205 protein-coding genes, 3 tRNA genes and 1 pseudogene (1 of these 209 cut by a window edge) are annotated in these 230,686 nt (G+C 59.8%); 84 read left to right on the top strand and 125 right to left on the bottom strand.

The genetic code is table 11. The features are described from left to right. On the bottom strand, window positions 1-445 hold the beginning of the coding sequence (locus IEX57_RS01040; protein WP_188701424.1) for an ATP-binding protein. 470 nt of this gene lie to the left of the window's left edge; only the first 445 of its 915 coding nucleotides appear in the window; its start codon is at window positions 443-445; its stop codon lies off the left edge, out of view. Window positions 446-479: 34 nt separating this feature from the next. On the opposite strand from IEX57_RS01040, the gene IEX57_RS01035 reads away from it, so the two are divergent. From IEX57_RS01035 to IEX57_RS01025, 3 genes are all read left to right on the top strand, one after another. Continuing rightward, a complete protein-coding gene (locus IEX57_RS01035) occupies window positions 480-773 on the top strand; it encodes a hypothetical protein (RefSeq protein ID WP_188701422.1) in 294 nt (97 codons plus the stop codon). A 74-nt stretch (window positions 774-847) separates the two neighbouring features. Beyond that, a complete protein-coding gene (locus IEX57_RS01030) occupies window positions 848-1,669 on the top strand; it encodes a DeoR/GlpR family DNA-binding transcription regulator (RefSeq protein WP_188701420.1) in 822 nt (273 codons plus the stop codon). A 97-nt stretch (window positions 1,670-1,766) separates the two neighbouring features. Continuing rightward, on the top strand, window positions 1,767-2,945 hold the full coding sequence (locus IEX57_RS01025) for an MFS transporter (protein ID WP_188701417.1): 1,179 nt from the start codon (window positions 1,767-1,769) through the stop codon (window positions 2,943-2,945). A gap of 75 nt (window positions 2,946-3,020) precedes the next feature. Here the strand turns inward: IEX57_RS01025 and IEX57_RS01020 are convergent, their stop codons facing one another. The 8 genes from IEX57_RS01020 to IEX57_RS00985 all read right to left on the bottom strand — a co-directional run bounded on the left by IEX57_RS01020 (window position 3,021) and on the right by IEX57_RS00985 (window position 10,597). Beyond that, window positions 3,021-3,536 (bottom strand): cupin domain-containing protein, encoded by a 516-nt coding sequence (locus IEX57_RS01020; RefSeq protein ID WP_188701415.1) that lies wholly within the window; start codon window positions 3,534-3,536, stop codon window positions 3,021-3,023. 12 nt (window positions 3,537-3,548) lie between these two features. Then, window positions 3,549-3,878, bottom strand: coding sequence for a DHCW motif cupin fold protein (locus tag IEX57_RS01015; protein ID WP_188701413.1), 330 nt, complete (start codon window positions 3,876-3,878; stop codon window positions 3,549-3,551). Then, entirely contained in the window at window positions 3,869-4,399 is a 531-nt protein-coding gene (locus IEX57_RS01010) for a GNAT family N-acetyltransferase (RefSeq protein ID WP_229708564.1), read from the bottom strand. Before IEX57_RS01010 ends, IEX57_RS01015 begins: the two co-directional genes overlap by 10 nt. A gap of 174 nt (window positions 4,400-4,573) precedes the next feature. Beyond that, window positions 4,574-5,602 carry an ABC transporter permease gene (locus IEX57_RS01005; protein WP_188701411.1) on the bottom strand — a complete coding sequence of 343 codons (1,029 nt, stop codon included), beginning with the start codon at window positions 5,600-5,602 and terminating at the stop codon, window positions 4,574-4,576. Window positions 5,603-5,609: 7 nt separating this feature from the next. Beyond that, complete coding sequence (locus IEX57_RS01000) at window positions 5,610-6,578, bottom strand: ABC transporter permease (RefSeq protein WP_188701409.1); 969 nt, start codon at window positions 6,576-6,578, stop codon at window positions 5,610-5,612. Beyond that, window positions 6,575-8,125, bottom strand: coding sequence for a sugar ABC transporter ATP-binding protein (locus IEX57_RS00995; RefSeq protein WP_188701407.1), 1,551 nt, complete (start codon window positions 8,123-8,125; stop codon window positions 6,575-6,577). The genes IEX57_RS01000 and IEX57_RS00995 overlap by 4 nt, the downstream gene beginning before the upstream one ends. A gap of 317 nt (window positions 8,126-8,442) precedes the next feature. Then, window positions 8,443-9,420 (bottom strand): ABC transporter substrate-binding protein, encoded by a 978-nt coding sequence (locus IEX57_RS00990; protein ID WP_188701405.1) that lies wholly within the window; start codon window positions 9,418-9,420, stop codon window positions 8,443-8,445. 91 nt (window positions 9,421-9,511) lie between these two features. Beyond that, the gene (locus IEX57_RS00985; protein ID WP_229708561.1) at window positions 9,512-10,597 is read right to left on the bottom strand and encodes a LacI family DNA-binding transcriptional regulator; all 1,086 of its coding nucleotides are present in this window, start codon (window positions 10,595-10,597) and stop codon (window positions 9,512-9,514) included. Between the two features lie 210 nt (window positions 10,598-10,807). Between IEX57_RS00985 and IEX57_RS00980 the strand changes: the two genes are divergently transcribed. Further along, a complete protein-coding gene (locus IEX57_RS00980) occupies window positions 10,808-11,740 on the top strand; it encodes an aldose 1-epimerase (RefSeq protein WP_188701402.1) in 933 nt (310 codons plus the stop codon). 14 nt (window positions 11,741-11,754) lie between these two features. Here the strand turns inward: IEX57_RS00980 and IEX57_RS00975 are convergent, their stop codons facing one another. Then, the gene (locus IEX57_RS00975) at window positions 11,755-11,940 is read right to left on the bottom strand and encodes a hypothetical protein (protein WP_188701400.1); all 186 of its coding nucleotides are present in this window, start codon (window positions 11,938-11,940) and stop codon (window positions 11,755-11,757) included. Between the two features lie 142 nt (window positions 11,941-12,082). Between IEX57_RS00975 and IEX57_RS00970 the strand changes: the two genes are divergently transcribed. After that, window positions 12,083-12,538 (top strand): GNAT family N-acetyltransferase, encoded by a 456-nt coding sequence (locus tag IEX57_RS00970; RefSeq protein WP_188701398.1) that lies wholly within the window; start codon window positions 12,083-12,085, stop codon window positions 12,536-12,538. A 126-nt stretch (window positions 12,539-12,664) separates the two neighbouring features. Next, entirely contained in the window at window positions 12,665-13,042 is a 378-nt protein-coding gene (locus IEX57_RS00965) for a glyoxalase superfamily protein (RefSeq protein ID WP_188701396.1), read from the top strand. Between the two features lie 47 nt (window positions 13,043-13,089). Here IEX57_RS00965 and IEX57_RS00960 read toward each other — a convergent pair whose 3' ends face one another. After that, window positions 13,090-13,437: a hypothetical protein gene (locus IEX57_RS00960; RefSeq protein ID WP_188701394.1), complete on the bottom strand. Its 348-nt coding sequence runs from the start codon at window positions 13,435-13,437 to the stop codon at window positions 13,090-13,092. Window positions 13,438-13,610: 173 nt separating this feature from the next. On the opposite strand from IEX57_RS00960, the gene IEX57_RS00955 reads away from it, so the two are divergent. Both IEX57_RS00955 and IEX57_RS00950 read left to right on the top strand, forming a co-directional pair. Then, window positions 13,611-14,087, top strand: coding sequence for a hypothetical protein (locus tag IEX57_RS00955; RefSeq protein WP_188701392.1), 477 nt, complete (start codon window positions 13,611-13,613; stop codon window positions 14,085-14,087). Between the two features lie 60 nt (window positions 14,088-14,147). Further along, the gene (locus IEX57_RS00950; RefSeq protein ID WP_188701390.1) at window positions 14,148-14,564 is read left to right on the top strand and encodes a DUF4279 domain-containing protein; all 417 of its coding nucleotides are present in this window, start codon (window positions 14,148-14,150) and stop codon (window positions 14,562-14,564) included. A gap of 68 nt (window positions 14,565-14,632) precedes the next feature. On the opposite strand, the gene IEX57_RS00945 is transcribed toward IEX57_RS00950, so the two are convergent. The 6 genes from IEX57_RS00945 to IEX57_RS00920 all read right to left on the bottom strand — a co-directional run bounded on the left by IEX57_RS00945 (window position 14,633) and on the right by IEX57_RS00920 (window position 21,382). Continuing rightward, a complete protein-coding gene (locus tag IEX57_RS00945) occupies window positions 14,633-15,295 on the bottom strand; it encodes a hypothetical protein (RefSeq protein WP_188701388.1) in 663 nt (220 codons plus the stop codon). Between the two features lie 93 nt (window positions 15,296-15,388). Next, on the bottom strand, window positions 15,389-16,480 hold the full coding sequence (locus IEX57_RS00940) for an ABC transporter ATP-binding protein (RefSeq protein ID WP_188701386.1): 1,092 nt from the start codon (window positions 16,478-16,480) through the stop codon (window positions 15,389-15,391). Between the two features lie 5 nt (window positions 16,481-16,485). Next, window positions 16,486-17,808 (bottom strand): GH1 family beta-glucosidase, encoded by a 1,323-nt coding sequence (locus IEX57_RS00935; protein ID WP_188701384.1) that lies wholly within the window; start codon window positions 17,806-17,808, stop codon window positions 16,486-16,488. Between the two features lie 224 nt (window positions 17,809-18,032). Then, entirely contained in the window at window positions 18,033-18,872 is an 840-nt protein-coding gene (locus IEX57_RS00930) for a carbohydrate ABC transporter permease (protein WP_229708558.1), read from the bottom strand. 2 nt (window positions 18,873-18,874) lie between these two features. Continuing rightward, a complete protein-coding gene (locus IEX57_RS00925) occupies window positions 18,875-19,846 on the bottom strand; it encodes a carbohydrate ABC transporter permease (RefSeq protein WP_188701382.1) in 972 nt (323 codons plus the stop codon). 282 nt (window positions 19,847-20,128) lie between these two features. After that, window positions 20,129-21,382: an ABC transporter substrate-binding protein gene (locus IEX57_RS00920; protein WP_188701380.1), complete on the bottom strand. Its 1,254-nt coding sequence runs from the start codon at window positions 21,380-21,382 to the stop codon at window positions 20,129-20,131. Between the two features lie 370 nt (window positions 21,383-21,752). Here IEX57_RS00920 and IEX57_RS00915 point away from each other — a divergent pair, with 370 nt between their 5' ends. Then, window positions 21,753-22,772 carry a LacI family DNA-binding transcriptional regulator gene (locus IEX57_RS00915; RefSeq protein WP_188701379.1) on the top strand — a complete coding sequence of 340 codons (1,020 nt, stop codon included), beginning with the start codon at window positions 21,753-21,755 and terminating at the stop codon, window positions 22,770-22,772. Between the two features lie 180 nt (window positions 22,773-22,952). After that, window positions 22,953-23,180 carry a hypothetical protein gene (locus IEX57_RS00910; RefSeq protein ID WP_188701378.1) on the top strand — a complete coding sequence of 76 codons (228 nt, stop codon included), beginning with the start codon at window positions 22,953-22,955 and terminating at the stop codon, window positions 23,178-23,180. On the opposite strand, the gene IEX57_RS00905 is transcribed toward IEX57_RS00910, so the two are convergent. The 3 genes from IEX57_RS00905 to IEX57_RS00895 form a co-directional block, all read right to left on the bottom strand. After that, entirely contained in the window at window positions 23,160-23,732 is a 573-nt protein-coding gene (locus IEX57_RS00905; protein WP_188701377.1) for a carboxymuconolactone decarboxylase family protein, read from the bottom strand. The two genes, IEX57_RS00910 and IEX57_RS00905, sit on opposite strands and share 21 nt — an antisense overlap. Before the next feature lie 88 nt (window positions 23,733-23,820). Further along, entirely contained in the window at window positions 23,821-24,846 is a 1,026-nt protein-coding gene (locus IEX57_RS00900) for a hypothetical protein (protein WP_188701376.1), read from the bottom strand. A 104-nt stretch (window positions 24,847-24,950) separates the two neighbouring features. Next, on the bottom strand, window positions 24,951-25,658 hold the full coding sequence (locus IEX57_RS00895) for an alanyl-tRNA editing protein (RefSeq protein ID WP_188701375.1): 708 nt from the start codon (window positions 25,656-25,658) through the stop codon (window positions 24,951-24,953). Window positions 25,659-25,892: 234 nt separating this feature from the next. On the opposite strand from IEX57_RS00895, the gene glaH reads away from it, so the two are divergent. From glaH to IEX57_RS00880, 3 genes are read left to right on the top strand one after another with little or no spacing between them, the layout of a single operon-like run. Then, window positions 25,893-26,843: a glutarate dioxygenase GlaH gene (glaH, locus tag IEX57_RS00890; protein ID WP_188701374.1), complete on the top strand. Its 951-nt coding sequence runs from the start codon at window positions 25,893-25,895 to the stop codon at window positions 26,841-26,843. Next, window positions 26,840-28,039, top strand: coding sequence for an L-2-hydroxyglutarate dehydrogenase (gene lhgD / locus IEX57_RS00885; RefSeq protein ID WP_188701373.1), 1,200 nt, complete (start codon window positions 26,840-26,842; stop codon window positions 28,037-28,039). The genes glaH and lhgD overlap by 4 nt, the downstream gene beginning before the upstream one ends. Window positions 28,040-28,090: 51 nt before the next feature. Beyond that, the gene (locus IEX57_RS00880) at window positions 28,091-28,984 is read left to right on the top strand and encodes a LysR substrate-binding domain-containing protein (RefSeq protein ID WP_188701370.1); all 894 of its coding nucleotides are present in this window, start codon (window positions 28,091-28,093) and stop codon (window positions 28,982-28,984) included. A 72-nt stretch (window positions 28,985-29,056) separates the two neighbouring features. Here IEX57_RS00880 and torA read toward each other — a convergent pair whose 3' ends face one another. The 3 genes from torA to IEX57_RS00865 are packed head-to-tail and all read right to left on the bottom strand — an operon-like array spanning window position 29,057 to window position 33,763. Further along, window positions 29,057-31,525, bottom strand: coding sequence for a trimethylamine-N-oxide reductase TorA (torA, locus tag IEX57_RS00875; RefSeq protein WP_188701368.1), 2,469 nt, complete (start codon window positions 31,523-31,525; stop codon window positions 29,057-29,059). Continuing rightward, the gene (locus IEX57_RS00870) at window positions 31,515-32,165 is read right to left on the bottom strand and encodes a TorD/DmsD family molecular chaperone (RefSeq protein ID WP_188701366.1); all 651 of its coding nucleotides are present in this window, start codon (window positions 32,163-32,165) and stop codon (window positions 31,515-31,517) included. The genes torA and IEX57_RS00870 overlap by 11 nt, the downstream gene beginning before the upstream one ends. Next, window positions 32,162-33,763, bottom strand: a complete 1,602-nt coding sequence (locus IEX57_RS00865; protein WP_188701364.1) for a c-type cytochrome — start codon at window positions 33,761-33,763, stop codon at window positions 32,162-32,164. The genes IEX57_RS00870 and IEX57_RS00865 overlap by 4 nt, the downstream gene beginning before the upstream one ends. Before the next feature lie 365 nt (window positions 33,764-34,128). Between IEX57_RS00865 and IEX57_RS00860 the strand changes: the two genes are divergently transcribed. Both IEX57_RS00860 and IEX57_RS21065 read left to right on the top strand, forming a co-directional pair. After that, a complete protein-coding gene (locus IEX57_RS00860; RefSeq protein WP_188701362.1) occupies window positions 34,129-34,908 on the top strand; it encodes a DUF2092 domain-containing protein in 780 nt (259 codons plus the stop codon). Between the two features lie 14 nt (window positions 34,909-34,922). Continuing rightward, a complete protein-coding gene (locus IEX57_RS21065) occupies window positions 34,923-35,309 on the top strand; it encodes a hypothetical protein (protein ID WP_229708555.1) in 387 nt (128 codons plus the stop codon). 57 nt (window positions 35,310-35,366) lie between these two features. On the opposite strand, the gene IEX57_RS00850 is transcribed toward IEX57_RS21065, so the two are convergent. The 8 genes from IEX57_RS00850 to IEX57_RS00815 form a co-directional block, all read right to left on the bottom strand. Then, a complete protein-coding gene (locus IEX57_RS00850) occupies window positions 35,367-35,903 on the bottom strand; it encodes a hypothetical protein (RefSeq protein WP_188701360.1) in 537 nt (178 codons plus the stop codon). Between the two features lie 183 nt (window positions 35,904-36,086). Next, complete coding sequence (locus tag IEX57_RS00845; protein ID WP_188701358.1) at window positions 36,087-36,443, bottom strand: DUF1304 domain-containing protein; 357 nt, start codon at window positions 36,441-36,443, stop codon at window positions 36,087-36,089. A gap of 38 nt (window positions 36,444-36,481) precedes the next feature. Further along, window positions 36,482-37,636 (bottom strand): trans-sulfuration enzyme family protein, encoded by a 1,155-nt coding sequence (locus IEX57_RS00840; protein ID WP_188701356.1) that lies wholly within the window; start codon window positions 37,634-37,636, stop codon window positions 36,482-36,484. A 157-nt stretch (window positions 37,637-37,793) separates the two neighbouring features. Next, on the bottom strand, window positions 37,794-38,645 hold the full coding sequence (locus IEX57_RS00835; RefSeq protein ID WP_188701354.1) for a pyridoxal phosphatase: 852 nt from the start codon (window positions 38,643-38,645) through the stop codon (window positions 37,794-37,796). Further along, the gene (gene araC, locus IEX57_RS00830) at window positions 38,642-39,601 is read right to left on the bottom strand and encodes an arabinose operon transcriptional regulator AraC (RefSeq protein ID WP_188701352.1); all 960 of its coding nucleotides are present in this window, start codon (window positions 39,599-39,601) and stop codon (window positions 38,642-38,644) included. Before araC ends, IEX57_RS00835 begins: the two co-directional genes overlap by 4 nt. Window positions 39,602-40,051: 450 nt before the next feature. Then, the gene (gene araH / locus IEX57_RS00825) at window positions 40,052-41,056 is read right to left on the bottom strand and encodes an L-arabinose ABC transporter permease AraH (RefSeq protein WP_188701349.1); all 1,005 of its coding nucleotides are present in this window, start codon (window positions 41,054-41,056) and stop codon (window positions 40,052-40,054) included. A 46-nt stretch (window positions 41,057-41,102) separates the two neighbouring features. After that, window positions 41,103-42,629, bottom strand: coding sequence for an L-arabinose ABC transporter ATP-binding protein AraG (gene araG, locus IEX57_RS00820; protein ID WP_188701347.1), 1,527 nt, complete (start codon window positions 42,627-42,629; stop codon window positions 41,103-41,105). Between the two features lie 199 nt (window positions 42,630-42,828). Further along, a complete protein-coding gene (locus tag IEX57_RS00815) occupies window positions 42,829-43,806 on the bottom strand; it encodes an arabinose ABC transporter substrate-binding protein (protein WP_188701345.1) in 978 nt (325 codons plus the stop codon). Window positions 43,807-44,171: 365 nt separating this feature from the next. Here IEX57_RS00815 and IEX57_RS00810 point away from each other — a divergent pair, with 365 nt between their 5' ends. Genes IEX57_RS00810 through araA form a run of 3 tightly spaced genes read left to right on the top strand, consistent with a single transcriptional unit; the run spans window position 44,172 to window position 48,134 of the window. Then, entirely contained in the window at window positions 44,172-45,857 is a 1,686-nt protein-coding gene (locus IEX57_RS00810; protein WP_188701343.1) for a ribulokinase, read from the top strand. Window position 45,858: 1 nt separating this feature from the next. Then, window positions 45,859-46,596: an L-ribulose-5-phosphate 4-epimerase gene (locus tag IEX57_RS00805; RefSeq protein ID WP_308433848.1), complete on the top strand. Its 738-nt coding sequence runs from the start codon at window positions 45,859-45,861 to the stop codon at window positions 46,594-46,596. A gap of 32 nt (window positions 46,597-46,628) precedes the next feature. Continuing rightward, window positions 46,629-48,134: an L-arabinose isomerase gene (gene araA / locus IEX57_RS00800; RefSeq protein WP_188701341.1), complete on the top strand. Its 1,506-nt coding sequence runs from the start codon at window positions 46,629-46,631 to the stop codon at window positions 48,132-48,134. Between the two features lie 287 nt (window positions 48,135-48,421). On the opposite strand, the gene IEX57_RS00795 is transcribed toward araA, so the two are convergent. After that, on the bottom strand, window positions 48,422-48,919 hold the full coding sequence (locus IEX57_RS00795; RefSeq protein WP_229708553.1) for a hypothetical protein: 498 nt from the start codon (window positions 48,917-48,919) through the stop codon (window positions 48,422-48,424). After that, window positions 48,916-49,368, bottom strand: coding sequence for a hypothetical protein (locus tag IEX57_RS00790; RefSeq protein ID WP_188701338.1), 453 nt, complete (start codon window positions 49,366-49,368; stop codon window positions 48,916-48,918). Before IEX57_RS00790 ends, IEX57_RS00795 begins: the two co-directional genes overlap by 4 nt. A gap of 337 nt (window positions 49,369-49,705) precedes the next feature. On the opposite strand from IEX57_RS00790, the gene IEX57_RS00785 reads away from it, so the two are divergent. Next, a complete protein-coding gene (locus IEX57_RS00785; RefSeq protein WP_188701336.1) occupies window positions 49,706-50,146 on the top strand; it encodes a methylglyoxal synthase in 441 nt (146 codons plus the stop codon). 98 nt (window positions 50,147-50,244) lie between these two features. On the opposite strand, the gene IEX57_RS00780 is transcribed toward IEX57_RS00785, so the two are convergent. The 5 genes from IEX57_RS00780 to IEX57_RS00760 form a co-directional block, all read right to left on the bottom strand. Beyond that, window positions 50,245-51,366 carry an ABC transporter ATP-binding protein gene (locus IEX57_RS00780; RefSeq protein ID WP_188701334.1) on the bottom strand — a complete coding sequence of 374 codons (1,122 nt, stop codon included), beginning with the start codon at window positions 51,364-51,366 and terminating at the stop codon, window positions 50,245-50,247. 62 nt (window positions 51,367-51,428) lie between these two features. Continuing rightward, window positions 51,429-53,063, bottom strand: coding sequence for an alpha-glucosidase family protein (locus tag IEX57_RS00775; protein ID WP_188701332.1), 1,635 nt, complete (start codon window positions 53,061-53,063; stop codon window positions 51,429-51,431). Between the two features lie 324 nt (window positions 53,064-53,387). Beyond that, window positions 53,388-54,218, bottom strand: a complete 831-nt coding sequence (locus IEX57_RS00770; protein WP_188701330.1) for a carbohydrate ABC transporter permease — start codon at window positions 54,216-54,218, stop codon at window positions 53,388-53,390. Then, window positions 54,218-55,117, bottom strand: coding sequence for a carbohydrate ABC transporter permease (locus IEX57_RS00765; protein ID WP_188701328.1), 900 nt, complete (start codon window positions 55,115-55,117; stop codon window positions 54,218-54,220). The genes IEX57_RS00770 and IEX57_RS00765 overlap by 1 nt, the downstream gene beginning before the upstream one ends. A gap of 191 nt (window positions 55,118-55,308) precedes the next feature. Then, window positions 55,309-56,565, bottom strand: a complete 1,257-nt coding sequence (locus IEX57_RS00760; RefSeq protein ID WP_188701326.1) for an ABC transporter substrate-binding protein — start codon at window positions 56,563-56,565, stop codon at window positions 55,309-55,311. Window positions 56,566-57,589: 1,024 nt separating this feature from the next. Between IEX57_RS00760 and IEX57_RS21365 the strand changes: the two genes are divergently transcribed. The 4 genes from IEX57_RS21365 to IEX57_RS00740 all read left to right on the top strand — a co-directional run bounded on the left by IEX57_RS21365 (window position 57,590) and on the right by IEX57_RS00740 (window position 59,741). Then, complete coding sequence (locus IEX57_RS21365; RefSeq protein ID WP_188701325.1) at window positions 57,590-57,883, top strand: DUF3761 domain-containing protein; 294 nt, start codon at window positions 57,590-57,592, stop codon at window positions 57,881-57,883. After that, window positions 57,771-58,445 carry a hypothetical protein gene (locus IEX57_RS00750; protein ID WP_229708550.1) on the top strand — a complete coding sequence of 225 codons (675 nt, stop codon included), beginning with the start codon at window positions 57,771-57,773 and terminating at the stop codon, window positions 58,443-58,445. Before IEX57_RS21365 ends, IEX57_RS00750 begins: the two co-directional genes overlap by 113 nt. Beyond that, window positions 58,418-59,029: a biosynthetic peptidoglycan transglycosylase gene (locus IEX57_RS00745; RefSeq protein WP_188701323.1), complete on the top strand. Its 612-nt coding sequence runs from the start codon at window positions 58,418-58,420 to the stop codon at window positions 59,027-59,029. Before IEX57_RS00750 ends, IEX57_RS00745 begins: the two co-directional genes overlap by 28 nt. 286 nt (window positions 59,030-59,315) lie before the next feature. After that, a complete protein-coding gene (locus IEX57_RS00740; RefSeq protein ID WP_188701321.1) occupies window positions 59,316-59,741 on the top strand; it encodes a hypothetical protein in 426 nt (141 codons plus the stop codon). A 47-nt stretch (window positions 59,742-59,788) separates the two neighbouring features. On the opposite strand, the gene IEX57_RS00735 is transcribed toward IEX57_RS00740, so the two are convergent. The 3 genes from IEX57_RS00735 to IEX57_RS00725 all read right to left on the bottom strand — a co-directional run bounded on the left by IEX57_RS00735 (window position 59,789) and on the right by IEX57_RS00725 (window position 60,591). Beyond that, a complete protein-coding gene (locus IEX57_RS00735; RefSeq protein WP_229708548.1) occupies window positions 59,789-60,070 on the bottom strand; it encodes a hypothetical protein in 282 nt (93 codons plus the stop codon). Further along, the gene (locus tag IEX57_RS00730; protein ID WP_188701319.1) at window positions 60,039-60,257 is read right to left on the bottom strand and encodes a hypothetical protein; all 219 of its coding nucleotides are present in this window, start codon (window positions 60,255-60,257) and stop codon (window positions 60,039-60,041) included. The genes IEX57_RS00735 and IEX57_RS00730 overlap by 32 nt, the downstream gene beginning before the upstream one ends. Before the next feature lie 67 nt (window positions 60,258-60,324). Continuing rightward, complete coding sequence (locus IEX57_RS00725) at window positions 60,325-60,591, bottom strand: hypothetical protein (RefSeq protein WP_188701317.1); 267 nt, start codon at window positions 60,589-60,591, stop codon at window positions 60,325-60,327. Window positions 60,592-60,699: 108 nt separating this feature from the next. Between IEX57_RS00725 and IEX57_RS00720 the strand changes: the two genes are divergently transcribed. Next, window positions 60,700-61,263 carry a hypothetical protein gene (locus tag IEX57_RS00720; protein WP_188701315.1) on the top strand — a complete coding sequence of 188 codons (564 nt, stop codon included), beginning with the start codon at window positions 60,700-60,702 and terminating at the stop codon, window positions 61,261-61,263. Window positions 61,264-61,958: 695 nt separating this feature from the next. Here the strand turns inward: IEX57_RS00720 and IEX57_RS00715 are convergent. Both IEX57_RS00715 and IEX57_RS00710 read right to left on the bottom strand, forming a co-directional pair. After that, on the bottom strand, window positions 61,959-62,414 hold the full coding sequence (locus IEX57_RS00715) for a BON domain-containing protein (RefSeq protein ID WP_188701313.1): 456 nt from the start codon (window positions 62,412-62,414) through the stop codon (window positions 61,959-61,961). A gap of 153 nt (window positions 62,415-62,567) precedes the next feature. Further along, a complete protein-coding gene (locus IEX57_RS00710) occupies window positions 62,568-62,843 on the bottom strand; it encodes a BON domain-containing protein (RefSeq protein ID WP_188701311.1) in 276 nt (91 codons plus the stop codon). 128 nt (window positions 62,844-62,971) lie between these two features. Here IEX57_RS00710 and IEX57_RS00705 point away from each other — a divergent pair, with 128 nt between their 5' ends. After that, window positions 62,972-63,703, top strand: coding sequence for a trypsin-like peptidase domain-containing protein (locus IEX57_RS00705; RefSeq protein ID WP_188701309.1), 732 nt, complete (start codon window positions 62,972-62,974; stop codon window positions 63,701-63,703). Window positions 63,704-63,805: 102 nt separating this feature from the next. Here IEX57_RS00705 and IEX57_RS00700 read toward each other — a convergent pair whose 3' ends face one another. Next, window positions 63,806-64,639 carry a lysophospholipid acyltransferase family protein gene (locus tag IEX57_RS00700; RefSeq protein ID WP_188701307.1) on the bottom strand — a complete coding sequence of 278 codons (834 nt, stop codon included), beginning with the start codon at window positions 64,637-64,639 and terminating at the stop codon, window positions 63,806-63,808. 397 nt (window positions 64,640-65,036) lie between these two features. Here IEX57_RS00700 and IEX57_RS00695 point away from each other — a divergent pair, with 397 nt between their 5' ends. Continuing rightward, entirely contained in the window at window positions 65,037-65,786 is a 750-nt protein-coding gene (locus IEX57_RS00695; RefSeq protein WP_188701305.1) for an SDR family oxidoreductase, read from the top strand. Window positions 65,787-66,139: 353 nt separating this feature from the next. On the opposite strand, the gene IEX57_RS00690 is transcribed toward IEX57_RS00695, so the two are convergent. Next, window positions 66,140-66,661, bottom strand: a complete 522-nt coding sequence (locus IEX57_RS00690; protein ID WP_229708544.1) for a substrate-binding domain-containing protein — start codon at window positions 66,659-66,661, stop codon at window positions 66,140-66,142. 338 nt (window positions 66,662-66,999) lie between these two features. Between IEX57_RS00690 and IEX57_RS00685 the strand changes: the two genes are divergently transcribed. Beyond that, window positions 67,000-67,224, top strand: a complete 225-nt coding sequence (locus IEX57_RS00685) for a hypothetical protein (protein WP_188701303.1) — start codon at window positions 67,000-67,002, stop codon at window positions 67,222-67,224. A 1,038-nt stretch (window positions 67,225-68,262) separates the two neighbouring features. Here IEX57_RS00685 and IEX57_RS00680 read toward each other — a convergent pair. The 5 genes and pseudogenes from IEX57_RS00680 to IEX57_RS00660 form a co-directional block, all read right to left on the bottom strand. Next, window positions 68,263-68,925, bottom strand: coding sequence for a GGDEF domain-containing protein (locus IEX57_RS00680; RefSeq protein ID WP_188701301.1), 663 nt, complete (start codon window positions 68,923-68,925; stop codon window positions 68,263-68,265). A 712-nt stretch (window positions 68,926-69,637) separates the two neighbouring features. Further along, the gene (locus IEX57_RS00675; RefSeq protein ID WP_188701299.1) at window positions 69,638-70,372 is read right to left on the bottom strand and encodes a Crp/Fnr family transcriptional regulator; all 735 of its coding nucleotides are present in this window, start codon (window positions 70,370-70,372) and stop codon (window positions 69,638-69,640) included. A gap of 661 nt (window positions 70,373-71,033) precedes the next feature. After that, window positions 71,034-71,330 carry a hypothetical protein gene (locus IEX57_RS00670; RefSeq protein WP_188701297.1) on the bottom strand — a complete coding sequence of 99 codons (297 nt, stop codon included), beginning with the start codon at window positions 71,328-71,330 and terminating at the stop codon, window positions 71,034-71,036. Between the two features lie 180 nt (window positions 71,331-71,510). Then, a pseudogene (gene istA / locus IEX57_RS00665) lies at window positions 71,511-72,476 on the bottom strand (IS21 family transposase); the annotation flags it as partial. 761 nt (window positions 72,477-73,237) lie between these two features. Beyond that, window positions 73,238-74,620 (bottom strand): hypothetical protein, encoded by a 1,383-nt coding sequence (locus tag IEX57_RS00660; RefSeq protein ID WP_188701295.1) that lies wholly within the window; start codon window positions 74,618-74,620, stop codon window positions 73,238-73,240. Between the two features lie 1,187 nt (window positions 74,621-75,807). On the opposite strand from IEX57_RS00660, the gene pqqA reads away from it, so the two are divergent. From pqqA to pqqE, 5 genes are read left to right on the top strand one after another with little or no spacing between them, the layout of a single operon-like run. Beyond that, the gene (pqqA, locus tag IEX57_RS21360; protein WP_188703419.1) at window positions 75,808-75,888 is read left to right on the top strand and encodes a pyrroloquinoline quinone precursor peptide PqqA; all 81 of its coding nucleotides are present in this window, start codon (window positions 75,808-75,810) and stop codon (window positions 75,886-75,888) included. Between the two features lie 9 nt (window positions 75,889-75,897). Further along, window positions 75,898-76,827: a pyrroloquinoline quinone biosynthesis protein PqqB gene (pqqB, locus tag IEX57_RS00650; protein ID WP_188701293.1), complete on the top strand. Its 930-nt coding sequence runs from the start codon at window positions 75,898-75,900 to the stop codon at window positions 76,825-76,827. After that, window positions 76,820-77,578, top strand: coding sequence for a pyrroloquinoline-quinone synthase PqqC (gene pqqC, locus IEX57_RS00645; protein WP_229708542.1), 759 nt, complete (start codon window positions 76,820-76,822; stop codon window positions 77,576-77,578). Before pqqB ends, pqqC begins: the two co-directional genes overlap by 8 nt. Further along, complete coding sequence (gene pqqD / locus IEX57_RS00640; protein WP_188701291.1) at window positions 77,572-77,844, top strand: pyrroloquinoline quinone biosynthesis peptide chaperone PqqD; 273 nt, start codon at window positions 77,572-77,574, stop codon at window positions 77,842-77,844. Before pqqC ends, pqqD begins: the two co-directional genes overlap by 7 nt. Then, window positions 77,837-78,991: a pyrroloquinoline quinone biosynthesis protein PqqE gene (pqqE, locus tag IEX57_RS00635; protein ID WP_188701289.1), complete on the top strand. Its 1,155-nt coding sequence runs from the start codon at window positions 77,837-77,839 to the stop codon at window positions 78,989-78,991. The genes pqqD and pqqE overlap by 8 nt, the downstream gene beginning before the upstream one ends. 29 nt (window positions 78,992-79,020) lie before the next feature. Here the strand turns inward: pqqE and IEX57_RS00630 are convergent, their stop codons facing one another. The 5 genes from IEX57_RS00630 to IEX57_RS00610 all read right to left on the bottom strand — a co-directional run bounded on the left by IEX57_RS00630 (window position 79,021) and on the right by IEX57_RS00610 (window position 87,590). Further along, window positions 79,021-81,261, bottom strand: coding sequence for a TonB-dependent receptor (locus tag IEX57_RS00630; RefSeq protein ID WP_188701287.1), 2,241 nt, complete (start codon window positions 81,259-81,261; stop codon window positions 79,021-79,023). Window positions 81,262-81,476: 215 nt separating this feature from the next. Beyond that, window positions 81,477-82,289 (bottom strand): energy transducer TonB, encoded by an 813-nt coding sequence (locus IEX57_RS00625; protein WP_188701285.1) that lies wholly within the window; start codon window positions 82,287-82,289, stop codon window positions 81,477-81,479. 272 nt (window positions 82,290-82,561) lie between these two features. Next, window positions 82,562-85,102, bottom strand: a complete 2,541-nt coding sequence (locus IEX57_RS00620; RefSeq protein WP_229708539.1) for a pectate lyase-like domain-containing protein — start codon at window positions 85,100-85,102, stop codon at window positions 82,562-82,564. A gap of 1,020 nt (window positions 85,103-86,122) precedes the next feature. After that, entirely contained in the window at window positions 86,123-86,536 is a 414-nt protein-coding gene (locus IEX57_RS00615) for a MafI2 family immunity protein (RefSeq protein ID WP_188701283.1), read from the bottom strand. A 358-nt stretch (window positions 86,537-86,894) separates the two neighbouring features. Beyond that, entirely contained in the window at window positions 86,895-87,590 is a 696-nt protein-coding gene (locus tag IEX57_RS00610; protein ID WP_188701281.1) for a sigma-70 family RNA polymerase sigma factor, read from the bottom strand. A 153-nt stretch (window positions 87,591-87,743) separates the two neighbouring features. Here IEX57_RS00610 and clpP point away from each other — a divergent pair, with 153 nt between their 5' ends. Both clpP and IEX57_RS00600 read left to right on the top strand, forming a co-directional pair. Next, complete coding sequence (gene clpP / locus IEX57_RS00605) at window positions 87,744-88,367, top strand: ATP-dependent Clp endopeptidase proteolytic subunit ClpP (RefSeq protein ID WP_188701279.1); 624 nt, start codon at window positions 87,744-87,746, stop codon at window positions 88,365-88,367. A gap of 324 nt (window positions 88,368-88,691) precedes the next feature. Continuing rightward, window positions 88,692-90,668 carry an acyltransferase family protein gene (locus IEX57_RS00600; protein ID WP_188701277.1) on the top strand — a complete coding sequence of 659 codons (1,977 nt, stop codon included), beginning with the start codon at window positions 88,692-88,694 and terminating at the stop codon, window positions 90,666-90,668. 43 nt (window positions 90,669-90,711) lie between these two features. Here IEX57_RS00600 and IEX57_RS00595 read toward each other — a convergent pair whose 3' ends face one another. Further along, the gene (locus IEX57_RS00595) at window positions 90,712-92,595 is read right to left on the bottom strand and encodes a methyl-accepting chemotaxis protein (protein WP_188701274.1); all 1,884 of its coding nucleotides are present in this window, start codon (window positions 92,593-92,595) and stop codon (window positions 90,712-90,714) included. A gap of 425 nt (window positions 92,596-93,020) precedes the next feature. Between IEX57_RS00595 and IEX57_RS00590 the strand changes: the two genes are divergently transcribed. The 3 genes from IEX57_RS00590 to IEX57_RS00580 all read left to right on the top strand — a co-directional run bounded on the left by IEX57_RS00590 (window position 93,021) and on the right by IEX57_RS00580 (window position 95,106). Continuing rightward, a complete protein-coding gene (locus IEX57_RS00590) occupies window positions 93,021-93,443 on the top strand; it encodes a universal stress protein (RefSeq protein ID WP_188701272.1) in 423 nt (140 codons plus the stop codon). 12 nt (window positions 93,444-93,455) lie between these two features. Further along, window positions 93,456-93,881, top strand: coding sequence for a universal stress protein (locus IEX57_RS00585; protein ID WP_188701270.1), 426 nt, complete (start codon window positions 93,456-93,458; stop codon window positions 93,879-93,881). A gap of 199 nt (window positions 93,882-94,080) precedes the next feature. Then, on the top strand, window positions 94,081-95,106 hold the full coding sequence (locus tag IEX57_RS00580) for a patatin-like phospholipase family protein (RefSeq protein ID WP_188701268.1): 1,026 nt from the start codon (window positions 94,081-94,083) through the stop codon (window positions 95,104-95,106). 168 nt (window positions 95,107-95,274) lie between these two features. Here the strand turns inward: IEX57_RS00580 and katG are convergent, their stop codons facing one another. Further along, window positions 95,275-97,446: a catalase/peroxidase HPI gene (gene katG, locus IEX57_RS00575; RefSeq protein WP_188701266.1), complete on the bottom strand. Its 2,172-nt coding sequence runs from the start codon at window positions 97,444-97,446 to the stop codon at window positions 95,275-95,277. Window positions 97,447-97,819: 373 nt separating this feature from the next. Between katG and IEX57_RS00570 the strand changes: the two genes are divergently transcribed. After that, window positions 97,820-98,428, top strand: coding sequence for an alpha/beta fold hydrolase (locus IEX57_RS00570; protein WP_188701264.1), 609 nt, complete (start codon window positions 97,820-97,822; stop codon window positions 98,426-98,428). 13 nt (window positions 98,429-98,441) lie between these two features. Here the strand turns inward: IEX57_RS00570 and IEX57_RS00565 are convergent, their stop codons facing one another. Continuing rightward, on the bottom strand, window positions 98,442-100,979 hold the full coding sequence (locus IEX57_RS00565; RefSeq protein WP_188701262.1) for a bifunctional diguanylate cyclase/phosphodiesterase: 2,538 nt from the start codon (window positions 100,977-100,979) through the stop codon (window positions 98,442-98,444). Window positions 100,980-101,334: 355 nt separating this feature from the next. Here IEX57_RS00565 and IEX57_RS00560 point away from each other — a divergent pair, with 355 nt between their 5' ends. Then, window positions 101,335-101,526 (top strand): hypothetical protein, encoded by a 192-nt coding sequence (locus IEX57_RS00560; RefSeq protein WP_188701261.1) that lies wholly within the window; start codon window positions 101,335-101,337, stop codon window positions 101,524-101,526. A gap of 13 nt (window positions 101,527-101,539) precedes the next feature. On the opposite strand, the gene IEX57_RS00555 is transcribed toward IEX57_RS00560, so the two are convergent. Continuing rightward, window positions 101,540-102,406, bottom strand: a complete 867-nt coding sequence (locus tag IEX57_RS00555) for a helix-turn-helix domain-containing protein (RefSeq protein ID WP_188701260.1) — start codon at window positions 102,404-102,406, stop codon at window positions 101,540-101,542. A gap of 182 nt (window positions 102,407-102,588) precedes the next feature. On the opposite strand from IEX57_RS00555, the gene IEX57_RS00550 reads away from it, so the two are divergent. Both IEX57_RS00550 and IEX57_RS00545 read left to right on the top strand, forming a co-directional pair. Beyond that, window positions 102,589-103,482 (top strand): NmrA family NAD(P)-binding protein, encoded by an 894-nt coding sequence (locus IEX57_RS00550; protein ID WP_188701259.1) that lies wholly within the window; start codon window positions 102,589-102,591, stop codon window positions 103,480-103,482. Window positions 103,483-103,617: 135 nt separating this feature from the next. Continuing rightward, entirely contained in the window at window positions 103,618-105,114 is a 1,497-nt protein-coding gene (locus tag IEX57_RS00545) for a serine hydrolase domain-containing protein (RefSeq protein WP_188701258.1), read from the top strand. Between the two features lie 36 nt (window positions 105,115-105,150). On the opposite strand, the gene IEX57_RS00540 is transcribed toward IEX57_RS00545, so the two are convergent. Next, window positions 105,151-106,689, bottom strand: coding sequence for a hypothetical protein (locus IEX57_RS00540; protein WP_188701257.1), 1,539 nt, complete (start codon window positions 106,687-106,689; stop codon window positions 105,151-105,153). 217 nt (window positions 106,690-106,906) lie between these two features. Between IEX57_RS00540 and IEX57_RS00535 the strand changes: the two genes are divergently transcribed. From IEX57_RS00535 to IEX57_RS00525, 3 genes are all read left to right on the top strand, one after another. Beyond that, window positions 106,907-107,233, top strand: a complete 327-nt coding sequence (locus tag IEX57_RS00535) for a hypothetical protein (RefSeq protein ID WP_188701256.1) — start codon at window positions 106,907-106,909, stop codon at window positions 107,231-107,233. 106 nt (window positions 107,234-107,339) lie between these two features. Beyond that, entirely contained in the window at window positions 107,340-108,443 is a 1,104-nt protein-coding gene (locus tag IEX57_RS00530; RefSeq protein WP_188701255.1) for a linear amide C-N hydrolase, read from the top strand. A 92-nt stretch (window positions 108,444-108,535) separates the two neighbouring features. Continuing rightward, a complete protein-coding gene (locus IEX57_RS00525) occupies window positions 108,536-108,955 on the top strand; it encodes a VOC family protein (protein ID WP_188701253.1) in 420 nt (139 codons plus the stop codon). Between the two features lie 3 nt (window positions 108,956-108,958). Here the strand turns inward: IEX57_RS00525 and IEX57_RS00520 are convergent, their stop codons facing one another. After that, window positions 108,959-111,040: a putative bifunctional diguanylate cyclase/phosphodiesterase gene (locus IEX57_RS00520; RefSeq protein WP_188701250.1), complete on the bottom strand. Its 2,082-nt coding sequence runs from the start codon at window positions 111,038-111,040 to the stop codon at window positions 108,959-108,961. 267 nt (window positions 111,041-111,307) lie between these two features. Here IEX57_RS00520 and IEX57_RS00515 point away from each other — a divergent pair, with 267 nt between their 5' ends. From IEX57_RS00515 to IEX57_RS00505, 3 genes are all read left to right on the top strand, one after another. Continuing rightward, complete coding sequence (locus IEX57_RS00515; RefSeq protein WP_188701248.1) at window positions 111,308-111,736, top strand: YciI family protein; 429 nt, start codon at window positions 111,308-111,310, stop codon at window positions 111,734-111,736. Between the two features lie 60 nt (window positions 111,737-111,796). Next, the gene (locus IEX57_RS00510) at window positions 111,797-113,089 is read left to right on the top strand and encodes an RNA polymerase sigma factor (protein ID WP_188701246.1); all 1,293 of its coding nucleotides are present in this window, start codon (window positions 111,797-111,799) and stop codon (window positions 113,087-113,089) included. 214 nt (window positions 113,090-113,303) lie between these two features. Continuing rightward, window positions 113,304-114,920: a methyl-accepting chemotaxis protein gene (locus tag IEX57_RS00505; RefSeq protein WP_188701244.1), complete on the top strand. Its 1,617-nt coding sequence runs from the start codon at window positions 113,304-113,306 to the stop codon at window positions 114,918-114,920. A 30-nt stretch (window positions 114,921-114,950) separates the two neighbouring features. Here IEX57_RS00505 and IEX57_RS00500 read toward each other — a convergent pair whose 3' ends face one another. Beyond that, window positions 114,951-115,877 carry a DMT family transporter gene (locus IEX57_RS00500; RefSeq protein WP_188701242.1) on the bottom strand — a complete coding sequence of 309 codons (927 nt, stop codon included), beginning with the start codon at window positions 115,875-115,877 and terminating at the stop codon, window positions 114,951-114,953. Window positions 115,878-116,562: 685 nt separating this feature from the next. Between IEX57_RS00500 and IEX57_RS00495 the strand changes: the two genes are divergently transcribed. Both IEX57_RS00495 and IEX57_RS00490 read left to right on the top strand, forming a co-directional pair. Continuing rightward, entirely contained in the window at window positions 116,563-117,483 is a 921-nt protein-coding gene (locus IEX57_RS00495; protein WP_188701241.1) for a LysR family transcriptional regulator, read from the top strand. 283 nt (window positions 117,484-117,766) lie between these two features. Beyond that, window positions 117,767-118,378: a DUF4142 domain-containing protein gene (locus IEX57_RS00490; protein ID WP_188701239.1), complete on the top strand. Its 612-nt coding sequence runs from the start codon at window positions 117,767-117,769 to the stop codon at window positions 118,376-118,378. Window positions 118,379-118,423: 45 nt separating this feature from the next. Here IEX57_RS00490 and IEX57_RS00485 read toward each other — a convergent pair whose 3' ends face one another. Together IEX57_RS00485 and IEX57_RS00480 are read right to left on the bottom strand one after the other, a co-directional pair. After that, the gene (locus IEX57_RS00485) at window positions 118,424-118,726 is read right to left on the bottom strand and encodes a PilZ domain-containing protein (RefSeq protein ID WP_188701237.1); all 303 of its coding nucleotides are present in this window, start codon (window positions 118,724-118,726) and stop codon (window positions 118,424-118,426) included. A gap of 219 nt (window positions 118,727-118,945) precedes the next feature. Then, window positions 118,946-119,500 (bottom strand): DUF2199 domain-containing protein, encoded by a 555-nt coding sequence (locus IEX57_RS00480; RefSeq protein WP_188701235.1) that lies wholly within the window; start codon window positions 119,498-119,500, stop codon window positions 118,946-118,948. Between the two features lie 317 nt (window positions 119,501-119,817). Between IEX57_RS00480 and IEX57_RS00475 the strand changes: the two genes are divergently transcribed. Then, window positions 119,818-121,023 carry a S1 family peptidase gene (locus IEX57_RS00475; RefSeq protein WP_188701232.1) on the top strand — a complete coding sequence of 402 codons (1,206 nt, stop codon included), beginning with the start codon at window positions 119,818-119,820 and terminating at the stop codon, window positions 121,021-121,023. Then, window positions 121,008-121,979: an FHA domain-containing protein gene (locus tag IEX57_RS00470; RefSeq protein ID WP_188701230.1), complete on the top strand. Its 972-nt coding sequence runs from the start codon at window positions 121,008-121,010 to the stop codon at window positions 121,977-121,979. The genes IEX57_RS00475 and IEX57_RS00470 overlap by 16 nt, the downstream gene beginning before the upstream one ends. A gap of 37 nt (window positions 121,980-122,016) precedes the next feature. Here IEX57_RS00470 and IEX57_RS00465 read toward each other — a convergent pair whose 3' ends face one another. From IEX57_RS00465 to IEX57_RS00450, 4 genes are all read right to left on the bottom strand, one after another. Next, entirely contained in the window at window positions 122,017-123,504 is a 1,488-nt protein-coding gene (locus IEX57_RS00465) for a sensor domain-containing diguanylate cyclase (RefSeq protein WP_188701228.1), read from the bottom strand. Between the two features lie 77 nt (window positions 123,505-123,581). Beyond that, a complete protein-coding gene (locus IEX57_RS00460) occupies window positions 123,582-124,388 on the bottom strand; it encodes a substrate-binding periplasmic protein (RefSeq protein WP_188701225.1) in 807 nt (268 codons plus the stop codon). A gap of 182 nt (window positions 124,389-124,570) precedes the next feature. Continuing rightward, the gene (locus IEX57_RS00455; protein WP_229708537.1) at window positions 124,571-126,172 is read right to left on the bottom strand and encodes a carbohydrate-binding protein; all 1,602 of its coding nucleotides are present in this window, start codon (window positions 126,170-126,172) and stop codon (window positions 124,571-124,573) included. Between the two features lie 395 nt (window positions 126,173-126,567). Then, window positions 126,568-127,131 carry a TetR/AcrR family transcriptional regulator gene (locus IEX57_RS00450; RefSeq protein ID WP_188701222.1) on the bottom strand — a complete coding sequence of 188 codons (564 nt, stop codon included), beginning with the start codon at window positions 127,129-127,131 and terminating at the stop codon, window positions 126,568-126,570. Window positions 127,132-127,224: 93 nt separating this feature from the next. Here IEX57_RS00450 and IEX57_RS00445 point away from each other — a divergent pair, with 93 nt between their 5' ends. Next, window positions 127,225-127,692, top strand: a complete 468-nt coding sequence (locus IEX57_RS00445; protein ID WP_188701220.1) for a nuclear transport factor 2 family protein — start codon at window positions 127,225-127,227, stop codon at window positions 127,690-127,692. 685 nt (window positions 127,693-128,377) lie between these two features. On the opposite strand, the gene IEX57_RS00440 is transcribed toward IEX57_RS00445, so the two are convergent. Then, on the bottom strand, window positions 128,378-130,966 hold the full coding sequence (locus tag IEX57_RS00440) for an ATP-binding protein (RefSeq protein WP_188701218.1): 2,589 nt from the start codon (window positions 130,964-130,966) through the stop codon (window positions 128,378-128,380). An 8-nt stretch (window positions 130,967-130,974) separates the two neighbouring features. Next, the gene (locus tag IEX57_RS00435; RefSeq protein ID WP_188701216.1) at window positions 130,975-131,697 is read right to left on the bottom strand and encodes a response regulator; all 723 of its coding nucleotides are present in this window, start codon (window positions 131,695-131,697) and stop codon (window positions 130,975-130,977) included. Window positions 131,698-131,945: 248 nt separating this feature from the next. Between IEX57_RS00435 and IEX57_RS00430 the strand changes: the two genes are divergently transcribed. The 6 genes from IEX57_RS00430 (at window position 131,946) to IEX57_RS00405 (ending at window position 139,897) form a co-directional block, all read left to right on the top strand. Continuing rightward, the gene (locus IEX57_RS00430; protein WP_188701214.1) at window positions 131,946-132,626 is read left to right on the top strand and encodes a response regulator transcription factor; all 681 of its coding nucleotides are present in this window, start codon (window positions 131,946-131,948) and stop codon (window positions 132,624-132,626) included. Window positions 132,627-132,776: 150 nt separating this feature from the next. Continuing rightward, window positions 132,777-133,157: a response regulator gene (locus tag IEX57_RS00425; RefSeq protein ID WP_188701212.1), complete on the top strand. Its 381-nt coding sequence runs from the start codon at window positions 132,777-132,779 to the stop codon at window positions 133,155-133,157. A gap of 552 nt (window positions 133,158-133,709) precedes the next feature. Then, complete coding sequence (locus IEX57_RS00420) at window positions 133,710-137,216, top strand: response regulator (protein ID WP_229708527.1); 3,507 nt, start codon at window positions 133,710-133,712, stop codon at window positions 137,214-137,216. Beyond that, window positions 137,213-138,061, top strand: coding sequence for a CheR family methyltransferase (locus IEX57_RS00415; RefSeq protein WP_229708525.1), 849 nt, complete (start codon window positions 137,213-137,215; stop codon window positions 138,059-138,061). Before IEX57_RS00420 ends, IEX57_RS00415 begins: the two co-directional genes overlap by 4 nt. Further along, window positions 138,058-138,657 carry a chemotaxis protein CheB gene (locus IEX57_RS00410; protein WP_188701210.1) on the top strand — a complete coding sequence of 200 codons (600 nt, stop codon included), beginning with the start codon at window positions 138,058-138,060 and terminating at the stop codon, window positions 138,655-138,657. Before IEX57_RS00415 ends, IEX57_RS00410 begins: the two co-directional genes overlap by 4 nt. A gap of 4 nt (window positions 138,658-138,661) precedes the next feature. Further along, complete coding sequence (locus IEX57_RS00405) at window positions 138,662-139,897, top strand: hybrid sensor histidine kinase/response regulator (protein ID WP_188701207.1); 1,236 nt, start codon at window positions 138,662-138,664, stop codon at window positions 139,895-139,897. Here the strand turns inward: IEX57_RS00405 and IEX57_RS00400 are convergent. Together IEX57_RS00400 and IEX57_RS00395 are read right to left on the bottom strand one after the other, a co-directional pair. Next, window positions 139,863-140,549, bottom strand: a complete 687-nt coding sequence (locus IEX57_RS00400; protein WP_188701205.1) for a copper chaperone — start codon at window positions 140,547-140,549, stop codon at window positions 139,863-139,865. The two genes, IEX57_RS00405 and IEX57_RS00400, sit on opposite strands and share 35 nt — an antisense overlap. A gap of 1 nt (window position 140,550) precedes the next feature. Then, entirely contained in the window at window positions 140,551-142,008 is a 1,458-nt protein-coding gene (locus tag IEX57_RS00395) for a tyrosinase family protein (RefSeq protein ID WP_188701203.1), read from the bottom strand. 216 nt (window positions 142,009-142,224) lie between these two features. On the opposite strand from IEX57_RS00395, the gene IEX57_RS00390 reads away from it, so the two are divergent. Further along, window positions 142,225-142,494, top strand: a complete 270-nt coding sequence (locus IEX57_RS00390; RefSeq protein WP_188701201.1) for a hypothetical protein — start codon at window positions 142,225-142,227, stop codon at window positions 142,492-142,494. 55 nt (window positions 142,495-142,549) lie between these two features. On the opposite strand, the gene IEX57_RS00385 is transcribed toward IEX57_RS00390, so the two are convergent. The 4 genes from IEX57_RS00385 to IEX57_RS00370 form a co-directional block, all read right to left on the bottom strand. Then, on the bottom strand, window positions 142,550-144,325 hold the full coding sequence (locus IEX57_RS00385; RefSeq protein WP_188701199.1) for an ABC transporter ATP-binding protein: 1,776 nt from the start codon (window positions 144,323-144,325) through the stop codon (window positions 142,550-142,552). Then, complete coding sequence (locus tag IEX57_RS00380) at window positions 144,316-144,462, bottom strand: hypothetical protein (RefSeq protein ID WP_188701197.1); 147 nt, start codon at window positions 144,460-144,462, stop codon at window positions 144,316-144,318. The genes IEX57_RS00385 and IEX57_RS00380 overlap by 10 nt, the downstream gene beginning before the upstream one ends. Next, window positions 144,452-146,194, bottom strand: coding sequence for an ABC transporter ATP-binding protein (locus IEX57_RS00375; protein ID WP_188701194.1), 1,743 nt, complete (start codon window positions 146,192-146,194; stop codon window positions 144,452-144,454). Before IEX57_RS00375 ends, IEX57_RS00380 begins: the two co-directional genes overlap by 11 nt. 129 nt (window positions 146,195-146,323) lie before the next feature. Then, window positions 146,324-147,304, bottom strand: a complete 981-nt coding sequence (locus IEX57_RS00370) for a questin oxidase family protein (protein ID WP_188701192.1) — start codon at window positions 147,302-147,304, stop codon at window positions 146,324-146,326. Window positions 147,305-147,545: 241 nt separating this feature from the next. On the opposite strand from IEX57_RS00370, the gene IEX57_RS00365 reads away from it, so the two are divergent. Both IEX57_RS00365 and IEX57_RS00360 read left to right on the top strand, forming a co-directional pair. Further along, entirely contained in the window at window positions 147,546-149,558 is a 2,013-nt protein-coding gene (locus IEX57_RS00365) for a M13 family metallopeptidase (RefSeq protein WP_188701190.1), read from the top strand. A gap of 70 nt (window positions 149,559-149,628) precedes the next feature. Then, window positions 149,629-150,222, top strand: coding sequence for a GNAT family N-acetyltransferase (locus IEX57_RS00360; RefSeq protein WP_229708524.1), 594 nt, complete (start codon window positions 149,629-149,631; stop codon window positions 150,220-150,222). A gap of 13 nt (window positions 150,223-150,235) precedes the next feature. On the opposite strand, the gene IEX57_RS00355 is transcribed toward IEX57_RS00360, so the two are convergent. Then, entirely contained in the window at window positions 150,236-152,185 is a 1,950-nt protein-coding gene (locus IEX57_RS00355; RefSeq protein WP_188701188.1) for a UvrD-helicase domain-containing protein, read from the bottom strand. 231 nt (window positions 152,186-152,416) lie between these two features. Here IEX57_RS00355 and IEX57_RS00350 point away from each other — a divergent pair, with 231 nt between their 5' ends. Continuing rightward, window positions 152,417-152,881 (top strand): Lrp/AsnC family transcriptional regulator, encoded by a 465-nt coding sequence (locus tag IEX57_RS00350; RefSeq protein ID WP_188701186.1) that lies wholly within the window; start codon window positions 152,417-152,419, stop codon window positions 152,879-152,881. Here IEX57_RS00350 and IEX57_RS00345 read toward each other — a convergent pair. Continuing rightward, on the bottom strand, window positions 152,878-155,073 hold the full coding sequence (locus IEX57_RS00345; RefSeq protein ID WP_188701184.1) for a phospholipase C: 2,196 nt from the start codon (window positions 155,071-155,073) through the stop codon (window positions 152,878-152,880). The genes IEX57_RS00350 and IEX57_RS00345 overlap by 4 nt on opposite strands. A gap of 184 nt (window positions 155,074-155,257) precedes the next feature. On the opposite strand from IEX57_RS00345, the gene IEX57_RS00340 reads away from it, so the two are divergent. The 6 genes from IEX57_RS00340 (at window position 155,258) to IEX57_RS21275 (ending at window position 161,388) form a co-directional block, all read left to right on the top strand. Further along, window positions 155,258-156,043, top strand: coding sequence for a substrate-binding periplasmic protein (locus IEX57_RS00340; RefSeq protein WP_229708504.1), 786 nt, complete (start codon window positions 155,258-155,260; stop codon window positions 156,041-156,043). 609 nt (window positions 156,044-156,652) lie between these two features. Continuing rightward, a complete protein-coding gene (locus IEX57_RS00335) occupies window positions 156,653-158,116 on the top strand; it encodes a serine hydrolase domain-containing protein (RefSeq protein ID WP_188701182.1) in 1,464 nt (487 codons plus the stop codon). Between the two features lie 877 nt (window positions 158,117-158,993). Next, window positions 158,994-159,752: a COG4705 family protein gene (locus IEX57_RS00330; protein ID WP_188701179.1), complete on the top strand. Its 759-nt coding sequence runs from the start codon at window positions 158,994-158,996 to the stop codon at window positions 159,750-159,752. Window positions 159,753-159,821: 69 nt separating this feature from the next. Beyond that, complete coding sequence (locus IEX57_RS00325) at window positions 159,822-160,241, top strand: histidine kinase (protein WP_188701177.1); 420 nt, start codon at window positions 159,822-159,824, stop codon at window positions 160,239-160,241. Between the two features lie 358 nt (window positions 160,242-160,599). After that, window positions 160,600-161,220 carry a hypothetical protein gene (locus IEX57_RS00320; protein ID WP_188701175.1) on the top strand — a complete coding sequence of 207 codons (621 nt, stop codon included), beginning with the start codon at window positions 160,600-160,602 and terminating at the stop codon, window positions 161,218-161,220. A 39-nt stretch (window positions 161,221-161,259) separates the two neighbouring features. Continuing rightward, window positions 161,260-161,388, top strand: a complete 129-nt coding sequence (locus IEX57_RS21275) for a hypothetical protein (RefSeq protein ID WP_268238293.1) — start codon at window positions 161,260-161,262, stop codon at window positions 161,386-161,388. A gap of 48 nt (window positions 161,389-161,436) precedes the next feature. On the opposite strand, the gene IEX57_RS00315 is transcribed toward IEX57_RS21275, so the two are convergent. The 19 genes from IEX57_RS00315 to IEX57_RS00225 form a co-directional block, all read right to left on the bottom strand. Further along, entirely contained in the window at window positions 161,437-162,576 is a 1,140-nt protein-coding gene (locus IEX57_RS00315; RefSeq protein ID WP_188701173.1) for an ABC transporter ATP-binding protein, read from the bottom strand. Further along, window positions 162,576-163,235 (bottom strand): ABC transporter permease, encoded by a 660-nt coding sequence (locus tag IEX57_RS00310; protein ID WP_188701171.1) that lies wholly within the window; start codon window positions 163,233-163,235, stop codon window positions 162,576-162,578. The genes IEX57_RS00315 and IEX57_RS00310 overlap by 1 nt, the downstream gene beginning before the upstream one ends. Window positions 163,236-163,244: 9 nt before the next feature. Further along, window positions 163,245-164,168 carry a glycine betaine ABC transporter substrate-binding protein gene (locus IEX57_RS00305; RefSeq protein ID WP_188701169.1) on the bottom strand — a complete coding sequence of 308 codons (924 nt, stop codon included), beginning with the start codon at window positions 164,166-164,168 and terminating at the stop codon, window positions 163,245-163,247. 16 nt (window positions 164,169-164,184) lie between these two features. After that, on the bottom strand, window positions 164,185-164,901 hold the full coding sequence (locus tag IEX57_RS00300) for an ABC transporter permease (protein ID WP_188701168.1): 717 nt from the start codon (window positions 164,899-164,901) through the stop codon (window positions 164,185-164,187). A gap of 326 nt (window positions 164,902-165,227) precedes the next feature. Further along, window positions 165,228-166,094, bottom strand: a complete 867-nt coding sequence (locus IEX57_RS00295; protein WP_188701166.1) for an alpha/beta hydrolase — start codon at window positions 166,092-166,094, stop codon at window positions 165,228-165,230. Between the two features lies 1 nt (window position 166,095). After that, window positions 166,096-167,379 (bottom strand): MASE1 domain-containing protein, encoded by a 1,284-nt coding sequence (locus IEX57_RS00290; protein ID WP_188701164.1) that lies wholly within the window; start codon window positions 167,377-167,379, stop codon window positions 166,096-166,098. Between the two features lie 208 nt (window positions 167,380-167,587). Continuing rightward, window positions 167,588-167,839: a hypothetical protein gene (locus IEX57_RS00285; protein WP_188701162.1), complete on the bottom strand. Its 252-nt coding sequence runs from the start codon at window positions 167,837-167,839 to the stop codon at window positions 167,588-167,590. Window positions 167,840-167,844: 5 nt separating this feature from the next. Continuing rightward, window positions 167,845-168,252, bottom strand: a complete 408-nt coding sequence (locus IEX57_RS00280; protein ID WP_188701160.1) for an SRPBCC family protein — start codon at window positions 168,250-168,252, stop codon at window positions 167,845-167,847. 1,089 nt (window positions 168,253-169,341) lie between these two features. Then, the gene (gene astE / locus IEX57_RS00275) at window positions 169,342-170,319 is read right to left on the bottom strand and encodes a succinylglutamate desuccinylase (RefSeq protein ID WP_229708502.1); all 978 of its coding nucleotides are present in this window, start codon (window positions 170,317-170,319) and stop codon (window positions 169,342-169,344) included. Next, window positions 170,319-171,668: an N-succinylarginine dihydrolase gene (gene astB / locus IEX57_RS00270; protein ID WP_188701158.1), complete on the bottom strand. Its 1,350-nt coding sequence runs from the start codon at window positions 171,666-171,668 to the stop codon at window positions 170,319-170,321. Before astB ends, astE begins: the two co-directional genes overlap by 1 nt. An 88-nt stretch (window positions 171,669-171,756) precedes the next feature. Next, the gene (gene astD, locus IEX57_RS00265; RefSeq protein ID WP_188701156.1) at window positions 171,757-173,238 is read right to left on the bottom strand and encodes a succinylglutamate-semialdehyde dehydrogenase; all 1,482 of its coding nucleotides are present in this window, start codon (window positions 173,236-173,238) and stop codon (window positions 171,757-171,759) included. Window positions 173,239-173,240: 2 nt separating this feature from the next. Then, on the bottom strand, window positions 173,241-174,311 hold the full coding sequence (astA, locus tag IEX57_RS00260; RefSeq protein WP_229708499.1) for an arginine N-succinyltransferase: 1,071 nt from the start codon (window positions 174,309-174,311) through the stop codon (window positions 173,241-173,243). Beyond that, window positions 174,269-175,306 carry an arginine/ornithine succinyltransferase subunit alpha gene (gene aruF / locus IEX57_RS00255; protein WP_188701154.1) on the bottom strand — a complete coding sequence of 346 codons (1,038 nt, stop codon included), beginning with the start codon at window positions 175,304-175,306 and terminating at the stop codon, window positions 174,269-174,271. The genes astA and aruF overlap by 43 nt, the downstream gene beginning before the upstream one ends. Before the next feature lie 331 nt (window positions 175,307-175,637). After that, on the bottom strand, window positions 175,638-176,630 hold the full coding sequence (locus tag IEX57_RS00250) for a GlxA family transcriptional regulator (protein WP_188701151.1): 993 nt from the start codon (window positions 176,628-176,630) through the stop codon (window positions 175,638-175,640). A gap of 15 nt (window positions 176,631-176,645) precedes the next feature. Further along, window positions 176,646-177,413, bottom strand: coding sequence for an ABC transporter ATP-binding protein (locus IEX57_RS00245; protein ID WP_188701149.1), 768 nt, complete (start codon window positions 177,411-177,413; stop codon window positions 176,646-176,648). 77 nt (window positions 177,414-177,490) lie between these two features. Beyond that, entirely contained in the window at window positions 177,491-178,204 is a 714-nt protein-coding gene (locus IEX57_RS00240; RefSeq protein WP_188701142.1) for an ABC transporter permease, read from the bottom strand. Beyond that, window positions 178,201-178,887 (bottom strand): ABC transporter permease, encoded by a 687-nt coding sequence (locus IEX57_RS00235; RefSeq protein WP_188701140.1) that lies wholly within the window; start codon window positions 178,885-178,887, stop codon window positions 178,201-178,203. The genes IEX57_RS00240 and IEX57_RS00235 overlap by 4 nt, the downstream gene beginning before the upstream one ends. A gap of 75 nt (window positions 178,888-178,962) precedes the next feature. Further along, on the bottom strand, window positions 178,963-180,204 hold the full coding sequence (locus IEX57_RS00230; RefSeq protein WP_188701137.1) for an NAD(P)/FAD-dependent oxidoreductase: 1,242 nt from the start codon (window positions 180,202-180,204) through the stop codon (window positions 178,963-178,965). A 157-nt stretch (window positions 180,205-180,361) separates the two neighbouring features. Further along, window positions 180,362-181,138 carry an ABC transporter substrate-binding protein gene (locus tag IEX57_RS00225; RefSeq protein WP_188701135.1) on the bottom strand — a complete coding sequence of 259 codons (777 nt, stop codon included), beginning with the start codon at window positions 181,136-181,138 and terminating at the stop codon, window positions 180,362-180,364. 776 nt (window positions 181,139-181,914) lie between these two features. Here IEX57_RS00225 and IEX57_RS00220 point away from each other — a divergent pair. The 4 genes from IEX57_RS00220 (at window position 181,915) to IEX57_RS00205 (ending at window position 188,200) form a co-directional block, all read left to right on the top strand. Continuing rightward, window positions 181,915-183,075: a succinylglutamate desuccinylase/aspartoacylase family protein gene (locus IEX57_RS00220; RefSeq protein ID WP_188701134.1), complete on the top strand. Its 1,161-nt coding sequence runs from the start codon at window positions 181,915-181,917 to the stop codon at window positions 183,073-183,075. Between the two features lie 145 nt (window positions 183,076-183,220). Further along, entirely contained in the window at window positions 183,221-184,186 is a 966-nt protein-coding gene (locus tag IEX57_RS00215; RefSeq protein ID WP_188701133.1) for an ornithine cyclodeaminase family protein, read from the top strand. A gap of 75 nt (window positions 184,187-184,261) precedes the next feature. Next, on the top strand, window positions 184,262-184,903 hold the full coding sequence (locus tag IEX57_RS00210; protein ID WP_188701131.1) for a helix-turn-helix transcriptional regulator: 642 nt from the start codon (window positions 184,262-184,264) through the stop codon (window positions 184,901-184,903). Between the two features lie 249 nt (window positions 184,904-185,152). Next, entirely contained in the window at window positions 185,153-188,200 is a 3,048-nt protein-coding gene (locus IEX57_RS00205; protein ID WP_188701129.1) for an NAD-glutamate dehydrogenase domain-containing protein, read from the top strand. 64 nt (window positions 188,201-188,264) lie between these two features. Here IEX57_RS00205 and dgoD read toward each other — a convergent pair whose 3' ends face one another. From dgoD to IEX57_RS00160, 9 genes are all read right to left on the bottom strand, one after another. Further along, a complete protein-coding gene (gene dgoD, locus IEX57_RS00200; protein WP_188701128.1) occupies window positions 188,265-189,413 on the bottom strand; it encodes a galactonate dehydratase in 1,149 nt (382 codons plus the stop codon). Further along, window positions 189,410-190,027 carry a 2-dehydro-3-deoxy-6-phosphogalactonate aldolase gene (locus tag IEX57_RS00195; RefSeq protein WP_188701125.1) on the bottom strand — a complete coding sequence of 206 codons (618 nt, stop codon included), beginning with the start codon at window positions 190,025-190,027 and terminating at the stop codon, window positions 189,410-189,412. The genes dgoD and IEX57_RS00195 overlap by 4 nt, the downstream gene beginning before the upstream one ends. Window positions 190,028-190,133: 106 nt before the next feature. Next, complete coding sequence (locus IEX57_RS00190) at window positions 190,134-190,904, bottom strand: SDR family oxidoreductase (protein WP_188701123.1); 771 nt, start codon at window positions 190,902-190,904, stop codon at window positions 190,134-190,136. Between the two features lie 16 nt (window positions 190,905-190,920). Next, a complete protein-coding gene (locus IEX57_RS00185; protein ID WP_188701121.1) occupies window positions 190,921-191,811 on the bottom strand; it encodes an SMP-30/gluconolactonase/LRE family protein in 891 nt (296 codons plus the stop codon). Window positions 191,812-191,814: 3 nt separating this feature from the next. Then, on the bottom strand, window positions 191,815-192,582 hold the full coding sequence (locus IEX57_RS00180; protein ID WP_188701119.1) for an SDR family NAD(P)-dependent oxidoreductase: 768 nt from the start codon (window positions 192,580-192,582) through the stop codon (window positions 191,815-191,817). A 90-nt stretch (window positions 192,583-192,672) separates the two neighbouring features. Beyond that, the gene (gene araH / locus IEX57_RS00175) at window positions 192,673-193,698 is read right to left on the bottom strand and encodes an L-arabinose ABC transporter permease AraH (RefSeq protein WP_229708496.1); all 1,026 of its coding nucleotides are present in this window, start codon (window positions 193,696-193,698) and stop codon (window positions 192,673-192,675) included. Window positions 193,699-193,715: 17 nt separating this feature from the next. After that, window positions 193,716-195,233: an L-arabinose ABC transporter ATP-binding protein AraG gene (gene araG / locus IEX57_RS00170; RefSeq protein WP_229708493.1), complete on the bottom strand. Its 1,518-nt coding sequence runs from the start codon at window positions 195,231-195,233 to the stop codon at window positions 193,716-193,718. Window positions 195,234-195,528: 295 nt separating this feature from the next. Further along, on the bottom strand, window positions 195,529-196,521 hold the full coding sequence (locus tag IEX57_RS00165) for an arabinose ABC transporter substrate-binding protein (protein ID WP_188701115.1): 993 nt from the start codon (window positions 196,519-196,521) through the stop codon (window positions 195,529-195,531). A 250-nt stretch (window positions 196,522-196,771) separates the two neighbouring features. After that, window positions 196,772-197,770, bottom strand: coding sequence for a 2-dehydro-3-deoxygalactonokinase (locus IEX57_RS00160; protein ID WP_188701113.1), 999 nt, complete (start codon window positions 197,768-197,770; stop codon window positions 196,772-196,774). Window positions 197,771-197,877: 107 nt separating this feature from the next. On the opposite strand from IEX57_RS00160, the gene gcvA reads away from it, so the two are divergent. Continuing rightward, complete coding sequence (gcvA, locus tag IEX57_RS00155) at window positions 197,878-198,768, top strand: transcriptional regulator GcvA (RefSeq protein ID WP_188701111.1); 891 nt, start codon at window positions 197,878-197,880, stop codon at window positions 198,766-198,768. Between the two features lie 160 nt (window positions 198,769-198,928). Beyond that, on the top strand, window positions 198,929-199,150 hold the full coding sequence (locus IEX57_RS00150; RefSeq protein ID WP_188701110.1) for a hypothetical protein: 222 nt from the start codon (window positions 198,929-198,931) through the stop codon (window positions 199,148-199,150). Between the two features lie 119 nt (window positions 199,151-199,269). On the opposite strand, the gene IEX57_RS00145 is transcribed toward IEX57_RS00150, so the two are convergent. The 6 genes from IEX57_RS00145 to IEX57_RS00120 form a co-directional block, all read right to left on the bottom strand. Then, window positions 199,270-199,345: transfer RNA gene (locus IEX57_RS00145), tRNA-Glu, on the bottom strand. A gap of 33 nt (window positions 199,346-199,378) precedes the next feature. Then, a tRNA-Arg gene (locus IEX57_RS00140) sits at window positions 199,379-199,455 on the bottom strand. A 54-nt stretch (window positions 199,456-199,509) separates the two neighbouring features. After that, window positions 199,510-199,603, bottom strand: a tRNA-Ser gene (locus tag IEX57_RS00135). A gap of 146 nt (window positions 199,604-199,749) precedes the next feature. Further along, window positions 199,750-200,976 (bottom strand): aspartate kinase, encoded by a 1,227-nt coding sequence (locus tag IEX57_RS00130; protein WP_188701108.1) that lies wholly within the window; start codon window positions 200,974-200,976, stop codon window positions 199,750-199,752. Window positions 200,977-201,149: 173 nt separating this feature from the next. After that, on the bottom strand, window positions 201,150-202,220 hold the full coding sequence (gene alr / locus IEX57_RS00125; RefSeq protein WP_188701106.1) for an alanine racemase: 1,071 nt from the start codon (window positions 202,218-202,220) through the stop codon (window positions 201,150-201,152). Window positions 202,221-202,329: 109 nt separating this feature from the next. Then, window positions 202,330-202,977 (bottom strand): DedA family protein, encoded by a 648-nt coding sequence (locus tag IEX57_RS00120; protein ID WP_188701103.1) that lies wholly within the window; start codon window positions 202,975-202,977, stop codon window positions 202,330-202,332. Between the two features lie 408 nt (window positions 202,978-203,385). Between IEX57_RS00120 and lplT the strand changes: the two genes are divergently transcribed. The 6 genes from lplT to IEX57_RS00090 all read left to right on the top strand — a co-directional run bounded on the left by lplT (window position 203,386) and on the right by IEX57_RS00090 (window position 209,939). Next, window positions 203,386-204,678, top strand: a complete 1,293-nt coding sequence (lplT, locus tag IEX57_RS00115; RefSeq protein ID WP_188701101.1) for a lysophospholipid transporter LplT — start codon at window positions 203,386-203,388, stop codon at window positions 204,676-204,678. Window positions 204,679-204,780: 102 nt separating this feature from the next. Next, the gene (locus IEX57_RS00110) at window positions 204,781-205,425 is read left to right on the top strand and encodes a TetR/AcrR family transcriptional regulator (RefSeq protein WP_188701099.1); all 645 of its coding nucleotides are present in this window, start codon (window positions 204,781-204,783) and stop codon (window positions 205,423-205,425) included. Between the two features lie 2 nt (window positions 205,426-205,427). Beyond that, window positions 205,428-206,387 carry an HlyD family secretion protein gene (locus IEX57_RS00105; RefSeq protein ID WP_188701096.1) on the top strand — a complete coding sequence of 320 codons (960 nt, stop codon included), beginning with the start codon at window positions 205,428-205,430 and terminating at the stop codon, window positions 206,385-206,387. Next, window positions 206,380-207,345, top strand: a complete 966-nt coding sequence (locus IEX57_RS00100) for an ABC transporter ATP-binding protein (protein WP_188701094.1) — start codon at window positions 206,380-206,382, stop codon at window positions 207,343-207,345. Before IEX57_RS00105 ends, IEX57_RS00100 begins: the two co-directional genes overlap by 8 nt. Then, window positions 207,342-208,484 carry an ABC transporter permease gene (locus tag IEX57_RS00095; protein ID WP_188701092.1) on the top strand — a complete coding sequence of 381 codons (1,143 nt, stop codon included), beginning with the start codon at window positions 207,342-207,344 and terminating at the stop codon, window positions 208,482-208,484. Before IEX57_RS00100 ends, IEX57_RS00095 begins: the two co-directional genes overlap by 4 nt. A 3-nt stretch (window positions 208,485-208,487) precedes the next feature. After that, window positions 208,488-209,939 carry an efflux transporter outer membrane subunit gene (locus tag IEX57_RS00090; protein WP_188701090.1) on the top strand — a complete coding sequence of 484 codons (1,452 nt, stop codon included), beginning with the start codon at window positions 208,488-208,490 and terminating at the stop codon, window positions 209,937-209,939. Between the two features lie 12 nt (window positions 209,940-209,951). On the opposite strand, the gene IEX57_RS00085 is transcribed toward IEX57_RS00090, so the two are convergent. The 6 genes from IEX57_RS00085 to IEX57_RS00060 all read right to left on the bottom strand — a co-directional run bounded on the left by IEX57_RS00085 (window position 209,952) and on the right by IEX57_RS00060 (window position 215,631). Further along, a complete protein-coding gene (locus IEX57_RS00085; RefSeq protein WP_188701088.1) occupies window positions 209,952-211,703 on the bottom strand; it encodes a response regulator in 1,752 nt (583 codons plus the stop codon). 7 nt (window positions 211,704-211,710) lie between these two features. Further along, window positions 211,711-212,502, bottom strand: coding sequence for a flagellar motor protein MotD (motD, locus tag IEX57_RS00080; protein WP_188701086.1), 792 nt, complete (start codon window positions 212,500-212,502; stop codon window positions 211,711-211,713). 31 nt (window positions 212,503-212,533) lie between these two features. After that, on the bottom strand, window positions 212,534-213,475 hold the full coding sequence (locus tag IEX57_RS00075; protein ID WP_188701085.1) for a S49 family peptidase: 942 nt from the start codon (window positions 213,473-213,475) through the stop codon (window positions 212,534-212,536). A gap of 82 nt (window positions 213,476-213,557) precedes the next feature. Continuing rightward, the gene (locus tag IEX57_RS00070; protein ID WP_229708488.1) at window positions 213,558-213,956 is read right to left on the bottom strand and encodes a Rieske (2Fe-2S) protein; all 399 of its coding nucleotides are present in this window, start codon (window positions 213,954-213,956) and stop codon (window positions 213,558-213,560) included. Then, window positions 213,935-214,591, bottom strand: a complete 657-nt coding sequence (locus IEX57_RS00065) for an HAD-IA family hydrolase (protein ID WP_188701083.1) — start codon at window positions 214,589-214,591, stop codon at window positions 213,935-213,937. Before IEX57_RS00065 ends, IEX57_RS00070 begins: the two co-directional genes overlap by 22 nt. Before the next feature lie 44 nt (window positions 214,592-214,635). Continuing rightward, window positions 214,636-215,631 (bottom strand): RluA family pseudouridine synthase, encoded by a 996-nt coding sequence (locus tag IEX57_RS00060; RefSeq protein ID WP_188701081.1) that lies wholly within the window; start codon window positions 215,629-215,631, stop codon window positions 214,636-214,638. Window positions 215,632-216,323: 692 nt separating this feature from the next. On the opposite strand from IEX57_RS00060, the gene IEX57_RS00055 reads away from it, so the two are divergent. The 4 genes from IEX57_RS00055 (at window position 216,324) to IEX57_RS00040 (ending at window position 222,276) form a co-directional block, all read left to right on the top strand. Further along, a complete protein-coding gene (locus IEX57_RS00055; RefSeq protein WP_188701079.1) occupies window positions 216,324-219,464 on the top strand; it encodes an Rne/Rng family ribonuclease in 3,141 nt (1,046 codons plus the stop codon). 488 nt (window positions 219,465-219,952) lie between these two features. Further along, window positions 219,953-220,708, top strand: coding sequence for a basic amino acid ABC transporter substrate-binding protein (locus IEX57_RS00050; RefSeq protein ID WP_188701077.1), 756 nt, complete (start codon window positions 219,953-219,955; stop codon window positions 220,706-220,708). A 181-nt stretch (window positions 220,709-220,889) separates the two neighbouring features. Beyond that, entirely contained in the window at window positions 220,890-221,693 is an 804-nt protein-coding gene (locus IEX57_RS00045) for an amino acid ABC transporter permease (RefSeq protein ID WP_188701075.1), read from the top strand. 112 nt (window positions 221,694-221,805) lie between these two features. Then, entirely contained in the window at window positions 221,806-222,276 is a 471-nt protein-coding gene (locus IEX57_RS00040) for a hypothetical protein (protein ID WP_188701073.1), read from the top strand. Window positions 222,277-222,356: 80 nt separating this feature from the next. Here IEX57_RS00040 and mltG read toward each other — a convergent pair whose 3' ends face one another. The 7 genes from mltG to aroC all read right to left on the bottom strand — a co-directional run bounded on the left by mltG (window position 222,357) and on the right by aroC (window position 230,469). Then, window positions 222,357-223,433: an endolytic transglycosylase MltG gene (gene mltG / locus IEX57_RS00035; protein ID WP_188701071.1), complete on the bottom strand. Its 1,077-nt coding sequence runs from the start codon at window positions 223,431-223,433 to the stop codon at window positions 222,357-222,359. Further along, the gene (yoaA, locus tag IEX57_RS00030) at window positions 223,393-225,360 is read right to left on the bottom strand and encodes a DNA repair helicase YoaA (RefSeq protein WP_188701069.1); all 1,968 of its coding nucleotides are present in this window, start codon (window positions 225,358-225,360) and stop codon (window positions 223,393-223,395) included. Before yoaA ends, mltG begins: the two co-directional genes overlap by 41 nt. A gap of 289 nt (window positions 225,361-225,649) precedes the next feature. Then, window positions 225,650-226,408 carry an SDR family NAD(P)-dependent oxidoreductase gene (locus tag IEX57_RS00025; protein ID WP_188701067.1) on the bottom strand — a complete coding sequence of 253 codons (759 nt, stop codon included), beginning with the start codon at window positions 226,406-226,408 and terminating at the stop codon, window positions 225,650-225,652. 13 nt (window positions 226,409-226,421) lie between these two features. Beyond that, the gene (hpnE, locus tag IEX57_RS00020) at window positions 226,422-227,717 is read right to left on the bottom strand and encodes a hydroxysqualene dehydroxylase HpnE (protein ID WP_188701065.1); all 1,296 of its coding nucleotides are present in this window, start codon (window positions 227,715-227,717) and stop codon (window positions 226,422-226,424) included. 12 nt (window positions 227,718-227,729) lie between these two features. After that, window positions 227,730-228,566: a presqualene diphosphate synthase HpnD gene (gene hpnD / locus IEX57_RS00015; protein ID WP_188701063.1), complete on the bottom strand. Its 837-nt coding sequence runs from the start codon at window positions 228,564-228,566 to the stop codon at window positions 227,730-227,732. A gap of 98 nt (window positions 228,567-228,664) precedes the next feature. Further along, a complete protein-coding gene (locus tag IEX57_RS00010) occupies window positions 228,665-229,327 on the bottom strand; it encodes a DUF4136 domain-containing protein (protein WP_188701061.1) in 663 nt (220 codons plus the stop codon). Window positions 229,328-229,365: 38 nt separating this feature from the next. Further along, window positions 229,366-230,469 carry a chorismate synthase gene (gene aroC, locus IEX57_RS00005; protein WP_188701058.1) on the bottom strand — a complete coding sequence of 368 codons (1,104 nt, stop codon included), beginning with the start codon at window positions 230,467-230,469 and terminating at the stop codon, window positions 229,366-229,368. Window positions 230,470-230,686: the final 217 nt, after the last annotated feature.

Here is a 230,686-nt window from a genome sequence, read left to right as displayed (position 1 = left end):
TCAAGCCGCCCACATCAATGATCTGTATCGGCACGCTGTCAGCCGGGCGGGTATGGCCCAGCAGGCGATCCAGGTCTTGCAGCAGGCGCGACAGCCGCTGGACCTCCCCTGCCATGGCGTCCAGGGTCTGGGCGTCTGGCTGGCGCAAGCCGATCTGCATGGCCTCGATCTCCCCGGCCAGCACCGTCAACGGTGAGCGCAGTTCGTGGGCCAGATCGGCCAGCGGGCCAGCGTCTGCGGCCGGTGCCGCAAGCGGAACCAGGCTGGCGGTCTCTGCCCCGCGCTGGCGCCGTGCCTGGAAAAAACACATCGCCAGCACCAGTTCTGCCAGCACGACCAGTTCTACCACCAGACGCACGCCGTAGCGGTCGGCCTGCGCCCACAACACCAGCAATAACGCGGCATTGAATGTGCCAAGCGCGACCAGCGCAAACCTGCGCCCCAACCCTGATCTCAAGCCTGATCTGATTTGTGCATGCATGTTGTTTGAATTTTTGGCCAAGGACATGTGCGCGGGCGGCTGCCCGGGCGGGGCGCATTATGCAATGCGGGTGAAAGCTGACAATCGCGCAAATGTAGCGCTGATTGTCGGCAGCGCATTTGACACAAAGGGGTACAAATTTACCGCCACCGGGTTACAAAACACGGCCTTGCGTGTCAGTGCTGATGCTTTTTACATGTTTGCACATGTCATCTTTTCTTGCACCACTCCTGCAAAACAGGCAAAAACGGGCAAAAACGTCCGCACAATCTGCATGAAACAGGCAAAATAATTTGCACATTTATCCTTGTTGATGCACGATTAGTAAAACCAGATTGGCCTGGTAATCAAACAGGGAAGTGTGCCATGAGCGTGGATTTGCGCCGTGAACGTTTTAAGTCAGGCACCGCTTTGCCGGTAGACCGACACCAGATTATCCGTGAACGCTTACAGCGGGACGGCCGGGTTCTGGCCGCAGAACTGGCCACGGAATTTGCAGTTTCAGAAGATTCCATCCGCCGTGACCTGCGCGAAATGGCCGCCGCCGGCGAGTGTCAGCGCGTGTATGGCGGCGCCATTGCCATGTCGGCCACCGGCAAACCCATTGCCGAACGCAATACGGAAAACCTGGCCCGCAAGGAGCGGCTGGCCCGCAGCGCCGTGCGGCTGATCCAGGGCGGCCAGTTTGTGTTTCTGGATGCCGGCAGCACCAACCTGGCCATCGCCCGCCTGTTGCCTGAAGACATTGGCATAACCGTGGCCACCAACTCGCCCGCCATCGCGGCAGCACTGGTCGGGCGCGAAGACCTGCGCGTGATCATGATTGGCGGCACGCTTGATCACCAGACCGGGGGCACGCTGGGCGGCAGTGCCGTGCTGGAAGTACAGCAAATGCGGCCGGATTTGTGCTTTCTGGGGATCTGCGCCATCAGCGCCGAATCCGGCCTTGGGGGCGGGCATATGGAAGACGTCGCCTTCAAGCGCCAGCTGGTGGCCAGCAGCGGCGCCATTGTCGCCGTTGCCACCAACGAAAAGCTGGGCACCGGCGCGCCGTTTGGCATTGCGCCGTTGTCAGAGGTCACGCATCTGGTGATCGAACATGATGCCGACACGCAGATTCTGCATCGCCTGGCTGAAGCAGGAACAAGTTTGGCTGATGCAGGAATCAACGTGCTTCGCGCCGAATAAGAATATGTCAGATGCAAGCAATTTCATTGTTTTTACCAACAAAAGCGGCATTGAAGCCGCTTGAAACCGGGCCCGCACCCACCGCACTGGATATCGCATGAAACCGAAAGACACCGCCAGCGCTCTTGACTGGAAACCTTCCTGCACCGCCACGCGCTTGCTGTTTTTGCTGACGGGCATTGCCAACGCCACCTGGGCGGCCATGGTGCCGTTTGCCAAGTTGCGACTGAACCTGAACGACGCCGCCCTGGGTAGCGTCTTGCTGGCCCTGGGCTGTGGCGCCATGCTGGCCATGCCCGCCACCGGCTGGCTGATGAAACGCTACGGCAGCGGCAAGGTGCTGCTGGTCAGCGGCGCAGCCATGGTGGTCTCTGTGCCGCTGCTGGCCATTGCGCCAGACCCGTTCATGCTGGCGGCCGCCCTCTTTCTGTTTGGCGCGCTGCTGGGCATGGTCGACGTTGCCATGAACAACCAGGCCGTGTTTGTTGAACTGCAGGCTGGCAAGCCGCTGATGTCCTCGTTCCACGGCTTGTTCTCGCTGGGCGGTTTGCTGGGCGGCGTGGGGGTTGCGGCGCTGCTGAAGGTGGGCCTGTCGATGACGTGGATCGCCGTGCTGGTGGGCATTGCTTTTACCGTGGTCACCATCCAGCAATCGCGCCACTTTCTGCCGCACGCCCAGACCGAACCGGAACACGCAGAACAGCAGCGTTTCCGCATGCCGCACGGCATTATCTGGCTGTTGGGCATGCTGTGTTTCTTCGGCTTTCTGACTGAAGGCGCCATGCTGGACTGGGGCGCGGTGTTCCTGCGCTTTGAACGCGGCATGGACGAAGCCGGCGCCGGCCTGGGTTACGCCGCATTCTCTCTGGCCATGACCGGTGGCCGCCTGACCGGCGACTGGATCAACCATCATCTGGGCCCGCAGAAGATCGTATTTATCGGCGGCTTGCTGGCCGCCATGGGCCTGGGCGTGATCGTGCTGGCACCGTGGGTCTGGCTGAGTCTGTGCGGCTTTGTGCTGGTGGGCATGGGCGCATCGAACGTGGTCCCGGTGCTGTTCAGCGCCTCGGCGCGTATTCCTGGCGTACCGGCCAGCACCGCCATGCCGCTGGTGACCATGTGCGGTTATAGCGGCATCCTGGCCGGCCCGGCGGCGATTGGTTTCCTGTCCCGCGCCACCTCGCTGCCGATCGCTTTGGGTTGCACTGGTGTGTTGATGGCCGTGGTGGCGTTCAATGCATGGATTGTGAAGCCAACACCAGCGAAAGCGGCGTGATCGTGCATTGATCTACATAGATGTGACCAATCAAAAAGCGGACCGCTGGTCCGCTTTTTTCATGTTTTCTGCCAATCAAAATGGCCCGTTCGACTCACGCAGTTGATCCGGCAAACCATCGTGATCACCCTTGAGTTCAGTCGGCGCATCCGCCCAGTGCGCAGCGCCAATCTTTGCGTTGTGCGCCGGGTTCAGCGGGTAATGCACCTGGTTGTCGGGCCGCTTGTGCTCCCCCACCGTCAACAAACGCACAGGTGTTGCGCTGTTGTTGATGAACACATGCGTCATGCCTGTTCCCGGCTTGAAACCCACGCCATCTCCGGCTTGCAGCCGGTGCAACTCGCCATCAATCCAGACATCCGGCGTGCCTTCGATCACGTACACGAATTCTTCTTCGGTCTTCTCGGCATGCGGCCAACAGGTGCGCCGACCGGGTGGCAGCACCTCATGGTGAATCCCAATGCGTTCCAGCCCGAATACACGGCCAAAAGAAGACGACAGCGTAAAGATCTCCTGGCTATCCGGATACGACGCGCCCTCAGCGGGCTGCTGGATTTCCTGCCAGTGTTTGATGAAATCAGGTCGGGTCATGGTGTTCTGGCCTCAGTCCACAATAAACAGCTTCGCGCCCACATCCGTATATGAACGATGCGGTTCCGCGTTATCCGCTACCTGATAGCTCACACCGGGTTTGAGCGTAAACACGCGGCCATCGTCCAGTTCAGTGTGCAATTCGCCTTCCAGGCACAGCAGAATGTGGCCTTTGACGCACCAGTGATCAGCCAGGTAACCGGGCGTGTACTCGACCATGCGCACGCGGATATCGCCAAAGTGCTGCGTGCGCCAGAGGGCTTTGCCGCGCTCGCCGGCGTGTTCGGTGGGGGCGATGGCAGACCAGTCGGTGGTGCCAAAGGGGATGTTGTTCAGATGCATATGCCGTCCGCCGGGGTGTAAAGGAGCATGTCTTCGTCGATGGCCGCCAGCCGCACGTTGGCGGTGTGGCGCAGGCCCAGTTTTTCCAGCAAGCGCATGGAGGCCGGGTTGTCGTCCGAGGTGATGGCCACAATGCGCGGCAGGTGCAGCGTCTGGTAGCCGTAATCGAGCACCGCCAGCGAGGATTCCAGCGCGTAGCCTTGCGCCCAGTATTGCGGCATGAAGCCGTAGCCAATATCCACGTCGTCCAGCCCGTCGCGCTTGATCAGGCCGCACAGCCCCAGCGGCGCGCCATCTGTTTTGCGTTCGACCAGATATAAACCGTGACCACAACGCTGGTACATGGCAATCGGGCCGGTTTCGATGTAGTTGCGTGCATCTTCGACGCCTTTAAAGCCTTTATCGCCGATGTATTGCAACCAGGACGGATTGGTCAGCAGGTCAAAAATAAACGGCGCATCGGCCAGCGTGAGCCAGCGCAGGGTGAGCCGTTCGGTAGAAATCAGGGGAGTTGCAGACAAGATGGCCGGTTCCACATGGGGGACACGGTGATTCTAGCGTGTTCGCCGCGGCTATGAGATGCGTGTGCAAAACTTGCGCAGGGTGGCGCGGCCCCATCAAGCAACTGGCCTCGACGATGGCCAGCGCCCTTGCGGCGCGCTCATCCACCCTGCGTCTGGTGACTACAACTCTGACTACAACTCTTTTTCCTTGCGCGCCAGCCGCGCCTGCAGGATCACCACAATCAGCAAGAACACGCCGCGGATGACCGACTGCCAGTACGCCGACAGGCTGATCACGCCCTTGCCGTTTTCAAAGTTGAGGATGTTGAAAATCAGCCCCAGCAGCAGCACGCCAGACAGCGTGGCGCCGATGGAGCCCTCACCGCCGGTCAGCCGCGTGCCGCCCACCACCACAGCGGCGATGGCAAACAACTCCCAGCCGTTGCCTTCATTGGGCTGACCCGCGCCAAACTGCGAGGCCAGGATCACGCCTGCCACGCCCGCCAGTGCACCGCTCAGCACGTAGACAAAGAACTTGACGCGTTCGACCGGCAAGCCCATCAGGCGGGCAGCTTCTTCGTTGCCGCCAATGGCCAGCACGGTGCGGCCAAAGCCGCTAAAGTTCAGCGCAATCGACCCACCAATAAACGCCAGACCACCAATCCAGGCCGGAATGGGAAAGCCCAGAAAATCCCCCTGGCCAAAGTCGGTAAAGCCGCTATCCCAGGACACCGACACTGACTGGTTGCCGGCAAACAGCAGCGCCAGCCCGTGGGCAGCCAGGAAGGTGCACAGCGTGACAATGAACGGCAGGATTTTCAGACGGGTAATCGCCAGCCCGTTGACCAGGCCGATGACCAGCCCTGCCCCGACGCCACCGGCCAGACCCAGCCAGATGCCATGCGGGCTGAGCGTGGCAGAGATCACGCTGGCGAGCGCGGCCGTAGTGCCCACCGACAGGTCAATCCCGCCGGTCATGATCACAAACGCCATGCCCACGGCAATCAGCCCGAACATGGTGTTGTAACGCAGGAGCGTGAGCACGTTGTATGCGCCCAGGAAGTTGTCATAGCGGCAGGCGCCAAAGATCAACAACAGAATCAGTGCGACCAGCACGCCCTGGGTACGCAGAAAATGCAGCTTTTTGCGCTGCGCAGATTGCGGCGGGCCAGAGAGCGCGCCCAGCGCCTCACCGGCAGCCACTTGCAAGGATTTCGACATCACTTGGTTACTCCCGCTTTTGCAGGTAAACGGCGGCCAGGATGATGGCAGCCTTGACGACCAGTGCCGCGGCATCGGGCACTCCGTGAGCCAGCAAGGTGTAGCGCACCAGCTGGATGATCAGCGCCCCGATCAGCGTACCGGCAATGCGGGCGCGGCCACCGGTCAGCAGCGTGCCGCCAACCGCCACTGCGGCAATGGCATCCAGCTCGATCCCCATGCCGATCAGATTGGCATCGGCCGAGGAATTGATGGCAATCACCAGCAAGCCCGCCAGGCCAGACAACGCGCCACAGATGACATACACGGCCATCTTGACCCGGGCCACCGGCACACCTGCCAGGCGCGCGGCGCGCTCGTTCCCGCCCGTGGCCAGGATGTAACGGCCAAACAGCGTGGCGCGCATGACCCAGGCGGCAATCGCCACAATGATCAGCATGATGATCACCTGCGCCGGAATGCCCAGCACTTTGCCCAGCCCCAGCCAGTGAAAGGTGTCGTTGCTGAAGGTTTGCAGGTTGCCGTTGGTGAGCACCTGCGCAATGCCACGCCCGGCAATGAACAGGATCAGCGTGGCCACAATGGGCTGGATGCGAAACCGCGTGACCAGCGTGCCATTGAGCGCGCCGCCGGCCGACGCGGCCAGGATCGGCAACACAATGGCGCAGGCCATGCCCAGCACCGGCACGGCAAACAGCCCGCTGTGCGCACCAAAGATCAGCGGCGCCAGCGCGCCGGAGATCGCCATCAACGAGCCCACGGACAAATCAATGCCACCCGTGGCGATCACCATGGTCATACCCACCGCCACAATGACGATGGTTGATACCTGGGTGAGGTTGATGTTGAAGGTTTGCAGCGACAAAAAGTTCTGCGTGAAGGCCAGGTTGAACAACAACAGCAACACCAGCCCCAGCAAGGCGCCAGAGGGTATCAATCGACGGCTCTGGCCGAGCCGCAAGGCAAGCGCGGTCATGGTGTGCTCTCCGCTGCGGGGTTGTCTTTGGCGCTGGCATTGGCCATGGCCGCCATGATGTTGTCTTCATTGATCTGGCTGCCCGACAACTCGCGCACGGTGTAGCCATCCCGCAGCACCACCACGCGCTGGGCGTAGGCCGTCAGTTCTTCCAGTTCAGAGGCGATCATCAGCACGCCCAGGCCGTCATCAGCCAGCTCGCGGATCAAGGTCAGGATTTCGGCCTTGGCGCCAACGTCGATCCCGCGCGTGGGTTCATCCAGCATCAGGAAGTCGATCTTTGCGCACAGCCAGCGCGCCAGCAGCACCTTTTGCTGATTGCCGCCCGACAACTCGCGGATCTTCTGCTTGGGGCCGGCCGTCTTGATCTGCAGGCGCTCGATAAAGCGCTGCACAATGGCCTGCTGCTGTTTGCGGTCCACCACGCCCAGTTTCACGAGGCGCGGCAACAGCACCAGCGTCAGGTTCTCTTCCACCGACATATCGGGGATGATGCCTTCGATCTTGCGGTCTTCCGACAGATAGGCCACGCCGTGCGCAATGGCGTCCGCCGGTGATTGCCACGCCATTTTCTTGCCCTTGAGCAAGATGTCGCCGTGATCCACCCGGTCTGCGCCAAACAGGCAGCGCGCAAGTTCGGTACGGCCCGCCCCCAGCAAACCGGCCAGCCCGACGATCTCGCCCGGGTATACGGCCATGCTGGCGTCATTGACACGGACACCGCTTTTCAGCGACTTGATCTGTACCGTGGGCGTGCGGGTTTCATCCGGCTTGATGTCTTCAGAAGCCGCTTGTGCCACGGTACTGGCCAGTTCGCGGCCCAGCATGGTGGTCACCAGTTGCAGCTTGTCCATCTCGTCCATGGTTTTTTCAGCGACGGTCTGGCCGTCACGCATGACCGTGACGCGATCACACACGGCGTACAGTTCATCCAGCCGGTGACTGACAAAAATCACCGACACGCCATCGGCCTTGAGCTGGCGGATGACCCGGAACAGGGTTTCCACTTCCTGCTCATCAAGCGAGGACGTCGGCTCGTCCATGATGACCAGCTTTGCGTGCAGCGATACCGCCCGCGCAATGGCCACCATCTGTTGCGTGGCCGTGTTGCACTGGTTCAAAGGCAAACGCACATCGGCCACGATCCCCAGTTTATCCAGCAAGGCGGCGGCATCGGCATGAATGCGCGGCCAGTCGATCAAACCGAATTTGCGCGGCTCACGCCCCAGGAAAATGTTCTCTGCCACGCTTCTGAGCGGGATCAGGTTCAGTTCCTGGTAAATGGTGCTGATACCGCCCTTCTGCGCCTGCAGCGGCGTGGTGAAGTTCACGGGCTCGCCGGCAAACAGGATTTCACCCGCATCCCGCTTGTAGGCGCCCGTCAGAATCTTGATCAGGGTGGATTTGCCCGCGCCGTTCTGACCGATCAGCGCATGGACTTCACCCGGTGCAATGGACAGCCGTGCCTGCCTTAATGCAGGCACACCGGAAAACGCCTTGCTGATGTCGCGCATCTGCAGCAATGGCGCCGAGTTCGTCTGCGTCATGGTTTACTGAATCCTCCAGCCTTGCTGGCTGCATGCCGCCGTAACGGCGTGTCGATCCGGTGTAGCGCCAGACAGGGGCACTACACATGGCGTGCAGGTTGTGCTGTTGTTCTGATTGATTATGGTCCGGCAGGACTGCTTTGCTATCCGCTATGGATTTTTCGCTCAGCCGGCCAGCCATCAGGTAAAAAAATGGCCGGCAAGCCGGCCTGAGAGAGGAAGACAGAACCGGCCTGTGCCGTTACCCGACCCGACATCGGGCACGTGCCAGTCCGTCTTGCCGGGGCCGCAGCCCCGGCCGACCGATCAAAGGTGCCTTAGAACGCGTTGGCCAGATTTTCCTTGGCATTGCTCTTGTCAAAGAACATGTCGCTGACCTTCACCCAGGCCGGAATCTTCTTGCCGGCGGCGTACTCTTGCGCCGTCTTGCAAGAGATCGGGCCGAAGAACGGGCTCGATTGCACCGTGGCACCCAGCTTGCCATCAATAATGGCCTGCAGAGCGTCCTTGGTGCCGTCAATCGACACCACGATCACATCCTTGCCCGGCTTCTTGCCGGCGGCTTCCAGCGCGGCGATCGCGCCCATGGCCATTTCATCGTTGTGGGCGTACACGGCGGTCACATCCGGGTGCGCTTGCAGCAGCGATTCCATCACCTGACGGCCCTTGTCGCGGGCGAAGTCACCATCCTGGCTGGCAATGATCTGCATGCCAGGCTGCTTTTTGACGGTGTCGTCAAAACCCTTCTTGCGGTTGTTGGCCGGGGAAGAACCGGTGGTGCCTTCCAGTTCAATGATCTTGCCCTTGCCGCCGGTGGCCTTGATCAGCCATTCGGCTGCGCGGTGGCCTTGATCAACAAAGTCAGAACCAATGAAGGTGACATAGTCGCGGCCCGGCTTGGCAACGCTCTGGTCCAGATCGCGGTCAATGGCGATGACCGGAATACCGGCTTTCTTGGCGGCCATGACTGCCGGCACCAGCGGTTTTTCTTCACGCGGGGCCAGCACAATCAGGTCTACCTTTTGCGCAATCATGCTTTGCACGTCGGCGACCTGCTTGGAGGCAGAGCCGGCGGCGTCGGTATAAACCAGCGTCCAGCCACACTTGCCGGCAATGTCTTTCAGGCTTTGGGTTTCGGCGATACGCCAGGGATTGTTGCTTTCGGTTTGGGCAAAACCGACTTTGTAGCTGGATTTCTGGGGCAGCTTGGGCACACCGTCAGCCATGGCGCTGGCCGTAGCCAGGGCAAAACTGGCAACCAGAACGGCCAGACCAGCAGATCGTACTCGCATCATGAACCTCCTCGGGGAACGTCATTCGCAAAATGTACTTCTTGTTTTTGGACTACGAGGTGATTCTTGGTTCATTAATAATATTTGTCAAATATTATTGATCAGATTGCGAGCACACCACAGATTCCCGCACCACAAGCGGGCATTCCATCTTGATATGGCGCTTGCGCTGCGCCCCTTGCGTGGCCGCGTCTTCCGGCGATGCGGCCTCGGCAATCAGCGTATCCACGGCCCAGCGGCCCATTTCATAGTTGGGCAACAACACGGTGGTGAGCGGTGGATGGGTATGCCGGGCGATTTCCTGATCGTCATAACCCATGATCGCTACATCGTCTGGCGCCTTCAAACCCAGTTGTTTCAAGGCTTCCAGAGCACCCAGCGCCATCAGGTCGTTAGCGCAGAAAATGGCCGTGGGCGGGCGTGGCTCGGCCATCAAGGACAACGTTTGTTCAAAGCCGGTGCCACTCATCCAGTCGCCATCACGCACCAGGCGCGGATCAAACGGCAGATCGGCCGTGGCCAGCGCCTGCCGGTAACCCTTGAAACGGTCTTTGGCCGCATCCATCCACGGTTCGCCATTGATAAAGCCAATGCGCGTATGGCCGGCGTTGATCAGGTATTCCGTGGCGTTATGACCGCCGCCGACCTCGCCGGGCTCAACGTGGCTGAAGTTGCGTTCATCCGTGTAGCAATTGAGCAACACGGTCGGCACCCGCGCCAGCGCCTCGGGCACTTCGACCTTGCGGGTAAAGATGGTGGAGTACACCACGCCGACCAGCGTGGGGTTGGCCAGCAAGGCATTGATGGTGGCTTCTTCCACTTCCGGGTCACCGCGCGTGGCAAAGACCGACAGAACGCAATCGTGCTCCCACGCCGCATCACGCGCGCCATCCACACTGACCACCGGGTGCGGACTTGTTGAAATGGAATCAACGATATAGCCAATCATGTTGCGCCCGCGCTGGGGCGCTGCGGTGGTGCGATGCGTCAGGCGGTAACCCAGTTCAGACGCAATTTTCAGGACTTTGGCGCGGGTTTTTTCAGAGAGCTTGGCACTGCCGACATTGTTGTTGAGCACCAGCGACACCGTGGATTGCGACACCCCCGCCAGCTTGGCGATGTCGGTCATGGTCGGGCGCCGTTGCGGCAGTTTTTCTGTTTTTCGGGTTGGGCTGGCCATTGGGCAATCCTGGTATGAACCGGCATACATCAGCGCCGGCGCGCTGTTTTCTCACGCAATGATATGCGATTACCCCGGTTTTTTCCGCTCTATTGCTGATATGCGTACCACATACAACCAATATTATTAGTAATAATTTATAAAAACATTGATAGAATCTACATCAGGAACGCCCCGAAATGGCCCAAACATATCAAGTGGACTCTGCTCATGCCGCTGACAGCTTCATCCGACATCGCGACGATCGCCCCAGCCCTGATCCGGCTATCGTGCGCTGAACAAACATTGCTGCTTGCCCCGGCCGTGGGCGGCAGCATCTACCGTTATTTTTCGGTACGGCACGATGAGGAAATCCACTGGTTGCGGCCAGGCAAAGTGCAAAGTCTGGATGAAGCCAACCCTTTGCTGATGGGCAGTTTCCCGCTACTGCCGTTTTGCAACCGCATCCGTAACGGCCGGGCCCCGGCGGGCGAGCGGGCGCTGCACATGGCGGCCAATATGAGCGACTCGCCGCACACGCTGCATGGCCATGGCTGGCGCCTGCCGTGGCAGGTGGCGACCGTCGCCGTCGATGCCGCCACGCTGACGCTGGAATACCCGCGTGGCGACTGGCCATGGTCGTTTCACGCCAGCCAGCGGTTTGAACTGACCCGCCAGGGTCTGACCGTGCGCATGACGCTCACCAACACCGACACCTCTCCCATGCCGGCCGGGCTGGGGCATCACCCCTACTTTCTGCGCAGCGCCGATACCGTGGTGAAAACCGATGTGGAAGCCATGTGGGCGGCCGATGCCGAAATCATGCCGACGCAACTGGAACACCCCGCGCTGCTCGATGCGCTACGCCAGGGACAATTGATTGATCACGTGGTGCTGGATAACAACTTCACCGGCTGGAGCCGCAGCGCCAGCGTGACCTGGCCGCAGCAAGACGCGCGCCTGACGCTGCACGCAGATGCCCCGCTGGATTTCTTCGTGCTGTATGTGCCGCCAGGGCTGGATCACTTTTGCATGGAGCCAGTCAGCAATTGCACTGACTGGCTGAACCTGGCTGAGCAGCACCCCGGCAAGGTGGGTGGCACCTGGTTACAACCGGGCGAGACACTCTCGGTGCGCTTTGTGCTGGAACCGCACTGGCTGTAATGCGCCAGTATGACTCAGTGCTTTTCCGCTGCAGAACGGCGGCTTTTCCACTGGTAATAACGTTCCAGCAGCATGGTGACTACGCCGGCGACCAGCAACTCAGACACGCTGCCAAGATAGTGATCCTGGCTGGCCGGAGCCGGGCGTTTTTCAGGACGGGTTGCGGCAGTTTCTGGTTGTGCGCTTTGCAAGCGGGGCATTGATAGATCACCTTGGCCAGGTGGCGGACTTTCTTCCCGCCAGACATTTCATGGTAGCAGCCTGGCCAGAGGCCGCTACAGATACACGCGCCAGGCGTGGCGTAGCCGGTAGAATAACCGGATCGCCCCACCCGGCTACGCCATGATCTGGACCATCCGCCCCGCGACTCCCGCCGATACCGACACCCTGGCCTGGATTTACCTGCAAAGCCGGCAACAGCACTTTGTCTGGCAGAACCCCGCCGACTTCCAGCGAACGGACTTTGCCCAACATGCCGAGGGCGAACAGATCTGGCTGGCGCAGGATGATCAGGGCCGCATTGCCGGTTTTGTATCGATCTGGGCACCTACGCATTTCATTCACATGCTGTACGTGCGCTCAGATTTTCATGGTCAGGGCATCGGCTCGGCGCTGCTGGCCGCTTTGCCGGGTTGGACAGAACGCCCCTGGCAGCTCAAATGTCTGGTCCAGAACGGCCGCGTCCGGCGCTTTTATGCCACGCACGGTTTCGTGACCACCAGCCAGGGCCAGTCTGCCGACGGCGACTATGTGCTGATGACCCGGCCCACCTTCGCTGATGATGAACACCCGTTTTGAGACAGACATCGCTTCAACGCTATAATCAGCGCTGACCTGCGGACACCGCTCCGCTCACCAGCAAGCCCAACCGCTGGCCGGGCACCGCCCCGACTTGCCGGTTCTCTTGCCTGCCAGGAGCGTCCCATGACATCCGCTATCCCCCACCCCGTCCACTTCGGGCGTATCGCCCCTACCTTGCCTGTTGCCGATATGGATCGGGCCATCGCTTTCTATACCCAGGTTCTGGGGTTTACCAAGGCCTTTGAAAACGGCAATCCAGTGGGCTTTGTCATCCTGAAAAAAGACAACGCCGAGCTGCATCTGACCCTGGACAAACAGCACAAGGCAGTGCCACGCAATGTCGCGCATTTGCTGGTCCATGATGCCGCTGCGCTGTATCAACACCTGCAGCAGCACAACGTCCGTGTGATCAAGGCCCTGCGCGATGCCGACTTTGGCATGCGCTGCTTTGTGTTTGCCGATCCTGATGGAAACCGGATTGATGTGGGGGAGAACCGCTAAGCCAGGACGCAGCCGGATGTACAAATAGCCCGCCCGATCCCGCCGGGCTATTTGCGATCCGTCTCGTATTCGCGCGCGGCCCAGAGGCGGTCCAGTTCGGTTTCCAGCGCACGCTTGAGCGCCACCGCGCGGCGCAGCCCGTCCAGCGTTTGTTCGTCCAGATTCAGGCCAGACGTATTGAGCAGGTTCTCGGCCTCGGTGCCATGGCGTCGCAAGCCATCAAGCCGCAGACGGATACGGCTGATCGCGCGCTTTTTGAATTCCTCGTGGATTTCTTCATCCGGCAAGGTATCGATCAGCGCATCAAAGCTCAGGTGCATCAGCTCCATCTGCACCCGCAGTTTGTCGATCTGCCGTTGCAAGCGGTCTACTGCGCGGATTTCTGCGTCGTCCACTCTGGTTGGCCCCATTGTCGTGCGTAGTTTGATAATGGGTCACCGGCGCGCCAACACCAAGTGTTGTACGTGTATCTGCTGTCTATCCGGTGTGAAGCGGGTATGTTGTCAGACCGCTAAACTGGCACCGCAGCAACGCAAACAACCAGCTTGCTCTAGCCGGAAGAAAGAAAATGCCCGTCTTGTCACGCATATTGCCCCTGCTCTTTTGCGTAAGCGCCAACCTGCCCGCGATGGCGGGCAACTTACTTGTTTGTGGAGGCGCCAATGCAAAAATTGAATTTGAAAAAGGCGCATCGCCAGAGCAACGGGATCACCCAGTCATCGCTGTACTTAGCGTCGCAAAAGAAGGCAAATCTACAACCCTGCGCTATGACGGGAACATAGACTTCATTGGTGCCGAATGCCAGATCAGTACGGAGGGGCGACCATTGATCGTCTTCCAGGCCTATTGCAGTGGCTCAGGTTGTCACGACATGGATAACTTCGGCGTGATCGACCCGAAGGACTTGCGGGTTTTGCTCGTGCCAAACGACACCAACCGGGAAGCTGCGGCAAAAATCCTTGGTAAGCCTGCGAAGGAGATCAAGAACCCGCTAGCAATCGGGAATGCCTGCAGAAAGCTCTACCGAGGCTGGCCTTATTGTTAATGACAACTCCTTAGCACAATGCGGCCCAGCCATTGAACGCTAACTAGCGAAGAGAGCAACTTGCACGACTTTGAATTTGTAATTTCCCTTCGGTTTTTTGATTTCGAGCAGGCCCATGCTGAGCTTGCCTCGCATCTTGGCCTTCAACCCCAATATGTACACCGGAAGGGATTTCCGAGAGTGACGCCAAAAGGGCAACTGCTCCCCGGTATCTACGAACGTGCTTATAGCTGCTTTGACATTCCCCGCGCCGGGAACGAAGACCTGGCAGAAACCCTGGATCGAGTGCTGAACACGCTGATCCAGCATGAAGCACTTTTCACCCGGATTCGCGAACAAGGCGGTCGGACTGAATTTTTTATTGGCTGGTATTCAACCGGCAACACCGGCGAAATATTCTCCAGCGTACTCCTCACCAAATTAGCAAAGCTGCAGATTGATCTGGCACTGGATGTTTACGGGGAAACCCGAGAGTAAGCAGCCATGCCTCGTGATTTTGTGATTACACATTGCCGGTCTACTCACGCATGCCTAAGCGTTTTGGTTTACAGGAAATTCCCGCTACACGCCTTGAAGCTGCCATCACACAGCCGGCTGGCCTTGATGGCTTCCAGGTACTGGACGGTTTTCGGTTTGGGCAGGCGCATGGGTTTGTTGGCGCTGGCTTCAAACGCGCTGCCAGGCCGCCAGGAGTATTGCACTTTGTGCAAGAAATCCTTGCCTTCGATAAAGGCGACAAACTGGCCTTCGCCAAACGGTGCGGCGGGTTCGAGTTTGTCGCAAAAGCCGCCGCTGACGGCAAACAGCAAGCCATCAATCTGGTTCAGGCCGTGCGGCATTTCTTCGCGCTTGCCGCTGCAGCCGGCTTGTGTGGCGCTCATGAACTGGCTTAGCGCCACTTCAGAGATATGCACTTTTTTCTCGGTCATCTGCTTGAGTACGGTCGCAGAGGGGTACGGAAACCGCGCGATGGCCAGGTATTCGCCGCGCCAGTGGTTGATGTCCTCACCTTCCGGCAGGTATTCGGCCATGAAGCCGCCGGCGGGGTCGCCCTGCATCCAGGCCAGTTTCCAGCCTTTGGGGATCTGCGTGGTCACGCGCTCGCCAGTAACGGCAAAGGGCGCGCCGACGGTGGGCGCGACGGGGGCGGCAAAACCGGGGGCACTGCACAACAGGCTGGCCAGACAAGACAGGACAATACGGCGCATGAGGGTTCTTTCAGGTAAAGCGATCAGACGGCAATCATAAAAGAAAAGGCCCCGCATTTGCGGGGCCTTGCATGATACGAAACAGCACGTTGATCAGGCCAGTTCCAGTGCACGACCGCCGCGATCAAACAACAGCGCGCGACTGGCTTCAATGTGCAGGCCCACGGTGTCACCCACGCGCGGCACGTCCACATCACCCGGCAAGCGGATGGAGAACGGCTCGGCACAACCCGCCACGGCAGTGTGTACCAGTTGCGTATCGCCCAGGTTTTCCACCAGATCAACCCGCGCTTGCAGGCCATCACCGGCCGAGACCACGCGCACGTGTTCCGGACGGATACCCAGCGTGACTTCGCCCGGCATTTCTGCGGCAGCAGTGCGATCCAGCGTCAGACGCTGTTCGCTGCCCACCTTCAGCAGCAGGTTGCCCGCAACGCCGCCTGCCGTCTGGCAAGCCAGGAAGTTCATCTTGGGCGAACCCAGGAAGCCGGCCACAAAGGTGCTCTTGGGCTCTTTGTAGAGCTCGATCGGCGCGCCGACCTGTTCCAGCTTGCCCTGATTGAACACGGCAATGCGGTTGCCCAGCGTCATGGCTTCGACCTGATCGTGCGTCACGTACACCATGGTGGTGCCCAGTTCGCGGTGCAGACGGGCCAGTTCGATCCGCATCTGTACGCGCAGCGAGGCGTCCAGGTTAGACAGCGGTTCGTCGAACAAGAAGACCTTGGGCTGACGCACAATGGCGCGACCAATCGCCACGCGCTGACGCTGGCCACCGGACAGCGCGGCCGGCTTGCGGTTCAGCAGGTGCGTAATGTGCAGCACTTCTGCAGCCCGGCCCACGGCCTCTTTGATCCTGGCCTTGTCCATGCCGGAGAGCTTGAGCGCAAAGCCCATGTTCTCGCCCACCGTCATGTGCGGGTACAGGGCGTAGCTTTGGAACACCATGGCAATGCCGCGCTCGGACGGATGCAGATCGTTGGCGCGCTCGCCTTCAATGTACAAATCGCCATCGGTGATGTCTTCCAGACCGGCAATCATGCGCAAGAGCGTGGATTTGCCGCAGCCGGACGGACCGACGAACACGACAAACTCGCCCTTTTTGACTTCCAGATCCAGGCCATCGATCACCGGCGCGTTATCGCCGTAGGCCTTCTTGATGTTCTTCAGTGAAATGGCAGCCATGATGCTCAGCCTTTCTTCTGTTGGCTGATGAATTCACGGTACCAGTGTGCGCTGTCCTTGAGCGTGCGCTTCTGGGTCTGGTAATCCACATGCACGATGCCGAAACGCTTGGACAGGCCCGAATCCCATTCGAAGTTGTCCAGCAGGCTCCACTCAAAGTAGCCGCGGATGTCCACACCGGCGTCCATGGCGTCTTTCAGCGCGCCAAGGTGACGTTGCAGGAAGTCGATCCGTTGCGGGTCGTTGACCGCGCCGTCCTTGATCGTGTCCGGGTTGGCCATGCCGTTTTCGGTGATCAGGATCGGGGGCAGATCGGCGTATTCGCGCTTCAGGCGCAACAGCAGATCCGTCAGGCCCTTCGGATAGATTTCCCAGCCCATGTCGGTCCGGCCCAGTTCGCACGGTTCCGGAATCTTCGGGGTGTCGGTGGAGCACCAGGCGCGGAAGTAGTAGTTCACGCCCAGGAAGTCGATCTTCTGGCCGATGGTCTCAAAGTCACCTTCCTGCACCTTGGGTGCGGCATCGCCATACACTTCCAGCGCCAGCGGCGGGTAGTGGCCCTTGAAGATCGGGTCCATGAACCAGCCGGTGAAGTTTTCGTATTCCAGTTGGGCCTGGCGCTTGTCAGCGGCGCTGTCGGTGGCCGGATCAGCGTCAGACTGGTTCAGCACGATACCCAGTTGGGCCGGGATATTCAGTGCGCGCAGTGCCTTGATGGCTTCGCCGTGCGACAGCAGCAGGTGGTGCGAAACCTGGTTGGCCAGTGCGACATCCTTGAAGCCCGGCGCAAAGCGGCCCAGATGGTTACCCAGGTAGGCGGTGCACCACGGTTCGTTGTGGGTGGCAATGGAGGCGACGCGGTGACCGAAACGACGGCCGACTTCGGCAGCGTATTCGGCAAACAGTTTGACGGTTTCACGGTTGGCCCAGCCGCCGCGATCTTGCAGCGCTTGCGGCAGATCCCAGTGGTACAGGGTCACGTGCGGCTTGATGCCCTTGGCTTCCAGTTCGGTGATCAGGTTCTCGTAGAACTTGAAGCCGGCTTCATTCCACTCGCCAAAGCCTTTGGGCTGCACGCGCGGCCAGGCGATGGAGAAACGATAGGCATCAAGGCCCAGGCTGGCCATGATCGCCACGTCTTCCTTGTAGCGGTGGTAGTGATCACACACCACGGTGCCATCGCTGCCGTCACTGATCTTGCCCGGGGTAGCGCAGAAAGTGTCCCAGATGGACGGGCCGCGGCCGTCAACGTCGGTAGCGCCTTCAATCTGGAAAGAACTGGTGGCAGTGCCCCAGATAAAGTCGCGGGGGAAATTCAGGGTAGTCATGGCAACTCCGTATGGATTCAGGATTCAGGTCAGTCAAATCCGGTGCGCCTGCCAACGTCACCGTTCAAATCGGTCATGCATTCAATTCATTCGACCCATCAGACTGAAAACGTTTTCAAGGCAGTTTGTGAAAACACCCTCCCCGCCCGACCAATGGCCGGGTGGGATGTGAGCGGTGTTTTGAAAACGGAAAAGTCTGGTGGTTTTAAAACGTGTCTACTGGTTCAGCCCTTGACTGCGCCGGCGGTCAGGCCCGCGATCAGGCGGCGCGAGAACAAGGCAAACAGGATCAACAGCGGCAATACTGCAATGGCAGAACCGGCCATCACTGCGCCCCAGTCCGTGTTGGTCGGGCTTTGCATGGAGCGCAAGGCCACCGGCACGGTAAAGCTCTCGGGCGAGTGCATGATCACCAGCGGTTGCAAGAAGCTGTTCCAGCTGCTGATGAAGGTGATCAGACCCAATGTCCCCAGGGCCGGACCAATCAGCGGCAGCACCACGCTCCAGTAAATGCGGAACTCGCCACAGCCATCAATCCGCGCGGCTTCCATCAGCTCTTTCGGTACCGCCGAGCTGATGTACTGACGCATCAAAAAGATACCGAATGCCGCAGCCGCAGCCGGCAGGTACAGCGCACGGGGTTGATCCAGCCAGCCGATGAAGTTCATCAGCATGAAGGTCGGGATCAGGCCCAGGAACGGCGGCAGCAGCATGCTGCCCAGCACCACGGTAAAGAGAGCCTTCTTGAAGCGGAACTCGTACATGGCAAAGGCGTAACCGGCCATGGAACAAAAGAACAGCGCCAGTACGGTGGTCATCACGGCCACGTAAAAGCTCATGCCCAGGTTGTGCCAGTACGGGATCATGTCCGTCAGCGTGTGGATGTTCTTCAGCAGATTGCTGCCAAACCACATGGGCGGCGGAATCTGGTAAATGCGGTCACGCGGTTGCGTGGCCAGCACAAAGGTGAAGAAGAACGGTGCCAGCATCAGGACGGCACCCACCAGCACGATGCCCCAGGCGATCGGCCGCGCGTATGTCTTGCGGGTATTAACCATGGCCATGCTTATTCCTCCTTGCCGCCGGCAAGGGCGAACAGCTTGTGGTTACCGTACGAGAGCACGGCAATCACGATGAACATCACCCAGGAAATGGCACACGCCGTACCAAAGTCGCTGAAATAGAACGCGGTGCGATACATATACATGGCCGTGGTCATGCCGGCCTGGCCGATACCGCCGTTGTCACCCAGCAAAATGAACGGTTCTTCAAACAGTTGCAGGTTGTTGATCAGGGTCAGCGAGACGGCAAAGAACATCATCGGGCGGATCATGGGCAGCGTGATGTGCCAGAACTTGCGGAAGGTACCCGCGCCATCCAGCGTGGCCGCTTCGTACAGGTCTTCCGGAATGGTCTGCATGGCGGCCAGATACAACACGGTATTCCAGCCTACATAACGCCAGAACACGACAAAGCTCACGGTCGGTTTGACCAGCGAGGTGTCCAGCAACCAGTCAATCTTGTGATCCGGGAAGATGATCCCGATGCCAGGCAGGTTGTGCAGCGACATCAGGATTGCGTTGATGGCGCCAAAGTCTTTGGAAAACAAAGAACTGAAAATCAGTGCAATGGCAACGCTGGAGGTAATGAACGGCACAAAGTACGCACCCAGCACGGCATTGCGGCCACGGATGACGGTACTGAGAAATGCCGCAAACGGAATCGCCACAAGGTGTTGCGGCAAGCCCGAAGCAATCGCGATGTAGACCGTGTTCCCGAGGGATTTCCAGAACCAGGAATCGGTCAGCACAAACTTGTAATTATCGAAGTGAATCCACTTGATGGCACCAAAGCCGGCCGCCGGGTCCCACTGGGCAAAAGACAGTGTGGCGGAGAACAGCAGCGGGAAAATGCCAAAAACACAGAAGATGATCAGGAAGGGACTGATAAACAGATACGGGGCCCATTTCCAGGCCTGTATGCGCTTTTTGCGCGGCCGCGTCTGTACGCTCGCGGCGGGGGACAACACGGATTCCATCAAACTTGCTCCGGCGTTCCGGTAATAAACAGCCAAAGGAACGGAACTGCCCTTCGGCCCTGTACGGGCGGCCCTGTAAACAGGTTGCGGGACGCTTGCAATACACCCTGCCCTGCCCGCGCTTTGATGTTCCCCCGTGGTGGCAGCCGCAGGGTCGATCACATCACTGACAAAGCCACATCTGCATCACGTTCCCGCAACACCCAGGAAAATGCAAACCCGGTCAAACAGGCGGCAGGCCAGGTCTCCCTGCCCGCCGCCGTGTATTACTAGCTCAAACGCTTAGCGACGGGCGCGGCGTTCGATATCAGCCTGGGCATCAGCCAGCGCGGCCTTGATGTCCTTGTTCTGATGCACAACTTGATCGAGCTGGTCGTTGATGATGTCTTCAGCAACGCCGTCGTTCTTGTTGATAGGAATTTCCGGGATGTGCTTGGCAGCTTCACGCCACATTTCACGTGCCTTCTGGCCACCCAGGTACGGCAGCGGTTCGGACATGATCGGGTCGTCCTGAGCCGACTTCAGCGACGGGAATGCATCCATTTCCTTGAACGTGGCCAGTTGCTGTTCACGGTTCAGGGTCAGGAACTTCAGGAACTCATAAGCCTCAGCCTTGTGAGTGGACTTGGCCGGGATGGCGTAGAACGAACCGCCCCACGATGCATAAGCACCTTGCGGCAGGTTGGTAGCGCGCCACTTGCCGCCTTCATCCGGAGCCAGCCAGTGAGCCAGGTGGCCGTTCAGCCATGCGCCGATCGGCTGGGTAGCGATCTGGTCATGCTGGAAACCAGCAGCCCAGTCGTTGGTCCACTGCTTGATGTTGCCGGCGATGCCAGCGTCCTGGGCTTCTTTAGCCAGCTTGAAAGCGTTTTCGAAGCGTGGGTTGCCGGCCACGATGACCTTGCCGCTCTTGTCAAAGTAGATGCCTTCGCCGTTCTTCAGGTTGGAACGGATGTAGATATCCTTGATATCCACCGGGCTGGCCACGAGGTAAGCGCCAGTGGCAGCCTTGACCTTCTTGCCGGCAGCCAGGTAGCTTTCCCAGGACTTGTTCAGGTCGGCTTCAGTGACGCCAGCCTTGTCCATCAGGTCTTTGCGATAGAACATGGTACCAGGACCGATATCAACCGGGATGGCGTACTGGTCGCCATTCGGGCCCTTGGCTTGTGCCCAGGAGTAGCCGGTCACTTGATTCTGGTACTGGTTAACGTTGTACGGTGCCTTGGAGAGGTCTTCCAGGCCGCCGGAAGCGACGAAACGACCCACAAAGCCGATTTCCAGACCAATCAGGTCAGGCAGGCCAGTGCCGGATGCCAGTTGGGTGGTCACGGCGTTCACATGGTCAACGCGTTCGCGGCTGACCAGCTTGATTTCGACTTCCGGGTGAACCTTCTTGTACAGCGGGATTGCAACTTTGATGTCACGATCCAGATCCGGGAAGCTGGCAACGGTCAGGGTTACCGGCGTGGCGGACAGGGCCGGTACAGCGGCGGCCAGCAGAGCACCCATTACTGCGAGTCGTACTACTTTGTTCATCGCTCTCTCCAACGACTTGGGGGTTGTAGTAACATTGAAATCGATTTCGCGATTGCAGCATTTTCAAGCTTGTTTCGCTGATTTTTTTGAAATCGTTTTCAGTTTCAGGCATCCTTTTGGCCAGGGCAATAAGTGGTTCCATGTAGGTGCAACGTTTGCACTACAACGTGGCCCTGATGTGCCATGGTGAACTACAAATACCGCACCATAACGATAACAAGTCCGGCAAATTATTGATTTAGCTGGTTATAAAGCAGTAAACACAATCATTCAATGCGTTGATTGCAAAACCGTTAAACTGGATTGCAGCAGCCTGTTTGCGCACAGATATGGTGCAGCGCGGTGTAGTCAAACCAACAATAGAAGCAAAATGGAAGACCAATCTGCAAAAAAAGACAATGTAACGGTTCAGGATGTCGCTCGTGAGGCGGGGGTGTCTGCCAGTACGGTCTCGCGCTATCTGACAGGCGTGACCGGGGTATCAAAGATCAAGCAGGAGGCGATCTCCCGCGCAATTGATCTGTTGAATTTCACCCCCAACGTGCTGGCGCAGAGCCTGAAGACCGGCAGCACCAAAACCATCGGCATCATTACCCAGGATCTGGGCTCCCCTTTCTTTGGTGAAGAACTCAAAGGGGTGGAGCACGCCATTTCAGGCACGGGCTACGCGCTGCTGATCGTGAGCGGCCACTGGCAATCGCGTGAAGAAAAAGATCACGCCGAGTTGCTGATCGGCCGGCGGGTGGATGGCATCATCATCTTTACCGCCACCTCCAGCGACAAACAGATTCTGGCGTTATCCAGACAGATCCCGGTGGTGATTACCGGCCGCCGTCTGGACGCCCTGCCCCGCGCACTGGGCCTGGCGGTAGATAACGAAATGGCCGCATTTGAGGCCACCCAGTATCTGCTCAGCCAGGGCCATCGCCGGATCGCGCATATTTGCGGCCGGCTGGGCCAGCCTGATGCCGAAGAGCGGCTGCAAGGTTACAAACGCGCGCTTGAGGCCGCAGGCATTGCGGTAGACCAGCGCCTGATCGCCAGTGGCGACTTCACCGAAACCGGCGGCGTACTGGCGATCAACCAGTTGCTGGAATCACGCAGCCCGTTCACGGCCATCTTTGCCGCCAATGACCAAAGCGCACTGGGCGCGCGCCTGGGCTTGTACCGGCGCGGGATTCGCGTACCGGAAGAAATCTCGCTGATCGGTTTTGATGATCTGGCGGTATCCAATTACATGCTGCCGCCCTTGACGACGATCCGTCAGCCCACATTTGATCTGGGGCGCCTGGCCGGGCAAACGTTGCTGGGCATGCTGCAAGGCTCGACCACCCCCGTGGTGCAACCGCAGTTTGAACTGGTAAAGCGGGAGTCTGTGCGGCGCGTCTGATTGCGTGGCGCTTCAAGTCGTTACATCATGACAGCGGCCAGGGTCTTATGATCTGGTCGCTGTTTTTGTTTTGCCGCGCATGCTGGCGTCCTCGGGTAAGACAACCCCGGCCAGAGTAAAGACCGCAGCACCATCCAGTCTTCATCGATGCTTTTTTTGATTAACCGCAGGAACATGACCATGAAAACCAGAGGCAAAACCCTGGTGCCGCGCAATCCGTTTGCGCTGGCGGCCAGCCAACGACACGCCGGCGCGCATGACAAGCGCCACAAGGTGAAGCGGCGTGATGACAAGCAAGCGCTCAAGCGCGAGTTGTCGCAAATGAAGAAGGGAGGCAGTTTTGTGCCTCCCTTTCTTTTTGCGCTCAATCCACGTGTTGCGGCCGGTTCAGCGCGGCAAGGCCGGTAACGGCACCGGATTCACCGCCGGCGTATGCGCGGCGTTGAGCATCATCACCATGCCGGTGAAATAACCGATCAATCCCACCAGTTCCACCACACCTTGCTCTTGCCACTGCGCCAGCGCACGTTGCCAGGTGATATCACTCACGCCCTTGTTGCGCATCAGTTCCATGGTGAAATCAAACGCCAGCGCTTCATCTGCGGCCATTTGCTGCGGCCGGGTGCCCTGGGCCAGTTCATCCAGCGTGGCCTGGGCAACGCCCGCTTCCCGCGCCAGCGGGTAATGCACCGACCATTCAAACGGCTCGCTCCATTCACGCGCCACAATCGCCGTCACCCACTCGTTGATCCGCCGCGGCAAAATGCTGTCATAACGCAGGTATTCGCCCACGCGCTGGATCCGGTCCATCAATTCCGGGCTGCGCAACAAGGGCACAAACGGGCCTTTGACGCCTTTGCGCGGGCCATCAATCAGGGCCTGGGCCGCTTTGCGCTGCGCGGCGTCAAGTGCTTCAGGTGCCAGCGGCGGCAGGCGGTCGGGTCTGGCGGCTTCAGTCATGGTGGCTCTTGGGCGTGATCATCATCTCGCCACACTGGCACATCCGCCGCCCAGCGTAAATGCCAATGGTCTGCCGCCGTGCTGCGGTTCAATGCCGGGCCGGTGCCAGCGCCAGTATCTGATCGGGCTGCCAACCGCGTTTCACCGCAGCAGCAATCGCCATGGCAGCCACGTGGTTAAACGCGGGCATGCGGGTGATGGTACTGCCGGCACGGTCATACTCTGCGCGGTACACCCGGCCATCCGCGCCATAGCCGGTCAGTGACTCCCACCAGGCGTCTTCCGGGTGACTGGCATCGGCATCGAACACAAGGCGCGGACGCGTACCGTTCCAGCCAGAGACCTCCAGCAGATGGCCGCCTTGCAGGCCCAGCGTGTCGATGTCCGGCAATGTGCGTTCCTGCGGATCAGGCTGAAACAGGATCTGGTCTGCCCCATAGGTAAAGCGCTCGGTATAGATCATGGCGCCTGGCGGCATGCGCGCGCCGGAGCCCGCCACCAGCCGATCCAGCGCAAACCGCTCCAGCCCGCCCGCTTGCGCCACATAGCCTTGCAGCACCGTTGCCACCGGCATGCCAGAGACATCATGCGCCGCCAGTTGCACCCGAACGGGCTGGGTGGCAGCACCGGGGGTAAACACAAAGCCGTCTGGCAAAGTGGCGTGGTAGATCGCCTCTCCAAACAGGTTATTGCCCGCCCGGCCGAGCGCGGCATCATCCTGAACCACGGTCGTGCCATCGGCCGTGCGATACACCTGATGCAACGGCAAAGGTTCGGCCAGACCAACCACGGGCTCTTGCGTGCTGGTCAGCACCGGCCAGGCGTAGTCTTCCATGCGCAGGCCAGGTTGCATGCCTTGTTCAGGAATCACCACCCGCTTACGGGTGGGGTGCAAAAAGCCGTGAACCAGCACCACACTGCTGATCCGGCCTTGCGCATCGGTGCGCGCCAGAAAATGATAAAGGCCCGCATCCTGTTGCAGGGTGCGGGTTACATCCACTTTGACCGGCAGGGGCTGTGGGGAGGCGTTCAGGCCGGGCGAGCCGCAACTGGCAAAAATCAACCCCGCCAGGACGGCCAGCACCAGTGGCGGAGCAAGTTTTCTCGATAACATGGTTTTTCGAATTACAAAAACCGTATGTTATGAAGCGCCGATCCCGCAAAATATCAGACTGATCCTGGAAAACCGGGCGTGTGAAATATGCCAGGCAAATGCGATCAAGCCAGTGCGACCACCACGCGCTTGTTGCGCGCGCCCTTGCTTTCTATCTTCTTGACGATCACGGGGCCGATCTCTGCAGTGCGGGCCACATGCGTGCCGCCACAGGGTTGCAGATCAACACCGTCAATCTCGATCAGCCGGATTTCCGGCAAGTGCAGCGGCGGTGTCACGGACATGGTCTTGATCAGTTCCGGCTGCCGTTGCAGCGCCTCTCCGCTGGTCATCTGCACGCGTACGCTGCGGTCTTCGGCAATCAGCCGGTTCAGCGCTGCCTCAATCTGGTCTTTATCCAGTTCCATGCCTTCCGGCAGATCGAAATCCAGCCGGCCAGATTCTGCGGTGAGATTGCCGCCAGTGACGCCAGCCTTGATCACCACCGACAACAAATGCAGACAGGTATGCACGCGCATGTGGGCATGACGACGGGACCAGTCCAGCGCCAGCATCACCGGCGTGCCGACAGGCAGGCGCGGGGCATCGGTCGCCAGCACATGCAGGATGTCGCGGGTTTCCTTGTCGCGGCGGGTATCGGTAATCGCCAGTGGCGTGCCGTCTGCCAGGGTCAGCGTGCCGGTGTCGCCGGGCTGGCCCCCGCCAAGCGGATAAAACAGGGTTTCTTCCAGCACCAGCCCCTGCTCGTCGTGGCGCACTACCGTGGTACTCAGGGTTTGCTGATAGGGATCAAGATAGAAACGTTCTTGCATCACGCGCTCCGGTTTGAACAAGGGTAAAGGATGAGCTTAGTCGAGCGGTTCGGGGCGACGGCAGATACAGCGCCCGGCCAGGTTGATATGCACACCTGCCGCCCGGCTTGATCGCACTGGCCACGCTGCCATCACACAATTCAGTTTTACTGAATTAATCAGGGCCGCGCGCGGATTGTTCCACATCAAACCCGCGCCTAGACTCGGTTGCATTCCACAAGGAGTCTGCCTGCGATGAATGCGCCGCTGCCGTTTTCCGCTCGTCCCGTCCGTTACCTGACCGAAGCCGCCGGCTGGTGCGTCAAGCCCCATCCGCACCATGCGCGGTTGTACCACCTTGAGATCGAACCGGCCCTGCTGCAGCAGTTCATGGCGGCCACGACAGAGATTGATCCGCAACGGCTGGAATACGTGCCGTACATGCGGTTCATTCTGGCGCAAAAGCTGGATGAACTGCTGGGGCGCGCGTTTCGCACCCAGTTGCGCAACATCCTGCAGGATCGTGAGTCCGGTGGCTTTACCCTGGGCCTGTCCGGAACGACCACGCTGCCGGCCGAGTTCGTCAAGTTCGGCACCGCCATCGCTTACCTGTTGGGTGTGGCCAATTTTGACTCGATGTCGGGCACCTACTACGCGCGCTTTACCGTCAAGGATACCGACACCAGCGACTCTTACCTGCGCCAAGCCTACCGATTGTTCACGTTGCATACCGACGGGACGTTTGTGGACGAACCCACCGACTGGTTGCTGATGATGAAGTTTGCCGAACTCCACGCCCGCGGTGGCGAATCACGCATTCTGCATCTGGACGACTGGGAAGATCTGGGCACTTTCAGCACGCATGCATTTGCCAGCCACGCGTTTACCTACAAAGCGCCCTCCAGCAAGAACGTGGGGCAGACCATTCAGCGGCAGACGTTTTTCCAGCACAACAACCGCCCGTGCATTTGCTTCATCGACCAGTTTGTCTACCCGCAAACGGTCGCTGAGGCCCAATGGCTGCAAGCGTTGTCTGACTCGATGGAAGCCAGCGCCGGCACCGTGGCCCTGCCCTTGCCAGTGGGCGATCTGATCGTCCTGAATAATCTGTTCTGGCTGCACGGTCGCGCACCCTTCGAAAAAGACCCGGGGCTGCACCGCGAGTTGATGCGGATCAGGGGCGAGTTTGCGGAGGACGCCGCGTGAGCAGCACCGTTTTTGACTTTGTCATTGTGGGCGGCGGCATTGTCGGCTTGTCTTCTGCCGTCGCACTGCAGGCCCGTTTCCCCCAGGCCCGCATTGTTGTGCTGGAAAAAGAAAACGCCCTGGCACAACACCAGACCGGGCATAACAGCGGCGTGATCCATTCCGGCATCTATTACAAGCCGGGCAGCTTCAAGGCGCGTTTTGCCCGTGCCGGCAATCAATCGATGGTGGCGTTCTGCCGCGAGCATGAGATCGAGCATGAACTGTGCGGCAAGGTCATCGTCGCCACCCAGGAGAACCAGTTAGCGCAACTGGAAAAACTCTTCCAGCGCGGGCTGGATAACCAGCTGGAAGTCGAACGTATCGGCCCGGAGCGCTTGCAGGAGATCGAGCCGCATGTGCGCGGGTTGGGGGCAATCCGTGTGCCGTCTGCCGGCATCGTCAACTACCGCCAGGTCTGTCTGAAATATGCAGAACTGATCACGGCAGGCGGGGGCGAAATCCGGCTGGGCGCAGCCGTGCGCAAGGTGCGCGAGAAAGCCGATGAACTGGAAATCATCACCGCCAATGAGGAGGTGATCCGCGGCCGCTTTATGGTCAATTGCGCCGGTTTGCACAGTGACCGCGTGGCAAAGCTGGGCGGCGTGAATGCGGGCATGCAGATTGTGCCGTTTCGGGGCGAATACTTTGAGATCAAGCCTGAACGCCGCCATCTGGTCAAACATCTGATCTACCCGGTGCCCGATCCGGCCTTTCCGTTCCTGGGCGTGCACTACACCCGCATGATCGGCGGGCATGTGGAAGCCGGCCCCAATGCGGTACTGGCCTTTGCCCGCGAAGGTTATAACAAGACCGATTTCAGGCTGGGCGATCTGGCTGAAGTCATGACCTACCCCGGCTTCTGGAAATTGTCCGCCCGGTACTGGCGCGAAGGCGCCCAGGAAATGATCCGCTCCTGGAGCAAGGCCGCGTTTGTGCGCAGCCTGCAGCAACTGATCCCGGAAATCAGCGCAGATGACCTGGTGCCCGCCCCGGCCGGAATCCGCGCGCAAGGGCTCAAAGCCAACGGTGAACTGGTCGATGATTTCCAGATCGTACCCGGACACCGTAGTATCCACGTCTGCAACGCGCCTTCCCCTGCCGCCACGGCGTCGATCGAAATCGGCCGCTATGTGGCCGGATGCGTCCCGGCCTGACCCTGACGCAGGACCGGCGCGGCTGCATCAGCGCACGGCGGGAGACGTGGAGTGGAACTGAGACAACTGCGCTACTTTGTGGCGATTGCGGAACATCTGCATTTTGCACGGGCGGCCGAATCGCTTGATCTGGCGCCCTCTGCGCTGACCATGCAATTGCAGGCGCTGGAGCGCGAACTGGGCGTCAGGCTGGTGGCCCGCACCAAACGCTCGGTGGCGCTGACCAGCGCCGGGCAATCTTTCCTGGCCGAAGCGCGCAGCACATTACAGCAGGCGCACAGAACCGAAATGGTGGCACGGCAAGCCGGGCGCGGAGAAGTGGGCAGCCTGCAACTGGGCTACGTGATCTCTGCCGCGTGCGCGGGCGTCGTGCAGCAATTGCTGGGCGCCTATCGCCGCAAATACCCGGAAGTGCGCGTCAGCCTGCAGGAACTGGAAAGCCCGTTGCAGATCCAGTTGCTGGATCAAGGCCAGCTGGACGCCTGTATTGTCCGCACCGTCGCCGGCGCGCCAGAGGCGTTCGATCAATTGCCCCTGCAACAAGACCCCCTGCTGGTGGCGCTGCCGCACGGCCATCCCTTGCTGGCACAAGCTGCGGTACGGGCGGGCGAATTGATGAACGAGAGTTTTATCACGCCGCAATTCCAGCGTGATTTCGGTTTTACCCGGCACCTGCTGGCCATGGGTCAGGCCGCCGGCTTTACCCCGCACGTCGGCGTCCCCACCCGCGACTTCATGACCGCGCTGACCCTTGTCGCCAGCGGCTTCGGGGTGGCGATTGTGCCGGCCGCAATCAGCGTGCTGGCCATTCCCGGCGTGGCGTTCCGCCCTTTGCTCGATGTCACCGAGACATCCCCGCTGACCATGGTGTTCCGGCGCAATGAACGCTCGCCGCTGATCATCAACCTGCGCGAAGAAGCCAAAGCACTGGCCAGCGTGGGCTGAGACGGCCACAGCCACAAACAAAAAGCCCCGAACCGCCTGCGCTGTTCGGGGCTGGTCAAGCCAGGACCGTGGCTATGTGGCTGCGCCTTGCGGCGGCGTAAAGACACTCAGCGGCGGCAGTGCACCCTTGTATTTTTCTGCCTGCGCCATCCCCGTGTGCCCACAGTTGCCCTGCGCCAGTTTTGACGTGCCAATCCCTACAGTCAGATTGTTGACGTCACCATAACGACACAAGCTGCCCGGCTGGCGCGGGTCTGCGGGGTCATACCAGCCGCCTTCGCAAATACGGATCGCCCCTGGGCGGATATCGTCGGTCAGCCGCACACCCACCAGAATCTGCCCGCGATCATTGAACACCCGGATGACGTCGCCGTTTGAGATGCCGCGCGCCTGCGCATCTTGCGGGTTCATCAAGCACGGCTCGCGTTCCTGAATGGCGTAGTTCTTGCGTAGCACCGTGCCGCACAATTGGGAATGCAAACGGGCTCTGGGATGGCTGCTGACAATGTGCAGCGGATAGCGCCCCGCGCCACCCAACCGTTCCACCGGTTCCATCCAGGTCGGGTGCGGCGGGCAATCGTCATAGTGCATGCGCTCGATAGTGCTGGAGTAAATCTCGATCCGGCCAGAAGCGGTCCCCAGTGCATTAAGCAGCGGATCGTCGCGAAACGCCTTGTGCCGGATGTAGCCTTTGGCCTCCTCGCTGACCGGAAAGCCGAGCGGTTTGTGGCTGTTCCAGAACACATCAAATACCGGCATTTCCATGCGTTTGCCCCGCGCCTGTACCCGTGCCGCCTCGTAAAAAGAACGAATCCAGGCCATTTCATCCCGGCCTTCGGTAAACGCTTCACGCGTGCCCATGCGCTGGCAGATATCGGTAAAAATATCGTAGTCGTTGCGGGCTTCGAATACCGGATCGATGGCCTTGCGCATGGCCAGGATGTGGCTCATGGAATAATCGCCAATGCCCTCGATATCGTTGCGTTCAAAGGTACTGGTACACGGCAGGATGATGTCCGCATGGCGCGCAGTGGCGGTCCATTGCAACTCATGCACGATAAAGGTATCGAGCTTGCGCCATGCCTTGCGCATGCGGTTGCGATCCTGATGATGGGCAAATGGATTGCCCCCTACCCAGTACGCCAGCTTGATATCCGGCCAGGTTTCCCGCTTGCCGTTGAAATCGTAACTTCCGCCTGGATTTTCCAGCATCTCTACAATGCGCGAAACGGGAATGGACTCTGATCCGCCCGCATCCAGCCAGGCCGCCCCTGCTGGCGGTTTGGCGCCGGCGGTGATCCCCGGCAGCACCGGGCTGGTGGCTGTGGGGCTGCCGCCGTTGGCATAGTGATAGGTGAAACCATAACCCCCGCCTGGCGTGCCGATCTGCCCGAGCATGGCGGCCAGTGTGACCAGCATCCAGTGGGCCTGCTCGCCATGATGCTGACGCTGGATGGACCAGCCCGCAGCCAGCATGGTGCGATGGCCAGCAAAACGCCGCGCAAGATCCTGAATGGTTTGCGCCGGCAAACCGCAAATGCCGGATGCCCATTGGGCATCTTTGACCACGCCATCGTTCTTGCCCGTCAGATACGGCACAAAGCGGTCAAACCCGGTGCAGTAACGCGCCAGGAACGCCTTGTCGTGCAAATTCTCTGCATATAAGGTGTGGGCAATGCCCAGCATCAGCGCGACATCGGTCTGCGGGCGCGGTGCCAGCCACTCAGCCCCGAAGAACTGGCAGGTTTCGGTGCGTACCGGGTCAATGCAGATGACTTTGGTGCCTTTCTTCCTGAGCGACTCCATGGCCGGATACGCACCGTGATCTGGCACTTGCCAGCCAATCTGGTTGGTCACCACCGGGTCTGCCCCCCAGAACACCATCAGCTCCGTGTGTTCCACCACCACAGGCCAGGCTGTCGGCTGTTCATACACGTCGATCGAGCCCACGACATAAGGCAGGATGACCTGCGCCGCGCCGGTTGAATAATCACCGCTGCGGCTGACAAAGCCCCCGTTGGCCATCATGGCGCGCGCCAGCAGCGTCTGGCAGTTATGCAGCTTGCCAGGGCTTTTCCAGCCATAAGAACCAGCAAAAATGGCACGGGGACCGTGCTGGTCACGCACACGTTTGAGTTCTTGCGCAACAAGGTCCAGCGCTTTGTCCCAGCTGACACGGACAAAATCACCGGCGCCACGCCCGGCGGTATCGGCGCCCGGGCCGTGTTCCAGCCAGCTGCGTCGCACCATCGGGTAGCGGATACGTGTGGGGGAATAAACGACGTCCATCACCCCTGGCAGCTGGTGAGATGGATGTGGATCACCGGACCATGGTTCAAGCCCGACAACCCGGCCGTTTTTCACATTCGCATGAAAAGCGCCCCAGTGAGAGCCGGTCATGATTTTGCCGTCCGGTACGCCTGCCGCACGCGCCCCCGCACTCAGCAATCCTGCCCCCATAGAGCCCAGCGCCCCCATGGCCATTGCGCCCTTGATGAACTTGCGGCGTGACAGGTCTGCGTTTTCGGTTTCATTCGACATGGAAACTCCGTTCTTGGCGGGATAGAGGGACGGTGGGATGACTCAAGGCAAGGCCTGGTGTGGCTTGCAGCAGCGTGGCGACGGCACCGTAAAATCCGTGCGGGTCGTGCTGGCGACAGCAAGCGGCAAACGGCTCAAGCCATGTTTGCAACTGTTGTTGTACCTGGCCGGCGACAACCCTGTCCTGGCAACGTATCAACGCCGCCAGCAAGGCGAGTTCTACCGCCAGATGATCTGCCGGCTCATGACTGGCACCGGCAAGTTGCAGCCGTGCATGGGCAAGTAATTGCGCCATGTCTTGCGCGCTCTGGCCAAACAGCCGCCATGCGGGCATGTCAGTCGTATACGCCGCCTGATAAAGCCCGACTGCCGGCATGCCAGCTATGCCCTCGAACAAACGGGTGTAGGCCACAGACAGGTCCAGCGCGACGGTATGTGGCTCGCCCGCTTCAAGCGCCGCCCGGATATGCGCGCCGGCTTCTTGCTGGCCAAACTCAATGCCTATGGCCTCAAACAGGCGGATGGTCACCTCGCTACGCCAGAGCGCGACGCTATCTGCATCGGGCGGGCTCAGGAACACGCTGGCCACCCAGTCCAGCCAGTCGGCCCAGTCCGCGTCTATCACAGGTGCATCCATCATGGGTGAGCAGCCCCTGCGCCTACGTCTCTGGAGTGGTATTGCAGCCACGCCAGCAACAAGCGGTATTCGCTGTCATCCAGCGAGGTATAGCGTTTCATTGCGCCCAGCGTGCCAATCCACTGATTGGCCATGAAATCCTGACTGTGCGGCAAGGCATGGCAGGTTGCGCAAGAGCGGCGATAGGTTTCGTCACTGTGTTGCCAGAGCGGGTCAAGCCTCGTGGCAAGGCCATCTTGTTTGATCCAGACATTCAGGCTGCCTTGCTGCCAGTCCAGACCCGTGAGTTCATCCCGAACCGTTCCGGCAGACTGCACGCGGGCAATGGCTTCCGGAGACAACACGGCCTGTAAAATGCGCTGGCCCTTCATGGCGTGGAACGCGCTTTCGGCCCCGGCTTGCTGCCAGCCCTCTACCCGGACCTGAACCAGATCACCCTGGCGGGCCAGCACAGCGAGCCGCGTAGCACCCAGCAATTTGCCATCTTCCTTGCTCTGGGCAGGATCAAGCATGAAAGGCTGCGGCTTCACGACATAGAGCACGTCGCTCTTGGCCAGTTCTGCGGCGGGGGCCACCAGGGAGTCAAGGCGGCTGGCATTACTTGCTTGCTGCGTGTCAGGCAGCATGACTACCTCTTCTGTCCGGTTGGGTGGCGGCAGGCCGGCGTTGGGCGCGTCCACGGCATTGACCGTTTTGAGGTAGGTTGCCATCGCCAGGATGTCTTCATCCGGCAGGCGGGAGGTATTGGCGATGACTTCCTTCATGTCACCCCCAGCCTTGATACCAATCGGGTTCACGCCATGCTTCAGATACCGGGTGATATCGTTGACTGACCAGTAACCGATACCGGTTTCGTCCGGGCTGATATTGGGCACGTAACCCGTGCCTTCCGCGTTCGGGCCCCCGCCAAAACGCTGGCTGGCCGGCACAGCGCCCATCAGATTGCGCGGGGAGTGACATTCAGCGCAGTGCGCGGCGCCCTCAACCAGATAACGGCCACGCTGCCATACCGGGTCGCCACTAATCTTGCTGTTGTACCCGTCCAATGCCTGAACCGGTTTGCCATCCAGGAAGGCCAGCCGCCATAGCCCTACACCACGCCGGATGCTGAACGGAAATTTCAGTTCATGATCCGGCGCTTTACCGGCGACCGGTGGCAGCGATTTGATATACGCAAACAGGTCACGCAGATCATCTGCCGTCATGCGCTGGTAAGAGGTATAGGGAAACGCCGGGTAGGCATTGCCTTTGTCCGGCAAAACGCCCTCACGCATGGCAATGGTGAATTGCGCCAGTGTCCAGCTACCAATGCCGTCATTGGTGTCCGACGAAATATTGGGCATATGAAAGATGCCGAACGCGGTGTCCAGCGCGCGCCCACCACCCAGGCGGGTGTCGTCCGCGCTGCCGGGCGTGGCGTGACAGGTAGCACAGTCGCCCGCCAGGAACTGGTTGCGCCCGTTTTTCAGATCAGCCGTCAGTGAGCTGACCCCATCACGTTGAGCATGCGTGGCACGCCAGGCCGCAGGGGCGGTCAAGGCGAAAAACGCTGCACCACCCACTACAAACAGCACAGCAACAGACAGAAGAATTTTTTTCATAAGAGCCTTGGCCACGGCCCGGATTGCGCAGGCATGCGGGCGTCATTCAGCGGTTGCAATAGTTGACCGCAAGGACCTTACGAAAAGAGGGATTTTCAAGACTTGAGGGAGCGCAAAGCATGAAAGTGGGGCTGCCTTGCCGCAGAAAAGACAGGAAGGAGCTAAATCTCTCATTAATTCATAAGGTTAAGATGGACGAGCACGTCGCTAATGATCTGGCATATTGGCCGTGCTTGACTTGCATTAACCCCGCGCCTGAGGGTGCCAGGGTGCACCGTTACATGCTCGCGGCGAATCCTTGCGGCATTCCGTGATGGCTGACCTATGCTGTAACACCAGCCCCAACCCGGTCCGGAGTGAGCTTTATGTCCATTGCAACGCGTTCCTGCCGCACCCTGTTTATTGCTTTGACCAGTGCCGGCGCACTGGTGTCGGCCACGGCTTTTGCGGATGACGCATCCGCAGTCGATCCGCAAGCCATCAAGGCCTTGTCGGCCATGGGCGCAAAACTGCGCAGCCTGACCGACTTTACCGTGACCTCTGACAGCACCACCGATATGGTCAGCGACGATGGCCAGGCGGTGCAGTTTGCGCATCACACCGTGCTGAGCATCCGCCGGCCGGATCGCATGTATGCAAGCGTAAAAGGTGATGATGGCACCAAGTCCATGTATTTCGACGGCGCGCATTTCACGCTCTATGGCACCAAAAACAATTACTACGCGACGGTCCCCGCGCCTTCGACCCTGCGCGATCTGATCACCGACATTCACGACAAATACGGGCTGGAAGCGCCGCTGGTTGATCTGTTTGCCTGGGGCAACGATGACGAACGCGTCAAGGCACTGAGCAGCGCCCTGACCGTGGGCGATGAACGCCTGGGCGGCCAGATCTGCACGCATTACGCCTTGCGCCAGGAGGGTGTGGACTGGCAAATCTGGATTCGCAAATCAGCCGATCCGCTGCCTTGCAAGCTGATCGTGACGGACACCAGCAATGCGGCACGACCTCAACATGCCAGCGTGCTGACATGGCAACTCAAGCCGGTGTTCAAGCCAGGCTTGTTCCAGTTCAAGCCGCCCAAGGGTGCCAGACCCATTGTGTTCCAGACCAACGATGCTTCTGCGCCTGCCAGCGCCAATTGACCCGGAGAGCTGCCATGCGTTTGAACAGACCGTTTTGCCTTGCATTGCTGCTGGCCGCATTGACCCCGCTGACCGCGCAAGCCTGGGTGGCCGGGCGCACTGTCGTCGGCCCGAATGGAGGCGTAGCCCACACCACCGTGGCCGGGCGCCCCCTGCCACCGCCGCCGCCACCCGTGATCGCCCCTACCCCGTACTATCACCCGGTGGCCACCGCGGCAGTCGCCACCGCCGCAGTGGTCACGACCGCTGCCGTGGTTGGCAGCATTGTGCACTCCATCCCACCCAGTTGTTCTGCGGTGATGGTCAACGGCGTGACCTTCCAGCAATGCGGCAACACCTGGTATCAGCCGCAGTATTCGGGCACGACCGTGCAATACGTGGTGGTGAACCCGCCGCATTGATAAGGAATGGGAGTGGTGTTGGTGCCAGGCCTCTGCATGTGCCTGGCACCGGCCAGACTAACGGGTCGCGGTCTGTGGTGCAGAAGCGCTTTGCGGCGCAGAGGCGTCTTCTTCTGGCGGGAATTCCGAGGGCCGGAATTTGCGGGCGTTCTCGTAAATGGCATCCGCATGTTCAATCGCGCCCAATTGCCTGATTTTCCAGGTGGACCAGTCAATGCCAAAGCGCCAGAGTCCAAGATTATTGACGGTGCCCGCTTCAATCTTGAAATAGGGCTCGTCGCAGAATGGCGTGGTCGGGTTGGCCGATCCGATACTGAGGCTGTAAAAACAGTAAATGCCCGGCTTCATGTGGATGAAATAAGGCATCAGCGTTGAATTGTGCCGAAACGGGACCTTATAGGTTTCCTTCGTTTTCAGGTCCATCAACTGGAAGTCGGCATAACCGCTCCCGCCCACCACCGTGCCCTTGTTATCGACTTCCACCATACGTACCGCGATGATGGTTAGCGCGGTGTTTTCGTCATCCGCAGCGCGCACAGGTGCAACCTGCGTGGCCAGTACCGCGGCCAGCAAGCCCGACTTGAATAAACTCACTTTGAAATCCCTTGTTCTTGTCTGCAGCCAGCCACCGCAGGCCAATCATGTATGGGGTCTGGGGCCGGCGAGCACCGGCGCGCTGATTATGCCGTGCGCCAGGCAATGCCAGCGCACATGTGCATTTCTACAGAGCAGACCGCGTCACCCACGCAACAGAGAGGTGAGAACAACAGGGGTGAATCAGGCAGCCAGCACCGCCCCCAGCGCCAGCACGGCGGGCAGGGCCTGGACGTAGAGGATTTTCTTGCCGACCGTGATGGCGCCGTAAACGCCGGCCACGATCACACACAACAAGAAGAAGACTTTGACACCCAGGCCCGCCGCGCCCAGCGTCAGGCCCCAGATCAGGCCGGCCGCCAGAAAGCCGTTGTACAGGCCCTGATTGGCGGCGAGGACCTTGCTGGCCTCGGCAAACTCTGGCGTCAGGCGAAACACCTTGCGCCCGAGGGGTTTGGTCCAGAAGAACATTTCCAGCGCCAGAAAATACACGTGCAACAAGGCGACCAGCGCCACCAGCAAACTGGCAATCAGTGTCATGAACAATCCAGGTTCTTGTTTTAAGGTGCGGGGCGTGTTCAGCGGGTGCTGCCGTAACCCGCCAGCGAGGTTTCGATATCGGCGATCAAGTCGCTGACGGTTTCAATGCCGACCGACAAACGCACCAGGGTTTCCGTCACGCCCTGGCGTGCCCGCTCTTCCGGCGCCAGGTTGGCGTGGGTTTGCAGCGCAGGCACGGTGATCAGGCTTTCCACGCCGCCCAGGCTTTCGGCATAGGCAATCAGGCGGGTTTGTTCGATCAGCCGCGCCAGGGTGCCGACGCTGTCGACTTCGAACGAGACAATCGCCCCTGCCCCGCCGGCAAACTGTTTGAGCAACCGGTGACCGGCGTCATCCGGTAAGCCGGGGTAATACACCTTTTTGACAAAGCTCTGCTGGCCCAGCCATTGCGCCAGGGTTTCGGCGGTAGATTGCTGCTGATCCAGGCGCAAGGCCAGCGTTTTCAGGCCACGCAAGGTCAGCCACGCGTCCTGCGGGCCAAGCACGGCGCCCATGGCGTTTTGCAGATAGCCGATACGGCTGGCCAGGTCTGAATCGCGCACACCCAGAATGCCGGCGATGGTGTCGTTGTGGCCGGCCAGGTATTTGGAGGCGCTGTGAATGACCAGATCGGCCCCCAGTTCCAGCGGGCGCAGCCAGTACGGCGTGAGGAAGGTGTTATCCACCCACAATTGCACATTGCGGGCTTTGGCCAGCCGGGCCAGCGCCGGCAAGTCCGGCACTTCCTGCAACGGGTTGGACAGGCTTTCGACGATCAGCGCCTTGGTATGCGGGGTGATGGCATCGGCAAAGGCATCGACATGCGTGACCGGGACATAGCTGACGGTCAGCCCGAACCGCGCAAACACCTGATCCAGCAAGCGTTGGGTGCCGCCATAACAACCTTCTGCCACGACCAGATGATCGCCCTGGTCAAACAGGCTCAAGGCGGTGGTAATGGCTGCCAGGCCGCTGGCAAACGCAAACGAGGCCGCTGCACCATCCAGCCGCGCCATGGTGGTTTCCAGCGCGGCGCGGGTCGGGTTGCTGCTGCGGCTGTAGTCATAGCCGGTACTTTGACCGAGCGCCGGGTGGGCAAAGGTGGCGGTCTGGTAAATGGGCATGCTGATCGCCCCGGTGACGGGGTCGAGACTGGAGCCGGCCTGGGCCAGCAGCGTTCTGATATCGGGCATCTGGGCGTCCGCAAAGCGCGCGTAAGTAGCGCATCAGTGTATGACACGACGGGACCGGTGTGTCACCTGTCCGCTTTTCCAGGTGTGGCGGCAGCGCCCACCTGGCGCTACCCATTGTAGTCAGTCTTTGCTGACATGTTCGCCCACGCTGATACGGTCAGACCGGCACGCCTGGCAGAATGGTGTCTTCCAGGAAACGGGCGATGGTATCGGTATCGTGATCGCCAATCACCCGGGCGGCGCGGCTTTGCACTGCGGCCTCGGCATTGCCCATGGCCACGCCCAGCCCCACGCCTTGCAGCATCGAGATATCGTTGTGGTTATCGCCAAAAGCCACGGTGGCGCTGGCGGCGATGCCCTCGGCGGCCAGCCACTTTTGCAGCAGCGCGCCCTTGCTGTTGCCCGCGCTGGCGACATCTACACGGTTGGGGCCCGAGCGCTCGCACGCCAGACCCAGTTCACTTTTGACCCGGGTAATGAAGGCGTCGATGCGGCCATCCACCTGGCTGGATACCGCGTATTTCCAGATCAAGGGTTCGGCAGAGACCAGCGGCAGCAGATCAGGCACGTGGATCAACTCCGGCCTGACACTGGCCGGCAGCGCTGCGGCCCATTCCAGTAGATGCGCCAGATGCGGCTCCATGGCCTGATAGGCCTGGGCGCGCTGCAGATACAGCAGCGCGTGGACGTCATACTCACGCGTGAGCGCCAGCAAGCGCAGCGCTTCTTTTGCGGTCAGCGGGCGGGCAAAGTGCGCTTCATTCCGCGCAAAATCCCAGGCATAGGTGCCGTTGCAGGCCAGCAAGGGCGTGTCCAGACCCAGTTGCTGGTGATACGGTCTGGCCATGATGTGATGCCGGCCGGTGACCAGCACCACCGTCATCCCTGCCGCGCGCGCAGCGTTGATGGCGGCAATGGACGCCGGCCGGATCTGCAGATCACGCCCCAGCAAGGTGCCATCCAGATCAAACGCCAGCACCTGATACGCCGAACTGCTGGCTGCGCTCACAAGTAAAACTCCATGCCATTGTCGGGCACCTCGATATCCATATGCGGCCAGTCCATATTGGGCGTGCGGTATGGGTACAAGGGCTCGCCGCTGGTCTTGCGGAACTCGCTGGGGCTGACCCCCACGCGTTTGCGGAACACGCGCGAGAAATACAACTGGTCTTCGTAACCCACCGTGCCGGCAATGCGGGCAATGGGGGTACGCGTGCTGTGCAGCAGATGCTTGGCCAGGATGATGCGTTGATCCTCACGCCAGCGCAGGATGTTCACGCCCACCTGATCGCGGAACAGATGCGCCAGCCGCGAGGGCGACAAACACACATGGCGGGCGATTTCTTCCAGGCCGATTTCCTGGCCCAGATGGCGCGTAATGTATTGGCAGGCCTCCTGCACGCGGCTGTCCAGCGGCTTGGGCAGGTTTTCCGGCGAGATTTCATAGGCGCGGATCAACAGGCGTTCCAGCAGGTTGATCGCCAGTTCTTCACTGGTCACCCGGCCTTCACGGTGAGTGCGGTCAATTTGCTGGAACAATTCATCAAATTCAGTCACCAGGGTTTTGTCTGGCAGCGAGAGCTTGCCCACCTTGCGCGTCTGGTCTTGCCATTTCAGCCACGGCGCCCAGTAGGCGCGCGGGCGGAAGTAGATCCAGCGGTGATACCAGTTGGGGCTGGCCGGCGCGCGGCCGTAGTAATGCACCGTTTCTGGCGAGAACAGCAGCATGTCGCCCGGATTGACGTAGAACGCATCGTCCCCGTCAAACACCTTGCCTTGCCCTGCCACCGTCATGTTGATGATGTAACCCTGCATGCCGTTGGGACGGTCAATGATGAAGTCCAGCGGGCCATTTTCGATGATGGGCGTAATGCCGGCCACAAGGTACAGGTTGAACGAGTACCCGGGCATGAGGGGGTCAAGGCTCTGCTTGGTTGCAGGTGGATCAAGGTGTTGTGGTTGCATGAGGGCCTTCTTGGGGCGTGTTAGCGTCTACGGACGCAGCGCTCTTTATGCTCAAAATGAGCACGGCAGTACACTGGTTTGCCAGAATGTTGAGTTCTCGTTTTACCACTTCGTCATTCCCGCGAAGGCGGGAATCCAGTCGGCCGCCGAAGGTGGCCTTTGCTGGACGAAACCTGAAGACCTTGAACACCTGTTAGCGCCTGACGGCGCGATGTTTTACATACCGGGGTGCCCGGACCACGTCACTTTCTTTGCTTCGCCACCTCGGCGGCCCCAAAGAAAGTGACCAAAGAAAGGCGACCCCAGCCTGACGGCCCTCCGGGCTACCCTCAGTCGGTCGGGAGCCTGGGGTCTCCCGCCCTCCTTCGACGTTTGGCTTTAATTGGGAGGGAAAGTCAAAAACAGCAACACCCCCAACATCAACATCAACCACAGCGGTTCGCCTGGAGATCAAACGCGGCTGGCGCTCTTTTGTTTGTACCGGTCAAAAATCACGGCGGCCAGCAGAATCAGACCGCGTACCACGTACTGGGCAAACGGGGAGATATTCAGCAGGTTCATGGCGTTTTCCACCGTGCCCAGGATCAGCACGCCGGCGACGACGTAGCTGATCTTGCCCACGCCGCCCTTGAGCGAGACGCCGCCCAGTACGCAGGCGGAGATCACGGTCAGTTCAAGGCCCAGCGAGGTCATCGGCTGGCCGGAGGTCATGCGCGAGGCAAGCACCACGCCGGCGAAGGCGGAGATAACGCCAGACAGGGTGAAGATGGCGATCTTGTTGCGCACGACATTCACGCCGGCCAGGCGCGCGGCTTCTTCGTTGCCGCCAATGGCCAGGGTGTTGCGGCCAAACAGGGTGCGGCGCATGACAAAGCCGAAGACCAGGAAGCAGATGACGGTGATCCACACCGGGGCGGGCAGGCCAAACCAGTTGGTGTTGCCCAGCGCAAAGAAGCTTTCTTCCGACACGCCCACGGCCTTGCCGTCAGAAATGATATACGCCATGCCGCGGGCAATCTGCATGCTGGCCAAGGTGGTGATCAGGGCGTTGATGCCCAGCCAGGCAACAACCACGCCGTTGAGAAAACCGAACACCAGACCGGTGGCCACGCCGGCCAGTACGCCCATGGTCACGCTGTTGGTCATGTTGATGACGGTGGCGCAAGACACGCCGGCGCACGCCACGACGGACCCGACCGAGAGGTCAAAGTCGCCGGCAGCCAGGCAAAACAGCATGCCGCAGCCGACCATGCCGGCCAGCGATACCGCCAGGCCAAGGCCGCGCATGTTCTGGAACGACATGAAGTTGGGCACAAGGGCGCAACAGGCAATGAACAGCACCAGGAACACCAGCAACATGCCGTAGGTGTCCCACAGGCGCGCAAAGGCCGAGCGCCCGGGCGCCAGGGTGATTTCCGGCACGCCGACAGCCGGGTTGGCAGAAGCTTTGGACATTTCAACTTTCCTTCAATTGCAAAGTGACTGGAACAAACCGGCGCATTCAAGCCACTTCGACGGTCTGGGCCGGCTGGCGCAACATCGCCAGTGCCAGCGCTTTTTGTTCTGTGGCTTCATCGTGCGCAAGTTCGCCCACAATGCGGCCTTCACGCATGATGACCACGCGATCGGCCAGCCCAAGGGCTTCGGGCAGATCGCTGGAAGCAAACAGGATGGAAATCCCGTGCTCTGCCAGGTCATACATCACGCGGTAGATTTCATGCTTGGCGCCAACGTCGATGCCGCGCGTGGGTTCATCCAGCAACATGACTTTCATGTCTTCGGACAGCCAGCGACCGAGGATGGCTTTTTGCTGGTTGCCGCCAGACAGGTTCATGATCAGTTGCTGGTCAGACGGCGTGCGCACGTTCAGCTCCTTGACCATCTTCGCGCCGTTGGCGCGCTCCCAGCTTTCATCGATCAGGCACCCGCCCTTCACCGTGCGGCGGCGCGCGCTGATGTTGATGTTGTCGCGCACTGAATGCACCGGCACGATGCCCTCGGCCTTGCGGTCTTCCGGGCACAGCGTGATCCCGGCGGCAATGGCATCACCCGGGCGGCGGATGCGCAGCACCTGGCCATCAACACTGACCTGACCGGCAAACACCGGCGTGGCGCCAAAAATGGCTTTCATCAGTTCAGAACGGCCCGCGCCGACGAGGCCGAACAGCCCCACGATCTCTCCCCGGCGCACTTGCAGCGACGCCGGCTCACGCAGGCCGGGCGCCAGCAGGTCACGTACATCCAGCCGTACTTCGCCGTGTTCACGTGTGCGGTAATCGTAGATATCGCCCAGCTCGCGGCCGACCATGGCTTGCACCAACTGGTCATGCGTGACGGCGGACATATCGCTCCAGGTGTTCACGTAGCGACCGTCCTTGAACACGGTCACGGCGTCGCACATGCGGAAGATTTCTTCCATGCGATGCGAGACATACAAGATCACCCGGCCCTCGGCCTTCAGCTCGTTGATCACGCGGAACAGTTGTTCGATCTCGCGCGCAGAGAGCGAACTCGTCGGCTCGTCAAAGGCGATGATGCGGGCGTTGCGGGTCAGCGCCTTGGCGATTTCAACCATCTGCCACTGCGCAATCGACAAACGCCGCAGCGGGGTATCCGGGCTGATATCCATGCCCAGATACTTGAGTTTTTCCGCAGCCATGCGGTGCAACGCGGCGCGATCAACCACGCCAAAGCGATGCGGCAACTGGCCCAGATAAATGTTCTCTGCCACCGTCATGTCCGGTGCCAGATGCAATTCCTGATAAATAATGGCCACGCCGGCCTTGAGCGCGTCCTGGGCGTGGTTGAACGTCACCGGCGCACCGCCGATCTCGATCTGGCCACTGCTGGGCTGATACATGCCAGAGAGGATTTTCAGCAGGGTGGATTTGCCGGCGCCATTCTCGCCCATCAGAGCGTGCACCGAGCCCTCGCGGCAGCCAAAGGAGATGTCCTGCAGCGCTTTCACGCCCGGAAACACCTTGCCAATGCCCTTGAACGCCAGATACGGTTTTGCGGATTCAGTCATTGTGTGTGAGAAGTAAGGAGTGAGGAGCAAGGTGCTTTCACACCCCACCGCATCAATCTGCTTGATGCCTTGCCCCACTCAAATTCATCAATCCCGCCAGGTGAAACACCACTACGCGGGCCGGTAAGCGAAGGCAGGCACAAGGGGGCCGGTTTTACACCTCCCCCTCACGCCTCACACCTCACCGGGCCAACAGCCCTTACAGCCCCTTCTTCTTCAGCTCGTCCTTGTAGTTGTCGCGGGTAATCAGCACCACGTCGCTCACTTCGGTGAACTTGGGCGGTTGCTTACCGTTGGCAACCCACTCATGCAGCATCTTGATGGACTGATAGCCGTGAACGTCCGGGCTGGGCAGCAGCGAGCCATAGAAACCGGTGGCTTGTGCTTTGCCCAGTTCGTTCTTGGCATCGACACCGTTGATACCGATACCGATCACGTTCGGCGCCTTGAAGCCCTGGCCTTCGGTTGCGCGAATGCCACCCAGCACGGTGTTGTCGTTCATGCCGATCACCAGCCAGTTCTTCACATTCGGGTGTTGCACCAGCATGGAGTTGGCCGCATCCAGCGCACCCGGGATGTCGTTGGACTTGGTCGGCACGGTGTAGATCTGGCCAGCCGGGAAGCCGTCAGCCTTGAGCGCGCTCATCGAGCCATCAGTGCGGCGGCGGGCGGTATCGAGTTCGTTGGCGGTAATGGCCAGCACGCCGGTGTCCTTGGCGTTCCAGTTACGCTTTTTCATTTCCTTGTACAGCTCTTGACCCTGACGCTCGCCCACTTTGGAGGCCGCCATCATCAGCAGCGGTACATCGGTCATCGGCTGGCCCTTGGCGTTGACGAACTGATCGTCCACGGTCACCACTTTCAGGCCCAGCGCGTTGGCCTTGGCCATGATGGCCGGGCCCAGTTTCGGATCAGGTGTGCAGATCACAAAGCCCTTGGCGCCGCTGGCGGCCAGGGTATCAATGGCGTTCAGGGTTTTTTCGCCATCGGGTACTGCAATCTTGATCACTTCAAAGCCCATGTCCTTGCCGGCTTTCTCGGCAAATGCCCATTCGGTCTGGAACCAGGGCTCTTCCGGCTGCTTGACCAGATAACCCAGTTTTTCTGCGGCATATGCACTGCCCACTGCACCGAACATTACACAGCTCAAAGTGAGCAATTTGACCATTTTGTTCATATCTGACTCCGTTATATTTGCGTTTCGCTATAGGTCGTACCTGGAACAACGTACTTACAAATACCAGCCACTTAGCCGTGCGATGCAGCAAACACGCGGATACAGAGTCGCTTTTTTTGCTGCCGGCTGAAGTTGTGGCGATTATATGGCCGGCTTTTTCGTAGCGACTTACTCCAGATTACAATTTAGCGACTTAATCCATATGTTCGGCAAGAAAGTGCGGGTTTGTCCATGCCGGACTGAGTCGGATACCACACAAAGGTGATTTGTCCATATTCTTGACCAGCGCCTCCTTATAGACCTTGGCCGCAGCGCCCTATTCTTCGGGAAAACGTGAACAGCCACCCGAAAAGGCGCTTCTTTCCATGTCAGTAGATATATCCATAGGTCTGGACTTTGGCAGCGACTCTGTCCGCGCGCTGGCGGTCGATTGCCATAGCGGCGCAGAACTCGCGACCGCCGTTGCGTACTATCCGCGCTGGAGCAAAGGCGAATTCTGCGTGCCGACGGCCAACCAGTTTCGTCATCATCCGCTGGACTACATCGAGTCCATGCAGACTGCCGTACGCAATGTCGTGGCCCAGTTAAGCCCCGCGCAACGGGATGGCATCAAGGGCCTGGGTGTCGACACCACCGGCTCCACACCCGCGCCAGTCAACGCTTCTGGCGAAGTTCTGGCCTTGACGCCGGCCTTTGCCGACAACCCCAATGCCATGTTCGTGCTGTGGAAAGACCACACCGCCATTGCCGAGGCCGAAGCCATTACCCGCCAGGCCAGGGAAGGCGCGGCAGCCGGTTTGTACCCGGATTACACGCGCTACATTGGCGGCATTTATTCATCTGAATGGTTCTGGGCCAAGGCGCTGCATGTGTCGCGCGCTGATCCGGCGGTCGCCAAAGCGGCGACCAGCTGGGTAGAACTGGCCGACTGGGTGCCGGCCTTGTTGAGCGGCACCACCCGCGCCGATCAACTCAAGCGCGGCCGTTGCAGCGCCGGGCATAAATCGCTCTGGCATGAAAGCTGGGGCGGCGTGCCGGGCAAGGCGTTTCTGGGCCAGCTGGACCCGCTTTTGCTGGAAAACCTGGACCAGCCGCTGTTTACCGATACCTGGACCGCTGACATCCCGGTCGGCCGTATCACCCCGGAATGGGCCAGCAAGCTGGAGCTGCCGGAACACGTGATCATCTCTGGCGGCGCCTTTGACTGCCATATGGGCGCAGTGGGTGCCGGTGCGGGTGACAACACGCTGGTGAAGGTGATCGGCACCTCCACCTGTGACATCCTGATTGCCGACCCGGCCGACATTGGCGAACGCGCCGTCGCCGGCATTTGCGGCCAGGTAAATGGCAGCGTGGTGCCAGGCAAGATTGGTCTGGAAGCCGGCCAGTCTGCCTTTGGCGACATGTACGCCTGGCTGGCGAAGCTCTTGAGCTGGCCGCTGCAACACGCCGCAAAACAGCAGCCAGACCTCGCCCCTGCCCTGCAACAGGTGCAGGACAACCTGTTACCCGCGCTGACTGAAGCATTCGCCAGACAACCCGACATTGATCACCTGCCGCTGGTGCTGGACTGGCTCAATGGCCGCCGCACGCCCTTTGCCAATCAGCGGCTGAAAGGCGTGGTCGGCGGGCTGGATCTGGGATCGGATGCCCCGGCATTGTTTGGCGGTTTCATCGCCGCCACCGCCTGCGGCGCACGCGCCATCATGGAATGCTTTACCGGCCAGGACATTGCCGTGAACAGCGTACTGGCGCTGGGCGGCATCGCCCGCAAATCCCCCACCGTGATGCAGGTCTGTGCCGATGTGATGAACCGCCAGGTGGATGTGGTCGGCTCTGACCAATGTTGTGCTCTCGGCGCCGCCATCTTTGGTGCAGTGGCCGCCGGCGTGCATGCCGACGTTGCTACCGCTCAGCAACACATGGCCAGCAAGATCGAACGCAGCTATCAGCCAGACCCGGCTGCCGCCGCCAGATACGAAGCGTATTACCAGCGCTATCAGGCCTGGGCTGCTGCGACTGAACCGCTGTACGCCGCAGGGGAGCACTGAGATGCCGACCATCCTGCAACTGAAAGAAGAAGTGCTGGCCGCCAACCTGGAGCTGCCCAAACACGGTCTGGTGACCTTTACCTGGGGCAATGTCAGCGGCATTGATCGCGAACGCAACCTGGTCGCCATCAAACCCAGCGGGGTGAGCTACGAGCGCATGAAGGTCGAGGACATCGTGGTGCTTGATCTTGATGGCGAACGCATTGAAGGCACGCTGCGCCCGTCTTCTGACACGCCCACGCATCTGGCCCTGTACAAGCAATACGCGCAGATTGGCGGCATCGTGCACACGCACTCTACCCATGCCACGTCATGGGCGCAGGCCTGCCGCGATATCCCGGCGCTGGGCACCACGCATGCCGATTACTTCTATGGCGCCATTCCCTGCACCCGCGCCCTGAGCGCGGCAGAGATCGAAAGCGCGTACGAAGCCAACACCGGCAAGGTGATTATCGAAACGATCGGTGATGGTGACGTCATGGCCATCCCCGGGATTCTGGTCAGCGAACATGCCCCGTTCGCCTGGGGCAAAGACGCCGACAACGCCGTGCACAACGCGGTGGTGCTGGAAGAAGTGGCGCGTATGGCGCTCTTCACCGTGATGCTCAACGCCAGCCAGCACGCCATCCCCGATCACCTGCTGAACAAACACTACCTGCGCAAGCACGGCAGCAACGCGTATTACGGCCAGAGCACGCCGCCAGACGCCGCCCCTGCCAAGCCGCGCCGCGTGGCCTGAACAACCCACTCACTGAATACGAGAACGATCACATGGAATTCTTCAAAGAACTGGAAGTCTGGTTTGTCGTTGGCAGTCAGCATCTGTACGGCAAGAAAACCCTGGCGCAAGTGGCAGAAAACGCCGAGCGCATCGTCAAGGGCCTGAATGCAGAAGCCAACCTGCCGGTGAAGCTGGTCATCAAGGACACCGTGACTTCGCAAGAAGGCATCTTGCAACTGTGCCGTGATGCCAATTACGCCAAAAACTGTATTGGTCTGGTAACCTGGCTGCATACCTTCAGCCCGGCCAAGATGTGGATCAACGGTCTAGCCGTGCTGGAAAAACCGATGATGCAACTGCATACGCAGTTCAACTCGGTCGTGCCATGGAACAGCATGGACATGGACTTCATGAACCTGAACCAGACCGCACACGGCGGCCGCGAGTTCGGCTTTATTGGCGCGCGCATGCGCAAGCAGTACCACGTGGTGGTCGGCCACTGGCAAGACCCGGCTGTGGCCACGCAACTGGGCGACTGGATTCGCGTCGCCGCCGCCGTGCACGACAGCCGCAACCTGAAAGTGGCCCGCTTTGGCGACAACATGCGCGAAGTGGCCGTGACCGAAGGCGACAAAGTGGCCGCACAAATCCGCTTTGGCTACGCCGTGCATGCCTATGGCCTGGGCGACCTGGTCAAATCAGTCGAAGCCGTCACCCAGGAAGAACTGGATGCGCTGATCACCGAATACGAAGCCACCTACACACTGTCTGACGCCGTGAAAAACAGCGGCGACAAACGCAGCCATCTGATCGATGCCGCCCGCATTGAACTGGGTATCAAACACTTCCTGGACAAGGGTGGTTTCCACGCCTTTACCACGACATTTGAAAACCTCTACGGCCTGACGCAGTTGCCGGGTCTGGCGGTGCAACGCCTGATGCAACAGGGTTACGGCTTTGGCGCAGAAGGCGACTGGAAGACTTCCGCCCTGTTGCGCGCCATCAAGGTGATGAGCGCCGGCCAGCCTGGTGGCGCCTCTTTCATGGAGGACTACACCTATGACTTCACGCCGGGCAATGAGCTGGTGATCGGCGCGCACATGCTGGAAGTCTGTCCGTCCATTGCCAACGATGAAAAGCCGCTGCTGGATGTGCAGCCGCTGTCCATCGGCAAGAAGGCCGACCCCGCGCGCCTGGTGTTCAGCGCCCGTCCTGGCCCGGCTATCAACGTCACGCTGATCGACATGGGCAACCGCTTCCGCCTGATTGCCAATGATCTGGAAACCGTGGCCCAACCCAAGCCGCTGCCGGCCCTGCCCGTGGCCCGTGCGGTGTGGAAAGCCCTGCCCGATCTGCAAACCAGCGCCGCTGCCTGGATTTACGCCGGCGGCGCCCACCATGCCGTGTACACGCAAGGCGTCACGCAAGAACAGCTGCGTTTGTTTGCAGAAATGACCGGCATTGAGTACGTGCAGATTGGCAAGCACACCGAGATTGGTGCGTTCAAGAACGAACTGAACTGGAACGAGGTGTTCTTCAACTTCTGCAAACAGTAATTCGCGCGGGACAAAATCCGGCCGCCTGGGCGCGCCGGGTTTTGTCAGCCGTACCGTTCTTTGCAGTCATCGAGTTGTGGGACCGGCCCGCAGGTGCGTTGCCAGGCCGGTTCATGTTCTGCTGGGCAACGCGTCATTCGCATATCCTGGTCTGAAGGCAACGTATGCCTTCCAGTGGTCAGCTTCATGCTGTTTGCGGCAATCTCCTCTGCCGCACCGGCTGTGCCGCCTTGACGGTAATGGGGCTGACCACTGCTCCTTTCTTTTTTGCTGCGTACCGCCACGCCTTACTGCAAATTGCCCCAGCGGCCGACTGCCGGCTCCGCCAGCGCCCATTGCCACTGGTTCACGTTCGGGTTACGGCATGCCACGCCGTGATACCACACGGTTTGCGGGCCGGGCGGTGCATCGGTAAACAGAAAGGTCTTGCAGGTCACCAGGGCGCTTTCGGTCAGCGCCAGCACGCGCACCGCGCCTGCGCCGTTCTCGATCGGCAAAACGTGATCCACTTTCCAGTCCTGCGTCTGCCCGACCGTGCTTGCGCCCACGATCGCAGCAATCTGCGCTTGCTGGTCTTTGTGCAAGCGTTTCATGACGGTCCTGGAGGCTTCATCCACCCCCGCCTGCACGGCCAGACCAATCGCCACTCCCGCCGCCGGATTGGCCGTGACCGCGCTCATCGACAACGCCGCCGCCGCCCCCGACAACGAGCCCGCCATCTGGCAGCCCTGCAGCAACCCCGCCAGCACCAGCCCCGCGCCTTTCACGTACCAGCGCGCCGTCATTGCAGGCTGCCCCAGCGCCCGGTGGCCGGTTCTGCCGCCGCCCATTCCCAGCGCGGGCCGGCCTTGCAGATGGTCGAGACATAAAACGCCTCGGGCGAGGTCACGCCGGTGTCGTGTTCAATCACCGAGAACACGATTTCCTTGCAGTTGAGTTCACCACTACTGACGATGCGGCTGACCGTCACCCGCCCGTCTGCAGCGGGCTCCAGCGGCATGGACGGGTTCCATTTCCACGCCGCCACTTTCCCTGGCGCCAGCGGCCCGGCCACGGCGGCGATGTTCAGTTGCTGGTCTCTATGCAGTTCACGCTGTGAGTACTGCACCGCCTGACGCGCCCCGGCCACGGCCGCCAGGCCAATCCCGGTTGCCACCGTGGCATTGCTGGTCACCTTGGCCGCCACCGCCGCCCCCGCCACACCGGCACCGGCCACGGCGGTTTCTGAATACATGGAAGAAGAAAAAGAACTGCACGCCGTGAGCTGGCACAGCGCGACGCACGCCAGCAACGCACCTGACTGCCGGCGAGCGGTAAACCACGAACGACGAAACAAATGAGGTGCAAAAGCGGACACGGCGACGCCTCATAGGGCAAATCGCAAAGTATTGGTTTTTCCTGGGCGGCCTCCTATCAGACACGCCCCAAATCAAGGCTACTGGCGGTGTCATAAGCCTGCCTGGCCTGCGCCCTTGCGCAGCGGCGCTGCGCATGCCTGCTGGTTTTGACAGATGGCAAATGTTTGTGTGCACTGCAACATGAGGCGATATCACCGGACCAGGTACATCATCATGACCAGACTCCGCATTGCCCTGATTGCGCACGATTCCCGCAAGGACGCCATGGTGGATTGGGCTTTTTACAACCGCGAAACCCTGGCCGATTGCACCTTGTGGGCCACCTCCACCACCGGCACGCGCGTGCAAAAGCAAGTGGGCTTGTCGGTTAACATGCTGCGCTCCGGCCCCTTGGGCGGGGACGCACAAATCGGCGCCATGATTGCCACGAGTGAGCTGGACGTCGTGTTCTTTTTCTGGGACCAACTCACCCCGCAACCTCATGACGTGGATATCCGGACGCTGCTGCGGCTGGCGGTGTTGTATGACGTGCCGATTGCCTGTAATCGGCGTTCTGCAGATCTGTTGATCTCCTCGCCCCTGTTCAACAACCTCAACTACCACCATGGCCCGCGCAGCGGGCACGCTGAGGAAAGACCGGTTGGCAACGCCTGAGCGGTCTGTCCTCCCCAAAAAAAAACAGCACCGCCCGGGTGCTGTTCAATCACTGCAAGAGGAGACCGCCAACTACCTTTCCAGACCACGTAAACCCGTCAAGCCGTTGCTTCCTGCACTGCCGTGCGCTTGTGCGCGTCGCCCTTGGCATCGAACAGATGCATGGCATGCGCAGGCAAGGTAAAGGCAACGGTTTCGCCCAGCTTCACGTCCTCACGCGGGGTTTTGGCAATCAGCGGCGCGGGCGACAAAGAGGTTTGCAGGTGCAGATAGGTATGTTCGCCCAGCGGCTCCAGGTGCATGACCTTGCCGCTCAGATTACCGCTGCCAACCTGGATATGTTCCGGGCGGATGCCCAGCGTCACCGGTGCGCCTTCAGCCAGGCCCGCGCCTTCGATCGAGGCCGACAACTCGCCGCCGGCCACGGCGACTTCAACCGACGACAGATTGATTGCCCGCACCGTGCCATCAAAAAAGTTCATGGACGGCGAGCCGATAAACCCGGCGACAAAGCGGTTGGCCGGATGGTGGTATAGCTCCAGCGGATGGCCCACTTGCGCCACGCTGGGCAAGTCGTCCTGGCCGGACAACGGCCGCAGCAGCACGATCTTGTCGCCCAGCGTCATGGCTTCTACCTGATCGTGCGTGACATAAATCATGCTCACGTCCGGCAGGCTGTGATGCAGCTTGGCGATCTCGACGCGGGTTTTGACACGCAGCGCGGCATCCAGGTTAGACAGCGGCTCATCAAACAAAAACACTTTAGGTTTGCGCACAATGGCACGGCCAATGGCCACGCGCTGACGCTGACCGCCCGAGAGTTCCTTGGGTTTGCGCTTGAGCAGGTTGTTCAGGTTCAGCGCCTGCGCGGCGTTGGCAATGCGCTGTTCGATCTCGCCTGCGGGCAGGTTGAGATGGCGCAGGCCAAAGGCCATGTTCTCTTCCACCGTCATGTGCGGGTACAGCGCATAGCTCTGGAACACCATGGCGATATCGCGCTTGGCGGGCAGGACGTCGTTCACCCGCGCCTCGCCAATAAACAAGTCGCCGCCGCTGGGCGCTTCCAGCCCGGCAATGATGCGCAACAGCGTGGACTTGCCACAGCCGGACGGGCCGATGAACACGCAGAACTCACCGTGCTTGATGTCCAGATCGACATCGGCCAGCACGACGGTATCGCCAAACTTTTTTTGCAGACCCTTGAGCTGGATATGGCTCATATGCTCGTCTCCCCTGGTCAGGCGAAAGCAACCCTGCCCCCGCCAGCACCATGCTTTCTGGTTTAAACGCCGGTGACGCGGGCAAAGCACACTTGCAGCGGCGCCAGTTCAATGCGGCCGTTGCCCAGATGCCCGTTAAAGTCGTGCCCACCGATATCGTTGCCCTGCACGCCGGCAGGCAGTGTGTAAGTGGCGGGTTTGTCAGACAGGTTGAATGCGCACAGCGTGCTTTGGTCGCCGTGCTGCCGCACGAATGCCACCACCTGATCGTGGGCATCCAGCAATTTCAGGTTGCCAAACTGCAGGCCCGCCTGGGTTTTGCGCCAGGCAATAAAGCGGCGATAGTCGTTCATGACCGAGCCGACATCCGTCTCTTGATCAGCCACGGTCTTGTTGCCATGCGCCTCGCCCAGCGGCAGCCACGGCTTGCCGGTGGTAAAGCCCAGGTGCGCGCTGTGATCCCACGGCATGGGCGTGCGGCAGCCATCACGGCCTTTGAATTCCGGCCACATGGTGATGCCGTACGGGTCTTGCATCAGTTCAAACGGCACATCCACATCGGTCAGGCCCAGTTCTTCGCCTTCGTAGATACACACGGCGCCAGGCAGCGACATCAGGAACGCGCCCAGGATATTGGCGCGCTGGCGTTCATCGCCACCCAGAGCGGCCCAGCGGGTCACCAGACGCGGCACATCATGGTTGCCCAGCGACCAGCACACATAAGCATTGCCGGCATCGCGCAGGTATTCGGCCAGCACGCCATGCAGGTATTTCGGCTCGCACATTTCAGTCAGCAGCGCGAACACATAAGCCATGTGCAGGCGGTTGTTGCCTTCGGTGTATTGCGCCAGGGTCTGGTACTGGTGATCGTCACCGATCTCGCCAATGGTGGTGATGTCGTCGTATTTGTCGCACAGCGCACGCAGTTTTTGCAGGAACAACAGGTTCTCTGGCTGGGTTTTGTCATGCACGTGTTGCTGGCGGGTATACGGGTTCACCATCGGCGCGGTGTTGGAGATATTGCCGCGCGGCATGGGCGGGTTGTCGCGCAGTTGCTGGTCGTGCACGTAGAAGTTGACGGTATCCAGCCGGAAACCATCCACGCCGCGATCCAGCCAGAACTTGGCCACGTCCAGCAACGCATCCTGCACCGCCGGGGTGTGGAAGTTCAGATCCGGCTGGCTGGTCAGGAAGTTGTGCATGTAATACTGCTGGCGGCGGGTGTCCCACTGCCAGGCCGAGCCACCGAAAATGGACAACCAGTTGTTCGGCGGCGTGCCGTCTTCTTTGGACTCTGCCCACACGTACCAGTCTTTCTTTGCATTGTCGCGACTGCTGCGGCTTTCCTTGAACCAGGGGTGCTGGTCAGAGGTGTGGCTGAGCACCAGGTCAATCAGCACCTTCAGCCCCAGGCTATGCGCGCGGGCGACCAGTTTGTCGAAATCAGCCAGCGTGCCGAAGATAGGATCGACATCGCAGTAGTCCGACACGTCGTAACCGAAATCAAGCATGGGGCTGGTGAAAAACGGCGACAGCCATACCGCTTGCGCGCCCAGGCTGGCTATGTGATCCAGACGTTGGGTCACGCCCGGCAGATCGCCAATGCCATCGCCATTGCTGTCCTGGAAGCTGCGCGGGTAGACCTGGTAAATCACGGCGCCACGCCACCAGTTGGCGGGGGTTTGGGGTTGGGACATGGGTGGTTCTCCTGGTCGGTTGATGTTTGTTCAGTTGTTGCTTGCACGCAGCGGGTCAGGCCGCATGCCGGAATTTGTTGGGGGCGTACCGCTGACACACTGCACACCCCATCTTGCAAACCACTTCGTCATTCCGGCGCAGGCCGGAATCCAGCTGCAATATGGGTAAAAACCGCAAAGCAAGCGCCTTGGGCGCGGTGATCCAGAACTGGATTCCCGCCTGCGCGGGAATGACGAGTCAAAGAGGCGCGGGTGGTCGGGTACTGGGCAATCTGGCCCTGTCGGTGCGTTCATTCCACGCCCCTCACGCCGCCAGTCACACACCTACCCCTTCACCGCCCCCGCCGTCAGGCCGGACACAATGTGCCGCTGGAAAATCAGCACCAGCGCAATCAAGGGCACGGTCACGATCACCGAGGCTGCCATCAACAAGCCCCAAGGCAGTTCGAAACTGCTGCCGCCAGAGATCAGCGCAATGGCCACCGGCACCGTGCGTTCGTCGTTGGAAAGCGTGAAAGTAAGCGCGAACAGAAACTCGTTCCACGCGGCAATGAATGCCAGCAAACCGGTGGCGACCAGCGCCGGCCACAGCAGCGGCAAGAAGATGCGGAAGATCAGCGTGAAGATGCCCACGCCATCCATCACGGCGGCTTCTTCGATTTCCTTGGGCAGATCACGCATGAAGGTCACCAGCACCCACACGGTAAACGGCAGCGTGAAAATCAGGTCGGCCAGCATCAGCGCCCACAGGCTGTCGTACAGGCCCAGCGTACGGATCAGTTCAAACAGGCCAGAGAGCAGCGCCACCTGCGGGAACATGGATACCGCCAGGATGCACAGCATGAGCGTGCCACGACCGCGAAATGACACTCGGCCCAGCGCGTAGGCGGCCAGCATCGACAAGCCCAGCGAGAACGCCACCACGCCACCCGCCACAAAAATGGAGTTGGTCAGGTTGGCGCCGAACGATTGCTCTTTGAAGATGGCAATGTAATTGGCCAGCGACGGGTGCGCAGGCCACAGCGAGGTGGAAAACAGCGCGCTGCCGTTTTTCAGCGAAGAAATGATGGCGTAGTAAAACGGGAACAGCGCATAGATCAGCACGACAATCGACGCGGCGTAAAACCCGATCACGCCCCAGATATTCTTTTTCATCAGTTGGCCTCCATGCGGCTGCGGGTTCCGGCCATGTAAATCAGCGTGGAGATCGCAATGATCAGGAACAGCAAGGTGGCGGATGCAGAGCCGTACCCCACTTGCTGGAAGTCGATCAGTTGTTCACGCACGTACACCGACATGCTCTTGGTCACGTGGCTGTTGGAGGTCATGACGTAGATCAGATCGAACACACGCAGCGCGTCCAGCGTGCGGAAAATCATCGCCACCAGAATGCCGGGCATGATCAGCGGCAAGGTGATGTAGCGGAAAATGCGCCAGCGCGGTACGCCATCCATATGCGCGGCTTCGTAGCAGTCTTCCGGCACCAGCTGCAGCGCGGCCAGGATCAGCAAGGCCATGAACGGCGTGGTTTTCCAGACGTCGACCATGATGATGGTCGGGAACGAGAGATGCGGGTCTGCGGTAAACGCCAGCGGCGTCGAGATAATGTGCAGGTTCTGCAGCAAGGCGTTGATCACGCCAAACTGGTCGTTCAGCATCCACGACCACATCTTGGCCGACACCACAGTCGGGATCGCCCACGGCACCAGCACCGCGGCGCGCAACAGCGCCTGGATGCGGGACGGCGTGTTCAACAGCAACGCCACGCCCAGACCCAGCAGCGTTTCCAGAATGACGGAAATCACCGCAAAAATCAGCGTATTGGAAACGGAATGCCACCATTCGCCATCCCGCAATACACCGGCTTCGCCAATGTAATTGGTCAGGCCGACAAACTGGCTGTTGCCCATGTCAGACAACTGGGCGTTAGTCAGGCTGAACCAGATGGTGCGCAGCAAAGGCCAGCCGGCAATGGCAGCAAGTACGACCACCACGGGCAGCACCAGCCAGTACGCTTGCCGCCTGCGGGCGCGCGCGATCAGCGAGTCATCCATGTGACACCTGTGAGGAGTGAGGTGAGAGGAGTGAGGGGTAACGTCTGCATAACCAGCATGGCAGTGCTGTTTATGCAGATGTCAAAATCGTGGTGTGAAAAGCCAGACGTATGGCCAGTACGCGCGAAACATGCGCACTGGTTTTACACCTCACGCCTCACACCTCTCCCCTCACCGCACGCTGCGCGTGCTTACTTCCATGGACCCATGCGCTTGAGCGATGCATCCAGGCGGCCCAAGGCGTCCGTTGCCGTGGCGTTGCCGGACAACACGTCATGCGTGGCGTTCCAGAACTGGTTGCTGACCTGGTTGTACTTGGATGCCGTCACCGACGACGGGCGTGCCACGGCGCTGGTAAAGGTGGACAGCAAATCGCCCATGAACGGGTTGGCCTTGAGCACATCCGGGTCCTTGTACAGGGCCGGCATGGTCGGGTTGTAGGCACCGCTCACTGCGCGCATTTTCTGCACTTCGGCGCTGGTCAGGTAAACCGCCAGATCCACCGCCAGCTTGGCGTTTTTGGAGTACTTGGAAACCGCCAGTTGCCAGCCACCCAGTGCCGCAGCGTTGCGACCATTTGCACCGCCCTTGGGCAGCGCCATGATCCCGACTTTACCCTTGATCGGGCTTTCGTCTTTCTGCGCCAGCGCCCAGGCATACGGCCAGTTGCGCATGAACACCGCGTTGCCAGACTGGAACACGCCACGCGCTTCTTCTTCGCCATAATTCAGCACGGCCTTGGGCGAGATCGTCCCCACCCACTTGGCAGCGCCATCAATGGCCTTGATGGCTTGCGGATTGTTGATCGACACCTTGCCATTGGGCTCGACAATGCTGCCGGCGTTATAGCTGGCCAGCCATTCCACCGCATCGCAAGTCAGGCCTTCATAGGCGCGGCCTTGCCACACGTAACCCCACATCTTGTCGTTGCCGGCAGCGCGCTCACCGTCCTGGACTTTTTTGGCATCAGCAGCCATGTCATCCCAGGTGGTCGGCGGTTGCAGTTTGTACTTCTCCAGCAAATCCTTGCGGTAGTACAACAGGCCCGCATCGGTAAACCACGGCAGCGCCACCAGTTTGCCGCCCACCGTGTTGTTGGCGATCATGCTGGGGAAGTATTCTTTCTCCACGCCCTTGGTATACGGCTTCAGATCCACCAGATGGCTGGCCAGCAAACCGGGCCACACCACGTCGATCTGCAGCACGTCGATCTTGTCCGAACCGCTGCCCAGAATCTGTTGATACAGCGCCAGACGCTCGTTGGAGTCGTTCGGCGGTGTTACCACCTGAACCTCGTTACCCGTCTTCTTGGCCCACTCCGCCACAGACTGTTTGCACAGCTCCAGCTCACCACCGGTAGAACCACAAGCAATCCGCAACAACGCCGCATTCGCGCCCCCGGCGGCCAGCAGCGTGGCCACAGCGATCAGGCTCAGTTTGGTCTTCATGATGACTCCTCTCATCTGGTTTGGCTGTATATGTCTTTCTGGTTTAGCGCCACGCAGATCTTGCGCCAGCGCACTCAACGAACCGGGAGCCATTTGAGCGTGCGCGTGTTAACCGGAAATTTCGCGCCGGGCGGGGTTTGTTAACAATTGAAACATGGCGGGGGTGGCTGTGACACTTTCAATGAAACCGAAGCTTTGCCGAATGCCGGTTCCAGATCGGTCCCGGAACTGGTGCCAGGGTTGAGGTTCGGCCATCGATATGGAACGTTTTAAACTGCCTTTACGGGGCCATAAAAGCGGGTCTGCCAGTGATCACGAAGTAAACCAGACTGGTCAGCATCGTTGTCATCAAGCTTTATTCAAGTGGATGATTCATATAGAAAACATCTGCTTTTCCTACATCCAGACCAGTGCCATTCCTGGTGCCAGCAGCTAACAGGTTAGATTTTATATATAAGAAAGTCCGCCACTTAACTGCTGCGGCAATCACAACCTACTCTGGGTCGATCACCAACATGACCAACCAGCATTGTGACCACCTGACCTGACCGATCCGGCAGCAGCTAACAGGTTAGATTTTTATATATAGAAAAGGCCGGCACTTAGCTGCAGACCACACCCAGTGGCCCATGGCGACGATCCAGTTCCTGGTCGACGCCATCAAAAGCAACTCACCAGCGGCAAACAAGAGACCTGTTCCTTGGTCTTTATCCAGCCGATCCAGCGCAAAACTCATCACAAACAGCCATAAAAAATGCCCCAGTTTTGGTCTGGGGCATGTTCTCGGGCGGAATCCGTGTGTGGTCTGACGTCTACTAACAACTTTGCCAGTTTCGATGGGATGTTGGGGCAGAAATAATCGACCGAAGTTTGGCCAACTTGACGCATCACAAAAACTAAATGCCGTTGGCATGGAGAAAATTATTTCAAGTGTTGTAATCGTACCAATTTGGTGCAGATGCCGTTTATCCGGGATAGGTGGTCTGCTAGATTCGCGGAACCGCACATAAGAAGAGCCTGATAAATGAAACTCGCCATCCTTTGTTTGACACTTGCACTTGCGTTTCAGCCAGCGTTTGCAAAAAGTCCAAAACACACAAATGTTGCCTCGCAGGCTGCAACTGCCCCGTCAGATGATCTGATTGAACAGGGTTCATACGTCAACAAAGCTGGCAACACAGTACATAGTCCGGCACATACCAAAAGTGGCAAAGCGCCTGAAGGGGCTACTGCCAAATGTGGTGACGGTACATTCAGTTTCAGTCAAAGCCATAGAGGTACATGCAGCCATCATGGTGGTGTCGTTGCGTGGCTTTGATACGAAAACTCCCCATGAGAAAGAATTTTTATCAAAAATAAAGAGAAATGAAATGACTAACGAACTATTTTGGCTTAATTTTCTTTACAGTTTTCTGGCAACTATTGTGGGCGGTTCGTTTCTTACTGTCGCTTTGTTTCTTTTGAAGGAAAAAATTTTTCCTGTTCCGCAAATATCTGGTCGTTGGTATTTTGAGGCGCATACGGTCGAAACATCTTTTCATGCATATGAAGGTATGCGGCTTCATTATGTAGCCATTCTCTATTTGGCTGGAAATCGTATTGAAGGAACTATTGAGAAAATATATGAAAACTCATCAAATGGAAAAAGAGATTATGAAGAAAAGAACCGCACTCGAGGAGTGATCACTGGATTTATTCAAAAAAATTACTTTTCTAAAGATCGCGCTTTTCTTCATATTGTCGAGGACGGGCATGGCAGGGAATCAACACATTTCCATGATCTGGTCATTTCCAAAAAAGAAATGGCTGGTGCTTTTAGTTCTATGGTTGCCAAGCAAAATGGTGATGTTTCATGGTCACGAAAAGAATTAAAAAAATAGGTTTTTTTTCATACCCAATCACCTGCATTTCAATGGTGTTAGATGTTTTTTATCCAAAAAATATTGAATCCGATTTGCATAATTGCATAGCTCTGATAGGGACCTATGGTGAAATTATTCCTGACGCCTTTATTTGTGCTCTCATTGTTGCGGAAGATCACAGAAATGATATTCATCCCGGCATTGACTTTTTTGCGATAATTCGGGCTATCTGGGTGAAATTAAGAACTGGGGCCGTACACGGAGGAAGTACCATAGAACAGCAATTTGTTCGAGTGGCAACGAATCGATATGAAAGAACCTTATTCCGGAAACTGCGAGAGCAGGCTATAGCTTTGATATTGGTGCGTAGAGTGGAAAAAAGAAAAATTGCATCCGCGTACCTTTCAATTGCCTTTTATGGAACTAATTTCATTGGGATCGATGGTTTAAAGTCTTATTTTGGCGAAGACCTATCAAGAGTAACTGTAGAGCAAGCATTGAAATTTGTTTCTCAGTTAAAATATCCTCGTCCAGAAATTCCAGATTTATATTGGTTTTATAAATTGGAAAGAAGAATTAAAAAATTAAAAAATAGAAGCTAATTTTTTAGATTGATTTTTCATGTAAATATCAATCCTGATGTATGCAAAACTGGCAAAGTTGTTAGTAGACGTCAGACCACACACGGATTCCGCCCGAGAACATGCCCCAGACCAAAACTGGGGCATTTTTTATGGCTGTTTGTGATGAGTTTTGCGCTGGATCGGCTGGATAAAGACCAAGGAACAGGTCTCTTGTTTGCCGCTGGTGAGTTGCTTTTGATGGCGTCGACCAGGAACTGGATCGTCGCCATGGGCCACTGGGTGTGGTCTGCAGCTAGATACTGCGTTGAAAGCAACGACACTCAAAAAACTACTGATCGCTGCAAATATCTACAAAGATGGCCGATTTCTGAAAGATGCAGTAGTTACAACCAAGACTCTTCATGGGTTTACCAAAGAAATGACGAGTCTGTTGGTTGAATATACTCGCGTCTTCCCCAGGTCCTTGCGCGAAGATTATGTAAGAAAACCTGTTCTTCAATTGAATGTCATCTTGGGCATGATGGGGTTAAAAGTGAAGAAAGTTGGTCGCAGTCAATCCGATAATCAGTCTGAAATTTTTTACCGACTTGACATCCAGACCTTTGAAGGCCAGAAGAACTTGAGTCATGAGAGAAAGTACGGGATCCCTTTTGACAAAAAGGTGGCGCAGGCGGTAAACGAGGCTCATATGAAATACGGCGCTTACAGGGAAGATATTCTGATCGCTTGAGATTGCTCCTGGAGCATAAGAAAGAGGCCGAACGGCCTCTTTTTTTTTTATGCCTTCTTCTGCTTCGCAGCCTTGCGGCGACAGTTGTACCAGTAGGTCAGTGCCCCTTTCGGCGTCAGCCCTGCACCGGCCACAAATGCAGCAACCAGCACTTCCTTGGCTTCACCACCAATCTGCGAAAAGATTTCCCAGGCAGCATCGGCTTTGGTCTTGCCCTCTTTCATCAGCGCTTTGCCTGCATCAATGGCGCTAGCGATATGCGCCTGGGTCAAATCCACTGCAACTTCGCTGCCTTGTTCAGTGGACGGACGGGTTTTTGTTTTGCTCACAGTAGTTGCTCCAGAGTTTGCCGACGATGTCGTTTGCCACAGACAGCGGGATGGTCTCGAAACCGGGGATGTCTTCGAAGAAGAACAAGGCCTGGTTTGAAAAATCGAGGTATCCCAGTTCATAGCCTTGAATGGACGTGATGATGTCCAGCAACATGGCAATCTGTTCGAAAGTCAGGGTGTGCATGGTTGGTCCTGATTGAACACACAGACACCCTCCAGGCAAACCTCACTTCGGGCAACGGCATTTCAAATCAATATTCCGAAGCAAGCAGGATCGTGGTGTAACTGCGATCCCATTCCGTAATCACATAGACCTTTTCAGATCCGACTTTGTAAGCCGAAAGAATTCGTCCACCATCGCGGATTGCCTCCATATTCGACGCTTTATCCTCGTCACAGATCGTTCCAAAGTCGCCGGACAGATGACGGATCAGCAAATCAATCGGGAACATGTTTGAATTGGAAAATAACGCTAATGCATTTGGTGTCGCAAAGATTTTACCTGGCTGAAACAGCATTTACACAACGCCTTTCTGATTCGATAAATATTTCGAGTATCAGACGTACTTGATGGCACCAGCAACGTCACTTCTGGCTTCAACAAAAATAAAAACAAGGATATCCATATGAACGCAGTATTTTATAGTGCGATTTATACACATAACACCAATGGAAAATGCCAGAAATCTGGCATCGCATTCCACCTTAAATTCAAGGGCGGCGAAAAAACATTCATCGAAATATCGGAAGATTGCACTTATGGCCAACTGTGGTTGCAGAAGCTACTTTTCTTTGTAGAAACCATTGCGAATGGTCAGGATTATATTTTTTCGATCAAACATATCGGCGGGCAACCGCAAATCAAAAAAATGGCCGGGAAGATAGATCGAATTCTTGGTGTCGCAATCAGATTGAAAAAACCACTGACTCAGGAAGATGTGGCCAAGCTGGTACACAAGGATGGACGTTATACCAAGCGGCCCAACGACGAACTTTATACGAAAATAATTTTCATGTTATGGCAAATGTGCAGTGGCGATCATCGTACCTATTTTGAAACCCACCATATGCCCTGCAATCAGACCATGACACTCGTGAAGAAGCTGCATGATGAGATCAGCCCACAAAAGAAGCTCTTCAAGAAGAAGCCAAAGAAAGATGCGAAGGTCCAGCCGGAAGCCCCTCTTTAATATATTAATAAAATAATTTATATATAAAAGATTAAAGAGGGGGCCTTAAAAGGCCCTCTTTAATAGACTTCTTCGAAGTCAGAAAACCTAAAAACCCGCATTTTTACGTGATGGTATGACTGCCACGTTTAAGGGCACAGCCCCTCTTTAATAGCAGTCATACCATCGCGATTTTTATATATCTGCTTTTGCATTTGTCCCATTATGCTTTTCACATATATGTTTTGGGTTTCGTCACACCCATCTCTTTTTAACTTCCAGTTCTGACACAACACATCCCCGAAAAACAAACGAACGATTGCCTTTATCTATTTATGTCGATTGTCTGGCTGGCGGACATTCCAGTTATTCATCGCACGAAATCAGTCAGAAAATCGGCGATATTCTGGTCGAAGTAATGCTAACCAGCTAGGTTCGAATAAACTGGCTTACACCTGCCCCGAACACCCGACCAACAATAAGCCATGCTGATTTTCCACTGTCCCAAAGACGCGGATAAGGCATTGGGCATACCTCGTCAAAAGGAACACTCAAACATCGGTTCTTTGGTCGTTAGCCCGGCGGAACACCCTTGATAAACACAACGATCAATCAATGACGTCGATCATGAACGGTCGGACTAATGCCTGCATGGATGAATGGGCTGTCCGTCAGTCCAAGCACTGAAATGGCATCCTATTGGCCGGCACAACAACTCAGGCCCGAGGACTAAGTGTGAGCTGCACGCGAGGTTTGATGGTGAGCTCGTCCACAAGACCATCCACGCCCGCCATGTAACGGATCGCCGCTGTGATCCTGGCGTGTTGATAGTTCCAGTCCATTTGCCCATGCAGGGTAACCCATCCGCTTTCAACCTCAACCCGGACCTGCCCCGATGACAAGTTGGGCATTTGTTCCAGCAAATGGATAATGTTTTGGGTTATTTCGTCATCATTGCCACGATTGGCTTCTAGAAATTGTGACGGACTACCCCAGGAGGCCCGATGAACATGCGCGAGTGCGAGGGCTACACGTTCGCTCGCTGCTGATTTTTCGTGCTTCATGGCTGTAGGGCGTTCGGCGGAGTCGTTCTCAGCGTGCAGATAGCGGCTTGAGGTCGCCCATTTTCGGCGCGGGCGGGCTTTGGTTTGAAACTCAAAATCGGATTTCATGAGCGTCTTTCCAGTGGTGAGGGAAAGACCAATGTGCGCTTTATATCCAAGCTCATCTGTGCGGCAGCACACGGAGTGTGACAGGGCTCAAGGGCCAATTGTTTTGGCAAAGAAAGGGATTTGAGTGATGGCTTGACGGACGGGTTGCCTGCACTAACGGTAAATCACAGTCAGGTTATTGATCACCTGGCGTACACCAGGCGTTTGTAGCGCAATCAGCCCCGCCAGATTATGGTCAGCCCAACTCCCTACGGTGCCAGAGATGGTCACAACCCCTGTGTCTGCCAACACGTGGAATACAGCACATTTAAGACCGGTAAAGTGGCTTTGCGCTGCATTGGTTACATCCTGAGCGGTGAAGAGCGGGCCGATGAAGGCCGGTTTTTGAGGTAAATCGTCTGACCGTTGATTCATCACATCGATTCCCACGCTAAAACATCATAGGACCATGCGTTAGCTGTGCCATCTGTGCGCTAGCGTACGGAGTGCAGATCAAGTCGGCGATATCCTGCCGAATTCAAACAGACTGCCTTGTGCTTTGCTGAGATGTCTCTCCCATGACGGATTCTTTATTGCTTGCTGCGGCACGGCTGAACACCTTCCAACAACAACTGCTTCTGACCAATGCCAGTGGATTTTTCTTTGCGAGGGACGGGCATTTGTATCTGGTGACGAGTCGTCACGTCATGATTGATGAGAACAGCAACCATTTTCCCGACCGGATCGAAATCGAGCTACACATTGACCCGATTAACCTGACGCAATCCATGGGGTTTTCTATTCCGCTGTACCGCAATGGTGTAGCCGTCTGGCGTCAGGGGACGGATTCAGCGGGCGAAGTGGATGTCGCGGTGATTGAGCTGGAACAAGCCGCCCTGCCCGCTGGCATGGTTTACCGCGCTTTCACCCCGGATCATCTGTTTAACCAGCAGAACCAGATCACCTTGGGTAGTTCCGTACTGGTAGTGGGGTTTCCGCTAGGCGTCCACGATACCTTGCACCATATGCCGGTGGTACGGCACGCCATCGTTGCTTCTGGTTTCGGATTGCGCTTTCAAGGCAAAGGTTATTTTTTGACAGACGGCCGCACCCACCGTGGAACCAGTGGCGCGCCAGTCGTGCTGCATGTCATTCGCAATAATCTGCCCGATGATGATTTTCCCTGGTTGCTGCTCGGCGTGCATTCATCGCGCATTGACGTCGGTTCCCGCGATCTGGTTGAGGACGAACACCTGGGTCTCAATGCAACCTGGTATGCCGATATCCTGCTCACGCTAACCAATCCATAACAGTTTGCAGATGCCCATGATTCTGACGAATCACTCCCGCAGTTCTGGGCCAATACCTGGATCTACGTGCAAGCGGAACATCTGTGTACCCCCACCCGCAATTTACGCCCCACGTGGCCGTTTATAGCGGTTGTAGCCCCACAGATATTGGGTAGGTGCGCGGGCAATCAGTTGTTCGATCTGATTGTTAAGATGTGCTGCGGCGACCTGCCGGTCCGTGGACAGTGGCTCAGCCAGTACTTTCAGATGAATATGGTAAGCGCAAGATGCTCCCAAGCGTTCCGCAAACACCATCACGATGGGCGCACCGCTGATGGCCTGCAGACGCTGCACCAGGTTCATGGTGTACGCCGGTTTACCAAAAAAGGGCGCCCAATCACCTTCGCCGCCACCGGGGCACTGGTCAGGCAGAATGCCAATGGTTTCACCGCGCTTGAGCGCTTTGACCAACATGCGTACGCCACGCGGGGTCGCAGGGGCCATGGCCAGATTCGGGCGACTGCGCATGCGTTCTATCCAGTCGCGCAGCCAGGGCTGGTGCGGCGGTTTGAACAACACGGTAGAGGGCGAATATTGTGCAAACAACGGCCCCAGCAATTCGAACCCGCCCAGATGCGGTGACAACAGAATGAGGCCCTTTCCCTGAGCCAACAGCGCGTCAGTGGTTTCGTGGAAATTGGCTGGCGAAATATCCAGTCGTGACATCGGGTTTTCGCGCATCCAGAAATACGGCATTTCCAGCACCATACGCCCGGCTGCTCGGCTGGCCTCACGAAATTGGATCGAAGACGAATCCGGATAGGCTTGCAGATAATTTTGTTGCAACCGGGTGCCGTAGCGCCCCGGCAAACGAGCCACGCTAGAGCCCAGCAAAGCGCCAAGTGCTTGCGCCCAGGGCAGTGGGAGCAAGGAAAGCAGCCAGAAAATGGCGGTCATGGAATTCCCGGCTCGAAGAGGTTGAGCTGTAGTGTGTATCGGGAGGAAACAGGGAGAGGAACCCCGAGTTCAGCGGAGAGTTCATGTGCCACTTCAGGGCACCCGCGCCACTCTACCGGATAAGTCTCAAGGCGATAAGCGCAGCATTACGGCGCGGGTGTAATACAGACATGTATAGTGACCTTCCCTGCCCCCTAACGTGCAACGTTCCTCAATGGCGGATGTTTTGAAAGAGCGACGTTAAGCATCAGTACCGCTAGAATTCACAAAAAACCATCAGTGGTTGGCGGAACCAGGCAGTAGGTCGACTGGAGCAGGCAAGCAATCGCTTAACACGCTGATATTCCCGGACAGACCAACATAAACGGCAACTAGCACTCGCTGATCCAGAACGCAAATGATCAACAAGATTACATTGATTACCGGTGGTGACCGCGGCATTGGCCGTGCAACTGCACTACTCCTCGCCAGCAAAGGCCATAAAGTATGCGTCGGCTATCGCACGCGTGAAGACAGTGCGCAAGAGGTGGTCGAGAAAATCCACTTTGCCGGTGGTGAGGCGATTGCGGTGCAAGCGGATATCTCGCAGGAAGAACAAGTCGTCGCACTTTTTTCGCAAATTGATAAGGCATTTGGCCCTATCACCGGGCTGGTGAATAACGCGGGCATGCTGATGCAACAAGCTTCCATTGAGCAACTGAATGCAGGGCGGCTGGCAACGCTGTTTGCGACCAATGTGGGTGGTAGCTTCATATGCGCTCGCGAGGCGGTCAAGCGCATGGCGTGGCGGCATGGTGGCCAGGGAGGCGCCATTGTGAACGTCTCTTCGGCCGCCTCTCGCCTGGGGTCACCGCATGAATATGTCGACTACGCCGCGTCAAAAGGGGCGCTCGATACCATGACCATCGGCCTGTCTTTAGAAGTAGCCGGCCAGGGCATCCGGGTCAACGCAGTGAGGCCGGGCTTTATCTACACAGAAATGCATGCCGATGGTGGTGAAGCAGGCAGGGTCGACCGGATAAAAGACAGTTTGCCAATGAAACGTGGCGGACAGCCTGAAGAGGTGGCACAAGCCATTGCCTGGCTGTTATCTGACGAGGCTTCATACGTGACCGGGAGCTTCATTGATTTGGCCGGCGGCAAATAGCCGTAGCGGCAGACGCTTGGCGCAGTCAACGTGAGATGCTGCCACTTCGCACTGTAGGCACGTGCCACGTAATCGATTTCATCCCCCCGTTGTTTCTACCTTCCGGGTTGCCCTTCCCTCGGCTACTGAAGTCGAATAAGTCAAACGATTACCGGTGGTGTTGCGCAGGCATTGCTGGCACTAGCTACTGCGGCCATTGCCGGGTTGTTGGTACGCACACTCATTGGGCTGGCACGCGGAGAATTGCGCACGCTCAGCGCCTGATGAACACGGTGGAGACCAGCCCTGGGCATTCGTGCCCGGGGCTTTTTTACGTCTATGCAGCGCCCGCCGGCCCAAGCGCGGCGGTCCGCTCAGTCGGCCAGCCGGGCAATCACCAAATCCAGCAACGCCCTTAATCGCGCCAGGCGCCGCATGTCGCGGTGATAACCAATCCAGGTTTCCCGCACAGGCGGGTCTTCGCCCAGATCAATCCGCTGCAAACCGGCAATGGCATCACCCAGCGGTCTGGGCAGTACTGCCACGCCGGTTCCCTGCAGACACATCTTTGCCTGCACCGCACGGGCATTGCTGCGAAATACCACGCGCGCATGGGGCAGCATGCGTTGCAACCAGGCGACGTCGGGCATGCTGTTGAAGGCGGCATCCATGGTGATCAAACCTGCGCCTTCCCCATCGCCTGCCAACGGTAGCGGGTAATCCGCAGCCGTATACGCGCCATAGGGCATATGCAACAAGTTGCGCGAGACGATATCCGGTTCATCAAACGGCTTGATGCGGAACGCCAGATCGGCCTCCCGCCGGGACAGACTAAGCAGGTGCGAGTCGGTCAACAGCTCGATGGTGACGCGCGGGTACTGGATCGAATATTGCATCGAACACATCAGATCGAATTACATGCCGAGTCCGTGGGCAAACAAAAGGATATGGGTGACCAATGAGCGTGGTCGCAAACAGAAAAAGCACCTTCGGGTGCTCTTTTACTTTGGTACAGGTGATGAGGTGGGCCACAACCTCCAGAATGCCTGGGCCGGCATCTCCGGAACAAGGTGTCAATATCATCGGAATACACAGTACTTACCCTTCTTCTGACTTAATGACACCCTCAATCAGTTCTTTAGCCCATGTGAAAACAAATTTTTCCGGAAAGAAAAAAACCTGACCAGCCTGACTTGCGCCTATGATCAGCGATGCTCACACATGGACGACTAGATTGGCAGATGACATTGAAGTGAAAGAGTTTGATCACGCGGGGCACCATCTTCGAGTCACTGTCTGGAAATCCGGACATCTCTGGAAATGGTCCTATGTCATCGATGGATTGCACGAAGGTCAGATCACCAAACGCCCCTTCACCGAAAAAGGTGACTCCATGAGTGAAGGGATGTTTGTTGCCAAATACAGGGCTGGCAAAATGCCCCCTCTCGAAAAAAACTGATAGCCCCACCTTACCGTTTAGTCTGGTGCTCCACCGCATGACGCGGTTGACAAAATACATTTGCCAAAGGGCCGATATGTGCGTAGCATCTCGGTTGCTTTTGGCTGATCTATCAATTACTTAGATCACCCATTTCCCTGTAGCAGCCTCCTCAAGCTCTTGCCTCGTTAGTTGGTCTTTCATTCGTTTATTCAAACGAGAGTCCCTCCGTCATTGCCCGAAGCGCTGGATTTTGCTGATGCCACTTGATTTGTGGCCATGCCGTGTCTGCCTTGTGCTTTCGCTGCCACATGGAATATCAAGGCAACGGAACATCCTGGGCGCTTATAGTCCCGGTTGTTGCTTCAGTTCTCCTTGTGGTCAGTAAAGACCGCTTGCTCAGCTCCGAAACGGCCAGAACGCGCCTGCCTGAAAATGACAGCGATTCAGATACCGTTCATGCCCCGATATGCGCCATGACCTGGCAAGACAGGGGGTGCTGAGAGCCTCCTGGAAACATTTTGATCATTAATAAACTACAGCCGGGCGACTGCTTCGCTCAATCCATAAACGGCCAGACCGTCCACTTCGAAGTGATTCAAATCGACCGGATTGGTCCGAAATATCAGGTAACGTTCCGGTCTCCAGCTGGAGACTCCAGCGCCCTGTATTCAAGTCATGCGGTCATCACCTCCACGTTTCTGCATTAAACCGGGAGCCTGTTTCAATGAGCAGAAAAGGCGTTTGTTTCAGGGCTCTGATTCGCGGTCAGGAATCGAGCTGCACAAGATAGATCGCATCCCCTTTTCTTTTACGTGGACTCTCGATCACCTGTAACGAGTTCTTATGGCTACAAAGGGGACAAACGAAAAAGACCCCCTCGTCATCCATGTCCGGCGGGGCTTCATAGGGCGTGAGAACCGCTTGGCACTCTTTACAGGTCCACATGATCATTTCCTTGCCAGACTTGGAAATTTTCAACCAGGGCAGCCTCCTCATCTGGCATAAGCGTTTTGCTGCGTCCGCCCGGCGGCCCCTGGGTTCTCCCGAATCCCGGAACTACATCTCGATACTGGCATCCTGGTAGACCGCTCGCTTTGCGCGTTTTGCATGCTTGGCGCGGTACATGGCCTCGTCGGCTTTGCATATCAGGAGTTCAGGGGTGTCTCCATCTTCCGGGAAAATACTGCAACCGATGCTCGCCGTTGCAGCAACATTGTGACCATCAAGATCGTGTGAGCACGCCAGCACCTGGCTTAGTTTATTTTCCATCCGTGCCACGTTTTCAGATTTGATCTCGGATGCCACCACCACGAATTCGTCACCTCCGAGGCGGCACACGGTGTCCACTTCCCTCACGGTCTCCCGTAGGCGGGTAGCGATATGTTGCAGCAGCAAATCGCCAACCCCGTGCCCTAGTTGATCATTGATGATCTTGAAGCCATCGAGATCCAGGAAATAAACTGCAATATGACTCCTGTGCCTTTTCGCAATCGCTATATCCCGAGTCAGATGCTTCCATAACTGCACCCTGTTTGGCAGCCCGGTCAACGGATCTGTCTCCGACGCTTTGATGGCGGCAGCGAGAACAAGCTGTACCTCATCCGCATCACGTGCCGCCTTGCCTATTTGCGCTAACAGTCGTTGATTCTCTTGCAAGACACCGCGCACACTCGTCAAGTCATGCCAGGCTTGAGACTCATTAATCTCCACCTGAAGCATGTCCAGTGTTACCTCGGCCAATTCAATCTGATGTCTTAGCGCCCGGAGTCGTAACCTGGCCCTTCCTGTGTACGACAGGGATCTGTTCATAAGGCAAACCCTTTCAAAGTCCCGCGGATAACGCGTTTCCTACACTTCAAAACCTTGGCAGCAAGGAACTGGAGCCCCGCACGCACATCGGCACCGATTCGCATTTGTGCAAAGTCAAGTACTGAAGTTTAGTGGTGAGCTCGTCCAATCAAACCCGCCACATCAGGCATGTGGAGAAGTGACAAGAAACTCTCGCTCGCTGCTCGGGGCATTCCGCCATCCGCCCCTATTGAACCTGGCCGTCGTCGACATTGATCCAAATTCGCCGGGAGGTTGCACGCAGGATCTGCTTGAGGAGACAGATTATTTGCGCGAGCAATTAATCATCTTGCGCACGACTCGCTCCCCGAAACTGAGAAGAGCTAGCCCACGGGGTATCCTTCAGCCCAACCAGGGTAAGAGCCGGGCGCGATTTATCTGAAAGGGCTTGCCCTCTGGAAGCCTTTCCCTGATCGACCGGATCATTGTCCGCATCCTCATAACGGGCTGATCTCGCCCAATGTCGGCTTGAACGGACTTTGGTTTCAAACTCAAAATCGGATTCCATGATGGCCCTTCCATTTGGAAACGGAAGGTCCAATGTGTATACCCTGCCCGCACGTTGATCTGTGCGCTAGCGCACTTATAGAGCCCGTAAAGAGGAAGGGCCATCTCTTTGGGGGAGGAGTCGGTCATACTCTTTCTTGACTACGGCATAACACTCGCAGGTGCGGTGTTCAAGTCCAAGTCGATCCAGCACAGAAATATGACCACGTGCATAATGAATAAGGCCCGCTTCCTGCAGTTTAAGCGCGCTTTGGGTGACACCTTCACGCCGCACACCGAGCATGTTGGCAATCAGTTCTTGAGTCATGATCAGTTCGTTGCCTTGCAAGCGATCAAGGCTGAGCAACAACCAGCGACACAATTGTTGGTCCAGGGAGTGATGCCTGTTGCAAACAGCGGTTTGAGCCATTTGCGTGATCAACGCCTGGGTATACCGCAGCATGAGATGCAACACAGGGGCGTGACTGAATTCTTCTTTCATGACCCGCGCTTTCAACCTGTAGCCTCGGCCTGCGCTCTGCACCACCGCTCGGCTTGTAGTCGATTCTCCGCCCATGAACAAGGAAACGCCCACAAGACCTTCGTTTCCGACGATGGCAATTTCTGCCGACGCGCCGTTCTCGAGGACGTACAGGAGCGATACGATGGCTGTCGTTGGAAAATAAACATGACTCATCCTGGCACCAGACTCATAAAGAACCTGGCTTAACGACAAATCAATCAGCTCCAGATGCGGAATCCAGCGACGCAGAACTTCCGGGGGTAATGCTGCCAGCAAACGATTCTGTACAAGATCCAGCTCATCAGCCATACACTCACTCCCGGCAGGCCTTTACAAGGCTTATCACTACGACCTTTGCAGGTCATTTGTGGAGTGTACGCTTTGCTGGCTTCAGTCGTAGTGATCTGCCTGTTCAATGAGCACAAGGTCGCACAAGAAGTGATGAACCGGCGATTTATTCCGTAATTTGAAGTGTGCTACGTCTGCTTTTAACGGTATGTCACCATCAAATTGCCAATGAAATGATAGACATCGGGGATTTGTCAGGCGGCATGGCCTTCAAGATGATGTTCGGACCAGCCCTCGACCGTGCCAGAACGGGTAATAACCCATCTGCCTGCCAACAGATGCAGCGCCTCAAAAGCGAGAAACCCGGAAGGGATTTGCCCTGAGCCTGCCAAGCCGTTCTCGATCATAGCTGGCCCGAATTAGTGGGCCTGCTGCGGCGGAACATCTGATGTGTCTGTATGCATATCGCCAACTCCGGACAGGAAAGAACCAATATGCGCTGGCAGGTCCCAACTGATCTGTACGCTACCGCACAGAACTCCAGTTAACCAGGCAACACTGTCGTGGCCTGGTCCCAGAGTCATCGGCCAACCCACTTACTGCCACAGGATGTTCAGTGCTGGCATATAGCCACATCCCGCAAAAACCAGCCAGGGCACCGGTGCCGCCGTCCTTGCCCTTACTACATGTAGATAAACTGATGTTTTATTTCGATCTGCTTAAACCCGTCCCAGGTCAGATACTGGATATCGAACAGACCCATACGAAGTGCAATTGCTTCGATGGTATCCATTTCCGCTGTCTCGCCGATGGCGAAATCGGTAATGCGTCTCAGGGATATGTTTTCCGGGAATTCATTCTGAATTGCGGCTTGCAAAACAAACGAATCAACGTGAACTGCCGATAGATTCAGGTCGTAATCAAGATCAAACGACCTCAAGCCTCTCGAAGTACGATACTGGACTGAGAGGAATGCCATGATGGAGTCCGCCTGTTGGTGTGTCAGCGTCAGAACTCCAGGATTGAAGCGAGACAGACACCCTACAGTAGCCCTGACATACGTCAATAGATACCGTCCCATGACAGCCGGGCCTGAACGTACTCAGAAATGCCTGTTGCATGCTTATCGTTCGATCAAGTAAGCCGTCGCCAAGCCGACTACCCGCTTGGTATGTTCCACATAGCCATCGAAGGGCTGCCCGACCGGCATCAGGTGCGGGCGTTCCGAGGACCAGACCGCCCAGATCGTGGCCTCCCGCTCCGGATGGCGGATCTGCTGCCACAACCGCACACACTCGTCCGCCAGCCAGTCGTTGAGTGCCGCGAGGGAGCCGAAGGGCGGAACGGTCTGCCAGAGACGGTGGCGACTGTCCTGGACGTTCTTCTCGATCTGGCCCTTTTCCCAGCCGGAAGCCACGTTGCAGAACTCGGCGTCAAACAGGTAGTGGCTGACCATGGCACTAAACCGGATGTTGACCTCGCGTTCCTTGCCACGACCGACCCGATCCACGGCGGTCTTCATGTTGTCGTAGATGCCGCGGCGCGGGATGCCGCCCCAGGCCATGAAGGCATGGTAATGGGCATCGAACAGCATTTCGTGGGTCTGCAGCAGATAGGCCCGCAGGAAGAAGGCCCGGCTGTGGCTGAGCTTGAGATGGGCCACCTGCAGCTTCGTCCGTTCGCCGTTGATGACGGCCCAGTCCTCACTCCAGTCGAACTGGAATGCTTCGCCTTCGGCAAAGCGCAGCGGCACGAAGGTGCCCCGGCCAGTCGTTTTTGTCTGTTCGTATTGTTCCTGCCGCCATCGTCGGGCAAAGGCTGCAACCCGGTCGTAGGAACCGCTGAAACCCAGAGAAACGAGATCCGCGTGGATCTGCTTGAGGGTGCGTCGCTGTTTGCGCGGTCGTCGCGCTTCAACCCTGAGCCAGTCGGCCAGCCGTGTGGCATGGCCATCCAGCTTGCTGGGTGAATGGCGTTCCGGATAGACCGGAACGACGGCCTCCGAACGGATGTAGCGGCGAACCGTGTTTCGGGAAACACCCAGCCGCCTGGCGATCTCGCGCAGCGGTACATGGTCCCGAAAATGCCAACGTCTGATGATGCTCAACATAGCCACGTCGATCACTCCAGTACTCCCGCTCGTTACCTCGCGGGACAGTGTTCTACGTGGGTCAGTTTTCGGTGCAAATTACTGCATCAGGTGGGGCAGTTTTGGGTGCAAATCAACACGAAAGCGCCTTCAACGGCCCGGAACGATGAAATACATGCTGTACTTCTCGGCCGTCTGAACCAGCAGCTAACAGGTTAGATTTTTATATATAGAAATGACTGACACTTAGCTGCACTACGACCACTTGCCATAATGACCACCACCAGCACTGCCGGCGTCTCAGTCGCAGCTAACAGGTTAGGTTTTTATATATAGAAAAGACCGCCACTTAGCTGCACCGTCACCACCTGCTGAACCATTGCACCAGCATCCTGCATGTCGATTGATCCAGCCTTTCTGACCATCATGCTGCTGTCTTGATGACCATCTTGTCGTTCTGACCAGCACCACATGCCCTGTGCCGAGCAGCTAACGGGATAGGTTTTTATATATATAGAGAAGACCGTCACTTAGCTGCTTTGCCGTTCCTTTTCCGGCCTTCGGCTGGCAGCGAGTAAGTACTGTGAGAGTGGACGAATTAGGGAATCTAGATGAACTCGCAACGGGCTGGTGTGCCGACAGTACTCTACTTGGATCAGTTTTCGGTGCAAATTACTGCATCAGATGAGTCAGGATTCGGTGCAAATCAACAACCAGTACTTTGAAAGTAGGCAAGTGGCGCAATTTACCGGTAGGCCGCCATGTTGGCTTCGAAGGCTATTAATTATGCCTTCTGGTTATCGGCGAAATAGCGGGTGTGAGTGATTTTTCTCACGAAGTGAGCGCCGTTTGCCGGGCATAAAGAAAAAGCTTGCTATCGATATAACTAGAGCAAAAAAAGCCATGATGCAATCGAATATTGCATTTCCTCTGTTTTGAAATTCTCCGCTCTCTATATTTCGCCAAAGTAAAACGCAGACGGTTGCTATAGGAAAAATAAAAATAGATGCATGACTAAAGCATATTGATAAAAAATCATCATAAACACCAATCCATGGAAATTTGCAAGTCAGATCAATTCCGGTTTTTTTTCCTTCTATGAGATGCAAAAGTAAATATATTTGACACGCCACCAGCGCTGCCATACCCCATGAAGTGATGTCTGATTGCTGTAGTTCTATACCAAATATTTGTATTTTTTGATTGCCACTGCGCTCAAGGGAGTCTAGATAATTCTGGAACTCATGCAAACTAAGAGAGCGCAAGTCCTTGGAGTAATAGCTGAACTCACGGTAGTCTTGGTTTAATTCATTTTTTGAGATTGCTTGATTGTAATTTCCGATATGTAACATAAAGGGTATGTTTATTGAAACTCGGTGTGAAGTTGTGGATACGGTTTTTTCTATGCCAACGTCTGGAATTAAAAAAAATACAAGATTCCCGTTCATGATAATTTCACTTCTCTCGTCAGGGGATGGTATGCCCCCTTGAAAAGAAAAATAAGTGGATGTTCTGTACCAGCCGGGGTTGGCATAACCGTCAATTTTGGAGATGTAATCTCTTATCTCGCTTTGTTCGATCTCCTTTTTTTCTCCATCAATGTACACATTGACGCGATTTAATGAAAAATCAGAAATATAATATTTTTTAAATTTTTCAAGAGTTTCTATATTTTCCAAAAAACCGCCAACTGTTTCGTACGACTTCATAATGGAAGCTAGATTGGTTATCCCGTATTTAGAATCTTCGTTTTCTCTTTTAGGGTATAAATCGCTTGATGATGAAGCGTCAGGTAGATTGGCTCCTTCCCACATAATAAGAATACTTTGTTGTATTTCTGGAATTATTATTTTTTCTTCATTTATCAAGATGTAGAATTCGCCGTTTTTTCTTGTGAGAGATTTATCTATCGAAGTCTGGCTAAATATACCGCCTGAATTTAATATGGCTTTTTTTGTTTCTTCGATCGCTTTTGATAATGATTGGGATGGAGTGGCTAGTGCCGCAATCATGAGGGCGAAACTGGCAGCTACTAATGAAAAATGAACATTTCTCAAGTGCTCGATCAGATCTTTGGTTTGTTCGTTTCTTTTTGATTTTTTTCTCATTTTCCATTTATGAATGTCGATTAAATATGTCCTTCTTTCCGAGGTAGGGTTGGAACTTCTCTCTTTTTCCATGCTCGCCTCTCGGAATGAAAAAATGATCTCGATGATTTTTTCACCCGATTTTGGTATGAGTGTAGGCGATGGAAAATCGTGAACGAACAGATTTTAAAAAATGGGTTAGCGTTCTCAGCTTAGATTGCCCAATCTGGTATCGAGGGCTTTTTTTATTTTTTCGGATGGATGGTGGATTTTGCTAACTGACCACCATCGTTGTCATCCAGTGTTATGCAAGTGAATGTTTTTTATATGAAGCATTCACTTGAACATAGTCGGATGACTATACTGCCGATCGGTCTGGTTTACTGCGAGCTCACCAGCAGCCCCGCTTTAATGGTCCCGTAAAGGTGGCTAAAAACGTCCAATCTCACTGGACGCACCTTAACGCTGGCACAGTTTCGGCACAGTTCTGAAACCAGCGCTCGACAAAGCCTTGGTTTCATTGGAAGTACCACCACGAGCCCCGCCATGTTTCATTAGTGACGAAACGGCATGTGACCCATCGTCATTGAAGCAGGACCGTCAGATTGCTGAGCAATACACGATGTATTTCACCGTTCCACATGCCCCTGCCTGGCGAAAGCGCCTTCAACGGCCCGGAACGATGAAATACATGCTGTACTTCTCGGCCGTCTGAACCAGCAGCTAACAGGTTAGATTTTTATATATAGAAATGACTGACACTTAGCTGCACTACGACCACTTGCCATAATGACCACCACCAGCACTGCCGGCGTCTCAGTCGCAGCTAGCTGCCATTTCAGCAGGCTGAGAAGTACAGCATGTATTTCATCGTTCCGGGCCGTTGAAGGCGCTTTCGCCAGGCAGGGGCATGTGGAACGGTGAAATACATCGTGTATTGCTTAGCAATCTGACGATCCTGCTTCAATGGCGATGGGTCACACATCGATTCGTCACTAATGAAACATGGGCGGGGCTGGGGGTGACCGACCTCCTCCCAGTTTGATTAGCGCCGCGATTTAGTCTTTGCAGATCAGCCCGCCCCTCACCTGCCGCCTGGCGACACGTGGCAAATATTTCGATACCCCGCTGATTTTCGTAAGCTATAGTCAGTTTTAGCGACCACAGCCGGATCAATTGCGGCGTTCAAGTGCTCGTAGATAAAGCAAGTCACGCTGGATTTCCGATGGATTTTAATCAGGCGATGCCATCCGGTGTCGCCGTTACCTGGAGAAAGCATCATGCGCACCTGGATCAAGCCCCAAGTTGTTGAAGTCTGCCTCGGTTGTGAAATCAATTGCTATATGAGTGCTGAAAGCTGATCTGGCCGCATGTTGCGCGTCGTCGTGCTGGGTGCTGCGGCGGGCGGAGGCTTGCCGCAATGGAATTGTGCCTGTACGGCATGCAGGGCTGCCCGCAAGGCAGGCCAGGTTGTGCCGCAGACGCAATCTTCGATTGCCGTATCAGCCGATGGCGTGCGCTGGGTGGTGGTCAACGCCTCTCCTGACCTTCGCCAGCAGTTTCTTGCGACACCGGTCTTGCATCCGGCGGGCGGGCTGCGCGGCAGCCCGTTGCAGGCCGTGTTGCTGACGAATGCCGATGTCGACCACATTGCCGGCCTGTTGTCGCTGCGCGAGAACCACGCCTTCAACCTGTATGCGACCAACCGGGTTTTGCGCGTGCTGGATAACAACCCGGTGTTCAATGTCCTGAATCGTGACTACGTCAGGCGCCTTGCGTTCGATCTGGATCAGGTCCAGCCGGTGATGGATGCCGAGGGCGGCGATACGGGTGTTCGCGTCGAGCCTTTTGTCATTCCGGGCAAGATTGCGCTGTGGCTGGAAAACCCGGCAGCCGACCACTTTGGCAGCCAGCCGGAAGACACCATCGGCCTGGCGCTGGGTACGGCCGGGTCCCGGCAGCGGTTGTTCTATTTGCCGGGCTGCGCCGCGTTGCCCGATGCGCTCAAGGCGCGGCTGGCACCCGGGGACACGCTGCTGTTTGACGGTACGACGTTCACGGATGACGAAATGATCACCAGCGGGATGGGCCACAAAACGGCGTCGCGCATGGGCCATTTGCCCATGAGTGGCACGGGTGGCGCGGTGGCGTTGTGGGCCGGCGCCCCGCTCGGCCGCAAACTGTTTATTCACATCAACAATAGCAATCCGGTCTTGCTGCCCGAGAGCCCTGAGCGTGCGTTCGTCCATGCGGCGGGTTGGGGTATTGCGTACGACGGCATGGAGTTTTGCGTTGAGTAATCCACTTTTACTGACACAAGTGCTCTCGCCACAGGGGCTGGAGCAGGCGCTGCGCGAGATTGGCGAGGCGCGTTATCACAATCGGCACCCTTTCCATCACCTGCTGCACAGTGGCGCGCTGAATCTGGGGCAGGTTCAGGCCTGGGCGCTGAATCGCTACTGCTACCAGGCGGCCATTCCGCGCAAAGACGCCGCCCTGATCAGCCGCATCACAGACCGCAACCTGCGGCGCGAATGGGTCCACCGCATTCTTGATCATGATGGCCGCGATGGCGAGGAAGGCGGCATTGATCGCTGGCTGGTACTGACCGAGAGCCTGGGCCTGAAATCCGACTATGTCACTTCGCAACGTGGCGCACTGCCTGCGACCGTGTTCGCGGTGGAGGCCTATGTCGATTTCGTGGCCAGACATCCACCGGTGATTGCCGTGGCTTCTTGTCTGACCGAGTTGTTTGCGCCGGATATTCATCGGGAGCGCATTTCCGGCATGCTGGAGAACTACCCGTTCATCAATGAATCGGTGCTGGTTTATTTCCGGCGCCGCCTGGGCCAGGCACCGCGCGATGCCGAATTTGCGCTGGACTACGTCAAGCGCCACGCCCACACGCTGGCAGAACAGCAAGGCGTGCTGGATGCCCTTGTCTTCAAATGCAATGTGCTGTGGGCGCAGCTTGATGCGCTCTACGCGGCCTACGTGTCGCCCGGGATGATCCCACCCGGCGCTTTTGATCCCGGACAAGCGCCATGCTGACCCTAGAAAGCCGGGTACGGCTCGCCCCGGGCACCCGATTGCAGCAAGACACCGTGCGCCAGCGCTGGGTCTTGCAGGGGCCGGAACGCTTGCTGGTCCTGGATGAGATTGCGCAGCTGATTATCGAGCGGAGCGACAACCAGACCGTCGGCGCGTTGTGCGCGGCGCTGGCCAGCGAATTCGATGCGCCGCTGCAGACGATCCAGGCTGACGTGCTGTCGCTGTTGACCAGCATGAATGAGAAGGGATTCCTGCGTTATGAATGATCCTGCCATCGACCCGCCGCTGGCCATCTTGCTGGAGCTGACTCATCGCTGCCCGCTGCGCTGTGCGTATTGCTCCAACCCGCTGGCATTGACGCCCCGCTCACAAGAACTGTCGACGGCCGAGTGGTGCGCCGTGCTGGATCAGGCCGCGGATCTTGGCGTGCTGCAGATTCATTTCTCTGGCGGCGAACCCATGGCCCGGGAAGACCTGCCGGCGCTGGTATCGCACGCCAGCAGCGTCGGGCTGTACAGCAACCTGATTACCTCCGGCGTGTTACTGGACGATGCCAGACTGGGCGCGCTGGTCGACGCCGGCCTGAGCCATGTACAACTGAGTTTCCAGGGGCTGGATGACGTGGTTGCTGATGCGCTGTCCGGCTTCAAGGGCGGCGCGGCCAGAAAATGCGAGGCGCTGGCGCGGGTGCAAGCGGCCGGTCTGGCGCTGACGCTCAATTTTGTCGTGACCCGCCAGAACGCCGGGCAACTGGAGGCCATGTTGCAGTATGCCGAGGCGCAAGGCATTGCACGCGTCGAGGTTGCCAACACGCAATACTACGGCTGGGCGCTGCAAAATCGCGCTGCCCTGATGCCCACTGAGACGCAACTTGAGCAAATGGGCCATCTGGTCGACACCTGGCGTGAGCGTACCAAGGGCCGCATGGTCATCGACTATGTCATGCCCGACTACTATGGTCGCCGGCCGAAAGCCTGCATGGGCGGATGGGCCAGGCGCTTTCTCAATGTCATGCCGGACGGCACGATTGTGCCTTGCCACGCCGCGCAGACGCTCAAGCATCTTGAGTTTCCGCGTTTTCCTGCAAGCACGCTGGCGTCAGCCTGGTTCGAGTCCCCTGCTTTTTCTGCCTATCGCGGCACGGACTGGATGCCTGAACCCTGCCGAAGTTGCGAAGCGAAAGAACGTGACTGGGGCGGATGCCGCTGCCAGGCGCTGGCGCTGGCGGGCAACGCGGCCACGCTTGACCCGGTGTGCGAGTTCTCTCCGAAGCATCAAGAGATGGTCATGCTGGCCCGGCGCGAATCACAATCGGGCGAGGTAAAGCTGCAGTTGCGTCACCTTTCCTTTGCCAAAACCGCAAGCCCGGACGCGGATGCGGCATTGCTGCAGCAATCCGGCGGGCCCGGCTGACGGCCCGCCCTGCATATCATCCAGATCGATTACAGCGCAAAGTTATAGTTCATCCCCAGCCACACCCCGCGCGGCGCGCCAAAACCACGAAATTGCTCATTCACGGCATTGGCACCGTCAAAGCTGTTGCCAGGGCCGGTGAAGGCATTGGCGCCCAGCACCCCGAAATTGGCGTATTGCCGGTTGAACACGTTATCAACCAGCAGATAGATATCCAGCGCGCGCGTCGGGCGGTAGTGCATATCCAGGTTAAACACCGCGTAGCCTGGCACGGTGCCGTGAACGTCCTGGTTGTTTTCATCGCCACGCGCAAAGACATCGCTGCGGAAAATACCTGAAGCCGCTACTTCCCAATGCGTTGCAAAGTGATAGTCCGCGCCAAGCTTGAGCGTATGCCGCGGAATGCCCGGGATATGGTCGCCCGAGCTGACCTGAATGGCGCCGTTGGCATCGGCACTGGAGTTGCTCGGGCTGCTTTCGCTGAAGCTGCCAAGATACGTGGCGTCGATATAACTGTACGCCGCGTTGAAAGTGAACGGCCCCAGCGTGGTCGCACCGGCCAGTTCCAGACCTTGCCGCCGCGTCTTGCCAATGTTCTGGAAGAAGCCCGAGTTGATCGCCGTGCCGCCGCTGCTGACAAAGCCGATATCGTTATCCAGATCTGTGCGGTAAAGCGCGATGCTCCAGCTGGTATTGCTGCCATAGTCACCACGGGCGCCGGCCTCGTAGGTGTGCGACACAATCATTTTCAGGTCCGGGTCGGCCAGAAAATCATTGGGCAGCGAGCACGGCATATCCGGGTCTGCGCAGGCCAGTTCGATCGCCGTCGGCGCCCGCATGCCCTCGCTGTAGGTCGCGTACAGGGTGGATTTATCCGCCGGGGCGTAATTGATACCCACGGCCGGGTTGAACCGTGAATAGCTGTGACTGCCGTTCAGCAAGGGCTGGCTGCCGGATTGATCGGTAATTTCAATATCGGCGTAGTTGAAGCGGCCAGAGGCCGTCAGCGTCCAGCGCGGGGCAAAGTCGTACGAATCAGAAACAAACAGCCCTTCATAGCGATTGCGGGTCAGCGCATTGGTGACCTCTGAGTAGTCGTCAAGGGCGATCGTGCCGCGATCCGCAGTGAAGGTGGCATCTTGCGAGAACTGGGTAAAGGGCGCGCGCCCGATGTCTGCACTGCCCCCGACCACCAGTTGATTGGGCCGCCCGGCCAGGTGCCCTTTGGCCGAGAGCTGCAGCGCGGCGCCATAGCTTTCCTGGTCGATCTGCGACTGGGTGTTGTTGGCCGGAATGCTATTGGCCAGCCCGGTGTCCGGATCAATCTCGCCGAAATCGTTGTTGACGTTGCTGCTGACATTTTCGTTTTTGTACTTACGGTAATACATGTTGCCGGACAGCGTCAGCGTATCGTTGATGAACTGGCTGCCTTCCAGATTGAAGAAACTCAGCCGGTTGGTGTTGGTGTCTGGCCAGGTATAGGCCTGGTGGATATCGTTGCTGAACGAAAGCGGAATGGTTTGCGTGCCGCTGAGGGTGTTGTCGGCCAGGTTGGTGATCAGATGCAGCGACGTGGTTTCGCCGCTCCAGCCAAACTTGCCAAAAAACTGGCGCACCCGGCTGGCGTTGTGATCTGCCCAGCCATCCTCGTTAGAGGCATTGGCCGCCACGAAATAATCCAGCGTATCGTTGCTGCCCCCCAGTTGCAGCTGCACCGTTTTACGGCCGAACGAGCCGCCGGAGACATCAATCTGCCCGCCGGGGTTGTGCACGCCATCCTTGGTATTCACCACAAGCGCACCGCCCAGCGTGTTCAGCCCGAAAACCGGGTTAGAACCGGGCATGAGCTGGATACTGGCAATGGCGCCCGGGGGAATCAGATCCCAATTGACGATATCCCCGAACGGCTCGTTGATGCGGACGCCATCCATGAAGACCGACAGCCCTTGCGGGGTGCCCAGCACCGGCGAGGCCGTGAAGCCGCGGAAACTGATATCGGCCTGATACGGGTTGCCCTGCGCCTGGCTGATATTGACCCCGTTGGCGTTCTGCTCAAGAAAGTCAGCGATATTGGTCTGCCCTTCGCGGGCGACGTCATCACCAGAAAAAACCTGGACATTGGCCGGTATCTTGTCAGCTGGAACGCCGCTGCCGGGTAGTGGCGTCGTGCCAACCACCTGTACCGGTGCCAGCACCGGCGTGGTATCGGTCACCGCATCAGCGGCCAGAGCCAGTGGGGAAATGCCCATTGCCACAAAGGCAAGCGACATGAAATAGACAGTCTGTTCAAGCGGGAAAGCAGAGTGCTGGTTGGGCACGGTGAAAACCCTATGCAATGGTGGACTGGTGGGTTGGCTACGGCGCCCTCACGCCGCGGGTTATGGATTAGGTGTAGCAGCCGGCGCGGCCATGAGCACAGAAAATTTGCAGCCACCCGCGCGCCATGATGGCCAGGAAAAAGGCAAACCAGGTTGGGGCTGCCAGCTTACTGGCCCAGTTTGAAGTCGATCGGCACGCTGACCCAGCTATCAATGGCGGTATTGCCGCGCTTTGCCGGTACAAACGCCCATTCCTGCACCGCGCGACGGGCCGCGTCGTCCAGTAGTTTGTGGCCGCAGGATTGCTGCAACTCAACTTGATCCGCCCGCCCGCTCGCCAGGACATGCACTTTAAGCAGCACGCGCCCCACCCAACCGCGCGCCTGCGCGAAATCCGGATAAACCGGCGGCGGATTGTGCAGATACCCCGCGTCCGCACGCGCTTCGCTGACTGGTTCATCCGCTGCCACTGGCGGCGCCGGTGCGGATACCGCAACGGCGGGTTCGGGCGCGGCGACCGGCTGGGGTACGGATACGGCCGGCGCCGCTGCGGGGCTTGCCACCGGCTGCGGCTGCGCCGCCTGGCTATGCGGGGTTGGCAAATGCGGGTTGGGCGAGATCCTGGGCGCCCTGGCCGGTACGGGGATCGCTGCGGCTGCCGTTGGCTCGGCTTGCTGGTGTTGCGGTGGCTGCGCAGATGGCGCTGGCGTCGGCCGGGTGGGCGGTTGCAGCGGTGGCAGGATAATCTGCAGCGTGAACGGTTCGGCCAGGATTGGGACCTCGTGGTGGCTCAGCGCTGGCCCCAGTACCGTAAAAGCCAGGCCATGGATCAGCCCGGATGCCAGCAGTGCAAGCAGCAGGCCGCGCACATGCGCCGGGGAGTCCGGCAGATTGCGGGCCCCCCTCGCAGCCAGCGCGACGGCGCCAGCGGCCTGCGGCACAGGCCAGTGCTGCGGTTCAGGGTCTGCCCTGCTCTGCATGTTTGTTATCTCCCAGGCCAAACCTTGTTGTGTCGGGGATCGCGTCAGTTTGTCTTGCTGCAACCAGGCCACGATGCAAATCCGGCTGTCACGTGCCGGATTCCGGCCCTCAGCAAGAGACGTGTAATGAAGTATAGAGCGTCCTGCGCACGCCTCTGGCCAGGCGGCTGCGCAAAACAAAACCCCGCACCTTGCGATGCGGGGTTTCTCATCAGCCTGCGGCCGACATGGTTGTGGGCCGGGGGAAGCCCCCGGTTTCACCCAGTGCCGGATCAGGGATAGTTCTGCACGTTCTGCGGTTGGGTCGACGTGCCCTGCGCGGTAGAACCTACGTTGTTGACCACGTGCGTGATGGTGCCCACGCCGCCCAGCGATACGGTGAACACATCATGCAGCGATACACCGGACACATTGGGCACTTCAAAACTGTGGTTTTCATTCACCGCAGGGTTCACGTTGAAGTAGCAGTAGCTGCCCAGACCGTAGCCCGTATGGGATGTCACATTGCTGGCCACGTAATAGGCCGGGTAGCCATTATTGGTCGATGTGCTCATCCATGAGGCCTGGTCAGGTACGTCGTACGGCAGTTCGTTCTGGAAGAAGATCGTCTCGCCGCCCTGGCCGTTCCACACCACGTTGTACTTCTGGTAGTGCTCAACAAACAAGCCGGTCGCCAGCACGTTATTGCCGTTCACAATCACGCCCGTGTCGGCCGTGTTCACCGTCCACCCGGTGGGCGATACGCCATGGTCGGCGCGCCATGCCCAGATGTGATCGATGATCACGTTGTTGCTGTTCACCGTCAGGCTATTGGTGGCCTTGCCTGCCACAGCGCCACCGATACGGAAGTACACGTCCTGGATCGAGGTCGGATCAGAAGCATGCGATGCCGATGAACCAGCCGCACCCACGGTCAGCAACGATGCGCTGTTCACCGTGCCGGCATCAAACAGCAGGCCGGCAATGCGCACGCCGTTGACGTCATCCACCTGCATGGCGTTCACGCCGTTGTTGGGCACCAGCGTGGGGAAGCCAATACCCAGCACCACGGTGTCAGCCCGGGTGATATGGATCGGCGCCGACAACTGATACGTACCTGGCGTAAAGAACAGGTTCAGACCCTGGGCCAGCGCCGCGTTGATGGTGGCCGCGGTGTCTGTCGGCATCGCTACATAGAACTGGCTCATCGGAATGGCTGTGCCCGCCGTGGAACCGCTCACCCAGCTTGCGCCCGATGCATTGGTACGCAAGGACGGCACGAACACCAGGTACTTGCCCGAGGACGAATCGAAATACAGATAAGGCTTGTCGCGGGAGACCGGCGTGGTAGCCAGCGTGGTGTACGGATTGGCAGAGCCATACACCGCCGGGAACGACTGGGCCGGTGCGCCTGCTACGCCAGAGAACACCATGTTCCACACGCCGTTTTGCCAACCACCGATATTGCTGTCACGGGTGTACCACTGCTGTTGCGAACCCGAGGTGATCTGGCCATCAACCTTGCTGTCGGCAATATAGCCACCGCTGGCATAGCCCTGGCCATCACCCTGGTTGGAAGGCCCGAGCGTGAGGTTACCCACGATGTGGATACGACGCATCGGCGCCGCTTGCGAAACCGCCCAGCGATCGGTACCGCCATCCGGCACGATCGCCATGTTTTCTGCCGAGCGCCAGAAGTTCTGCGTGGCATTGGACGTATCGCCGTAGTTCCAGCCGCTATCGACATTCACATTGCCGGTCAGCGTCACATCGTCCGGATGCTGGCCCAAGCCCATGACCGACATGTAAAAACCCAGGTTGGCGTAAACGCCGCTATACGTGCCCGGCTTGAACAGGAAGGCATAACGTTGCGAGCCAAACTGCGCATTGGGGTTGTTCACTTGCGGGCTGAAGGCATTGTTCAGCGCAGTCTGGATCGTGCCGATAGGCGTGCTGGTGTCAAAAATCTGCACATTGGGGCCGAAGTTCGGCGTGTCAGACGTCGGTGACGGTGCCGGCGTGGGTGTCGGGGCCGGGGTTGGCGCAGGTGTCGGCGTGGGCGCCGGAGTAGGCGCCGGAGTAGGCGCTGGCGTCGGTGCCGGTGTGGGGGCCGGCGTCGGTGTTGGCGTCGCGCCAGAGCCGGTATAGGTGAACGTCTGCTGCGGGGTATCCGCGGCGGAGCCATCGGCCTGGCCGATGGTGAACGAATACACGATCGTGGCATTCGCCGGCACGCCGGTGATCTGGTACGTGTTGTTGGTGCCGCTATTGGTCATGCGCACATTAAGCTGACCACCGCCATTGACCGTGTAATGGATATCCGCCCAGGTCCCGCCATTGGCATAAAACGCGACCACACCGCCGCTCAACTGCGTTGCACCATAGCTTGCGGACGGTGTCGGCGCAGGCGTTGGGGCCGGTGTCGGGGCTGGCGTGGGCGCAGGCGTCGGCGCGGGTGTGGGGGCCGGTGTCGGCGCAGGCGTCGGCGTCGGAGTAGCGGCCGCGCCGGTATAGGTAAAGCTGGACGTTGCCGTATCCGTGGCAGACCCATCGCTGGCGCCAATCGTGAACGAATACGTCACCACCGCGCCATTGGGAATCCCGGTCACGGTGTAGGTGTTGTTGGTGCCGCTATTGGTCATGCGCACATTCAACTGGCCACCACCGGCAACGGTGTAGTGGATATCCACCCAGGCCGCGCCGTTCACATAGAACTGCACCTGGCCGCCGGCAAGCTGTGTGTAGCCCGTGGTCGCCGCCGCATGCGCTGCGGGAGAAATCGCCACCAGACCCACAGTCACCAACGGCGCCGGAATGGCCGTGATGGTTGCCATTGCCAATGCCAGCAAGCGCTGCCGGCCGGTTAAATACTGGTTGTTGCCATGCATTTTTATTGTCTCTCCAGTTCAGGTCGTACTTCCATGAAATCGTGTTCATGGTTGTTTGAACCGGAAACTGACACAAGTAAATGCATTACCCTACGGCAAGCGTTCGCCAGCACACAAATTGACTGACAATGCGGAATACAGCCGTAACTGGTTAAACTTAACTACACGTGTACAGCCGACGAACGTTCAATTTCAGTGCATCAATGGCGGCGATATGCACCACGCTGGAAAAATAAAAATACAACCAGGATTCAACATGTTAGGCGTTGTTTTTTCGTTGCACCGCAGCAGGCCGGTTTGAGGAACCCAGGTTTGAAATCGCTTTCATGGCTGTAGTACCAAGTGAGACACAAACATAGGGCAGGCGCGGCTTGAGAGGTCTTGATTGCGGGAATGGCGGAGGTCTGCGGGGCTCGGGCGGGATAGTTGTAAGCAATAGGTATGGTCGACAGGTTTCGTGTTCGACCGGATCACCGAAGGACAAGTCGTCAATGACTGACCATCATCGACGACGCGACGCGGGCATCCATTGCCATCGTCACTGAGAGCGCCATCGCGGGCGAGCCACTCAGCCGGAATGTGGACTGGCTGCGCAAAACATGAGGGCTGACCCAATGATCCGGAATGACAATGGCAAGGAATTCTGCGGTCGGGCCATACCGACCCGAGCTCATCAGCGTGGTGTGCAGCAATGCCAGATATAACCCGGCAAACCGAACCAGAATGCCTTTATCAAATCACTTCATGGGCGATACCGAGAAGAATGATTGGATGAACGAGGTTGCCCTGTACTCGCACCGATTGAAACATGGCAACCGAAATACAACGAGGAAAGACCCAAGACGTAGCTGGCTGGCCTGACGCCGTCCGCATGCCAGGCAACTGGCAACAAACCCGGTTCAATTAACCCCGGACTCCAAGGCTGTGTGCTACTGAAACCGGGGGGCATCGCCGGCTGCAAATTATTTACTCTTTTCTCAGATAAACCAATAAATCGTCGCCAATTTCCATTACTTCTGGAAAATCCACTCTTTGCACCAACGTATCAACATGAAAGCTTTCATCAAAATCAGCGATCACTTCTGTTTCCACGATCGAAGCATTTTCTCTACTATCATCGTCAATCACTCCATGAAAGTAGAAACCCAATCTGATTTTTCCGACTTCAATATGACCTGTTATAGCCCTTATATTTGGTGTGATGTTGCCAAGTAAAGCTCGCTGTAGCGACAATCTCAAACACCGACTCATTTCCAATGATTCCATAGGCACCTGACTTTTCAAGGTTTTGTCGGGACGATATGCGTGGCCCGTGCACAGGTGCACAATGTCCAGCAGGCCATGACAGGTTAACACCCCGCTAAATACCAGCAAAATCAAGGTTGGTAGTCTTCAAACTCCCAGAAGAAATACCTTGATAGAACCAGCGCTGTTTCCTCCCGCGTCATTAAAAATTGATGCGCCTCAATACGACATATCAATAAATACGATAGCCACTCCTAGGAGTGGTGCCAGGGCGTGACGATGGTGATAAGCAAGCCACCCCACGGTGAGAAGACTCGCAAGCAAGCTCTTGCTTACCCGGCGCGCTTACACTGGTAGCTAGTAGCAAAGACATGAAAAAGCCACCGCCTGGGCGGTGGCTTTTTCATTGCACATCATTTAACCCACGGCCAATGACACCGACCGCGCGGCTTCTTGCGCAAAGGCCTGCGCTGTTGCAAAACCACGCCCTGCCCTACGCGGCCATCAGCACGCCATAGCCACCATCGTTGGCACAGGCCCGCATCCCAGGCTGAGGTTGCGTCCCGGCATGCAAGGCGACTGGTTCGCCCAGCAAGGTGAGTAGCGCCGGCACGTCCAGGCTGGTCAGCGCGCGCTGAAAGCGCTGGATGTGTTCTGCGCCTGGTTGCTCATGGGCAGGTAGCGCGGTGTCGTTATCTGCCTGCCGCAAACGGCGGCGGGCGCGCGCCAGGTGCTGGCGGGTGTTCACGGGTTTGGTCCCCAGCACTTGGGCGATGTCAGCGTGTTCACACTCGAAGACTTCATGCAGCACCAGCGTCAGTCGTTCTGCCGGGGTCAGCCGGGCCAGCAAATGCGCCAGCGCCTCGCCCAGTTCGGCACGGCGCAGCAGGTCATGTTCTGGCGCCGCGACCGATGCCGCCGGTGTCAGATCCAGCGCGGCGTGCGCGGCCAGGGTGTCGCGCGTGCGCTTGCGCAGGCGGTCTATGGACTGGTGCCGGACCACGGTGGTGAGCCAGGCCACCGGCGTATTGAGCGCAGCCCGTTCGGCGTTTTGCCAGCGCAGAAAACAGTCTTGCACGATCTCTTCGGCTTCGGCCTCGCTGCCCACAACGCGTCGGCTGATGGCAATCAGGCGCGGGCGCAGGCGCTCAAAGAGGGCGCCATCGGTATCGGTAATCTGCTGCGGCATGGCTTTCTCCACGGGTAGAGGGGTTGTCACATGACGTCTGCCAGCGTACGGACGTGACAGCGCCGGTTTATTTTTTTTGTACGGTCACGCGGCCTCCGGTTCCGGGCGTCAAGCGGGCGGGAGATCTTCCCGGCAGCCTACACAAGGACCATCATGGCTTCTTATTTTCCCCGCGGACTAGGCCTTGTGCCCACCGTCATTGAACAAACCGGCGGCGGTGAACGCGCCTACGACATTTTCTCCCGCTTGCTAAAAGAGCGGGTCATTTTCCTGGTAGGTGAAGTCACCGAGCAATCGGCCAATCTGGTTGTCGCGCAGCTACTGTTTCTGGAATCAGAAAACCCCGACAAGGACATTTCACTGTATATCAATTCGCCGGGCGGTTCGGTGTATGCGGGCATGGCCGTGTACGACACCATGCAGTTCATCAAGCCCGACGTGTCCACGTTGTGTACCGGCATGGCGGCCAGTATGGGTTCGTTCTTGCTGGCCGCAGGGGCGATCGGCAAGCGCTACGCCTTGCCCAATGCCCGGCTGATGCTGCATCAGCCCTCTGGCGGCGCCCAGGGCGTGGCGGCCGATATTGAAATCCAGGCGCGTGAAGTGCTGTATTTGCGTCATCGGCTTAACAGTATTTATGCCGAGCGCACCGGGCGCACGGTTGAACAGATCGAGAAAGACCTGGACCGCGACCATTACATGTCTGCCGCAGAAGGCGCGCAATACGGCCTGATTGATCATGTGCTGGTCGCGCGCGAGGCGCATTACGGCCGGTAACCAGGGATGCAGCCCGCCACGCCGGGCGGGCTGCCTCTACCTGGAAACGCGCAGCGATGGGTCAAACCCTGCTTTGGGTGTGAACCCACATTTTCCGGCCAGCAAACGGTATGGCAAAAGCCAGAAAATTTTCCAATACTGCACAGGATGTGCGGTTGCAGCATGACTTGTATGGTCAGCCCCAAGGTGCCCACCGGGCACCTTGATGGAGTGCGGCCACCAACCAGCGCAATCCGTCATTGAATTTGTTTTCCGGCGGGCTTCTGGCGCCGGCAACAATCGTGTTGATTACCTTGAACAGGCATTCCACCGGAGCATTTCAACATGAAATACAGGCGGGATATAGATGGACTGAGAGCACTTGCCGTCGTTCCCGTCATTTTTTTCCATGCGGGCTTTCAGTTTTTCAATGGCGGGTTTATAGGCGTAGATATCTTTTTTGTCATCAGCGGCTACCTGATTACCAGCATCATTATTGCTGAACTGGATACCGGAAGTTTTTCCATTATCAAATTTTACGAGCGCCGGGCCAGACGTATTCTACCGGCCTTGTTCCTGGTGCTTCTTACGTGTTTTCCATTTGCGTGGCTATGGTTACTGCCATCAGACATGAACCGGTTTTCCCAAAGCCTGATTGCGGTATGCACTTTCTCATCCAACTTCTTTTTTGCATTCAAGGGCGGATATTTTGACCCGTCTGCAGAATTGAACCCGCTGCTTCATACCTGGAGTCTGGCGGTGGAAGAACAGTTTTATGTTTTCTTTCCCGTTTTGTTGCTGCTTATGTGGCGCTTCGGGAAACGTACCGTGCTGATTTTTCTCGGTTTCATCTTTCTGGCAAGCCTGACGCTGGCAGAGGTTTATTATCCAAGAAATCCGATAGCGACCTTCTATCTGCTACCTGGGCGCAGCTGGGAGTTAATGATCGGCTCATTTACCGCCTTTTATCTGGCTCGCGCCAGGGCAAGTGATTCTGCAACCCGGCTGCATCACATGGCCAGCCTCCTCGGGTTACTGCTCATTTTGTTTGCCGTGTTCTTTTACAATGCCAGCATCCCGTTTCCCAGTTTGTATACCCTTGTGCCAACGGTTGGAGCGGCGCTGATTATCTTGTTCTCAAGGCCGGAAACGCTGGTCGGCCGCCTTCTGGGAAGCCCGGTAATGGTCGGCATCGGGCTGATCAGTTATAGCGCTTATCTCTGGCATCAGCCCTTGTTTGCCTTTACCCGTATCATTTTCCTGGATCGCCCCAGTACGGCACTGATGCTGATCCTCACCCTGGTTTCTTTCATGCTGGCTTACCTTGCATGGAAATTTGTAGAGACGCCGTTCAGAAACCGCCAGAAATTCGAGCGCAAGACTATTTTTATCAATAGTGCAGCCTTCAGTTTGATTGTCGTTGTACTGGGGGTTTCCGGCATCACCAGCAATGGCTTTGAAAATCGCCTGCCGTACAACAGCAGGGATCTGGTTGTATTCGGGAAAACAGTCAAATTTGCTGCCATTCATAGCACGGACAAAAGCTGCCAGAATCTATTGGGCTTGTCTGAAATACCCGAAGAAGTCTGTGTTACCAATTCACAGCATCCAAAAATTCTTTTTGCCGGTGACAGCCATGCCATGGCACTTTATTCATCCATATACGGAAAAGAATTTAATCTTGATTCGTTATTGATATCCGGATATTCCTGTCCACTTTACCCTAACCTGAGCTATATTCCAGCTTTTAAAAACTCTTATGGCAACACGTGCCCGGCCATTGCCAATGAAGTGATCAAGGCGGCAAAACAGTTTGATTCAATCAAGGAGATCATCCTTGTCAATTACCGGCCGGATACCCCGGACTCACGCTATGCTTACTATCAGGATGGAAAAGGAATTTCTGAACAGAAAGCCTTTGAAATCGGCAATGATTACATGATCGACCGCCTGCTTGAAACAGGAAAGAAAGTCGTCTATTTCATTGATGTTCCGCACTTGAAGAATGACCCCAGGCTGTGCCTTCAAAAACTGCCGTTTTCTTTCCGGCCCGCTACTGATCCTGGATATCCCAGAGCGTGCTCAATCAGCAAAGAAGAAAACGACGAAGCACGGAAAACCTATCTGGCCGAAGTCTCTGCCATCAAGAAAAATCATCCGCAAATCCTGATATTTGATCCCGCATCTTTCTTTTGCAAAGAACGTGATTGCAATTTCAAAGATGGCGACAGATCACTATATAACGACACGCATCACGTCAGTGTGCTTGGATCGATCGGTATTCTCGATACCATGAAGTCCGATGCATTGATTGGTCTTTAACCAGCGATCGGGGCACAGCCCGGCGGGCTGTGCCCCGCCCCGTTCAGATCCGGAACTTGCTGAACAACTGCCGCAGGAAAGTTGCCAGCTCGTTCAGGTGCCGCACGCTGTCTGTCGCGCGCTGCAAAGAGGCATCGGTTTGCTGCATGCGGGCGGTGATGTCTTCCGCGCTTTGCGCCATGGCCGTGGTGGCCTGTTGCTGCTCTTTGGTAGACAGCGCAATCTCGCCCATCTTGCGCATGACGCCATCCATGTTTTCGCGGATGGTGCCGATGTTGCTGGAGGCCTCTTCCGACAGCGTCACCCCACGCTGCACCACATTGTGCGTGCGTTGCATGCTGCCAACGGCGGCGTCGGTTTCGGCGCGGATGGCGTCGATCATGCCAGTGATTTCCAGCGTGGCCGATCCGGTACGTTCAGCCAGTTTGCGCACTTCGTCGGCCACCACGGCAAAGCCGCGCCCTTGCTCGCCGGCGCGGGCGGCTTCAATGGCCGCGTTCAGCGCCAGCAGGTTGGTCTGGTCGGCAATTTCCTTGATCACCTGGATGATGCTGCTGATTTCCTGCGAGCGCCGGCTCAGGGTGTCAAGAAGGTTGGCCAGCGATTCGACTTCCTGCGACGATCTGCCCACTTCGTGCGCAACTTGCTGCACGGTGGCGGCAGAATCGCCCGACAGTTTGCCGGTGCTCTTGACCAGTTCGTCGGCGTCGGTGGCGTTGTCGGCAATATGAGAAATGCTGACGGTGATTTCTTCAATGGTTGCTGCGTTGGTCGCCGCCAGGTCTGACAGGCGCTGCGAGTCGTTGGCCAGGTCACGCAAGACGCTGTTGATGCCTTCCACCCCGGTGGTCAGGCTGTCGCTTTGTTTCTGGATATCGCTGAACATGGCGCGCAACTGCTCGGTAAAGCGGTTGAAGGCCTCTGCCGTCTGGGCAATTTCGTCGTTGCCGGTGATGTCGATCTTGCGCGTCAAATCGCCACCACCCTGGGCGATTTCCTGCATGGCCGCGCGCACGCGGATCAGGCCCGACAACATATTGCCGATCAGCAAGCTGGCCAGCGGCACCACCACCACCAGCACCAACACCAGCGCACCAATGCACAGGCCCAGCATCTGGTTCAGTGGCGCCAGCGCGGCCGATTTGTCGATCACCAGCGCCAGGTACAGATCAGATTGCTCAATCGGCTCCAGGAAAAAGAATTTCTCCTGCCCGCCGATATTGGCCTCGTGCAGTTGCCCGTCGGCAATCGTGCCCAGCTGATCGCCGGGCAGGTCTTTAGAGACATCAGACACCGATTTGAGCACCAGTGAGGCATCGCTGTGCGCTAGCACCTTGCCGTCTTTGCCCACCAGAAACGCGTAGCCGTCGCCGGTCAGCTTGATGTTGAGCACGTCCTTGACGAGGGCCGAGAGGTACACGTCGCCCGCCACCACGCCTTTGAGTTGCTTGTCCGCACCTTTGACCGGTGCGGCAAAAGAAAGGGTCAGTTGTTTGGTCGAGGCATCAATATAGGGCGCGGTGAGAATCAGCTTGTCGTCGCTGACCGCCTGCTTGTACCAGGGGCGGCTGGTGGGGTCGTAGCCGGCCGGTAAATCCAGGTTATGGCCCTGGATCATCTGTTTGCTGGTGGTGCCAAAATAGACTGAATCAAATGTGGAACTCTTTTCAGCCTGCGTCAGAATTGGCGTGGCGTCCGTGGTGGCGGCGCCGATCATCTCGCCCACGCCACCAATGACCCGGCGCTTGTCGGCAATCCAGTTGCGCAGCACCACGTTATAGCCAACGGCGACACCCCGGATTTCGTTGTTCAGGCCGGCCAGAATTTCCGTGCGCATCTTGTAATACGCCGCGCCAGCCAGTAACGAGGTGATCACTACGGTCAGGATCACCATGAAAACAATCAGTCTTGAACGCAAAGAACGCATACCGATACCCCCTCTCCTTCAAACCTTGTTTGTGTATTGCCTGTTTGAATTGAGCTATATGAAGAACGCGTTTGCTGCCTGGTAAATGCCGGCCCTCTCTGACAGTTTATTGCCTGTTTTGCATAGTGCCTGAACACGGGTTTGATTTGCGCCTGACAGGCGTCGAACGGTATGCGCCCGTGCAAACCTGTTGCACCCGCGTCAGCGCCAGAGCGGCAGCACGCTGGCACACTCCGTCCGGCCTCCCATTTTGAATTAATTCAGACAAATACTATTTACATTCAAAAAGATAGTCTTGGGTGCTACCGTGTAGCCATCGGCTATCGCACGCCCCGGATCAATGTCCTGACACGCTTTTCACACTGCTGACCCACTTCGCTCCGCGGCCTGCCGTAGTCCTCCTTTTCTGTATCACGGAGGTACTTATGACTACCCTGTTGATCCCCGTCGACGGCTCGCCGCATTCCTTGCGGGCGATCGAACGCGCGCTGGCCTTCAAGCAACAAGACCAATGGACCGATCTGGTCATCCTGAGCGTGGCCCCGCTCTTGCTGGGCCGCACACGTGGCTTCTTTACCACCGCGCAACTTAACCTCTTGTACGAGCGGCAAACCCAGGAAATGCAGCGTGAAGCCAAGGCCATGCTGGACAAAGCCGGCCAGCCCTTTAACGCCATGGTCGTGCCGGGCAATACGGTCGACACCATCCTGAACGTGGCCGCTGATGTTGGCGCGGCGCAAATCTATATGGGCACGCGGGGGCATGGCGCGGCGGCATCGCTGTTGCTGGGTTCTGTCGCCAACCGCGTGGCGTCGCTCTCAGACGTGCCGGTCACGCTCGTCAACTAAGCGGAGGTGAATATGTCGACAATTCTTGTACCCGTTGATGGCTCCGCCGCAGCCATGCATGCAGTCGAATTTGCGGCAAAACTGGCGCAGAACGACCCATCGCTGAAACTGCATTTGCTCAATGTGCAATCACCCAATCTGTATGGATCGCTGATTGAAGGCATTGGCAGCACAGTACCGTTGCACCAGATTCTGCGTGAACAAGGCGAAACCGTGCTGGAGCCTTATGTCAAAGCGCTGGAAGGCCGCACTATTGCATTTGATGCCCAGGTTAAAAACGGCCGCCCTGCCGAAGTGATATGCAATTACGCCCGCGATCACAATTCATTGCGAATCGTAATGGGTACTGGCGGCACGGCGACCAGCAATTATCTGTTTGGTTCTGTGGCATATGCCGTTGTTGCTGCATCCCCTGCCCCGGTCACGTTGATTCGTTAAACCTGACTGACTTGTGGCCGGCCGCCCAGGCCGGCCATTGTACTTTTCTGTAACCCGCAGCCAGATTCAGCAATTCAAACGCATTCTGGCCTGAACCTGTCTTTTTCATGCGGTAGCCTCGTACCGCATGCCAGCCGTGCCTTGAGCTTGCCGGTCTGTTATGCCAGAATTTGTGCAGTGCAGCAAAAGCGAGGCGAACATGTTCGGGCGCAGTCATGGCAAGCCGTTGTTGAATCTGGCCCTGCAAGGTGGCGGTGCCCACGGTGCGTTCACCTGGGGTGTGCTGGATGCCTTGCTGGAAGCGGGTATTTACCGCTTTGAGGGCATCAGCGGCACCAGCGCCGGGGCGATGAATGCGGTGGCCGTGGCGCATGGTTTGTGTCTGGGCGGGCCGGATGAAGCGCGGGCGACGCTGGCGGCGTTCTGGGGCCGGGTGGCCGATACCCTGCCGCGCGAAATGACCCAGCCCATGGGCACGGATGTGCAAGCGCCGCCGGGCTTGCAGATGGTGTTTCATCTGACACGCTGGTTTTCTCCCTATCAGCTCAACCCGCTTGATTACAACCCGCTGCGCAAGATCATTGAGTCTTTGTTCGACTTCGATCGCATCCGCCGTGCGGCGCCGGTCAAACTGTTTGTGGCCGCGACCAATGCCAACACCGGGCATCTGAAGCTGTTCCAGAACGAAGAATTATCGGCCGATGCGCTATTGGCGTCGGCCTGTCTGCCGTCCATGCAGCAAGCGGTCAAAATTGGCGGCGAAGCGTATTGGGACGGTGGCTACGCGGCCAATCCGGCCGTGTTTCCCTTGTTCAAGTTTTGCCAAAGTGACGACATCTTGCTGGTGCTGCTCTCGCCCATGATCCATGGCGAAACCCCGCGCACGGCCAGTGAAATCCAGCGCCGCGCCATGCTGCTGGGTTTTAACAGCGCGTTTTTGCGGGAAATGCGTCTGTTTGCGCTGTTGCAGGATATGGCCGATGACGCCGGGTTGATTCACGGCCAGCTGGAGCGACAGTTACGCGCCATGCGTTTTCACGCAATCCAGGCAGACCCGTCGCTGGCGGAGCTGGATCACTCCAGCCAGGCGACGACGCACGGCCCGTTTCTGACCTGGCTGCGTGATGAAGGCCGCGCTGCGGCATTGCGCTGGCTGCAATTGCACGGGCAGCAGGTGGGCCGGCACGCGACGCTGGATCTCAAGCCGCTCTTTCTCAGAAACTGAACCGTGCGGCGCGTTGTGCGCGGCAGACGCTGCGTGTGCGGCCACGCCTCAAGCAAGCGCACACCAAGGCGCTCTTCCAGCAAGTGGTGGTGACTGTGTGAAGCGCCGTAAAACAAAACGGCCGGTGCAGGACCGGCCGTTTTGATTCACTGCGTGATGCTGGTTTGCTTACTTGAGCTTGAGGTCAAAGCGATCCAGGTTCATCACCTTGTCCCAGGCTTTGACAAAGTCGGTGACGAACTTCTGGCCGCCATCAGCGCTGCCGTAGACTTCGGCCAGGGCCCGCAGTTGCGAGTTGGAACCAAAGACCAGATCGGCGCGCGTGCCGGTCCATTTGACCTCGCCCGTGGTGCGGTCGGTGCCTTCGTACACGGTTTTGGCCTCGGATGTGGCTTTCCAGGCGGTTCCCATATCCAGCAGGTTGACGAAGAAGTCGTTGGTCAGCGCGCCTGGGCGGCTGGTGAATACGCCGTGCCGGGTGTTGCCTACATTGGTTTCCAGCACCCGCAGGCCGCCCACCAGCACGGTCAGTTCCGGTGCGCTCAGCGTCAACAGGCGGGCCTTGTCGATCAGCAAGGTTTCTGCCGGCATCTTGAACTCGCCACTGAGGTAGTTGCGGAAACCATCCGCCACCGGTTCCATGACGGCAAACGACGCCACGTCGGTCTGCGCCTGGCTGGCATCGGTCCGGCCGGGGGTAAACGGCACGGTGACCGGGTGACCACCCTTTTTGGCCGCCTCTTCAACGCCTGCGCCACCCGCCAGCACAATCAGATCAGCCAGCGAAACCTGCTTGCCACCCTTGTTGAAATCGGCCTGAATGCCTTCGAGCGTGCTCAGCACTTTGGCCAGTTGCTCTGGCTGGTTTACCACCCAGTCTTTCTGCGGCGCGAGGCGGATACGTGCGCCGTTGGCGCCACCGCGCTTGTCGGTGCCGCGGAAACTGGAGGCCGCCGCCCAGGCGGTCGAGACCAGTTGCGACACCGTCAAGCCAGAGGCCAGCACTTTGGCCTTGAGCGCGGCGACGTCGTTGCTGTCGATCAGCGGGTGAGTTGCGGCCGGCACCGGGTCTTGCCAGATCAGTTCTTCCCTGGGTACTTCCGGGCCCAGGTAACGGGCACGCGGGCCCATATCGCGGTGGGTCAGCTTGAACCAGGCGCGGGCAAAGGCATCGGCAAACTGATCCGGGTTTTCGTAGAAACGGCGGGCGATTTTCTCGTAGGCCGGGTCAAAGCGCAGCGCCAGATCGGTGGTCAGCATGGACGGTGCGCGACGCTTGTGCGGGTCGTGCGGATCAGGAATGGAATTGGCCCCCGCCCCGCCCTTCGGTTGCCATTGATGCGCACCGGCCGGGCTCTTGGTCAGTTCCCACTCGTAGCCGAACAGGTTCCAGAAAAAGTTGCTGCTCCATTTGGTCGGCGTGCTGGTCCAGATCACTTCCAGACCGCTGGTAATGGCGTCGCCACCCACGCCGGTGCCATACGTGCTGCTCCAGCCCAGGCCCTGTTCGGCCAGGTCAGCGCCTTCCGGCTCAACCCCGACATGGGAGGCCGGGCCGGCGCCGTGCGTTTTGCCAAAGGTGTGGCCGCCCGCGATCAGCGCGACAGTTTCTTCGTCATCCATGGCCATGCGGGCAAAGGTTTCGCGGATATCGCGCGCGGCGGCAAGCGGGTCCGGATTGCCGTTCGGGCCTTCCGGGTTCACGTAGATGAGGCCCATCTGCACGGCGCCCAGCGGGTTTTCCAGATCACGTTCGCCGCTATAGCGTTTGTCATCCAGCCAGACTTTCTCGCTGCCCCAGTAAATGTCTTCGTCCGGTTCCCATACATCTTCACGGCCGCCGCCAAAACCAAAGGTCTTGAAGCCCATGGTTTCCAGCGCCACGTTGCCGGTGAGGATGATCAGATCGGCCCAGGAAATCTTGTTGCCGTATTTTTGCTTGACCGGCCAGATCAGGCGGCGGGCCTTGTCCAGGCTGACGTTATCGGGCCAGCTGTTGAGCGGCGCAAAACGTTGCTGGCCAGAACCACCACCACCGCGGCCATCGCTCACGCGATAGGTGCCCGCGCTGTGCCAGGCCATGCGGATAAACAGCGGCCCGTAATGACCCCAGTCGGCCGGCCACCACGCTTGCGATCTGGTCATCACTTCAGCCAGATCACGCTTGACCGCGGCCAGATCAAGGCTGTTGAAGGCTTCGGCGTAGTTGAAATCCGCGCCCAGCGGATCGGACACCGGCGAGTGCTGGTGCAGCAGATTCACGTTCAGCTGATTGGGCCACCAGTCACGGTTGGACGTACCAGCGCTGTGGTTAAAAGGGCATTTCGATTCAGTCGACATCTGTTTTCACCTCAATCGTTTTGGCTTCAAGCACCCGGCCCGCGGTGGGTTACCGGAGATGGCTACACCAGACTAGGTTTTCTTAAGTGGAGATGGAAATAGATTAATTTGATTGTCAGAAAATAAAAAAACTAACGGCCCCGGCAACGGCCAGCGTCACCCGGTGTTTTTGGCAATCAAATCAAGCATTAGCAGAACAGCCCCCGTGGCGGGACCATCTGTTTCAGTGTCCCGGAAGGCCAGCAGCGATGCGCCACCCTTTTGATCTATAGCAGACTAATCTGAGTGGTACCCCCGACCTGGCGTGGTGCAGCGCGGCCTCATCGGCGGGTGTTATGCTCAATGCGTCCGTTCATCGCCCATACATACATTCATGCCCGATAAAATCCTGTTTCTGCCTGGCGCCTCTGGCAATACCCGCTTCTGGCAGCCGGTCATGCAGCACCTGCAGCACCCGGCGCGGCAAGTGCATCTGGGCTGGCCCGGTTTTGGTGATTCGCCCGCGCGCGCCGATGTGAACGGGTTTGATGATCTGGTGCGCATGGTCAGCGCAGAACTGGATGGCCCGACGGCGCTGGTGGCGCAGTCCATGGGTGGCGTGGTGGCGGTGCTGGCCGCATTGCAAAACCCGGGCCGCGTGACGCATCTGGTCCTGGCGGCGACCTCGGGCGGGGTGGATATGGCCAGGCTGGGCGCGACCGACTGGCGTGAGGCGTTCGCGCGCAATAATCCGCAACTGCCGGGCTGGTTTGGCAGCTGGCAGCAAGACCTGAGCGCCGCGCTGCGCACGCTGGATATCCCCACGCTCTTACTGTGGGGCGATGCGGATCCGATCAGCCCGGTGGCAGTGGGCGAGTATTTGCAGCGCTTGTTACCGCAGGCAACGCGCCACGTCTTTGCGGGCGGGGATCACGGTTTTGCCGAGGTCATGGGGGCACAGATTGCGCCGCTCATAGACCGCCATCTGGCGCCGGGCCGCTGAGGCAGTCTGGCCGTTACAGCGTGCGCCAGTTCAACTCGTTCAGTGGCACCGGCCGGCCAAACCAGTAGCCCTGGGCGTGGCTGCAGCCCATCTCCCGCAGGCGGAGGGCCTGGTCTTCGGTTTCAACGCCTTCGGCCACTGCGGTCACGCCAAAACCGCGCGCCATATGCAAGATGGCCGCCACCACTGCGGTGTCTTGTGATGACACGCAGATGGTATCGACAAAACTCTTGTCAATCTTCAGGCAATCAAACGGCAAGGTGCCCAGGTAAGAGAGCGACGAATACCCCGTGCCGAAGTCGTCAATCGCGATCTTCACGCCCAGACTGCGGATCTCCCGCAGCCGCTCTACCGTGTGCCCGCCGCGCTCGATCAGCACGGATTCGGTCAGTTCCAGCGTCAGGTAGTGCGGCGGCAAGCCGCTTTCCTGCAAGGCCTGGCGCAAGGTATGGATAAAGTCGGACTGGATCAGTTGCCGTGCCGAGACATTCACATGCAGTTCAAAATGCGGCGGCAGCCGGTCAATCAGGGCGGCAATATCCCGCGTGGCGGTGCGCAACACCCAGTCGCCCAGCGCCAGGATCAGGTCAGAGTTTTCCGCAATCGGAATAAACATGGCCGGCGGCACCAGCCCGCGCGTCGGGCTTTGCCAGCGCACCAGCGCTTCTACCCCGCTGATCTGGCCATCAGTCATGGCAATCACCGGCTGGTAATGCACCAGGAACTGGTCGTGATCCAGCGCCTGCCGCAAATCACTGGTCAGGCGGGAGAGGTCCCGCAGGCGTTCGAGCATATCCGGCTCGAACACCACAGAGGACATCCGCGCGCGGCGTTTGGCTTCGCCCATGGCCACGCTGGCGTTGCGCAGCCACTCTGGCAGGACATCAGAAGACAACATGCCTTCGACCACGCCGACCGAGGCGCTGACCATGATTTCGTCATCGCCCGACACAAAGGGCGAGGCAAACAGCGCCAGCACCTGCGCCCCGGTTTCGTCTGCCGCTTGCGTCGGGTCGACGCAGATCACGGCGAACTCGTCGCCGCCGATCCGCGCCAGCAAGGCCAGACACGGCAAATGGTTGCGCAGGCGTTCGGCCACCGCCTGCAGCAAGCGGCTGCTGGTGTCGTAGCCCAGGTTATCGTTGATGGTGCGAAAACCATCCAGCCCGATCAGGCACAAGATGGCCGGGCGTTGTTCCGGCCAGTTCACTTCTTCCAGCAAGCCCTGGCGGGTCAGCAACTGGGTCAGGCCATCCAGCCGCAACTGGTCGCGCATGGTATTGAAGGCCAGATCAACCTGGCGGGCCATGGTGTTGAAGGCTTTGACCAGCGTGGCGGTTTCGCGGATCGGGCTGCGCGTGTTGATCTTGGTCAGCCAGTCCCCTTGCGCCAGCCGGTTGGCCGCCTGGGCGGTGCGATGAATGGGGCGCGTGACCCAGCCGATCACCCACAGACAGAGCAACAGGCCGGTAATGGCCAGCGCCGCCAGCAACAGGGCTGCCCGGTGCGTGCTGGCGCGGATATCGCCCACCAGATCAGAATCGGGCACTAGCGTGACAATGCGCCAGTGCAGGCCGCGTTTGTCAAAAAACGGTGTGACGCGGCCGCTGTAGGCTCTGCCGTCCACGGTGTCATGAAAACTGACCGACTGATCCTGCGGCGTTTTCGAAACCCACGCCGCCGCAGCGCGCAGCACCGGGTCTTCGCTTTGCGCCAGGCTCAGCCGCTCGCCCCGGGCAATGCCGGCATGGCCATCAGACAACACCGGGCTGTTGCCGGAGTGCGCAATCAGCACGCCCTGCCCGTCGGTAATGGCCACAGAGCCGGAACCGCGCAAGGTTTCGTCACGCAAAAAGCGGTTCAGGTCGCTCAGTTTGACATCGGCATCGACCACGCCCAGCAGCTGGCCGTTCTCCCGCACGGGCGAGGCGGCGCTGATGGTGACTTCTGCGTATTCATCGTAATTGGCGTAGATATCAGACCAGCCCGCCTGGCCGGTTCTGGCAAATGGCGCGTACCAGGGGCGGGTGCGCGGGTCGTAACCGGCAAAGCTGGCTGCAGCCGCGCCCGGCGCGTTCTCTTTGTAGATGACCAGCTTGCCCTGGGTAGAGCCATCCAGCAGCATCAGGTTGTAGTGGTTGTCTTTGCGGCGCACGCCGGCAAACTCGCCCTGGGCGCTGCCAAAAGACATGACGCTGATCTGGGGCTGGTCCTGATAAAGGTCGTGAAACGTGCCGACAATATGCCGGTACACCGGCTCCATATTGCCCGGCGTAGCCAGCCGGTAACGCACAATGGCGTCGCCCAGCGCCTGTTGCGCGGCAAACGGGACTTCCAGGAAATTGGCGAGCCGGTTGTTGGTGGTCACCGTCAGCGCGTCCAGCAGGCGAATGCTGGTGGTGTCGATCAGGCGGGTTGAATTGTCATGCTGTGTGACCTCCTGGAAACCCACAGAGGCAATCAGGATCAACGCAACCGGCAGGGCAATAGCAGCCCGCAGTGGAATCGAAAAGCGGCCTGGCTTGGTGCCAGATCGATCAGGTTGGCGCATAGCCGCTACCGGACTCCGGAGTTGACGAGTGTTTTGGTCTCATCATTGAGCATTTCATTACGCTTAGCCAGCACAGTTGCAGAATGTTGCATGTAAACAGCATGAGACAGGGCAGCCGCGAAATCACCGGAATTCATCAGTCAGAAATGCCCGGTGAGCAAAGCACCGGGCGGGGCGATGATACCCGGCTGGCATAGCGCTGGACAACTTGTCCGGCCTGCACTGAGGCCACCGCGCGACGCCAAACTGTCATCTTTCCCTGCGCTGCACGGCTTTTCCTGCGCGCCGCGGCCGCCCCTTGCGGGCAGGATGATCCGCCAGCACGCCCTTTTTTCTGGCTGATCACAGGACACCCATGCCCGCCTGCCCGATGCTGTTGCCCTCATTGCCGGGGTGCGCCGCTCGCACGCCCGCGCCCGCCCCGCTGCCCCGTTCCGGCTGCGTTCTGAAGACCCTGACCGGTGTGTGTCGGCTGATGGGCGCGACAGAGCTGGCGGCGATCCTGGAGGCGCTGCCGGCCAGCAATGAAGACTTTGGCTTGTTCTGAGGCGGGACCGGGTTTAATCGCGTGTGCGCAACAGATCACGCGGAGAGACGCCCAGCAGACGGTTCATCCAGTGGGCCATGTGGCTTTGGTGGGCAAAGCCGGCATCCAGCGCAATCTGGCTGGCCGGCAAGGCGCTGTGCAACAACAGATCACGGGCGCGCTCAACCCGCCTTTGCACGATATAACGGTGCACCGGCTGGCCCAGCGTGGTTTTGAACAGCACCTTGAAATGCGGCACGCTCAGATCAACCAGCGCGGCCAGTTCTGCCAGCGTCAGGCGCTCGGCCAGATGGCTTTCGATGTAATCCACCACGCGCGCCGCCGTGCGCGGCGTCAAGGCGTAGCGCCGCTGCTGCAATGAGGGAACATCCCCCAGCAAGCGCACCACCATGGCCGCACACAGGCTCTCGGCAAACAAGGGGTCGGATGCCTCGCTGGCTTGCAGTTCTGCCTGCAGCGCCCAGGCCAGATGCTGCAGGCGCGCATCACGCAATTGCAGTTGCGCCCGCAGCGGCGGTGCGGCGTGGCACGTCAGTTGCTCGCTGGTGGCGCGCACAAACTCGTCGCTCATCCACACCCGCAAGATGGTGCAATCGCCATCATCGGTCCAGACCCCATCAACCCCGGCCGGGATGACATCTGCATCGCCATGCGCCTGGATGCGGGCATGCCGGCGACCATCGCACACACAATTGGCGCGGACCGGTGCGCCGACGTGGATACCCACCCGGTGCTGCGCCGTGCCGGCAATACGATGCGTGCCCTGCCCGATGCCCACCAGCGCCGCGCCAAAACCCTGCCAGCCCAGTCCCTCGCTGCTTTGCAGGGGAACAGCGGTACCAGCGGCAACAGCAAACGGCGGCGTAACAACGGTATTCATGACGTGTCCTGTTCAGACTGCATAAATCGATGGCGTGCGGCCAGTGTACCTGGCGCGGGGCACGGGCCGGCGCAGCAGCGCGAAACAATCATCCTCTTCTGCGCCGCGTAATCCAGACCCGCGCATCAGTTGGCCGCCCGCGCCTTAGGATGTGCCCATCCCCCACCGCCAGGAGAGACCTCATGTTTGTCATTTTTGGTGCCACCGGCAAGGTCGGCCAGACCACTGCCCGCACGCTGCGCCAGGCCGGTTTGCCGGTGCGCGCTGTTGTGCGTGATCCGGCGCAGGCGGCCGGCCTGAAACAACTGGGTTGCGAGCTGATCCAGGCGGACCTGCTCGACAGCGCCGCCGTCGCCACGGCCATCAAAGGCGCTTATGCCGTGCAGATGCTCTGCCCCATGGTGCCCAACCATGATCCACAAGCCACCAGTACCATGCGCCGCATGATCGCCACCGCTGCCACGGCACTGGCTGAACACCCACCCGCACTCGTACTCGGGCTTTCTGACTATGGCGCAGAACTGGATCAGGGCACCGGCATCACGCTGTTGTTTCATGAACTGGAGCAAGCCCTCAAACCGGTGCAGAGCCGGCTGATCCTGCTGCGTTCGGCCGAGCACCTGCAGAACTGGTCGCGCATGTTGCCGGTGGCGCTGGGAACAGGCGTGTTGCCAAGTTTGCATTCACCGGTAGACCGCCCTTTTCCGACGGTCTCGGCGCATGACGTGGGTCTGGCTGCAGCCAGCCTGTTGCAGCAGGATCGCTCCGGCCACGCAACGCGCATCATCAGCATGGAGGGCCCGCAGCGGGTCAGCGTGCAGGATGTGGCAGACACGCTGGCCGACCTGCTGGGCAAACCGGTCAAGCCCTGGGCCATGCCGCGTGAGGAATGGGCGGCACGCCTGAGCGGGATTGGCTACAGCGCCGATAACGCCCAATTGCTGATTGATCTGTACGACACCCATAACGCCGGCGGCATTGAGGCCGAGGCCGGCAGTGAGCGCCTGTATGGCGAAAGCCCGTTGCGCACCGTGCTGGCCGGGCTGCTGGCGCAGGCGAGCACACCGGCCCGGTAAGACACACTTATTTGCATACAAGCATCATCAAACCAAAGACAGCTTGTCGACAGATACGTAGCTGGATAGAGTTTCCTCCCGCCCGCAGCCACGATGCTGCGGGTGGTACACAACAAAAAATACAGAGGAAACGACATGAAACGAAACCCCTGGCCGGCCCGCCTGGCGCTGCTGGCTTGCCTGCTGGCCAGCCCTGGCCATGCGGCACCGCTGCCCACCGCCACGCCTGAATCGCAAGGGCTGGATTCCGGCAAGCTCATCAAGATGCTGGACTACCTGCAGACCACCGGCTTTAACACCGACAGCGTCGTTCTGGCCCGTCATGGCAAGGTGGTGCTGGAAGCCTACGCCGCGCCCTATCACGCCGGCATACCGCATCAGATCAACTCGGCCACCAAAAGCGTGATCGCAACCCTGGCCGGCATGGCCATTGCCGATGGCAAATTGAGTCTGGATGACACCATCGCCAAGGTGCTGCCTGAATACGCCGGCCTGCCCACGGCGCAGAACGTGACACTGCGCCGGTTATTGCAGATGGATTCCGGCGTGAACTGGAACGAGTGGCCCGGCGGCAGCGATCCGGGTGTGATGATGCAAAGCCCGGAGCCCGTGAAAACCTTCCTGCAGCATGCGGTTAACCCGGAAGAAATCGGCCGCTTTAACTACAACAGCGGTGGCTCGCACCTGATCGGCATCATGGTGGCCCGCGCCGAAGGCAAGCCGCTGGCACAATTTGCCCAGGAACGGCTGTTCACCCCGCTGGGTTTTGGCCAGTTTGCCTGGCAACGCGATCTGAACGGCGCCCCATGGGGCGGCCGCGGTTTGTATCTGCAGCCGCAAGACCTGCTGCGTCTGGGCGAGTTGTACCGCCAGCAGGGGCAATGGCAAGGTCAGCAATTACTGCCGGCCAGCTGGGTGGATTACGTCACCAGCCCGCTCTTGCCTATCTACCCGGATACCCCCAGAGACCAGTATTACGGCGCGCAATGGTGGGTGAAGCAAGACCGCTCTTCTTATATGGCGGCGGGCTGGGGCGGGCAACATGTGATCGTGTTTCCGAAGGACGACATCACGCTGGCGCTGACGTCGCGCCGCAATGACTGGAGCGGCAACCAGAGTATCCAACTGGACGCCAACGCCCTGCTGACGTATTTCCTGCGTACCGACAAAGCCGTGTTGCCGGATAACCCTGCCGCCAGCCAGGCATTGCAGCAACGCATTTTGCAGATGGCAGACAATCCGGCCGGCCAGGTGACGCATTCCCCGCTGGAACAGAAAATTTCCGGCAAGGCCATTGAGGTCAACAATCCACGTTCCGATGCAGACCAATGGCGGCTGGAATTCACAGGTGATGAGGTGCGGGTGAGTTACAGCCCGCGTGCGTTCAACCGGCCGACCGTGCATTACACCGTCGGGCTGGATGGCGCCTGGCGCACCATTGGCCAGGGCGCCAATGACACAGCGCCCACTGCGGCCCGGGCCACCTGGCAAGATCCGCAGACGTTTGTGCTGACCATCACGCCGCTGGCCGAGTTTTATATCCAGACTTTTGTCATGAAATTCAGCGGCAAGCACGTCAAGATCAGCCAGCCAGGCTGGGAAGGCGATACTGACGCCACCCTGCGCGACTGAACCGGGCCGGCCTGATCAGCTACACGTCGTGGCCGGTCAGGCCGCGTCGGCGTCACTCAGCACTGACGTCAGCAGCACCAGGTTATGCACCTTGCGCAGATTGGGGTCGGTATCGCCCAGATGCTTGTTCTGGTCTGGCGTGCCATCCAGCGGGCTCTGGTTCAGCAGGTTGAGCAAATCAAGCACGCGCGATTGATGCGTTGGCACGGTCTGGTCTTTGGTGATCTGGTTCTTCTCTACCTTGATTTCATGCAGATTCTGATTGGCCGACTGGTTCAGCGTGGCGCTGGTCAGCTGGCCGTCTTGCATGGCGACATCGGCGCGGCTTTGCGCACTGTCGTTGATGACGTCGTAGTAGTAATTCTGGGAGTCCGGGTCTGTCGTCAGGCGTAGCTCCTGGCCTGGCTTGAGCGGGCGGTGAAAAGCCGCGACCAGCGTCATTTTCTGCGTCTGGGTAATGCTGTGATCGTCCGCCGTCTTGCCTTTGAAGACGGTGCTTTGCGAGACATTCCACTCAAACTTGTCCACCTCGCCCGGCCGCAGCGGATTGGGGTGGGTCGGCGTATCGGTAATCGAGCCCGTGTAATCGGCCAGGCCAGTCAGCATGGCGTGTTCACGATCATTCAGTGGCAGGTTCAGCCCGGCCGTATCCAGCGCGCTGGCCTTGCTGTTGAAGGTGGTGAAGGCGTCCTTGAACAGGCTGACGAGGGTGGCATTGCCCTGGCCGCGTTTGGCGGCGGCATCCAGTTGCGCCATCAGGTTGGCCACCGCCGCGGCCCGTTGCCCGGCGGTGCCCTGCAAGGCCGGGTTGCCCGCGTTGACGCTTAACTGCATCTTGCCCTGCGTCATGCTCACATTAACCGAACTGACTTGTTTATCCAGATGCACGCTGGCACTGGTCGGCACCACCGATTGATTGTTCAGGCTGGCATCCAGATCAACCGAACTGAGCTGCCGCGTATCAAACCCGGCCAGCCCCGCCAGATCAAGTCTGGGCGGTTCCTGGGTCAGGCCGTCGATCGCGCTCTGGAAACTGTCTGCCAGGCCGGCGATGGCACCGCGTTCTTCGTCGGTCAGGCTGGCATCGCTGTGGACCTTGATATCCATGCCACTGGTCATGCTGGTGATACTCAGCGTCACCAGCGTGCCGCTACGCGTCTTGATGCGCAAAGACACATCGCCATGCAGGCTGGCGGTCAGGCTGGGCGAGCCGCCGGTACGTTGCACGCTCTGGCTGTAGTTGCCATTGCCGCTGCTGAATTTCTCCAGCAGCGCGGCGCCCAGCCCGCTGAAGCGGGCGCTGAGGGTGTTGGCCTGGAACTGCTTGCCCATCATCACCGACACCGGGTCTTGCACCGTGCTGCGCCATTGCAGCTGCGCCGTATCGGCCAGCAACCCCTGGGCGGAATACACCCGCGCGCTGGTCTCGCTCTGGCTATTGGCCGCGCCCAGATTCACCACAACGGAAGGCGCTGATGACGGGGTCTGCGCCGCCTGCCCGTCAGTGCGCACCGTGCTGGCCAGCGCGGTCTGGTCGGGCAAAAGACTGACGGAAACAGGCGCGATGACGGTCATGAGCAAGGTCCGGAAAACACAATGGGCGGGCAATCAGACAGGACAGATACAGAGAGATACATACGGCATACATGCTATCGGCAAGCCATGGTTTTTCTTGATCAGGCCGCGCCTCAACGCCCCGGCGAACCAATACCCGCCCTGGGAAAAGGGTTGAATAATCAGCAATTTGCACCGTAACATGGCACCTCTGCCGTTTATCTTGCCTTGCTGCTTCATGTCTCATCTGGTCGATTACATCAACGCCATGCACGGCGCCCGCGCCACCGCAAAGATCGTGCACACCGAAACCACGATGGAAAGCTGGCTGGATGACGGCTATGAAGTCACCCGCCAGGACATCACCTGCACTTTTGATAACGGCGTGGTCATCCGCCGCCAGCTGGAACAAGACCAGTTCCCCACTGATCTGGCCTGCGCCGAATGCTGGATCAGCTACGAAGTGCTGCAACAACCCGCCAGCCAGAGCGCCGTGACGCCGGCCCGCATCAGCTTTGATAACGCCTGCCGCGAGCAATTCTGGCGGCGCTATTTCAGCGCCTGAACGCCCCGCCGCAGCCAGTCCCTGATCCGGCAAGGGCCGCAGCCTTGGTCTAAGCTCAGAAACGGCGCCACCCGCGCCGTCCTGCCTGATGCCCCCTGGAGACCCCATGCGCCTGCCCGCCCCTACCCCCCTTTTGCGCCGCGTTCTGAGTGTTGTGTGCGCCACCCTGCTGGCCTTGCCGGTCGGTACGGTCGATGCCTGCACCCGCGTGCTGTATGTTGGCGCAGATCATCAGGTCATCACTGGCCGCAATATGGACTGGTCAGAAGACATGCGCTCCAACGTCTGGGTGTTTCCGGCCGGCATGCAGCGCGACGGCCGCGCCGGCCCGCGCACGCCCCGCTGGACCTCAAAATACGGCAGCGTGATTGTCTCGGGCTATGAGATTGGCAGTGTCGATGGCATGAACGAGCGCGGGCTCGTGGCCAACGCGCTCTATCTGGCGGAAACCGATTACGGCAAGCCGGACCCGGCGCGCGTACCGATGTCGATCAGCCTGTGGGCGCAATACGCGCTGGATAACTTCGCCACCGTCAATGAAGCCGTGGCCGTGCTGGAAAAAGAACCGTTCCAGATCATCGCCCCGCCCTTGCCCAACGGCAAACCGCTGACCATCCACCTTTCGCTGTCTGACGCGGATGGCGACTCGGCCATTCTGGAATACCTGGACGGCAAGCTGGTCATCCACCACGGCAAGCCGTACACGATCATGACCAACTCGCCCATTTACAGCGAACAACTGGCGCTGGATACCTATTGGCGCGGCGTGGGCGGGCTGACGTTCCTGCCTGGCACCAACCGCGCGGCAGACCGCTTTGTGCGCGCCTCTTTCTTGCTGGACGCCATCCCCAGGCAGATCGACCCCAATTACATTGTGGGCGTGCCGCAGCAGTCCTACGCCTATCAGGCCGTGGCCAGCGTGATGAGCGTAATGCGTTCGGTCAGCGTGCCGCTGGGTATCTCTACCCCGGATCAGCCCAATTTGTCGTCCACCATCTGGCGCACCGTGGCCGACCAGAAAAACCGCGTGTACTACTTTGATTCGGCCACGCGCCCGGACACCTTCTGGGTGGACATGCACAAGCTGGACCTCAAGCCCGGCGCGCCGGTACGCAAGCTCATCATCGACGCCGGCCAGGTGTTCTCGGGCGAGACCTCCAGCCAGTTTGTGACGGTGAAACCATTTGAATTCATGCCGGCCAGGGTCTGACCGGCCGGCAGGGTTTGCCCTTGTTGCCGTCCTGCGCATGGCCGGCCCTGGCCTGCGCTAAGCTGGGCTGATCTTTTACCGTGGGTGATCCCGTGCGTTCCAGACTCAACCTGATCTTGCTTGGCGTAGCCAACGTCGCGCACGCCGTGGCGTTTTACGAGGCCCTGGGCTGGCGGCTGGCCGCGACCAGTCATGCAGGCTTTGCCAAGTTTGATCTGGGCGGTGTGGTGCTGGGTTTGCTGCCGCGTGAACAGATGGCACAAGACGCGGGCAGCCCGGACGCCGCCGGGTACGGCTTTGGCGGGATGGCGCTGGCCTATGTGGCACGGCACCCGGATGAAGTTGCCGACACGCTGGCAGCAGCGCAGGCGGCTGGCGGCGTGTTGGTCAAACCGGCCACCCGCAACGCCTGGGGCATTGCCGGGTATTTCAAAGACCCGGACGGCCATTTGTTTGAAGTGGTATATGAAGACGGCTGGGTGTTCGACCCGCAGGACAATCTGGTGGTGTAACGCTCAGGCGGCTTGTTGCAGATACGCCGTCGCCTCGGCCACCGGCATGGGGCGGGCAAACAGGTAACCCTGGAAGAAATCGCAATCGCGCGCCAGCAATGCATCGCGCTGCGGCGCGGTTTCCACGCCCTCGGCCACCACTTGCAGGCCCAGCATGTGGGCCAGTGCGATCACGCCGGCACACAGATCGGCATCGGCAGCGTCCTGATCAATATTCTGGATAAAACTGCGATCCAGCTTGAGCGCCGACACCGGCAGCCGTTTCAGATACGCCATGGATGAATAACCCGTGCCGAAGTCATCAATCGACAAGCTCACGCCCAGCGCACGCAAGGCTTGCAGATTGGCGATGGCTTGCTCGGGGTCGGACATCATCATCGACTCGGTGATTTCCAGTTCAAGCTGATCCGGGCCGATGCCGTAACGGCGCATCTGTTCAGCCACGCGCGCGGCAAGGCCGGCGTCGTTCAACTGCACAACAGACAGATTCACCGCCAGCTTCATGCCGGTCAGCCCGGCGCCATGCCAGGTCTGCAACTGGCGGCAGGCGGTGGCGATAACCCAGTCGCCAATCTGCACGATCAGTTCCAGTTGCTCCGCCAGCGGGATAAACAACACCGGCGGGACCATTTCCTGCCCGCCGCGATGCCAGCGCAACAAGGCTTCTGCCCCCGCCACCTTGCCGCTGCGCGCGTCGATCTTGGGCTGGTAGTACAACTCGAACTCTTGCTTGTCTTGCGCCGCCCGCAGATCACGTTCCAGCGACAAGCGCGCGGCCACTGCGGCGCCCAGTTCGGCAGAGTAAAACCGGAAGCGGCCGCGCCCTTTTTCCTTGGCGTCAAACATGGCGGCTTCAGCGCGGGCCACCAGTTGGTCGGCGCTCAAAGCATCGGCCGGATACACGCTGATGCCCATGCCCGCCGTCAGTTGAAACAACTGCGGCCCCAGCCGCACCGGTTGCTCCAGCAAATGCTGCACTTGCATGGCAATGCGGCGCAGGCCTTCGCTATCGCTAAACCCGGTCACCGCCAGGGCAAATTCATTGCCGGCCAGCCTGGCGGTGGGGCCAGGCAACCAGGAACAGTCGTCAATGCGGGCGGCAACTTCTTTAAGCACCTCATCGCCCGCGGCATGACCGACGCTGTTATTCAGATATTTGAACTGGTCCAGATCAAACAGCAGCACGGCCAGCGGCTGGTGCGGCATGGCCTCGATCCGGCTGGCCAGCAAGCGCTCGAACTGCGCACGGTTGGGCAGTCCGGTGAGCGTGTCGGTGGTGCGGTGTTGCTCCATGCCGCGCTTGAGTTGCAGCAGTTCGGTAATGTCGGAAGAAAACCCGATCAGCGCGGGTGGTTGGCCCGGCAATTTGAGCGGCATTTTCACCGACCAGAAATGCCGCGCGGCACCTTCGGTATCGACAATGATTTCTTCGGCCGAGGCGCGCTCGCCACTGTGCAGCACGGCCTGATCCATACCGGCCAGGCGGGTGGCTTCGTCGGTCGGCAGCAATTCCAGGTCGGTATGGCCGATCACGTCATCAGGCCCGCGCCCGTACAGCGTCAACACCTTGGCATTGGCGTAGAGATAACGGCCGGCGTGGTCTTTCAGATAGATATAAGCATCCACATTGGAGAGCACGGCGTTGAGCATCTCGCTGTGGTCAATGTCGTCCTGGGTTTGCCGCTGGCGGTGCGTGATGTCGGTGGCAATGCCGCACATGCCGGTCACACTGCCGGCCGCGTCACAGATCGGCACCTTGACCACCCAGAACACGCGCGGGGTGTCTTCGCCCACCAGGTAGACTTCTTCGCGTTCGTGGATTTCCTCAGCCTGCTTCAGCACGCGGGCGTCGTTCAGCGTCTGGTTCGGGCTGCGTTGCAGATCAAAAAAACAGGTGTCGTCACGGCCCAGCAAGTCTGCCAGCGGACGGCGGAACAGCGTGCACACTGCCTGGTTGGCAAACAGGTACTGCCCCTGCAGGTTCTTGATGAAAAAATACGCCCCGACCCCGTCGAACAAGGTGCGCAGTTCCATGTTTTCAAGTTGCAGCAAGGAGCCGGACGTGGCGAGGGACGGCGTGGACATCGGTAGACTCGATCTGGTGCAGACATGGGCTTGTAACCGTTATAACCTGGCATTGGCAAGCAGGCGCGGCGGCACTGGGCAAATGCGCGACAGCAGTCAGCAGCGCGGCGCAAGATGGGCTAACCTGCCCGTTCAGAGGGCCGTTCATGCCCATGCAGACTTTTTTTGATGTTCGTGTCGATTTTGCCAGGGCTGGTTCGTCGTACTGGTAGATGCCCGCGTTTGGGTCTTGTTGCGGCGTCCCAACCTCAATCAAGGAGTTACATCATGCGTTTCATGGTCATTGTCAGATCTACCAAAGAGTCCGAAGCAGGCGTGCCGCCGGATGAAGCCACCCTCACCGCCATGGGCAAATACAACGAGGAACTGGTCAAGGCCGGTGTGATGCTGGCCGGCGAAGGCTTGCAACCCAGTGCCAAAGGCGCGCGCGTGCGTTTTTCCGGCAAGGATCGCACCGTGATTGACGGCCCGTTTGCCGAAACCAAAGAACTGATCGCCGGCTTCTGGATCATGCAGACCAAATCGCTGGAAGAATGTATTGAATGGGTCAAGCGCTCGCCCAACCCGTTCCACACCGAAAGCGATATCGAAATCCGCCAGATTTTTGAAGCCGAAGACTTTGGCGATGAATTCACCCCCGAAGCACGTGAATCTGAAGCGCGCCTGCGTGAGCAACTGGCCAACCAGGGCCACTAAGCGCCCCCGGCAGATGGCCTGCGAACGCGGGCCATCTGCCCTGATCACGGAAAACCCGCTGTGAGCCAGCTTGCCACCCACAAGGCCATTGAAGCGGTCTGGTATATTGAATCTGCCCGCATTATCGGCGCGCTGACCCGCATGCTGCGCGATGTCGGTCTGGCCGAAGAACTGGCGCAAGACGCACTGGTCAGCGCGCTGGAAACCTGGCCGCAAACCGGCGTGCCCGACAACCCCGCGGCCTGGTTGATGACTGCGGCCAGACACCGGGCGCTTGATCGCCTGCGTCATCACAAACTGCAACTGGCCCGGCATGAAGCGTTTGGCCGGGACCGCCAGATTGAACAGGAACTGGCCGGGATCGACCCGCTGGCCGCGCTGGATGACCCGGTCGGCGACGACGTCTTGCGTCTGTTGTTCATTGCCTGTCACCCGGTACTGCCGCCCGAAGGCCGCGTGGCGCTGACGCTGCGGCTGCTGGGTGGTTTATCCACCGATGAAATCGCCCGCGCCTTTCTGGTGCCAGAGCCCACCATTGCCCAGCGCATTGTGCGCGCCAAACGCACCTTGTCTGCCGCGCAAGTGCCGTTTGAAGTACCGCAAAAACAAGACTTGCCCGAGCGCCTGGGCTCTGTGCTGGCGGTGATCTACCTGATCTTCAACGAAGGCTACGCCGCCACCGCTGGCGATGACTGGATGCGCCCCGCGCTGTGTGATGAAGCCTTGCGCCTGGGCCGGATTCTGGCGGCGCTGGCGGGGGATGAATCGGAGGTACACGGCCTCGTGGCGCTGATGGAAATCCAGGCCTCACGCGCGCGGGCCCGCACCGATGCCCACGGCCGGCCCGTGTTGCTGCTGGAACAAAACCGGGCGCGCTGGGATCACCTGTTGATCCAGCGCGGGCTGGCCGCCCTTGAGCGCGCCCGCGCGCTGGGTGGCCTGCTCGGCCCCTACGCCTTGCAAGCCGGTATTGCCGCCTGCCACGCCCGCGCCTGCACTGCCGAGGCCACTGACTGGCAAGAGATTTGCGCCCTGTACGACGCCCTGGCCCAGGTGTCACCCTCGCCCGTGGTGGAACTGAACCGTGCCGTCGCGGTATGCATGGCGTTCGGGCCCGAGGCCGGCCTTGCCGCTGTCGACGCCCTGCTGAACGAACCCGCCCTGCGCCAGTACCACCTCTTGCCCGCGGTGCGTGCCGACTTTCTGTTCCGGCTAGGGCGTTTTGAAGAGGCCGGCGCGGCATTTGAACGCGCCGCCGCCATGACCCGCAACCTGCCCGAACGCACCTTGCTGCTGGCCCGCGCCCAGAGCTGCCAAAGCCAATTGTTGTCGAAACCTGACACCATTGGCTAAAACGGGCAAGCCGCATTATTACCTTCTATTCCTTTGCCAGACTCGATTTGGAGCGTTTTTCAATCCCCCTGATTACGGTTATATTGCAACTCACTTGCTTAAGCACGGAGCAAGACATCACCGCGAATTATGCTAAAAGTGCTACAAAGCAGCAGTTGGCACCGCGTCATCAGAACTGCGGGCCAGCCAGACAAGCCAAACAGGGGATTTTGAAATGACTTTGAAGAAGAAGGCCTGGGGCCTGACTGTCGTCGTACTGGTGTTTTTGCTGGGTATGGCGTTGGTCAGCCTGTATGTACTGCGCAATGCCAGTGACCAGGATAATCGCTCCCGCATCAACCAGCTCGTAAAAACAACCTACAACACCATCGTGCAGCTGGAAAACGCCAGCGCCAGCGGCAAAATGAGCGAGGCTGATGCCAAAGCACTGGCCGCCCACATTCTGAGCGAAAACAAGTACCACAAGAGCGAATACGTTTACGTCACGGATGACAAACTGGTGTTCGTGGCCACACCGCTGGACCCGCAACTGGTCGGCACCAGCTTTAACGACTTCAAGGATTCCAAAGGCGGCAGTGTCGGCGCCATTGCAGCTGCCGCGCTGGAGAAGTCTGGCGGCGCACTGACCGAATACTGGTGGGACAGCAAGCGCGACGGCAAAGTAGTTGATCTCTTGTCCGTCGCAGTGCGCACGCCCAAATGGGGCTGGGTTGTCGGTAGCGGTATCAGCTTTGCCGAAACCAATGCGCGTTTCTGGGATAACGCACAGTGGCAGGTGATCACTTGCCTGATCCTCGCAACCATCATCGGCGCCATCCTGATCATTGCCGTACGCGGCCTGACCGGCACGCTGGGCGGCGAGCCTGATGAAGTGGTGAAACTGGTGTCCCGCGTCGCCGCCGGTGATCTGACCAGCAACCAGCGCATCAACGCGCCCTCCCGCAGCATCCTGGGTGAAGTCGAGCGCATGCGCCAGTCGCTGAGCAGCGTGATGTCCGGCATCCAGACCGATGCCCGGCAGCTGGAACACCACGCCTCGTCCATTGCCGGCGCCAGCCGCGAGATCTCCATTGCAGCCGGCCGCCAGACTGATTCGACCTCATCCATGGCCGCGGCGATGGAAGAGCTGACCGTCAGCATCAACCATATTTCTGATAACACCGGCGACGCGGAACAGACCTCGCGCATGGCAACAGAACTGGCCGCCGAGGGCGTAACGCAGGTGAACGAGGCCTCCAGCGCCATGGGCAATATCGCCGCCAGCGTGTCGCGCGCGTCGGGTCAGATCCGCAATCTGGATGCCAAATCCCGCGAGATTTCCAGTATTGCCGCCGTGATCAAGGAAATTGCCGGCCAGACCAATTTGCTGGCCCTCAACGCCGCCATCGAAGCCGCCCGCGCCGGCGAACAAGGCCGTGGCTTTGCGGTGGTGGCCGACGAGGTACGCAAACTGGCCGAACGCACCAGCAGCGCCACGGTGGATATCGAAAAAATGCTGGCCGATGTACAGACCGAGACCGACTCGGTCGTGGCCGTCATGGATGAAGCCTTGCCGCAGGTTGAGCATGGCGTGCAAGTGGCGCATCACGTGGCAGAATCGCTCGGCCGCATTCACGGCGGCGCCGAAGCCACGCTGGGCCGCCTGAACGAAATGGCCAGCGCCACCCGTGAACAAAGCGAAGCCAGCAACAGCATCGCCGGCCGCGTGGAAGACATCAGCCGCATGGTGGAAGAAACCACCGCCTCAATCCACCGCGCGACCGACACCGCCGGCGAGATCGAAAACGTCGCAGCCCGCCTGAACCAGATGGTGGGCAAGTTCCGCCTGTAACCAGGCCGGATCAGGCATCACAAGGGCATGTCACGATGTGGCATGCCCTTTGTTTTGCAACCGCGGCAACTTGACCAGCCCCAGGCCCAGCACCACGCCCGCAAACGCAATCAAGCCGCCAACCGCATGCCAGACATGCAGTTGTTCACCCAGCAGCAAAAACGCCAGCAGTGCCACCAGCAGTGGCAGCAAGTTCAGAAACAGCGACGTCCGCGCCACGCCCAGCGCCCGTATCCCCTGCATCCAGCAAAACGGCGCCCCCAAAGAAGCCGCCGTGCCGGCGTACAGCACCAGCGGCGCATTGCCTGTCGAGAGCGGCGTCATCGGCCCCGCCAGCCAGAACGGCAACACCAGCAAGGCCCCGATCGCCGCCTGGACATAAAGCTGCGTCCAGGTCGGCAGATCCATCGCCCAGCGTTTGTACAGAATGCCGTAGATCACGTTGGAGCTGACCGCGACCAGCATCCACACATCCCCCACCCCGAACTGCCCCTGCGCAAGCTGCGCCGGATGCCCGTGCGTGACCAGCACCAGCACCCCGCCAAACGACACCAGCGCCCCTGCCAGCCGGTACAACGGCAACCCTTCATGCGCCAGCAACCCCGCCAGTACCGCCGACAACAGCGGCGCCAGCATCAGCATCACACTCATGTTCACCGCAGATGTGTGATGCGCCGCCACATAAGCCAGCCCCTGATACAAGGCCATTCCCAGACCACCCAGCACCGCCAGCTGCGGCAAATGCCGCAAGATCAGCGCCCGGCGCGCCAGTACCGTTCGCAGCACAAACGGCGTCATCACCAGCACCGCCAGAAACCAGCGGTAAAACGTGATGGACGCCGGATCAATCTGCGTCGCCGCCGCCTTGCTGACAATGGTATTGCCCGACCAGATCAACACCGCGCCCAACGGGGCGAAACGGGCAAGCCGGTGAACGGGCGTGGAGGAGCTGGACATGGGCGCATCGCCTTGATTAATGGGTGGATGCATTGATTGTGGTTGCCGCGCATGAATGCAAAAACTGCAATATGATTAATTGATACATGCATGACATGCACTGGTTTAGATGCGTGGCGGGCTTCAGGGTAGTGCTTTGGCGGCAGGCCTCTGGATGGTTCAGGCCACGCTTTAGCGCCTGCGGCGCAGGTGTTTACCACTGGATTCCCGCCTTCGCGGGAATGACGAAGTGGTAGAGCGGGGAATTCTGTTCTTGCATACAGATGGTTCGCGGGATCGCCGTAGCTCTTGCCGTTGCTCTTGCCGTAGCTCTTGCCGTAGCTCTTGCCGTAGCTCTTGCCGTAGCTCTTGCTGTAGCTCTTGCCGTAGCTCTTGCTGTTGTCGTTGATTTCCGGTGTTGCCGTTGCCGTTGCTTTTGACTTACCTCCCCCTTGACTGCGCTGAGCATCGCAGCGGGGCCCGGGGTTTCGGCGCAAGGGTGTTTGAGCCCAAAGGGCGAGTTCCCTGGAGCCAGCCGGGCCACGCGAGAAGCGCAAGGAACCCGAAGGGCGCAGTCGCAGGGGTCGCCTTTCTTTTGGTTACTTTTCTTTGGCGAAGCAAAGAAAAGTAACGTGCTCCGGCCACCGCCGGTATCAAAACACCGCGCCGCAGGCGCTGACCAAGCTAACCAAGGTTAAAGCCCCCCATGCCCCGCCTCGACCTCAACACCCTCATCGACCTCGACGCCCTGCTCACCGAAGGCAGCGTCGCCGGCGCGGCCCGCCGCCTGAACATCAGCGCGCCGGCCATGAGCCGCCGCCTCGCCCATTTGCGCCACACTCTGGGCGACCCGCTCTTTGTACTGGCCGGCCGCAAACTGGTGCCGACCGAACGGGCGCTGGCCCTGCAAGAGCGCGTGCGTGCCGCAGTCGAAGACGTGCGGGGTTTGCTGGTGCCGCAAACGCTGGATCTGGCCAGCATCAAGGCCACGCTGGTGCTGCGCGCCAATGACGGCTTTACCGGCGTCTGGGGGATTCGCCTGGCAGAGCGGCTGATGGCCGAGGCGCCGGGCGTGCGGGTGCGCTTCATGCCGCGGGCCGAGAAAAATATCGAGTTTCTGCGCAATGGCTCTGCCGATCTGGAACTGGGCGTGCTGGATATCGACGCGCCGGAAATCCACAGCCGGCCGTTGTTTGATACGCGCTTTGTCGGCGTGGTGCGCCAGGGGCACCCGCTAGCCTTGCAACCGGGGCCGGTCAGCGTGGCGGACTTTATCCGCTGGCCACATATTGGCGCGTCCCGGCGCGGTCTGGCCTGCGGCCCGGTGGATGACGCACTGGCCGCAGTCGGTGCAGAGCGGCAGATGGCAGCGATTGCGCCCGGGTTCCAGTCCGCCCTGACCATGGCGTGCGCGTCCGACTTTATCGCCACGGTGCCGGAGGTCTTTGCCCGCTGGACTGCGCCGACGCTGCCGCTGGCCGTGTTTGCGCTGCCGGTCGCCACGCCGGTGGTACATGTGACCATGGCCTGGCACCCGCGCCGGCATGCCGACCCCTTGCACCGCTGGTTGCGTGATCACGTGCTGGCACTGTCACAGACGCTCACCGATCCGTCTTACGCGGCGTAGGATGCGCGCCGATAGCATGCACTTGTCATTGGGGCGACCATGAAGTCGTGCTGATCAACGTGTACACCGTTTTGCGATGGCGGTGAGACCCCATGACGTTGCGATGCGCCTTTCAAGGGGGCCCCGTGGTCCCCGCTTTTTAGCCCGCGCCCGCCTTTGCCAGCAAACACCGACACCCGTTACAGCATCTCTACCCGCCGCAGTACACGCTGGTCCGACAGGCACGCGGCCGGTGCGGGTTCAAGCTGGTTGCATGCCATCCTGGTCAGACAAGGAGCACCTCATGCATCGAATTCTTCCCCCTACCCTGGCGGCTTTGCTGGGTTTGTCTTCTGTTCAGCTTTATGCGGTCAATGACGCGGCCTCCCGCGGCGGTATTGTCGAGCGCGAGGCCTCGACCGCCGCCAGCGCGCGCCTGGCGCCCGATGACATTGCGTTTATCGACAAAGTGGGCGCGGCCGGCACCGCCGAAATTGCCACCAGCAAGCTGGCGCTCAAACAAGGCAAAGGCAAGGATGTCCAGGAGTTTGCCGGTCACATGATTGAAGACCACCAGAAACTGGCCGATAAACTGACCCTGCTGGCGCGCGGCAAGAAACACGCCGTGCCCGCGCAAACCCCGGCCGATCTGCAATCGACCATGACGCGATTGTCTGGCCTGAAGGGCGATGCCTTTGATGCGGCGTATATCCAGTTTCAGGTGAGCGCGCACCAGGACGCGGTGCATTTGTTCGAGAAAGAAGCCGAGTCCGGCAATGATCTGGACGTGCGCCAGTTTGCCGCGCAAACGCTGCCGCTGCTGCAGGAACACCTGCACGCCATCCAGCAGATTTCCGCGCACCAGCTACGCTCTGTCAAACCGCTGCCGCATGACACCAAACCCCCGGCAGGTTGAGCGGCCGGCTGATCTGGCCGGCTGATCGCCGCGCCGGACAGCGGCTTATTGCAGGACTTCCACAATCTCCAGCCCCAGTTCATACAGCTTGCCCCGTTCCAGTTCATGGCAACGGCGCACGCGCACGGTGGCGGCAAACGGCTTGCGGTTGCCGCCCACGGCAGGCGGCATCATGAGGACGTCAAACACCTCTTCCAGCCGCGGCACGTAGCTGGTGCGCACGGTCATGCCGCCCACGCTCAGGTCAGTGCATATGCCGTACTGGGACGGCGCAGCATCACGAAAGCGCAGTTTGATTTCACAGTTGACTGGAACACGCCGTGCGCTGCGTTTTTCCTGGTTCCCCATCTCCAGCTATTCCTTGCCTGGCGGTTGCAGTGTTGTAGTTATCGAACCCGGACCTGTGCCGGATTGAGCAACATGCTGCCATGACAAGAGAACCCCGTGGGAACGGGATGACTTCCGGTGCGTGCCGGCTCACAAAAAAACCGGGCCGGAGATCTCCGGCCCTGGCTGTGGTGGTCAGCCAGTAGCTTGCGACTGGCTGACCGGCATCCTGCGTGCCAATCAGGCCGCGCCGGGCTGGTCAACCAGGCCCGTGCCATGAACCAGATGCTCGGAAAGCGTACGCAGCTTGAGCACGCTGAAGCCACCGTACTGGTCCTGCAGCGCCGGGTGCGCAATTTGCTGCGGATTGCGCTGGAAAAACACCAGCGGACGCATGCCGTTGCCGCGCGGGTGGAACTCGACCGCCATATTGAGGGTATCCGGGTACCCCGGGAGCTGGTTGGCCAGCCAGCCCACGGTCTTTTGCGCCGGGGCAGTGCCGCGCAAGAAGTCCTGATACGCCTTGAAGGTGGCTTCATCAATGGCCACCCAGACATACCAGCTGTACATCAGGGACGGATCATCATGCACCGGCATTTCCAGCACGGCGTGCACAAAGTAGTCCGTCTGCTGCGCATGCCGGATGGTACAGAAATCAGTATCAAGGGTGGCGATCGATTGCTGTTGTTCGTCGCTCAGATTGAAGTAGTGGTAGGGCACTTCAAAGGCGCAACCGGTGTCGCAGACGTGGTTTTGTCCGCAGCGGGTGCAGGTAAAGGAGTAGCGGGTATGCATGGCTCAACTCATGATCAGGTGCGGCAAGTCCGTCACTCTAGCCGCAGCGCTGGCGGAGCGTCCACTGCCGCTGACCTGCCCGCAACAGGCCGCGCCATGGCTGTATGCGGGACGACGCTCCATCGTCAGCATGCGTTGTGGTTTGGTGACAAATCCTGAAAGACTGATCGCGCAACCTGGGGGCCGCAGGTAAGATGAGGCTTAAAACATACACCTTCCTCCTTCACGGTCTGCGCACCCACTTGAACGCCCTCCTCGCCCTTTTTGCCAGTTGTCTTTTGCTGTGTGGCCTGTCAGCCCATGCTGCAGAAACTTCGTTGGCAGACACCCCCCAGGTTTTTCGCCAGTACAAGGATGCGGTGGTGCAAGTCCGCATCATGGACAAGCGCAGCAACAATCGCACCGCGCTGGGGACTGGTTTTGCCGTGGATGATGCCGGCCACGTGATTTCCAACTTCCACGTCATTTCTGAAGTCGTCTGGCACCCGGAATCCTTCCGCGCCGAGGCCGTGCGGGCCAACGGCAGCGTGGTGCCGCTGGCGGTCTCCGGTTTTGACGTGGTGCATGACCTGTCGCTGCTGAAGCTGGCAACGCCGCTGGGAACACACCTGACGCTGGATGCCGGTCCGCTGGATAAAGGCACGACGCTGTATTCGTTCGGGATTCCGCTGGATCTGGATTTCACCATTGTGCGCGGCCTGTACAACGGCCTCTTGCCCAAAAGCCTGCGTGAGCAAATCCACTTCACCGGCGCCATCAACCCGGGCATGAGTGGCGGCCCGGCCATGACCGAAACCGGCCGGGTGATCGGCATCAATGTCGCCACCTCCGGCAACGACGTGGGCTTTCTGGTGCCCGCCCGCTACGCCGTGGCGCTGCTGCAGCAGCAAGCCCGCGCGCCCATCAACAATGCCGCGCAGATGCTCAAACTGATGGACACCCAGTTGCTGGCAGAACAAAACGCGCTGGCCACCCGCCTGCTGGCCGCGCCGTTGACCACTGACACACTGGACCGCTACCGCACGCCGCGTGACTGGTCGGATTTCTTTCGCTGCTGGAGCAACGAAGAACACGGCGAGGAAAAACGCTACACCGCGCTGACCATGGTCTGCGGCTCGCAAAGCAATATTTTCCTGACCGAAGATTATGAAACCGGCACGGTGCACTACAGCCGCAGCTATGTGCAAGGCAAGGGCCTGAGCGATCTGCAGTTTGCGCATCTGTATGGCTCGCAACTGGGCATCGGCCCGCGCGTGCCGGACGCCACGCGTGAAGACGTGGGCAACTTTGCCTGCAGTACCTCGTTTGTACGCCAGCCCGACGGTCTGCCGCTCAAGCATGTGTTCTGCCTGCGCGCGCACCGCAAATTGCCGGGCCTGTTTGATGCGGTGATCATGAGCGCCACGCTGGATCAAACCCAGAGCGGGCTGATCAACCGGCTGGTGCTGGGTGGCGTCAGTTACGACAACGCGGTGCGTCTGGGCCGCAAATTCCTGGGAGCGGTGACATGGTCGAACCGCTGATCCTGGAAATCCTGGACCGTCACGGCCGCGTGGCGCAGCGCCAGAAATTCATGTGCTTCCCGGTCCACGTGGGGCGTGATTACAGCAATGATCTGATCGTGGATGACGAGGCCGTATCCGCGCGCCACCTCAGCATTGAACCGGGCCCGGAAGGCGGCTGGGTGGTGGAAGACCTGGCCAGCGAGAACGGCAGCTACGCCAGCAACCGTGACCGCATCAGCCTCAAGCGGATCAACATCGATGAGCGCATCCGCATTGGCCGCACGCAATTGCAGTTCCGCAGCCCGCAATCGGCCATCGCCCCGACCGTGCTGCAAGGCGGTTTGCTGTGGCGGGTGTCCCAGTTGCTGGGCAATGTGTGGATCATGCTGCTGTTGCTGGCGCTTAACGTTGGCCTGCTGACCTGGAGCAGCAACACGCACGTGTTCACGCAGATCAAGCCTTCTGATACCGCCGTCACGGCCGGCACCCTGTTGCTGGGCACCTTGTTGTGGGCCAGCATCTGGGCCTTGCTGGCGCGGTTGTTGAATCATCGGGCGGTGCTGTTTGAATATATTTCGCTGGGGTCCATCCTGGCGCTGGCCAGCCTCTTGTTGCAGGCTTTTGAAACCCGGCTGGGATATCTGGCGCATGACAGCGCACCGGCGCTGATTACCTCCAGCATCGTCTGGCTGGTAGTCATGGCCGTCATGGCGTATCTGCACCTGAAACTGGCGACGGCGCTGTCGCGGCGCAAGCTGTACATCCTGATAGGCACCGGTCTGGTGGTAATGTGCGGCTTCCTGCTGTTATCAAGCTACCGCGACGAGCACACCTTCAGCCGCGACCTGCCCTTTAACAATGATCTGCAACTGTTGCCCCTGAGCGTCCTGAAATTGCAGCCGGCCGGGCGCTTCTTTGATGATCTGTCTGACGTGCGCGACAGCGCGCTGCAAAAAACCAAAGACCCGGATTAACCGGGCCCTGGGGTGATGCTGGCGGCGCAAGCGCGGTTTAGTCCGGCTTGCGCCCCAGCCGGCGTTCTGCCGAAGGCGTGCTGGCGTAAAACGCGCGCTTTTCTTCGTACATCAGCAAGTCTGCGTGCTGCACCGTGGCCTCCAGCCGCTCGCCCCGGTGGCAGGTGGCCATGCCCATGGAAAAACTCAGCGCCGCACCGGGGTAGAACTGGTTGTTCAACTCGATCAGGTGATGCACGCTATCGATCACCGCCTGGCCGCCACGCTCGTCCGTGCCCGGCAGCAAGATGGCAAATTCGTCACCGCCAATACGGGCGGCATAAAGCGGCGCCTCAATGGCTTTGGCAAAGACCTCGCCGGCCCGACGCAGCAGCGTATCGCCCGCCGCATGGCCCAGTTGATCGTTCACGCCTTTCAGGCCGTTCAGGTCAGCAATGATCACCGTCACCGGGAATGGCCCTTTGCGTTCCAGCCGGTTCAGTTCATCCACATAGAAAGAACGGTTGCGCAGCTTGGTCAGCACATCATGCTTGCCAAGGAACTCCAGATACGCCTCGGCCTTCTTGCGGGCGGTGATATCGGTCAGCGCCACCAGCACCATATCCCAGCGTGCCTCGTGGCCGGTCAGCACCGCAAACTGCAGGTGTACGTTGACCTCGTTGCCTTCCAGCGAATAATTGAGCACTTCGCGCTGCTGGAAAAGTTTGTTGTCCCACAGATCAATCAGCTGCTCGCGAAAATGCGGGCGCATGTCATCACGGAACACATCACGCAGCCGGCTCAGCAGCGTCTTTTTGTCAGGCGCGGCAAACAATTGCAGCGTGTGCTGGTTGACGTCGATCACCTGGATTTCTTCCATGCAGCGCTCGACGAACTCGGGATGCACATCGGTAAACACGCGCAGATCGCGGATGCCCTGTGCGCGTACGTCATCCAGCAAGGCCTTGACCGCGCTGAAGTCTTCCACCCACAGCGATACCGGCGAGTGCTCAAACAAGCCGCGCGCATATTGCGCCGAGAGCGCTGCCCGATGCCGTGCGCGTTCCAGTTCGGTGATGTCTTCCACCGCCACCAGCACGCGATCCCATTTTTCTTCATGCCCGGGCAACACCGTGCCGCGCAGCAAGACGTCCAGCCGGCGCCCGGTCAGCGTGTAATTGACGGTCTGGCTGAGAAACTGCGTCTCGCCGGACCACAACTGCACCAGTTCTTCCTGGTGTTCCTTGAACATGTCATCGCGGAACACCCGATCCAGCCCGCCCACCAGATGCTGCAGGCTGTCTGCCTCAAACAGCGTCAGGGTCTTCTGGTTGACCTTGACCACCTTGATGCATTCAGAGCACTGCGCCACCCGCGCCGGGTCTTCATTGAACCAGGCGCGGATGTCGGTCACACCCTGCGCGCGCCAGGTATCAAACAAAACGCGCATGGCACTGTAGTCCTCCACCCAGAGCGAAACCGGCGCCAGATCAAACATCCAGGCGTCGTCGGTATTGGCGGGTGCAGCGGGGGGCAGCTGGGACATGGCACACCTGTTGTTTTATGTTGCCGTCATTCTAATGCGCTTGTCGGCGCGCGTCGCCATCTGATCGGGTATCTGCCTTACTGCGTGCGCGCGGATTTGCTCTGCAAGGCGGCCGTGGCGGCATGGCTGTTGAGCATGGTGGTGACGTACTGGTTGATCAGCATGTCCCAGGTTTTGTCGGTATGCAATTGCGCCAGGCCTTTGTTGAAGTTGGCGATCAGGCTGGCAGAACCGGGCTGTTTGCGCGGGGCAATGAAATACAGCGCGCGGACATCCAGCGGTTGCGCAGAGGCCGCCAGTTTCGGGTAACCCGACGGCAACTTGCGCATGACCAGATCGCCCAGCAGGCTGTTGGTGACAAAAAAGTCCGCGCGGCCCAGCGCCACCATGCTGGCGCAGGCGCTCATGTCGGCCGGGGTTTCTACATGCGGCGTGCCGTTGCCCATCAGTTTGTAAATGGAAGGCAGCGCCACAAAGCCGGCGGGCAGGCACAACACCTTGTTCTTGAGTACGCCCGGCTTGAGCGTGATCTCCTGGCCATCGGCCCGGCCGTACAGATAGGTGGTCATCTGCACAACGGCATCAGAATACAGATACTGCGCAGCGCGCTCTGGCGTCTGCACATAAGGAAACGTCGCGGCGTAGCGGCCATCGAGCGTGTCTTTGTAACCGCGCGCCCACGGCAGCCAGTCGATGGTGGAGGTATACCCGACCACAGAGAGGCTGCGCTGGACAATTGCGGTAAACAGGCCGCCTTCAGGCAGGCCGCTGTCGGTATAGGGCAGATAACCGTTGCCGGTGACCAGTTTGAGCGGCTCCGCCGCTGGTAGCCACGCGCAACTCAAGGCAAGGATGGCAGCAAGGCCGTAACAGGTAATACGCAAGGCAGGCCCTCCACAGTGCGGCAATCTTGTCCGGGCAGACAGATGATTGCTTCTTCAAGTATGTGTAGAGCATACCGGCCCCCGGTGCTGCCTGCGCAGTAACCGACACGCCGGGCAAAAAAAATCCGGCGGAGTACCCGCCGGATTTTGCACTGGCCCTCAGGCCCTGGATCACAGAGGCCTTATTGACCCAGATCGCTGATAAAGCGGTTGGTGAACGACAGATTGCTCTGACCGTTGGTGCCGGCAATGTCGCGATCAAACGACCAGTAATGCACGCCGGCCAGACCGTTGGCCTTCACAAAGCTGGACATCACATCGGCATCAGACAACGTGAAGGTCTCGCCAGCGGTGTCGTTGGCGGCAATCATCGGGGTCAGTTCGATCTGGTTGTACGGCAGCTTGTAATAGCCGTGCAGGTCCATGGCGGCCTGGATGGCCGACTGGCCCATCTGGCACTGGCTACCGCTGACCACGCACACCGCGCTGGAGGCCGGGTTGCCGTAGTCCATCACCATCAGGTTGACGGTGTAGTTGGTCAGACCGGCAGACTGGATGGCGCTCATCACCTGCTTGCCGGTGTCACCCAGCGGGTTGGGCGAGCTGGCGCCCATATCCACAGCAACGGCAGAGCCAGACTGGCTGGTGGCCAGCGTAGCAATGGTGAAGCTGAAGCGCATGGCCGGCCAGGTCTTCTGCGCCACCTTCACGCGGGCGACAAGGTCATTGATCTGGGCCTGGCTCTGGCCTGCTTCAATGTCAAAGTCCACGCCGATCATGTTGGCGGAGTAGTAGTTGTTCACGAACTTGGTAAAGCCGGCATCCGTCGCGCAAGAGAAGATGCCTGCGGCGCCACCGGTCGACACCACGTACTTCTTGCCGGCGTTCACGAACATCGGCACGTTGGTGGCGGCAAAGGTGGACGGCGTCATACCGGCCAGGTTTTCACCCACCGGCGAGGGCGAGGTAGAACCGCATTCGCCCGTGACAAATGCCCAGGTCAGCGCAGACAGGTTCGACGGCATGGCGGCAGTGACGTCGACCACGGTACCGGCGGCATTGCGGCTTTGCATGCCGTCCGTGTTCCAGTTGGTGTTGACGGTGACGTCCTTGTACGGGCTGTCGATGAAGGTCGGGGCCGAACCGCTCGGGGTCGGTGCTGGCGTCGGTGTCGGCGTCGGTGTCGGCGTCGGCGTTGGTGTCGGTGTCGGTGTCGGCGTCGGCGTTGGTGTCGGTGTCGGGGTAGCGCCACCGGTGCAGCTGCCGGTTGCGGTCCACGGCTGGCCAGAACCCGTAGCGCCACTGTTGGTGGCCGGGTTCGCACCTTGCGTCCACCAGTTGGCCTTGTAGTTCACGCCGTTGTAGCTGACCACGGCACCACCGTTGTAGGCCGTGCTGGCGTTCCAGGCCGCAGCACAGCTACCCGACGGCGTCGGGGCCGGTGTCGGAACCGGTGTAGGCGCAGGCGTCGGCGCCGGGGTCGGAGCCGGCGTAGGCGCAGGCGTCGGAGCGGGTGTCGGTGCTGGCGTAGGCGTCGGCGTGGCAGAACCACCGGTATCCGCACCCAGATCTTTCCACAGGCTCGGCGTGGCCGCCGGGTTCCAGTTGGCGCCAACATAATCAGTCTGGGTCACCAGCGCCTGATAATCGTGGCCGTTGTAATAAACAATGGTGCCAGCGCTGTAGGTGCCGCCGTCTTGCCATGTCGGATAAGCAGCGAATGCAAAGCTTGCCGTCAATGCGGCAGGCAGGGCGGCCAGGGCCACCCGCGTAATGCGTTTCATGTGTATCTCCATCCCGGGTTGTGAAAAACAATGCGGGTGCTGTGTGCACCTCTGTGTGGTTTGTCCGGCTCGTGCCGGTACGCGCCCATGGGTAGACCCCGCCCTGGCCGGTACATTGGCCAGGGTGGCGACATTTACAGCCATATGCAGCCTGGCGTCAATGTCATGTTCTACATGTGTTTTTCAGGGGAAAGAGACCACCGCAGCGGGCCGGCGCCCGCCCGGCAAAGACCAGTCAGGCCGCCGGCCCGCCACAGGCAAGGATCACACCGGCGTCCGCGTTGCAGCCATCCGGCCAGCCTCAACCGCAGGCGATAGAACCACTGCCGCGGTTGACGCCACATGTCCCTTACGAGCGGTGGCGTTTTAACGCGCCAGCCGTGACATTGCGCGCATCAGGCCGGCAACACCGCCAGCAGCAAGGTCAGCGCATCCAGCGCCGCCTGCGGCGAGCCATCCGTCTGCGCCCGCACCATGGCGCCATCCACCGCCACCGCCGCCGCCAGCGCAACGCGCTCACGCCCCGACGACGCCGGCAGCAAGGTCGCAATAGCCGCCGTCATGTCAGCCTTGTGCGCACGCGCAATCTGCGCCGCATCAGCAAAACCGCCGCCCTGCTCTGCCACCGCATTGATAAACGCACAGCCCCGGTATTGATCGCTGCCAAACCACTCCGCCAGCACCGGCACCAGCACCGCCAGCCCGCTGCCGCCATGCCGCTGCAGCGCGGCGGTAAACCAGTTCATCCAGCGTTCATGCCGGTCTTGCAAAAACGCACGGATCAACTCGTTTTTGCCGGGGTAATGCCGGTAAAACGTCACCTTGGTCACGCCGGCCTCGGCAATGACGCGGTCAATCCCCGTGGCGCGGATGCCATCGCGGTAAAAGAGATCATGCGCCACGCGCAAAATGCGCTCACGCGCAGGCAGGGTGGCCGGGTCAATGGTTTCGGTTTTCATGACGTCATTGTAGACAAGTCTGTCTACATCTTCTAGAGTGACAGCGCCAAGTAGACAGATCTGTCTACACCCTCATAACCACCGGAGCCCATCATGCAACCCCGCCCGCCACTACCGCCCTTCACACTGGACAGCGCCATCGCCAAGGTCCGCGCCGCCGAAGACGCCTGGAACACCCGCGACCCCGCCCGCGTGGTGCTGGCGTACAGCGAAGACACCCAATGGCGCAACCGCGCCGAATTCGTCCACGGCCGCGCCCAGGCGCAAGCCTTTCTGGAACGCAAATGGCAGCGCGAACTCGACTACCGCCTGATCAAGGAAATCTGGGCCCACACCGACAACCGCATCGCGGTGCGGTTTGCCTATGAATGGCACGACGACGCCGGGCAATGGTTTCGCAGCTATGGCAACGAGAACTGGGAATTCAACGAATACGGCTTGATGACACGACGGCACGCCAGCATTAACGACGCGCCCATCAAGGAAACCGACCGCAAATTCTTCTGGCCCCTGGGCCGGCGGCCGGACGAACATGCCGGATTGTCGGAATTCGGGTTTTAAATGGATTGCCGACCGTGGCCACCTGCGACGGCCCTGCTGGATTTCGGCTCAAGGCCGGAATGACGAAGCTTTGGGATGCGGGCCGAATTGGCGGTGGTAGTGGCCGTTGATTTCCGGGGTCGGGTCGGTTTTGGGGTCGGTTTTGGGGTTGTTATTGCTTTGGGGGTTGTTATTGCTTTGGGGGTTGCTGTTGCCTTTGACTTGCCCCCCCTTGACTGCGCCGAGCATCGCAGCGAAGTCCGGGGTTTCGGCGCAAGGGTGTTTGAGGGCAAAGCCCGAGTTCCCTGGAGCCAGCCGGACTTCGCGAGAAGCACAGGGAACCCGAAGGGCGCAGTCGCAGGGGTCGCCTTTCTTTTGGTTACTTTTCTTTGGCGAAGCAAAGAAAAGTAACGTGCTCCGGCCACCGCCGGTATCAAAACCACCGCGCCGTCAGGCGCTAACAAACCAACAAACAAACAAACCAACCAGGCACTTCAAAATTCCCAACCAGCCACAGCGAACTCCCGCCCCACCACCACCAATGAAACAGTTGCAATGATAGATTTCATCCCCCCGTAACAATCCCCCCCTATAGTGCGCACCTGAATATCTTCTCAGGTACTCATCTCTCCAGTCTGGAAGTCCATAGTTCAAGCCCTGCACGCGTTGCGGGGCTTTTTTTTTGCGGATTGCACGGCAAAAGAGATCAGGCCAGCAAGGCCGCCAGATCAGCCCGTACAAAGGGCTTGGCCAGGAAAGTCTGGCCCTCGCGCCAGGCCGGATGCGCGCGGTGGGTTTCCAGCGGCAGGCCGGACATCAGTACCACGCGCGTCTGCGGCCAGCGGCGGGCAATGGCGGCCGCCAGCGTGATGCCGTTGCCACCGTTCCCCAAAGAGATATCCGACAACACCAGCTCCACCGGCTCGTTGCGTGACAGCCAGTCCTGCGCTTCCTGCGCGCCAGATACACCCACCGCATCCGCGCCCAGCGTGCGCAGCATGGCCAGCGCGGTGTCTTTCACGGCGGGGTCGTCTTCCACCACCAGCACCCGGCCGCTGGCCTGGCTGCTCAGCATGGGCCGGCCATGCTCGTGGGTCTGGGCGTCCTGGGCGCTGGATGGCAGCCATAAAGAAACGGTGGTCCCCTGCCCCAGCGAACTCTGGATCTGCACATCACCGCCGCTTTGCCGCACAAAGCCATACACACTCGACAGCCCCAGCCCGCTGCCCTCGCCCAGCGGGCGCGTGGTGAAGAAGGGTTCCATGACCTTGTCCACCAGTTCCGGCGGAATACCGGTGCCGGTATCAATCACGGAAATCATCACGGCTTCTTTCAGCGCAGGCAGGCGTTCGGGGTTGGTGCGGGTTTCCACCGCCAGCGTCAGCGTGCCGCCGCCGGGCATGGCGGCAGCACTGTTCAGCGCCAGGTTCAGGATGGCGTTTTCCAGTTGCCCCCGGTCCACACTCACACTGGGCTTGCTGGTCACGGGTTTGATGACCACTTCAATATCGGTGCCCACCGCGTATTCGATCAGGTCCAGCATCTCGGCCAGCATGTCGTCTACTTGCACCACTTCGGCCTGCAAAGGCTGGCGTCGGGCAAACGACAGCAACCGCCGCGTCAGTTGCGAGGCGCGCTCGGCAGAGCGCCGTGCCAGTTCGGCCATGCCCAGCGCTTCAGGTTGCTTTTGCAGTTTGTCTTCCAGCATTTCCAGGTTGCCCAGAATGGCCACCAGGAAGTTGTTGAAGTCATGCGCGACACCACCGGTCAACTGGCCGAGCACTTCCATTTTCTGGGCCTGGCGCAGATCAGCTTCGACCGCCCGCCGGGCCGTCAGATCACGGCACACCGCCACCCAGCCGCCGCCGGGCATGCCCTGACAGTGAAATTCCAGAATGCGCTGGTCCACAAAATGCAGTTCGGCCGCAGCGGCAATCCGCGTTTGCCGGTCGGTGGTCCGGGTGGCGGTGCGGCGCGACACTGCCCGCCAGCGCGCCTGCACCGGCAAGGCCTTGCGCAGTTCCAGCAGCGTCATGCCGATATGCAAACGCTGATCGGGCATGCCCAGCGCGGCCTGGAACATGGGGTTCCAGCCCACCAGCCGGCCTTCGCCATCGTGCACCGATACGCCGTCGTTCATCGATCGGAACACCGTTTCCAGCAGCCGTTGCTGGCTATCCAGGCCTTCGGTCAGCTTTTGTTTTTCCAGCATGTTGGCGCGGAACACCTCAAACGCGCGCGCCAGTTCGCCCACTTCATCCTTGCGGTCAATCGAGGGGATACGTTGTTCGGTATGGCCCGACGCCAGGCGCGCCAGCACGCGGGTCATGCGCTGCAGTTTGCGCAAGACACGGTCCACATAGGTCACGCCCAGAATGGCCAGCACCACGCCAACGGCCGCCAGCAGCCACAAGCCGGACTCGCTGGAAGCCACCACGCGGCGCACGCCTTCGTGCCGGCGTTCGGCCACCTGGCGCAGTTCTTCCACATACCTGGCCGAGCGCTCGTCCAGCTGGTCCGCGTGCGAGCGGATCAGCTGCACCAGATAGGTCATGCGCTGTTCGCTGGTCAAAAACTCATTGCGCAGACTGAAGGCGTTATCCGGCCCTTCGCCAATCTTGTGCAGCAGCGCGGCCAGTTCCGGCTCGCGCTGGTCTTCGCCCAAGGCGCGCACCCGCATCCACAGCGCTTCACTGTCACTTTCGGCCACACCCAGGGTGGTGAAATCCGTCGCCTGGAAGGCCGACATGGTGACCACCCACAGATTCAGCAGGGTGGGCGCATTGCGGGCGACTTCGTGACGGCGGCGCAGAATCTCGTTGCCGGCGTTGTCGGCGTCGCGCCGTTCTTCGTTCAGGCGCCGTTGCAACAGCCGGTGCATGCCCGATTGCACCATCAGCCGCGTCAGATCGCGGTCGATCCCGTCCAGTTCGGCATTGGCGGCCAACTGGTCGGCCGTGCGCTCGGGCAGATCCATGCTCAGCACACGGATATCACGCAGCAGGTTGTGCAGTACCTCGGTATCACTGCGCAACAGATCGGGCGAGTCTGTGCCCGCCATGCCCGGCGCAATGGCCGCCACCTGGGCGACTTTTTCAGAGAGCTTGAGCACGCGGGCGATTTCCGGCACCACGTTGGCTTCGTATTCATCCAGCGCGCGCTGGTTGGCGCGCATGCCCATGACACCGACCAGCGCAACCGACATCGTGACCAGAAACAGCAGCAAAAAGGCCACGATCAGCCGGGTGCGGATGCTGGGCATGCGGTCAGGCAAACGCGAACGCAAAGCGCGCATGGGGCCCTCTACAAGCGGGTAACCGGAGTGGCGAACATATACCCTTCGCCGCGCTCGGTCCGGATATACGCGGGCAGGCGCGGGTTGGGCTCGATCTTGCGTCTGAGGCGCAGAATCAGTACGTCGATCGTGCGGTCATACACGTCAATCTCGATGCCGCGGGTGTGCTCCAGCAACTGATCGCGTGACCAGATGCGGCTGGGCTGCTGCACCATGGCCGCCAGAATGGCGAACTCGCCCCGCGTGAGTGAGCACGGCTCGCAGCCATTGCGGGCCAGCACGCGTTTGCCCATATCCAGCACCCAGTCGCCAAAACCATAGCGCACGCCGGCATCTGCACTGGCGCGCGGTTGCGACAACTCGGTGCTGCGGCGCAGGTGCGCTCGCACGCGGGCCAGCAGTTCGCGCCCGGAAAACGGTTTGTTGATGAAATCATCGACCGCCAGTTCCAGCCCCAATACGCGATCCGTCTCGTCGCCCTGCCCGCTGATCATGATGATGGGCACATTGGACTTTTGCCGCAGCTCACGCGCGACGGTCATGCCGTCTTCACCCTTGAGCTTCAGGTCAAGAATGACCAGCGAATACGGTTGCGTGGCCAGGTGCTGGAACAAACCGCTGCTCTGGCCGAATGCGCAGACGGTAAAGCCGGCGTCTTCAAGCAGCGTTTTCAACCACTGTCGTACCTCTGCATCGTCATCCAGAATCAGGATGCAATGTCTGTTATCCATAGTTGACTCTCCACCGGGCAGCGCTTCTGTTGACGCCATGGCCGGGTCTGACTGTGTGTCATCCACTGTGCGGTGATGCTGCCTATGCATGACAGCGGCGTCAACTCAGGCAATGGCCTACCGGCGCGCACGCCAAAAACCGGCAACCCGGATCAACATAAAAGTGCAGGTCTGGCGGCACAACGCGCTACACTGCGTGTCGATAACAGCAGCCGGATTTCGAGCTGCCCCGTACCCCGTGGACCCACATGCGCATACTGCTGGTTGAAGACGATGTCCTGCTGGGCGATGGCGTAGCCGCCGGGCTGCGCGACGCCGGCTTTACCGTAGACTGGATTACCGATGGCGAAGAAGCGCTGACCGCGCTGACCACGGTGCCGTATGAGGTCGTCGTGCTTGACCTTGGCCTGCCCCGCCGCGACGGTATCAGCGTGTTGCGCACCTTGCGCGCACAACGCCGCGACATGCCGGTGCTGATCCTGACCGCGCGTGACCAGGTGAACGAGCGCGTTACCGGGCTGGAAAACGGCGCAGATGATTACGTCGTCAAACCCGTCGCCCTTGCCGAGTTGATCGCCCGCGTGCGCGCCCTGCTGCGCCGCGCCCATGGCCGCGCCCAACCGCTGATCGAAGCCGGCAACCTCACCATCGACCCCGCCGCGCGTGCCGTCACGCTGGAAGGCCGGCTGATCACCCTCTCCCCGCGCGAATATCTGTTGCTGGTAGATCTGGTCGAACACCGCGGCATTGCCCGCACCCGTACCCAGCTGGAAGACAGCCTGTACGGTTTTGGCGAAGAAGTCGGCAGCAACGCCGTGGAAGTACACGTGCACCACCTGCGCAAGAAACTGGGCGAAACCCTGATCCGCACCGTGCGCGGTGTCGGTTATCTGTTCGTGCCCGACGCGGGCAACCCGCTGACCCGCTGAACGGCCGCACGTCGCAGCAACATGCTGCGTCGCGGTCTGTCCCACACCGATATCAGCAAGCGCCTACAGCGCATGACTCACACCCGCCTGCACTATGGCAAGGCCGGTTATCCGCCATTTTTTCAAGTTGCCGCAACTTGCGAGACCCTGATGAATGCAGATCGACTTTCGATCCTCTACGTAGAAGACAACGAGATGCTCCGCGCGACCATCGTGGAATATCTGGTAGAGGAACTGAGCCTGCCGGTGACCCCGGTAGCCAGCGCGGAAGCCGCCCTGGCCGCCCTGGCGCAGGCACACTACGACGTACTACTGACCGACGTCAGCCTGCCCGGCCGCTCCGGCATCGAACTCGGCCGCGACGCCCTGGCCCGCTACCCGGACATCCACCTGATCATCTCCACCGGGCATGACGTATCTGGCTTCGTACAAAACATGCCCAACACCCAATGCCTGCCCAAACCGTTTGACCTGGACCACATCGACGCCGTACTTGCCAGCGTGCGGCAATCCATTGCCGAACGGGCCTGACCGGATACCTGCAAGCGCTCACCTCGGGATTGCTGTTGGGGTTGCAGTTGCAGTTGCAGTTGATTTTCGGGGTTGCGGTTGCCTTTGACGTTGGGCCCCTTTGACTGCGTCGAGCATCGCAGCAAGGCGCGGGGTTTCGGCGGAGGGGTGTCTGAGCGAAGCGAGTTCCCGTAGCCAGCCGCGCCTTGCGAGAAGCACAGGGAACTCGCGCAGCGAGCGCCGTCGCCGGGGTCGCCTTTCTTTGGTTACTTTCTTTGGCGAAGCAAAGAAAGTAACGTGCTCCGGCCACCGCCGGTATCAAAACACCGCGCCGTCAGGCGCTAACACCAGTTAAGCCATTAAAGGCTGCAGCACGTGGATTGTCGCTACCGCCCCAAATCCCTCCAAATCCCCCCCCAACCGTGCCTCCAAAGAAAAACCACCGCTGAACTATCCTGTGTGTAGGCGTTACGCCTACATCCTTACACGCCCTCTCGTGACATCATCGCGCCTGACCCACATTGCGCGGCAAATCTGCCCGCGTTTTTCAACCGGCCCGGTAACACAACAACAATGAATGCCATGACCGATCTGTCGATTCCTGAAAAAACGTTCCGCCGGATTCTGGCGCGCAATGTCCTGGCGCCGCTCATTGTCGCGGCGGTCACCTCGGCCATCTATATCGGCCTTGTCCTGTATCTGCAAAGCGTCAGCCGCTGGGTTGATCATGCCGACCTGGTCATCAGCAAAACCACCACCGCCAGCAAGTTGCTGATTGATGGCGAAACCGGCTTGCGCGGTTATGTGCTGACCGGCAAAGCCAGTTTTCTGGAACCGTATACCAACTCCAGCGAGCAATTTCTGGATATCCTGCACGAGGCCAAAGCGCTCACCACCGACAACGCCAACCAGCAAGCCTTCTTCACCCGCGCCGAAGAGCGCTACAAACTGTGGCGCAGCTATGCCGAGCGCGTGATCAAGGCCCGTCAGGAAAACCAGCAAAGCGCCACGGATTACATCACCTCTGAAGCCGGCAAGGCGCAGATGGATCAGTTGCGCGGCTTTTTCAGCCAGATCATCCAGACTGAAGAAGCCCTGCGGGCGCAGCGCAATGTTGATGTTGAAAACACCGTCACCTGGCTATTGGGGCTGACCATCGGGATCGGGCTGTTGTCTGGTGTCATTCTGGTGCTCAGTGGCCGGCGCCAGTTGCGGCAATTGTCTGATGTCTATGGCGAAACCCTGGAGCAGCAGCGCGAGCACACCTTGCATCTGGAACGGCAAAGCTGGCTGCGCAAGGGCCAGACCGAGCTGGCTACGGTCATGCTGGGCGAGCAGGCCATCACCACGCTGGCCGCCAATATGCTGGACTTCATGGTGCGTTTTCTGGGTGCATCGGTGGGTGCGGTATATATCAGTACCGATCGCCAGCATTTCACCCGCGTCAGCCAGTACGCGCTGGAAGCAGGCACGCTGGAAAGCCAGCGCGAGTTTGAACTGCGTGAAGGGGTTGCCGGCCAGGCCGCTGCGGAAAACCGCATCATGCTGCTCAGCGATATTCCGGATGACTATCTGCGCATTTCCTCTGCCTTGGGCGCCAGCAAGCCACGCGCCGTGCTGGTGGTGCCGGCACGCGGCGATCGCTTTGTGAACCTGGTGATGGAACTGTCATTCAGCAACGCCATGCCAGACCTGGCCGAAGAGTTCGTCAACCTGGTCGCCCACAGCATGGGCACCGCCATTGATAGCGCGCAATACCGCGAGCAGTTGCAAGGCATGTTGAGCGAAACCCAGCAGCTCAATGAAGAACTGCAAGCGCAACAAGAAGAACTGAAGGTCGCCAACGAAGAACTGGAAGAACAGTCACGTTCCTTGCGGGAATCCCAGGCGCGGCTGGAAAGCCAGCAGGTCGAACTGGAACAGAACAACGATCAACTGGAACAGCAGACGCAAACCCTGCAAACCCAGCGCGATGAACTGGATGTGCGCAACGAGGCCCTGCGCATGGTCCATGTGCAGCTGGAAGAACGGGCCGATGAACTGCTGCGCGCCAGCCGCTACAAGAGCGAGTTCCTGGCCAATATGTCGCATGAATTGCGCACGCCACTGAACAGCGCGCTGATTTTGTCCAAGCTGCTGGCCGACAACCCGGCCGGCAATCTGACGGAAGAACAGGTCAAGTTTGCCAGCTCTATTTATTCATCCGGCAATGATCTGCTCACGCTGATCAACGACATTCTGGATTTGTCCAAGGTCGAAGCCGGCAAGCTGGATATCTGGCCCGAGGATGTCTCTACCGCCCGCCTGCTGGAAGGGCTGGAGAGCATGTTCAAGCCGCTGGCGCAAAGCAAGGGCGTGGAGCTTGAAGTGGTGGCGCGGGCCAACCTGCCGCGCACCATTGTTTCTGATCTGGCCCGTTTGCAGCAGATTTTGAAGAACTTGCTCTCCAATGCCATCAAGTTCACCGAAAAAGGCAGCGTCCACATTGTGGCCGGCCTGCATGCGCCCGGTCAGGTGGCGTTTGCGGTCTCCGATACCGGCATCGGCATTGCCGAAGACGAACTGGAAGCGGTTTTCGGCGCCTTCCACCAGGCCGATGGCGCCACCAACCGCAAGTTTGGCGGCACCGGTCTGGGGCTGACCATTTCACGTGATCTGGCGACCCTGCTGGGCGGCAGCATCACCGTGCAAAGCACCCCGGGCACCGGCAGCACCTTTACCTTGATTGTGCCGCTCACCCTGCCGCTGCCGGCAGAGGCTGATGATGCACACGTCGCCCCGGCGCCCCGCCACGCGGCACCGGCGGCTGTATCGGCCCCCATCACCCCGCCCGCGCCGGACGACGCCCGCCCGGCCACGGTCGTGGCGGATGACCGCGACACCTTGCGCCCGGATGCGCGCAAAGTGCTGATCATTGAAGACGACGCCACCTTTGCCCGCATTCTGTACACGCTGGGCAAAGAACTGGGCTTTGATTGCCTGCTGGCCGATACCGCGCAAAAAGGCTTTGATCTGGCGCTGAACTACATGCCCGACGCGGTCATGCTGGATATGAAACTGCCTGATCAATCGGGCATGACCGTGCTGGAGCGGCTCAAGGAAGAACCGCGCACCCGGCATATTCCGGTGCACGTGATCTCCGGTATCGACAGCAGCCACGCTGCGCTGCAGGCCGGGGCGATCGGTTATGCGCTCAAGCCGACGGATCGCGAAGCATTGCGCCGCGTGTTCGGGCGGATTGAAGCCAAGCTCGCGCAGGCCATCAAGCACGTGCTGGTGGTGGAAGACGACCCGCTGCAGCGCGAAAGCATGATGAAGCTGATTGCCGATGAAGACGTGAAAATCACGGCAGTGGCGCTGGCTGAAGACGCGCTGGAGCATCTGAAAAAGACCGACTTTGATTGCATGGTGGTTGATCTCACCTTGCCGGACATGGCCGGTTATGAACTGTTGAAGCGCATGGCCAGCGATACCTCTTACGCGTTCCCGCCGGTGATTGTGTATACCGGCCGCGTCTTGAGCCGTGAAGAAGAAGCTGAACTGCGCCGCTATTCGCACTCCATCATCATCAAGGGCGCCCGCTCGCCAGAGCGGCTGCTTGATGAAGTGACACTGTTCCTGCACCGCGTAGAAACCACGCTGGCCCCGGAACGCCAGCAAATGCTCAAGGTGGCGCGCAGCCGCGAGAAAGCCTTTGAAGGACGCAAGATCATGGTGGTGGATGACGACGTGCGCAACATCTTCGCCCTGACCAGCGCGCTGGAGCCCAAGGGCGCGCAGATCATCATTGGCCGTAACGGGCGCGATGCGCTGGAAAAACTGGATACCGATCCGGAAATCGATCTGGTGCTGATGGATATCATGATGCCGGAAATGGATGGCTACACCGCCATGCGCCAGATCCGCGCTGACGAACGCTTTGCGCGTCTGCCCATCATTGCCGTCACCGCCAACGCCATGCGTGATGACCAGGAAAAGTGCCTGGCTGCCGGCGCCAACGATTATCTGGCTAAACCCATAGACCTGGACAAGCTGCTGTCGCTGATCCGGGTCTGGATGCCCAAACTGAGCCGCCTGTGACCGGCACCCCTGGCATGAACGACATGTACGCTGCCGCCGATTTCGATATCGAGTTGCGCTTGCTGATTGAGGCCATCTACCTCAAGTACAGCTACGATTTTCGCAACTACTCGCCCGCTTCCATGAAGCGGCGGGTGGCGCACGCGCTGCAGCAATTTGATTGCGAGACCGTCAGCCAGTTGCAGCACCGGGTGATCCACGATGCCGACTGTTTCCCCGCGCTGCTGCAATACCTCACCATCCCGGTGAGCGAGATGTTCCGCGATCCGGGTTATTTCAAGGCGCTGCGCGAACAGGTGCTGCCCATCCTGCACACCTACCCCACAATCAAGGTATGGATTGCCGGCTGCAGCACGGGTGAAGAAGTCTATTCCATGGCCATCATGCTCAAGGAAGAAGGCCTGCTGGAACGCGCCATCATTTACGCCACGGATATCAACCCGCACAGCCTGCAAAAGGCCGAAGCCGGGATCTACCCGATGGAAAGCATGGGCCTGTTTGAACGCAATTACGCGCTGGCAGGCGGCACGCGCGCCTTGTCGGACTATTGCACCTCGGCCTATGGCTCGGTGCTGTTCGACAAACAATTGCGGCGCAATGTCACCTTTGCCGATCACAGCCTGGCCACCGACAGCGTGTTTTCCGAAGTGCAACTGATCTCTTGCCGCAATGTGCTGATCTATTTCAACAAGGCGCTGCAGAACCGCGCGTTCGGCTTGTTTCACCAGTCGCTGGTGCATCGCGGCTTTCTGGGTCTGGGTTCAAAGGAAACAGTCCAGTTCTCTGATTTCGCCAGCCAGTTTGAAGCCTTTGCCAAAGTCGAGCGCGTGTTCCGGAAAACATGACCATGCACCTGCAACCGCGAGATACCCGTCATTTGCCGCAGACTGTCCTCATGGGCGGCTCGGCCGGCAGCGTGGAGGCGCTGGGGCTGATTCTGCCCAGCCTGCCCGCCAGCTTTGCTGCCGCCGTGGTCATCGTTGTGCACCTGCCGGCCAGCAGCCCCAGCCTGCTGGTCGACATTTTCGCGCCGCGCATGGCCTTGCCGGTGACCGAAGTCCATGACAAGGTGCAACTGAGCGCCGGTCATGTTTACTTCGCACCACCCGATTATCATGTGCTGGTTGAACCGGAAGGTGAACTGACCCTGAACGACGATCCGCCCGTCCATTTTTGCCGCCCTGCCATCGACCTGCTGTTTGAGTCCGGTGCTGATGCGCTGGGCAAAAAAGCAGTGGGCGTACTGCTGACCGGCGCCAATCACGATGGCGCCGCCGGCATGGCCGCGCTGGCTGCGGCCGGTGCCGTCACCATTGTGCAAGACCCGGCTGACGCCCAGGTGCCGTTGATGCCCTCCTGCGCGCTGAAGGCAACCCCGGTGGACCACATTTTGCCCGCCAGGGAAATCGGCCCGGCCCTGGCCGCCCTTGTTCATGGATAAAGCGATGCAGACAGCCAAGGCCAAAATTCTGGTGGTGGACGATCTGGCGGAGAACCTGCTCGCGCTGGAAGCCCTGATCCGCAGCGACATGCTGGAAATCCACACCGCGCAATCGGGCTTGCAGGCGCTGGAGCTGATCTTGCTGCACGACTTCGCGCTGGCGCTGATTGACGTGCAAATGCCCGGCATGAACGGGTTTGAACTGGCCGAATACATGCGTGGGACGGAAAAATCCAAGCATGTGCCGATCGTGTTTGTGACTGCCGGCAACAAGGAACACTTTGTCTTCAAAGGCTACGAGAGCGGTGCGGTGGATTTCCTGCACAAACCGCTCGATGCCCACGCCGTGCGCAGCAAGATCAATATTTTTGTCGAACTGCACCAGCAGCGCCTTGCCCTGCGCTGCCAGTTGCAAGCGCTGGAAAACAGCCGTGCGGCCCAGGAAAAACTGCTGCTGGAACTGCAAAAAACCCAGGGCGAACTGCAGCAGGCGGTACGCGTGCGCGATGACTTCATGGCCATTGCCTCGCACGAACTGAAAACCCCGCTGGCGACACTGAAACTGCAAAACCAGTTGCGCCAGCGCCATCTGGACCGCGACAACCAGGACGCCTTTGCGCCCGACAAACTGCGCAAGATGATCGAGACCGATTCGCGCCTGGTCGAGACCGTGATCCGGCTGATTGACGACATGCTGGATGTCTCGCGCATTCGCGTGGGCAAGCTGACCTACGCCACCACCCACTTTGATCTGTCTGAACTCACGCATGAGATCGTCGAGCGTTTTGCCGAGCAGCTGACGCTGTCGAACCATAGTTATACGGTCAACATCACGGATGGCATTACCGGCCTGTGGGATCGCTACCGGCTGGATCAGGTGATTTCCAACCTCATCACCAACGCCATCCGTTATGGCAATGGCAAGCCGGTGGAGATCTCGCTGACGCGCCAGGATGACCGGGTGAGCTTGTCGGTGCGCGATCAAGGCGTGGGCATTGCGCCGCAGGACAAGGCGCGCATCTTTCAGGTGTTCGAGCGCGCCTCGGCCACCAGTGAATCAGGCGGCCTGGGCCTGGGCCTGTTTATCGTGGCGCAGATTGTAGAGGCCCATAACGGGCGCATTCGCCTTGATAGCGCATCGGGCGAGGGTTCGACGTTCACGATCGAACTGCCCATCGATGAAGGCGTTGCCGGCGCCAACCCGGTTACACCAGCGCAGCCAGGCCCAGCAACACGGTAACCAGCGCGGCGCGACGGCCGGCAAAGCGCGGCCAGCCCAGTTCTGCCGCGATCAGCCCGCTGGCCGCCAGCATCAGCCACAACGCCGGCGGCGCCACAGCCAGCGCCAGCATCAGCGGGCCGCAACTGATCAGGCAATCAACGCCTTGCTGCGCGCCATAGCGAATGCAATCGGCATCGGCCCGCCAGCCGGACAAGGCCAGCGGTTGCGTGCGATGGCAGCGTGCGAGCGAGCGCTGGCGCAGCGGTACGGCATGCCAGAGTGCTGCCAGCACAAACAGACCCATCACCACCGCTGGCGGCGCTTCAACCCTGGCCGGCAACAACCACAACGGCCACCCGGCCAGCAGCCAGAGCGCCAGCCAGCCCATGACAAACAGCGCCATGGCACGCAAGCGCCGCGCGTGCAGACTGCGAAAGGCAACGTGGCGCAACGGCATCAGCCACCGTGGTGCCATCATCGCCAGCAGCATCAGCACACCACCGGCCAGGGTTGGCGTGGCGCGGGTGTTGATCACGCCGCTGGCCGTACATAAAGCCAGCGCCGGCATAGCACCACCGGCCCCGGCCAGCAGCACCGACCACGCCGCAGCGCACACGGCCAGCGCCAGCCACTCCGGGTGCCAGGCCAGCCATTGCCGCAGCGCAGCCAACTCAGTCCCCGTAATACAGACTGATGCGCCCGACCTGCAGATCCGGCGCTTGCTGCCCTGCCCGCAACGGGGCAAAGGTCACGCTTAGTTGATGCGGGTCCCAGGCGTTGGCGGCCTTGAGATGGTCAACCACTTGCGTCACATCCAGCACATAGGTCAGCCCGCTACCCTGATGCAGCAGATCGCTACCGGACGCCGCCTGCACCCCGAACATGGGCAACGTGCCGGCAAAGCGCGGGTCTGACTGCGCCGGTGGCGTCGCCGCATCACCCGCATTCAGAAACACCCCGTAGCCGCCTGGCCGCCCACTGCCGGTGATGTTTTCCAGGTTGAGATACACCCGCGTCGGGGCGGAGGTCAGCGCCGCGCCACGCACACCGCTGGCGCCCGGATGCAAGGGCACCTGCGCGGTCGATGGCGCATTGCTGAGCGCATGGGCCGCCGAGGTGCCACCCGCCAGTTCTGCCGGCTGCTGCACCACCGCGCCCATCGGGCCGCCCACGGCGGCATGCACGTTCACTGGCGCCCCCGTGGCAAACGGGTCTGATGTGTCTTCATACTGGTACCCCAAAAGCGCGTTGGTGGTATCGAGCACCTGGCTGGGCACCCAGGTCTGCATCTGGCCGCTGGCGTCGTGAAACTGGAATCGGGCATTGCTGGCCGACTGCCACGCCGCATCGGTCGGGTTGCGGTGCGATGACTGCCGGTTGAGCCACACCTGCCACAGGCGATCAATATTGGCGTGATGCAGCCAGAAGATCGGGTCCAGCGCGGCGGTCTCGAACGCACTCATCAAACCGCTGTCGCCGCCCACCGCCACATGCACATCGCCATGCGGGGTTTTCTCCAGCCCGCCGGTGGGGCCATTGCCGTGGTTAAAGCCGGTTCTGGGGCCGCCAAACCCCGGGTGACCGCCATCGGCAATCCCGGTGTAAAGCGCATCGCGCAGGCAACCCAGATCGACTTCGGCCGGCGTCATGCCGATATCGCCGTTGTCATTGGGCGCACGGGCGCTGATATTGAGCGGATTCGGGCTGCCATCGGGCAAGGTGGGCAGGACAAACGCCGCCGGCAGCCGCCTGGCATTGGGGTTGCTGCTGTCGCTGTAATTCCAGTACGGCAGCGACCACCCCGCCGGGCCGCCCAGTTTGACCACCGTGGCGGCGACGATGGACTCAAAACAGATCAGGTACACGCGATGCCAGGGCAAAAAGAACCAGGACGAATGCTGGCACTGGCTCCAGAACGTGCGCTGATCGGCCGCCGCGGGCAGCGTATCGCTGTCACTGGCAAACGGGTCTTGCTCGCGCTGATAACCGTGAATGGCGGCCTGATAACGCCAACTGGCCGGATCATTGATGGGCCGTTTTTGCATCTCGGCCATGGCTTTGGCGTACCACAGCAAGGTGGCATCCCACTGGGCTAACTTGCTGACATCCTGACGAATACGTGTAGCCATGCTGGCGCCTCCAGAGGTTCTCCCCTATCAAGCCCGCCCCCGTGGCCACGCTATCCCGGTGGTCCTGCATGGGTTCTGGCTCAGCCCTGTCACCCTGTCAACCCGACATGCCATGTGACTGGACAAAGGGCAGCCTTGTGCCAGATTGAGAGTTGAACCTCATCTTTCCCCTTGCCGGCGGCCCTGCCGGTGCCTGTTTTTCCTCAGGAGTCTGCCATGAGCCTCACCCCCCTCTCCCCGCCCATTGAAACCGGCGAAACTGGCGGTTTGCATACGCATCTGGATAACCTGGAAAGCGCGCTGGATTACGCCCTGGCCAAAAAAGAAAGCCCCAGAACGCCCAACAAGGAAACCTGGCAGGTGACGTTTGATGCGGTCTCACGGGCGGTAGACAGCAAAGACGCCGGAGACATCGCCGCGGCCCAGGCCCAGTTGACCAAAGCCATCGGCGAAACCCTGCGGGCCAGCGGCAAGCTGCCGTACTGAGACGCCACGCAAAAAAAAACGGAGCCCACGGCTCCGTTTTTTCTATAGAAACAAATTAATCCTGCAATTGCTGCAGCAAATACAAACGCTGATAGATGCCGTGGCTGATGGCCATCAGTTCATCATGCGTCCCGGCCTCGGCAATGTGCCCGTGATTGAGCACAATGATGCGGTCGGCATCGCGGATCGTTGATAACCGGTGGGCGATGGAGATCATCGTCACCTTGCCATGCAGTGCTTCCAGCGCGCGCTGCACCAGTTGCTCGGTTTCGCTGTCGATGTGTGACGTGGCTTCATCCAGCAACAAGATGCGCGGCTTGCCGGCCAGCGCGCGGGCGATGGCGATCAGTTGCTTCTGCCCGCTGGACAACCGCGTGCCGCTCTCGCCCATATCGGTGTCGTAACCGTTTTCCAGCGACAGGATCAACTCGTGCACGCCAGCGGCCCTGGCCGCTTCTTCGATCTGCGCTTGCGACAACCCACGGCTCATGTCGATGTTTTCCCGCGCGCTGGCGGCCAGCAAGAACGGGTCTTGCGGCACCAGGCCCACACCGGCATGGAAAGCATCGTCACCAATCTGCGTCAGCGGCACGCCATCAATATCGATCTCGCCCGATTGCGGGGTGTAAAAGCGCAGCAGCAGTGACAACAAGGTGGATTTGCCGCTGCCGGTGTGCCCGACAATGCCGTAAAAGCTGCCGGCCGGGATATCCAGATTGAGGTCGTGCAGGATCACCTGATCCGGGTTGTAGCCAAAGCGCAGATTGGCAAAGCGCACCGCGCCGCGGGTCACGGTTGCGTCGCCCTCTGCCGCTGCGGTTTGCGATTCTTTGAGCAGCGTATTGACGCGCGCTGCCGCCACCACCGCTTGCTGCAACTGGCTGAACTGCAGGGTGATCTGGATCAGCGGGTCTACCACGCGGGCGATATAGCTCACGAAGGCGTACAGCACGCCGATCTCCAGCGCGCTGAACTGGCGCTGCCCAAACGAATAGATCACCACCACCAGGATCAGCGCGTTGAGCATATCCAGCGCCGGCCGCAGCAGCCAGGCGTTGGCAGAGAGTTCACTCAGCCGCGCCTTGTAGTGAGACTGATTGGTGCGGGAGAACTTGTCCGCAAAGCGGCCTGCCGCATTGGAAGCCTGCAGCACGCTCATGCCGGCAATGGACTCGGCCACCTGGGCGTTGATCTCGCTGCGCAGTTCGCGCGCCAGCGCCACCGACGGCGCACTCCAGCGCTGATACCACCAGACAATCACCACCACCGCCGGAAACAGCGTCAGCACGATCAGCATCAGCCGCCAGTCCAGCAAGGTCATGGCCAGCATGGCGCCCGTTACCACAATGCAGCTGTCGAGCATGACAAACAGCACTTGGACATACAGCGCTTTGACCGACTCGGTGTCGTTGGTGACACGGCTGACCAGTTGCCCGGTAATGGCTTTGTCAAAGAACGCCATCGGCAGGCGGATGACGTGGCTGTACACCTGCTCCCGCAGGCGCTGAACCGAACGCATGGCCACGCCCGCCAGACGCGTCAGTTGCAGATAACGCAAGATGCCGGCGCTGTAACCGGCCAGGAGGCCACCGATCAGCAGCGCGGCAATTTCCGGGATCACCAGATTGCGGGGCAGCAGGTATTTGTCGATAAACAGCTTGGACATGAACGGGCCCAGCGCTTCAAGCAGTGCGGCGCAGACCAGCCAGAAAGTGCCCCACAACAAATGGCGGTTTTCTGGCGCTGCGGCGCTGCGCAGCAAGGCAATCGCATCGCGGCGTTCGCTTTTCAGGCTTTGCACCCGAGTCGCTTCTTGTTGATTCAAATCCATGAAAGAACCTGTTCCAGATCTTCGCGAGCAACGCTCAGCGGGGCAAAACGCAGCGCAGGCGCCGCACTTTGCCGCAGGTAAATAAAGATGCCGGCAGCGCGGCCCGGCCAGCGGGCCGACGGGCGCTCAAAGCTCATCAAGGCTGGCCTCCAGCTGCTGGTAGCGCCACTGGCTGGCATACCAGGCATCAGCGTCGACCAGATCCTGATGCGTGCCCGATTCCGTGATCCGGCCATGGCGCAAGACAGCAATGTGGTCGGCATCGGCCACGGCAGAAAGGCGGTGGCTGACGATGATCACCGTGCGACCGCGCCGCGCTTCTTGCAGGTGCGACAAAATCTGCGCTTCGGTTTGCGTATCAACCGCAGAGAGCGCGTCATCCAGCAGCAGCAAAGGCGCATCGGCCAGCAAGGCACGGGCGATGGCGACACGCTGGCGTTGTCCGCCAGACAGCGAAACGCCCTTCTCACCGACCGGCGTGTCATAGCCTTGCGGCAAGCGCAGGATGTCCTGATGCACCGCCGCCAGCGTGGCGACCCGCTCGATTTCTGCGCGCGTCGCGTCCGGTTTCACCAGCGCAATGTTGTCCGCCACCGAGGCCGAGAACAGGAACGGCTCTTGCGGCACCCAGCTGATGGCATTGCGCAGCGTGTCGAGTTTGTACTCGGCTACAGACACGCCATCCCAGCGGATATCGCCCAGTTGCAGCGGATATTGCCGCAGCAACAGCCGCAACAGCGTGGATTTGCCCGAACCCGTCGGCCCGACCAGCCCCAGCGTCTTACCCGCTTCCAGTGTCAGATTCACCCCGGAGATCGCCGCCGTGCCTTGTTCCGGATAATTGAAACTGAGGTTGCTGAACACCAGCGCGCCCGGTTGCAGCGCGCCTTGCACGCCGTCATCCGGCACACTGGGCGGGGTTTCCAGGATCGGCCCCAGCCGGCCCCAGGCGGCTTTGCCGCGCTCCAGCAAGGACAACACCCAGCCCGCAGCAAACATCGGCCAGATCAGTTGACCCAGGTACATGGAGAAACTCGTCAGCGCGCCAATGGTCAGCTCGCCCTGCCACACCAGATAACCCCCGACCGCCAGCACGGTCACGGCAGAGGTGCTCAGCGTCAGGCCGACAGCGGGCTCGAACGCGGCTTCCCAGCGCTGGGCAGTCAGACTGCTGGCGGCGGCATCACCCGCCAGGCGCGACAACTCCTTGCTGTTGCGCGCCTGCAGGCCCAGCGCACGCATGGTGCGCACGCCGGTCAGCGTCTCTTGCACGTGATCGTTCAGTTTGCTGAAGCGGCCCAGCGAGTCATGCCAGGCGTGGTGGATGTGGTCAGAAATCCGCCAGAACGCCAGCGCCATCAGCGGGAACGGCAGCAAGGCCACCAGCGCCAGCCGCCAGTCGATGCCGACGGTCATCATGGCGACCACCAGAATCAGGGTCATCGAGCCATCAAAGCCGGCCAGCATGGCTTCGCCGGCGGCCATTTCAATGGCGTCGATATCATTGGTGGCGCGCGCCATCAGATCGCCCGTGCGCTGGCCGTGGTAGAACCCTGGCCCTTGCGTGGCAAGCTTCTCATACAGGCGCGTGCGCAGGCTCACGCCCAGGCGGTAAGCGGCGGCGAACAACTGCAGCCGCCAGCCCACGCGCAGGAAGTAAATGGCCACGCCCATGGCCAGCACAATGGCCAGTTGTTCAAGCAGCGCGACGCCACCCAGCCGGTGCGCGACCAGTTCATCAATAATGTGCCCTACCCGGCGCGGAATCAGCACCGACAGCAACGCCACGGCAAACAGCATGACCGCAGAGAAAAAATAAGGACGCCAGTGCTGCCGGATAAAGCCGGCCAGCAAGCGGTAAAGACTCATGGGTAAACCTTTTGCGATTCTTTTTGCAAAGACGCACCACCGCGCCATGTGCCATGGCGAGGTCTGTGGGTGCGTCAGCGATCAATACTTGTTTTGCGGGTTGTGGTAGTTGAGCGGCCGGCGCCGCCGCTAACGTTGTGCGATCCGCCGGGCCGCCAGCACATGCGCGCCTTCGCCGTACGCCGCGTATTCCTCATGGCAGGCGTCGATCAGCTTGATCACGTGCTCATCTGCGGCCGCAATCCCCGCCGCAATAAGCGGCGCCCAGTCTGGCTGCGCCGGCACGGTCACATGCGGGGCCGGCCCTGCAATGCCACTGGCAATCACCCCCGCCGCGTACGCCTGCCAGTACCAGCGCACGGCGGTGTCCATGTCGTCGATCCAGCGCGCCAGACCGCGCAAGGCATGCGCGCTGGTCACAAGGTGCAACACCGTGAAGTCACCCGTCACCACGTAGCATTCTGCCGCGTAGACCGCCAGTTTTTGCAGGGTATCGGGCTGAACGTCCAGCCAGCCGACAACCTCGGCAAACGCGGGCAATTGCACGGCACTGCGCATTCTGGCCGAGATCATGAATGCCGCCGGATCAATGGCAAACGCAGGCGTAAACAGGCGGGTCACCAGGGTGAGCGGATCAGCGCTTTGCGGTGCCGGCATGGGCACCGGCCAGTCTGCCAGTTTGCGTGCGCTACAGGCCCAGTAGGCCAGACCACAGGCGATCTCATCCAGGTTGCCGCTGGCCAGCGCGTATTGCGCCCGGATCACGCCATGAAACGCCGCCCCGCCAATGCCGGGCAAGAGATCATGGATATGCCGGCGCACCACCGCATCGACGCCCTCTGCTGCCAGTTGCGCCGCAAAGTAGTCCCGGTAGGCCGCGTAATACGCCAACTGGCCCAGTTCGCGCTGCCAGAACGCGGGATCAATCACGCCGGGCGAGGCCGCCACGGGCGAAAGCTGCTTGATGTACTCGTTGAAGTACGCTTCAAGGCGGGTGTCATCCGCCCCCAGACGCGCCAGTGCAATCAAAGCCATGGGCAAATGATTAGCCAGACCGGCCCCGAAGTTCGGCGCGTATTGCGCAGACCGGGTCAGTAACTGATTCAGCATGCCGGTTCTCCTTGTGGGTAGTCTGGGTGGCTGGGCGTTCAGGGGTGAGGTGCGATGATAGCGGAATGCCGTGCGCAATGATGCAGGCGCCATGCGAATTGTTGCGTCGGAAACGAGAACCAGTTGGATTTTGACAAGTCTTGTATTCACCAGGCCCCATTGTTGGAAAACCGCAGTCTGGTGATAATGCCCAGGCCGCCCACAACGCGGACCAGAAAAACAATCCCGATCAAGGACCCCGATGAAGCACTTCAAACTCGCAGCGCTGACCGGCGCGTTGTTGTTAAGCCTGCATGCCCATGCAGCGCCCGTCTCCGGCATTGACCTCAAGAATTTCGACAAGAACGTACGCGTGCAGGATGACATTTATCTGCACACCAACGGCACGTGGATCAAGAACACGCCGATTCCGGACGACAAGCCGTACTGGGGCGCATTCTATGAACTGCGCGAAACCTCGCTGGAACGCTCGCGCAAGATTCTGGAAGCCGCCGCCGCCAACAAGTCCGCCACGGGCGATGAACGCAAGATCGGGGACTTTTACACCAGTTACATGGACGAAGCGACGATCGAAAAGCGCGGCACCGCACCGGTAAAACAGTTGCTGGCCCGTATTGACCAGATCAATACCCCCGCTGATATCGCGCGCTATATGGGCGAAGTCCAGCCCAACCCGGGCCCGCAGCCCATGAATATTTCGGTCGAGATCAACCCGAAAGACTCCACCCGCTATTTCCCTGGCGCCGGCCAGGGCGGTCTGGGTCTGCCTGATCGCGATTACTACCTGATCGACGACGCCCGCTTTGTGGCTGCGCGTGCCGCCTATCAAACCTATCTGACCCGTTTGTTTACGCTGATTGGCGAGAAAGACGCAGAAAACCAGGCCAAGGCCGTGATCACGCTGGAGACTGCGCTGGCCAAAGCACAGTGGAGCAAGGTGGACAACCGCGATCCGGTCAAGACCTACAACAAGCTCACCGTGGCCCAGTTGCAAAAACTGTCGCCGGGGTTTGACTGGACCGTGTTCCTGGATGCCGCAGGCTATGGCAAGGTGCCCGAAGTCGATCTGGCCCAGCCCTCTTTTGCCACTGAGCTTGGCAAGCTGGTGCAAAACCAGCCCGTGGCCACGTGGCGCGCATACTTCAAGGCGCATCAGCTTGATGCCGTGGCGCGCATTTTGCCCAAGGATTTCTCTGACGCCAGCTTCCAGTTCCACAGCGTAGCGCTGTCTGGTACCCCCAAAGAGCCGCCGCGCTGGCAGCGTGCAGTGACTGCAGCCGACTGGGCCCTGGGCGAAGCGGTAGGCAAGGAATACGTCGCGCAGTACTTCCCGCCAGAGTACAAGACCCGCATGCAAGTGCTGGTCGGCAACCTGATGAAGGCGTACGACCAGAGCATCGGCCAGTTGACGTGGATGACGCCGGAAACCAAAAAAGCCGCGCAATACAAACTGGCGCATTACGCGCTCAAGATCGGTTATCCGGACAAATGGCGTGATTACACCGCGCTGGAGATCAAGCCCGATGACCTCTTTGGCAACTACCAGCGCGCCGCGCAGTTTGAGTACCACCGTGAACTGGCCCGCCTGAATGATCCGGTCGATCGCACCGAATGGGGCATGACACCGCAGACCGTGAACGCCTACTACAACCCGGCGCAGAACGAGATCGTGTTCCCGGCCGCCATCTTGCAGCCGCCGTTTTTCAACATGGCCGCCGATGATGCCGCCAACTACGGTGCCATCGGTGCCGTGATCGGCCACGAAATCAGCCATGGTTTTGATGACCAGGGCAGCCATTTTGACGCCGTGGGCAACCTGAACGAGTGGTGGACACCGGAAGATCGCAAGCGCTTTACTGCGCTGACCGACAAGCTGGTGGCGCAGTATGACGCCTACGAACCGCTGCCTGGCCAGCATGTGAACGGCAAGCTCACCCTGGGCGAGAACATTGCGGATAACTCCGGCCTGCAGATTGCCTACAAGGCGTACCACCTGGCGCTGGGCGACAAACCGGCCCCGGTGATTGACGGCCTGACCGGCGACCAGCGCTTTTTCCTGGCGTTTGCCCAGGTCTGGCGCAGCAAGATGCGTGAAGCGTTCCAGTTGCAATTGCTGAAGTCTGATCCGCACTCGCCGGGTAACTTCCGCGCGATCGGGGCGACGGAAAACAACGATGCCTTCTTCAGCGCGTTTGACGTCAAACCTGGCGACAAGATGTACAAGGCGCCGGAACAGCGCATTCACATCTGGTAAGCGCCATCACCTCCGTTTGACCAGAACAAAAACCGGCGCAAGCCGGTTTTTGTTTCTGCAGCACCTATAAATGAATCACGCCCGCACAATGCCCGCCCCCTGCATGAGCCCGATCCAGATCACCACTCCCCGCCTGTTGCTGCATATCCCGCCCGCTCAAGATGCGCACCTGCTGGCCGCGTTTGATGACACCAATCGCCGCCACCTGGCCCCTTGGGAGCCAGTGCGGGAGCTGGCTTGGTACGCGCCGGAAAGTTATGAAAAGCGCCAGCAGCAGGCGCTGGACCATTTCAGTGCCGGCACCGCGCTGCATCTGGTGTTGCACGACAAGGCTTCCGGCCAGATGGTGGGCAAATGCAGTTACACCAACATCGTGCGCGGGCCGTTTCTGGCCTGCAATCTGGGGTATAGCCTGGGCGCCGCCTGGCAAGGCCAGGGCTTGATGCTGGAAGCGCTCAAGGCCACCAACAACTACGTGTTCAACGAACTGGGATTGCACCGCATCATGGCGGCGTACATGCCGCTCAATGAACGCAGCGGGCGTCTGCTCAAGCGCCTTGGTTTTGAGCGTGAAGGCCTGGCGCGCAGTTATCTGTGCATTGCCGGGCAATGGGAAGATCACGTGCTGACTTCACTGATCAACCCGGCAACACCGCGGAGTTGAGGCCGGTGCCGGCTCAGGCGCCGAAGATGCCGTGGACTTCCTGGGCCAGCGCGTCGCCCTCGTCCGTGGTTTCCAGCATGATGCCCTCGCGGGCGCGGGTCACCGCCACGTAGAGTTCACGCCAGCCGGCGGCAGAAGGCTGCAGCAAATGCCGGCGCCAGCCGGATGGCCCGATCGGCAACAGCACGCGCGCGTATTCATGCCCTTTGGCGTGCAATACCGAGGTCAGCGACAAGCCGCCGGCATTGGTCCGCTGCCGCACAAAGCGTTCAACCGCTTCATCCCAGCGTTGGATTTGCGTGGCCGGGGCGATATCTGCGCTGAAACGGCGCGCCAGTTCATCCAGCAACAAGCCCGATTGCCGTCCCGCTGCCGGGTGTTGCGCCCGCTGGTGCAAGAAGGCGTGCAGTTGCAAATGCTGCACGGCCAGCGCCAGCCAATCCGGCCAGGCGGCGGCACGGGTCAGGATGGGGGGTAAAAATTCGGCCAGTTTGTCCAGCACCAGGCCAAAGGTAAACGGATCGGCATTCAGCAAACGCTGGCCGTCCATGCGCCGCGCGCCGTCCAGCCCCAGCTCTGCCCGCAGATCACTGCGCGATTCTTTATCCAGCCCCAGCGCGGGCACGTTCATCAGCACATCCACCGCGTAAATGCTGTTGACGTGAAAGGGTGCGTCGGCGGCAAACCGGCGGCAGTACAACAACGCCAGCGCCCGCACCACGCGGAACTCGTAACCCTGGAAAAAAGGCCGCACGCGTTCGACCAGCCGATACGGCACGCCGGCATCAAACAACCGCAGTTGCAACATCATGCAATCAGCCTGGGTCGGCAAGATGGCGCAGTGATCGGCCAGCGCCACCCCTTGCTGCGCGCTTTGCGCCAGCCATGCCACCAGATCAGGCACGGCCAGCAACTTGCCCGATTGCGCGCGCGGCCCGGTAATGCGCGCCGCGCCCGGTTGCAGCCGCTGCACGATGCGGTCGGCCATTTGCGCAATGCGGTGGCCGTAACGCCAGGAACGCGGCAAGGCCAGCGTGGTGACGCCAGCCAGTTTCGCGGCGCTATCAAAAGCGGAAAACGGCTGCAAACCGCGCCAGGCAAACAAGTCTTGATGGCGGTCGCCAATCAGCACCAGGCGACACCCGGCTTTGATCAGCACATTCAGAAGTTCAAAATGCAGCGCCTTGGTGTCGTGAAATTCATCCACCATGATCACGCTGATGCGGTTGGCCCAGACATAACGCACCAGCGCGCGCGGATCACCGGCCAGGTCGTACGCCGCGCCTTCCACGCCGACCAGATGACGGCTTTCCCGGCGCAAACGCTCAAAGCGGCTGAACAGGTGATAGAACCAGGGTGGCAGATCAAGACTGGCCAGGAATTCGGTGCGCTCGGCTTCCTGGTATTCTTCCAGGCCGTCTTCCTCGGCATACATGCGCGGGTCGCGAAAGACGTTGGCAATGCGCGCGTTGCCAATCAGTTCCAGCAATTCGATCAAATCTGATTCACGATCCGGGATATCGCCTTCCCAGGTGTCGTTCAGTTCTGCAACCAGCTCTGCCAGCAGTTGCAGCAACTGGTCGCTTTCATTGATGGCGTTCTGGCGGATTTCTTCCCGCGTGAAAAAACCATCGCCCGAGTAATTGCGCCCTTCCACTGCCCCGCACAGTACTTCAAATGCCAGGCCATCAAACGTCAGCACGCTTTTGGGCGGCAGGTTGCGGCCCGTCTGCGCCAGATGCACATCGGCAAAGCGCTGGCGGCCGGCGTTGGAAAACGTCAGCGCCAGCACGCCTTTGCCCTCGGCCACCACTTGTTCACGCGCGGCCACCAGCGTGGTGGTCTTGCCCGTGCCGGCGCCGGCTTCAACCAGTACATGCTGCTGATAATCTGCGCGGGCCAGATCGGTGACGGTGGCCATGATCTGTTGCTGGGCATCGGAAAGCCGGAGGGAATCGCTCATTTCTTTATTAAAACCGGGGTGACTGGCGGGGTACACGGTACCTGAAAACCGGCGGGGTGTCTCAGATCAGGCCGCCCGCCAGCCAGTTGGCCGGCTTTGCGCCCCCGGCTGACCTCCAGTCAGCCCCTGTGCCCTGCCTGCCCGGCAAAGCGGCCCATCCAGTCATATGCTGAGTGTCCATCGTGGTCCGGGAAGGGCACGCCCGCGGCCCGCATCGTCAGGGAACAAGATATGGATACGCTGGATCAATATGACCGCCACATTCTTGCGTTGATACAGCAAGACGGCCGCATTCCGCTGGCCAGGCTAGCCGAGCGCATCGGCCTGAGCGAGACGCCGTGTGTGCGGCGGCTCAAGCGGCTGGAGCATGATGGCTATATCAGCAGCTATCACGCGGTGTTATCCCGCAAGGCGCTGGCGCTGGGTGTGCTGGCGTTTGCGCTGGTGCATTTTGGCGAACATGACCGCACTTTGTATGATCGGTTCGAACACGAAATCCAGGGGCTGGAGCGCATTGTGGCGTGTCATAGCGTGGCCGGCAGCGCCGATTACCTGCTGCAGATTGTCGCCAAAGACATGGATGACTATGGCCATTTCGTGCACGACGTGTTGCGCGTGCTGCCGGGCGTGGCCGCGGTCGACTCGATGCTGGCCATGGGTGAAGTCAAACCCTTTGGCGGGTTGCCGTTGCTTTAGCCCGCTTTGGGCGGTTTGCGCCCTTTGGCTGCCGGTGCCCGGCCTGGCGTCGTGGCGCCCTTTTGCGCCAGCCACTGATCCACCTGGGCCACGCGTTGCTCCACCGTCAACGCCGGCTCAGCGACAGCGCCCGGGGCGGCCGCGCCCAGCAAGCCATGGGTGACTGGCCGCAAGATCATTTCTGCGGTTTTCAGCATGGATTCACGCGCGTCATCCCACACGGTCGGCGCTGGCGCGGGGATTTTGGCCGGCGTCAGCAGCAGTTTGTCCGTGCGCGCTTGCGGTAGCGACATCAGCCCGGCGAAATTGCCGCAAACCTTGTTGTCCGCCACCGCCGGATTCATGCGGTTGCCCAGCAGCGGCAAATTCCACTTGCGGCAGGCGTAGCGCAAGATGCTGGTGTGGTCGTACACCGTATGATCCACGCCCGGCGGCACCCAGGGCGAGACCAGCACCGCCGGCACCCGCACCCCCAACCGGGTGAAGTCAAACGGCGGCGAGGTCGACAGCGCGGTATCCGGCCCCACGGTGGCGGGCGGCACCACATGATCATAAAAGCCGCCGTGTTCATCCCAGGTAATGATCAGCAGCGTGCTGCTCCACAGTTCGTCGTTGTTGCGGATGGCGTTGTAGACAGCGGCAATCAGTTGCTCGCCCTGTTGCACGCCGGCCGACGGATGCTGGTCGTTTTCCGTGCCATTGCCGTTATCAAAATAACGCGGCTCGATAAACGCATAGGCCGGAAAATCTGCCGCCTTGCCGGCGCAAGCTGCGGTGAAATCCGCCATGGTGCCGTAGGCTTGTTGCCAGTCGCGCGCGCGCACTTTGCCCAGCAGCGCCGTTTGCGGAAAACCATCGTGATAGATCTTCCAGCTAATGGGCGGTTGCGCGTCAGACAGACGATCGTACAGGGTGTCCTGATTGTAGTTTTTCAACAGTGACGGCCAGGTCAGCGGCGAGCTCAGACTGGGCATCAGCAACTCGCCCAGACAGGTGCCCGAATGCACGAAAAACCGGTTGGGCCAGGTGGGCCCGGGCAAGGATGAAAACCAGCGGTCGCACACCATGAAATGCTGCGCCAGCGTGTGCAGCACCGGCAATTCGCCCGCCTTGAAGTAGCTCATGACTTGCTGCAGATGGGTATCCAGTTCGTCCGGTGGCAGCGCCTTGCCCGGCCCGGCGCGGTAGTTATCGACAAAATGCCCCATCTGGTCGCTGATCTGCTGCTGTACATCGACAAACTCGTGGGCGGGCACAAACTTGCCATCGGTGCCGACCGTATCGCTGGCATTGTTCAGCTGCGTATAGACCTTGCCCGAGACACTGTCGGTATTGCGGCCCGGGCTGGCTGGCGCAACGCCGTCCAGCCCCGGAATCAGCTTGCCCAGATCGCCCAGCATGTGGTCAAACGAGCGGTTTTCCATCATCAGCACCACCACGTGCTCAATGGGATCTGGCGTGGTGCTGGCCGGCGCGGCCATGGCGCCGCGTTGCGCCACCCGGCCAAAGCCATGCTTGCGTTTGACTGCCAGGCGTCTGGCGGCGGTCTGGTTATTGGCAAAGAAGGTATCCGGCGCGTTCAGGCCCGGATCAAAAAACCCGATATACCCACCCGGCGTGACCCCGAAAGACGCCAGCGGCGCACTGCAAAAACTGGTGCGTGCGGATGGATCGCTGTTGGCAAAATAGGCCGGCAAGACAAAATCGGACACCGTGACACCGTCCAGCACGTAAGTGACGGTCTGCACCGCGTCGCACATCTCAAAGTAGTGGTAGACAACGCTTTGCGGATTGGCCGGATGCGGCCCCTGCACCAGCAGATTGCATTGCGGGTCGGCAATCAGTTCCAGCGCCTCGTGCGAGAGCGTGGTGGTCCACTCGTCCCCCAGTTCACGACATAAATCCAGAAACACATAGCCAAACGGGACACCCGTGGCACTGTGATCGTGATAACCCAGAAAACCGCCACCCCGCGCCGAATCAAGCACGTATAAAATGGCGTCCCCGCGCAGTTGGGCCAAAGCGCGCGCATCACGTCCGTCCAGCCCGCTGGCATCCAGCCGCAAACGCCCGCCAAAGGCCCAGAATGGCTCGAAGTCTTCTGCAATTTGCCGGTTGATCGCCCGGATCGCCCGCTGTATGTCGCGATCGGACAGGGTTTTTGAACCATTGACCACCGAAATCTGGAACATGCTGCTCTCCTGCCACCTGCTTGACCGTTTTGTTGTTCCGGGCCGGGTCCGGCTAATGCATGGTGGTGTAGCACATGCCAGGGCAATGACAACTTGCGTCGGGCAAATGGCAAACGCGCCGGTGCCGATGCGCGCAGCCGTTTCTATACTCGGAACTGTCAAACACCTGGTGCGAAGCGCAACTTTGAACCGACGCACGCCTTTACGCGGGCTGGCTTGCCTGGCCTTTGCCCTGTTCAGCCTGGGCGCCAGTACCGCGGCCGCTTGCAGCATGCCCTTTACCATGGCGCTGGAAACCTGGCCGCCCTATATGTATGCCGATGCCGGCGGCAAGCCCGCCGGGCTGGATATCGAACTGGCCCAGGCCATTTTTCGTGAAGCGCGCTGCACGCTGATCATTACCGATGAAGTGCCACGCAAGCGCCGCCAGAAAATGTATGAAGACGGCACGCTGAACCTGTTGCTGGCTGCCTCTGATACACCAGAGCGCGAAAAAACCAGCTATTTCACCCTGCCATATCGCCGTGAAGTGGCCGCGCTGATGGCGCTGACGCCCAAGGCAGCGCAATACGCCAGCGTGCGTTCCTTTGCCGATTTGCGCGCGCGCAAGATCCTGCTGGTCAGCCCCAACAGCGGCTGGTACGGCCCGGATTACGCAACGAACCTGCCCGCCATGCAGGCGGCGTCATCGGTCGTGTTTTTTGAGGATTTCCAGCAAGGTATCCGCATGATCAAGGCCCAGCACGGTGACGTGATTCTGGGCGACCTTGTGGCCCTGACCTGGGAAGCACGCAAACAGAATATCCCTGTCGCGCCATTGCCCATGCCGGTGTTTTCTGATGACGTGCATATGATGCTTAGCCGCAGATCAGCCATACCGGCCGATGTAGAAGCCTTGAATGCCGCCATTAACCGGCTGGAAAAAAACGGCACCCTGGCGCAAATCAGGGCGCGCTATGGATTGCATTAAGGATGCGGTTTTTTAATTCTGTTTCCGTTAAATGATGGATTGATTCATTTGATTCATTTAAATCATTTGAATCACTTCAATCCATTCATTTCAATACAGATTTTCTGCCGCCAGCCCTGGCGCAGCCCATCCTGACAAAGCCACACACGCGTTATGCGGTGTGGCTTTTTTGTGGCCAGCCGCTGGCGCGCTGACCGCCTGTCTGCCCATGGCCAGCGCGCCCCGGTTGATGACGCTTGGCACGGTGAGCGCCTTTACGTTCGTCATTGATACAGTTGACAGTAGACGAAAGCATTTTCTACAACGCAGATTGTTCGCCAGTTGTCATGGCACCGCGCAGAAGTCAGATCAGCCCTACAAACTGCGCACCGAGCACCCGGCCAAATACCTTACAACGCGTCATGTCAGACCGATGATCCAGCCTGCCTGGGTTTCGCCGGCCTTTGCCTGAAAACATGAAATGCAAAAACAAAGCCAATACCGACATATGCATTGAATTGTTTTGTCAGACGCACCGCGTTTTGTCATTCCACTGTTATTTCCGGCTTGATACGCGCCCGTATCACGGGCACTGGTTTGCATCAGGAATATGAATTCACGAGGTTAACAATGAATACATTGCGCCAATACACGGGGGTTCTCGGCGCCGGCTTGCTGCTGGCGACCAGCGCACTGGCGGCCGACGTCACTTCGGCCCAGGTGGCCAGCACGCCACTCCCCAATCCGCAGGACATGTTCTCCTGGACCACGCAGCAAAAAGTGGTTGGTTTCAGTCACAGCGCCCAGTTGTTCAGTACCGAAACCATGCAGCGCGGCTACTGGATATCACCGCTGTGGCCAGCCCGTCCGGACCAGCTCTGGCGCGCCAGCCAGGTGCGCTATCAGTACGGCAGCAACGCCAACGGCACGCCACATACCGGCAACACCGTGGACGACTATATGAAGCACAGCAAAGCCACCGCGCTGCTGGTGCTCAAGGACGGCAATATTGCGCTGGAACGCTACGCCATGGGCATTACGCCGTGGACATTGTGGGACAGCAAATCGGCCGCCAAATCCATCACCTCTACCCTGCTGGGCATGGCGATCAAAGACGGGTATATCTCCAGTCTGGATGACCCGATCGACATGTACGTGACCGAACTGCACGGCACCGCCTACCAGGGCGTACCGCTGCGCGCCATGCTGCATATGGCCTCTGGCGTGGCCTGGAACGAGAACTACCTGGACCCGGCGTCGGATATCTCGGCCTTGCTCAAGTGCGTGAACAACTCCGGCAGCAACACCCCGCCTTGCGCAATCAACCTGCTGGCCACCCGCCCGCACGCCATCGACCCCGCTACTGGCGTCAATGCCGTGCCCGGCGCCGTATTCAACTACAGCACCGGCGAAGCATTCCTGACGGGTCTGGCCATTCAGCGCGCCACCCGCCTCAGCCTGGCCCAGTACATGCAGCGCAAGCTGTGGCAACCCCTGGGCATGGAAGCCAACGGCAACTGGTGGACCTGGAATGGCGTCTCGTTCGGGGCTGGCGGCTTTAACGCCACCCTGCATGACTACGGCCGCTGGGGCGTTTACGTGATGAACAACGGCCGCCTGCCCGATGGCACCCGCACCCTGCCAGAACACTGGATGCGTGACGCCACCACCTGGACCATGGCCTCTGCCCTGCCGTACTACGCCGACAACGGCCAGTATGGCTACTACTGGTGGTTCGCCCCCGCTTATGACGACAACCAGGTCGGCGCCACCAATTTCGCCAGCCCCATCTACGCCAATATCGGCGCCCCTTTGCAAAACACCGACAACCCCGCTGGTGCAGTCCCCGTGCAAGCACGCGGGCCGGTGCAAGGGCAACCGGGCTCAGTCAGCGACTGGACCTTTGAAGCCCAAGGCGCCTTCGGCCAACTGATTGCCATCAATCAGCGCGAGCACCTGGTGGTGGTGCAATGGTCAGTCTGGGACAAACCCAGCCCCACCTGCTGCGACCCCACCAACCCGGAAAACAGCGCGGATGACCCCTACAACGAACAGGGCACGTTCCTGAATGCCATGCTGACCGCGTTGCATTGAAGTTTGGCGTAGTGGTTCTTTTCCAGAAGGCCGCCGGCGGCGGCCGACTGGATTCCTGCCTGCGCAGGAATGACGAACCGGTGGGGCGAAGTTTCGTTCTTGCAGACGGATGAATTGAGGGGTGCTGTTGCCGTTGCTGTTGCTGTTGCCGTTGCCGTTGCCGTTGCCGTTGCCGTTGCCGTTGCCGTTGCCGTTGCCGTTGCCGTTGCCGTTGCCGTTGCCGTTGCCGTTGCCGTTGCCGTTGCCGTTGCCGTTGCCGTTGCCGTTGATTTTCGGGGTCGCCGTTGCCTTTGACGTACCTCCCCTTGACTGCGCCGAGCATCGCAGCAAGGCGCGGGGTTTCGGCGGAGGGGTGTCTGAGCGAAGCGAGTTCCCGCAGCCAGCCGCGCCTTGCGAGAAGCACAGGGAACTCGCGAAGCGAGCGCAGTCGCAGGGGTCGCCTTTCTTTTGGGTACTTTTCTTTGGCGAAGCAAAGAAAAGTAACGTGCTCCGGCCACCGCCGGTATCAAAACACCCGCGCCGCCAGGCGCTAACACACACACCGCTATGGTGGATTGTCGCCAAGCTCCGAATCCACCCTACCGCCTGACTCTGGCCACAACAGCGAGCCACCCAGGCTCCTGACTGAATTCCGGTCTTCGCCGGAATGACGATGCAGTGGCGAAGCGAACAATACATCCTTGCCATGACTGCAGCTGGATTCCGGCCTCCGCCGGAATGACGAAGTAGTAACAACGCAAGCCGCCCTCCCTTCCCAACGCCCCCTTGCCAACACCCCAGCCACACCCCCCCCGCCCAAAATCCCCCCACCTATGGCTAGCCTAAGTCCCCTCCCCCAAATTACACACATCCATCCCGCGCAATCTGAAGGCCCCCCATGCAAGCCACCTCCCACTGGACCAACAAAGTCCCCGCCGTCACCTTCGCCTTCTGGCTGATCAAGATCCTCTCCACCACCGTCGGTGAAACCGGCGCGGATTTTCTGGCGGTCAATGCCGGTTTCGGCACCTTGATCACCGACTGCACCATGGCCCTGCTGCTGGCCGGCGCGCTGGGTCTGCAACTGAATGCGCACCGCCATATTCCGTGGATGTACTGGCTCACGGTGGTGCTGGTCAGCATCGTCGGCACGCAAATTACTGACCTACTGACCGACGGCCTTGGCGTCAGTCTGTATCTGAGCACGGCGGTCTTTGCCGTGTTGCTGGGGCTGATCTTTGCCTTGTGGTTCCGCAAGGAGCGCACGCTGTCCATCAAGGACATCACCAGCCTGCCGCGTGAACTCTTTTACTGGGCGGCCATCCTGTGCACCTTCGCCCTGGGCACGGCCGCCGGCGATCTGGCCACAGAGGCACTGGGGCTGGGGTTCCAGTGGGGCGTGTTTGTCTTTGGCGTGCTGATCATCCTGACCACCGTGGCCTGGCAACTGGGCGCCAACGCCACGCTGGCGTTCTGGGTGGCGTACATCCTTACCCGGCCATTGGGTGCATCGCTGGGCGATCTGTTATCGCAATCCACCACTTACGGCGGCCTGGGTTTTGGCGCCAAAGGCACCAGCGCGCTGTTTTTGCTGGTGATCGTCGCCCTGGTTGCCCTGGCGCAGCGCCAGGCCATGCGTGCCGATCCCGCGCACTGATCGCGCACTGATCGGCATTTGCCGCTGTTTGTCCTGTTTCAACCCGCACACACTGACAAGGAGTATTTCATGACGACCCATTCCAGAGCCCGGCCGGGCACCCGCTGGCTGGCGGCTTCTGCGTTTGCCCTTACTGCCCTGGGTTTCACCTTGCCGATGGCCTCGCCATTCGTTGCGATTGCCCAGGCGGCAGCGCCGTCAAAGCTGGGTGATCTCTCCGCATTCCGCAATATTGCGGCAGACGTTCAGACCCTGGTGAACAAAGGGGACCTGGCGGGCGGCAAGACGCGGATCAAAGACCTTGAAGTGAGCTGGGATGAAGCCGAAGCCGGCCTGAAGCCGCGCGATGCTGCCACCTGGCATGTGGTTGATAAAGCCATTGATCGCGCCCTTGCCGCACTGCGCGCCGATAAACCCGATGCCGCCAACTGCAAACAGGCCCTGGCCGATTTGCTCAAAACCATGGATCAGGCCAGCGGCAAGGTCTGACGCCGCCAAACACGCCGCCAGGCCAAAAAAAACCGGTCGTTGCCAAGGCAAGGACCGGTTTTTTTTTGCCCGCGCCCGGGCTGATCCGGCGCTGCCGCATGTGCTCAGACGCTTGAAAGTACTTTGCTGACAATGTGGCGCGACGCAAAAACCGGTGGGGATGCCGGGTATGCAAAAGTCATTGCGAAAGTGTTGATTATTTGTGTCGGCAAGCAACAAACAACGCGGGCAAAACTTGCCGGACATCAATAAAACCGCGTAACTGCTCACCAAAAAACTGTTGAATAAGGAACTTATTTGATGAAAGCAAGTGAATCAAAATCTGGCTTCAAGATTACTAAACAACAGGGAAGACCAGATGAAACGCCTTGCGCTGACTGCTGTACTTTGCGGCATCACCGTCACCTCCGCCTATGCTGATCTGCTGCAATACGATGATCTGAACGGCCTGCGTTCCAGCCGCGCCGAAGACCAGCTGGAAGACGCCGGCTTTCGCCAGACCGATTCGTCCATCCAGAACGGCAACTGGTACAAGACTTACCGCCATCGCCACCCCACTGCAGAGGTCGTGCTGACTGAACGCTGGGGCAAGGTCACGGCGGTTGACGCCAAAGATTCAACGCACCAGGACCCGAAAGATGAGCATTCGGAACACTGGGCGCGTGACCGCAACCGCAATATCGCCATTGGCGCAGCTGCAGTGGCCGCATTGGGTGTGGGCCTGTATGCCATGAATCACAAAAGCCAGAGCGCCAACCAGGATAGCGGCCATGACGCACGGGTGGATGTATCTACCCTGAACGGCGCGCGCGGGGCGGGTGGCGAGCAGTTTCTGACCAACAACGGGTTCAGCAATACCCGCCACGACGGCCTGACCAACTGGTGGTACAACCAGACGTCTGGCCAGTGCGTGCAGGTGCAGACCTGGAACGGGCGTTATACCTCGGTGCAGGAAGTCGATGCAGCTCACTGTAAATGAGCGCGCACCTGACCCGGAGCGTGGCGGGCGCGGCCTGACATGCGTGCCGCCGCCCTCTTCATTGCGCTGATTGGCGCCATCCTCAGCCTGCCGCTATTGCCGTTCCTGCTGCCCATCGGGCTGGCTTGCCTTGCCCGCTGGTGCTGGCGGCACTGGCGGCGGCGTTGACTTCAACCTGTGGTACTTGCCCGCCTTGTGCGGGCTTTTTTCCGGCGCTCAAGCCACCAGCGCGCTACGGTGGGTGCGGCCGGAATTGAGATAACTGGCGATGTAATCCTGCGAGACCTCGCCGCTGTAACGGCCATGGGTGTCGATCACCGGCATCCAGGTCAGGTTGTGCTCGTACAGTTTTGACAGCACCACGCGCAGGTTTTCGCCCTCGTCCGAAGTGACGCTGATTGGTTGCAGCTTGTCGGCACACACGCCTGCCGCACCACGCACGTCCTTGCGGCGCACGTAGCCCAGCGGTTTGCCGGTGTCGTCCACCACGGTGAGATGGCGCAAGTCGGCATCGTCCATCACGCTAAAGGCGTTGGTCAGGCTGGTATCGAGCGTGGCGGTGAGGGTTTCTTGCATGTCGGCCACTTCGCCGGCCTGGACCAGCAACAAGCGCTTGAGCGTGCGGTCGTGCCCCAGGAAAGAGGCCACAAAGTCATCGGCTGGTTGCGCCAGCAAGGCATCGGCGGTGTCCACTTGCACCAGCCGGCCCTGGCGGAACACGGCAATGCGGTCGCCCAGTTTGATGGCCTCATCAATGTCGTGGCTGACCAGCATCACCGTTTTGCCCAGTTGCCGCTGCATCTGCAAAAACTCGTTCTGGATCTGCTCACGGTTGATCGGGTCGACCGCGCCAAACGGTTCATCCATCAGCAACACCGGGGCGTCTGCCGCCAGCGCACGGATCACGCCGATACGCTGCTGCTGGCCACCGGACATTTCACGCGGATAGCGCGAGAGGAAGCGGTCCGGGTCCAGCGCCACCATGCCCATCAGTTCCCGGGCGCGTTCGCGGCATTTCTTTTTGTCCCAGCCCAGCATGCGCGGCACGACCATGATGTTGTCTTCAATAGTCATGTTGGGGAACAGACCAATCTGCTGGATCACGTAGCCAATGTTCCGACGCAGCGTCACGGTGTCGATACCGGCGGTGTCTTCGCGATTGATCAGCACCTGGCCGGAGGACGGATCGATCAGCCGGTTGATCATTTTCATGGTGGTGGTCTTGCCACAGCCGGACGGCCCCAGCAGCACGCAGATTTCGCCCTCGGCCACCGTGAGGTTGACGTTATCCACCGCCTTGAACGGCTGGCCGTTTTTCTGGGTAAAGGTCTTGCACAGGTTTTTGAGTTCGATCATCAGCGGATTCCTTTCGGGGTTAACACACGCTGCAGTCGCAGCAGCACCTGGTCCATGACCACGGCCAGGACGCTTACGATGACGGCGCCGGCAATCAGCTTGCGGATATCGCTCTGGCTGATGCCGTGCAAAATCAGGGTACCCAGGCCACCGGCGCCGACAATGGCGGCAATCGCCATCACGCCGATATTGAGCACCACGGCGGTACGGATACCGCCAAACACCAGCGGCACCGCCAGCGGCAGTTCCACCCATTTCAGGCGCTGCCAGAACGTCAGGCCAATGCCGCGGCCGGCTTCACGCACGCCGGCATCAAGCTGGGTCAGCGCGGTGTGCGTGTTGCGCACAATGGGCAGCAACGAGTACAAAAATGCGGCGGTAACGGCCGGCACCGCGCCAATCCCCTGCCCGATCATGGAAAACAGCGGGATCATCAAACCAAACAGCGCAATGGCGGGGATGGTCAGCACAATGGTGGTCAGGCTCAATACCGGCGCGGCCAGCCATTTGAAGCGCACGATCACGATGCCCAGCGGCACGCCCAGCACCACCGCCAGCGCCACGGCAATGCCCACCAGCTGCATATGCTGCAGCGTCAGGCCCAGAATGAACGGCAGGTTGTGGATCACAAACAGGAAGGTGTCATTGATGGTATCCATGCGCCCTCCTTAATTGATGAGTTTGTGCGCGCGCAGGAAATCTGCGGCGACGTCGTCAACGTTGCGGTGGTCGATATCCACCTGGGCGTTGAGCGTGGCAATGGTGTCGTTATCCAGCAGGGCGCTCAGTGCGTTCATGTCATCGGCCAGGCCCGGGTTCTGGTCCAGCACTTCCTGGCGGATCACCGGCGTGGCGGCGTAGCTGGGGAAGTAATGCATGTCGTCTTCCAGCACCAGAAGATCAAACCCCTTCACGCGGCCATCGGTGGTGTACACAAGGCCGGCCTGCACAAAACCGTCGCGGATGGCGTTGTACACCAGGCCCGGGTCCATCTGGCGGATTTGCGGGCGGGCGAGTTCCAGCTTGTACATGGCCTGCATCGGCTTGAGGCCATCGGGTCGGCCGGCAAATTCCATATCAAACCCCAGTTGCCAGGGCTGCGCCCTGGGGTCCGCGGCCACGCGGTTCATGGCCGCCACCAGGTCAGACACGGTCTTGATGCCTTGTGCCTCGGCCACGCTGCGCTTCATGGCCAGCGCGTAAGTGTTGTTCAGCGGCGCGGGCTTGAGCCAGACCAGGCCCTTTTTGGCATCAATATCCTTGACGGTCTGGTAGGCCTCTTCATCGCTCATGCGCTGGTCGATGTGGTTGTAGATGATCAGCGCGGTGCCGGTGTAATCCCAGACCATATCCAGCTGATTGTTCTCCAGTGCATTGCGCTGGATGATGGTGGCCAGATCGGTAGTCTGGTTCACCGTATAACCCTTGGCCGTGAGGTACTGCGCGGTCAGTGCCGCCAGCACGTGCTGTTCGGTAAAGTTCTTGCTGCCCAGGTTGATGGTGCCGCCCGCCAGCGCGGGCATGGCGCAAGCCAGCAGCACAATACCCAGGGTGCGGCGGCAAAACGCCGCCAGTGAGGCCAGTGCCTTCATGTGGTTCTCCTTGGGATCAGGCCACGCCGCGCGGGGTGACCAGTTTGCCAACGCCGGCGACCGTCAGATCAAGCAGCAGCGCAATCAGCGCCGTGGCTGCCGCCCCCAGCAACAAGGCCGTGTGGTTATTCAGGTAAATGCCCGGAAAGATCAGCTCGCCATAGCTGCTGGCGCCAATCAGGAACGCCAGCGGTGCCGTGCCGACGTTGATCGCCAGGGCAATGCGCACGCCCGACAGCATGACCGGCAGCGCATTGGGGATTTCCACCCGCCACAGCCGCTGGCGCGGCGTCATGCCCAGCGCGTTGGCGGCTTCCAGCAATGCCGGTTGCAGGCCAGCCAGGCCCGCGTAGGTGTTGCGCACAATGGGCAGCAACGACGCCAGAAACAGCGCGACAATGGCCGGTTTATCGCCAATGCCGACCACCACCATGGCCAGTGCCAGTACCGCCAAAGGCGGCAGCGTGTTGCCGATGTTGAACAACTGCATGCCGGTTTCGGCCCAGCGCCGGGCAAACGGGCGGCTTAGCAAAATGCCGCTGGGCACACCCACAATCAGCGCCAGCGCCATCGACACGCCCACCAGATAAAGGTGGCGGTGACCAAGGTAAATGAGGTCCTCGCGGTACTGCGCCAGTTGATCCGGGCCCACTGCCCAGACCAGCGCAACCGCGACAGCGGCTACGGCGGCAAAGCCCAGCGCCATGCGCTTGAACCACGCGCTTTTCTGCATCTGCGTCTCCTTTGCGAAAAACGGGGCAAAAGCGTCTCCCCGCGATGCGCTTGATCGATCGCGACAACTTGCAAGCTGTCTTTTTCTGGCACCCGGAAATCCATCTTTTCCGGGCATGGAACGCGCGCTACTGCGCGCTTTGGGTGCGGCCGGTTCAGTGCGGCCGCAGGGGCTTGCGGTTAAGCCCCGTCTTGAAAAGGGACTTGTTTATAACATCCGGTTACGCGCAGATGCAAACCATGACATTCACATTAGCGTGTCGGATTCCGCCTATGCTTTAGGCATACCGGGCGCTGTGGCGCGGTTCGCAAGCCACGTGTAAAAATTCACAGCAGCGCATTTTGCGCCAATCCGGCGTTGGCCCGGCGCAAGCGTTCCTGCACCCGCTGGCTGGTTTTACGCTCACGCACCTTGACCACGGCGGTGTCCAGTTGCAGGTGGCGCAACACCTCAATCGCCACCTGATCACGATCGTTATCCACGCAGATCATGTGATAGCTGTTTTGCAGGATCACCACGCGCGTGCGGTCATGGCCAATGCGTTCAGCCAGGAAGTACGCCGAGCGCGGGCTGGTCAGTTCATCCTCGTCAGCGTGCACGATCAATGTCGGGCACTGGATGCGATCCAGATCCCGCTGCACCACCGCGCGCAGGCGATCCACCTGTTCAATGCACGACAGCGGCACCCACGGATAATGAAAATTGTCGCCGCGCGCGAACCTGGCCTTGACCATGGCGCGCACCAGATCACTTTTGATGCCGTAGGGTTCTTCTTCTGCCACGCGCATGCGCCGCGCCAGGCCCGGCAACCGGTACACCAGATGCCGCACTGCGCGATACCACGGCGTGGACCAGCCATCCAGAAACACCGGCGGCGCCAGCGCAATCAGCCGGCCTTTGGCGTGGCGCATGCGCTTGGCCAGTTCCACGGCAATCAAAGACCCCAGACACATGCCCATGATGTGCAGCACGTCGTACTGCGGGGCGATCTCAAGATACTGTTTTTCCACGGCTTCCAGCCAGTCTTCCATCATCACGCCGATCAGGTCTTGCGGCTGGCCGCCGTGCCCTGGCAACGTGATGCAATGCGTCTCTACCCCTGCTTTTTGCAGCGTCTTGTGCAAGGAACCAAGGTCATATTGCGTGCCACCCAGACCGTGAACCAGCAACACGCCAATGCGTTGTGCGGCCATGTCAGTACACCCCCTGGTTGGCGGTGGCTGCCAGGCGCAACAAGCCGCTGACGCGGTACACGCTGTCGTCAAAATCAATGACTGGCGCGCCGGTGTCTTCCAGCGTCACCCAGGAACCGTCACCCGCCTTGAAGCGGAAAGTCTGGGTAAACGCCGAAATGCCCCCGGCCTGGCGCAAGGCTGCGTAATCGGTGACGCGGTGACGGTCTTGCGGGTGGATGCGGGCAAAGAAGTCATCCAGATGCGGCAGTTGCGCGGCAGACAAGCCCATCAAGGCCGGCATGGGCCCGGCCCATACAATCACGCCGGTGGCCGGATCGACCTCGTACATCAGTTGCTGGGTGCCCAGCAGCATGCCGTCGGCCCGCACTTTCCAGGCCAGTGCGTCGGCCAGGGCAGCCTCCCGCGCGGCGTTGATGACGGACATCAACAACCCCAGCAAGGCGGCAATGCCCAGATACATTTGTACTTCCAGCAGCGGATCGCCCAGCACGTGGCCGGCGTGGGCAAACGGGCCATCGCCCTGTCCGGTGTTGAAACAGGCAATGGCAGACAGCGCCAGCAAGGCCGTGGTCATGCCGCGCTGTTGCCAGGACAGCGCCACCAGCACCAGAAACACCAGCGGCAGATAAGAAAGCTCAAACGTGCCCGCGCCCAACAGCGCCTGCATGGTGTCGCTGTCAAACGCCAGCACCGCGCTGATGACCAGCAAGACAAACCATGCCAGCCCCGCCAGGCTTTGCCCGCGCACGCTGGCACGGCGCAAACCGTGATCGGCCCAGGCCAGCACCAGCGGCGCGCCCACCAGCGCGCCCACGGCAGTCGATACCGACAGCACATCCACCCCTGCCGACACCGGGCCATAACCCAGCGCGCGGATGCCCTCTGCGCCAGCCAGCGCGCCCAGCACGCTGCCCGCCAGCACCAGCACCACAAACCAGCACAACGCCGCCGGTTCAGTCAGCGCGGTGCGGCCTGGATTGCGCCAGCGCCAGACTGCGGCGATCCCGACCATGGTGATCAGGTTGAACAGCACGTACAGCGCGGACACGGCGACGGGCCGGTCGATAAACAAGCCTCCGCCGAAATGCAGCCAGCCTGCCAGCACACAAAACGCCAGCCACTGCCGCCGCGGCGCCAGCATGAGCGTACCCAGCAAGATGCCGCCGGCTGGCCAGATCAGGGTGGAATGGGTAACAGGATCACGCGCGCCAAAGCTCAGCAGCATCAGCGCGCCAAAAGCCAGGGCAAACAGCCAGGCTCTGGAAAGAGACGGAAAAGACATGACGGCACCTGCGTATCGAAGCGTGGATCGACGCCAGCAAAGCTGACGACTGACCCGACACCTGCGACGCAAAGTGCCTGTCAGCGGGGCCGATTATGCAAAGTGCATGGGGACCAACTGAACGTGCGGAAGTTTAATTTGGCATGGCCGAGAACCGCTTAAGGGACTGGCCTGAAAGGAGAAAATACGCAAACTGCAGTACAGGGACTTACGCTTTGAACCAGATCCATACCGCCAGAATGGCCGGGATACCGAACACCACCAGCAACATGGGGAGCTCTTCCAGCACCGGATACCCGGCGCGATTCACGCCGAACCACATATTGATCAGCGCCGCCACCAGCCAGACGCCAATGAACACCTGGCACACCAGCGGCACCGTGCCGCCCAGCCAGTGCCCGACCAGCAACGCCAGCCCCAGCAGCACAAGGCCAGCGGCGATCACCAGCGCCGTATGCATGCCACTCAGCCCCGCTCTGCCAGCGCCTTGAGCGCCGCCAGCACGTCGGCAAAATCGCCCGTCACCATCGGCCCGAACTCATCGGCCTGCGGCCCGCTGATGGTGGTGCTGTAGGTAATGCGGGTGAGCGTGTCAGACAGCGGCGTGATGCGGTGATCGACAACGACGGTGGTGCCATCAATGACCGTTTCATCGGTAAACCCGGACAGCGCCGTGACCTGCGTCAGCGTGCTGACAAAGCCATCCTGGCCGGGCGGTTGCATGGCAAACGTCGTCCCCGCTGCAAACGGGCCGTGGATTTCGATGTAATCAATCCCCGCGTTCCAGTTTTTCCAGCCGGGGACGTCGGCAAACAGTTGCCAGATGCGGGCCGGGGTGGCGGTGGTGGTGATGGATTCTTCGTGGGACCACATGGGGGGTGACCTTTTGCTTGAGTACCGGGTCATCATAGGTGGTCGCGGGGGAGGATGGGTCGGAAAACCTTTAACCACTGTTAGCGCCTGACGGCGCGGGTGTTTTGATACCGGCGGTGGCCGGAGCACGTTACTTTCTTTGCTTCGCCAAAGAAAGTAACCAAAGAAAGGCGACCCCAGCCCGGCGGCCCTCCGGGCTTCCCTCAGTCGGTCGGGAGCCTAAGGTCTCCCTCCACTCCTTCGGCGCTTGGCTTTAATGGGGGGAGAAAGTCAAAGGCAACTGCAACTGCAAAATCCAAAACAACGACAACGACAACGACAACGACGAAATCTACGCAGCGTGCATCCCACCAACTCGTCATTCCCGCGGAGGCGGGAATCCAGCACGAGGCCGGCACGGTCCCTTCGCGGGCGAGGATGTAAGCGCCAACCCGTAGGGTGGATTCGGAGCAGAGCGACAATCCACCGTCGCCAAGGCCACCTGCGGTGGCCGTTCTGGATTCCGGCCAAGGGGGCCGCCGAGGTCCGGAATGATGAAGTGATGGGGCACGCTAATCATTGCTGCGGGCCGTGGCGTAGGGTGGCTTCGCGAAGCAATCCACCGTTGCGTTGGTGGATTGTCGCTTCGCTCCGAATCCACCCTACAAAACCTGTATCCAGATAACCTGGCTTTGGTTGCCGTTGCCGTTGCCGTTGCCGTTGCCGTTGATTTTCGGGGTTGCCGTTGCTTTTGACTTGCGCTCCCCTTGACTGCGCCGAGCATCGCAGCAAGGCGCGGGGTTTCGGCGTAAGGGTGTTTGAGGGCTTTAGCCCGAGTTCCCTGGAGCCAGCCGCGCCTTGCGAGAAGCACAGGGAACCCGCGTAGCGGGCGCCGTCGCAGGGGTCGCCTTTTCTTTGGTGCCTTTCTTTTGACGACCCAAAAGAAAGGCACTTGCTGTCGGGCACCCCCCGACATGTAAAACACCCGCGCCGCCAGGCGCTAACACCAGTTCAAGGTTTCAAACAACAGCCAAGGCAGATTGTCGCTACCCCCCCCAAAAAACCTACCCGACACCAGCCCGTACCACCAAACAACCCCTCACAAAAAAATCAAACCACCCGCTCCACCACCATCAACCCCGCCCGTAACCCCACCTTCACCTTCGGGTTCGGAAACACAATCCGCTCTTCCTCATGCGCCACGGCGTACTGATACCCGTCATCCGTCGCAATCAAGGTGCCCTTGGGGTAGGCCGTGAAATTGGCCATTTGTGAACCCACCACCAGCACAAACCGTTCGGATTGTTTATCCAGTTGCCCCACCACATCAAAAATACGCGGGCGTGGTGCGCCTTGTGGCAGGGGCTGGCCGGAGAGCATCAGGCGCAGGCCGTCGGTGACTTTGGCAAAGCGGGTCAGGTCGTTCATGCCAAACGGCATGACCTTGCCCAGTTCCAGCGTGGCGGCCAGGGCGTTGTGCTGGCTGCAAGAGAAATACGTGAAGGTGTTGCTCTGCTCACGGTGGTTGAGCACGGCAGAGATATCCAGCGCGGCCAGCCAGTCGAACACGTCTTCGCGGTAGGGCGCGGTGCGGTGCGGCAACAGCGCAAAGCGTTCAAACACGGAGGGGCGGATGGCGGTGTGCAAGTCCAGATGCCAGCGCGCGCCGGCGGCTTCATCAAAGAAACCGGCCACGGCCCGTTCCAGCGCGGCGGCCCGGGGGGATTCGGCGCAGTGGGGCAGTTTGCGGTACGCGCCGCAGAACAGGCGGTTCAGGTCGTCATCCAGATAACGTTTGCCGGCCGTCATGGCCGGCGCGTTACCCAACAGCACCAGCACGCGGATGGCCAGCGGCAAGGCGCCACTGGCCAGGTCTGCCACCAGATCACGCAGGATCTCGATCGGCGCGGTTTCGTCACCGTGGATGCCGGCGGAGAGCACCATATGCGTGTCTACCTGACGCGGCGGCGAGAGTTCCAGCATGCCCTGCCCCAGCCAGCGCCAGCGCACGCCAGAGGGCGCGGTGCCGGCGGTGGGTTCCGGGGTTTCGTTATGCAGGGTGAAATGCAGGAAATCCTCTAGCATCATCAGGCTCCAGCTTGCTGGAAGTCGTACACCGAACCCAGGTGCAGGATGCGGGTCAGTTCGTCCAGCGCGGTACGGCATTCATCCAGCAGTTTCGGGTCTGCCAGATCGGTATCAACCAGACGGTCGCGGTAATGGCGGCCGATCCAGTCATCCAGGCGGGCAAAGCTTTGATCGTTGATCCACACCTGCGGGTTCACAGCGGCCTGTTCAGCCTCGTTCAGGACCACGCGCAGGCGCAGGCAGGCGGGGCCGCCGCCGTTGCGCATGCTTTCACGCAATTCGAACACCAGCACGTCGTCAATCGGGCCGCGACTGGCTTTCAGGCGGTCCAAATAGGCCGAAACGCGCGGGTTGTCGCGGCATTCCTGCGGGACCACCAGCACGGTTTGGCCGTCCGGGCGGGTCAGCAACTGGCTGTTGAACAGGTACGACGACACCGCATCTTGAACTGACACATCCGCCGTGGGTACTTCAATCACTTTCAGATCTGCACCCAGCGGCGCCAGCTTGTTGCGGATGGCGGTGTACACATCCGCCTGATCCAGAAACGCTTGCTGGTGGCAGAACAGGATGTCGCGGTTGCCCACGGCGATCACGTCATTATGAAATACACCAGCGTCGATGACGTCCGGGTGCTGCTGCGCAAACACCAATGCGTCCTCTTGCAAACCGTGCACGCGGGCGATGGCGGCGCTGGCTTCCAGCGTCTGCCGCGCCGGGTATTTCACCGGAGCCGGGCCACCATTGTACTCGCTGCGGCCGTAGACGAAGAACTCTACGCCGCGCTGACCGTAATCGGCACAAAAACGGGTGTGGTTGGCCGCACCTTCATCGCCCAGCGCAGGCGTACCCAGCAGCGGCGGGTGAAACGCAAAGTGGCGTTCCGACGGGAACACGGCTTGCAGCACGCGCGTGGTGGTGGGCGCTTCAATGGCGCGGTGCAACTTGCTGGACAAGCTGGCCGGCGTGAAATGCACGCGGGCATCCGGGGTATCAGCCGACGGGCTGACGGTTGCGGCGTTGGCCACCCACATGGAGGACGCAGAACTGGCCGCAGCCAGAATACCCGGCGCGGTTCTGGCGGCGCGCAGGATCATCTCGTGATCGGTGCCCGTGAAACCTTGCGAGCGCAAAAAGCGCATCGACGGGCGCTCTTGCGGCGCCAGCACGCCCTGCAAAAAGCCCATGTCGGCCAGCGCTTTCATCTTGCGCAGGCCCTGTTTGGCTGCGGCGCGCGGGTTAGCCACGCTGGCGGCATTGTTCTGCGAGGCCACATTGCCAAACGAGAGGCCGGCGTAGTTATGGGTCAGGCCGACCAGACCATCAAAATTTGCTTCGCGTGCGCTCATTGCTGCGGTGCCTCAAGCTTGAGTTTGTTGTTTAACCTGGCGCCTGCCGGCGCGGTATGACCTGCCGTGGGGTGAACCGGGATAGCCATCACCCGCCAAAATCCAGCCCCGGCGACAAGCTGGCCGGCAAGGTCAGGGTTTCAGACTCGACCGACGCCATTGGCCAGGCGGTGTAGTCCGCCGCGTAATAGGCGCTGGGGCGATGATTGCCAGAGCGGCCCACGCCGCCAAACGGCGCGCCAGATGAAGCCCCGTTGGTCGGGCGGTTCCAGTTCACCACACCGGCGCGGATACCCACGCTGAATTCTTCCCACAGCGCCGGGTCATCGGCCAGCAGGCCGGCCGACAAGCCATAGGCGGTGTCGTTGGCACCGGCAATGGCATCGGCAAAGTGTTCATAGCGGATCAACTGCACCAGCGGGCCAAAATATTCTTCGTCCGGCAGGCTGGCCACAGCGCTCACGTCCAGAATGCCTGGTGTGACAAAACCCAGTTGCGGATCAGGCTGGCGCAGCGTCAGCAAGGCTTTGGCGCCCAGGCCGATCAGTTTCTCTTGCGCGGCCACCAGTTGCGCGGCGGCTTTCTTTGAGATCACCGGACCCATAAAAGGTTGCTCTGCGGCGTCGAAACGGCCGATCTTGATCCGGCTGGCGACCTCGACAAAGCGGGCGACAAACTGGTCGCCAAACGGCGTGTTCGGCACAAAGATGCGGCGCGAGCAGGTGCAGCGCTGGCCAGCCGACAAGAAACCGGACTGGATGGCGTGATGCACGGCAGCGTCCAGATGTTCGGTCGGCGCGATCACCAGCGGGTTGTTGCCGCCCATTTCCAGCGCCAGCACGATCTCTGGCCGGCCGCCAAACTGGCGATGCAGCAAGGTGCCGGTGGCGGAGCTACCGGTAAAGAACAGGCCATCAATGCCTTTGTGGCCAGCCAGCGCTTCACCGGTGGCGCGCTCGCCCTGGACCAGTGCGATCACACCAGCCGGAATACCGGCCTGCTGCCACAACTCAACCGTCAGTTCGGCCACCATCGGCGCCAGCTCAGACGGTTTGAACACCACGGCGTTGCCGGCGATCAGCGCGGGCACGATATGGCCATTGGGCAAATGCCCGGGGAAATTGTACGGCCCGAACACGGCCACCACGCCATGCGGACGATGGCGCAACACGGCGGTGCCGTCGGCCATGGCGCCGCGCTTTTCACCGGTGCGCTCGGCATAGGCCTGGATCGAGATTTCAACTTTGCCGATCATGGCCTGGACTTCGGTGCGGGCTTCCCACAACGGCTTGCCAGTTTCCATGCCAATGGCACGGGCCAGCGCTTCCTTGTTGGCGGCCAGCAAATCGGCAAAGCGGCGTACCACCGCCACGCGGTAATCCAGCGGACGGCGGGCCCAGCCAGCAAAACCATGGCGAGCACCTTCAACGGCGGCATTCACATCGTCCGCGCTGGCGGCGTGGCCTTGCCATACCGTTTCACCCGTGGCCGGATTGACCGAGGCAAATGCGGCGCCGTGCGCCGTAACCCATGCGTTGTTGAGAAACAGTCCATTGCTTTGGGTTGCCATGTTCAGGTCCTTTTGGTCGGGTAAAGCGGCAGCACGCGTACGTGCTGGCCTGTTGTGATATTGAGTGCGCCGGCCTCGGCGGGCGTCAGGCGCAGGGTGTTGTCCTGGGGCGGGCGCGGTAGCAGGATCACCCGGAAATCAGCCATGTCGGTGCCGGACGCCAGCCATTTCTCGCCCTCGCTGGCGGCGGCGTCATCCACCACCACGCTCACCAGCCGGCTTTCGCGCACGGCGCGCAGGTTGTCGATATGCGCTTCAAGCACCGGGCCGGCATCAAAGATGTCGACATGGTTTTCAAAGCGCAGGCCTTCGGCCTCCAGCAATACGCGCGCCGGCTCGGTGTCCTTGTGCGTTTTGCCGATGGCCTCTTGTACGTCTTGCGGCAGCAGGTCTACATACACGGGCGAGCGCGGCATCAGCTCGGCCATGAAGGATTTCTTGCCATGCGCGCTGAGGTAATCCGCATCGTCAAAACCGATCTGGTAAAAGTGCGAACCCACATCACGCCAGAACGGCGACTCGCCCGCCTCGTTGAAATGCCCGCGCATTTCGGCGCAGATACGTTCACCAAAGCGGTCAGGAAACTGCGCCAGGAACATGAAGCGTGATTTCGACAACAACGCACCATTGCCGTTGATACGCGCCGCCGGTTCCAGGAACAGCGAACACAATTCGGCGTAGCCCGTCAGGTCATGCGACATGTACAACAGGCTCATGCGTGTCCAGACGTTCATTTCGCGGCTGGCGTGCACCACGGTGCCCACGCGGTAGTTATAGAACGGCTGGGTCATACCCACGGCCACTTCCAGCCCGCAGACGCCCACCACGCGACCGCTGGCAGTGTCTTCCATGACAAAGAGATAGCCCTGGTCGGCCAGCGGCGCTTCGCCGCTGATGGTGCGGCGCACGCGCTCGATACGTGCGGTCAGCGCGGGGCGATCCGGCTTGAAGCTGGTCATGCCCTCGCCCGTTTGCCCGGCCAGATGAAACAGCGCGTCCAGATCATGCGGCTGTACGCTACGAACCACGATCATCGGCGTGCTCCCGAAAGTTGCAGCGGCACGCAGCAGCATTCATCGCCTGCGGCCAGTTCCAGATGCTGGGTGATGCCGTCAGGCAAGCGGATCGGTTCATCCAGCTCGGCCGGCAGTTCCACCACCGCACAGCGAAAGTCGTCACACAAGGTATTGGCCACCAGCCAGCGCAAACCGCCGTCCGCCGCCTCCCCCGCTGCGACGGTATGACGCTGGCTGTGGCGCACGGATTCACACATGTCCACGGCTGCCGTCAGCACCGGGCCGGCGTCGAAAATATCGACAAAGCCATCGGGCTCGAAGCCTTCTTCCACATGAATGGAATACGGCAGTTCTGCATTGGGATGCGGCTCGCCCAGCACGCGCTGCGCGGCGGGCGGCAACAAGGGCACATACAGCGGGTAATTGGGCATGACTTCCGCAATGAACGTCGCGCTGCGCCCGCCTGAAGCGATTTCGACATCCGCAAAATCACGCTGGAAGAACTTGCGGCCGACGGCTTCCCAGAATGGCGAATCGCCCTGTTCATCCGTCATGCCCAGCAAAACGGTGAAGATTTCCGGCGCAAAGCGTTCACGGTGCTGCGCCACAAACAACAGCCGCGCGCGGGACAGCAAGCGCGTGGCCGTGGTGCCGTTGAGTTGCGGATCAATGTAATAACCGGTCAGCCGGCTTTTGCCGGTGAGCTGGTGGGAGATGGTCAGCGCATGCACCTTGCGGTTCACCTTGAGTTCACGCGAGGCGTGAATCAGCGCGTCGTTTCTGAACGCGTAAAACGGCTCGCTGTAACCGGCAGAGGCCACGATACTGGCCGTGCCATGCAAGTGGCCGGTGTCGGTGTCTTCCAGCACAAAGAGATAGAACTCCTCGCCCGGCGTGGTGACATCGGCACGGAAAGAGTCTTGCGACAGCGCCAGGCGTTTTTCCAGCGCCGCGCGGTCTGGCGGCAAGGAATGCAGCAATGGCCGCGCCGCGCGCGCCATCACTTCAAGCTGGTCCAGGTCTGAGAGCCTGCCGGGTCTTACCAGAAGCATGGGGGCCATCCATTGGGAAATCAGAAGGCGCAGGTTTTTTTGCGCACCCTGTCATTCTAGAAATTGCGCGGTGCGGCATCTTGCTTGTTCACGACGCAAAGTTGCGTTTTGTGCGTGAAGGCGGCGGATTTGATTCTTGCCTTTGCGGGGATGACGGGTCAGGGGTATGCACGTTTTTCCGCACCTCACACCTCACACCTCACACCTCACACNCACACCTCACACCTCACACCTCACACCTCACACCTCACACCTCACACCTCACACCTCACACCTCACACCTCACACCTCACACCTCACACCTCACACCTCACACCTCACACCTCACACCTCACACCTCCCGTCCCGCCTGGTAATTGCGGCGGTCTTCCCGCGGGGTAACGCCGAAGTGGTCGCGGTAGACGTTGGAAAAATGCGCGGCCGAGGTAAAACCGCAAGCCAGACCAATCTGCAATACGGATTTGCTGGAGCGCTGCAATTGCGCGCGGGCTTTTTCCAGACGCAGCGCCAGGTAATAGCGCGAGGGCATGGCGTCCAGATGCTGGCGGAAAATGCGTTCCAGCTGGCGGCGGGAGACACCGACCAGTTGTGCGATGTCATCGGTCGTCAGCGGTTCTTCAATGTTCGATTCCATCAGATGCAGCGCATCGGCCAGTTTGGGGTGACGCTCACCGGGGCCGGTGACAAATGGAATGCGCTGGCGGTCTGTGCTGGTACGCAAAGGGCCGGCGACCAGATGGGTGGCGACGCGTTCGGCCAGATCGGCACCGCAATCCTGGGCGATCAGCGCCAGCATGGCGTCAACCGTGGCCAGCGCGCCGGCGCAAGTGAGCCGGTTGCGGTCCAGTTCAAATACGTTTTGCGTGGGGATGACGCGTTCAAACTGTTCGCTGAAGGTGCTGAAGATTTCCCAGTTGATACTGGCCCGATAGCCATCCAGCAAACCGGCTTGCGCCAGCCAGGCCACGCCCGGGCCCATGCCCACCACGCGGCGGCAATGGCGGCCGGCGCTGGATAGCGCGCTGACAAACAAGGGGGAGCCGTCAAAGGCGCGGCATTCATCGGCCAGCACGATCAGGGTGTCGCACTGAACGGCATGGCTGAAGGCGTCATCGGCCGGTAGTTCGATGCCGCTGCTGGTGCGCAGCGGGCGGCCGTCATGGGTGAAGGTCTGCCACTGGTACAGCAGCCGCCCTTCTTGTTCGTTGGCCTGGCGCAGGGTGTCGAGCACGCTCGCCAGCGTCAGCAAAGAACACGGGGCCAGGAGGACCAGCGCCACCCGCAAGGTGGTGGCGCTGACCGGCGCGGACGGCGTGTTCGCCATGGCCCCGTTGCCGCGTTACTTCAGGCTGCCAGACAAGAACTGGCGCAGGCGTTCGCTTTTGGGCGCGCCAAACACCTCATCCGGGGCGCCCTCTTCTTCGGTGCGGCCCTGATGCAGGAACATGACATGGTTGGAGATATTGCGGGCAAAGCCCATCTCGTGCGTCACCACGACCATGGTGCGGCCTTCTTCGGCCAGTTTTTGCATGACCTTCAAGACTTCGCCCACCAGTTCCGGGTCCAGCGCGGAAGTCGGCTCGTCAAACAGCAGCACATCCGGTTGCATGGCCAGGGCACGGGCGATGGCGACGCGTTGTTGCTGGCCGCCGGACATGTGCGCCGGGTATTTGGCTTCGGTCTGCGGTGTCAGGCCGACTTTTTCCAGGTAATGACGGGCGCGTTCTTCGGCTTCGGCGCGCGTCAGGCCCAGCACATGCATCGGCGCTTCAATGATGTTTTCGATCACAGTGAGGTGCGACCACAAATTGAAGTTCTGGAACACCATGGAAAGCCGGGTGCGGATCTTCTGCAACTGTTTGGGATCACGCACCTTGAGCGCGCCGTTCTTGTCCGGCACGGTCAACACTTCAGTGCCGCCGACAATGATCTTGCCGGCGTTGGGTTGCTCCAGAAAATTGATACAACGCAGGAAGGTGCTTTTGCCAGAACCGGACGAACCGATAATGCTGATCACGTCGCCCGCTTTGGCCTCCAGCGAGACGCCCTTGAGCACTTCATGATCGCCATAGCGTTTGTGAATATCCTGAACGCTCAACGCAGACATACGGGTTCTCCAGCAAAAAGGGTCGGGCCATTGCCCGTGGTGTTCTTCAGATTCATGTTGATGTCATGCATGGGCGATCACCGACCGGCCGGGGCCTGGAAAGCCAGCCATTTACGCTCGGCAATCCGGAACAGGTAAACCAGCACAAACGACACCACCAGGTACAGCACGGCGGCAATGCCAAAGGCGGTGAATGGCTGGTAGGTGGCGGCGTTGACGTCGCGCGCCACTTTGAGCAGATCCGGCACGGTGGCGGCAAACGCAATGCTGGTGGCATGCAACATCAGAATGACTTCGTTGCTGTACATGGGCAGCGCGCGGCGCAGTGCAGACGGCAAAATAATGCGGCGATACAGCGTGAACCAGGACATGCCAAAGGCGCGCGCGGCTTCCACTTCACCGTACGGAATATTGCGGATCGCACCGACAAAGATTTCCGTCGTGTAGGCGCAGGTGTTCAGCGCAAAGGCCAGCACGGCACAGTTGAACCCGTTGCGAAAGAACATGCTCAGCAGCTCGGTCTTTTGCACAAAGGTAATGCCGTAAATGCCGGAGTAGATCAGCAACAGTTGCACATACAGCGGTGTGCCACGGAACACATAGCTATAAATGCGTACCGGGATCGACAACGCCTTGTATTGCGATACGCGCGCTGTCGCCAGCACCAGCGCCATTGCAAAGCCGATGGCCAGCGACAGCACCAGCAGCCACAAGGTCATGGCCAGGCCCGACATCTGCGAGCCATCGTTATACAGATAGGCTTGCCAGTAGGTTTGCAGGGTTTCGATCACAGCTGCGCCCCCCGCACGCCCACGGCGTAACGCTTGTTCAGTTTGTTCAGGACCAGGTTGGAGAGCGACGTCAGCACCAGGTAAATGGCGCCCAGCCAGATCATGAAATAGAACATGTTGAAGGTGCCCTTGCCTGCATCGGTGGCCGCTTTCACCAGGTCAGACAGGCCGATGATGGACACCAGCGCGGTAGCCTTGAGAATCACCTGCCAGTTGTTCGCCAGGCCCGGCAGCGCAAAGCGCATCATTTGCGGGAACAGAATGCGGCGAAAGACCTGGCCCCCGGTCATGCCAAACGCATGGCCGGCTTCCAGTTGCCCGCGCGGCACAGAAATAAACGCGCCACGGAAGGTTTCAGTGAAATACGCGCCGTAGATAAAACCAATCGTCAGCACCCCCGCCAGAAACGGGTTGATGTCGATCTGGTCCCATTTGAGCGCATCGGTCACCTGGTTCAGACCAATCTGGATGCTGTAGAAAATCAGCAGCATGAGCACCAGATCAGGCACGCCCCGGATCAGCGTGGTGTAGGCGGTGGCAACCCAGCGCAACGGGGTTGAGCGCGACAGTTTGGCCGATGCGCCGGCAAGGCCGATCAGCACCGAGACCAGCAAGGAGAGCAGCGCCAGTTGTATGGTTTGCCATACCCCCAGCAGCAGCACTCCGCCATATCCATAAAACATCCCTTGTCTCCAATGGGGAAGCTGGCCGTTAACACGGCGCAGACTTGTATTCTTTATGGCCCTGAGCGGGCGTGTTCAGGCAAACCGCGCCGGACTGTACGGGCGCGGATCAGTCAGCGGGGTTTCGCCCGTCATCATCTGCGCCAGCAAGCGGCCGCACACCGGCCCCAATGTCAGGCCATGGTGATTGTGGCCAAAGGCAAACCACAAACCTTCATGCCGCGGTGCCGGGCCCATCAGCGGTCGCATGTCTGGCGTGCACGGGCGCCGGCCCATCCACGGTTGCATGTCGGTACGCGGGCCAAAATCAAAGACTTCACGTGCTTTTTGTTCTGATTGATCCAGTTGCGCCGGGTTGGGCGCAGCGCCTTTGGCGGCCAGTTCCACGCCTGTGGTCAGACGCAAACCGCCACGCATGGGCGTCAGCACGTAGCCTTCTTCCAGATCGACCACCGGGATCACCAGCGGCGTTGCCCCCAGACGGTAATGCATGTGGTAACCGCGTTTGCCCAAGAGCGGCACGTGGTAACCATATTGCGCGGTCAGTTCAGTCGACCACGGCCCCAGCGCGACTACGGCACGCGGCGCATTGATCACACCCGCTTCGGTGCTCACTTGCCAGGACAAGCCCTCACGCATCAGCGTCAGCGCGTCACCCTGGACCAGCGTGCCACCTTCGCGCACGAACAGTGCGGCATAACCGGCCACCAGCGCGCCCGGATCGCTGACGGTTTTCGGGTCCAGCCAGTGCAAGGCACCCACAAAGCATTCGTTGATCGAGGGTTCCAGCGCACGCAGTTGCTCCCCCGTCAGTATCTGCATTTTCAGGCCATGTTGCTCAGCCAGTTTGCTGGCCTTGGCGGCTTCTTCGGCAAACAGGGCCGGCGTGCGGTAGGCCTCCAGCCAGCCCGCATCACGTACCAGATGCTGCATGCCGGCGCGTTCGATCAGCGCATCGTGCTCGGCAACGCTGTTTTCAATCAGCGGCAACATGTCAGCAGCGGCTTTGGCCAGCCGGTTGGGGCGGGATTCCCGCCAGTAGCGCAGCAGCCACGGCGTCATGGCCGGCAAAGCCGCCGGCTGATAGCGCAAGCTGGACGAATGATTGCGCGCGTACTGCAGCACGGTGCGCAAGTCCTGCGGAAAACCGTAAGGCACCACGGCGGAACGCTCGATCAGCCCGGCATTGCCAAAGCTGGTTTCCTCGCCCGGCGCGCGGCGGTCGATCAGCGCCACCTTGAGGCCGCGATCCTGCAGATGAATGGCCGTACAGACGCCGACAATACCGGCGCCCAGAACGATGACGTCTGCGTGCATGGACAAACCCGAAAGAAAAATCAGACAAGGCACCCGGCCAGGTGATCAGCAGATCACCCGCCAGGCTGGCGTTGCCCGTGCAGGACGCACCGGCAACGCACGCCACCTTGAACCACAAACCCGCCCTGCCACAAGGCTACAGACGGGCTGATGGCCCTTACTTGGCGATGATGTCGCGCTTGAAGTACTTCATGGACAGCTTGCTGAACGAGCCATCCTTCTTCAGCGAATCAATGGCAGCCTGCACCTTGGCGCGCTGCGGATCACCCTTGCGCATGCCCAGACCCGTGCCTTCGCCCAGGGTATCCGGGTCAGACAGCGGGGCGCCGGCGTAGTCAAAGTCCTTGCCGGCCGGCTTGCTCAGGAAACCATCCATGGCGGTTTGCGACTCTTGCACGGCGGCGTCGATACGGCCAGCCACAAGGTCAGCATAAACCTGGTCCTGATCCTGATACGACGTCACCTTCACACCGGCCGTGGCCCAATGCTTCTTCAGGTAGTCTTCCTGGGACGAGCCTTGCAGCACGCCCACGGTCTTGCCCTTCAGGCTGGCGGTCGTCGGCATCAGGTTGGAGCCGCGCTTGGCCACCATCTGGATCGGCACGATGTAGACCGGGCTGGTGAAATCAATCGCCGCTTTACGCTTGGCGGTGATGTTCATGGCCGAGTTGATGGCGTCGAACTTGCGGGCTTGCAGCGCCGGGATCAGACCATCAAAGCTGTTTTCGACGTAAACGCATTTCACCTTCATGCGCTCACAGATCATGTTGCCGATTTCAACGTCAAAGCCTTGCAGCTTGCCGTCGCCCGATTTGCTCTCAAACGGGGGGTAGGTGGCTTCCAGACCCATCTTGAACGTCTCCTGGGCGTGCGCGGCACCCATCACACAGACAAGGGCAGAAGCGCCCGCGCAAAAAGCCATCTTCCAGTTCATGTTTTCCTCCAGACCACAAGTTGATGCATAAAGCTGGTGCCGCACCACCCGTCCACCGGGTTCAGGCGCGCACACACGCGTTATACGATGCCGGGATGCATGAATTCTGACAATTCGGGCTTCCACCACTTTTGCGCTGTTTTTTGCATTGCAGCAGCGGGAAAATTACCGTTGTCAAAACAACGTCATACCGGTGCTTCGCAAGGTCGTACCCCTTCAACACGCCACGCCTGATTTTTTGTCTGTGTTCAGCGCATGCCGTTTGCGGTGGTTTTCTGTGTTTTGTTCTGGTGAAGCATGGCGGCTTGTCCTTGAGCTGCCCGGGCCATCGGCCTGGTCTTTATCGGGTAACCAGGGCCAATGTGCAACCGGTTCCCAGCATGCCCATACCCCGGCGGTCGTTCTTGCGTGATCACGACAAAAACTGTCGCAAGTGCACCGCCCTTGCCGCTTTTCAGTCGGGCCCACGGCTGCTGCGGCGCAGCAAGACAACCGGCCGGCAAGGCGCCTGCCGCCTTTGTTTTTGCTTTTTAAAAACAACCCTGTAAGCGCAAAAATTTCACATATGCTGAAAGCACACCAGGCAGATCCAGCGGCCTGGTCAAGGGCGGCTCTGCCATTGTGAAAAAGATATTTTATATCCATAATGGATTTTCATTCTACAAAACGGCATCGCCCGTCGGGCCGCGGATACACCGTGGCGAACACAGGCGAAGTCTTGGCACGCAAGGCTTCGGGACTGGCAAGTGGCACTGTAACGGTATCGAGGAATCCTCATGACATACCTGAAACAAGACATTTCGTTGCCGGGCATGGGGCCTGGCATCGCACCCCGCCTCGTCACGCACACGTTTGGTAACCCGCACTCGGGCAAGAGTGCTTACATCCAGGCCGGCCTGCACGGCGATGAGCACCCGGGCTTGCTGGTGATCCAGCACTTGCTGGTGTTGCTCAAAGCGCTGGATCAGCAAGGCGCCATTGCCGGCTGCGTTACGCTGGTGCCCTACGCCAACCCCATTGGCATGGCGCAGCGCGTCTTCGGCCCGATTGTCGGACGCTTTGATTTTGAAAACGGCGAGAACTTCAACCGCAACTACCCCACGCTGTCTGACGCCGTGCGCGAGCAAGTGAACAGCGGCAAAGGCGCCGGCATGACCGCGCGCGACTGGAAAGCGTTTTTCCAGGAACAACTGGATGCGCAGCAACCGCCGCGCCACGTCACCGGTGCCATGAAGCTGGAATTATCACGGCTGGCAATGGCCCATGACGTGGTTCTGGATTTGCACTGCGACACCGATGCGATCGCCCACTTGTATGCCTCCCGCCTGCAAAGTGCGCGTGCCTGCAAGCTGGCCAACCAGATCGGCGCGCCTGTGGTGCTGGTCGAGGAACCGGAAAGCGGTGGCTATTCTGGCGGCAATTCATTTGACCAGATGCACGCCAATGCCTGGTCCGTACTGGTCGAGGCGGGTCTGTTTACGCCGGAAACCGCCGGCTTTGCCACCACGGTAGAACTACGCGGGCAGATTGATATCAGCGATGAACTGGCGCAGAACGATGCCGAAGCCATTCTGGATTTTCTGGCACAAGAAGGCGTGCTGAGCCAGGAAGCGGCCACCGGCAAACCGCGTCCGCATGGCGCGGCACAGGTTTACCCGCTGGAAGCCGCATCGCACATCCCCTGCCCGTGTTCCGGCGTGGTGGTGTACCTGAAAGAACCCGGCCAGCAAGTGCTCAAGGGCGAAACCATTGCCGAGATCGTCACCATTGATGGCGACCAGTTCAACGAGCGCGTGCCGATTGTGAGCGACGTTGACGGCGTGCTGGTGGTGCGCCAGCTGCACCGGCTGGTGCGCAACGGCCAACGCGCCGCGTTTGTGGCAGGCCACGCGCTGCAACCGGGGCAGCGCTCCAGCAAACTGGTGCTGGATTTCTGACCCGGCCCGCCTGTTCAACCCGGCCCGGAGCCCGCCACAACCGGCGGGCTCCGGTTTTGCAAATACTGTTTTTCACGTTGTTGTCCTGTTTGTTTCATCGCCGTCAGGGCGTCATTGTCGTCAACGTTTTACCAAAGGTTTTTTCATGAATTCCGCTGCTGCCCCCACCCCTTTGATTGCAGATGCCGCCACGGTGCGCGCCCTGTTGCCCCGCCTGGATGTGCGCAAGGTGTTGCAAGACACTTTCCACGCCCTGGGCCACGACAAAGCCGTGCAACCGGCGCAAACGCTGACCCTGTTTCCGCAGGACGCGGGCGACTTCATCACCTATCAAGGCGTGCTGGCGCATGCCGGCGTGTTTGGCGCCAAACTCTCGCCGTACATCGTCAACCCGGGCAAGCCGGTGATCACCGCGTGGACCATGCTGATGTCCATGCAAACCGGCCAGCCGCTGCTGCTGTGTGATGCCAGCCTGCTGACTACCGAACGCACCGCAGGCACCACGGCGCTGGCGGTCGACTATCTGGCCGCACCAACGGCCAGCCGCCTGGCCATTATCGGCAGTGGTGCCGTTGCGCAGGCGCACTTGCGCCATGTCGCCCGGCTGCGTAGCTGGAGCCATATCCGCGTTTACTCGCCCAGCCTGGCCGCGCAACCCGAACAACAAGCCGCCTGGCGTGCGCTTGATAGCCGTGTCGAGATTTCCGCCAGCACTGAACAATGCGTGCATGACGCAGATGTGATCATGCTGTGCACCTCATCGGGCACGCCCGTGCTGGACCCGGCCGACCTGACCCGCCCGGCGCTGATTACCTCGATCAGCACCAACGTGGTCCGCGCGCATGAGATTCCGCCGGCGGCCCTGCCCGGCATGGCGGTGTATTGCGACTACAAACGCACTACGCCCGCCAGCGCTGGCGAGATGGTGGTCGCGGCAGATCGCTATGGCTGGTCTGCCAGCAATGTGATCGGGGACCTGGCCGATCTGGCCAACCACCGCTGCGCCCTGCCGGATTACAAGAAGCACGCATTCTTCCGTTCGATCGGGCTGGGTCTGGAAGACATCGCCATTGCACATGCGCTTTATCAGGTGTTGCAGACCGGACAGTAATTTCATCGCCAGTTTCGGCGCTGTTTGTGGCATGTTACGCGGCGATCTCCGACCCAGACCTTCGCAGGACCGTGCATGACCCAGAAAAAGAATGCGACCGGCAAAGCCTTGCTGCTGGAGCGCTATCGCCACGTGGCCGATGGCATCGCCACGCTGTTCTTCCCCTACGCTGAAGTGGTCATCCACAACCTGGAAGACCAGCGCGTCGTGTACCTGGCCAATAACCTGTCCAGACGGCAGATCGGTGACGACTCTGCCCTGGAAGAACTGCGCCAGGACAGCGCCGAACGCATCATGGGCCCGTACGAGAAACTGAACTGGGACGGCCGGCGCATGCGTTCGGTCAGCATGGTGTTACGCGATGATGAGCAGCATGCCGTGGGGGTGATGTGCATCAACTTCAACATCGCCGTGTTTGACGACATGCAGTCGGCGCTCAGCCTGTTTATCAAGGGCGCTGGCGTCATCGCCCAGCCTGCGGCGCTGTTCAAGGATGACTGGCAGGAGCGCATCAACACCTTCATGCACGGCTGGTTGTCAGAGCGGCAATTGTCGCTGAATACGCTCTCCCGCAATCACCGCCAGGCGCTGGTTGAAGCCTTGTATGAAGAAGGCGCATTCCAGCGCAAGAGTGCGGCAGATTACGTGGCCAATGTGCTGGGGATGGGGCGGGCGACGGTATACAAGCACGTGAAGAAATTGAAGGAAGGCGAGTGAACGGCGGGGGTTGGCGGCAGGCCCGCAGCCACGTCAACGCCCCGTTCAGTCCGTGTTCTGACTGACGCCTCATTGCGACCTGCGCCGCTTTGACGCGTTAGTGGCCCCAAACCAGGGAAACACCCATTACTGACTTCCCGTACGCAGCATGCAAATGGCGTAACCACACAAATAACCTGTCGCTTTTGCACAAGCAGCGCCGTTTTTGCCCACTGACAATGGCTACACCTTTGTCACTGGTCAAAAACCATGCAGCAATCCAGCCTCACGCAAACTACCCATCCGCTTGAAGTTACGCTGGTCAACACCGATGCCGGTTACGGCATCACCCTCGCGCAGCACCCCGCTATCCCCTCTTTGTCCGCGCTCTTGCCCGCCCTGCACAACATGGGCCTGCAAGTTGAGCGTGAAGAACAGCAAGAACGCGCCGGCCGGCAAACCCGCCGCTCGCTCTTGTGGTTTGATGACGCCTCTGCCGCGCAACTGGCAACCCTTACCGATCCCTCACGCCTGGCGGACTTTTTGCGCCGCCTGTTCAGTGGTGAAGCCGAAGACGGCCGCCTGAACGGGCTGGCCCTGGTCGCCGGGCTCAATGCCCATGAAATCATGCTGATCCGCGCCTACGCCAGTTATCTGCGCCAGGCCGGCTGGCACATGAGCCTGCGCTATATGGCCGATTGCCTGCGCCGCCAGCCCGCCGCCGTGCGTGCCTGGCTGGGTTATCACCATGCGCGGCTGGACCCGCTGATGAGCCGCAACCGGGCTGCCGCAGAAGAACTGGAACGCGTCGCCCGTACCCAGCTGGAACGGCAGATTGCCGCCCTGGCCGATGCCGACGCGGCAGACCTGCTGGAGAAACTGCGCCAGCTGGTGGGCGCTACCGTGCGCAGCACTTATTTCTGCCACAGCACCCACGACACTTTGCCCACGTATCTGGCCATCAAGCTGGATGCACAATCGCTGGATTTCCTGCCAAAACCACGACCATTCCGCGAAATTTACGTGTTTTCAGAGCGATTTGAAGGCGTGCATCTGCGCGGTGGTGCGGTTTCCCGGGGCGGGTTGCGCTGGTCAGACCGGCGCGAAGATTACCGCACGGAAGTGCTGGGGCTGGTCAAAGCGCAACTGGTGAAAAACGCCGTGATTGTCCCGACCGGCGCCAAGGGCGGTTTTGTGTGCAAGGCACTGCCGTTTGATGCCAGCCGCGAAGCCACCCAGGCCGAGGGCGTGGCGTGCTATCAGTTGTTTATCAACGCCTTGCTGGACCTGACCGACAACCTGGTCGATGGCGTCATGACGCCGCCAGCCCAGGTCGTGCGCCACGATGCGGATGATCCGTATCTGGTGGTCGCGGCCGATAAAGGCACGGCCAGTTTTTCCGATCTGGCCAATGCCATTTCAGTCCAGCGCGGCTTCTGGCTGGGCGATGCCTTTGCCTCTGGCGGTTCTAACGGTTATGACCACAAAAAGATGGGCATTACCGCCAGGGGCGCGTGGGAAACCGCCCGCCTGCGCTTTACCGGACTGGGGATCGACTGGACGCAAGACAGCTTCACCGCAGTCGGCATTGGCGATATGAGCGGCGACGTATTCGGCAACGGCATGTTGCTGATGCCGCACTTGCAATTGCTGGCGGCGTTTGATCATCGCCACATTTTCATCGACCCCGCGCCCGCAACCGCCCAGGCCTATGCCGAACGCCAGCGCCTGTTTGCCCTGCCGCGCTCGTCCTGGGCCGACTACAACACCGCGCTGATCTCTGCCGGTGGCGGCGTGTACGCCCGCAGCGAGCGCCAGATTACGGTGTCGGACGCCACCCGCCAGTGGCTGGGCCTGAGCCAGAACACCCTCACCCCGGACGCGCTCATCCGCGCCCTGCTGGCCGCGCCGGTCACGGTGCTCTACAACGGCGGCATTGGCACCTACGTGAAAGCCGCGCAGGAAACGCACGAACAAGTGCGCGACCGCGCCAACGACCGCATCCGGCTGGACGCCCACGAAGTGCGCGCGCAGGTAGTAGTGGAAGGCGGCAATCTGGGGCTGACCCAAGCCGCCCGCGTGGCGCTGGCCAGCCAGGGCGTGCGGGTAATGACCGATGCCGTGGATAACTCGGCCGGCGTGGATTGTTCCGATCACGAGGTCAATCTGAAAATCCTGCTGCGCCAGGCCGCCTTGCCGGCTGCGGCCACCAGCGCCCTGCTGACCGATATGACCGGTGCGGTCGAACAAGCCGTGCTGACCACCAACCGCGCCCAGGCACGCCGCATTTTGCGCCACCGCCATCAGCCCGGCTTGCTGGCCGACCCCTGCGCCTTGCTGCAGCAACTGGAAAACAGCACCGGGCTGGATCGCCAGCTGGAACAACTGCCGGCCGATGCCGTCATCCAGCAACGCGAACAGCACACGCTGTACGAGCCTGAACTGGCCGTGCTGCTGGCCCACAGCAAGATGGCGATCAAATCTGCCGTGCTGGCCGGTGCGGGCGCCGTGCAACCGTGGCACCACTATCTGCTGACGCGGTATTTCCCGCAGCCGGTACGCACGCTGGATCTGACCGCACACGCGCTCAAGCACGAAATCATCGCCACGCGCCTTGCCAATGAACTGGTGGACCGCGCCGGCATCGGCTTTGCCCATGATCTGGTGCGCCGCCGCGGCTGGCCGCTGCTGCGGGTGACCGAGGCCTTTGCCTTTGCCTGGGCCGCGCTGGACATGGACAGCTGGCTGCAGCGCCATGATGTCCTGATCACCACCTTGCCCGCCGCCACCCGCCACGCCATTGATACGGCTCTGGAACGTGGTCTGGCTGAAGCAGTGCATGCGGTGCTCGCCAGCCCGGCGGTGTTGAGCCAGGCCAGCTGGGCGGTATTTGCCGATCAACTGGGCGAGTTCACCGAGGCGCCGCTGATTACGCCGGCATTGCTGCCGGAGGAAATCAACCGTCGCGTGCGCCGCTTTGTGCGCTTGTCTGCCGCCACGCCATTGATCGCCCACGGCCACCACGCGGCCACGGTGTTGAGCGCGCTGGAGCAGGTCTCGCAAAACACCGGCTTTGCCGCGATCACGCCGCGGCTGGATACCGCAGCGCAAGCCGTGATCGCCCGCATTGAACTGTTGCTGACCTCTGCGCTTTTGGCACAACGCGGCGGCGCACTGGAAGACGTGCTGCAGCGGCTGAATCTGGCCGGGGCCATGGCCGTGTTAACGGGCAGTGGCAGCGATGAGCAACTGGCTGCGGCCGTGGCGCAACTGGATGAAGCGCGCTTTCAGCATGAGTTGCGCTTGCATGTTGCGTGACGGCTCCTGGTGATGTGAATGAAAAACGCCGGTCACTGACCGGCGTTTTTTATGCTGCGGGCGCTCACCACTCTGCCACACTGCCATCCACATGTCGCCACAGCGGATTACGCCAGTCCGGCGCATTCTTGCTGCGTTCAATGATCAGCGCTTCGTCCAGTTCCACGCCCAGTCCCGGCCGGGTAAACGGCTTGATATGGCCGCTTTCCAGCGCAAAGTCTTCCTTGTTCAGCACGTAGTCCAGCACTTCACCGCCCTTGTTGTAGTGGATGCCCATGCTTTGCTCCTGGATAAAGGCATTCCAGGACACAAAATCCACGTGCAGGCAGGACGCCAGCGCAATCGGGCCCAGCGGGCAATGCGGGGCGAGCGCGACATCATAGCTTTCAGCCATGGCGGCAATCTTCATGCATTCGGTAATGCCGCCAGCATGAGAGAGATCGGGCTGCAGAATCGCCAGACCGCCTGCCGCCAGCACGTTCTTGAATTCAAAGCGCGAGAACATGCGCTCCCCGGCGGCAATCGGGATATGCGTCTGCGCTGCCAGGCGCGGGTAGTACTCGGCCTGCTCGGCCAGTACGGGTTCCTCGATAAATAGCGGGCGGTAAGGCTCCAGTTCCTTGATCAGCACCTTGGCCATCGGCGCCGTCACGCGGCCGTGAAAATCCAGACCGAACTCGATGCTGTTGCCAAAGGCTTCGCGGATTTCCGCCACTTTGTTCACCGCCGCGTCAATGGCGCGGCTGCTGTCGATCACGGCCAGTTCTTCGCACCCGTTCATCTTGAAGGTATCGAACCCCACCGCGACCCGTTCCTTGATATCCCGGATGATATCGGCCGGACGATCCCCGCCCACCCAGCTATAGGTCTTGACCTTGTCGCGCACCAGGCCGCCCAGCAACTGGTACACCGGCACGCCCAGCGCTTTGCCTTTGATGTCCCACAAGGCCTGGTCGATGCCGGCGATGGCGCTCATCAAAATGCCGCCACCCCGATAAAAGCCAGCGCGGTACATCACCTGCCACAAGTCGTTGATGCGCGCCGGGTCTTGCCCGATCAAGTATTCAGACAATTCATGCACCGCGGCCTCGACCGTGCGTGCCTTGCCTTCCAGCACCGGTTCGCCCCAGCCCACAATGCCTTCGTCGGTTTCAATCTTCAGGAACATCCAGCGCGGCGGCACACGCCAGGTACTGATTCTGGTGATTTTCATGCGGTTGCATCCTTGTATGCCTGCACAAACGCCTGCGCCTGATCCTGCGTGCGCGAAACGGGCTGGCCCGGTTTGTAGAGATCACTGCCCAGCCCGGCGCCGATACAACCGGCTGCCAGCCAGGTAGAAAGATTGGCCGGCGTCACCCCGCCCACCGCCATCACTGGCGTGGTTTTGGGCAAGACCGCCTTGATGGCCTTGATGTACTCCGGGCCGAAGCTGGCGGCCGGAAACACCTTGAGCGCCTGCGCCCCGGCGGCCAGCGCGGCAAAGGCTTCGGTCGGGGTCGCCACGCCGCACGCCATGTACTGGCCCAGCGCCACGGCACGGGTAATCACGGTCGGGTCCATATTGGGCGTCACAATCAACTTGCCGCCCAGCCCGGCCAGGGTGGCCACATCTTGTGGTGTCAGCACCGTACCGCCGCCAATCAGCGCGCGGTCGCCAAAGGCGTTCACCGCCTCACCAATGCTGATCTGCCAGTCAGGCGAATTGAGCGGGATTTCAATCGCATCAAACCCCGCTTCGATCAGCGCGATGATGTGTTGGTTTGATTCCGCCGGCGTAATGCCGCGCAAAATGGCAATCAGCGGGAGCTTTGTGGGCCAGGTCATGGGGGGTATCCGGGCACTAAACAGATTTGCGGGGCACGGCTGACAACTGCCAGTGCAGCGGTTCGGCAGATTGGCGCAACGCGGCCAGCAACCTGGTTTGCCATGCTTACTCGTGATAAAGCTGGGAACGGCCACCATCAATCAGGATGTCGGTCGCATTAATAAAACGGGCTTCGTCCGTGGCCAGAAACAGCGCGGTGTAGGCCACTTCATCCGGCTCGCCAATGCGCTTGCACGGCAAGAGTTCGGCCTGATGCTTGCGGGCGGCGACGGGGTCTGACTGGCTGTTGAAGTACGTCTCGGCAATCGGCGTCATGATCAACCCGGGCGAGATCGAATTTACCCGCACGCCTTGCGCCGCATACTGGATACCCAGCGCCCGCGTCAGGCCGATCAAGCCATGTTTGGCGACCGGGTACGGAAACGCACCGGGGATGATCTTGTGGCCGTGCACAGAAGCAATGTTGACGATGCTGCCCGCCCCCGCCTGCAACATATGCGGCAACACGGCCTGGCAGCAGTGCCACACGCCTTTGAGGTCTACCGCAAAGCAGCGCTCCCACTCTTCATCCGTAAGTTTGAGCGGGTCATTAAAGACGTTGATGCCGGCGTTGTTGACCAGCACATCAATCTTGCCAAAACGGGCCAGCGTGGCGTCGATCATGGCGTTGACGCCGGCATGATCCGCCACGTCCGCCGCAAACACCATGGCGTTTTGCGGGCCGATTTCATGAACCAGCGCGGCGGCGCGTTCGTCGTCTTGACGCACATTGATGACGACTTTGGCGCCCTCTTTGGCAAACAGGCGCACGGTGGCAGCGCCGATGCCCTGGGCCGCGCCGGTAATGATGGCGACTTTGTTGTCGAGTCTGTGCATATGATTTCTTTCCGCGTTAAACCGTGCCGCCCCACCGGCTCTCTGGCAGCCCTCTGACATCCCCCATCGGAATCGCCAGGATCGCCCCGGCCAGCGGTTCTTGCGCAATGGCGGCGGCGTCGAGGTCTTCGCGGGCGGTGGAGATATACAAAATGTTCAGCGCCGGACCGCCAAAAGCCACGCAACTGGGTTGCGATACCGGCAGCGGAATCACCCGGTCTACGCTGCCGTCAGGCCGGTAGCGCACAATGCGCTGGCCGTACCATTCGGCGTTCCACAGGCAGCCCTCATCATCAATGCATGAGCCGTCCGGGTGCACGCGGGCGTCGCCCGGGTCGGCAAACAGGCGGGTATTGCTGATGGCGCCGGTGTTCTGGTCGTAGGTGCTTTGCATCAGCACATGCAGACGCGAATCGCACCAGTACAAGGTGTCGCCATCCGGGCTGAAACACAGGCTATTGGGGATAGCAATATTCGGCAAATCAAGCACTTGCAGCCGGCCATTCGTATCAAAGCGGTACCAGCTTCCGGCGGCCCGGCGGCCGCGTTCGTTCTGCGTGCCAAACACAAGGTTGCCAGCGCGATCGCAGCGGCCATCGTTGCTGCGGGTTTCCAGAATGTGCGGCTCGACTGCGGCCATGCGCTTGAGCGCGCCGGTCTGGATATTGAAGAGGGCCAGGCCGCCCTCCAGCGCCAGCAACAAGACATCTTGCCGACGGGTCAGCGCAAAGCAGCCTATGCGTTGCGGCAGAATCCAGTAACGCTCTTCGCCGCTGGAAGGATCAAGCCGCCATAACTCGCGCGCGTTGATGTTGGTCCACCAGACATGGCCGGTGGCGTCATCGTATTGCACGCCTTCAGCCAGCTGGAACTGGCCTTCGCAGGCGATATGAATCGTTTCCGTCATCGCTCAGGTCCAGCCGCCGTCGATGACAAAACTCTGCGCGGTGATCATGGCGCTGTCGTCTGCGGCCATGAACAGCGCCAGCGAGGCCACGTGTTCCGGCATGACCCGGCCGGGTAGACATTGCGCGCGGTCGATTTCACGCTCGGCTTCGTCATCCACCCACAACCGCAATTGCTTGTCAGTCATGGTCCAGCCTGGCACCAGCACATTGGCGCGGATATTGTGCGGACCCAGTTCCCGCGCCAGCGACCGCGTCAGGCCGTGGATGGCGGCTTTGCAGGTGGCATAAGCCGGGTAGTCCGGCGCTTTGATCATCCAGCTGGTAGAGCCCAGATTGATGATGGCACCGCCGCCCGCCTGTTTCATGTCATCCACCACCGCCTGCGCCGCAAAAAACTGGTGGCGCAGGTTGGTATGCATGGCGTTGTCCCAGAACTCCGGGGTGACTTCCTCTACCCGGCGGCGCTGGTCGTTGGCGGCGTTGTTGATCAAGACTGTCACCGGGCCGTGCGCCTGGCGGGCGCGGGCAATGGCGGCTTTCAGCGCCTCGATGTCCGTGACGTCACATTGCATGAACAGCGGCTCAAACGGGCAGCGTCCGGCCAGTTCAGCCACCAGCGTCATGCCGGCATCCACATTGCGGCCAATAAACGCGACCCGCGCACCCTGGTGGGCAAAGGCCTCGACCAGGGTACGGCCAATGCCGCTGGTGCCGCCGCTGACAAAGACGCTCTTGCCCGCAAGGCTTGGATACGTGGCCAACTGATTCATGGCTACTCCGGTTCTCCATTAATTGGCGTGGCTCACAAAGCCTTGCCAGCAAGGCGCGCGCAACGCCGCTGGCGAGGCTTTGTTTGCCACTCAGGCCTGACCGCGGTTCTTCAGCTGGTCGATCAGCACGGCGAAATACAGAATGCCGGCGCGCACCAGATACTGATAAAACGCATCAATGTTCTGCAGGTTCATGGCGTTTTGCACCATGCCCATGATCAATACGCCCACAATCACGCCGCTGATGCTGGCGCGACCACCTGCCAGCGAAACGCCGCCCAGCACGCAAGCTGCAATCACATCCAGCTCAAAACCCTGACCAGAGTTCGGCTGGCCCGAGGTAATGCGCGAGGCCAGAATCACCCCGGCCAGCGCAGCTACCACGCCCTGGATCAGGAAGATATAAATGCGGGTGCGATCCACATTCACCCCGGCCAGACGCGCTGCGTCCGGGTTGCCGCCAATGGCCAGCGTGTTGCGGCCGTAAACGGTCTTGTTGAGCATGACGCCAAAGATCACGAAGCAGGCCACGCAGAACCAGATGGGGATCGGCATGCCGAAGAGGTCGTTATTGCCGATATTGAAAAACGCTTCGTTGGAGATCCCCACCGCCTGGCCGTCCGAGGCAATAAACGCCAGGCCGCGCACCGCGCCCATGGTGACGAGCGTGGTAATCAGCGCGTTGATGCGGAACTTGGCAATGGTGGCGCCGTTAAACAGGCCAATGGCCGCGCCGGCCAGCAAACTCACGCCGATCCCCAGGCTGATGCTGCCGGTGCGGTTGATGATCATGGCGCACAGCACGCCGGCAAAGGCGATGGTCGAGCCGACCGAGAGATCGAAATCGCGCGAGGCCAGACAGAACATCATGGTGCAGGCCACCATGCCGATCTGCGATACCGACAGCGCCAGGCCGATCATGTTGCGCCAGCTGAAGAAGTACTGCACGGTGAACGACAGCACGACAAACAGCGCCAGGAAAATGAGAATGATGCTGTACTCACTGGCGAACTTGAGCAGCTTTTGCTGGTTCATGATTTTGCTTCCCTGTTGCGGGGCTGCCGGCGTCAGCGCGGGGCCGGTGGCCGGAATGGGTTGTTGTTCGATACGGGACATAAGCTTGTTCTCCGGCTTTATGCGGCCATGGCCGGCGCGGGTGCAGAACTCACCGGCAGCGCCAGCGAGAGCACTTTCTGTTCATTGGCTTCGCTGCGCGTCAACTCGCCGGTAATACGGCCCTGGCACATGACGGCAATGCGATCGGAGACGCCCAGCACCTCGGGCAGCTCGCTGGAAACCATGACAATGGCGACGCCCTTCTCCGCCAGCTGGTACAGCACCTGGTAGATCTCGTTCTTGGCGCCGACGTCGATGCCGCGAGTGGGCTCGTCGATGATCAGCACCTTGAGGTTCTGCTCGGCCAGCCAGCGCGCCAGAATGGCTTTTTGCTGGTTACCGCCCGACAAAAAGCGGATTTCCTGATGCCGGTGCGGCGTCTTGATGCGCAAGAGCTTGATATAGCCTTCAGCGGTCGAGGCTTCGGCTTTGTCGTTCACAAAAAAGCCCCAGCGCCGATAGTGGCGACGGCAGCTGATGTTGATGTTTTCCGACACCGAACGGCCGCCGATGATGCCTTGCTCCTTGCGGTCTTCCGGACAGAACACAAGGCCGGCGCGAATGGCCGCATGAATGCTGCCGATATTGCCGCGCACATCGGCCAGCTTCACTTCGCCGCTGCTGCGTTTGTCGGCACCGTAAATCAGCCGCATCAGCTCGCTGCGGCCAGCCCCCACCAGGCCGAAAAAGCCCAGGATTTCACCGCGCCGCACACTGAAACTGGCTGGCTGCGGCACGCGCGCGCCGGCAATGCCGTGCACTTCGAAACAGGTGTCGCCCAGTTCACGCGGGCGGTAATCAAAGATGTCGGTGATTTCGCGGCCGACCATCTTGCTGACAAGTTCATCACGCGTGACCTCGGCCAGCACGTTGTATTCGGCCACTTTGCGGCCATCACGGAAGATGGTGCAGCCATCACACAACTCGAAAATCTCATCAAGCCGGTGCGAGATATAAATCAGCACCTTGCCTTGCGCGCGCAGGTCTTTGACCAGCTTGAACAGGATTTCCGTCTCGCGGTGCGAGAGCGAACTCGTGGGTTCATCCAGCGCAATCACCGTGGCGTCACGCAGCACGGCTTTGCAGATTTCCACCATCTGGCGCTGGCCGATGGAAAGATCACGCAGTCTGGCTTCGGGATCAATATCCACGCCAATGCGCGTCAGGTTCTCCCGCGTCCAGCGAATCGCCTCGCGCTTGTCGACAAAGCCCATGCGCGTGGGCATGTGGCCCAGCAAGAGGTTCTCCATGACGGAGAGTTCCGGCACGTATTGCAGTTCCTGGTGGATGATGGCGATGCCGGCGGCAATGGCGTCGCGGCTGTTATGAAACGCCTGCAACTTGCCATCCACCAGCACCTGGCCTTCTTCCGGGATGTACTCACCACCCAGGATTTTCAGGAGCGTGGATTTACCCGCCCCGTTCTCGCCCAGCAAGCCGTGCACTTTCCCTTTTTCCAGCGCAAAGCTGATGTCCTGCAGCGCTTTCACGCCGGGGAAGGACTTGCTGATCGATCTGAATTCAAGATATGACAAGGGATTTCTCCGCTTCAAACCACAACCCGTTGCAACCCGGCTGGCACGCCAGGCTTTTCTTTGGCAGGGATCGCCAGCGCTGCTTTACGCCGCCCAGGTTGGCGTCAAAGCAGGCACTGGCGAATCTGCGTGTTACCCGTCAGAGTCGCTACAGATCCGGAACCACATCGGCCTCGGGCGTAGCGAGCGTGAGTCAGGTTGAGTGAGGCCAGCGCACAGCCACCGGAACGTACGTTTGGTACGTGAGGATGGCGAGCACTGCCCGATCTCAAGATGACTTACGCGCAGTAGCCCCTTATTCCAGGCCCATTTCTTTGCGGACTTCGGTGGCGTTGTCCCGTGTCATCAACATGCCAGTGGTCAGGGTCAGTGCCGGCGGAGCCTTGCCGTCCTTGATCCAGTTGTACATGTTCATGCTGGTTTCATAGCCGTGACGCTTCGGGCTGATCAGCACGGTGCCAAAGAAGCCGGTCTTCTCGGCCTTTTTGAACTCGTTCAGGGCAGACTGGCTGCCGCCGATACCGATACCGATCATGTTGTCGGCCTTGGCGCCCTGACCTTCTGCGGCACGCACAGCGCCCAGCACGGCTTCATCGTTCAGACCGAACGACAGCCAGTGTTTGTAGTTTGGGTGCTGGGTGATCGCCACGTTGGCGGCGTTGAACGCAGCTTCAGTGTCGGTCTTGGCTTGCGGTGCGTTGATGATGTTGGCTTTGGGGAAACCGCCAGCAGTCAGCGCGGCAATGGCGCCATCGGTACGGTCTTTGGCCGTCGGCAACTGGTCATAAGAGATGCGGATTGCGCCGACTTCGTTGAGGTTCCAGCCACGCTTTTTCATTTCGGCAATCATGGCCGAGCCCACTTGCTCGCCAATCTTGTAGGCCGAAATGCCCATGTGCGGCACCGATTCCATCGGCTTGCCAGAACCATCCACAAAGCGGTCATCCACGCTCATGACTTTCAGGTCATATTGCTTGGCGCGGGCCACAATTGCCGGCCCCAGCTTCACGTCCGGTGCGCAGATGATGAAACCCTGAGCGTGTTGTGCGCCCAGGTTATCAATGGCGGACAGCACTTTGTCGCCGCTGGGCACGCCAATCTTCACCAGGGTGAAACCCTTTTCCTTGGCGGCTTGCTCGGCAAACTTCCACTCGTCCTGGAACCACGGTTCTTCAGCCTGCTTCACCAGAAAACCGATCTTGACTTGATCTGCTGCGTGCAATGCCGGTGCGATCAGCGCTGCTGCCAAACCCAGTGCGCCGCAGATCTTTTTGAGTTGCTGCTTCATCTTGGTCGAACCTCCATCAGTCCCGTTGCCGGGGTTGGTTTTCAGATCGCCGCGGTGCGGCTTTCCGTTGTCGGCAAGCGTTGTACGCTTGCTATCACCGCATCACCTGGCAGAGTCATGCAGCTTGTTATTGCGACTGCCAGCGTCTTGCTGGCCGTGTTGTTCTCGCTACGCGTACTTGCGCGTACTGCCTGCGCCCGCACGCCTTGCCAGCAAGGCCCTGTCAGCCGCCTTTACTTTCTGTGTTGCTTTACGCCACCAGACCCCGGGCGCGCGCCACATCAATGACGCCAAAACCGGCCAGATGGGCTTGCTGGTCTTCGCTGGTAACCAGAATGCGGCCGGAGAAAAAATCGTCGTGCTTGACCAGCAGCGCCAGCGCCTCACGCAGCATGGCCTTGCCGGTCACCACAAACTGGGTGCCTGGCGTCATGCCGATCGCGCTGGAGTTTTTCAGGGTCAAGAGATCGGCGCCCAGCACTGCGCCCAACAGGAAGTTGGCGCGGGCGTTGCGCTCGTAAATGGTGAACTGGTCCAGAATGCGCACCGTAAAACACGCGCGGCCCAGGCCGATCTTGCCGGCGGAACGAGCACCGGCCAGCAGCATTTCGGTGTCGATCTCGGTGGCAAAGTCGCTATCGAGCGATCCGGCCAGGATGGTGTTGTGGGTGATCACGTGCAGCAATTCGCCCGCCAGCGTGGTCACACAGCCGGTAATGCGGCGCTCGTCATCCACATGCACAAATTTGGAGTGCGACCCGGGCAGCACCATCACCGTGGGGCGGTCGATATTCAGGCGCGAGATCAGCGCCATGGTCTCGACTTCCTCGCCGCGCATCATGTCCATGGCCTCGCAGTTGTGCAGGCCGATGTTGTCGACACGGTTGCGCACGCCAGGCACAAACCAGATCGGTTTGTCGCACACTTCCGGAATGCTCGCCTCACGCATGGCGGCAGCCAGCTCTGCCCGGCCGGCCGGGGCCAGCACATGCGGAATCTCGTAAAGGCCCACATTGGACGTGATCATGCCGGACGCCAGCACCAGATCCACCGCACTCATGCTGGTGTTGGCTTTCTCCAGCGCGGCGGCAATGGTTTCGCGCACGCCGTTCTGCAACGTCACCGCGCTCCCGGTAATGGCCGTATCCCGCACCCCCACCTGGCGGGCAGCCTGGCAAACGGCCTCGGCATTGCGCCACAGGGTGACACGCGTGTTGGTGGTACCGGTATCGATGGTGAGGATGTTCATACTGGTGCATGGGTCCGTTCTTGTTGCACCTATTTGAAACTTTCGTAGCCTCACTATGCAAACTACATATTTGATGCCTATCATCAAAAAAAATTTGATGAGTCGCCATGCCCCGTCGTTTACCCCCACTTAATGCATTACGCATGTTTGAGGTCGCAGCCCGCTTGATGAGCTTTACGCAAGCGGCCAGCGAACTGCACGTGACCAATGCCGCTGTCAGTCACCAGATGAAGCAGCTCGAAGCGTTTCTTGGCGTGCCCCTGTTTGAGCGGCGCAACAACCAACTGACGCTGACGGCAGCCGGAGAGGCTTATCTGCCGCGGGTTCGCGAGGCATTTCGCGCCTTGCAGCAAGCCACCGACATGCTGCTTGATGACAAGACCATCACCCTTAAAGTGGCCGTCCCCCCCACCTTTGGCACCAAGTGGCTGGTACCCCGCCTCTACCGGTTTTTGAACCTGCACCCCGATATCCGGGTAGAGGTCAGCACCGAGCATGAGCGTGATTACCTGCATAACGACATCACCATCGACTACCGCCAGGTGCACTCTCCTGAGCTGATTGTCGAAAGATTTACGTCAAGTACGGTGTTCCCGGTATGTAGTCCGTCGCTGCAAGCTACGTTGCGCACCCCGGCCGACCTGTCAAAACACACCCTGCTGCACGACCGCGGCCCGCAGCGGCACGCGCATTTACCCAACTGGCAACAGTGGCTGGAAGAGACCGGCCTGGCCGGCATCGACGCCACCCGCGGACCCGCCTTTTCAGACTCGCAAATGACCCTGCAATGCGCGATTGACGGGCAAGGTGTGGCACTGGGGCAACGCATTCTGGTGGAGTACGACATCGCCGCCGGACGGTTGGTCAAGCCATTGCCGACCGAGGTTTCACTGCGGGTGCCCTACTATCTGATCTTTGCGCACAGCGCGCCGGACAACCCCGGCTTTGCGGCATTCAGGGCCTGGCTGATTGCAGAAGCCATGCGCAGCGAGGACTGATGACCGGGCCATGCCAGACACCATGACGCTGGATATCCTGCCGTTGTCATGCCATTTGCCCACGACTGGCAGGAAATAGATGATAAATTCAATGACTTATGCGTAAATGCGGCGAATACGGGCAGATGCCCGATTTGTGCATAACGCCGAAAGCCCCCGCATGCCCGCAAGAACCTATATCTACAAGCGCCGCACCATCACCTGCCTGCCCGGCACCATCGTCACGGGGTTCATCTGCCCGTTTGTGATCAGCGATGCGGGCACGCAATGGTCCGGCACGCCACCGTTACGGTTTCCATCGCTCAATGTGTGCCGCACTTCAGAAGAAGCGGTAAAGCACGCGCACGAGTACGCCAAGGCGTGGATTGACGCCAATCTGTAGCGGCAAGGTGCCACACGGAACAAGAAGGGAAAGAGGGAAAGAAGAGAGGGAGAGAACAAAACGACGCACCAGAAACAAAAAAAGACCGCATGAGCGATCTTGTTTTCAGTGATGCCAGATGGCGTCCCCACGGGGATTCGAACCCCGGTTATCGCCGTGAAAGGGCGGTGTCCTAGGCCTCTAGACGATGGGGACGAGGCTCGCTATTCGCGATGGACTTGTGTGAGATGGTGCGCCCGGAGCGATTCGAACGCCCGACCCTCTGGTTCGTAGCCAGATACTCTATCCAACTGAGCTACGGGCGCACTGTCACAACACATTTACTGCTTACTGCATTTTACTGCTTTCTACCAGTCCGCTGGCGGAGACGGAGGGATTCGAACCCTCGATACAGGTTTAAGCCCGTATGCTTCCTTAGCAGGGAAGTGATTTCAGCCACTCATCCACGTCTCCGTCAAGGGAAGCGGGATAATACCTTGTGGCCCCAGGGGCGTCAAGAAAACTGACGTGGCAAATTAAACATTTTTGCTAACTCCCTGCCCCAGCACAATAAAAAACGGCAGCCTTGAGGCTGCCGTTTTTGCCTGGAGGGCCGTGAATCAGACAACCTGATCCAGACCAAATGCCTTGTGCAGTACGCGCACGGCCAGTTCCAGGTACTTTTCATCCACGATCACGGAGATCTTGATCTCGGACGTCGAGATCATCTGGATGTTGATGCCCTCTTCGGCCAGCGTACGGAACATGGTGGATGCCACGCCGACGTGGCTACGCATGCCCACGCCCACGATGGAGATCTTGCAGATCTTGTCGTCACCAGAGATGCTGCGGGCGGCGATGTGATCCTGCACGCTTTCCAGTACCTTGATCGTGCGCGGCAGATCGTTCTTGGGCACGGTGAAGGAGAAGTCGGTCGTGCCTTCCTGGCCGACGTTCTGGATGATCATGTCCACATCGATGTTGGCATCAGCCACCGGGCCCAGGATCTGGTACGCAATACCCGGTTTGTCAGGCACGCCGGTCACGTTGATACGGGCTTCGTCACGGTTGAAAGCGATACCGGAAACGACGGGTTTTTCCATGTTGGAGTCTTCCTCGAAAGTAATCAGCGTGCCCTCGCCATCTTCCTGGAACGAGGACAGCACGCGCAATTTCACGTTGTACTTGCCAGCAAATTCGACCGAGCGGATCTGTAGCACCTTGGAACCCAGGCTGGCCATTTCCAGCATTTCTTCAAAGGTGATGGTCTTGAGCTTGCGGGCTTCGGGTACAACTCGCGGGTCGGTGGTGTAAACGCCATCGACGTCGGTATAAATCTGGCATTCGTCGGCGTGCAGGGCTGCGGCCAGTGCGACGCCGGTCGTGTCGGAACCACCACGACCCAGCGTGGTGATGTTGCCTTCGGCGTCCACGCCCTGGAAACCTGCCACGATCACGACGCGGCCAGCATTCAGGTCGGCACGCATGTTCTCGTCGTCGATCGACTGGATGCGGGCTTTGGTAAAGGCGCTATCAGTCAGGATTTTGACCTGACCGCCAGTGTAGGAGCGTGCATCAATGCCGGACTCTTTGAGCGCCATGGCCAGAAGGCCGATGGTGACTTGCTCGCCGGTAGAGATGATCACGTCCAGTTCGCGCGGATCGGGATTGGCCTGGATTTCTTTTGCGAGCGAGATCAGACGGTTGGTTTCACCGCTCATTGCGGAAACCACAACCACCACATCGTGGCCTTGCGCCTTGAACCGGGCGACGCGTTTGGCCACATTCTTGATACGCTCCGGCGTGCCCACGGAGGTGCCGCCGTATTTCTGGACAATCAATGCCATATGCAACCTGCTGGTTGAGAAACGGAAAAATCCGGAATTAACACCGCTGACCGTGCGGTCAGCGGCCGTTGATCAAGCGAAGCATTCTATATAAGAAAGCCGCGCATTTCGAGCCTGTTGGCAGCATCCGGCTGCCATTTGCCACAAAAAAGGGCAATACCTGCTAGCCCTGGTCAGCCTTCGTGAATGGGTACACGTGGTGCCACCGCACACATCAGCTCATAGCCGATGGTGCCAGCGGCCCGGGCCACGTCATCAATCGGTACCTCATTGCCCCACAGCTCAACCGGGCTGCCAATCTGCGCTTGGGGAAAATCGGTGATGTCGATGGTCAGCATATCCATGGAGACCCGCCCGACCACGCGCGTGCGCTGGCCAGCCACGTTGACCGGGGTGCCTGCCGGCGCGTGCCGTGGATACCCATCAGCATAGCCACAAGCGACCACCCCGATGCGCATGGGCCGGTCAGCGGTAAAGGCGGCGCCATAACCCACCGTATCGCCCGGTTGCAGGTGCTGCACCGAGATCAGTTGCGATTGCAGTGTCATGGCCGCTTGCAGGCCAAGGTCTTTGGCGCTGCGATCATCAAACGGGGTTGCGCCGTACAGCACAATGCCTGGTCGCACCCAGTCGTTACGGGTCTGCGGGTAGGCAAAGGTGGCGGCAGAATTGGCCAGCGAGATCGGCAGCTTCAGGCCTTCGGTCGCATGCTGAAAACGGGTGAGTTGTTTCTCGATGCCTTTGGCGGGTTCATCTGCTGTCGCAAAGTGGGCCATCAAGGTCACACTAGCCACGCTGGATAACCCGCTCAACCGGGCGACAAGATCACGCGCTTGTTCGGCCGGAAAACCCAGCCGGTTCATGCCGGTATTGAGCTTGAGGAAAATATTGAGCGGTCTTGCCAGCGGGGTTTGTTCGAGCCACGTCAGGTGATTGGGCTCGTGGATGGCGACAGTGAAATCCTGGCGGGCGGCTTCAATCAGCTCGGACTGGCTGAAAACGCCTTCGAGCAGCAGTACAGGCTGCTGCATGCCCCAGCGCCGCAATGCCAGCGCGCCTTCGATCTCCAGAATGCCGAAACCATCGGCATGCGCGAGCGCTTTGGCGGCGCGTTCAAGTCCGTGCCCGTAGGCATTGGCCTTGACCACGGCAAAGGCGCGGCTTTGCGGGGCGGTCTGTTTGACCTGGTTGTAATTGTGGGTGATTGCCTTGCTGTGAACGATAGCCTTGATGGGGCGTGTCATATCGGGAACCGGATGGTAGGTCACTGGGCAAGGAGTTGCTGGGAAAACCCGCTGCACCGGTTCCGGCAAGTTGGCCATGACGCAGCCAGCAGGGTTTTGTCAGTCGCTCCTACTCTTCGCGCAGCACCTTGCTCGTCAAAGCTTTGCAGTGACTCTGGTGGCGCTTGTGTCTGATGTACCAGATCAGCGTCAAAGTCGCCAGTGCGGCCAACACCAACCACATGCCGGTTTGACCCTGTTTGATGGCATGTTCCAGCCATTGCCGCTGGAATGCGCCGTAGTAACCCAGATAGACCCAGACCGGCACGCTGATCAGCGCTGCCGCGCCATCGGCCAGCAAGAAACGCCAGAAAGGAATGCAGCGGGACATGCCGGCGGTGAGGTAAATCGGCGTGCGCAGACCGGGCAGAAAACGTGCCACAAACAACACACGGTTGCCATAACGGCGGAATTTATCCTGCACGGCGGCGTAGCGCTCAGGCGTGAGCACATGCGCCACCCAGCGCCATTTCAGCGCCCGGGTGCCAAAGTGCCGCCCGACGAAAAACATGATGGAATCGCCCACCAGCACGCCGGCCATACCGACGCCGAACATGGTGTGGACATCTGCGAACCCCAGGCCGGAGATAATGCCGCCGGCAACAAGAGTGATGTCTTCCGGGATCGGCACGCCGAAACCGCAGACAAGCAGGACACCGAAAACGGCGAAATAGCCGTAATCAGTAAAGATGGGTAAAAGATATTGCAGAATATCCATGCGTATTGACCGAACAGGGTTCTCACCAGCAACCAGTCCAAAAAACACCCTGCCATGTTCGTCAGCGGGGGCGACGTGTACTCCTGATACTGCCGTGTCGCTTGTGGTTGTTTTATGCCGGACCCGTAGTTCGTGCAGGGGTGATCCCCTTATCGTAATGGGCCACACTATATCATGCGATATTCAAGAGTACTGATAGATGCCGTTACGTTTGTCAGGTTCAGATTGCCATGAACGCAGAAGGTTTCCCGCGAAGCCTCCGGCTGTCGTGGCAATATGTCGGCGTGAACCGGCCAAACATGATATAAAACCGCCCAGCGTCCTGTTCTGGCCCGCAGCATGCTGACGCTGGCCGCGGCATGAAGTTTCGAATATATCAACACAAATACAACAGGCTCTGTTCCGGGCATGAATCGCGGTTTTTTTATCATTCTGGGCGCGCAATTTCTTTCTGCGCTCGCTGACAACGCGCTTTTCATTGCAGCGCTGACCCTCTTGCGCGAACAAAGCGCGCCGGAGTGGCATTTATCCATGCTGCTCTGGAGTTTCACCGTCTCTTACGTTGTCCTGGCGCCGTTTGCCGGTTCTTTTGCAGACTCCATGCACAAAGGCCGCGCCATGATGATCTGCAATGGCATCAAACTGGTCGGCTGCGCCTGCATGCTCGTCGGCCTGCCCCCAATCATCTCTTACGCGATTGTTGGTTTTGGCGCTGCCGCGTACTCCCCTGCCAAATACGGCCTGATTACCGAATACCTGCCGCACGAACAACTGGTAGAAGCCAACGGCTGGCTGGAAGGCGCCACCGTGGGCGCGATCATCTTTGGCACCGTGCTGGGCGGCATCCTGGTCGGCACGCGGGCCAGCGACTATTACGACACACTGGTGCTGAGCCAATGGTTGTCTCCGGCGCAAATTGCCATGTGCGCGATCATTGCGCTGTACCTGGCCGCCGCCTGGCTCAATGTCTACATTCCCAAACTCAAGGTGCACCTCAAGCCCTTGCACCTGGACCCGCTGTTCCTGGTGCGGGAATTCTGGTGGTGCGTGCGCCGGCTGTGGAAAGACCCACAAGGCCAGTTGTCGCTGGCAGTCACCACGCTGTTCTGGGGCGCGGGCGCGGCCATGCGTCTGGTGGTGCTGAACTGGGCCGTGATCTGGCTGAACTACAGCATGGAACAGGCAACCCGCCTCGTGGCAGTCGTGGCGTTTGGCACAGCGTTTGGTGCGATTCTGGCCGGCCGCTTTGTACCGCTGCGGCGCGCGTTTTCTGTCTTGCCCGCCGGGATCATCATGGGTGTGGGCGTGATGTCGATGCTGCTGGTGCACAGCCCGCATGTGGCCGCCGTGCTGATGTTCCTGGTGGGTGCGCTCTCCGGCTGGTTTGTGGTTCCGCTCAACGCCATGCTGCAGCATCGCGGCCATATGCTGATGGGCGCCGGTCACTCCATTGCCGTGCAGAACTTCAACGAGAACATTGGCATTCTGGTGATGGTGGGCGCCCACGCCTTGCTGGTGCGTTACCTCTCAACGCCGCTGCCCGGCAATGTTTCTGAGCTGGTGCAGGATCAGTTCTCCGCCAGCGGATTGCCACCAATGTACGCCATTGTCATCGGGTTTGGTCTGGTCGTGTCGCTGGTCATGGCGCTACTGACACTGCGATACATACGCGGCGAGCGCGCCGGCAAGATGCACGACTGAGATTTGCCTTTGATCAAAAAAAAGCCCTGCTGATGCGGGGCTTTTTTATTTGCTGGCGATTCGGGCTTGAAATTAACTAATTCATTAATTAGTTTGAAAAGCATGATCCGCACCCGACCCCGCGGCCGCCCCGTCGCCGCCCTGGACCAGAACGCCCGCGCCCTTTTGCTGGATGCGGCGACCAACCTGTTCGCGCATCAAGGCGTTGCCGCAACCACGCTGGCCCAGGTGGCGCAGGACGCCGCAGTAACGCCGGCCATGGTGCATTACTACTTCAAGAACCGTGACCAGCTGCTGGATGCCGTGGTGGAAGAGCGCGTCTGGCCGTTTGTAGAACTGGTCTGGACCCCGCCAGCACCGGATACGGATACCACAGGCGTCATCACCGACATGGTCGCCCGCATGATTGGCGGCGCGCAAACCTGGCCCTGGCTACCGTTGCTGTGGGTGCGCGAGGTCTTGAGCGAAGGGGGCATGCTGCGTGAACGCATGATGCGACGCCTGCCCTTTGACCGGGTCATGCAGTTATCCACCCTGATTGCCGACGGCCAGAAGCAGGGCCGGATCAATCCGGAACTGGAGCCACGCTTGCTGTTCATCACCGTGCTGGCCATGTGCATGATGCCACTGGCTACGGCCAGTATCTGGCGCATGCGGCCCGGCATGCAGGATATCGACAACACCGTTCTTGTCCGCCACGTGACCGCCCTGTTGCGGCATGGCATGGCGGGCCCTGGCAAGGAGTAACCATGCGTCATCTGCCCCTGCTCGTCTTCTGCCCTGCCCTTGCGCTGCTGCTGGCCGGGTGTAGCGAGCCCGCCAAAAACACCTGGCAAGGCTATGTCGAAGGCGAGTTCGTGTACGTGTCTTCATCGCAACCCGGCCGCCTGGACCAGTTATCCGTCCAGCGCGGGCAGCAGGTGCGCCAGGGGCAACCCCTGTTTGCGCTGGAAGCACAAGACGAAGCCGCCGCACAACGCCAGGCGCAGCAACAATTGCGCGTGGCTTTGGCGCAACTGGCCGATATGCGTAGCGGCAAGCGCCCGCCAGAAATCAGCGTCACCCGCGCGCAACTGGCCGCCGCGCAAATCACCTACAACCATGCCCAGGCGCAACTGGAGCGTGATGAAATCCAGTTTGCCGCAGGCGGGGTATCGCGCCAGCAACTGGATGATTCGCGGGCCAGCGCGCAGTCGGCGGCGGCGCAGGTCACCCAGCTGAAAAACCAGATTGCCGTGGACGAACTGCCGGGGCGTGAACAACAAATGAATGCGCAGTCCGCCCAGGTGGCCGCAGCGCGCGCCGCTGTCGAGCAAGCCAGCTGGAAACTGGATCAGAAAAGTGTCGACGCCACTCGTGGCGGCCTTGTTTTTGACACCCTCTACCAGACTGGCGAATGGGTCGCGGCCGGTAATCCGGTGGTGCGCATGCTGCCGCCAGAGAACATCAAAGTGCGCTTCTTCGTACCAGAGGCCGCTGTCGGCCATCTGAAAACCGGCCAGGGAGTGACGCTGCATTGCGATGGCTGCGCCAGTGATATCGCAGCACGCATCACGTTTATTTCCAGCGAGGTCGAATACACGCCCCCGGTGATCTACAGCAACGAAAACCGCAACAAGCTGGTGTTCATGGTCGAGGCTCACCCGGAAGTGAAAAAAGCGCCGGCCCTGCACCCCGGCCAGCCGGTTGAGGTGCGCCTGAATGACTGATGCGCAAGCGCGTGGCGACAAGCCCGACGGCCCGGTCATTGATGTACACGGGCTGAACAAGCATTTTGGCGACAAGCATGTGGTCAAAGACCTGGACATGCAGGTCGGGCGCGGCGAGATCTATGGTTTTCTCGGCCCCAATGGCAGCGGCAAAACGACGTCGATCCGTATGATGTGTGGCCTGCTGACGCCGGACTCGGGCTCGGGAACCTGCCTGGGGTTCGATATCCTCAAGCAAAGCGCAGAAATCAAACGTCATGTGGGCTACATGACGCAGAAGTTCTCTTACTGGGATGACCTGACCATCCGCGAGAACCTGGATTTCATCGCCCGCATGTATGAAATGCGCGACCGCAAACAAAAGGTCGACAAGGCGCTGGCAGACCTGGGGCTGGCCTCCCGCGCCAAACAACTGACCGGATCGCTCTCCGGCGGCTGGAAACAGCGGCTGGCTCTGGCCGCCTGCATGCTGCACGAACCGCGGCTTTTACTGCTGGATGAACCCACCGCCGGCGTTGACCCCACCGCCCGGCGCGACTTCTGGGAAGAGCTGCACCGGCTGGCCGCCGAGGGCATCAGCGTGCTGGTCAGCACCCACTACATGGATGAGGCCGAACGCTGTCACAAGCTGGCGTATATCGCCTACGGCAGCCTGCTGGCCCAGGGCACCGCGCAAGAGATCATCGACAGCCAGGCGCTGCATACCTGGTCTTTGCATGGCGACAATCTGGTGCCGCTGGCCGAAAAACTGCGGCACGAGGCCGGCGTGGATCAAACCGTCGCCTTCGGCAACGCGCTGCATGTCAGCGGCAAAGACGCCGACGCACTGGAAAAAACGCTCAAGCAGATTGCCCAGGCGCAACACCTGAAACTGGAACCGGCCGAAACCAGCCTGGAAGACGTGTTTATCTACATGATGAACCAGTCCACCGACAATTTTGCGGAGCCCAAACCATGAGCCGCCCGCATCGGTTTTCGATTGCCCGCTGGTGGAGCATCGTGCTCAAGGAGTTCCTCCAGCTCAAACGCGACCGCATCACCTTTGGCATGATCGTGGGCGTACCCATCATGCAGATGTTGCTGTTCGGCTTTGCCATCAATACCGACCCGCACCACATGCCCACGGCGGTGATTGCCCAGGACAACAGCGAATTCACCCGCAGTTTTGTGGCCGCGCTGAAAAACTCGGATTACTTTCATATCGTCAGCGAACTGCCGGATGAGCAATCCGGCCGGGCCGCACTGGCCCAGGGGCAGGTGCTGTTTGTGCTGAATATTCCGCCCGACTTCACCCGCAAACTGGTGCGCGGCGAGCGGCCCTCCATGTTGATCGAGGCCGACGCGACTGACCCGACTGCCATGTCTGCTGCGCTGGCCGCCGTGCCGCAATTGGTGCAAGGCGTGGCGGACAAGGACCTGAAAGGCACGCTGGCGCATCTGAATGGCGCAGCGGCACCGTTTGATGTGAACGTGCATCGCCTCTACAACCCGGAAGGCATCACCCAGTACAACGTGGTGCCGGGCCTGATGGGCGTGGTGCTATCGATGACGCTGGTCATGATGACGGGCCTTGCCATGACGCGCGAACGCGAACGCGGCACCATGGAAAATCTGCTGGCCACCCCGGTGCGGCCGATCGAGGTCATCACCGGCAAGATCGTTCCCTATATCGTGATCGGCTTGATCCAGGCCACCATCATTCTGCTGGGTGCCCGGCTGGTATTCAACGTGCCCATGATCGGCAGCCTGATCGCCGTCTATTGCGCCGCGTTGTTGTTCATTGCGGCCAGCCTGATGGTGGGGATCACGCTTTCATCGCTGGCCCAGAACCAGTTGCAAGCCATGCAACTGACGGTGTTCTACTTTCTGCCCAATATCTTGCTGAGCGGCTTCATGTTCCCTTTCCAGGGCATGCCGATCTGGGCGCAGTACATTGGCAACGTGCTGCCGCTGACCTATTTCAACCGCTTGATCCGCGGCATTTTGCTCAAGGGCAACGGCTGGGTCGATTTGTGGCCCAGCCTCTGGCCGCTGATGCTGTTCACCACGGTGGTGATGCTGATTGCCATCAAGTTCTACCGCAATACGCTGGATTGAATCATGACCACATCCCGCTTTTTGCCACGTCTTTGTCTTATCACGCTGGCCAGTACGCTGGGCGCTTGCGCGGTCGGGCCTGACTTCAAAACCCCGGCCGCCCCCGCCACTAACCAGTGGAGCACCACACCACCGGCTGCCAGCATGCCCGCGGCCGACGGCGCCCGCCAGCAACTGGTCAACGCCGATGCTGCGCCAGAGCGCTGGTGGACCTTGTTTGGCTCAGCGCGCATCAACGACTGGGTGGATCAGGCACTGGCCCACAACCAGAGTCTGCGCCAGGCCGAAGCCAGCCTGCGCCAGGCGCAAGAGCAACTCAATGCCGAAACCGGCGCCACCGAATACCCGCAAGTCGATCTGAAAGTGGGTGCGCAGCGCCAGAAGATCGACCTGGCCGCCTTTGGCATTACCAATGTGCCCAGCCCGCCGCCCTTCAACCTGTACAACGTGTCGCTGAACGTGGCGTATACGTTTGACCTGTTCGGGGCCAACCGGCGCCAACTGGAAGCGCTGAGTGCGACGGTGGATTACCAGGCGTTCGAGCTGCAGGCTGCGCGGCTGGCGGTGGCGGGCAACGTTGTCACCGCGGCGATCCGGCTGGCCGCTGTGCACACGCAGATCGACACCACGCGGCAGCTGCTTGCCACGCAGCAACAGCAATTGCAGATCATGCAACAGCGGCTGGGCGCCGGCGGTGTGGCCAGGCTGGATGTGCACAACCAGGCCGCGCTGATCGCCCAGACCCAGGCGGCGTTGCCGCCGCTGCAAAAGCAGGCCGGACAACTGGCGCACCAACTGGCGGTGTACCTTGGCGTGCCGCCATCGCAGCTGGCCGATACGGATATTGACCTGAAGGAGATCACCCTGCCCGCCAATCTGCCGCTGACGGTGCCCTCCGCCATGGCGCGCCAGCGGCCGGATATCCGCGCGGCAGAAGCCTTGCTGCATCAGGCCAGCGCGCAAGTCGGCGTGGCGACAGCCAATCTGTATCCGCAACTTACCTTGTCTGGCAGTGCGGGTTCCGAGCGCACGGGCGCGCACGATCTGACCAATGGGCTCAATGTGTGGAATATCGGGCTGGGCTTGATGCAGCCGCTGTTTCATGGCGGTGAACTGCAAGCCAGAAAACGCGGCGCCGAGGCCGCCTGGCAAGGCGCCACGGCTGCGTACCAGCAAACCGTGCTGACGGGCCTGCAGCAAGTGGCCGATGCCCTGACCGCCATCGATACCGATAGCGGCACGCTGGCCGCGCGCAACCAGGTGCGGGCAGAAAACGACGCCATTTTGCAGACCACCCGCTCACGTTATTCGGCGGGCGGCGTGAGCATGCTGCAATTGCTCGACAGCCAGCGCCAGCAACAACAAAGCGCGCTGGATGAAATCACCGCCCGGGCAGACCGGCTGGCTGATTCTGCGGCGCTGATGCAGGCACTGGGTGGCGGAACCGGCTCGTAAGCGCTGTGGTGCTTAAAGCCGCCCGATCAGCGCGGCCAGTTCCACCTGGCGCACCGGTTTTTCCAGGAAGTCATCCATGCCGGCTACCATGCAGGCTTCGCGATCAGCCTCTGAAGTGTTGGCACTCAGGGCGACGATACGGATGGGCCGCGCGCCGGTTTCCCGCTCCAGCTGGCGGATATGCCAGGCGGCGGTCAGCCCGTCCATGACCGGCATCTGTACATCCATCAGGATCAGGTCAAACGCCTGCTCCATCACGCGCTCCAGCGCGGCATCCCCGTCGTGCGCCACGGTGACCTGATGCCCCAGTTTTTCCAGAAAACGCCGCGCCACAAGACAATTGACCGCGTTGTCATCCACTACCAGCACCTGCAGGGCATGCGCCGGCAAGGCCACCGGTTCTGGCGGGGCCAGCGGCACCTGGCTGACCGTCAACTGGGCAGAAAACGCAAAGATACTGCCGCCAGCGGGGTTGTCTTCCACCCACAACTGCCCGCCCATCAACCCCACCAGTCGGCGGGAAATCGTCAACCCAAGGCCACTACCGCCGTATTGCAATGCCACCCGGTTATCGGCCTGGGTGTAGGGCAAAAAGATGGCCTCGCGCCGGTCCTGAGGCACGCCAGGGCCGGTATCGCTGACCGAACACAAGATGATCAGCCGGTCATCCAGCCGGTCCCGCAGGTTCAGACCAATGCGGATTTCGCCCTGGCGGGTGAACTTGAGCGAATTACCGACCAGGTTGACCAGCACCTGCTTCAGCCGCGTGACATCACCCAGCAACGCGGGCGGCACGTCCTCGCCAAGGTGGCAGGAAAACTGCAAACCCTGCGCCTGCGCTTGCGGCAAAAACATGCGCTGCAGGTCATCAAGCAATTGCTGGGGAGAGAACGGCGCCGGCGCCAGTTCCAGCCGGCCGGCTTCAATGCGCGAATAATCCAGCACGCCATTGATCTGGGCCAGCAAGGCATCGGTTGAGGCGCGGATGATCTCGACCTGTTCACGTTGTGAACCCGGCAGCGGCTGGCTGGCCAGCAACTGCGCCATCCCCAGAATGCCGTTCATGGGCGTACGGATTTCATGGCTGATGGCGGCCAGGAACTCGTCTTTGGCCCGCGCGCTGCGCTCCAGATCTTGCGTCGCGCTTTTCAGATCAGCCAGCAGCCGCGCCTTTTCCTGGTCCAGCCCGATGGTTTCGATCAGCACGTGGTGGTACTCGCCGGCGCTGCGCAGCAAGGTGAAGATAAACACCAGCAGCAAGACTGCGAACATGGCGCCAAAGCGGCCCGGATGCACCACGGCGAAGATCAGCATCGGCAGCGTCAACAAACCAACATAAGTGCGCAACGCCCATTGCGACGGCGCCAGAATGGGGAGCGAGCCGGCGGCCATCCCGCTCAGCAACAAGGCAATGAAGAAACGCGCGGTTTCGGACACATTCATGCCAAACCACAAGCAGCCCACGCCCCAGCCCACGCCACTGAGCATCACGCCAAAGAAATAGCGGTAACGCCACTTGAGCACCTGATTGGGCCGCGGCCTGGCAACACGAAAGCGCTCTGCCAGCCACAAGCGCCCCAGCAGGATCAGCGCCATGGAAGTCCACCAGACCAGCAACACGGTGTTAGAGACATCCATGCGCAGCGCAAACGCCAGGCAACTGGCATTGATCAGGCTGGTGACCTGGGCCAGCCGCGCGTTGCGATAGAGCAGTTGCGTGGTACGCCAGACCACATGCGGATCGCGCAAAAAGACAGAGGCCATGGCGGCCTCAGTGCGCTGGCTGCGGCTGCGACGCCGTCAGCACCGACACATCGTCGCGGTTATCCGCCAGGATGTTGATGGTCACGCGGCGGTTGCGCGCTCGGCCATCCGGCGTGTCGTTGGATTCAACCGGGCGGTACTCGCCATAACCCATGGCCACCATGCGTTCCGGCGCGATGCCGGTATCGGCAAACAGCCGCACCACCGAGGCCGCGCGCGCGGCGGAAAGCTCCCAGTTGGACGGATACTGGGTTGACTTGATCGGCTGGTTGTCGGTATTACCCTGCACCTGGATCAGATTGTCCGTGCTGGTCAAACGCTGGGCCACAGCACGCAAGGCGGTGGCGGAGGTGTTCTGCAGATCGGCCTTGGCGGTATCAAACAGCACGCTATCGCTGATTTCAACCGCAATGCCGCGGGCCGATTGCGTCACCCGGACTTTACCTTGCTGGATCAGCGGGCCCAGCGCGGCGCGCAGGTCATCGGCCATGCCGCTCATGCGCTTGGCCTGTTCTTCCAGCTTGTTGTTTTCCGGCGCTTTGGGCGCGCTTTCGGGGTGAGCGACGATGGGCGCAATCACCTGCTTGCCTTGCGGCGCCGTGCCCACCGAGGGCTTGGCGTTGTTGTTCTGGAAGGCATTGACCAGCGAGTCGGACAACACGCGGTACTTGCCTTCGTTGACCGAGGAGATGGCGTACATCACCACAAAAAACGCAAACAGCAGCGTCATGAAGTCCGCGTACGAAACCAGCCAGCGTTCGTGGTTTTCGTGCTCCTCCTCGCGCTTTTTGCGTGCCATCGCCCCGCCCTCGTTGCCGGATCAGTTCTGATCAGTGAATAGACAGCTTGAGCTGGCTGCCCAGCTGTGTTGCCGCTGCCACGCCAATACGGCGGGCGAAGCGATCAAAATAACCGGGCTGCGGCGTAAAGTCGATCACATCAGGCGCCTTCACCACATCGCGCGCCACACTGTCGACCGAACCCAGCGCATCGACCAGCCCCAGCTTGATGCCGGTGCTGCCGGTCCACACCAGGCCAGAGAACAGATCCGGGTTATCCAGCGCCAGCTTTTTACCGCGCCCGGCCTTCACGGTATCAATAAACTGCTGGTGGATTTCATCAAGCATGGCTTGCGCCTTGCCCTTTTGTGCGGCGTTCAGCGGCGAATACGGATCAAGAAAACCCTTGTTGGCGCCAGCAGTGAGCAAGCGACGCTCAACCCCGAGTTTTTCCATGGTACCGGTAAAGCCGAAACCATCCATCAGCACGCCGATCGAGCCCACCATGGATGCCTTGTCGGCGTAGATCTTGTCTGCAGCCACGGCAGCGTAATAGCAACCGGAGGCGCAGATATCGCTAATCACCACGTACAGCGGGATCGACGGATATTTGGCCTTGAGGCGCAGCAGTTCGTCATGCAACTGGCCGGCCTGCACCGGGCTGCCACCCGGACTATTGAAATTGAGGATCACGGCCTTGGTGTTTTTGTCGTCATACGCGGCAGTGACACCATCAAGCACGTTTTCGATATTGGCTTCGCCGTCGGCGGCGATTTCACCGCTCATGCTGACCATGGCGGTATGCGGCCCGGCCGAGACGCTTTCCAGCTCTTTGCCGCCAAACCAGCCCATCGCGGTGGCAATGACCAGCAGCACGATGCCAAAACCCAGCAAGCGGAAAAAGATGTTCCAGCGACGGGCACGGCGTTGCTCTTTCAAACCGGCTTGCAGCAAGTCCGTCAGGACCTGACGCTCCCAGGGTTGTTGTTCCATGATGCGCTTCTCTTTGTAGATACTGGATATTGTGGTTATGCGGCGCCACGGTCTGGCACCGGCCGGCCTTCAGCTACCGGGTTCAGTCTTGTTGTACTACCGGCCCGACGGCGGGCGCCAGCCAGTATATCTTGCCGTCATGCTCGGTGACCGGCACGGATTCCAGGCTGCGACCCGGACACGGGCCACCCAGACACAGACCGCTCTCTGGCGCATAGTAGGCACCGTGCGTGGCGCAAACAAGAAAGTTGTGACTCAGATCGAAGAAATCACCAGGCTGATAATCAAGCTCAATGGGAATGTGCGCGCAGGAATTCAGGTACGCATACACCCGGCCGCCAAAACGGACCGCAAACGCTTCGCGCGCTTCACCGCGCCATTGCACCTGGAAGCGCTGGCCCAGGCCCCGTTCTGCCAGCGTGGTGCTGTCGCAGATTTCCTGCTCGGTCATCGCGTCGGTCATGCCTTGTTCAGTATCCATGTGGCCAGGTCAGCAAAACGGTCAAAGTGCGCCAGCGGGTTCAACGCCTGCAAAGCGGCGGACGGATGCGCGCCACAGCCCAGCGACAGTGTCGCCGTGCCTGCATTCAGGCCTATCTGCAGATCATGCGTGGTATCACCGATCATGATGGCGCGTTTGGGTACCACGCCGGTGTAATCCAGAATGTATTCCAGCATGGCCGGGTGCGGCTTGGAAAACGCTTCGTCGGCCGTGCGTGTCACTTCAAACAGGTCGCCCAGGCCGGTGGTGCCCAGCGCGCGATTCAAGCCGACGCGTGATTTACCGGTCGCCACAGCCAGCATATAGCCGGCCTCGCGAAACTTCGGCAATGCCTCGGTCACGCCATCAAACAGCACCAGTTGCCCGTCTTCGGCCAGATAGTGATGTTTATAGGCCTCCACAATCCGCGCCACGGCGGCGTCATCAGCCTCGGGCGCCAGATACTGCATTGCCTCTTTCAAACCGTAGCCGATCACATAAGCGGCCTTTTCCTGCTCGGGCACAGGCAAGCCGGCATCGGCAAAGGCGCGCTGGATGGCGCGGGTGATGGTTCCGGTGGAATCCATCAAGGTGCCATCCCAGTCGAACACCAGCAAATCAAAATCCTGACGCATGCAAAACCCTGTGTATCCAGATGACAGACTGAAAAGAGTGGAACTCAACCGCGCGCGGGCTTGCCCTGAGCCGCAGAACTGGCCGTCTTGCGCGCCTGGGTGGTGGCTTCAACAAACTGGGCCAGCTCGGTCGGCAACGGCGCTTCAATTTTCAACTCGTCGCCAGAGATCGGGTGCGCCAGCGTCAACTGCCAGGCATGCAGGAACATGCGCTTGAGCCCTTCTTTGGGCAGTTGCTTGTTAAGCGCAAAATCGCCGTATTTCTCATCGCCCAGAATCGGAAAGCCCGACGAGGCCAGGTGCACGCGGATCTGGTGCGTGCGCCCGGTCTTGAGTTCGCACTCCACCAGCGAATACTGCTCCCCTACCCGCCGGCGATACACGATGGTATGCGCCTCTTGCCCGTCTGCCGCCACGCGTACACGCCGCTCGCCTTCCGGGGTGTGGTACTTGAACAGTTTGAAGCGCACGTGGCGTTTGTCATCCGGCCAGACGCCGGCCACCATCGCCAGATAGCGCTTATCGATATTGTGGTTGTCGCGCAGCATGTCGTGCAGTTTGACGAGCGCGCTGCGTTTTTTGGCGACCATCAAAATGCCCGAGGTCTCCCGGTCCAGCCGGTGGACCAGTTCCAGGAATTTCGCATCCGGCCGTTGCGCGCGCAACAGTTCAATCACGCCAAAGTTCACGCCGGAACCGCCATGCACCGCCAGACCGGCCGGCTTGTTGATGGCCAGCATGGCATCGTCTTCAAACAAGATGGGCAGATCAATGCGCTGGGCGGCAGCCTGCGCCGGCGCGATGTCCGGGGCCTCGGCCATGCGTACCGGTGGCACCCGCACCACATCGCCGGTTTCCAGGCGGTAAGTGACATCGACGCGGCCTTTGTTCACGCGCACTTCGCCACCGCGAATAATCTTGTAAACGCGGCTTTTTGGCACACCTTTGAGCTCGCGCAACAAGAAGTTATCAAGGCGCTGTCCGGCTTGCTCGGAGGTAATTTCGATAAAGTTGACAGACGCTTTGCTAGTCTGAGACATATTGACTTATACTCTGTGACACGTTGCAGCATGACATTGATGTGACACTCGCCGGCCCTTTGCCCGCGAGGCCTCGCTGCAACGCTAATCCCGTTCTTTGATCGACGCCCTGCATACGCTGGCGATCACCTTCCCGCCGTACATTCATCGTACCGTTTCCTGTGCCGACACTGGTCGGAAAACACGAAATGCAGCGCGGGAATCGCCTGACGTGCACGTTTGGTCTTGGTATTGGGAAGCGGTTAATGCTCGCTCACCGCTATGAATGCAGCCGATTCACCGCTTTGACGGCCTAAGCCGGCGCAGATGGTGATGTCACGGGCAAAGAGACGGAGTGTACAGCTTACGACTCCGGATTTCGAGACACCCCTGACATCCAGCACCGCCGGGATGGTCCTGAGCGGCCCCAAGCAGCGACAAAAACGCAGTTTATTAGAACCACGCACTCACAAGGTTATTAACCGCAAGCTCCACCAAAGCTTGCGCTATACCCAATACCCGGTCTTTTCCGGCGCCTGCCAGAAGCGGACGCTTTCATCATGGAGATTGCACACGCCCCACACTGTTCCGCTCACTAACCGCCTGGCCCCGACTTACAACCGGTGCCGATGGATATGGCGTCCTGATTGACGGACTGAGGGCGTTGTTGCCCCGGGTTTCCGCCGTGCGAGTGCGTGCGGGAGCCATTTTAAATGAAACGCATGCTGTTCAATGCAACGCAGGCCGAAGAGCTGCGCGTTGCGATTGTCGACGGCCAGAAGCTGATCGATCTCGATATCGAAACCGTCGGCAAGGAACAACGCAAGTCCAACATCTACAAGGGTGTCATTACCCGCATCGAGCCTAGCCTCGAAGCCTGCTTTGTAGATTACGGCTGTGAACGCCACGGCTTTCTTCCCTTCAAGGAAATTGCCCGCTCTTATTACGCTGACGGCAGCGAAGGCGGCCGGGTTCGCCCCGGTGACGCGCTGCGCGAAGGCCAGGAGCTGATCGTCCAGGTTGAAAAGGACGAGCGCGGCAACAAGGGCGCAGCCCTCACCACCTACATCAGTCTGGCCGGCCGTTACCTTGTGCTGATGCCGAACAACCCGCGTGGCGGTGGTGTTTCGCGCCGCATCGAGGGTGACGAGCGCCAGGAGCTGCGCGCCGTACTGGACCAGCTGGAAACCCCGCAGGGCATGAGCCTGATCGCGCGTACTGCCGCCATTGGCCGCAGCGCCGAAGAACTGCAGTGGGATCTGAACTACCTCTTGCAACTGTGGCGTGCCATTGAAGGCGCAGCCGGCGGCAGCGGTGCATTCCTGATCTATCAGGAATCCAGCCTCGTGATCCGTGCCATCCGCGATTACTTCCAGCCGGATATCGGCGAGTTGCTGATCGACAAGGCCGACATCTACGAACAAGCCCGCCAGTTCATGAGCCACGTGATGCCGGGTAACGTGAACCGCGTCAAGCTGTACCAGGACGACGTTCCGCTGTTCTCCCGCTTCCAGATCGAACACCAGATCGAAACCGCCTTTGCGCGTGAAGTAACGCTGCCGTCCGGCGGCGCGATCGTGATCGACAAGACCGAAGCGCTCTACTCCATCGACGTGAACTCGGCCCGCGCCACCAAAGGCTCGGACATCGAGGAAACCGCCGCCCGCACCAACCTGGAAGCGGCCGATGAAATCGCCCGCCAGCTGCGTCTGCGTGACGTCGGCGGCCTGATCGTCATCGACTTCATCGACATGGAGAACCCGAAGAACCAGCGCGAGGTGGAAAACCGCCTGCGCGAGGCGCTGCATTTTGACCGTGCCCGCGTGCAGACCGGCAAGATCAGCCGCTTTGGTTTGATGGAACTGTCTCGCCAGCGCCTGCAACCGTCGCTGGAAGAAACCACCCATATCGCCTGCCCGCGCTGCCATGGCACGGGCTTTATCCGCGGCACCGAATCCTCGGCCCTGAACATCCTGCGCATCATCCAGGAAGAGGCCATGAAGGAAAACACCGGCGCGATCCACGCGCAGGTGCCGGTCGATGTCGCCACCTTCCTGTTGAACGAAAAGCGTACTGAACTCTTTACGCTGGAATCGCGCCTGAAAGTAAACGTGGTGCTGATCCCCAACATCAACCTGGAAACGCCGAACTACAGCGTGGTGCGCCTGCGTCACGATGATCTGAACCACAGCGACGAAGCCCTGCCGTCTTACCGCATGGTGGAAACACCGCCGGAAGAAGGCTACCAGCCAGGCCAGGCCCGCGAAGAAATGGCCAAGCGCCAGGAAGCCGCGGTCAAGGGGATTACCCCGGCCCAGCCGGCACCGGTTTCCGCCCAGCGCGAAGCCGCACCGGCCCCGGCGGCAGCAACCGCTACCGGCCCGAGCCTGTGGAGCCGCATCGTCAAGTTCTTCGCCGGCACGCCGGCGGTGGAAGAACCGGCCCCGCAACCGGCCAAGCGCCAGGGTCAAGGTCAGGGCGGCCAGCGTGGCGCCCGTAACGAGCGCAACGACAACCGCCAGGGCGGCCGTCGTGATCGCAATGGCGAACGTGGTGAACGCAACGAACGTGGTCAGCGCGCCGAGCGTGAAGACCGCAATGCCGAGCGTCCGCAGAACGAGCGCCGCGGTGGCAGCAGCAGCAAGCCGCGTATCGAAGAAGACATGAGCGCCCGCGCAGCCCGTCAGGAGCAGCGCAACGAGCGTAACCGTGGTGAGCGTGGCGAACGTCAGCAGGCCGAGCGCGCAGAGCGTCCGGAACGCGCCGAGCGTACCGAGCAGCAAGCGCAAGAGCCGCGCCAGCCGCGTGAACGCGCACCGCGTCAGGAACGTGAACGTCAACCCAAGCCTGTGGTTGCAGCGGAAGAGAAAGAAGTCATCCAGCAAGCCGTTGCACCGGTTGAAGGTGCCGCTGGCGAGCAAGCTGCAGCACCGGAAGCCGGCGAAGGCCGTAGCCGTCGTCGTCGCGGCCGTCGTGATCGCCGCGATCGCAACGAGAACGCAGCGACTGAAAACACGGTAGAAGCCGGTAGCGAGCAAGCCGTTGTTGCCGAAGCCGCACCGGTTGAACAAGTTGCACCGGCCGCTGCAAGCATCGAGCAAAGTGACTGGGCCGCTGCCATCAGCGCCGCTACCGTCACCGCAACGGCCGCTGCAGCTGAAGTACAACCGCAAGTGGCAGAAACCGTTGCCGCCGAACCTGCTCCTGTCGCTGCGCCTGCGCCAGCTCCGGTTGCCGCACCGGCCCCGGTGGTTGCTGAAGCGGTACAACCCCAGTCCGGCACGGTTGTGACCGTACTGGCCAGCAAGGCTGCCGCCCCGGCAGCAGCGGTTGAGGCTGCTCCGGCACCTGCGCCGGCACCGGCACCCGTCGTTGCAGAAGCACCGGCACCGGTCGTGACCGTGGCTGAAGTCGTTGCCGCAACCCCGGCCCTGCAGCCTGGTCTGTTCGATGAAGCCCAACCGGCCAAGGCCGAAGTGGCTGCACCGGCTGCGGCACCTGCACCCGCTGCTGCACCGGCTCCTGTTGCCGCGCCGGTACTGGAAGTGGCTACGCCGGAAGAAGTCGGTCTGGTTCTGGTGGCAACCCGTCAGGACCTGTCGTCCGAGCCGGCGACTGCGCAAGCACCGGCCGCACCGACCCGCCGCCGTCGCCGCGACAGCCAGCCGCGCCAGAACGAGGCTGCTGCTGCCGAGCCGCTGCAACAAGTCGAAACTGCAGCCAGCGCCGCAGCAGAGACCGCCGTTGCCGCACCGGCAGAAGAAGTCCGTACGCGTCGTAACGCTGCCACTGAAGCCCCGGCTTCCGAGCACAGTGATGCGCCGCTGGTCCAGATAGAAACCCGCAACGAATAAGCAGCGGGTTTGATCCTGGTTCGATAAAAAGCCGCCCTTCGGGGCGGCTTTTTATTTGGGCGGCGTGCACCAACCAGCGCACCAGAATAGGGCAACCAGGCTCATTGATCCAGGCCAGACCCCCTCCCCGGCAGGCATCCCCTGGCTTGCGTAGCGCATCTCAGCAGCAAACAGCCTGGATGTAGCGGATTAGCCAGGTTTTCATACACTCACATCAGGGAAAAGAATTACGGCAAACGCGCCACAACGCGGGCTGCAAGACTGCATGCTGGTCAAAATATTGCTTTAATCAAGCGCATTGGCCCATGCAGAGTCTGCACCGCGTCAAGGGAATATCCTGATTGCAGCAGACATCGGCCGCCAATACGCTCGCTACCCGAAGCGTGCTGTAGAGAACCGGGCGCGCCGCGGCGATATCCTCGCCAGGGCTGCCTTATAAAGTGACTGGAAACCAAAAACCAACCCGGCCTTACCAGGAGTATTCCACCATGCAGAACAAGTTTGGCAAGCTGTTTGCTGCCCTCACCGCCTCCGTCATCCTGGCCAGCCCGGTCTTTGCCGCTGGCAAGACTTACCAGGTGGCGACCGATGCTTCTTACGCCCCGTTCGAATCCATGAACGACAAGAAAGAAGTGGTCGGCTTCGACGTGGACGTACTCAAGGCTGTCGCCGCCAAAGGCGGTTTTGACGTCAAGTTCATCAATACCCCGTGGGAAGGCATTTTCGCCACGCTGTCCACGGGCGACCGCGATATCGTCAGCTCGGCCGTGACCATTACCGACGAGCGCAAGCAGTCGATGGATTTCTCTGAGCCCTACTTTGAAGCCAAGCAGATGATCGCCGTCTCGGCATCGAGCAAGGTCACCAAGTTTGCCGATCTGAAGAACCTGAAAGTGGCCGTGCAAACCGGCACTACGGGTGATGAAGTGGTGCAGAAGCTGCAAGGCAAAACCAGCCCGAACATCAAGCGTTTTGAATCGACCCCGCTGGCCATTCAGGAACTGTTGTCCGGCGGCGTGGATGCCGTGGTGGCCGATAATGGCGTAGTGATCAACTACGTGGCCAACAACAAGGGCGCCAAGCTGAAGGTGGTGGATGACAGCAGCTTTGCCAAAGAGTACTACGGCTATGCCGTGAAGAAGGGCAACAAGGATCTGCTGGCCAAGATCAACACCGGTATCAAGGCCATCAAGGCTGATGGTACCTACGACAAGATCTACAAGAAGTATTTCGGCGCCAAGTAAGCCCGTCTGGTTTGTCCCGGACAACACGACAAGAAGCGCAACGGCGTGCCGTTTGCGCTTCTTTTCATGCGTACCCGCCCATTTGCTTCAAACGCGAAATTTGCAGTCCGAAACATGCAACATCTGTTTAATCTGAACCGCTTTTCAATCAACCTGGCAGCCTGAACCGGATACGAGACATATGGATTTCAATCAATTCTGGGACCAGGCACAGCATGCGCTCCCTCCACTGGAAAACGTCAGGCTGCAGATGATCTGGGAATACCGCCAGATGTTCATCGACGGTACAAAGATGACGCTGGTTATCACTGTGTTCTCCGTGATCTTTGGCACGCTCATCGGTCTGTTTACCGGTATGGCGCGCTTGTCCAGCAATGTCACCCACGGCCCATGGAAGTGGCCCTTGCGCCTCTTTGCCCGCTGGCCGGCTACCGTCTACGTGACATTCTTTCGTGGCACTCCGCTTTTTGTACAAATTTTGCTCATTCATTTTGCGGTCATGCCGCTGCTGGTTCACCCCAACGACGGTCTGTTGATCAGCGGCGACCTTGCCGTCACCCTGCGCCAGGACTACGGTGCATTCATGTCAGGCCTCGTGGCGCTGACACTCAATGCCGGCGCGTACATTACCGAGATTTTCCGCGCCGGTATTCAGTCTATTGCGCGTGGCCAGACCGAAGCATCTCGCTCGCTAGGCATGAACTACTGGCAGACAATGCGTTTTGTTGTGATTCCGCAGGCCTTCCGCCGCATGCTCCCTCCGCTAGGCAACGAAGCGATTATGCTGCTCAAGGATAGCTCACTGGTCTCGGTCATCGGCCTGACCGAGCTGGCCTACGCAGCCCGCACTGTTTCTGGGGTCTATTCGCGTTTTTGGGAGCCTTATATCACCATCTCGCTGGTCTACCTGGCGCTGACCATGGTGATGGCCGCAGGCGTTCACAAACTGGAACGCAGCTTTCACGCCAAGGGCGGTATTCAGTAATCTGCCCGGCAACACAGCACCACCCCAAAAAAGCCCGCGTTCAGCGGGCTTTTTTAATGGTCGCCGTGACACTGGCCGCAGCATAAAAAAAAGCCACAACCTGCTACAGGTTGTGGCTCTGAATTCCCGATTCGGCCGTGCCAAGCCAGAATCGGTAGGACAGGAAACAGTCAAAACGTCATCAAGGCAAACCGGCAATACCACCGCCTTCTCACCCGGATTCAAACAGGTTCAAGTGCCGATTTTTGATCAGGACCGAACCGGAAGGTCTGTAGCCAGAAATAAACAGCTACACACCAAAATCCAAAAAAATCGATCGTTTGTTTGCGATCGATGCGAATTCAACGTTGCCAGCATTCCTGCGGCGGGCTTGATCAAGGGCTTTATCACTTTATGCATTCAAGCCAGAAAAGGCCGAACATCCAGCAATACCGCCACTTTCAAACGCTTTGATACGGGTTTAACAGTATCAGAAGGTCAACTTAACCCGATAACCACCGGTTGTTGCAACGCAAAACCTGAACGAGATTTTTGCCTGGCGACCAATAAAAGGCAAGCGTTTTTTGGTAGTTTTAAAAATTAAACTACAGAAGCGTCTGAAAACAACAACGCCGCAGGCAAGTGCGCTGCGGCGTTGTGGTGGCGACTGAAAAGCGGGCAGGTTTACTGCGCTGCCGAAGCCGGAACGGCCTTGCCGGCGGCATTCAGAATGTACTTGCGCACGGCGGCGTTGTGGTCAGCCAGGCTGTCAGAGAACTGCGAGCTGCCATCCCCGCGCGATACGAAATACAGCGCGCGCGTATTGGCCGGCTGCACTGCAGCCAGCAGTGACGCCTCACCCGGATTGGCAATGGGGGTCGGCGGCAGCCCGGCGCGGGTGTAGGTATTCCAGGGCGTGTCCGTTTCCAGATCCACCTTGCGCAAGGTGCCGGTATAACCCTCGCCCATGCCGTAAATCACGCTGGGGTCTGTCTGCAAACGCATGCCGGTCTTGAGGCGATTCAGGAACACCCCGGCCACCAGTGGCCGATCCGGCGCATGCCCGGTCTCTTTTTCCACCAGCGAGGCCATGATCAGCACCTCGTACGGGGTTTTCAGCGTCAGATCCGGCGCGCGTTTTTCCCAGGCGGCATCCAGCTTCTTTTGCATGCGTTCATGGGCGCGGGCCAGCAGTTTTACGTCTGAACTGCCACGGTCAATATGGTAGGTATCCGGGAAGAACTGCCCTTCCGGACTGGACGCATCAATCTTCAGCGTGGCCAGCAACTGGGCATCCGTCATCGGCTGCGAGTCATGGCGCAAGTCCGGATTATTGTTCAGCGCGGTACGCAGGCCGCGCCAGTTGGTGCCTTCGATCACCGTGAACGAAATCATCGCAGTGTCGCCATCAGTGAGCTTGCGGATCAGATCAAGCAAGCTGGTCGGCGTGGTCAGGGTGTAACTACCCGCCTTGAGCTTGCGCTCGGCCCCGGTCAGGCGCGCCAGCACGCGGAAGGTAAACGGCGACTGGATCACGCCCTGCGCTTGAAGTTGATCGGCCACCTTGCGCGTGCTGCCAGGCTCCAGCTCGAAATCAAGCGGGGTTTGTTCCTGCTGCGGCACGACGACGGCGTTATAAGCGCCAATGCCGGCCACGATGAGCACAATCAACAAGGTCAGCAACAGCAAGCCGGCAAAGCGGCCGGAGGGTGACGCGGTTTTAACTGGTTTGTTCTGGCGACTGGTCTTGCTGCGGGGCATGGTTGCGTTTGGCTTCAAAGAATCGTTTTACGGTATCGGGTTCGCGCGTACGGTACATGGGCGGCAGGCTCTTCCACAAGAGTTTGCCATAGGGTTTGTCGACCAGCCGCGTGTCGCAGATCATCAGAATACCGGTGTCGGTTTCATCACGGATCAAACGCCCGGCACCTTGCTTGAGCGCAATGGCGGCGTGCGGGATCTGGTATTCGACAAAGGCGCTGCGCCCTTCCTTGTTCATCTGCTCGATACGGGCGGCCAGCACCGGGTCATCAGGCGGCGAGAACGGCAACTTGTCGATGACCACCAGCGACAACTGCTCGCCTTTCACGTCGATCCCCTCCCAGAACGTCTGGCTGGCAACAAGGATGGCATTGGGCGAACGGCGGAACTGATCCAGCAGCTCGGTGCGCGAGCCCTGCCCTTGCAGCAATACGGGCCAGTCCAGCTTTTCGTCTTTCAGCCGCTGGGTCACCAGGTCATGGGCTTCGCGCATGGCGCGCAGCGAAGTAAACAGCAAAAATGCGTGGCCATGCGTGAGTTTGAGCAAAGGCCAGGCTTGCTCGATCACCTTGCCGGTAAAGCCCGGCGAATTGGCTTCCGGCATATTGGCCGGCACATACAGCACCGCCTGTTTTTTGTAATCGAACGGGCTATCCCACGTGCCGGTCTGCGCGTCCCACAGGCCCAGCTCGTGTTGGTAATGCGTGAACTTGCCATTGACCGCCAGCGTAGCGGAGGCAAAAATCCAGGCGCGCGGATGGCCCTTGAGCTGCTTCTGGAAAACCTTGGCAATATTGAGCGGCGTGGCGTGGAGCATGAAGCCATGAGAGAGGATGTCGATCCAGTGCACGGATTCTTCATCATCGCCCTTTTGCCAGCTGGTGAGCGTTTCCCGCAGCTCGTGCGCACGGCGCGCTGCGTTCTCCAGTGATTCGGCGCGCTCTGCCTGCGCCGCCAGCAGGCTTTGCAGGGTCGTCAGGCAGTCGAGCATCGTGGCGAGCGCTTCGGCAAAACCTGGAAGCTCGCTGACCTGATGCAGCGGAAACCGCGCGGGCTCGGGTTTGAACACCAGCCGGAAATCCCGCACGGATTTCTCCAGTGCTTCTGCCGCTTGCGGCAGTTTGACGAAGTCTTTGGCAATCACCAGACCTTCGCTGCGCGCATCGCGGGCGATCTCGATCAACTGGCCGCTGGTCAGGGTGTCGCCAAAGAACAGGCTGGCGACGTCCGGCAACTGGTGCGCTTCATCAAACACCACCGTGTTGCAGGCGGGCAGCAATTCCCCCGCGCCTTCATCGCGCAGCCAGACATCGGCAAAAAACAGATGGTGATTGACCACAACCACGTCTGCTTCCTGCGCTTCCTTGCGGGCTTTGAGCACAAAGCAGTCTTTGTGGTTGGGGCAATCGGTACCCAGACAATTGTCACGCGTGGAGGTCACATGCGGCCAGATGGGGGCATCTTCCGGTACGCCGGCACAACCGGCCTTGTCGCCAGACTGGGTGATTTTGGCGTAGCGCTCGACCTTTTGCAGGTCAGCGATGTCTTCCTTGCGCAAAAACCGCCCTTCATGCCGCGCCCGGTTCAGGTGGTAATGGCAAACGTAGTTGGCGCGCCCCTTGAGCAAGGCCACCGTGACCGGCACCCGCAGCACATCGCGCACCAGCGGGATATCACGCTGAAACAGCTGATCTTGCAGCGTTTTGGTTCCGGTAGAGACGATCACCTTGCCGCCGCCCAGAATGGCGGGCACCAGATAGGCAAAGGTTTTGCCCGTGCCTGTGCCGGCCTCGGCAATCAGCTGGCCCTTTTCATCGATCGCCGTTTTGACAGCCTGAGCCATCTCCAGTTGGGACTGGCGTAGCTTGTAGCCAGGAAATGCCTTGGCAAACGGGCCTTCTGTTGAAAAGAGGTGTTCCAGGTCCATGTGGATCTATGCGCGGGTTAACACACAATTTTACCAGTCCTGGATCAGCGCCGGTGTCCGCTGGTGATCAAAAACCGAACTGCGGACAAAAAAAGCCCCGTTGATCACGGGGCTCATCAGCCAAATAAGAAGGAGACGCTATGTGGGGTGCTCACCCCAACCGGCTGGAGCAGCCGGCACTGCCTTGGCAATAGATGTCAAGTAGTCTGGAAGTAATACTAGCAGATTGTTGCCAATAGACAACACTGTAAATATTTACATTTGGCAGCGCAATTTGCATTGCATTTTTCTATTCTGCCGCCTGATCAAACCGCAGCACCTGCCCAGAATGGCCCCGGCTTTGCGGCCCCAGCCAATACAGGATGGCAGGCACGATATCTGCAACCTGCGGCAAGGTAGACCACGCCTCTGCCGGGTGTGTTTTGGTGCGGAAAGGCGAATGAATCGGCCCGGGCACCAAAAGGTTAATGCGCAGGTTTTCCTGCTTCTCCCACTCGTCCGCCGCGATAGTCACCCAGGTCTGCTGGGCAGATTTGGACACCGCATAACCGCCCCAGTACGCCTTGGGCTCAAGACCGTGGCTTTCACCCAGCACCAGCACCGCTGCATCTGGCGCTGCGGCCAGCAGTGGCATCAACGCGCGCGTCATGGCAAACGGGGTCGCCACGTTGACGCGAAATTGCTCCATCCATTCGTCCAGCTTTTGATTGGACAGCGGCGAGAGATGCGCAAAGCCGTTGGCGGCATGCAAAATGCCATCCAGCCGGCCGAATTCCTTGCTGAGTACCATGCCCAGCTGCGCGAGTTCAGCCTCACCCGCCTTGGCCAGATCCATGGGCACCGCTGCCGGGCGCGGGCCGCCGGCCGCTTCAATGGCGTCATAGACTTTGGCGAGCTTTTTCTCGCTCCGCCCCATCAACACCACCGTTGCGCCCGCTTTGGCCAAAGCCAGTGCCGCCGCCTCACCAATCCCCTGGCCGGCGCCCGTCACCAGAATCACCCTGTCTTTGAATGCGCCTGCAACCGGTTGCGAGGTTTTCCAGTCCATATTGCCGCCCTTTTCAGTTCAGTGCCGCCAATAGTCCATCTGTTGCCTGCAAGCCGCTTCTGACCGCGCCTTCCAGCGTCGCCGGGTAATCCAGCGCCGTATAGTCACCCGCCAGCCAGAGCGACGGAAACAGCGTTGCGTTGCCGGGACGCGCCATGTCTGGCGTACAGGCAAATGTCGCACGCTTCTCGCTGATCACCCGATGCGAGATCGGCTCACCCCAGCCAAACGTTGCGCTTAACTCTTGCGCGACGCGGCCGGCCAGCTCGGCCTGGGGCCAGCTACTGTGCACGCCTTTGGCCGAGAGTACCACCGCAATCAATCCAGCCTCGCCATGAGTTTGTCCGCGATCAAACACCCACTGGCACAAGCCACCCGAGCATCCCAGCATGGGTTGCGGCAAGGTGGTTTCGGCCGGGTATTGATAGTAGAGCGTTACAATCGGCTGGAATTCCCACTGTTCGATCTGAGCAAGCACATTTGGCAGCAACGGCTGGCCATTTTCATCGTTGAGCATGTCGAGCCGGTGCGGCGGCAACGCCACGATGACGCCATCAAAACGCTCCGTCCGGTCATTAACTTGCCACAAGCCGGCATCCTGGCGCAGTTGCGTGACAGAAACACCGGTTTCGACCTTGCCGCCGTGCGCACAGATGTACTCACCTGCTGGCTCAGGGAACAAGGCCGAAAAGTCGATACGCGGAAACAGCAAATCAGACGCGGCACGCCCGCCCCCCAAAGAGTCCCGCAATACATTGAGCAGGATCTGTGCCGACGCAGTTTCAATCGGGGTATTCAATGCCGCCACGGTCAGCGGTTGCCAGAAGCGGGCGACCAGATCGTCAGGCTGCCCATGCTGCGCCAGCCACGCGCTGACGGTCAGATCAGACTTGAGCTTCCAGCCGGCCAACTGGCTGAGCAGCATCAGCCGGATCAAGGCCGCGCGAGCAGACCAGGATAATCCGCGCACCGCGATCAACCCGCCCAGCAGATGCAGCGGCGCGGGCAGGCGCGGGCAACGCAGATGAAAATCCGGCTGGACTTTCAGATTGAGTGGCGTACGCAGAAACGCGTCATCCAGATCGACGCCCACTTGCTGCATCAAATCCAGCAAGGCGCTGTAGGCGCCAATCAAAAGATGCTGCCCGTTATCCAGCCTGCGGCCATCAATGGAAATACGCCGGGCACGGCCACCAAGCACCGGGCCGGCCTCAAATACGCTGACCCTGGCACCCTGCCGCGCGGCCGCAACCGCTGCGGCCATACCGGCATAACCACCACCGATGACGGCAACCGAACGCTGACTCATCGACAACGGCGCTCAGCCCCACCACCAGGTGCGCCAGGCCAGCCACAACTTGCGGATCGGCGTCAGACTCAGGCGCTGGTTCAGCACCTTGGTCACGCCATCGCGCTTGATTTCTTCCAGCGTGGCCCGGTAGATCGCGGCCATGACAAGGCCGGTGCGCTGCGTTTTGCGATCTGCCGCCGGCAGCTCGCTGATGGCTTGATGGTAGTAGTGTTCAGCCCGCTCGATCTGGAACTGCATCAGCGCGGCAAATTCGGGGGTTTCACGGAAATTGAGGATATCTGCGGCCGGCACATTGAAGCGCTGCAGCTCATCAACTGGCAGGTAAATACGCCCACGACGGGCATCTTCGCCAACGTCGCGGATGATATTGGTCAGCTGAAAAGCCAGCCCCAGATCGTGCGCGTATTTGAGTGTCTTGCGATCTGTGTAGCCGAAGATCTGCGCGGCCATCTGGCCCACCACCGAAGCCACACGGTAGCAATACAACTGCAGATCCTTGAACGAGGCGTAACGCGCGGCATCCAGATCCATCTCCATGCCGTCGATGATTTCCAGGAACAGCTCACGCGCCAGGTCATATTTCTTGATCGCCGGCAGCAAAGCACGCGTCACCGGGTGTTGCGGGTTGCCGGCATACAGATTGTCGACCTCGGCCCGCCACCAGTTCAGTGTTGTGCGTGCCACGCTTTCATCGTGGGTTTCGTCAACGACATCATCCACTTCACGACAGAAAGCGTAGAGCGCAGTGATGGCGCGGCGCTTTTCCAGCGCCAGGAAACGAAAGCTGTAATAAAAGCTGGAGCCGCTACGCGCGGCTTTGTCTTCGCAATACTGATCAGGCGTCACAGGGGGTATCCGGCAAAAGTTCGCGCAATTGTAGCGAAAAGTGCCTCACCCTGCTTCAAGCAATGCGCCACCCCGGCGCAATCTGACGTACCGATGCGTCAGTGCGGTGCAGGCTGCGGCAAGATCAGCCGCACAGTGGTGGTGGTACCGGAAAAACCAGGAAAACTCTGGAACAAGGCGCGCGTCAGCCAGGGCAAGGCCGCATCCAGATCCTGGGTTTCAGAGTGATTGATGGCTTTGCCTTCATACAATTTGGCAAAGCGGCCTTGTTCAAGCAGCACCCGGTCTGAAATATCCACGGTCAGAAAACGGGTGTACACCGTACTCTGGATCGACTGCGTACCGACAATACCCGGCTGGGCATACCAGCCAGGCACAAACATGCGCCCGCCGTATGGCCCCGGATACCAGCCGTAATACGAGGCATAACCCACAGTGCCCCACACGGGTTCCTGCGTGACCACGATCTGCCCGTTATCGACGCCGTAATTAAGTGCAACCAGCCAGTCTGCATGCTGCGCGTTATCGGCCTCAACCAGCCCTGCTGCGCTCAATTCATGAGCGACCTGCTGCTCTGCGGCTTGATCCAGCAAGCTTTGCGATTGCGGGGCCGGACGTGCAAACGCAAACTGTTTACCCGCCACCGCGCTGGCCAGCGTATGGCGGACGGTCACTTGCGCCACAAACTCCGGCGGCCTCGTTGCACAACCTGCCAGCACACCCAAAGCCAGCACCAGAACCAGCAAGGAAACACATTTCATGCGGTTTGCCCCAAGACAATCAGCCTGCCGGGATCAACTCAGCCGCCGATCGCTCCCGGAATGCGCGGCGTATCTACCTTAACGTCTGCGCACTGCGCGCGATGACGCAGGGCATGATCAATCAACACCAGAGCCAGCATGGCCTCGGCAATCGGCGTTGCCCGAATACCCACGCACGGATCATGACGACCCGTGGTCGCCATCATGACCGGATTACCCGCCTTGTCGATCGAGCGACGTTCCTGCGCAATACTGGAAGTCGGTTTGACCGCCATATTGACGACAATATCCTGCCCGGTAGAGATACCGCCCAGCACGCCGCCAGCATGATTGCTGGCAAAACCTTCCGGCGTCAGTTCATCGCAGTGTTCGGAACCACGCTGGGCGATGCTGGCAAAGCCCGCCCCTACTTCGACACCCTTCACCGCGTTGATGCCCATCATGGCATACGCAATGTCTGCATCCAGGCGGTCATACACCGGCTCACCCAAACCGACTGGCACACCTTCTGCCACAACGGTGATCCGGGCACCAACCGAATCACGCTCGCTGCGGATCTGGTCCATATAGGCTTCCAGTTGCGGCACGATGTCGTTATTCGGGGCAAAGAAGGCGTTTTCGCTGACCTGATCCCAGTTCAGGAACGGGATTTCAATCTCGCCCAACTGGCTCATGTAGCCGCGAATCCGGATGCCGAATTTTTCCTTGAGCCATTTTTTGGCAATGGCGCCGGCTGCTACGCGCACCGCGGTTTCGCGGGCGGATGAACGACCGCCGCCGCGATAATCGCGAATACCGTATTTGTGCCAGTAGGTGTAATCGGCGTGGCCGGGGCGGAAGGTTTCCGCGATCTTGCCGTAGTCCTGGCTACGCTGATCCTGATTGCGGATCAATAGTGCAATCGGCGTACCCGTGGTTTTGCCTTCGAACACACCGGAGAGAATCTCGACGGTATCAGGCTCTTTACGCTGGGTAACGTGGCGGGAGGTGCCAGGCTTGCGACGATCCAGTTCGGCCTGGATATCGGCCTCGGTCAGCTCCAGCCCCGGAGGACAACCGTCCACCACGCAGCCAATCGCCGGGCCGTGGGATTCACCAAACGAACTGACACTGAACAGAAGACCAAAAGAATTGCCGGACATCGTGACTCCTGGGGCACATCAGCCAGCAGCGCTGGCCAGATTTGGACAAGAGAGCAAGTTTAACATGCTGGTGGGCTGCTTTACCGGCAGCGTAAAAGCAAAACGCCCGTACAGGTCTCTGTACGGGCGTTTTATATGGGTGTCTGGCAATGTCCTACTTTCACACGGGTAATCCGCACTATCATCGGCGCTAAGTCGTTTCACGGTCCTGTTCGGG

This window comes from Silvimonas iriomotensis (assembly GCF_014645535.1).
Taxonomy (GTDB): domain Bacteria; phylum Pseudomonadota; class Gammaproteobacteria; order Burkholderiales; family Chitinibacteraceae; genus Silvimonas; species Silvimonas iriomotensis.
The sequence above is the reverse complement of the archived record's forward strand: the minus strand, read 5'-3'. Positions and strand labels throughout refer to the sequence as shown.

What these genes read in the sequence shown, in the direction of transcription:
- IEX57_RS01035 (WP_188701422.1), top strand. Translation starts at nt 480, where the DNA reads ATGTTGTTTGAATTTTTGGCCAAGGACATGTGCGCGGGCGGCTGCCCG.
- IEX57_RS01030 (WP_188701420.1), top strand. Translation starts at nt 848, where the DNA reads ATGAGCGTGGATTTGCGCCGTGAACGTTTTAAGTCAGGCACCGCTTTG.
- IEX57_RS01025 (WP_188701417.1), top strand. Translation starts at nt 1,767, where the DNA reads ATGAAACCGAAAGACACCGCCAGCGCTCTTGACTGGAAACCTTCCTGC.
- IEX57_RS01020 (WP_188701415.1), bottom strand. Translation starts at nt 3,536, where the DNA reads ATGACCCGACCTGATTTCATCAAACACTGGCAGGAAATCCAGCAGCCC.
- IEX57_RS01015 (WP_188701413.1), bottom strand. Translation starts at nt 3,878, where the DNA reads ATGCATCTGAACAACATCCCCTTTGGCACCACCGACTGGTCTGCCATC.
- IEX57_RS01005 (WP_188701411.1), bottom strand. Translation starts at nt 5,602, where the DNA reads ATGTCGAAATCCTTGCAAGTGGCTGCCGGTGAGGCGCTGGGCGCGCTC.
- IEX57_RS01000 (WP_188701409.1), bottom strand. Translation starts at nt 6,578, where the DNA reads ATGACCGCGCTTGCCTTGCGGCTCGGCCAGAGCCGTCGATTGATACCC.
- IEX57_RS00995 (WP_188701407.1), bottom strand. Translation starts at nt 8,125, where the DNA reads ATGACGCAGACGAACTCGGCGCCATTGCTGCAGATGCGCGACATCAGC.
- IEX57_RS00990 (WP_188701405.1), bottom strand. Translation starts at nt 9,420, where the DNA reads ATGATGCGAGTACGATCTGCTGGTCTGGCCGTTCTGGTTGCCAGTTTT.
- IEX57_RS00985 (WP_229708561.1), bottom strand. Translation starts at nt 10,597, where the DNA reads ATGGCCAGCCCAACCCGAAAAACAGAAAAACTGCCGCAACGGCGCCCG.
- IEX57_RS00980 (WP_188701402.1), top strand. Translation starts at nt 10,808, where the DNA reads ATGCCGCTGACAGCTTCATCCGACATCGCGACGATCGCCCCAGCCCTG.
- IEX57_RS00975 (WP_188701400.1), bottom strand. Translation starts at nt 11,940, where the DNA reads ATGCCCCGCTTGCAAAGCGCACAACCAGAAACTGCCGCAACCCGTCCT.
- IEX57_RS00970 (WP_188701398.1), top strand. Translation starts at nt 12,083, where the DNA reads ATGATCTGGACCATCCGCCCCGCGACTCCCGCCGATACCGACACCCTG.
- IEX57_RS00965 (WP_188701396.1), top strand. Translation starts at nt 12,665, where the DNA reads ATGACATCCGCTATCCCCCACCCCGTCCACTTCGGGCGTATCGCCCCT.
- IEX57_RS00955 (WP_188701392.1), top strand. Translation starts at nt 13,611, where the DNA reads ATGCCCGTCTTGTCACGCATATTGCCCCTGCTCTTTTGCGTAAGCGCC.
- IEX57_RS00945 (WP_188701388.1), bottom strand. Translation starts at nt 15,295, where the DNA reads ATGCGCCGTATTGTCCTGTCTTGTCTGGCCAGCCTGTTGTGCAGTGCC.
- IEX57_RS00940 (WP_188701386.1), bottom strand. Translation starts at nt 16,480, where the DNA reads ATGGCTGCCATTTCACTGAAGAACATCAAGAAGGCCTACGGCGATAAC.
- IEX57_RS00935 (WP_188701384.1), bottom strand. Translation starts at nt 17,808, where the DNA reads ATGACTACCCTGAATTTCCCCCGCGACTTTATCTGGGGCACTGCCACC.
- IEX57_RS00930 (WP_229708558.1), bottom strand. Translation starts at nt 18,872, where the DNA reads ATGGCCATGGTTAATACCCGCAAGACATACGCGCGGCCGATCGCCTGG.
- IEX57_RS00925 (WP_188701382.1), bottom strand. Translation starts at nt 19,846, where the DNA reads ATGGAATCCGTGTTGTCCCCCGCCGCGAGCGTACAGACGCGGCCGCGC.
- IEX57_RS00920 (WP_188701380.1), bottom strand. Translation starts at nt 21,382, where the DNA reads ATGAACAAAGTAGTACGACTCGCAGTAATGGGTGCTCTGCTGGCCGCC.
- IEX57_RS00915 (WP_188701379.1), top strand. Translation starts at nt 21,753, where the DNA reads ATGGAAGACCAATCTGCAAAAAAAGACAATGTAACGGTTCAGGATGTC.
- IEX57_RS00910 (WP_188701378.1), top strand. Translation starts at nt 22,953, where the DNA reads ATGAAAACCAGAGGCAAAACCCTGGTGCCGCGCAATCCGTTTGCGCTG.
- IEX57_RS00905 (WP_188701377.1), bottom strand. Translation starts at nt 23,732, where the DNA reads ATGACTGAAGCCGCCAGACCCGACCGCCTGCCGCCGCTGGCACCTGAA.
- IEX57_RS00900 (WP_188701376.1), bottom strand. Translation starts at nt 24,846, where the DNA reads ATGTTATCGAGAAAACTTGCTCCGCCACTGGTGCTGGCCGTCCTGGCG.
- IEX57_RS00895 (WP_188701375.1), bottom strand. Translation starts at nt 25,658, where the DNA reads ATGCAAGAACGTTTCTATCTTGATCCCTATCAGCAAACCCTGAGTACC.
- glaH (WP_188701374.1), top strand. Translation starts at nt 25,893, where the DNA reads ATGAATGCGCCGCTGCCGTTTTCCGCTCGTCCCGTCCGTTACCTGACC.
- torA (WP_188701368.1), bottom strand. Translation starts at nt 31,525, where the DNA reads ATGTCGAATGAAACCGAAAACGCAGACCTGTCACGCCGCAAGTTCATC.
- IEX57_RS00870 (WP_188701366.1), bottom strand. Translation starts at nt 32,165, where the DNA reads ATGATGGATGCACCTGTGATAGACGCGGACTGGGCCGACTGGCTGGAC.
- IEX57_RS00865 (WP_188701364.1), bottom strand. Translation starts at nt 33,763, where the DNA reads ATGAAAAAAATTCTTCTGTCTGTTGCTGTGCTGTTTGTAGTGGGTGGT.
- IEX57_RS00860 (WP_188701362.1), top strand. Translation starts at nt 34,129, where the DNA reads ATGTCCATTGCAACGCGTTCCTGCCGCACCCTGTTTATTGCTTTGACC.
- IEX57_RS21065 (WP_229708555.1), top strand. Translation starts at nt 34,923, where the DNA reads ATGCGTTTGAACAGACCGTTTTGCCTTGCATTGCTGCTGGCCGCATTG.
- IEX57_RS00845 (WP_188701358.1), bottom strand. Translation starts at nt 36,443, where the DNA reads ATGACACTGATTGCCAGTTTGCTGGTGGCGCTGGTCGCCTTGTTGCAC.
- IEX57_RS00840 (WP_188701356.1), bottom strand. Translation starts at nt 37,636, where the DNA reads ATGCCCGATATCAGAACGCTGCTGGCCCAGGCCGGCTCCAGTCTCGAC.
- araC (WP_188701352.1), bottom strand. Translation starts at nt 39,601, where the DNA reads ATGCAACCACAACACCTTGATCCACCTGCAACCAAGCAGAGCCTTGAC.
- araH (WP_188701349.1), bottom strand. Translation starts at nt 41,056, where the DNA reads ATGTCCAAAGCTTCTGCCAACCCGGCTGTCGGCGTGCCGGAAATCACC.
- araG (WP_188701347.1), bottom strand. Translation starts at nt 42,629, where the DNA reads ATGACTGAATCCGCAAAACCGTATCTGGCGTTCAAGGGCATTGGCAAG.
- IEX57_RS00815 (WP_188701345.1), bottom strand. Translation starts at nt 43,806, where the DNA reads ATGAACAAAATGGTCAAATTGCTCACTTTGAGCTGTGTAATGTTCGGT.
- IEX57_RS00810 (WP_188701343.1), top strand. Translation starts at nt 44,172, where the DNA reads ATGTCAGTAGATATATCCATAGGTCTGGACTTTGGCAGCGACTCTGTC.
- IEX57_RS00805 (WP_308433848.1), top strand. Translation starts at nt 45,859, where the DNA reads ATGCCGACCATCCTGCAACTGAAAGAAGAAGTGCTGGCCGCCAACCTG.
- araA (WP_188701341.1), top strand. Translation starts at nt 46,629, where the DNA reads ATGGAATTCTTCAAAGAACTGGAAGTCTGGTTTGTCGTTGGCAGTCAG.
- IEX57_RS00795 (WP_229708553.1), bottom strand. Translation starts at nt 48,919, where the DNA reads ATGACGGCGCGCTGGTACGTGAAAGGCGCGGGGCTGGTGCTGGCGGGG.
- IEX57_RS00790 (WP_188701338.1), bottom strand. Translation starts at nt 49,368, where the DNA reads ATGTATTCAGAAACCGCCGTGGCCGGTGCCGGTGTGGCGGGGGCGGCG.
- IEX57_RS00785 (WP_188701336.1), top strand. Translation starts at nt 49,706, where the DNA reads ATGACCAGACTCCGCATTGCCCTGATTGCGCACGATTCCCGCAAGGAC.
- IEX57_RS00780 (WP_188701334.1), bottom strand. Translation starts at nt 51,366, where the DNA reads ATGAGCCATATCCAGCTCAAGGGTCTGCAAAAAAAGTTTGGCGATACC.
- IEX57_RS00775 (WP_188701332.1), bottom strand. Translation starts at nt 53,063, where the DNA reads ATGTCCCAACCCCAAACCCCCGCCAACTGGTGGCGTGGCGCCGTGATT.
- IEX57_RS00770 (WP_188701330.1), bottom strand. Translation starts at nt 54,218, where the DNA reads ATGAAAAAGAATATCTGGGGCGTGATCGGGTTTTACGCCGCGTCGATT.
- IEX57_RS00765 (WP_188701328.1), bottom strand. Translation starts at nt 55,117, where the DNA reads ATGGATGACTCGCTGATCGCGCGCGCCCGCAGGCGGCAAGCGTACTGG.
- IEX57_RS00760 (WP_188701326.1), bottom strand. Translation starts at nt 56,565, where the DNA reads ATGAAGACCAAACTGAGCCTGATCGCTGTGGCCACGCTGCTGGCCGCC.
- IEX57_RS21365 (WP_188701325.1), top strand. Translation starts at nt 57,590, where the DNA reads ATGAAACTCGCCATCCTTTGTTTGACACTTGCACTTGCGTTTCAGCCA.
- IEX57_RS00745 (WP_188701323.1), top strand. Translation starts at nt 58,418, where the DNA reads ATGGTCACGAAAAGAATTAAAAAAATAGGTTTTTTTTCATACCCAATC.
- IEX57_RS00730 (WP_188701319.1), bottom strand. Translation starts at nt 60,257, where the DNA reads ATGCACACCCTGACTTTCGAACAGATTGCCATGTTGCTGGACATCATC.
- IEX57_RS00725 (WP_188701317.1), bottom strand. Translation starts at nt 60,591, where the DNA reads ATGCTGTTTCAGCCAGGTAAAATCTTTGCGACACCAAATGCATTAGCG.
- IEX57_RS00720 (WP_188701315.1), top strand. Translation starts at nt 60,700, where the DNA reads ATGAACGCAGTATTTTATAGTGCGATTTATACACATAACACCAATGGA.
- IEX57_RS00715 (WP_188701313.1), bottom strand. Translation starts at nt 62,414, where the DNA reads ATGAAATCCGATTTTGAGTTTCAAACCAAAGCCCGCCCGCGCCGAAAA.
- IEX57_RS00705 (WP_188701309.1), top strand. Translation starts at nt 62,972, where the DNA reads ATGACGGATTCTTTATTGCTTGCTGCGGCACGGCTGAACACCTTCCAA.
- IEX57_RS00700 (WP_188701307.1), bottom strand. Translation starts at nt 64,639, where the DNA reads ATGACCGCCATTTTCTGGCTGCTTTCCTTGCTCCCACTGCCCTGGGCG.
- IEX57_RS00695 (WP_188701305.1), top strand. Translation starts at nt 65,037, where the DNA reads ATGATCAACAAGATTACATTGATTACCGGTGGTGACCGCGGCATTGGC.
- IEX57_RS00690 (WP_229708544.1), bottom strand. Translation starts at nt 66,661, where the DNA reads ATGCAATATTCGATCCAGTACCCGCGCGTCACCATCGAGCTGTTGACC.
- IEX57_RS00680 (WP_188701301.1), bottom strand. Translation starts at nt 68,925, where the DNA reads ATGCTTCAGGTGGAGATTAATGAGTCTCAAGCCTGGCATGACTTGACG.
- IEX57_RS00675 (WP_188701299.1), bottom strand. Translation starts at nt 70,372, where the DNA reads ATGGCTGATGAGCTGGATCTTGTACAGAATCGTTTGCTGGCAGCATTA.
- IEX57_RS00670 (WP_188701297.1), bottom strand. Translation starts at nt 71,330, where the DNA reads ATGGCATTCCTCTCAGTCCAGTATCGTACTTCGAGAGGCTTGAGGTCG.
- IEX57_RS00660 (WP_188701295.1), bottom strand. Translation starts at nt 74,620, where the DNA reads ATGGAAAAAGAGAGAAGTTCCAACCCTACCTCGGAAAGAAGGACATAT.
- pqqA (WP_188703419.1), top strand. Translation starts at nt 75,808, where the DNA reads ATGCGCACCTGGATCAAGCCCCAAGTTGTTGAAGTCTGCCTCGGTTGT.
- pqqB (WP_188701293.1), top strand. Translation starts at nt 75,898, where the DNA reads ATGTTGCGCGTCGTCGTGCTGGGTGCTGCGGCGGGCGGAGGCTTGCCG.
- pqqD (WP_188701291.1), top strand. Translation starts at nt 77,572, where the DNA reads ATGCTGACCCTAGAAAGCCGGGTACGGCTCGCCCCGGGCACCCGATTG.
- pqqE (WP_188701289.1), top strand. Translation starts at nt 77,837, where the DNA reads ATGAATGATCCTGCCATCGACCCGCCGCTGGCCATCTTGCTGGAGCTG.
- IEX57_RS00630 (WP_188701287.1), bottom strand. Translation starts at nt 81,261, where the DNA reads ATGTCGCTTGCCTTTGTGGCAATGGGCATTTCCCCACTGGCTCTGGCC.
- IEX57_RS00625 (WP_188701285.1), bottom strand. Translation starts at nt 82,289, where the DNA reads ATGCAGAGCAGGGCAGACCCTGAACCGCAGCACTGGCCTGTGCCGCAG.
- IEX57_RS00620 (WP_229708539.1), bottom strand. Translation starts at nt 85,102, where the DNA reads ATGGCAACCATCACGGCCATTCCGGCGCCGTTGGTGACTGTGGGTCTG.
- IEX57_RS00610 (WP_188701281.1), bottom strand. Translation starts at nt 87,590, where the DNA reads ATGCCGCAGCAGATTACCGATACCGATGGCGCCCTCTTTGAGCGCCTG.
- clpP (WP_188701279.1), top strand. Translation starts at nt 87,744, where the DNA reads ATGGCTTCTTATTTTCCCCGCGGACTAGGCCTTGTGCCCACCGTCATT.
- IEX57_RS00600 (WP_188701277.1), top strand. Translation starts at nt 88,692, where the DNA reads ATGAAATACAGGCGGGATATAGATGGACTGAGAGCACTTGCCGTCGTT.
- IEX57_RS00595 (WP_188701274.1), bottom strand. Translation starts at nt 92,595, where the DNA reads ATGCGTTCTTTGCGTTCAAGACTGATTGTTTTCATGGTGATCCTGACC.
- IEX57_RS00590 (WP_188701272.1), top strand. Translation starts at nt 93,021, where the DNA reads ATGACTACCCTGTTGATCCCCGTCGACGGCTCGCCGCATTCCTTGCGG.
- IEX57_RS00585 (WP_188701270.1), top strand. Translation starts at nt 93,456, where the DNA reads ATGTCGACAATTCTTGTACCCGTTGATGGCTCCGCCGCAGCCATGCAT.
- IEX57_RS00580 (WP_188701268.1), top strand. Translation starts at nt 94,081, where the DNA reads ATGTTCGGGCGCAGTCATGGCAAGCCGTTGTTGAATCTGGCCCTGCAA.
- katG (WP_188701266.1), bottom strand. Translation starts at nt 97,446, where the DNA reads ATGTCGACTGAATCGAAATGCCCTTTTAACCACAGCGCTGGTACGTCC.
- IEX57_RS00570 (WP_188701264.1), top strand. Translation starts at nt 97,820, where the DNA reads ATGCCCGATAAAATCCTGTTTCTGCCTGGCGCCTCTGGCAATACCCGC.
- IEX57_RS00565 (WP_188701262.1), bottom strand. Translation starts at nt 100,979, where the DNA reads ATGCGCCAACCTGATCGATCTGGCACCAAGCCAGGCCGCTTTTCGATT.
- IEX57_RS00560 (WP_188701261.1), top strand. Translation starts at nt 101,335, where the DNA reads ATGCCCGCCTGCCCGATGCTGTTGCCCTCATTGCCGGGGTGCGCCGCT.
- IEX57_RS00555 (WP_188701260.1), bottom strand. Translation starts at nt 102,406, where the DNA reads ATGAATACCGTTGTTACGCCGCCGTTTGCTGTTGCCGCTGGTACCGCT.
- IEX57_RS00550 (WP_188701259.1), top strand. Translation starts at nt 102,589, where the DNA reads ATGTTTGTCATTTTTGGTGCCACCGGCAAGGTCGGCCAGACCACTGCC.
- IEX57_RS00545 (WP_188701258.1), top strand. Translation starts at nt 103,618, where the DNA reads ATGAAACGAAACCCCTGGCCGGCCCGCCTGGCGCTGCTGGCTTGCCTG.
- IEX57_RS00540 (WP_188701257.1), bottom strand. Translation starts at nt 106,689, where the DNA reads ATGACCGTCATCGCGCCTGTTTCCGTCAGTCTTTTGCCCGACCAGACC.
- IEX57_RS00535 (WP_188701256.1), top strand. Translation starts at nt 106,907, where the DNA reads ATGTCTCATCTGGTCGATTACATCAACGCCATGCACGGCGCCCGCGCC.
- IEX57_RS00530 (WP_188701255.1), top strand. Translation starts at nt 107,340, where the DNA reads ATGCGCCTGCCCGCCCCTACCCCCCTTTTGCGCCGCGTTCTGAGTGTT.
- IEX57_RS00520 (WP_188701250.1), bottom strand. Translation starts at nt 111,040, where the DNA reads ATGTCCACGCCGTCCCTCGCCACGTCCGGCTCCTTGCTGCAACTTGAA.
- IEX57_RS00515 (WP_188701248.1), top strand. Translation starts at nt 111,308, where the DNA reads ATGCGTTTCATGGTCATTGTCAGATCTACCAAAGAGTCCGAAGCAGGC.
- IEX57_RS00505 (WP_188701244.1), top strand. Translation starts at nt 113,304, where the DNA reads ATGACTTTGAAGAAGAAGGCCTGGGGCCTGACTGTCGTCGTACTGGTG.
- IEX57_RS00500 (WP_188701242.1), bottom strand. Translation starts at nt 115,877, where the DNA reads ATGTCCAGCTCCTCCACGCCCGTTCACCGGCTTGCCCGTTTCGCCCCG.
- IEX57_RS00495 (WP_188701241.1), top strand. Translation starts at nt 116,563, where the DNA reads ATGCCCCGCCTCGACCTCAACACCCTCATCGACCTCGACGCCCTGCTC.
- IEX57_RS00490 (WP_188701239.1), top strand. Translation starts at nt 117,767, where the DNA reads ATGCATCGAATTCTTCCCCCTACCCTGGCGGCTTTGCTGGGTTTGTCT.
- IEX57_RS00485 (WP_188701237.1), bottom strand. Translation starts at nt 118,726, where the DNA reads ATGGGGAACCAGGAAAAACGCAGCGCACGGCGTGTTCCAGTCAACTGT.
- IEX57_RS00480 (WP_188701235.1), bottom strand. Translation starts at nt 119,500, where the DNA reads ATGCATACCCGCTACTCCTTTACCTGCACCCGCTGCGGACAAAACCAC.
- IEX57_RS00470 (WP_188701230.1), top strand. Translation starts at nt 121,008, where the DNA reads ATGGTCGAACCGCTGATCCTGGAAATCCTGGACCGTCACGGCCGCGTG.
- IEX57_RS00465 (WP_188701228.1), bottom strand. Translation starts at nt 123,504, where the DNA reads ATGTCCCAGCTGCCCCCCGCTGCACCCGCCAATACCGACGACGCCTGG.
- IEX57_RS00455 (WP_229708537.1), bottom strand. Translation starts at nt 126,172, where the DNA reads ATGAAACGCATTACGCGGGTGGCCCTGGCCGCCCTGCCTGCCGCATTG.
- IEX57_RS00450 (WP_188701222.1), bottom strand. Translation starts at nt 127,131, where the DNA reads ATGAAAACCGAAACCATTGACCCGGCCACCCTGCCTGCGCGTGAGCGC.
- IEX57_RS00445 (WP_188701220.1), top strand. Translation starts at nt 127,225, where the DNA reads ATGCAACCCCGCCCGCCACTACCGCCCTTCACACTGGACAGCGCCATC.
- IEX57_RS00440 (WP_188701218.1), bottom strand. Translation starts at nt 130,966, where the DNA reads ATGCGCGCTTTGCGTTCGCGTTTGCCTGACCGCATGCCCAGCATCCGC.
- IEX57_RS00435 (WP_188701216.1), bottom strand. Translation starts at nt 131,697, where the DNA reads ATGGATAACAGACATTGCATCCTGATTCTGGATGACGATGCAGAGGTA.
- IEX57_RS00430 (WP_188701214.1), top strand. Translation starts at nt 131,946, where the DNA reads ATGCGCATACTGCTGGTTGAAGACGATGTCCTGCTGGGCGATGGCGTA.
- IEX57_RS00425 (WP_188701212.1), top strand. Translation starts at nt 132,777, where the DNA reads ATGAATGCAGATCGACTTTCGATCCTCTACGTAGAAGACAACGAGATG.
- IEX57_RS00420 (WP_229708527.1), top strand. Translation starts at nt 133,710, where the DNA reads ATGAATGCCATGACCGATCTGTCGATTCCTGAAAAAACGTTCCGCCGG.
- IEX57_RS00410 (WP_188701210.1), top strand. Translation starts at nt 138,058, where the DNA reads ATGACCATGCACCTGCAACCGCGAGATACCCGTCATTTGCCGCAGACT.
- IEX57_RS00405 (WP_188701207.1), top strand. Translation starts at nt 138,662, where the DNA reads ATGCAGACAGCCAAGGCCAAAATTCTGGTGGTGGACGATCTGGCGGAG.
- IEX57_RS00395 (WP_188701203.1), bottom strand. Translation starts at nt 142,008, where the DNA reads ATGGCTACACGTATTCGTCAGGATGTCAGCAAGTTAGCCCAGTGGGAT.
- IEX57_RS00390 (WP_188701201.1), top strand. Translation starts at nt 142,225, where the DNA reads ATGAGCCTCACCCCCCTCTCCCCGCCCATTGAAACCGGCGAAACTGGC.
- IEX57_RS00385 (WP_188701199.1), bottom strand. Translation starts at nt 144,325, where the DNA reads ATGGATTTGAATCAACAAGAAGCGACTCGGGTGCAAAGCCTGAAAAGC.
- IEX57_RS00380 (WP_188701197.1), bottom strand. Translation starts at nt 144,462, where the DNA reads ATGAGCTTTGAGCGCCCGTCGGCCCGCTGGCCGGGCCGCGCTGCCGGC.
- IEX57_RS00375 (WP_188701194.1), bottom strand. Translation starts at nt 146,194, where the DNA reads ATGAGTCTTTACCGCTTGCTGGCCGGCTTTATCCGGCAGCACTGGCGT.
- IEX57_RS00370 (WP_188701192.1), bottom strand. Translation starts at nt 147,304, where the DNA reads ATGCTGAATCAGTTACTGACCCGGTCTGCGCAATACGCGCCGAACTTC.
- IEX57_RS00365 (WP_188701190.1), top strand. Translation starts at nt 147,546, where the DNA reads ATGAAGCACTTCAAACTCGCAGCGCTGACCGGCGCGTTGTTGTTAAGC.
- IEX57_RS00360 (WP_229708524.1), top strand. Translation starts at nt 149,629, where the DNA reads ATGAATCACGCCCGCACAATGCCCGCCCCCTGCATGAGCCCGATCCAG.
- IEX57_RS00355 (WP_188701188.1), bottom strand. Translation starts at nt 152,185, where the DNA reads ATGAGCGATTCCCTCCGGCTTTCCGATGCCCAGCAACAGATCATGGCC.
- IEX57_RS00350 (WP_188701186.1), top strand. Translation starts at nt 152,417, where the DNA reads ATGGATACGCTGGATCAATATGACCGCCACATTCTTGCGTTGATACAG.
- IEX57_RS00345 (WP_188701184.1), bottom strand. Translation starts at nt 155,073, where the DNA reads ATGTTCCAGATTTCGGTGGTCAATGGTTCAAAAACCCTGTCCGATCGC.
- IEX57_RS00335 (WP_188701182.1), top strand. Translation starts at nt 156,653, where the DNA reads ATGAATACATTGCGCCAATACACGGGGGTTCTCGGCGCCGGCTTGCTG.
- IEX57_RS00330 (WP_188701179.1), top strand. Translation starts at nt 158,994, where the DNA reads ATGCAAGCCACCTCCCACTGGACCAACAAAGTCCCCGCCGTCACCTTC.
- IEX57_RS00325 (WP_188701177.1), top strand. Translation starts at nt 159,822, where the DNA reads ATGACGACCCATTCCAGAGCCCGGCCGGGCACCCGCTGGCTGGCGGCT.
- IEX57_RS00320 (WP_188701175.1), top strand. Translation starts at nt 160,600, where the DNA reads ATGAAACGCCTTGCGCTGACTGCTGTACTTTGCGGCATCACCGTCACC.
- IEX57_RS21275 (WP_268238293.1), top strand. Translation starts at nt 161,260, where the DNA reads ATGCGTGCCGCCGCCCTCTTCATTGCGCTGATTGGCGCCATCCTCAGC.
- IEX57_RS00315 (WP_188701173.1), bottom strand. Translation starts at nt 162,576, where the DNA reads ATGATCGAACTCAAAAACCTGTGCAAGACCTTTACCCAGAAAAACGGC.
- IEX57_RS00310 (WP_188701171.1), bottom strand. Translation starts at nt 163,235, where the DNA reads ATGGATACCATCAATGACACCTTCCTGTTTGTGATCCACAACCTGCCG.
- IEX57_RS00305 (WP_188701169.1), bottom strand. Translation starts at nt 164,168, where the DNA reads ATGAAGGCACTGGCCTCACTGGCGGCGTTTTGCCGCCGCACCCTGGGT.
- IEX57_RS00300 (WP_188701168.1), bottom strand. Translation starts at nt 164,901, where the DNA reads ATGCAGAAAAGCGCGTGGTTCAAGCGCATGGCGCTGGGCTTTGCCGCC.
- IEX57_RS00295 (WP_188701166.1), bottom strand. Translation starts at nt 166,094, where the DNA reads ATGGCCGCACAACGCATTGGCGTGTTGCTGGTTCACGGTCTGGGTGGC.
- IEX57_RS00290 (WP_188701164.1), bottom strand. Translation starts at nt 167,379, where the DNA reads ATGTCTTTTCCGTCTCTTTCCAGAGCCTGGCTGTTTGCCCTGGCTTTT.
- IEX57_RS00285 (WP_188701162.1), bottom strand. Translation starts at nt 167,839, where the DNA reads ATGCATACGGCGCTGGTGATCGCCGCTGGCCTTGTGCTGCTGGGGCTG.
- IEX57_RS00280 (WP_188701160.1), bottom strand. Translation starts at nt 168,252, where the DNA reads ATGTGGTCCCACGAAGAATCCATCACCACCACCGCCACCCCGGCCCGC.
- astE (WP_229708502.1), bottom strand. Translation starts at nt 170,319, where the DNA reads ATGATGCTAGAGGATTTCCTGCATTTCACCCTGCATAACGAAACCCCG.
- astB (WP_188701158.1), bottom strand. Translation starts at nt 171,668, where the DNA reads ATGAGCGCACGCGAAGCAAATTTTGATGGTCTGGTCGGCCTGACCCAT.
- astD (WP_188701156.1), bottom strand. Translation starts at nt 173,238, where the DNA reads ATGGCAACCCAAAGCAATGGACTGTTTCTCAACAACGCATGGGTTACG.
- astA (WP_229708499.1), bottom strand. Translation starts at nt 174,311, where the DNA reads ATGCTGCTGCGTGCCGCTGCAACTTTCGGGAGCACGCCGATGATCGTG.
- aruF (WP_188701154.1), bottom strand. Translation starts at nt 175,306, where the DNA reads ATGCTTCTGGTAAGACCCGGCAGGCTCTCAGACCTGGACCAGCTTGAA.
- IEX57_RS00250 (WP_188701151.1), bottom strand. Translation starts at nt 176,630, where the DNA reads ATGGCGAACACGCCGTCCGCGCCGGTCAGCGCCACCACCTTGCGGGTG.
- IEX57_RS00245 (WP_188701149.1), bottom strand. Translation starts at nt 177,413, where the DNA reads ATGTCTGCGTTGAGCGTTCAGGATATTCACAAACGCTATGGCGATCAT.
- IEX57_RS00235 (WP_188701140.1), bottom strand. Translation starts at nt 178,887, where the DNA reads ATGTTTTATGGATATGGCGGAGTGCTGCTGCTGGGGGTATGGCAAACC.
- IEX57_RS00230 (WP_188701137.1), bottom strand. Translation starts at nt 180,204, where the DNA reads ATGCACGCAGACGTCATCGTTCTGGGCGCCGGTATTGTCGGCGTCTGT.
- IEX57_RS00225 (WP_188701135.1), bottom strand. Translation starts at nt 181,138, where the DNA reads ATGAACTGGAAGATGGCTTTTTGCGCGGGCGCTTCTGCCCTTGTCTGT.
- IEX57_RS00220 (WP_188701134.1), top strand. Translation starts at nt 181,915, where the DNA reads ATGACATACCTGAAACAAGACATTTCGTTGCCGGGCATGGGGCCTGGC.
- IEX57_RS00215 (WP_188701133.1), top strand. Translation starts at nt 183,221, where the DNA reads ATGAATTCCGCTGCTGCCCCCACCCCTTTGATTGCAGATGCCGCCACG.
- IEX57_RS00210 (WP_188701131.1), top strand. Translation starts at nt 184,262, where the DNA reads ATGACCCAGAAAAAGAATGCGACCGGCAAAGCCTTGCTGCTGGAGCGC.
- IEX57_RS00205 (WP_188701129.1), top strand. Translation starts at nt 185,153, where the DNA reads ATGCAGCAATCCAGCCTCACGCAAACTACCCATCCGCTTGAAGTTACG.
- dgoD (WP_188701128.1), bottom strand. Translation starts at nt 189,413, where the DNA reads ATGAAAATCACCAGAATCAGTACCTGGCGTGTGCCGCCGCGCTGGATG.
- IEX57_RS00195 (WP_188701125.1), bottom strand. Translation starts at nt 190,027, where the DNA reads ATGACCTGGCCCACAAAGCTCCCGCTGATTGCCATTTTGCGCGGCATT.
- IEX57_RS00190 (WP_188701123.1), bottom strand. Translation starts at nt 190,904, where the DNA reads ATGCACAGACTCGACAACAAAGTCGCCATCATTACCGGCGCGGCCCAG.
- IEX57_RS00185 (WP_188701121.1), bottom strand. Translation starts at nt 191,811, where the DNA reads ATGACGGAAACGATTCATATCGCCTGCGAAGGCCAGTTCCAGCTGGCT.
- IEX57_RS00180 (WP_188701119.1), bottom strand. Translation starts at nt 192,582, where the DNA reads ATGAATCAGTTGGCCACGTATCCAAGCCTTGCGGGCAAGAGCGTCTTT.
- araH (WP_229708496.1), bottom strand. Translation starts at nt 193,698, where the DNA reads ATGTCCCGTATCGAACAACAACCCATTCCGGCCACCGGCCCCGCGCTG.
- IEX57_RS00165 (WP_188701115.1), bottom strand. Translation starts at nt 196,521, where the DNA reads ATGAAGCAGCAACTCAAAAAGATCTGCGGCGCACTGGGTTTGGCAGCA.
- IEX57_RS00160 (WP_188701113.1), bottom strand. Translation starts at nt 197,770, where the DNA reads ATGAACATCCTCACCATCGATACCGGTACCACCAACACGCGTGTCACC.
- gcvA (WP_188701111.1), top strand. Translation starts at nt 197,878, where the DNA reads ATGCCCCGTCGTTTACCCCCACTTAATGCATTACGCATGTTTGAGGTC.
- IEX57_RS00150 (WP_188701110.1), top strand. Translation starts at nt 198,929, where the DNA reads ATGCCCGCAAGAACCTATATCTACAAGCGCCGCACCATCACCTGCCTG.
- IEX57_RS00130 (WP_188701108.1), bottom strand. Translation starts at nt 200,976, where the DNA reads ATGGCATTGATTGTCCAGAAATACGGCGGCACCTCCGTGGGCACGCCG.
- alr (WP_188701106.1), bottom strand. Translation starts at nt 202,220, where the DNA reads ATGACACGCCCCATCAAGGCTATCGTTCACAGCAAGGCAATCACCCAC.
- IEX57_RS00120 (WP_188701103.1), bottom strand. Translation starts at nt 202,977, where the DNA reads ATGGATATTCTGCAATATCTTTTACCCATCTTTACTGATTACGGCTAT.
- lplT (WP_188701101.1), top strand. Translation starts at nt 203,386, where the DNA reads ATGAATCGCGGTTTTTTTATCATTCTGGGCGCGCAATTTCTTTCTGCG.
- IEX57_RS00110 (WP_188701099.1), top strand. Translation starts at nt 204,781, where the DNA reads ATGATCCGCACCCGACCCCGCGGCCGCCCCGTCGCCGCCCTGGACCAG.
- IEX57_RS00105 (WP_188701096.1), top strand. Translation starts at nt 205,428, where the DNA reads ATGCGTCATCTGCCCCTGCTCGTCTTCTGCCCTGCCCTTGCGCTGCTG.
- IEX57_RS00100 (WP_188701094.1), top strand. Translation starts at nt 206,380, where the DNA reads ATGACTGATGCGCAAGCGCGTGGCGACAAGCCCGACGGCCCGGTCATT.
- IEX57_RS00095 (WP_188701092.1), top strand. Translation starts at nt 207,342, where the DNA reads ATGAGCCGCCCGCATCGGTTTTCGATTGCCCGCTGGTGGAGCATCGTG.
- IEX57_RS00090 (WP_188701090.1), top strand. Translation starts at nt 208,488, where the DNA reads ATGACCACATCCCGCTTTTTGCCACGTCTTTGTCTTATCACGCTGGCC.
- IEX57_RS00085 (WP_188701088.1), bottom strand. Translation starts at nt 211,703, where the DNA reads ATGGCCTCTGTCTTTTTGCGCGATCCGCATGTGGTCTGGCGTACCACG.
- motD (WP_188701086.1), bottom strand. Translation starts at nt 212,502, where the DNA reads ATGGCACGCAAAAAGCGCGAGGAGGAGCACGAAAACCACGAACGCTGG.
- IEX57_RS00075 (WP_188701085.1), bottom strand. Translation starts at nt 213,475, where the DNA reads ATGGAACAACAACCCTGGGAGCGTCAGGTCCTGACGGACTTGCTGCAA.
- IEX57_RS00070 (WP_229708488.1), bottom strand. Translation starts at nt 213,956, where the DNA reads ATGGATACTGAACAAGGCATGACCGACGCGATGACCGAGCAGGAAATC.
- IEX57_RS00065 (WP_188701083.1), bottom strand. Translation starts at nt 214,591, where the DNA reads ATGCGTCAGGATTTTGATTTGCTGGTGTTCGACTGGGATGGCACCTTG.
- IEX57_RS00060 (WP_188701081.1), bottom strand. Translation starts at nt 215,631, where the DNA reads ATGTCTCAGACTAGCAAAGCGTCTGTCAACTTTATCGAAATTACCTCC.
- IEX57_RS00055 (WP_188701079.1), top strand. Translation starts at nt 216,324, where the DNA reads ATGAAACGCATGCTGTTCAATGCAACGCAGGCCGAAGAGCTGCGCGTT.
- IEX57_RS00050 (WP_188701077.1), top strand. Translation starts at nt 219,953, where the DNA reads ATGCAGAACAAGTTTGGCAAGCTGTTTGCTGCCCTCACCGCCTCCGTC.
- IEX57_RS00045 (WP_188701075.1), top strand. Translation starts at nt 220,890, where the DNA reads ATGGATTTCAATCAATTCTGGGACCAGGCACAGCATGCGCTCCCTCCA.
- mltG (WP_188701071.1), bottom strand. Translation starts at nt 223,433, where the DNA reads ATGCCCCGCAGCAAGACCAGTCGCCAGAACAAACCAGTTAAAACCGCG.
- yoaA (WP_188701069.1), bottom strand. Translation starts at nt 225,360, where the DNA reads ATGGACCTGGAACACCTCTTTTCAACAGAAGGCCCGTTTGCCAAGGCA.
- IEX57_RS00025 (WP_188701067.1), bottom strand. Translation starts at nt 226,408, where the DNA reads ATGGACTGGAAAACCTCGCAACCGGTTGCAGGCGCATTCAAAGACAGG.
- hpnE (WP_188701065.1), bottom strand. Translation starts at nt 227,717, where the DNA reads ATGAGTCAGCGTTCGGTTGCCGTCATCGGTGGTGGTTATGCCGGTATG.
- IEX57_RS00010 (WP_188701061.1), bottom strand. Translation starts at nt 229,327, where the DNA reads ATGAAATGTGTTTCCTTGCTGGTTCTGGTGCTGGCTTTGGGTGTGCTG.
- aroC (WP_188701058.1), bottom strand. Translation starts at nt 230,469, where the DNA reads ATGTCCGGCAATTCTTTTGGTCTTCTGTTCAGTGTCAGTTCGTTTGGT.